Origin of the sequence: Parvibaculum sp. (genome assembly GCF_046297875.1) — a bacterium.
Lineage (GTDB): Bacteria > Pseudomonadota > Alphaproteobacteria > Parvibaculales > Parvibaculaceae > Parvibaculum.
The window spans coordinates 390461-617177 of the sequence record NZ_JBKBHD010000001.1; the positions used below are offsets into that span (position 1 = coordinate 390461).

Sequence of the window (226717 nt, forward strand, 5' to 3'; positions counted from 1 at the left end):
AGCGCATCCGCGACCATCTCGGCATCGATAAATGGCAGCTCTGCGGCGGCTCATGGGGCTCGACGCTGGCGCTTGCCTATGCCGAGACGCATCCAGACCGCGTCAGCGAGATCATCCTGCGCGGCATTTTCACGCTTCGGGAGCGGGAGCTCCACTGGTTCTATCAGGAGGGCACGGACGCGCTTTTCCCGGATGCCTGGGAGGACTTCATTGCGCCGATTCCGGAGGCAGAGCGCGGCAACCTGATGGCGGCCTATTACAAGCGGCTCACAGGCACGAACGAGGCCGAGAAGATCGCCTGCGCCAAGGCCTGGAGCATCTGGGAGGGGACGACGCTTTCGCTCCATTCCGACCCCGAGCGCGTGAAACGCTTTGCGGACGGGCATTTCGCCCTCGCCTTCGCGCGGATCGAATGCCACTACTTCATGAACAAGGGGTTTTTCGAGCCGCAGGACCAGCTGATCCGCAATGCGGGGAAGCTCGCGGGCATTCCCGGCGTCATCGCCCAAGGGCGCTATGACGTGGTGACGCCGATGTTCACTGCATGGGAACTTGCGAAAGCCTGGCCGGACGCCGAACTCAACATCGTGCCCGATGCCGGCCACACGGCGACGGAGCCCGGCATTGTCGATGTGATGGTGCGCGCGAGCGACAGATACGCCAGCGCCTGACGCTTCCCCCTCACCCTTCCCACCACCGCTTCGCGGCGGCGGGCCCCTCCCCTCTCCCCCATGGGGAGAGGGCAACTAGAGGCAGAATATGCACATCCTTTATCTCGTGAATGCGCTCGACTCGCCGCCCGGCGTGCTGCTCGACGAAGCGGCGCGGACGGGCGCGAGTGCGACGCAGATCGATACGGTGAATGGCCGCGACATGGGGAGCGGCGATGCGCGCGGTGTGCCGGAGGCGGCGGATGGCTTCGATGCGCTGGTGGTGCTTGGCGGCGTCATGGGTGTTTACGAGGCTGATCGCTATTCCTTCATCGAGGAGAGCAAGCGACTGGTGCGACGCTTTCATGAGACGGAGAAGCCCGTGATGGGCGTCTGTCTCGGCTCGCAGATCGTGGCGAGCGCCTTCGGGGCGCCGGTCTACAAGATGAGCGAGAAGCTCGAGGCGGATGAGGAATGGGGCTTCGTGCCGCAGACATGGGAAGCGGCTGCGGCGAGCGACAAGCTGCTGCATGACGCGGCGCCGGGGCTTCGCACCATGCATTGGCATGGCGATACGTTCGATCTCCCGGATGGCGTGACGCGGCTTGCGACGCGAGACATCTGCCCCAATCAGGCGTTCCGCCTCGGCGAGCGGACCTATGCCTTCCAGTTTCACCTTGAGGTGACACGCGAGATTCTCGATGGCTGGACCAACTTGCGCGCCAAGGCGCTCGACCTGCCGCGGGCGGAGATCGAAAAGCTCATCGAACCGCAGATCGAGGCATCGCTCGCCGCGCAGGAAGATTTTGCACGGCGAACGATGCGGCGGTGGATGGCGCTCGCCTAGAAATTCACGCGCCGCGAGATTGCGCCGTCGACCACGAGGTTCGTGCCGGTGGTGAAGGACGAGGCGGGGCTTGCGAGGAAAACGGTCGCGTTCGCAATGTCCTGCGGCGTCGCCATGCGGCCGGTCGGGTTGCGCGACATGGCCTGCTTGAACATGTCGGGCATGTGATCCTCGATCATGTTCCAGACGCCGCCCTTGAAATAGACCGTGCCGGGAGAGACAGTGTTGACGCGGATATGAGCCGGTGCGTGCTGGCGGGCATAGCCTTTGGCGAGATGGATCTGCGCCGCCTTCTGCGCGCCATAGGCATTCGCATTGTCGTTTTCGGCGGCGGAAATCGAGGAGATGAAAGTGGCCGACGCGTCGCCTGACTTCTTCGCGGCTTCGGTGAGGAAGGGGAGTGCCGCCTCGAAAGCGTTGACGGCGCCGAGCACGTCGATCTCGAAACAGGCCCGCCAGGATTTCTCGTCATTGCCATTTGCGAGCGCGGAGGCATTGGCGACCAGAATGTCGAGGCCGCCCATCGCCGTGGCGCTGTCTGCGATCCATTTCTTCAGACCCGCGCCATCGGCGATGTCGGCGATGCCGCCATGGGCCTTCACGCCGAGCTTCGACAAGGCGGCAACCGCCTCATCGACCTGGCCCTGATTGCGGGCGCAGATGGCGACGTCGCAGCCTTCCCTTGCCAGCGTTTCGGCAATGGCGCGGCCGATGCCGCGCGTGCCGCCGGTGACGATTGCCTTCTTGCCCTTGAGACCGAGATCCATGCGCGCCGCCTTCCCTTGAAACGATTTCGTTGGCGGCACTCTAGCCCGGCAGGGCGCCGGGCGAAACAGGCCGCATGTCAGAAGGGGCCGCTCGGATCGGCAATGAAAAGCTCCTTCAGCGAGCGCAGGCCACCCTTCGCGCGCGCCCTCACCTGCGACAGGGAGGATTCCCGCGGCGGCGGATCGAGATCGAGGCCGACCTGACGCACCGCGCCGTCGCTGACCTGCAGGGCGATGAGCTCCACTTCGCCGACGCGGGTTCGCGCACCTTCCTTGATGTTCTTGCCGAGGCGCGAGCGCATGAATTCCTCAAGCGTGAGTTCGCGCTCCTCCGGCTCGAAGGCAAGGCCGTACATGTCCGCGACGAGCGCCGCCCGTGCGGTGCTGTCGAGCAGGAAGTCGACCGTGCCGGCTTCTTTTGTCTGTCCGCGCACGCGGCGGGCACCGAACAGGCGATCGAGCGTCGGGATCATTTCGGCGCTTGTCAGCATCATCACGACGTCGCCGGGCTCCACACCCTGATCGAACCCCTCGGTGCGGACGACGCCATCGCGCATGACCGAGATCACCGTCGTACCGGCGGGAAGCGGCAGACGGTTCACGCCGCGGCGAAGCAGGAGGCTCATCGGATCGACCGTATAGGCGACGACGCTCTTGCCCTTGCCGGCGGGAAGATCAAGTTCCACGCGGCGGCTCGGCGCCGGGCGTGGCGGCAGCTCGACTTCGGCCAGGCGCGCGGCATAGGGCACAGTCCAGCCCTGGAGCACGAGCGAGGCAAGCACGATCACATAGGCGACGCTGAACAATGTCTCCGCGCCCTCGACGCCGGAGAGAACGGGGATGGTGCCGAGGAAGATCGGCACCGCGCCGCGCAGGCCTACCCATGAAACGAAAGCCGTTTCGCGCAGGGTGAACTTGAACGGCCAGATGCACGCGAGAATGGCGAACGGGCGGGCAATGAAAATGAGGAAGAAGGCGACACCCAGCGCAGGCAGCAGGATCGGCAGCAGCGCGGAGGGTGTGACCAGCAGGCCCATCATCAGGAACATGATGATCTGGGCGAGCCAGGCGAAGCCGTCCGAGAAGCGCGAGATTTCCGTCGTTGCGCGATGCGGGTTGTTGCCGAGAATGAAGCCGGCAATGAAGATCGCCAGAAATCCGCTCGCGCCAGCCGTCTGCGTGAAGGCGAAGACGACGAGGCCGAGCGCGCCTGCGAGAATGGGATAGAGACCCGAGGAAAGCTGCAGCCGGTTGATCGCGCTCAGAACGGCATAGCCGCCGATCACACCGAAGATGAGACCGCCCAGCATCTGCCAGAGGAAATCCCAGACCAGATCGAGCGCGCCGCCAATATCGGCGACGTTCTGGCCATGCACGGCCACGCCCACCAGCGCCAGCGTGAGAAAGATCGCCATCGGGTCGTTGATGCCGGATTCAAGCTCGAGCGTTGCGGCGACGCGGGGCTTCAGGCGAAGGCCGTGGAGATGGAGCAGAAAAAATACTGCCGCCGCATCGGTGGAACCGACGATCGCGCCGAGCAGGAAGGCTTCGGTCCAGCCGAAACCGAAGATTAGCTTTGCCGCGAGGCCGACAAGCGCCGCTGTCAGCACCACGCCGAGCGTGGCGAGAATGACGCTCGGGCCGAAGGCGCGGTTGATCGTCTGGCGGCTTGTCCGCAGGCCGCCATCAAACAGGATGAGGGCGAGCGCGAAGGAGCCGACGAAATAGGCAACGCCGAAATCGTTGAACACGATGCCGCCCGGCCCGTCCTGGCCCGCAAGCATGCCGAAGGCGAGGAAGACGAGCAGCAGCGGGGCGCCGATGCGCGAGGAAAGCACACCCGCGAAGATCGCGAAGGTGATCAGTCCTGCGGAAACCAGAATGATCTGGTTGGCGAAATCCATTGGCGCGCCCAATGCTCATGCGGGTCTGTCGCCGTCAGGCGGCCGGCGCATGCGCATTGCGGCCAGTCGGAACAGATATCCCTCGAATCGCGGAAAATATGTCCGTCACAGTCTACAACAAGATTTCCGCAGGCTGGCGCCAAAACCTCCGGGAAATGGCGGATTTCCGTCCCGTTCCGGCATTGCCGGGGGTGTGTGGCCGGGAGGGCGCCTGTTCGCTTCTGTGCAGTTGCCGCTGACAAGTTTGTCTATGGCGCCGCCCGCAAAGCCCCTATTCTTCTCTCAACAACCGGCGCAGCCGGAGACAGAACAAGAAGGAGTATGGGGATGGACCTCGCCATGAAGCCCGAAGACGTTGCCTTTCGCGACGAGGTGCGGGCCTTTCTGAAGGAAAACCTGATCGAAGACCTGAGGGCCCATGCGCGGCTGACGCCGGGCATTCTGGCGGATCAGGATCTGCGCGCCGAATGGCTGAGGCGGCTCTACAAGCGCGGCTGGGCGGCGCCGAGCTGGCCGAAGGAATATGGCGGCGCGGGCTTCACCGTGATGCAGCGTTTCATCTGGGCATCCGAATGCGCCGCCGCGGGCGCGCCTGCCGGTTCCAACATGGGCCTCTCCATGGTGGGCCCGACACTGATGGGGCATGGCACGGATGAGCAGAAGGCGCATTACTTGCCGCGCATTCTCGATGGCACGGACTGGTGGTGCCAGGGCTATTCGGAGCCGGGCTCGGGCTCGGACCTTGCCTCGCTGCAATGCCGCGCGGTCTCGGATGGCGATGACTACATCATCAACGGCACCAAGCTCTGGACGACGGGCGCGCACCAGTCGAACAAGATGTTCTGCCTCGTGCGGACAGACACGAGCGCGAAGCCACAGGAAGGCATTTCCTTCATCCTGATCGACGACTTCCCGGCCAAGGGTATCAAGATCGACCCTATCATCACGCTGGCGGGCGACCATGAAGTGAACCAGGTGTTCTTCGACGATGTGCGCGTACCGAAGAAGAACCGCGTGGGCGCGGAGAACAATGGCTGGACGGTTGCCAAGTATCTGCTCGAGTTCGAGCGCGGCGGCGCGGCGCATGGCGCGGCGCTGAAGAATGCGCTGAACAAGCTGCGCGCGATGGCCGCCCAGGAACGCGACGGCGACGGGCAGAAGCTCATCGACGATCCGGCCTTCCGCCGCAAGGTGGACGAGGTGGAAGTGGAAGTAACCTCGGTGGAGTTCACCGAACATCGCATCATGTCGCGGCTGTCGAACGGTCAGAACCCCGGCGCTGCCGCATCGATCATCAAGCTGAAAGGCGCCGACACCAACCAGAAGATCACCGAGCTTGGCGTGGAGGCGATCGCCTATTACGCGCAGCCCGACGTGATCGAGGCGCGGACCTGGGGCTCGAACACGAAGCCGGTGGGGCCGGACCACACGCTGATGGTGATGCCGAAATATCTCAACACCCGCGCGCAGACGATTTTCGGCGGCTCGAACGAGGTTCAGCGCAATATCATGGCGAAAGCGGTGCTGGGGCTTTAGTCGGTATCGGAGTCGCTTGCGGCAAATCAGGCGCGCCAGCTCCTTTGTGAGTCAGGCGCGCTTTTTCTTGTGCGGCGGGCGGACAAGGCATCGAATCCGGCTTTCCCGGTGAGGTGCCTCGATTAGAATGAGCCACAGCCGGAACCCGAAGCAAGGTAGAAGCCGATGAACATGCAGACCCAACCACCCCGAGCGGGAAAGCCCGTGGCGCGCGGTCCGCAGGTGAACTTTCTGGAGCCCAAGGGCGATCCGGGCCTGAGCGGCCCCGGCTCGCCGGCATGGAAGGTGTTTCACAATCCGCTGGCGATTGCCGCGGGCGGCATTGCGGCGGTGATCCTCGAACTTGCCGAACCGGCGGTTCGGGCGGGCGTGTGGGATCATTCGACATTCAAGACCGACCCGATCCAGCGCATGATAAACACCGGCGCGGCGGCGCAGGCGGTCACCTATGGCTCGAAGAAGGCCGCGCAGATGACCTTCGACCGGGTGACGCGGATGCATGAGCGCGTGACAGGCACGACGCATGAGGGCCAGCCCTATGAGGCGATGGACCCGGAGCTTCTGACCTGGGTGCATGTAACGGCGGCATGGGGCTTTCTGCAGACCTATATCCGCTATGCCGAGCCGAGGATGAGCCGCGAGGAGCAGGACCGCTATTACCGCGAGGGCGCGGCAAAAGGATACAGCTTCGGTGCGAAATGGGTGCCGCTAAGCGTCGACGAGGTGGACACCTATATGGCGGAAAAGCTGAAAGGACTTTACGTCAACGACACGGTGCAGGAATTCATCCAGATCGTGGGCGACGCGACGCCGCTCGGCAAGGCGGCGCGTCCGCTGCAGCGGCTGCTCGCGCAAGCCGGTATTGATCTGTTGACGGAAGATATGCAGAAGGCCTGCGGCGTGCGCGTGACGCATCCGCTTGGCGTCACCGGCGTGCGCGCGACGGTGAAGGCGCTTGCCGCAGCGGCGCGTTTTGTGGCGCGGCGCAAGGGGAACGGCCCCGCCGAACAGGCTTGCCGCCGCATGAGCGTTTCGACAGACTGCCTCTATCCGAACTGACGAGGCGGGACGGCGGCTGACGCAACGTCCGCCTGACAAGAAACACAGGGCAGGAAAATGGATCTTCATTTCTCGGCAGCCGATGCCGCCTTCCGCGACGAAGTACGCGCCTTTCTCGACGAAAATCTGACGCCGGAACTCGCGGAAGCAGGAAAGCTCACTACTTCCGTTTTCACGGACAAGCAGTGGAACCTTGCCTGGCAGAAGATCCTCTACAAGAAGGGCTGGGTGGCGCCGAGCTGGCCGGTGGAATATGGCGGCACGGGCTGGACCGAGATGCAGAAATATATCTGGGCCTCCGAATGCACACGCTATGGCACGCCGGGCCTTTCGCCGATGGGGCTTCGCATGTGCGGGCCAATGCTGATGAAGTTCGGCACGAAGGAGCAGAAGGACTATTACCTGCCGCGGATTCTTTCCGGCGAGGACTATTGGTGCCAAGGCTATTCGGAGCCGGGCGCGGGATCGGACCTTGCCTCGCTGCAGCTGAAGGCGGTGAGCGATGGCGACCATTATGTGCTGAACGGCACCAAGATCTGGACCACGCATGCCCACTTCGCGAACATGATGTTCTGCCTCGTGCGCACCGACAATTCGGGCAAGCCGCAGCAGGGCATCACCTTCGTGCTGCTCGACATGACGACGCCCGGCATAAAGGTGGAGCCGATCATCACGCTCGCAGGCGAACACGAAGTGAACCAGGTTTTCTTCGACGATGTGCGCGTGCCGAAGAAGAACCGCGTGGGCGAAGAAAATGACGGCTGGACGGTCGCCAAATATCTTCTCGAATTCGAACGGGGTGGCGCCTTCGCGGCCTCGCTCGAAGTGGGGATCGAGAAAATCCGCGAGGTTGCGGCGGGCGAACGCGCGGGCGACGGCAAGCGGCTGATCGACGATGAGAGTTTCGCGCTCAAGATCGCGGAGGCCGCCATTGATGTGAAGGCGATGGAGATGACCGAGCATCGCGTGATGGCGGAGCTTGCGGGCGGCAAGAATCCCGGCCCCGCCTCCTCCATGCTCAAGACGCGCGGCACGGAAATGCGGCAGCGGCTCGACGAAATCGCCGTCGAGACCATCGGCTTCTATGCCAGCGCCGACCAGCACGATGCGCGCACGCCGGGCTCCAATGTCGAGCCTATCGGGCCGAAGGAAGGCATGGTCTTCATGCCGACCTATCTCAACAATCGCGCGGCCTCCATCTATGGCGGCTCGAACGAGGTTCAGCGCGGCATCATGGCAAAGCTGGTGCTGGGGCTTTAGGCCTTCCGCGCAATCAGCAGCGTCGTGGTCTGGGTGAAGACCGTCTCGTCGTTCTGGTTCATCAGGATGTGGCGGTTCTTCACGACGCCTCGATCGGGCTTCGACGATGACGGTTTTGTCTCGATGCACTCGATGACGAGGCGGAGCGTGTCGCCCATTTTCGCCGCCTTGTGAAACCGCACTTCGTCATAGCCGAGCGCGCCGATGACGGCGGTTTCTTCCGGCAGGCGCGAGGCGAGCCAGAGGACGATCGCCTGCACATGCGTGCCGCAAGCGGTCAATGTGCCGTAGACGGATTTCGCGGCGGCCGCTTCATCGACATGGAAGGACTGCGGGTCCCACTTCAATGCGAAGGAGACGATTTCGTCCTTCGTTAACTCATAGCGCGCGGGAATGTCGTGTCGCTCGCCGAGCACAAAGTCGTCGAAATGGCGCATGCGGGTTCTCCCTCTTTTCCCGTCATAGAGGCTGAGCAGATAGTCGGAAGAAAGCAAGACGTGGATGGCCCGGTCAAGCCGGGTCATGACGAATTGAAGTGGAAAAGAAAAAGGCCCGTGGATTGATCCACGGGCCTTCGTCATTTCAACGGCCAATCGAATTACGCGAATTCGAAGAGACCCGCAGCACCCATGCCGCCACCGATGCACATGGTGACGACGCCGTATTTCACGTTCTGGCCGGCCTGCTTGCGGCGGCGGCCTTCGAGCAGGATGTGGCCGGTGCAGCGCGCGCCGGTCATGCCGAAGGGGTGGCCGATGGCGATGGAGCCGCCATTGACGTTGTACTTCTCCGGGTCGATGCCGAGGCGGTCGCGGCTGTAGAGGCACTGGCTCGCGAAGGCTTCATTGAGTTCCCAGAGGTCGATGTCGTCGACCTTGAGACCGTGGCGCTCAAGAAGGCGCGGCACGGCGAAGACAGGGCCAATGCCCATTTCGTCGGGCTCGCAACCGGCGACGGCGAAGCCGCGGAAGACGCCGAGAATGTCGGAGCCGTTCTTTTCGGCTTCCTTGCGCTCCATCAGCACGACGGCGGCGGCGCCGTCCGACAGCTGCGAGGCGTTACCGGCGGTGACGTACTTGCCTTCCTTCACCTTCTGGCCGTTCTTGAAAACGGGCTTCAGCGAAAGAAGCGACTCGAGCGTCGTTTCCGGGCGGTTGCACTCGTCCTTCTCGACGACATAGTCGACCAGCGACTCTTCGCCGGTTTCCTTGTTCACGACCTTCATCTTGGTCTTCATCGGGACGATTTCGTCCTTGAAGATGCCGTTCTGCTGCGCGGCGGCGATGCGCTGCTGGCTGCGGAGCGAGTACTCGTCCTGATATTCGCGCGAGACGTTGTAACGCTCGGCAACGATCTCGGCGGTCTCGATCATCGCCATCCACAGCTCGGGCTTTTCCTGCATGAGCTTTTCTTCGGTCAGACGATTGTAGTTCTGACCGCCCATCTGGACGAGCGAGATCGATTCGACGCCGGCGCCGATTGCGACCGGCACGCCTTCATTGACGATGCGGCCGGCGGCCATGGCGATCGTCTGCAGGCCCGAGGAGCAGAAGCGGTTGACCGTGGTGCCCGACGTGGTGACGGGGCAGCCCGCCCAGATGGCCGAGAGACGGCCGATATTCATGCCGGTCGCACCTTCCGGGGCGCCGCAGCCCATGATGACGTCTTCGACCTGGGCCGGGTCGATCTTCGCGCGCTCGATGGCATGCTTGATCGCGTGGCCGGCCATGGCCGCGCCGTGGGTGTTGTTGAAGCCGCCGCGGCCAGCCTTGGCAAGGCCGGTACGGGCGGTCGAGACGATGACTGCTTCTCTGGACATGGACGGTCTCCCGACGGGTTGAAACTGGCTTTTAATGCCGGTTGGTTCGTGTCCGGTCCGGCTTTCGCCGCCTTTACCCAACGGGCCCCGGCACTTTGAGGCGCACCTTAAACGCAGGCCCTGCCCGGACAAAGCGGAATCTCCGTCCATTTCCGCAGCGGAGAGCCGGATGTTCTGTTCGGATTTGAACAGGGGGCCGCCCAGAAGCGGGGCTGTGGAGTGCCTCATTCTTGCCCCGAAATTTCCCCGTAACCGCCTGCCCCTCACCCGCATGGGGTCACATTCACCCCCCATATTGCCAACATGGAAGACCGGCCCTGTGCCGGCAGAACGCGAAAGGGGAACGAGATGAAACAGCTTGCGATCGTTGCGGGTCTCAGCCTGACTACCGCCATCGGCGCGGCGCTGACCGCGCAGACTGCATCTGCGTCCGATCCGCTTCCCTTGCCGCGCCCCGCGGCGAGCGAAATCTCATTCGATCACCCGGCACCGGGCCTTGCCGAGCGCACCGTCTATGTCAGCGCGGCCGACCCCGAGGCGCCTTATTCGCAGGGCTATGGCGTGAACGACAGCGCTCGAGTGGTTTTCCCGGTCTATTTCCCGTCCGGCTGGACGACGCCGTCCGACGAGGCGGAAACCATGCTGCGGGCGGTCGCCGAGGAAATCACCTATCGCGGGCTCACCGATATCCGCGTTTCAGCCTCCGAGGCGGCGCTGACGACGCCGGAACTCGCTGTGGAACGCGATACCGTGGCGCGCGTCGAGGCCGTCGCGACGTCGCTCGAAAAATTCGGCGTGCCGGAAAAGTGGATCGCCGTGCAACCGATTGCCGGTTCGGACGTTTAATTCCTGAAGTCTTGCGGCGACGCCCCCTCAGCGCCGCTGCGATCCTCGAAAGACCCGGCGTTATCCCGCCCCTCATAGGTCCCCCACCCCCAGGGATGACGCCGGGTCCTTCACTCGACAATCCTCGCATCACTTGAGGCCCGCCTTCCCCGGCGGGCCCTTTTCTTGTCTCCGGCGGCGCGAACGTCTAGATAAGGCGTCGCTGTATCCTCCTCCGCTGGAAGTTCCCCCATGAGTACAAGACAGGTCGACACAAGCGGCTTTGGCGCTTTTGCCGGGCCGGTTCTCCGAGACGGCAACAAATTCACACTCGAGATCGCGGCGCATCACCTCAATGCAGATGAGCGGCTTCATGGCGGCATGATGATGACGCTCGCGTCCATCGTGCTCGGCGATGTGGCGCGCGAAACGGCCGGCGAAAAGCATCCCGGCGCGCGCGTGAGCCCGCTATCGCTCAATTGCGACTTCGTGAGCGCAGGCGAGAAGGGCGAAACGATCGAAGGGCGCGCAGAAGTGACGCGCGCGACGCGGACCGTGCTCTTCATCTCGGGCGAACTGCGCGCCGGCAGCCGCATCCTGATGACGGCAACGGGCGTCTATTCGATCAAGGCACCGGAGGACAAGTGAGAACGCCGCTTCCCTCGCCCCGTGACGTGGCCGCGCCCGAAGGCTGGCGGGTGAGCGCGCTTCACGACCCTTTCGAGGCGCATGTGGGACCGCTCTTCGAGCGCGACGGCGGGGACGGCACGCGCATTTTCGGCTTCATCGTGGATGACCGCCATGTGAATGCGGCGGGCGATGTGCATGAAGGCATGATGCTGACTTTTGCCGATGCCTTTCTCGGCAGCGCCGCCAATCGCGGCGCAGACGGCAAGGGCTGCGTGACGCTCAGCATGCAGGCGAGTTTCCTGAAGGCGGCGCGCGCCGGCGATCTCGTCGAGTGCCACACGCGGCTCGAGCGGAGGACGCGCACCATCATCTTCGTCTCCGGGCGGCTCAGCGTCGGAGACGAAGACATGGTGACAGTGACGAGCCTCTGGAAAGTGCTTGGCGAACGCTGACTTCCGCCGTCAGAGAATGCTCTGCACGGGGAGAAGGTCGTCGAACTCCGGCTCGCGCTTCTCTGACTTGGCCGCGAAGCTTTCCATCATGTCATGCGGCTGGAACATGCCGGTCTGCCAGACGGCGATATGTTTCAGGCCATCGGCGATCGAGTGATCGCGCGCATAATTGATCATTTCCTTCGAGCCGTAGACGGCAAGCGGCGAGCGGGCGGCGATGTCCTTCGCGATGCCCATGACGGCGGCGAGCATCTCTTCCTGCGTGTCGAACACGGCGTTGACGAAGCCGCTGGACTTTGCCTCCTCGGCGAAGAGGCGCCGGCCCGTATAGGCAAGTTCGCGCACGAGGCCCTGCGGCATCAGATGCGGCAGGCGCGGGAAGGTGCCGACATCCGCCGTCATGCCGATATTGATTTCCTGGATGCAGAAGAAGGCGTCCTTCGTGCAATAGCGCATGTCGCAGGCAGATGCGAAATCGACGCCACCGCCGATGCAGCCCCCCTGCACCGCCATCAGCACCGGCATGCGCGCCTCATCGAGACAGGAAAAGGTCTTCTGAAGTTTCAGCACGGTCTGCATCAGGTTTGCGCGGATGCGACCCGTCTCCTTGCCCGCCATGTCCGGGCCGGAGGTGAAGACGGACAAGTCCATGCCCGAAGTGAAATGCTTGCCCGTCGATGAAATGACGATCACGCGAGCAAGCGCGCCTTCGTCGATCTCGCGCACGATTGCGGGCAGGTCATGCCAGAAATCGCGGTTCATCGCGTTCATCTTTTCCGGACGGTTCAGAACGATATGCGCGATATGGTCCTTGATCTCGACTTTGAAACAGGCCGAATCCTTCATGTGTGTTCTCCGCTGAACCCAGGTTTTGCCGGGACCTTACCATGCCGGGCGGATGCGCAAAGGAGGGTCGGGTGCGCAATGGGCATCCGCCATTCGAGATTGTGGACAAGCATGCTTGCGCGGGCCGTGCGGAACCGCTTTCTTATGGCCAAGAAACCTATTCAACAGCCCAAGGGGAGGCCGAAATGGCGATCAACTACGACAAACTCATGAGCCTGAAGGCGACCGGCCAGGAGTTCAGCTATGGCGACCGCGAAACCATGCTCTACGCGCTTGGCATCGGCTTCGGGCGCGATCCGCTGGACGCAAAGGAGCTACCCTTCGTCTATGAGAAGAACCTGAAGACGGTGCCGACGCTTGCGACCGTGGTGGCCTGGGGCGCGGGCGCCATCGGCGACAGCGGCATCAACTACGCGATGGTGGTGCATGGCGAGCAGAAGCTGAAGCTCTACCGCCCGCTGCCGGTGGCAGCGAAACTCACGGCCGACAGCCGCGTGGTGGGCGCTTGGGACAAGGGCGAAGGCAAGGGTGCGATCATCGTCACCGAAACGGACCTCACCGAAAAGGGCGGCGACAAGCTCTGCACGCTGACTTCGACCATTTTCGCGCGCGGCGACGGCGGCTTTGGCGGCCCGCGCGAGGGCGCGCCCGAACCCCACAAGCTGCCGGACCGCGCGCCGGACATGAGCGTGGATGCCGAGACGCGGCCGGACCAGGCCCTGCTCTACCGGCTTTCGGGCGACCGGAACCCGCTCCACTCCGACCCCGAGTTCGCCAAGGCGGTCGGCTTTCCCAAGCCGATCCTGCACGGGCTCTGCACCTATGGCACCTGCTGCCGCGCAATCATCACGGGCGCGCTCGACCATGACCCGACGCAGATCACGGGCTTCGATGTGCGCTTCTCGGCGCCCGTCTTCCCTGGCGACACAGTGACGGTCGATCTCTGGAAGGACAAGGGCGTGATCTCTTTCCGTGCCCGCGTGAAGGAACGCGACGCGGTCGTCATCAACAACGGCAAGTGCACGCTGAAGGCCTAACTCACCCCACCTTCGCGAGCCCCTTGCACAGGGACGCAGGAAAGAGATAAATCGAGCCGGGCGAGACATCCGCCCGGCTTTTTTCATGTGAACACTGCATGACCAGCGACGACGCAATCCCTCCCGGACTGACCGTCACTCATCCGTTTGCGGATAAAACGCATCCCGGCGAGACAGAAGGCGATGATCCGCTTTCGATCATGGAACGCCTGATAGCGGCAGGCGACCGCGAAGCAGCGCTTACCCATGCAGAACACATCGCTGCGGAGCGGCAGCGGGAAGGATGGCCGGCAGGGCTCATCGCTTCGCTCGCCCATTGCGTGATCGATCTCGGTGAACCCGAGCGCGCGGCTGCGCTGATCGTTCCCCTGATGCAGTCCGGCGAGGCCAATCCACGCAGTCTCATGGTGCTTGCCCGCGCCCTTAGCCTGGCCGGGCGGCATCAGGAAGCGCTCGATGCGCTCAGCGAAGCGAGTTTCCTCGACGGCCAGTCGGCGGAAGTGCTTCTTGCGCTCGGCGCAGCACGGCTGGCCGCGGAGGACACCGCGCGCGCCATTGCCGATTTCGAGCGTGTGTTGCGAGTTGCGACAGATGATGGCGAGCGCGACTCCGGCCTGCGCGCAGAGGCGCATTTCCGGCTCGGCGAGACCTGGGCGCTGCTCGACGAACGCGAGCGCGCGGCGCGGAATTTCCGTTCGGCGCAGGCAGAAGACCCGGCGGACCGGCGCGGCGCAGGTATCCGCCTTGCCGAGCTTGAGGCGCAGCCCGCGCCTGCCCGCGCGAGTGCGGCCTATGTGCGTGCACTCTTCGACGGCTATGCGCCTCGCTATGAGGGGCACATGGTCGAGACGCTAGCCTATCGCGGGCCCGAGCTTCTGCGTGCGGCGGCGGAAGCGGCTGAGGGGTTTGCGGCAGCCGCGCCTTATGACGCAATCGATCTTGGCAGCGGCACCGGGCTTTCGGGAAAGGTCTTTGCTCCCTTTTGCCGCTCGCTCCTGGGTGTCGATCTCAGTCCGCGCATGTGCGCGGCGGCAGAAGCCTCCGGCTTTTATTCGGACGTCGTTACAGGCGACATCATCCCGGCACTCAACACCGCATCACGACCGTTCGGCCTCGCCATTGCCTGCGACACACTGATCTATCTCGGCGACCTCGATCCGCTTTTCGGCGCGGTTGAAAGATCGGTTTCACCGAATGGGTGGTTCGTCTTCTCGACGGAAAAATCGGACGGCAAATCCGATGAGGCCGCGGCGCGCGGCTTCGAGATCGGCCCGTCACGGCGCTTCCGGCATACCGAAACCTATATTCGCGAACGTACCAGTGCGCATGGCTTCGATGTTGTTTCCTTCGGCAGCTGCGTGCTGCGGATGGAGAAGCGTCAGCCTGTAGAAAGTTTCGTTTGCGTCTTGCGCCGTCGGTGACCGGCTTTGCGGCTCAACGAAAGCCCGATAGTGTTGGCGAGAGGCTGGCCCTGGCGATCTGTGCCGACTGATTGCAGGGCGGAGCGATTTTCGGGAAGGCATGCGCGAGCGGGGGTTGGAATTGCTGCGGGAGATGGGCGCGCGTACCGTAAGCGCGGCAAAAGCGGGCATGCGGAATCTCGGTCCACAAAAGCGCTCCATTGCCGTTGTGGCGGTGGCGTTTCTGCTCGCCTTGCCGCTTGTCGCACAGGTCTGGGAACCCGGCGACCCGTTGCCCGGCCCGATGAGCAATCGCGAAGACGGGCTCGACATTCCCGAGGACGAGTCCGTGCTTTCTCTGCCCGCGACGCGCAAACCCGAACCGCGCGTTATCTATCCGCCGCCGCAAAGGCCGGTGCCCGATGCATCGCTGGACGAAACCACAAGCGTCCCGGCGGTTCCAATGCCATCCGCCCCGAGCACCGAAGACGACCCTGAAGATTTCCTCTGCCTGCGGGCGCCGGCGGGCAAGGCAGCTCCGGTGCCACCGCCTTTCGACCAGTGGCTTGTGCTCGTTTGCACACAGGATGGGCAGGTGCTGGTGCCGGTCGAGGGGGAAGCCTGGGTGGTGCGCGGCTCGGCCGATATCGTGTCGCTTTTCGCGCTGCCGCCCGGCGCGGAGGCTCCGAAGCAGGGCGCCGGTTTCGATGCACGCTACGATATCCGCTTCGAGGAAATAAGCGGTGGCGAGGCGACCGGCGAACGCAGAGAGCGCGCCACCAGCCTGCTCCGGCTGGCAACAAACCAGAATGAAGCCTTGCCGGACTTTCGGGACATCTGGCAACTCGACGCCCTCTCCAATGTTGGTGGGACGCGGTACAATGTCTTCTTCTACAGGACAGGTGAGCGGCCGACGCGCCTCATCGTCTGTCTCGACCGCTGCATGAAGGCGCTTCATGTCGACGTGCTGAGCGGCGCCGAAGCGAAAGAAGTTCTCGGGCGCTGATGGCCCGCATAAATTGACACAAACTGTGCCGATATATAGAACAATCCGCCGGCAGACGCGGGAAGCCGCACAGACGGGACAAAATGCGATGACCAGAGGATATGAGTTCTACGGCGCGGAAGTGAGCTACTTCTCGGGCAAGGTGCGCGCCTATCTGCGCTACAAGCGCATCCCCTTTTCCGAAATCACACCAACGCGCGACATCTACCGCAATGTGATCCTTGCCCGTGTCGGCTGGCCGGTGATCCCCGTGGTGGTGACGCCGGAGGACGAGACCTGGCAGGACTCATCCGAGATCATCGACAATTTCGAGGCGCGGTTTCCCGAGGCGCCGGTCTATCCCGAAGGCGCGCGGCAGAAGCTCGCGGCGCTGCTCATCGAAGCCTATGCGGATGAATGGCTGAAGCTGCCGGCCATGCATTACCGCTGGACGAAGAACCGCGACTTCGCGATCTCGGAATTCGGGCGGCTGTCGCGGCCCGATCTCGACAAGGCAGGACAGCGTGCTACGGGCGAGGAAACGGCGAAGCCCTTTGCGGGCGCCCTCCCCTTTCTCGGCGTGTCGGAGGCGACGGGGGCGGCCATCGAGAAATCCTACGAGGGATTGCTTGCCGAACTCGATGCGCATTTTGCCAAGCACGGCTTCCTGTTCGGTACGCGGCCCTCGATCGGCGATTTCGGACTTTACGGGCCGCTCTATGCGCACCAGTTCCGCGATCCGGCATCGGGCGAGATCATGAAGAAGCTCGCGCCGAATGTTGTGAAATGGGTGCAGCGGATGACGAAGCCGCCCGCTCCCAAGGGCGGCGCCTTCCTCGCGCATGATGAAGTGCCGGAGACCATCCTTCCCATCCTTGCACGGATGATGCAGGAATTTCTGCCCGTGCTCAAAAAAACGGCAATTGCCCTGAAAGAGCATGTGGAGGCGAACCCGCAGCTCATCGCGGGCAAAGAGCCCGTACCGCGCGCACTCGGCCAGCATGAATTCGCGCTGGAAGGCGCGACAGGTACGCGGGCAATCTTCACCTTCGAGCTCTGGATGCTTCAGCGTGGACTCGATTTCCTTGCGACGTTGCAGGGGGAACAGCGCGAGAAGGCGATTTCCATGCTAGAAATGGCGGGTGGCGGCGAGCTACTTTCCTTCCCCGCCTTCCCGCGCCTGACGAGGCGCCAGTTCCGTCTGGTTCTTGAATGAGCGATAGCGGCTTTCTCTCACGTCTATTCGGCCGGCGCCGCGCGGCGCAACCCGAACCGGCGGCGACATACGAACCGCCGGAATTTCCGAAGCCCACAGGAGTCCCCATGTCCAGCGAAGGCCTGCACGAAACCAATCTGTCGCCCGAAGCGCTCAACCTGCACCGCGCCATCGTGTCGCTGATGGAGGAGCTCGAGGCCGTCGATTGGTACAACCAGCGCGCCGAAGCCTGCACCGATCCGGAGCTCACGAAAATCCTCGAGCACAATCGCGACGAGGAAATCGAGCATGCGGTGATGGTGCTGGAATGGCTCCGCCGCAACAATCCGCGCTTCGACAAGGAGATGCGCGAGCGGCTGTTCAAGGACGGACCCATCGGGAAGGACTGAACCTCACCGCACCTGACCGCCATCAACGACGAGCACCTCGCCGGTGATGAAGCTCGCGCGGGGGCTGGCGAGGAAGAGGGCAGCATCCGCGATGTCCTCGACCGTGCCGAAGCGGCGGAGCGCCACTTCGCGCTTGATCCAGCGGTCCCAGGCTTCGGGCCGCTCCTTCGTGTTGCGGTCCCAGACACCGCCTTCAAAGAGAATGTTGCCGGGGGCGATGGCGTTGACGCGCAATCCTTCCTTGCCAGTGAACTTAGCGAGCTGGCGCGTCAGATGATTGATGCCGGCCTTCGAGGCGGCATAGGTGAGCGAGGTGCCCAGTGCATCGACGCCTGCGATGGATGAGATCAGGATGAGGCTTGCATGTTCGCGCGTCTCGCGCGGGCGCATAAGGATGCGGCGTGCGGCCTCGCGCGCGAGATAGACGGAACCGAAGAGGTTCTGCTTCATGTCGGCGTCCCAATCCTCGTCCGACACATCGAAGCCCAATGGCGCGCGCGACAGGCCGACATTCGCGACCGCGCAGTGAAGCGGGCCCAACGCCGCTTCCGCCGCATCGAGCGCCGCGGCGATTTCCGCCGAGGCCGTCATGTCGCCTGCGACGGTGAAAAGATTTTCGGGCTTAATACCTTCCGCAATCAGCGCCTTATGTGCTGCATCGAGCGATGCTTCGCCGCGCGCGGCGAGTGCCACTTGTGCGCCTTCGGCAGCAAAGGCGCGCGCCATGCCGAGGCCAATGCCGCGGCTCGCACCGGCGATGAAGACATGCTTGCCTTCCAGTTCGAGTTTCATGTCCCCTCCTTTGCAAACTCTAGAATCTGTCGCCCCGGATCACCATGACTTCTGAGACCGTGACGATGCCGATATGGCGGCGCACCAGTTCGAAGACCGGCTCCAGCACTTCATTCAGCCTTTCCTCCGAGGCGATGATGCTGACAGAGACCATCGTGCCCGCCGCGGAAGGCAGGCCCTCCCGGCTCCACACACCGTGATGCCCCTTGCCGCCGATGACCGGCAACACCGTGTAGCCGTTCACGTCCAGCCGGTCGAGGAGATCGGTCAGACGCTTCTGCGCCGGTGCTTCGAGCAGGATCTCAATGCGCTTCTTTCTGTGCATGTCCATTGCGTCACCTCATCCGGCAATTCGCTCTGCCACCGCTGCATAAAGCGGGATGCCGAGCGCGAGGTTGAAGGGGAAGGTCACGCCGAGTGACAGCGTGAGATAGATGGCGGGGTTTGCTTCCGGCAATGCAAGCCGCATGGCGGCAGGTACCGCGATATAGGAGGCCGAGGCCGCCAGCGTGATGAAGAGGGCGGCGCCGCCCACCGAGAGCCCGAGCATGGCCGCGAAAGCGGCGGCGAGCGCAGCAGAGATGAGCGGAAAATAGATGCCGAAGGCGATGAGTGCCGGCGACAACTCGCGCCCGCCCTGACGCAGGCCCCGGCCCGCGACGAGGCCCATGTCGAGCAGGAAGAGGCAGAGGATGCCCCGGAAGGGATCGACGATGAAGGGTGCGATCATGTCCATGCCGCGCTCACCTGTCGCCCAGCCGATCAGGAAGGCGCCGACGAGAATGACGATGGAGCCGTTGGTGCCGACTTCACGAAGCAGCGTTCCCATGCCCTCGCCCTGCCCGCCTGCCTCTTTCGGTGCGGCGCGGCGGGCGAGGAGAAGGGCCGCAACGATGGCCGGGGTTTCCATGACGGCGGCAACGGCAATCAGATAGCCCTCGAAGGCGAGGCCGAGGCTTTTGACGATCTCGGTCGCGGCGACGAAGGTGACGATGGAGATGGAGCCGTAATGGGCGGAGACGGCGGCGGCATCGATGGCGCCGAGGCGAGTGGTGAGCCTTAAAAGTGTGTAGCCGATGACGGGGATGGCAAATGAGAGCCCGATACCGGCCAGGATCGTCAGGCCCATCGACGCATCGAGGCCGGATTTCGCAACCTCGGTACCGCCCTTGAAGCCGATGGCAAGCATCAGATAAAGCGCGAGGAACTTGGCTGCCGCTTCAGGCACCGAAAGGTCCGAGCGGACCAGCGCCGCGGCAACACCGAGCGCGAAGAAGAGCACCATCGGCGAGACAAGGTTTTGTACCGCCAGATCGAGTATCGACAAGATCACCTCCCGGAAGGATCGGCCCCGACGCTGCGTCAGGCAGGCGAAGTGGGGGCTCCCTTGTGGCGGCCCCCGGCGCTGCTAGACTTCATGCAAAAGAATACGGGAGTAAATAGGGAATGGACTACACACAAATCAAGACCGAGAAGCGCGGCAACATCCTTATTCTGACGATGAACCGGCCGGACCGGCTGAACGCATGGACCGGGCGCATGGCCGCCGAGCAGGCGGACGCCATCAAACGGGCAAATGACGATCCCGATATCGGCGCCATCGTGATGACAGGCGAAGGGCGCGGCTTCTGTGCGGGGGCGGACATTTCCGACACATTCCAGTCGCGGATCGACGGCCAGGACCGCAACAACGACAATGGCGGCATGCCGAGCGATGTGGACTGGATCGAGCTCGTGCGCTCCTCGAAGCCGATGATCGCCGCCGTGAACGGACCGGCGGTCGGCATCGGCGTCACCATGATCCTTCCCTTCGATGTGATCGTGGCGGCGGAAGAAGCGAAGTTCGGCATGGTCTTCGTGAAAATGGGCATAGTGCCGGAGCTCGCCTCATCGCATTTTCTCGTCAGCCGCATGGGCTGGGGCCAGGCGAACGAGATGATGCTGACCGGCAGGCTCTATCCCGCAGCGGAGGCTAAGGAAAAGGGGCTCTGCGAATATGTGGTTCCCGGTACGCAGCTTCTCGACAAGGCGCTCGAGATCGCAAGCCTCATTGCCGAGAACCCATCGCGCCAGCTGCGCATGACGAAGCAGCTCATTTCGCAGAATGCCTGCGAGACCGACATGAAGGCAGCGCAGAAGCGCGAAGTCGAGGCGCTCAAGGTCTGCTACACATCGGCCGAGCACAAGGAAGCGGTGGACGCCTTCCTCAACAAGCGAAAACCCGACTTCCGGAAGGCCGCGCAGCAGGCGGCGGAATAGCGCCATGAGCGGGCGATACGAGGTCGAGCGCATTCCCTTTCATCTGCACTGGCAGGAGAAGTCCCTTTTCAAGGAGACCTATGCAGGCGCGCTCGACACCATCGTCGTCGAAGGCCAATACCTGAAGCCGAAAGGCTCTACTTCGAAGACTGTGCTGATCTTCATGCATCCGTCCGGCACGATGAACCTGCTGCCGATGCCGAACGCCGCTGCCGCGGCGGGCATTCCCTGCCTCACCTGCGGCAGCCGCTATCCGCACAATGACAGCGCGCTCATCATGGAGAAGGTGCTGCTCGATCTCGGGCACTATGTCCGCTACGCCAAGGAGAAGCTCAGCTTCGAAAAAGTCGTCCTCGCAGGATGGTCGGGCGGCGGCTCGCTGTCTATGTTCTATCAAAGCCAGGCCGAGAAGCCGACGATCACCGCAACGCCCTGGGGCGACCCTGTGGATGTCGCGGGCGCCGGGCTCATTCCCGCCGATGCCGTGCTGCAGCTCGCGGCGCATGTGAGCCGCGCGATCACGCTGACCGAATGGCTCGACCCTTCGATCCGCAACGAACTCGACCCGGAAGACCGCGATGTGGAGCTCGATCTCTACGATCCGCGCAATCCAAACCAGCCGCCCTACACCGACGCCTATCTCGAGCGCTTCCGCGCGGCACAGATGGCGCGTTCGGGGCGGATCGATGCCTGGGTTCGCGGTACGCTCGAACGGCTGAAGCGTGAAGGGCGCGGCGGTGAGGAACGCAGCTTCGTTGTGCATGGCACGATGGCCGATCCGCGCTGGCTCGATCTCTCTATCGACCCGAACGACCGCAAGGGGCCGAACTGGTGCTTCATGGGCGAACCGAAGACCGTCAACATGATGCCGGCGGGGCTTGCGCGCTATTCCTCGCTCCGCTCCTGGCTGTCGCAATGGTCCTACCGGGAAAGCCGGGCGAACGGGCCGAAATGTGCGGGCGACATATCGGTGCCCGTGCTCGTGATCGAGAACAGCGCCGATGACGGCTGCACGCCCTCCCATGCGGCGCGGATATTCGCGGGCGTTCAACATGACGACAAGGAACTTCATGTCGTCAAAGGCGCGACACACTATTATATAGGCCAGCCGGACAAGGTGGCCGAAGCCGTCGGCATTGTGGCCGGATGGCTCAAGAAGAAAAAACTGCTGGATTGAACTCAATGAACTCCGTTGTGTGCGAGACGCCGGTGCGGCGCGAACTGCCGCTGCCGCAGGGCAAGATTTCCTATCTCGAATGGGGCGCGGACGATCCTCACAAGACGCCGCTTCATTTCGCGCATGCCAATGGCTTCAACGGACAGACCTATTCGCGGATTCTTTCCGGGCTTTCCGACCGCTTTCACATTCGCGCCTGGGATGCGCGCGGGCACGGCGCGACGACGCTGCCGGCCGATCCCTCGCGCCACCGCAACTGGTATGTCTATCGCGACGATCTCATTTCGATGATCGAACCCTTCGTGAAGGCGACGGGGCGGAAGATCATTCTCGCCGGTCATTCGATGGGCGGGGCGGCGAGCGTCATGGCGGCGGCGGCGCGGCCCGATCTCGTGCGCGGGCTTGTGCTCGCCGATCCGGTGATGATCCCGTCCGGTGCGCGCTACATCATGCTGCTCTCGCAGCGGCTCGGGTTCGACGGCAACCCGCTCGCGCTTGGCGCGGAAAAGCGGCGCGCGCGCTTCCCGGACAAGGAGAGCGCCGTGTCGCGTTATGAAGGGCGCGGCGCCTTCAGGACATGGCCGCGCGGCTTCATCGAAGACTACATCGCGGGCGGGACGCGGGCACGCGATGACGGACAGATCGAGCTTTCATGCGCGCCCGCCTGGGAAGCGGCGAACTTCCGCGCGCAGGGCCACAATATCGGCAAGTCCGTGCGCGTACTGCATGTGCCTTTCGCCCTGCTCTATGCCGAACATGGAACGACCTGCCGCCCGCCCTTCCCCGAACTCCTGAAGCGCCGCGACCCGAAGGCGCATGTGATGCAGGTGAAAGGCGCGACGCATTTCTTGCCGATGGAATTTCCCGATGTGGTGGCGCAGGAAATCCGCGCCTTCACGGACAGGCTGGAAGCGGAAGAACGCTAGCGCGCTGTCAGTCCGGCACCAATGCGCTCGTTCATGATTTCCGTGCTGCCATCGGTATAGGCGGCAATCTTCGCGCATGCGAGGTGGCGGCCCAGGCCGTGCTCCTCCCTGAGCCCGTTTGCGCCCATGGCCTGAATGCAATCGGCAATGCGCGGCAGGGTCACGCGGCCCGAAAATTTCTTCGCATGGGCGGCCGCCATTACCGCATCTCCATCGGCGTCGATCAGCTGACCGGCATGAGCGGTGAGCGCACGCAATGCCTCGAGGTCGTTTGCGACATTGCCGAGCGACCAGTTGAGCCCCTGATGGGCGAGAAGCTTCTTGCCGAAGGTTTCGCGCGAGGCGCCATAGCGGAGCGCCCTGTCAAGCGCATCAGCCAGCATGCCCGCGCACATGGCGGCGACATAGACGCGCGCGCCATTCACGCCCTTCATGGCGAGCTTGAAGGCCTCGCCAGGCGGGGCGAGCATGTCGTCTTCGCTCGCGATGTAGTTTTCGAGCGTGAAGCCGCCCGCACCGATCGCATGGCCGCCCATGAGGTCATAGCCGGGGCCGCGGGTGAAACCCGGCCGCCTCGCATCGACGAGGAAGCAGGCAATGCCGCGCCAGCCGGCGGAAGCATCGGTCTGCACATAGGTGATGAAGAGATCGGCGATCGTCACGTTGGTGATCCAGGCCTTTTCACCGTCGAGACGCCAGCCGCCATCCACTTTCCGGGCGCTGGTGCGGATCGAGGAGAAGTCGCTGCCGGCGCCCGGCTCGCTCAGCGCCGTTGCGCCGAATATCCCGCCCGACATGAGGGCCGGGATATGGGTGTCGCGGTGATGAGCATTGGGCGAGAAAGCAAGCCGCGCCGCCACATTCTGCGTATTCACCATCGAGAAAGTGAAGGCCATGTCGGCGCCGGACATTTCCTCGCAAAGCGCGAGTTTGACGAGATAGCGCTGGCCGAGCCCGCCTTGCGCCTTTGGCGTTTCGAGACGGAGGAGGCCGAGCGCAGCCGCCTCGTGCAGCGCCTCAACGGGCTGGCGCCGCTCGCGCTCCCATGCCGCCGCATTCGGGCGGACAGTGCTTTCGGTGAACGCGGCTGCGCGGTCGAGCAGCGCCGCTTCATCCGGCGTCAGCAGGTGACGAAGAAATCCTCCCATATCCCCCCTCTCCTTATGTCAGACGCCGAGGCCTTCGATTACTAGAGATTCAAGGTGCGTGCGCATTTCTTCCGGTATCGGGATCGCCTTGCGCGTGGTGAGATCCAGCGCGATGGCGACGGCTTCGGCGGTTGCGATTGCCTCGCCGGTTTCAAGGTCGAACAGCCAGTGGCACCATGTATAGGTTTTCGGTCCCACCTGTTTCAGCCCGCTTCTGAGCGTGACGATGTCGCCGACGCGTGGATAGCGGCGATAGACGAAGCGATATTCAAGCGCGGCGCCGCCAATGGTCGGCGTTTTCGAGCGATCCGTGCCGTTCGTCTGCACGAGCAGGTTCGGAATGCCGTCGGAGACGATGCCCATGAAATTGCGCACGGTGAGGAAGCCCTGCGCATCGCAGAGCGCGGGCATGATCTCGCCCTGCCAGACGCGAACCATGCCCATGGCGTCCGCTTCTTTCAGTTTCGGCGCCGGGCGAGGATCGTAGAGTTCGAGGCCGCGCGGGGCGCCATGCGCCGGGCGCTCCACAATGAGGGCCTTTGCCGCCGCCTTGGCCTTGGCGGGAAGCGGCTTCACCTCGCGGGTTTCGTCATCCACCCATTGCACTTCGGCATTGAAGGTGGCGGCGGGTTCGCCCGACGCCGTGTTCACCATCTCCTCATAGACGCTGAGACCGTAGTCGCGCACTTCGAGAATGCCCGCACGGAGGAAGAAGGGCGCGCCGGGGCGCTGTTCGCGCAGGAAACAGACATGATGATCGCTCACCTGCAGCCGGGCACCTTCATTGCGCGCGAAGCGGGGCCCAAGACCGAGCGCGAGGCCAAGCGCGGCAAGTCCCTGCCCCGCCTTCTCGACATAGAACTGCACATTCATGTGCCCCATCTGGTCGCATTCCCACGTCTGGACGCTCGACCTTGCGACTTCGATCATCTCGCTCATGCTTTTCTTCCGTTTCTTGATTGCGAATTGTTCAGAGGCGTTGACGGATCGGCTCCGGCAAGGGAACGGCCTTGCGCGTCGCCTTGTCGAACAGCAGCGCCGCGCCTTCCGCCGCACAGGCAGGCTCGCCCGTGTCGCCGCTGAAGAGCCAATGCCGGTAGCGTAGCGTCTTGCCCTCCGTTTTCAGGATCGCGGTGCGCACAAAAAGCGTTTCGCCCGCGCGCAGCTCCCGCAGATAGGTCAGGCGCGTCTCGACCGTTGCCGTTGCAAGGCCGCGGGCGGCCTGTTCATGGCGGCCGAGTCCGGCATGGGCCCACATATGGCCCTGCGCATCGGAAAAGCGTGCCATGAAGAAGCGCGCATTCATGTGGCCGTTCGTATCGCATTCCCAGGTGTTGACGACAGAGCGGTTCGTCTCTGTCATGCCTTCCGCGTCGGCACGGACGAGCGAGACATCGCGCTCCACGGCCTCGCGCGGCAGCGAGCGGGCTTCGGCCACCGGCGGCAGCGAGACGCGCATCTGTTCCGCATTGGCGCGCACGCGATCGGGCCAGGGCGCGAGGCGGCGCGTTCCGAGATCGAGACAACCCGTATCGACCACATAGGTCGCTGCAAGGCGATCATCCAGCGCCTCGCGCATCTCCTGATAGATGCGCATTGTCTTGTCGCGGATTTCCAAGATGCCGGAGCGGATGGTGACGAGGTCGCTCGCGCGGAGTTCGCGGTGAAAACGGATGTGATGTTCGAGCGCGACATAGCCAAGGCCCGATGCCGCCTGATCGAGCGCGGCATGGCCGAGCGCCACGCGCAGATTGTAGGAGCTGTCGGAGCTTTTCGAGATGTAGTGCTGAATGTTCATATGGCCCATCTCGTCGCATTCCTGCAACGAGACATAGCCCTTGTAGGTGCCGATCATGCCGCTCATGCAAGCGTCCTCACATGCGGGAGAACGGCGGCGCGTTCCTCATCCGTGAAGGCGACCGTCTTGCGCGCGTCGAGATCGAGCATGACGGCAATCGCCTCGCCCGTTGCGGCGAGAAGGCCCGTTTCCGCATCGAACATGAAATGGGTGAAGGTCAGCGTCTTCCGTTCGACGCGGGTGAGCGTGCTGCGCACGACGAGCATGGCGCCGGAGCCGACCTCACGATGATAGTTGAGGCGCATTTCGAGAACGACCGTGCCGCGCCGCTTGTCCAGCATGTTGCGCTTGCCGAAGCCGAGCGCCTGCCAGAGATGGCCGGCGCCATCCGAGAAGCGCGCCATGTAGAAGCGCGAATTCATGTGGCCGAAATCGTCGCACTCCCATGGCATGACGGCGCCGCGATAGATTTCGATGAAATCCATGACGTCTTCGAGTTTGATATCGGGCAGACGTTTCTCGCGTTCGACGCCGCGCGCCTCCGCGTGAGGCGGCAGGGGCCCGAGGAAAGGCGCCGCGCGCCCCCTTGCCTCGTCCGGCCAAGGAATGAGCTTTCGCGCATCGAGATCGAAATGGCCGGAGACAGCGGTGATCGTCGCCGAGACCTCGCCCGTCGATGAATTGAACAATTCCTGGAAGCTCACCAGCGTACGCTCGCGGATTTCAACGGGGCGCGAGCGCATATGCATGATGTCGCCGGCGCGAAGCTCACGGTGGAAACGGATATGCTCCTCCAGCGCCACCATGGCACGGCGCTCGCCGCGCACCTGCGAGGGCGCGAGGCCAAGCGCATGGCGCAGATAGAAAGCGGCGTCGGAGGCACGGGCGACATAGAACTGCACGTTCATATGGCCGACCTCATCGCACTCCCATGTATTCACGGTGCCGCGAAACGTATCGAGAAATTCTGTCATCGGGTCATATTAAAGGACTGAATGGCGGGTGCCGCAGCATAGGGGTGGGGATGCCGCTTGTCATGCCTGCGGCAAAGCGGCGAGCCTGTGCGTGAGGAGGCCTTCGGCGGTGAAGCCGAGGGGGCGAAGCCTCCCCGAGCCTTCAAGCACGCGAAGGCCGATGAGGAGCGCCGCCAGGCAGAGGATTTCGCGGTGGGCGGCCTCTCCTTCGAGGCCAGTTGCGGCGCGGAGAGGACCGCCCAGCACTTCCAGAATGGCGATAACTCGGCCCGTCACCGCGCGGTCGAGATCGGCGGGAAGCACCTCCGCTGACATGAGCCTGCCCGCAAGGCGGACATGGGGCGCATTGCCCGCCGTTGCCTTCAATGCCTCTTTCGCCGCCGCTGCCAGAGCGGCGGCAGGACCGGCCGCCCGTTCCGCCGCCTCGCGCATTCGCCTTGCCAGATGGCCGAGTTCTTCCGCCGTGAGCGCGATCGCAAGCTCATCTATCCCCGCGAAATAGGTATAGACAGCGCCCGGCGCATAGCCCGCTTCGGCGGCCACAGCCCGCATGGTGAGTGCCTCCGGCCCGCCCGCATCGCAGACGCGGCGCGCGGCAGCGAGGATCGCTTTGCGCTTCAGATCGCGAATATCCTCGCGGCGCTTTTCGGCTGCATTTCGCATCAGAACTTGTAAGTCGAGCGGGAAACGCCTTCGGCTATCGGCGCACCGCTGTCACGCTCCTTCACGGCCTGCTGGAAGCCGACCGCCTCCGCGCGGTTTTTGAACCAGACGCCTTCAGGTGAATGGCGCGTTATGCCGTCGAACAGCGTCGCAAACATCTGCGTCGTTTGCAGGCCCATATTCTCATAGGCCTGATTGACCATGAGCTTCTGCATCATGAGCTGATTGCGCGGCACGCCAGCCATCCGCGCGGCAAGTGCCTCCACCCGCGCATCGAGTTCGGCTTCCGGCGCCGCCTCGAGCACTAGACCCATGTCGGCGGCTTCGGTTCCCGTCACGAGATCGCCGGTGAAGAGCATGCGCTTGGCGCGCTCCGGCCCCAGGCGGTAGACCCACATGGCCGTGGTGGGGCAACCCCAGACGCGGGCGGGCGGATAGCCGATCTTCGCATCCTCGGCCATCACCACCATGTCGCAGCAGAGCGCAATGTCGGAGCCGCCCGCAACGGCAAAGCCGCGCACCTTGGCGATGGTCGGCTTGTGGGAGCGCCAGAGCGACATGAAGTCCCTCGTGTTCGCGAACATCATGTTGAAATCGACCATCGGGTCCCAGGGCCGCGCATCGCCTGCCGCGACACCGGTTGCCCGGTTGCCGGCCGGTGCCTCGGCAAAATCCTTGAGGTCGTAGCCCGCGCAGAAGGCCCGGCCCGCACCTGTCAGCACGATCACATGGACGCCATCATCCTCGTTCGCGCGCTCGACGGCGGCGGCAATCTCGCGCGGCATGCCGGAGGCGATGGCGTTGAGCCGGTCCGGCCGGTTCAACGTGATGGTGGCCACACGGCCCTGCCGTTCATAGAGAATATGTTCGAAGGGCATAGGCTTTCTCCCACTTTTCCCTGTTATTGAACATATATCAATAATTTGAACAATGTTCAATTTATTGATCCGAAAGAGGCGGCGGGCATTCCGCGCCGCCGCCCCGATCAACCGGGCCGAAAAGCCGTCAGGCTGTGAGCCCCTTCAGGAAATCATCCATCCGCTTGTTGGCCGCCGCCGCCAAGGCGCCGGGGAAGGCGATGAAGCCATGCGCGCCGCCCGGGAAGACGGCAAGCTCCGCCTCGTTGCCCGCCGCGATCCAGCGGCCATACATGAAGAGCGAATCGTCCAATAGCGCATCGCGCGTGCCGATGGTGAAAAGCGCAGGCGGCATGTCGTGGAGCCTCGCATATAGCGGCGAGACATCGGGATCGCGCCGGTCGATATGAGGCGGCATGAAGGCATCGCCGAACTTCTCGATGTCGATGGTACGCAGGATCAGCCGCTCGTCGCCAAAGGCCTTCTGGCTCGGCGTCATCGACATGTCGAAGGCACCGAAAACGAGGTTCGCGCCCGCGAAGCCAGTGAAGCCGTGGCGGTCGCGCATGCGGAGCAGCGTGACGGCGGATAGATGCCCGCCCGCGGACTCGCCGCCAATCGCAAGGAGCCCGGTGCCGAATTCGGTTTTCGCGTTCTTGGCGAGCCAGATCGCCGCCGCCTCGCAATCATCCGGTCCGGCGGGATAGGGGTTTTCCGGTGCAAGGCGGTACTCGACGCTGACACAGGCGAAACCCGTGTTGTCCGCGATCCGCTCAAGCATCGGGTCTTGCTGGTCGGCGCCGCCGAGCACCCAGCCGCCGCCATGAATATGGAGATAGGCGCCTTTCGGGCTTACCTCCGGCGCGACGATGCGGAGTTTCACCTTGCCCAGCTTGCCATCGATCTCGATTTCGCGGGCGCGCGGCGATTTCGGCGCCAGCGGAAAGGCGCCCTCACCCCTTGCGCGCTGGTCGCGGAAGGTCTGCACGCCGATTTCCCACCATTCGGGCAATTCCTTCATGCCCGCAATGATGAAATCGTTGATGCCCTTCGTTTCGGCGGAGATGGCGTCTGCGGTGAAAAGCTTCGGGTCGAACGGATTGCTGCCTGACATGGTCCCCTCAAAGAATCTTGTTCTTTGAGGGGATTAGACCGGATGAGCGGGCGATGCGCCAGCCCCACCCTCAGACGGCGGCGGCGTAGGGCGGCGCGGGATCGTACTGCATGGCACGCTGCGTGTTGCGAGCGTGATCCTCTCCGTGCATCTGGCCGACAAGCCATAGCGCCATGTCAATGCCGGCCGACACGCCCGCCGCGGTCACGACATTGCCGTCGCGCACATAGCGCACTTCCTCAAGCACGGTGGCGCTCCCATCCGTCTCGCGCAATGCAGGGATGAAGGCCCAATGGGTCGTGACGCGCTTGCCTTTCGCGGGCCCCGCCACGCAGAGCAGCAGCGCACCCGTGCAGACGCTCGTCACCCATTCGCAGCCGGCCGAAACCCTGGCGAGCCAGGCGAGCAGCGCCTCGTTCTTCGCCTCGCGGCGCGTACCGATGCCGCCGGGCACAAGGATCAGATCGAGCGCAGGTGCATCCGCGATCGAGACATGAGCCTCCACCGTCATGCCCTTTGCGCCGGTGATCGTACCGCCCTTTTCCGAAATCAGGATCACGCGGTCCGGCCGCTCTCGGCCTTCATGGCCATATACCTCGTTCGACATGGTGAAGACTTCATAGGGGCCGACGAAATCAAGCTCCTCGACGCCGTCGAAAATCAGAATGCCGATATTGCGGTTGCGGGTCATTCAATGCTCCTCAATGCGACTGCTGTTTGTGGTGTGAGCGCGCGGCTTCCATCATGGTGGCCATCGGCGCGAGATCGCGTTGCGCTGTGCGGAATCTTTCGCGGTAACGGCCGGGCGTGACGCCGAGATGGCGGATGAAGGCCCGGCGCATGCGCTCGGCAGCGCCGAAACCTGCATCGGCCGACACGGCATCAAGCGATGTGTCGCCGCTTGCAAGCCGGCGGCAGGCCTCGTCGAGGCGTGCGCGTTCGACGAATTGCGCCGGGGTGAAGCCGGTTTCGGAGGCGAAGTGACGGGCGAAGCTCCGCTCGCTCATGGCGGCGCGCGCCGCAAGTGCGGGCACGGTCAGATCGGCGCGCGGATTCTCGACGATATAGGTGCAGATGCGTGCAAGACGCTCATTGCCGACATGCTGGGCGGCGAGCTGCGCGGAGAATTGCGACTGGCCGCCGGGACGCATCAGATACATGACATGATGGCGCGCAAGCGTGAGCGCCATGTCGCGGCCGAGATCTTCCTCGATGAGCGCAAGCGCGAGGTCCATGCCCGCGGTGACTCCAGCGCTCGTCCAGATCTTGCCGTCGCGGACGTAGATCGCATCGTCATCCACCACCACATCCGGGAAACGCTGCCGCATCGTCGGCGCATAGGCCCAGTGGGTCGCCGCGCGGCGCCCGGCGAGAAGCCCTGCCGCTGCGAGGATGACGGCGCCGGTACAGATCGAGACGACACGGCGGGCGGGCGCTGCCGCCTTGCGCACGAAGGCGAGCAATGCCTCGTTCTCCATCTCGACCCGCGAACCATTGCCGCCCGAGACGATGAACGTGTCGACTTGGGCGAGATCATCCGGAGTGAGGTCGTCGAAACCCTTGTGCGCTGCCAGGGTGAGACCGCTCGTCGTGCCGACGGGCCCACGCCGCTCCGCCACCAGTTCGACCTCATAGGCGGGATCGCCGGTCGCGGCGTCGACCGCCGCCGAGAGAAGCTGAACCGGGCCCGCAATATCGAGGATCTGCGCATCCTCATAGATCAGCATCAGCACCCGGCGGGACCGGGCTTGCGCAGTCTTTCCGGGGGGCGATTTGGCGGCTCTGGACATGCGAACAGCCTAGGCCCGCATCAGCTTGGCGGAAATGACAAAGAACAAGCATTTTCCGCCAAACCAGGCAAAAGAAAACGCCCCGTCTATCGACGGGGCGTTACGGTTGTCAGATGCTGGGCAGGGTCAGGCCGCGGCCTTTTCCTTGCCTGGCGCGAAGCGGCCGTAGAAGGTTTCGCCCTTCGAGGCCATGTCGCGCAGCAGCTTGTTCGGCGTGAAGCGCGGCCCGTATTTCTGGGCGAGCTTGTCGCACTGCTCCACGAAGGCCGCCGTACCGACCATGTCGATCAGCGAGAGCGGACCGCCGGCCCAGGGCGCGAAGCCCCAGCCGAGGATCGCACCGACATCGGCGTCGCGCACGTCCGTCACTACGCCTTCCTCGAAGCAGCGGGCCGCTTCCAGCGCCTGAATATAAAGGAAGCGGTTTTTCAGCTCCTGCACATCGAGGTCGTCCGGGTTCTGGGATTTGCCGGCCAATTCGGCGAGACCCGGCCAGAGCTTCTTCTTGCCGTCCGCCGGATAGTCGTAGAAGCCCTTGCCCGCCTTCTTTCCGACGCGGCCGAGATCCACAACCATCTTCCTGACGAGATCGTCCGCCGGCGAGCCGACATATTTGTCGCCGAGGTCCTTTTTCGTCTGTTCGCGCACCTTGTAGGCGAGGTCGAGCGAGACTTCGTCATTGAGCGCGAGCGGCGGCATGGGCATACCGGTCATGCGGCCGACATTCTCGATCATGGCCGGAGGTACGCCCTCGCCGAGCATGGCAAGGCCTTCGCCGACATAGGTGCCGAAGCAGCGTGAGGTGTAGAAGCCGCGGCTGTCGTTCACCACGATAGGCGTCTTGCGGATCTGCTTCACGTAATCCATCGCCTTGGCAAGCGTTTCGTCGCTCGTCTTCTTGCCCATAATGATTTCGACAAGCTGCATCTTGTCGACGGGGGAGAAGAAATGGATGCCGATGAAGTTCTCGGGCTTCGCCGAGGCTTCTGCGAGGCCGGTGATCGGCAGGGTGGAAGTGTTCGAGCCGTAGATGCCGCCCTCGCCAAGCTGCGGTTCGGACTTCTTCGTCACATCCGCCTTGATCTCGCGGTTTTCGAAGACCGCCTCGATGACGAGATCGGCGCCCTTGAGGTCGTCGTAATTCGTCGTCGGCTTGATGAGGCCGAGCAGCTTGTCGGCCTTTTCCTGCGTGGTCTTGCCGCGCTCAAGCGCTTTCGCCAGCAGTTTTTCGGAATAGGCCTTGCCCTTTTCCGCATTTGCCTGATCGGTGTCGAGAAGCATGACCTCCATGCCGGCCTGCGCCGACACGAAGGCAATGCCCGCACCCATCATGCCGGCGCCGAGAATGCCGAGCTTCTTCACCTGGAAAGGCGCGATGCCTGCCGGGCGGCGGGCACCCTTGCCGAGTTCCTGCATCGACAGGAAGAGCGAACGGATCATCGCCTTGGAGCGCGGGTCCATCAGCAGCTTCGTGAAGTAGCGCGTCTCGATGCGGAGTCCCGCCTCGATCGGCACCTGCAGTCCTTCATAGATGCAGGACATGATGTACTTCTGCGCCGGGAAGTTGCCATGCGTGGTCTTGTGCAGCGTGGCATTGCCGATGGTGAAGACGGAGCCGCCCTTCGGATCATGCGGGCCGCCGCCGGGGATGCGATAGCCTTCGCGGTCCCAGGGCTGGATGGCGATAGCATGAACATCCGGTCCCTTCTTGCCGAGCTTCACCTTCGGCTGGGCGAGGCCTTCCTTGAGCCAGGCGCGCGCCGTGGCGACTTCCTGGCCGGGTTCGGCGATCGCGTTGCAGACGCCGGCCTTCACGGCCTTTTCCGGCGAGAGCGAGGTGCCCTGCAGGATCAGCGGGAGAGCGGCCTGTGCGCCGATGAGACGGGGCAGACGCTGCGTGCCGCCGCCGCCGGGAAGGAGACCGACTTTCGCTTCGGGCAGGCCGATCTGCGTCTTCGGGTTGTTGCCGACGACGCGATAGTGACAGGCGAGCGTGACCTCAAGGCCGCCGCCAAGCGCGGTGCCGTTGATCGCGGCCGCGACGGGCTTGCCGCAGGTCTCTAGCGAGCGCAGCAGCATGTTGAACTTGAGGTTGCCCTCATACATGGCGCGGACGCGGTCTTCCTGCGAACCGCCACCTTCGCCGCCACCGGCCTGACCGCCCATCATGGACAGGTCGGCGCCGGCGCAGAAGGCATCCTTGCCGGAGGTGAGGATGGCGCCCTTGATTGCGTCATCGCCCATGATCTTTTCGATGATCGAGGCCATGTCGGCCATCGAACTTTGCGACAGCACGTTCATCGTGCGGTTCGGCATGTCCCAGGTGACGAGGGCGATACCGTCGCCATCGACTTCGAACTTGAAGTTTTCGTAAGTGGTCATGTCTCTACCTCACACGCGTTCGATGATGGTGGCGGTGCCCATGCCCGCGCCGACGCAGAGCGTGACCAGCGCGGTGTTGAGATCGCGCCGTTCGAGTTCGTCGAGTACGGTGCCGAGGATCATGCCGCCGGTCGCGCCGAGCGGATGGCCCATCGCGATCGCGCCGCCATTCACATTCATCTTCTCATGCGGGATGTCGAGCGCCTGCATCATGCGCAGCACGACGGAGGCGAAGGCTTCGTTCAGTTCATAGAGGTCGATGTCTTCCGGCTTCATGCCAGCCTTGGCGAGCGCCTTGCGCGATACATCGGCAGGGCCCGTCAGCATGATGCAAGGCTCGGAGCCGATGGAGGCCATGGCGCGGATGCGCGCGCGGGGCTTCAGCCCCATTGCCTTGCCGGTTTCGAGGTTGCCGAGCAGCACGGCGGAAGCGCCGTCCACGATGCCCGACGAATTGCCAGCATGGTGGACGTGGTTGATCTCTTCCACTTCCGGGTAGCGGTCGAGCGCGACGCCGTCGAAGGCGAATTCGCCAAGCGACGCGAAGGAGGGCTGGAGCGCGGCGAGCGACTGCATGGTCGCGTCGGGCCGCATATGCTCGTCATGGTCGAGAATGGTGAGGCCGTTGATATCCCTCACCGGAATGACCGACTTCGCGAAATAGCCCTTGTCCCAAGCATTTTTCGCGCGCTTCTGGCTCTCGACGGCATAGGCGTCGACATCGGTGCGCGTGAAGCCGTATTTGGAGCAGATCAAATCCGCGCCAATGCCCTGCGGCGTGAAATAGGACTTGAAGGCGATGTTCGGGTCGGACGACCAGGAGCCGCCCGACGCGCCCATGCCGACGCGCGACATGGACTCGACGCCGCCGCCGATCGTCATGTCGGCTTCGCCGGACATGACCTTCGCCGCCGCCATGTTGGTCGCTTCGAGGCCGGAGGCGCAGAAGCGGTTGATCTGCACGCCGGCCGTGGTCTGCGCGTAGTCGGCATTCAGCACCGCGATGCGGGCGATGTCGCCGCCCTGCTCGCCAACAGGGTCGACGCAGCCGAGGACGACGTCATCGACCTTCGATGTATCGAGGCCGTTGCGATCGCGGATCGCCTTCAGCGTCTGGGTGGAAAGTTCGAGCGCGGTCACTTCGTGCAGCGCGCCGTCCTTCTTGCCCTTGCCGCGCGGGGTGCGCACGGTGTCGTAGATGAAACAATCTGTCATGTTCGTCTCCCTGGGGGACTGGTTCTTGTTGCGCCGGTGCGGGTACGCTCAGAGCGTGCGGGCGACCAGCATTTTCATGATTTCGTTCGTGCCGCCGTAGATCTTCTGGATGCGGGCATTCGTGTAGAGCTTCGCGATGGGATATTCCATCATGTAGCCATAGCCGCCGAAGAACTGCAGACAGGTGTCGATGATTTCGTTTTCCTTCTGCGTGGTCCACCACTTGGCCATGGCGGCCGTCGTCGCATCGAGCTTGCCGTCGAGCAGCTTCACAGCGCAATCGTCCACGAAGACGCGGGCGATGGTCGCTTCGGTCTTGCATTCGGCAAGCTTGAACTGCGTGTTCTGGAAATCGAGGATGCGCTGACCGAAAGCCGTGCGCTCCTTCACATAGTCTGTCGTGTATTTCAGCGCCATTTCCATCGCGATGACGGCATTGACCGCGATGATGAGGCGTTCCTGCGGAAGCTGCTGCATGAGCTGGAAGAAGCCCTTGCCCTCTTCCGTGCCGAGCAGGTTGGAGGTCGGCACCTTCACCTCGTCGAAAAAGAGCTCCGACGTGTCCTGCGCCTTCTGGCCCATCTTCTTCAGGTTGCGGCCGCGGCGGAAGCCTTCCACCTCATCCGTCTCGACCATGATGAGCGATGTGCCCTTGGCGCCGCCGGCCGGGTCGGTCTTTGCAACGACGCAGATCAGGTTCGCCTGCTGGCCATTGGTGATGAAGGTTTTCTGGCCGTTCACCACATACTGGTTGCCTTCCTTCTTCGCGGTCGTCTTCACGCCCTGAAGATCGGAGCCCGTGCCCGGCTCGGTCATGGCGATGGCGCCGACGATTTCGCCGGATGCCATCTTGGGCAGCCACTTCATCTTCTGCTCTTCGGTGCCGTAGGACTGGATGTAATGTGCGACGATGCCCGAATGAACCGAGTTGCCGAAACCGGAAATGCCGGCGCGGCCCTGCTCTTCGGCGATCACCATTTCATGGCCGAAATTGCCGCCGCCGCCGCCATATTCCTCCTTGATGGAGGCGCAGAGAATGCCCGCCTCGCCCGCTTTCAGCCATGCGTCGCGATCGACATGGCCCTGGTCTTCCCAGCGGTCCACATGGGGCTGGAATTCCTTTTCATAGAATTTGCGGACAGCGCCCTGAAGGATCTGCAGTTCCTCGTTGAGCCAAGGCGACTTGTATTCGGCGTTCATTCTTCGCACTCCCTGAAGACTTGATAATCAGAACTCTTCTGCCGCCATCGACATGATTGGTGCTGCGCCGTGACGGATACGCGCAAGATGCGTCGCCGTCTCGGGCACCACATGGTCCATGTAGTAGCGGCCGGTTTTTATTTTCGTTTCGTACCAAGCCTTGTCCCCACCCTGAGCGGTGGCAAGGCGATCATTCGCGGCTTTCGCCATCTTCGCCCACATGAAGGCGAGACCCGTCACACCGAAAAGATGCATATAGGGCGTCGAGCCCGCACCGGCATGATCCGGGTTTTCGAGTGCGTTTTCCATGAACCACATGGTGCCGGCCTCGAGATCCTTGCGGGCGCGCTTCAGCGGCTCGACGAAAGGTTTCATCTTGTCGTCACTTTCATTCGCTGCGGCGAAATCATCCACCATCTTGAAGAAGGCGAAGACGCCGCGGCCACCATTCTGCGCGAGCTTGCGCCCCACGAGATCGAGCGCCTGCACGCCGTTCGCGCCTTCATAGATCATGGCGATGCGCGAATCGCGCACGAACTGTTCCATGCCCCATTCGGCGATGTAGCCATGCCCGCCGAAAATCTGCTGCGCATCGACCGCGTTCATGAAGCCGCGATCGGTGAAGTAGCCTTTCAGCACCGGCGTCAGCAGCGCCATCATGTCGTCGCCGAATTCGCGCGTCTTCTCGTCGTCGGAGCGATGCGAGAGGTCACCATGCAGCGCCGTCCAGACGAGCAGCGCACGGGCGCCTTCGTTGAACGACTTGATGTCGAGCAGCATGCGGCGGACATCCGGGTGCACGATCAGCGGATCGGCGGGCTTGTCTTCTGCCTTCGTACCGGTGAGCGATCGGCCTTGCAGGCGCTCCTGCGCATAGGTCAGCGCGTTCTGATAGGCGACTTCGGATTGCGAGAGGCCCTGCAGGCCGACGCCGAGGCGCGCCTCGTTCATCATGGTGAACATGGCGCGCAGCCCCTTGTGCTCCTCGCCGACAAGCCAGCCGATCGCTTCGTCGTAATTGAGAACGCAAGTCGCGTTGCCGTGAATGCCCATCTTCTCTTCGAGCGCACCGCATGAAACGCCATTGCGCGCTCCAAGCGAACCGTCATCATTGACCATGAACTTCGGCACGAGGAAGAGTGAAATGCCCTTCACGCCCTGGGGGGCGCCTTCGATACGGGCCAGCACAAGATGGAGAATATTCTCCGCAAGATCGTGGTCGCCTGCGGAAATGAAAATCTTCTGGCCGCTTATCTTGTAGGAACCGTCGCCCACCGGCACCGCCTTGGTGCGCAGGAGACCGAGATCGGTGCCGCAATGCGGCTCCGTCAGGTTCATCGTGCCGGTCCATTCGCCGGTCACGAGCTTCGGCAGATATTTCTTCTTCTGCTCGTCGGTGCCATGTTGTGAAAGCGCGGAATAGGCGCCGTGGCTGAGCCCCGGATACATGCCGAAGGCCATATTCGCCGACGACACCATCTCGTTGAAGATGACGCCGAGCGCATTGGGGAGGCCCTGCCCGCCATAGGCCGTGTCGGCGACGAGCGCCGGCCAGCCGCCATCGACGAGCAGCTTGTAGGCATCCTTGAAGCCGGTGGGGGTCGTCACCACGCCGTTTTCGAGCTTGCAGCCTTCGCGGTCGCCGATCTGGTTCAGAGGCTGCAGCACTTCTTCCGTCAGCTTTGCCGCTTCTTCCAGGATCGCGTCAACGAGATCGGCAGGCGCATCCGCAAAGCCAGGCAAGTCCGAGTATTGCGAGAAGTCCAGCAACTCGTTCAGCAGAAAACGGTATTCGCGCAAGGGCGCCTTGTAGCTCGGCATGGGATTCCTCCGGCAGGTAGGTAAGGAGCGCCCCTTTCGAGCGGGGGCGCCGTTACCTCAGACGATAACCTTTTCGAACTTTTTCGTCTTTGCCGGTTTCGCGACGGCGGCGGCCGGGGCACCGGATTTTCGTGCCTCCTTCACCTGCACCTCGATCTGGGCTTCCAGACGGGCGCAGCTATCCTCCAGCGTGCGTATCTGCAGGTCGATTTCGCTGCGCTGCTCGTGAAGCTGGGCGATGCGCTTGCGGAACTTGTCCACGGCAACGCGGTTCTGCGTCTCGCAGCCGTCCTGAAGATCATAGAGGCTCAGGATTTCCTTGATCTCGGAAAGCGCGAGACCGACATTTTTGCCGCGCACGATCAGCGTGAGACGGGCGCGGTCGCGCGGATGATAGATACGGGTCTGGCCCCTGCGCTCGGGCTTCAGCAAGCCCTTGTCCTCATAGAAGCGGATGGCGCGGGTGGTGAGGCCGAACTCATCGGCCAGCTCCGTGATTGAGTAGGTGACGCCGGACATCTCGCAATGGGCTGCGCCGTTGCGCTTCGGGGCGCTGGCGGCGTCCGTATGAAGCTGCTGTTCCATGAACTCTCTCCCTGACTGCCGGTCCAGCGGCATCTAGCCGCGCGGACAGGACCGATGGCGTTTCAAGCTCTAGTTTTTGGCTGTTTTCAGCCGATTTTCTAAAAGTAGACCGGAATCTATTTGACGTTGACGTAAGCGTCAAGCCGGAGTCGAAAAATTTTGCCCGCCGCCATGCCCGGTGCTCTATTGGCGCCGGAAGAAACCCGGGAGAGGAAGAAGATGATGCGCCTTGCCGTGCGTGCCCTGCTCGTATTTTCCGCCGGCTTGCTCGTCGCCTGTGCCACCGGTCCTTCCGCAGACAAGCCGCGCGAAGTGAACACGCGAAGCCTGCCGCAAGGAGCGAGTGCGGCTACGCAAGCGGATAGCCCGCTGGCTGCGGAAGTGCTGAAAGCCGTGAACACCTCGCGGGCCACGCGCGGCACGGCGCCGCTTTCGACAGATGCGGCATTGCAGCGCGCGGCAGCGGTTCATGCCGCCGATATGCAGCTACGCAACTTCTACGGCCATCACAATCCGGACGGGCAAGGCCCGCGCGAACGGGTGCTTGCGGTCTCGCCCGATTTCAAGGGCAGCGTGGCGGAGAATATTCAGGTGGTCGAAGGTGCAAGCTATGCAGCCATGAGCGATGCGCAGCTAGCTGCCGAGCTTGTCGGCAAATGGGCGGCGAGCCCGCAGCACCGCCGCAACATGCAGTCACCGGATTTCACGCGCAGCGGTATCGGCATTGCACGCAGCGGCCAGAAAATTATTGCGGTGCAGGTCTTTTCCGCGCCCTGAGCGCAGGCCCCGCAAAGTCATTGCAGGCGCAGGCTTTGCAGTGACATGCTCGCGCGGTCGAATCTCCGGGGGCTCACAAAGATGAAACGCAGGGAATTTCTCGGCGCGGCGGCAGGCGCAATCGCCATGCCCGCGCTTGTCACGCCGGCAAGTGCAGCGGGGGGGCGCGCCGCGGACCGCATCGAATGGCGCATGGCGACGGCCTGGCCGAAGGGCGCGCCGGGCGTCGGCGTCAATGCGCAGCGGCTGGCAGACCGGATCGGCGCCATGTCAGGCGGGCGGCTCACCGTGAAACTTTACGGCGCGGGCGAACTCGTGCCGCCCTTCGAGGTGTTCGATGCCGTGTCGCAGGGCCAAGTCTGCGAAATGGGGCATGGTTCGCCTTACTATTGGCAGGGCAAGAACCCGGTCTTCCATTATTTCACGGGCGTGCCCTTCGGGCTGATGGCGCCGGAGATGGCGGGCTGGCTGCAATTCGGCGGCGGGCAGGCACTCTGGGACGAAGCCTATGCGCCCTTTGGCGTCCTGCCCTTCTATGCCGGGTCGAGCGGGGTTCAGGCCGGCGGCTGGCTCAATCGCGAAATCAACACCTTGGACGATCTCAAGGGTCTGCGCTTCCGCATCGCCGGGCTCGGCGGCGAAGTGATGCGCCGTCTCGGCGTGAGCGTCATACTGACGCCACCCGGCGAAATCTTCAGTGCCATGCAGAACCGCACCATCGACGCCGCCGAATGGGTAGGCCCCTGGAACGACATGGCCTTCGGCCTCGACCGGGTGGCAAAATATTACTACCTGCCTGCCTTCCACGAGGCGGGGCCTGCGCTCGAACTCATTGTAAACAAAGAGAAATTCAATGCCCTGCCGGCCGATCTCCAGAACATTGTTCGCGGTGCGGCCTTGGCAAGCGCGGCAGAGGCGCTGGCCGATTTCACCTTCCACAATATCGAGGCCTTTGCCCGGCTGACGGCGGAAGGCGGCCCGGAGCTGCGCGAATGGCCGGAGCCCGTCGCGGCCGAACTGGCCCGTGTTTCGAGCGAAGTTCTGGCCGAACTTGCGGCTTCCAGCGAGCTGGCGGGCCGGGTTGCGGCCTCGCATGATGCCTATCTCGCCAAGGCGCGGCAATGGTCGCAATGGTCCGATGCGGCGATGCTCGGCCTTAGAAACCGGCATCCGCTCGACTAGGCCGCGCTTTACGAAAGAACATTTGGCCGCACCCGCAATCGCAAGCCAGACGGGCTCCGGTTAACCCGGTATTTACCTACCTTGCCGTTTTATTGGTGTGCTGAAACAGCACGTCCCGCAGCATATTTGTGCGCCGGCGGCGTCCCAGCGTATCGCAGCAAGATTTAGGGCCAGTCAGCGTTGAGAAATACCAGATAGCGCGGTTTATACTGGCCCGAAGGGTAAACGGGCATAGTGATTCGGATGCGATCGGGGGTTCCATGGAGCGTCAAGGGCATTGAGCCCGAGGCGCGAGAAGCGGCCAAGCAGGCTGCCCGCAGGGCGGGCGTGACGCTTGGTGCCTGGTTGAACCAGGTGATCATGGACACCGGCACCGACGAAGTAGGCCGACAGGAGCCTTCTGCCATGCAGAGCAGATATTCGGAGCCTCAGCAGGCGGCACCCCAGGCACCGCAACCCAAACCGGCGATCGATCTCGGCCCGCTCGGCGAAGCGGTCCGCGAACTGGTGCAGCGCGTCGACAGCAGCGAACGACGCACGGCGGAAATGACGCGCAAGCTCGAAGCAACGGTGGGCCAGATTGCCCATCGCCTCGATCAGTCGGAGCACGAGATGGAGGAAAGATATTCGGAAGCGCGGGCGCACGATCCGCTGGAGCGGAAGCTGCAGATGCTGGGCGAGCGGATGGAACGCGCCGAGCGCGGCCGTGGCGGCTTGCGCCCCGAAGACCAGCGCACGATTCAGACGCTAGAGAAAGCCGTGAGCGCGGTGGTCGACCATCTCGAAACCGCCGAGCAGCGCACCGACAACACGCTGGCCGAAATTCGAGAGTCGCTTGCCTCGCTCTCGCATCGCGTTGAAAGCGCGGAACAGGAAGCTGCGCGCGAGGAAGCAAAGCGCCGCGAACAGGTTCTCGAAACCACGTTGCTGCAGCTCGCAACGCGCCTCGAAAAAATGGAACATGGCGTGACGGGCATTGGCCCGCAGGCCGTTGAAGCGGCGCTGAAGGCGATCGAGGAAAAGTCGCAGGCCGAAAGCCAGCGCGCCGCGATCGAAAAGCTGCAGAGCAATCTCGACAAGATTGCCGAACGCCTCGAGCGGACGGAGAGCCGCACCGACCAGACCGTCAAGACGGTCGAAAGCTCGGTGACGAATATTGCGCGCAAGCTCGAAGACCTCGACCGGGCACACCGCACGGAAGTGCCGGAGGCTCTGGCGACGCGCTTCGAGCAGATGGCTCAGCGCCTTGAGCACAACGAGCGGTTGACGATGGAAGCCGCGCAAACCGTCGAGCGCGCGATTGCAGGTATCGGAGAAAATCTTTCGGCGACGGAAGGCCGCGAACGCGAGGCGCTGACATCGCTGCAGGCGATGATCGAGCGCATGACGAGCCGCCTCAACTCGCTTGAAAAGGAAACGAGAGTGGCAAAGGCGCAGGCTTCGCTTTCGCCGCAACTGAACGCCGGCGGTGTGGCGGGCTTTCCGCCGCAGGGCGCCGGTTTCGGCCTGCCTGGCTTCGACGCGCCGCCGATGATGTCGCCCGCAATCGGCGGCAACCTCGGTCCGGCCTTCGGCCCCGGCGACTGGGACGCCCCTTATCGCAGCGAGATGCGCCCGACGCGCGGCGAAACGAACGATGCCGGCCGCTTCGAGGCGCCGCCGTTCGTGAGCGAACGCCGCGGCGACCGCTTTGACGACGTGCCGCCGCCGCCCTTCGTGGAGCCGGCCGACGGCATCTATGATGATGACGCGGAAATGCGCGGCGACATCGACGATGGCATCATTCCGCCCGATCCTGATGAGCCTGTGCAGAATGCAGGCGAGCGCGCCGCTAACGATTTCCTTGCCGCTGCACGCCGTGCAGCGCAGGCCGCCGCCCAAGGCGGCAGCCATGCACGGCAGGAACCGCAATATGGCTCGTCCGCGGGCTTTACTCCGTCGCCTGCCCGCTATTCGGCGCAGGAAGACGGCAATGGCCGGCGCCGCAAGCTCGTATTCGGCGTGGCAGCCAGCTTCGTGGTGCTTGCCATTCTCGCAGCTATCTATGTGATGCAGCAGAGCGGGACCACGCCTGTAGTGCCTGCGGCGCAACGCATCGAGCCCACGGGCGAGCGCCCGGTCGTACTCGACACGCCGCAAACCCAAACCGATCCGGAGGCCAATCCGGAGGATGCCGGCGCCAGCAACGCCGCGGCAGGCGATGCGACAGCGCCGGCATCCGCCTCTCCCGGCGAAACACCCGCCGCACCGAACGAAGCGCTGGTGCCCGCGCCAGCGACTGCAACGCCTGCCGGCACCGCCACATTGACGCCGGCCGCGCCGCTGACGCCCGCGCCTTCGACGCCAGTCGAGGTTCAGCCGGTGCAGGTGACGCTGATGGACACCGCCAATCGCGGCGATGCGGCCGCGCAGTATGAAGTCGGTGAGCGCTATGCGAATGGAGATGGCGTCACTCAGGACATGGCCGAAGCGGCCAAATGGTTCGAGCGTTCGGCCAATCAGGGCCTTGCCGCCGCGCAGTACCGGCTTGCCACACAATATGAGAAAGGCCGTGGCGTGGCGCAGGACGACCGCCTCGCCCGCGAGTGGTATGAAAAGGCCGCTCAGGGCGGCAATGTGAAGGCCATGCACAATCTCGCCGTGATCCATGCTGAAGGGCGCGGCACGGCACAGGATTTCAAGACGGCATCCGGCTGGTTCACGCAGGCCGCCGATTACGGACTTGGCGACAGTCAGTACAATCTGGCGATCCTGAATGAACGCGGGCTTGGCATCCCGAAGAACCCGATCGAGGCCTACAAGTGGCTCGACATTGCCGCGAAGGGCGGCGATCAGGGCGCGGCCGCAAAGCGAGATGCGATCGCCACCGAACTCAGCGCCGAAGACCTCGCCCGGGCGAAAGTCGCATCCGGCACCTGGCGCGCGAAAACGCCCGACCCGGTCGCCAATGGCGACCTGTCGTCGTTGAAGCAATGGGACGTCTCCTCGCTGACCGGCAGCGGCTCCGCCGCAAGCAGGGCCGATATTGCGCGTGTGCAGGAGCTTCTGAACCGGCTCGGCTATGACGCCGGCTCTCCGGACGGGCTGATGGGCCCGAGGACGCGCGACGCCATTCTCGAATATCAGATGACCGAGGGCCTCGCGATCACCGGCACGGTCACGCGCGAAACGCTCTCATCCCTCGAAGCGCGCCTGAGCTGACCGCACAAATCGTCCGGTTCTACTGGGAATCGGCAAAGGGACGTGCTACCCAGAATTCCGACCTTTTTCCTCCCACGAGGCGGCGTTTTTGCCTGAAGGTCTCCGGAAGCCGGAGCCACACGCAACATGCAGATCTATCTCCCGATCGCCGAGTTGCCGGTCAGTATCCTGACCATTCTGGCCATGGGCGCGGTTGTCGGGTTTCTCTCGGGCATGTTCGGTATCGGCGGCGGCTTCCTGATGACGCCGCTTCTCATCTTTCTCGGCATTCCGCCTGCCGTCGCGGTCGGCACGCAGGCAACGCAGATCGTCGCCTCATCGGTGACGGGAGCGCTCGCCCATTTTGCGCGCAAGTCCATCGACTTCAAGATGGGCACCGTGCTGCTTGCCGGAGGCATCTTCGGCTCGTTCACCGGCATATATATCTTCAAGCTGCTGACTGCGATCGGGCAGATCGACCTTGCAATTTCGGTCGTCTATGTCGGTTTTCTTTCCGTTATCGGCGCCATGATGATGGTGGAAAGCGTGCGGGCCATTCGCGCGGCGCGGGGCGGCGCCGTCGCGGTACGCCGCGGCGGGCACCATAGCTGGATCCACGGCCTGCCCTTCAAGGTTCGGTTCCGCCGCTCGAAACTCTATATCAGCGTGATCCCGCCCGTTCTCGTTGGCTTCTTCGTCGGTGTGCTGTCCGCGATCATGGGCGTAGGCGGCGGCTTCATCCTGATCCCGGCAATGATCTACCTCCTCAGGATGCCGACCAATGTCGTGATCGGAACGTCGTTCTTCCAGATCGTTTTCGTCGCAGCCGTGACGGGCATTCTTCACTCTGTCGAAAACCAGGCCGTCGACATCGTTCTTGGCTTCCTGCTCGTTGTCGGCGGCGTGATCGGCGCACAATATGGCGTGCGCATGGCGGAGAAGATGCCCGCCGAACAATTGCGCGCGCTTCTTGCCGCGATCCTGCTCTTCATCGGATTGCGGCTCGGCTATGATCTTGTGGTGACGCCGGACGATCTCTATTCCGTCATCGAGACGCAGGTGACGCGATGAAGCGGATCGCCTCAGCATTGGCCATGCTTGCCGCCATCTTGCTCGCCGGGGCGGCGCGTGCGGATGTGCTCGTTACCGATCTTTCCGAACACCAGATCGCCATTCGTTCCAATTTCACTGGAACTCAGATTCTGCTCTTCGGCGCCGTCGAGGCCCGCACACCCGGCTCACGCGCGGCGGACCGAGACATCGTCGTCGTCGTGCAAGGTCCGGTGCGGCCCATGACGGTGCGCAAGAAGGAGCGGGTGGCAGGGCTCTGGATCAATCATGACTCCGTCACCTATCCCGCCGTGCCCGGCTACTACGCCATTGCGAGCACCAGGCCACTCGAAGTGACGACGGAACCCGAGGTGCTGAAAGCGCTCAGGATAGGCATCGAAAACATCAACCCCGGCATACCCGTCGCGCGCTCTATCGAAGGCGCGGTGCAGAACCTTCAACCGGAAGTGGAAAATGCCTTCTGGAAGGCGCTTATCCGCAATCAGCGGCGCGACGGGCTATACATCAACCTGCCCGGCGGCGTGACTTTCCTCGGGCAAACGCTTTTCCGTGCGACGGTCGACATTCCGGCGAATGTGCCGGTGGGACTATATACCGCAAAGGTCCACCTGCTTCAGAACGGGGAAATTGTCGACACGATCTCCTCGCCGCTCTATATCGACAAGAGGGGCGTCGAGCGGGAAATCTACCGCATGGCGCATGAAGACCCGTTTCTTTACGGGCTGCTCGCGGTGCTGGTGGCGGCTTTCGCCGGCTGGCTCGCTTCGGCGGTGATGAACCGGCAATAGACGGATTGTCGTGATGGATGTCGGATATGTCGCAGCCGCACTGGGCGGCCTGATCAGCTTTCTCTCGCCCTGCGTGCTGCCGCTGGTGCCTGCCTACCTCTGCTTCATTGCGGGCACCTCGCTGGAAGAATTGACGCATGAGGACGAGGAAGGAAAGCCACTCGGCTCAGAAGGGCTGACGCTGCGCGTGGCACTTGGCGCCAGCGGCTTCGTGCTCGGATTTACCACGGTCTTCGTCGCGCTTGGCGCGAGCGCGTCGGCCATCAATCCGTTCATCCTGCAGAACAAGATCATCCTCACGCAGATTGCAGGCGCGGTCATCATCGTCTTCGGCCTGCACTATATGGGCCTCTTCCGCATCGCGCTGCTCAACCGCGATACGCGCTTTCACCTGCCGGGAAATGGCGAAGGCGAGCGGAGCCTGCCGATGCAGTTTGCGAGCCCCTATCTGCTCGGTCTTGCCTTTGCCTTCGGCTGGACGCCCTGCATCGGGCCGATCCTCGCGACGATCCTCACCCTTGCCGCTGCGCAGGAAAGCCTTTCGGCGGGCGTGTCGCTCCTCATCGTCTATTCGCTCGGGCTCGGTATTCCCTTCCTTGCCGCGGCTTTTGCCGTGCGCGGCTTCCTCAGCTTTGCGGCGAAGTTCCGCAAGCATATGCGCAAGGTGGAGATTGCGGCAGGACTGCTGCTCGCAGGCACGGGGCTCATGATGCTCACCGGCACTTTCGAGCGGATTGCGATTTTCCTGCTCGAGACATTCCCCATCCTCGCGACCTTCGGCTGATCTTCAATCGGCTTCGAGGCGATGCGCGGCGACGGGCACGACCGTGCGGCCGCCCATCATCCAGGCATGAAAGTCGAGGCCCGGCAGCAGCGCGTCATAGGCTTCATCCAGCACATTGAGCCCGCCTGCATAGGCGCCGAAGGCCGGCATGATCATGCGCGTGCCGTCCGTCGCAAAACAGCGGCGGCGCAGACGCCTGCCGCGCACGCGCACCGCCGCGCAGGGATGGAGATGGCCTGCAATCTCGCCGGTATCGGGCGCTGCCTGCGGCTCATGCCGGAAGGTGAGCGGGCCGAGGCGGAGCTCCTCCATCACCACGCCGCCGAAGCCCTGCGGCGGCTCGGGATCGTGATTGCCCGTGATCCAGACCCAGTCGAGCGAGCGCGAAAGACGGGCGATCCGCGCCGCATCATCCGCATCCATCCGCGTTTCCGCCTCGCCGTCATGGAAACTGTCACCCAATGCGACGACAGATTGCGGCTTGAGCCTTTCCACGAGTGCCTCGAGCCGGGCGATGGTCGCGCGTGTGTCGTAAGGCGGGAGCGCCACGCCGCGCGCGGCAAAGGCCGACCCCTTTTCAAAATGAAGATCGGCAACGACAAGCAGCCGCTCTTCCGCCAGCCACGCCGCACCTTCGGGCAGGAGGCCGAACGCGACGCCACAAACGGTGGGTGACGGGTGCGCGACGGGGCGGATACCTTCGCTGGTTCCTTCTTCCGCCGCCGGACGCGCGTTTGCCTTCATCATTTCCTCAAACCAACCGTGTCGCTTCGGCGATCAGCTCGTCCGCCGCTTCGGAGAGTAGCGCCTCGTCCGTCTCGCCGCCAACGGAGACCTTGCCGATATCGAGGAGCACGGGCACGGCGAGCGGGGAGACGCGGTCGAGCCGCTTCAGGCGGATATGGCTCTTGATCCGCTTCAGCATCTCCGCCACACGCCCCACATCGAGCAGGCCGGTCGCGGCATCGTTGAAAGTGGCGCGGAGCAGGATGTGGTCCGGCTCATGCTCGCGAAGCACATTGTAGATGAGGTCGGAAGAGAAAGTGACCTGACGGCCCGTCTTTTCCTGCCCCGGAAAGCGGCGCTCGATCAACCCGGCGATGATGGCGCAGTCGCGGAAAGTGCGTTTCAGCAGGCTCGATTCCGCAAGCCATGCGTCGAGATCATCGCCCAGCATGTCTTCGGCGAAGAGTTCGCCCAAAGGCAGTTCGTGGCGCTCATGCATGAGGCCCGGATCGCGCAGGCACCAGATGGCGAGCGCATATTCCGACGCGATGAAGCCCATCGGCCTCGCGCCCGCGCGGTCGAGCCGCCGCGTCAGCAACATGCCGAGCGTCTGATGGGCAAGGCGGCCCTCAAACGGATAGCAGACGAGATAGAAGCGGTCGCTGCGCGGGAAACTCTCGACGAGAAGATCCTTCTCGCCCGGCAGCACGGAGCGCCAGGCCTGAATCTCCAGCCATTCGCGCACAGGTGGAGGTAGCGCCGTCCACTCCTCGCGATGTGCAACCATGCGCCGCACGCGCGCGGCGAGATAGGTCGAGAGCGGAAACTTGCCGCCATAATAGGATGGGACTTTCGGCTCGGCGCTCGATGATTTTGTGACGAGCGCCTCCGTCTCGGCCAGTCCTTCGAAGCGGAGCACATGGCCCGCGAAAAGGAACGTGTCGCCCGGCGCGAGCTGGTCGATGAAATATTCCTCGATCTCGCCGAGATAGCGCCCGCCCATGCCGCCGAGCGGGCGCCTGCCGCCACGCTTTACCATGCGCACCTTCAGCATCGGCGCCTCGACAATGGTGCCGACATTCATCCGGTATTGCTGGATGACGGCGGGCGAGGCGGCGCGCAGCCGCATATCGCCTTCCGCTTTCGCATTGGGGCGGAGCCTTGCGAAACGATCGTAAGTCTTCAGCGCATAGCCGCCGGTCGATACGAAATCGACCACCTTGCCGAAGTCCTCGCGCGTCAGCGCGCGGTAAGGCGCGGCGGATCGCACTTCGGCGTAGAGTTCTTCGGCATCGAATGGTTCGGCGCAGGCGCAACCCAGCACATGCTGTGCCAGAACGTCGAGCGCACCCTGCCGCGAGACCATGCCATCCTGCGCGCCTTCAAGTGCAGCCGCGCGGGCGGCCACGCATTCCAGCACCTCGAAGCGATTGGCGGGCACGAGCAATGCGCGCGAGGGCTCATCGAGCCGGTGGTTCGCGCGGCCGATCCGCTGCAGCAGGCGGCTTGCGCCCTTCGGAGCGCCCATATTCACCACGAGATCGACCTCGCCCCAGTCGATGCCGAGATCGAGTGTCGAGGTGCAGACGACGGCGCGTAGCGTACCGGCCGCCATTGCCGCTTCCACCTTGCGGCGCGCTTCCGACGACAGCGAGCCATGATGCAGCGCAATCGGCAACGCGTCCTCATTGAGCCGCCAGAGCTCCTGAAAGACCACCTCCGCCTGGCTGCGCGTATTCACAAAAACGAGAACGGTCCTGTTCACGCGGATCGCCTCGTAAACCGCGGGGAGCGCGTGGCGCGCCGAATGGCCGGACCAGGGGATGCGCACTTCCTCCGAACCTTCATCGACGGGTGTCAGCACCGCAATCTCCGGCACGGCACCCGGCGGCGCGACGACGATCTCGCTCAGGGCATCACCCGTTTTCGGCTGCGGCATGAGATAACGGCGCAGCGCATCGGGCTCGGTCACCGTTGCCGAAAGGCCGGTGCGGCGGAGCCCCGGCGTGAGTTTTGCGAGCCGCGCAAGACCGAGTGCCAACAAGTCGCCGCGCTTGGAATTCGCCAGCGCATGAAGCTCGTCCAGCACCACGCAAGTGAGCGAGCCAAAAAAGGCGCTCGCATCCGGGTAGGACAGGAGAAGCGCGAGCTGCTCCGGCGTCGTCAGCAAAATATCCGGCGGTTCGCGGCGCTGGCGCTGGCGGCGGTTCTGAGGGGTGTCGCCGGTGCGCGTCTCGATGGAGATCGCGAGGCCCATTTCCTCGACCGGCGATTCGAGATTGCGCTTCACGTCGACGGCAAGCGCCTTCAGGGGCGAAATGTAAAGCGTGTGAAGCGCAGGCTTTCGTTCGCCTTGTCGCGTGGCGATATCCACAAGGCTTGGCAGGAATCCCGCCAAGGTCTTGCCCGCCCCTGTCGGCGCTATGAGGAGCGCCGATTCCCCTGCTCTTGCGAGTCCCACCAGAGCGAGCTGATGCCCGCGCGGCTGCCAACCCCGGCGTTCGAACCAGCGGGTGAAGACGGGCGGCAGAAGATCGGCTCCCAGAGAGGCGGTAAGCGGGGCTGTCATGGGCAGAGCCTACCAGCCCGCGCTTGCCTGAAAATACCCTATTTCAACAGGTTCAAATCTGCCGCTCTCCGTGGGACACTTGGTCCCACCCAACGACCAGCGAGGACCCGCACTTATGCTCGACCAGTTGCCGCCCGTGATCCGCGATCAGCTCGATGTTCTCCTGCCGCAGATCGTGGAGGGGGGTGTAAACCTCGTTATCGCCATCTCGATTCTGATCCTGGGCTTCTGGTTTGCGGGGCGGTGCCGGACCTGGATGATCCAGGCGCTCGACCGTGTGCCGGCCTTCGACGACATGCTGAAGAATTTCTTCGGCACGCTGGTGCGCTACCTCATTCTCATCTTCACCATCCTTGCGGTGCTGGCGAAGTTCGGGGTGCAGACGGCGAGCCTGATCGCCGTTCTCGGCGCAGCGGGCCTTGCTGTCGGCCTTGCGATTCAGGGAACGCTTTCCAATGTGGCGGCCGGCGTGATGCTGCTCATCTTCCGTCCGTTCCGGACGGGGCACTATGTCGAGGCGGGCGGCATTGCCGGAACCGTCAAGGCGCTGACGCTCTTCACCACGGAACTCGCAACGCCCGACAATACGCAGATCATCGTGCCAAACAGCGATGTCTGGGGAAAGCCGATCACCAATTTCAGCTTCCACCCGATCCGCCGTATCGAGATCATCATCGGCATTTCCTATGGCGACGATATAGGCAAGGCCATGCAGATCATCCGCGGGGTGCTGGAAGCGGATGAACGCTGCCTTGCCGATCCGGAACCCTTTATCGGCGTGGCGAGCCTTGGCGACAGTTCGGTGAACATCACCACCCGCGTCTGGACGCAAACGGCGAATTTCTGGCCGCTGCGCTTCGACATGACGCGCCGCATCAAGGAGGCCTTCGACCAGGGCGGAATCACTATCCCCTTCCCGGTGCGGACGATCTATACTGCCAAGGCGGAGTGACCCCCGGAGGCAAAGCGGGCGGCGCGGGAACAAGGCCCGAAAGCAAGGGAAGACAAGTCACATGAACCGTTTCTTCGGCGGGCCTGTCCTGCCCACGCTCTTCAAACTCGCCATTGCCTCCATTGCGGTGGGCGTCGTGCTCGCACTGTTCGGCATCAAGCCGATCGACCTCTGGCGCGATTTCATCGAGACCATCGCCCGCATCTGGGAAATGGGTTTCGAGGCGATCGACTGGTCGCTGCAATATCTGCTGCTCGGCGCGGTCGTCGTCATCCCGATCTTCATTGCGGTGCGCATCTGGAACGTGTTGCTGACGCGCGGGCGCGACTGAGCCTTCCGCTACGTCACACCGAAAAGCGAGACGGCGCGCAAACGAGAAGCTAATCTCCCCGGCAAAACATATCCGCGGAGGACAAGATGCATTCGATGTTTCGCAACGATCTGCTCAAGGGCAAGCGCATTCTCGTGACCGGCGGTGGCACCGGCCTCGGCAAGGAAATGGCCGAGGACTATCTGCGCCTCGGCGCTGAAGTCTATATCTGCGGCCGCCGCAAGAGTGTGCTCGACGACACGGCGAAGGAACTGATGGACCGCCATGGCGGTTCCGTGAAGACGCATAGCGTCGACATTCGCGTGGCGGCGGCGGTGGATGACATGGTCTCCGAAATCTGGGCCGATGGCGGGCCGCTCACCGGCCTCGTCAACAATGCGGCAGGCAATTTCATCTCGCCGACGAAAGATCTTTCGACGCGCGGCTTCGATGCCATCGCCGGCATCGTCTTCCATGGTTCCTTTTATGTGACGCATTCGATCGGTACGCGCTGGATCAAGGACAAGGTGCCGGGCAGCGTCATCTCGATCCTCACCACCTGGGTCTGGAACGGCGGTCCGTTCACCGTGCCGTCGGCCATGTCGAAGGCGGGCGTGAATATCATGACGAAGTCGCTCGCCGCCGAATGGGGCCCTTACGGCATTCGCCTCAATGCCATCGCGCCGGGCCCCTTCCCGACCGAAGGCGCATGGGCGCGGCTCTCGCCCGGCCAATCGACCGATGGTGACAGTTCGCGCGACGGTATTCCGATGGGCCGCGTCGGGCAGATGCATGAGCTGAAGAATCTTGCCACCTTCCTGATGGCCGATGGCTGCGACTATCTCACCGGCCAGTGCATCGCGATCGACGGCGCGGGCTTCTCGGCCAGCGGCGGTAATTTCTCGCGGCTCTCGAAGCTCTCCGACGAAGAGTGGGACAAGATGCGCGAGATGATCCGCGGCGCAAACGACAAGGACAAGGCGCAGCGGAGCGTTTGAGAAAGGCTCTCTTCAACCACCGTTCTCGTCACCCCGGGCTTGACCCGGGGGGCCAGAGCCTCAAACTCTGAGCTCGCCGCCCCTAGATTGCCGGCCTCCTTGGAATTAAAGGAGGGCCCGGCAATGACATCTTGTTTTTCTACATTTCGATCACGACCTTGCCGACCACCTTCCGCTCCTGAAGCATGCGCATCGCATCGACGGCGCGCTCGAGCGGAAAGCGGGCGCAGATATAGGGGTCGATCTTGCCTTCGGCGGCGAGACGATCCACCGCCTCGATATTCGCCTTGCCCGCTTCCGGATCGCGGCGGCCATACTCACCGGCGCGAACACCAACTACCGAGAAGCCCTTGATGAGCGGCATGTTGACGGAGACGGTCGGGATGCGGCCGCTCGTGAAGCCGATGATGAGCAGCCGTCCGTTCCAGGCGATGCAGCGCACGCTTTCATCGAAGACATCGCCGCCCACCGGATCGTAGATCACATCCGCGCCGCGCCCGTCCGTCAGCTCCTTCACTTTTTCGCGGAAGCCGTCATTTACATTTATGACGTGATCGGCGCCACGCTGCTTCACGACTTTCAGCTTCTCGTCAGAGGCGGATGTCGCAATCACCGTTGCGCCGAGGAGCTTTCCCATCTCGACCGCGGCGAGGCCAACGCCGCCCGTCGACCCATGCACGAGAAGCGTCTCGCCCTTCTGCAGATGACCGCGGCAGACCAGCGCCACATAGGCCGTGAGGTAAGCAGCCGGATAGGCAGCGGCCTTCGCGAAATCCATTTTGCCAGGGATGGGGCGGCAGGCCGCTTCGGGCACGTTCACCGCCTCGGCGAAGCCGCCGATGCGCAGGCCCGCCACCACGCGGTCGCCCATTTTCAGCTTCGTCACGCCCTCGCCGAATGCGGCGACAACGCCCGCGCCTTCCATGCCGGGCGAGAAGGGAAGGTCGGGCTTGAACTGATACTTCCCCTGTACCATCAGAATGTCCGGGAAATTCACCGAACATGCCTTGAGATCGAGCCTCACCTCGCCCTTGCCCGGCGGCGGCAGCTCCAACTCTTCCATCCGCAGGACGGAAATATCGTCAGACAACTCATGCACACGCATGGCCCGCATGCTTCACTCCCTTGAGAATTTATGGCGAATTCCTATCTCGCGAGCATAGAACCATGGCCTAAACTTCGCCATGGTGCCGCCGGACAATCCGGCCCCGGGGGAAAGAGAGGGACCAGAATGGCTTCAGGAATGGAAGATGCGCGCTTCGGCGTCGCGCATCTCGACAGGATCGTTTTGCACTATGCCGAGATGGGGCCGGAAGACGGCCCCCTGCTCATTCTCCTGCACGGCTTTCCCGACAACTGCTTCGGCTGGGGGCACCAGATGCCGGCGCTTGCCGCAGCGGGCTTCCGGGTGATCGCGCCGGACCAGCGCGGCTACGGCGTGAGCGGAAAGCCCCGAGGCGTGAAGGCCTATGATCTCGAAGAGCTCACTGAAGACGTGATCGCGCTGGGCCGGCATTTCGGCGAAGAGCGGCTTCGCGTCATCGGCCATGACTGGGGCGCGAGTGTTGCCTGGTGGCTGTGCTCGACGCGGCCGGAGGCTATGGAGAAAGCGGCGATGATCAATGCGCCGCATCCCGCGATCTGGAAGCAGGCCATGTATGCGGACAAGGAACAGCGGAAGAAGAGCCGCTACGTCAAGATGTTCCGCCTGCGCTGGCTGCCTGAATGGATGATGCGGCGGAAGAATTATTCGGCGCTTGTGGAAGCGCTCGAATCCTCGGCGCGGCCCGGTGCCTTCGAAGCCGGCGAATGGGAGCGGTATCGCAAGGCCTGGAGCGAGCCCAAGGCTTTGACCTCCATGATCCACTGGTACCGCGCGTTGCTGAGAAAGGACCTTTCAAAGCCCGTGGCGCGTATCGACGTGCCGGTGCTTCTCGTCTGGGGCGAGAAGGACCAGTTTGCCGATCCTTCCCTTGCCCGACGCAGCATCGAACTTTGCGAGCGGGGCGGCACGCTTTTCTTCGCGGAGGGCACGCATTGGGTGCTCCGCGAGGAGGCGGCGAGCATCAACCCCATGCTCATTACCTTCTTCCGCTCCGATCAGGACGCATAGGCAAGCGCCGTCACACCCCCCGCAATGCCGAGGCCGATGAACACCAGCGCCGCCGCAAGGCGCATGGTCTTCGCCGGTATGCGCCTTGCCAGCGCCTCGCCGAACAGCACGACGGGGACATTCGCTACCATCATGCCAAGCGTGGTGCCGAAGGCGACCGCCACCAGCGCTTCATAACGCGCGCCGAGCGCCACTGTTGCAAGCTGGGTCTTGTCGCCCATCTCGACGAAGAAGAAGGCGACCGTGGTTGCGATGAAAGGGCCAAAGCGCAATGCCGCCTTCGTTTCCTCTTCCGAGGGCGGATCGTCGGGAATGAGCGCCCAGAGCCCCATCAGGATGAAGGAGACGGCCAGCACCCAGGCGAGAATTTCCGGCGTGAGCCAGGCCGCCACCAGCGTGCCGGCGAAGGCGGCAAGCGCGTGGTTTGCGATGGTTGCGGCGAAAATGCCGGCGATGACGGAAAGCGGCGCGCGGAAGCGCACGGCGAGAATGAGCGCGAGCAATTGTGTCTTGTCGCCGATTTCGGCGATGGCGACGGCACCGAGCGATACGAGGAAAGCTTCCAAGAGAGTTCTCCGCTGCCGGGCACGACACCAATGACCCATCGCGCCTGCCCGGCAAAGGCAGCGCGTTGAGCCAAAGGTCTCGCCAGATCAGCGGGCTGATTGCGGACGCCATGAAGCCGGAGCTTCAAGTCTGTTGACGCCCGCCCCTCTCTGCCATGTGGCGGAGGGCGGCTACTCCCCTAAGGACGGCGTCGAAATAACATGTGCCCTCGTGCCACACAAGGGCGTTGAGGCATAAGAATCGTTCGCAAACATCACAGCGCGATGCCGAAGCGCGAAGCAATCCATATTGTCGCCAGGTAGAACAGCACGGTGATCGCACAGCCGACACCGAGCGCAATCCAGAACCCCACGCCGTGGCGCAGCATCGCCGGAAAGATGAGAAACATCGGCAGCGATGGCAGCACATACCAGAAGGTCGCTTCGGCATGGTCTGCTATGCGCAGCGTGTCGCCCGTCTCCCGCCAGAGCCACACGATCGCGAGCAGCGACACGAGCGGCAGCGACGCAACGAGCGCGCCAAAGGCCGGGCTTCGCTTCGCAGTTTCCGAGACGATCATCACGAGGATGCCGGAGACTGCCGCCTTGACAATCGCATAGAGCATGGCTCAGGCCGCGCCTCGCAATGCTCTTCCCACATCGCTCGCGATCTTCTCGCAGGCGGCTTTTGCGGCGGGAATGGCGCCGGTCATCGCGGTGAAGGCGTGCGGCAGGCTGTCCTCACAGCGATAGCTGACGGTAACGCCTGCGGTTTTCAGCCGCTCGGCATATTCGGCACCCTGGTCTCGCAGCGGGTCGAAGCCCGCGGTGACGACGATGACGGGCGCAAGGCCGGAGAGGTCCGCCTCGCGCATCGGCGAGACACGGAGATTGGCAAAATCGGCGGGACCGTTCAGATAATGACTGGCGAACCAGTCCATTATTTCCGCCGTCAGCGGATAGACATTGCCGCAGCTTTCCATCGAGCCGCCCTTCGCCGCCCAATCCGTCACGGGATAGATCAGTAGCTGAACGGCAGGCGGCTGAAAGCCCTTTCGTTTTGCTTCCTGCGCGACGACGGCGGAGAGATTGCCGCCCGCGCTGTCGCCGCCGACGCCGATGCGGCTTGCGATCATGCCAAGCTCGCCTGCATTGTCCGCCGCCCAGCGGTAGGCCGCAACGGCATCGTCGGCCGGTGCGGGAAACTTGTGCTCAGGCGCAAGGCGATAGGCGACGTTCAGCACGGCGCAGTTCGCTATGTCGGAAATCATGCTGCAGAAGACATGGCAGGTGTCGAGATCTCCTATGACGCAGCCGCCGAAATGAAAGAAGACGAGGCCGGGAAGCGCCTCCGTGCTGCCGCGCGGGCGATAGAGCCGCGCATCGAGCGGGCCGCCGGGGCCCGGCACCTTCAGGTCGCGCACCTCTACGGATGCGCGCGGCGCATCGTCGAGAAGCGCGAGGCCTGCCGATGTCGCGCTGCGTGCCGTCACAGGATCGAGCGTGGTGATGGATGGCTGGCGCGCGCCCTGCACGGCGAGAAATTGCGCGCGCGCATCGAGAATGCGTCCGTCGATCGCGAGCGGCTTGCCGCCCGACATCCTGACAAGAATGCTGTCGGGAAACTTCAGCAGACTGCGGACGATGAATTTCTGGAGGCTCATTTCTGCTCCTGCTTTCCCTTGTGCGGCAGCGCGCGGACGCCGCCGAGAACGAGCGCGGTGGCGAAGGCGGATGCTTTTTCCGCGTCGATCTCCGGCCGCAGCAGCATCCTGTCGCCCATTTCCATGGCGATGCCGACGACCGAGGCCATCAGATACTCGGCATCCACTTCCGGCAATGTGCCATTGCGAATGTCCTCTTCAAGATATTCCCGGATCTCCTCGAAGCCCGCGATCAGCTCCGGCGTGTCCATGCGAACGCGGATCGTATTCGGGTTGCGCCGCATGAGCTGAAACGAGTCGCGATCGGAGGCGAGATAGTCGAAATAGGTGCGATAGGCATTGCGGATGAAATCCTCGAAGGTGCGCGAGCGAATACGCTCGGCGCGCAGGCGAGGACGGATGCGGCGCATACCTTCGTCCATCAACGCTTCGAAGACTTCTTCCTTGCTGCGGAAGTAGTTGTAGAAAGTGCCGGACGCGAGGCCGGTCTTGCGGATGATGTCACGCACCGAGGTTGCGCCATAGCCGAGATCGGCAAAGACGCTGCGTGCCGCGCTCAATATCGCTTCGCGATTGTTCAGCTTGGTAAGCTCGCGCTTGCCCGGCTTCTTCTTTACGTCTGCAGCAGCCGCATCGTCGATATCGGTGCTCATGCGCGCGCCCCGGCCCCGCATGAAGTCATGTCTCTCTTCATCATCCCTCCTGAGCGCCGGGCCGGGGCTTCCCCTCCCCGCCCGCGACGCAGCCGACTCGACAGCCGGTTTTTGCCGACTCTACTCTCATGACGACAATCGTCAACTTTCGGGGGCGGCCTGTGCCGTCGCCGAAAGACCTTGTTTTTCATAAGGCTAGATTTGAGGGGCCGCTCTCACTCCGCCGCCCGCGCCCCTGCTGCTGCCGCGCGGGGCGGCACCGGGAGTGGGTTGCCGGCCGCCTTTGCGCGCTTCTCGCCCTGCTTCCATTCGCGCTTCAGGTCGTGGCAGTAGATGTTGAAATCGACCTGCATCTTGTGGCGCGGGCTGTCGTAGAAATGGCCGATGAAGCGGCGCTCATCCGCCACGATGATGCGCTCCATTTCTTCCCCGGACGGCAGTGCATATTCGCCGGCAAGATAGGCAGCGAGCCAGCGCGCCTGCTGCTCGGCGAAATTCGTCAGCGTCGGCAGCGGCTGCGCCAGCGCCATGAAGAAGAGATTGGGGATTCCGGGTTTCATCACACGCTTGAAAAGCGGAATGTGGTTGTCCTTCACCTCGACGACCGACTTGTCGAGGAAGGGGAATGACACGTTGTAGCCCGTCGCATAGATGACGACATCGACATCTTCCGCCGAGTCATCGGTAAAGCGGATCTTCTTTCCCTCGAAGCGTTCGATATTCGGCTTTACCTTGATATCGCCACAGCCGACTCGGGTGAGAAATTCACCCGACACGGAGGGATGAGCCTCAAGCGGCTTGTGGTCCGGCTTCGGCAGGCCGTAATCCTCCATATTGCCCACGGCGCGCTTCAGCGCACGAGCGGCAAGCCAGCGCTGCAGGCGCAGCGGCACCCAATGCGGGAGCGACGCCTTGTCGGCGACGCGGCCGCCGATATATTTCGGGAAGATGTAGACGCCGCGCCGCGCCGATACCCAGAGCTGCTTCGCAATCGGCTTCTGTGACAGTTCGGAGGCAATATCCATCGCGCTGTTGCCCATGCCGACAACGACGATGTTCTTGCCGCGCATCTCCACCGGCTCGAAAGGCGTCAGATAGGAATGGGCATGCATCTGCACGCCGTCGAACTCGCCGGGGAAGGCGGGCGCCGGCCAGCGCGGGTCCCAGTGATGTCCGTTGCAGACGAAGAGCGCATCATAAATGCGCGTCTCCGACGACGGCCCGCCCGCGGCGGAGCGGTCGATCGTCACGCGCCAGAGACCGTCGGCCATACGCTCGCAATGCGTCACCGCGGTGTTGAACTCGATCTTCTCGCGCAGGCCGAAGTGGTCCACATACTCGTTGAAATACTGCAGCACCTGCGAGTGATGCGGAAAATCGGGAAAGTCGCCGGGGATCGGGAAGTCCTCGAACTGCATCCGGTATTTCGACGTATCGATATGGAGCGACTCATAGCAGGCCGACATGCCGTTCTTGTTCTTGTAGGCCCAGTTGCCGCCGATCGTGTCCGACATTTCAAAAATGTCGAATGGAATGCCGCGGTCCTTCAGCGCCTTGGCGGTGGAAAAGCCGCTGCAGCCTGCACCGACGATACAGACTTTGGGCATGGCGGCTGGCGCCGCCGCTCTCGATTGTGCGGACATGAGGCAGTGCTCCCGGAATGTGAATATCGATGCGAACAGGCTACAGGAATTCTCGCGCGCGGGTCCAGAAACGAGCGGGCACGGGGCCGCAGACAAAGACGGACGCTGCGGCAGGTGACCGCTGTGCCTCGCCGCCGATGCCTTCAAATCGCGGTTGACTTGGGCGCGCGGCGGGGCGCAATTAGAGGCGCTAGCAGGGAGACAAAAATGGCGGCGGACGACATCACCGAAGAACATATCGCCCTGATGAAGGATGTGCTGATCCAGCATGTTCCGCATGCGCGCGCGCTCGGCATGAATGTCGTTCATGCGAAGCGGGGCGAAGGCTGGCTCTCCGTTCCCTACCGCGAAGACCTGATCGGCAATCCGCAGACCGGCGTCATCCACGGTGGCGTCATAACCTCATTGCTCGACAATGCCTGTGGCATCGCGGTGCAGCTTGCGCTGCCCGAGCGCATGTCGATTGCGACGCTCGATCTCCGGATCGACTACATGAAGCCTGCGACGCCGAAGCTCGACCTCATGGCGCATACGCATTGCTACAAGGTGACGACGAATATCGCCTTTGTACGCGGCACCGCCTATCACACAGACGAGAACGATCCGATCGCCACCTGCGTCGGCACCTTCATGCTGGCGGCGAACCGCGCAACGCCCATGCCGATCACACCGGAGGTGGCGGAAGAAGCGGCGAAGTTCCTGCAGAAAAACAAGGAAAGCAAGGCATGAGCGAGAAAGTGGCCCGCGACATCAATGCGCTCATGCAGGCAATTCCCTATGCCCGCTTTCTCGGCATCACGGTCGACCAGCGCGGCAACGAGATCACCACCGTCATGCATTTCTCGGAAAAGCTGATCGGCAATCCAGTGCTGCCCGCGCTTCATGGCGGCACAATCGGCGCCTTTCTGGAGACGACGGCCATCGCGCAACTTGCCTTCGAGATCAACGGCGATGAACTGCCGAAACCCATCGGCCTTACCATCGACTATCTGCGCTCGGGACGCCCCGTCGATACGTATGGCCGTGCCGTGATCACCAAGCAGGGCCGCCGCGTCGCCACGGTTCACGCCGAGGCCTGGCAGGACGACCGTTCGCGGCCGATAGCGGCAGCGCATGGCCATTTCCTGCTGAAGCCCGCGGACGAACCTGCCGGATCATGAGCGAAGCGGCGGCGGCAAGGCCTCGCGTCACACACCATATGGTGCTGGCGATTGCCGTTCCCATCGTCATTTCCAATCTTTCGACACCGTTGCTCGGCCTTGCGGACACAGCCGTCATGGGCCGGATGGGCGATCCGAAATATATCGGCGCAGTGGCGCTCGGTGCGCTTATCTTTACCATGGTCTACTGGACCTTCGGCTTTCTTCGCATGGGCACGACGGGCTTGACCGCGCAAGCAGAAGGTGCAGGCGATGGCGAGGAAATCCGCGCAGCACTCGGCCGCGCACTCATCATTGCAGGCGGGATCGGCTTCGCGCTCATTCTGCTGCAATGGCCGATCGCGCTTGCCGCTTTCGCGCTTCTCGATGGCGGCGACGAGGTGGAAGAGCTTGCCCGGCTCTATTTCGATATCCGCATCTGGAGCGCGCCGGCGGCGCTAGCGAACTATGCTATTGCCGGCTGGTTCATCGGCCTTGGCCGCGCAAAAACCGCGCTGGTGCTGCAGGTCTTCCTCAATCTCGTCAATCTCTTCTTCAATATCTGGCTGGCGCTCGGTCTCGGCTGGGGTGTGGCGGGCATCGCGGCCGGTACGCTGATTGCGGAAGTCTCGGCGGCGATGCTCGGACTCGCGCTTGCCGCTCATGCGCTTAAGCTCTATCCGGGCATCTGGACCCGGCCGCGGCTCCTCGATGCGGCGCGGATCAGGCGCACCATCGCCATCAATCGCGACATCATGATCCGCACGATTGTGCTGCTGCTCTCCTTCGCCTGGTTCACCGCAAAAAGCGCGGAGGCAGGCACTGTCATCCTCGCGGTCAATTCGATCCTGCTGCAATTCGTGACCGCCTGCGCCTTTTTCCTCGATGGTTTCGCGCTTGCTGCGGAAACGCTCACCGGCAAGGCCGCGGGCGCGCGCGATCTGCGCGGCTTCGACCGGGCGGCAAGGCTCTCGACGCTCTGGGCTGCTGGCATATCGGCGCTGCTGACATTATCGATGTTTGCCATTGGCGGTGCGGCGATCGATTTCCTTTCGCTTGATGCGGAAGTGCGTGAGACGGCCCGCCTCTATCTTGTCTGGGCGGCGCTGCTGCCAGTCCTTTCGGTCTGGTGCTACCAGCTCGACGGCATCTTCATAGGCGCCACGCGGAGCGCCGAAATGCGCAATGCGGCCCTTGCCTCAAGTCTTCTCTTCCTCGCGCTCTGGTGGTTCTTCCTGCCTTACGGCAATCACGGGTTATGGGCGGCGCTGACCGGGTTCAACCTGATGCGCGCGCTGTCGCTCGGCTTCTACTACCCGCGGATGCGCCGGGGCATCGCCTGAGCAGGACTGCCCCCATTTCACCTCCCCCCAAGACGGTCATTGCCGGGTCAAGCCCGGCAATGACCGTCTTGGGAAAGGTAGAAAAAGTACGGATCACAGAATTTCGAGCACGCTCTCGGGCGGGCGGCCGATCCGCGCCTTTGCCCCCATGACGACGATGGGACGCTCGATCAGAATCGGATTTTCCTCCATCGCACGGACGAGCTTCTCATCCGTCAGCTTTTCATTGTCGAGTCGGAGCTCCTTGTAGACAGCTTCGCCCTTCCGCATAAGATCGCGGGGCTTCATCTTCAGCTTCTTGAGGATCGCCTGAAGCTCCACCGCGCTTGGCGGCGCCTTCAGGTAATCGACGATCAGCGGATCGAGCCCGCGCTCTTCAAGCAGCGCCAGCGTCTGCCGCGATTTCGAACAGCGCGGATTGTGATAGATGGTGGGGCGCGCCATGCCTTCCCTCCCTTGAGTTTCCGTCTAGAGTTTTACATCCGCGCCGACGGCATCCTTCAGATTCGCGAAGCCATCGGCCGCAAGCTGCGCCGCAAGATCGGCCTTGATGCGGCCAACAAGTGCCGGGCCGTCATAGGTGAGTGCGGAATAGAGTTGGAGCAACGAGGCACCGGCGCGAATTTTCCCGTAAGCATCGTCGCCCGACGAGATGCCGCCGACGCCGACCAGCGGAATGCGGCCCTGCGTCAGCCGGTAGATATCCGCCAGAACCCTTGTCGACATGGCGAAGAGCGGCGCGCCGGAAAGGCCGCCCGTCTCGTCCGCATTCACGCCCGAGACGAGGCCCTCGCGCACAATGGTCGTATTGGAGACGATGATGCCGTCGAGGCCGAGACGCAGCGCCACATCGGCAATGTCTGCAAGCTCTTCGGCGCCGAGGTCCGGCGCGATTTTCAGCAGCACCGGCGTCATGCGCGCCGTGCCGGTGTGGCGCGCGGCGAGTACGCGCACGATCAACGTTTCGAGTTCCTCCTTGTTCTGCAGCGCGCGCAGGCCCGGCGTGTTGGGCGAGGAGATGTTCACCGTGAAATAGGAGGCAAGCCCGTCAAAGGCGCGGATGCCTGCCTCGTAATCGGCAATGCGGTCCGCCGAGTCCTTGTTCGCGCCGATATTGACGCCGACGATGCCGCGCCTGCTGCGCCGCGCGATGAGCCGCTTCTTCAGCGCCTCATGACCCTCATTGTTGAAGCCGAGCCGGTTGATGACCGCGCGGTGTAGCGGCAGGCGGAAGACGCGCGGACGCGGATTGCCGGCTTGCGGGCGCGGCGTCACCGTGCCGACTTCGGCAAAGCCCATGCCCATCGCCAGAATCGCGTCCGGCACCTCGCCGTTCTTGTCGAAGCCGGCAGCGATGCCGAGCGGATTCTCGAAGTGAAGCCCGAAGAGATCGATTGCGAGCGACACCGGATCGGGCTGCTTCTGCCGGGGGCCGAGGCCCATGCGGAGCGCGCGGATGGTGAGCCGGTGCGCCGTCTCGGGGTCGATCAGGCTCATGAAAGGCCGGGCAAGCGGATAGAGATCCATCTCCTCAGCCCTCCGCCATCATGTGACCGGGGAAGATATGCACGCCGTCCTCATCGAGCGGCAGCGGGTCGACGCCGCGCACGGTTTCGATGCGCAGCACATCATAGAGATGGGGGAAAAGCGCGCCGCCGCGAGAAGGCTCCCATTTCAGGGCCTCGCCGAGCGCGGCCGCCTCGACCGCGACGAGCAGCAGGCCCTCGCGGCCTGCAAAATGGCGCGACGCCGTTTCCGCCGCCTGTGTGGCCGTCGAGAAATGGATGAAGCCGTCGTCGATATCGACGGCGGAGCCGATGAAATGGCCCTCCGCCTCGGCGGCGATCCATTCATGTTCGCTGACGATCTTGTAGATGAGGCTGGTACTTGAAGGCACGGGGCAGGTCTCCGGATGCGGGGCGCACTCTAGCGGGGCCCGGCGGGAGCGACAAGACTATGGATGGGAATTAAATCCTGTGCCATACTCCCCTTCAATCTGACAAAAGGACCAACCCATGCCCCGCCTGCTTTCGCATGGCCGCATCTGGGCTGCGATCGACGCACTGGCCGCGCGCCACGGCATGACGGCTTCCGCGCTCGCGCGGACGGCAGGTCTCGACCCTACAACATTCAGTAAATCCAAACGGATGACGGCTGAAGGCCGGCCGCGCTGGCCCAACACCGAAAGCCTTTCGCGCATTCTCGAAGCCACGGGCACGGACCCAGAGGAATTTCTTGCCGGCGACGGCAACTCCCGCACCAACCGTGTGCCGCTGATCGGTTTCGCGCAGGCGGGCGGCGGCGGCTATTTCGACGATGCAGGCTTTCCGATTGGCGGCGGCTGGGAAGAGACCGCCTTTCCCGAGATCAAGGATGAACATGCCTATGCGCTGGAAGTCACCGGCGACAGCATGGAGCCCTTCTATCGCGAGGGCGATGTCATCGTCGTCTCGCCCGCCGCGGAAGTGCGGCGCGGCGACCGCGTGGTGGTGAAGACGGTTGCGGGCGAGGTCATGGCGAAGGTGCTCATGCGGCGCACGCGCGAGCGCGTCGAGCTTCACTCCTTCAACCCGGCGCATGATCCGCGCATCCTCAAGCCGCCGGAGATTCTCTGGATGGCGCGGATCATCTGGGCAAGCCAGTAGCCCGCCTCACTCTTTCGAGAGATCTTCGCCCGCCAGCACACGGCGGATGAGTTCGCGCGTATTGTCGATGCCGTAAAGCGCGACGAAGGAACCGAAGCGTGGTCCCCGCTCCTGCCCGAGCAGCACCTGATAGATCATCTGGAAGAAAGCGATGGATACGCCGGGGCCACCTTCGGGGCTCTTCTTCGTATGGTCCTGAAAGCGTTCAATGCTGCGCGCAACATTCAGCATCTCGTTCTGGATCGTCTCGCCATCCGCACCGGCCTTCAAATCGGAAAGCTTTTCGGACAGAGCAGCGAGCGCCACCGCCTCTACTTCGTCCGGCGCACGGAATACCTTGGTGGGCTTCACGAAATCGTCGAAATAGCGGATCGCGTAAGCGGTCAGGCGGTCGAGTTCCGGGTGGCTTTCCGGCGTCACGCCCGGCACATGGCGCGAGATGAAGCCCCAGAGCACAGCCTTGTCATGCGCATGCGAGGCGCTGACGAGATTGAGCAGCAACGCGAAGGAGACAGGCAGTTCGATCGCAGGCGGATTGCCGTCATGAATGTGCCAGACTGGATTGCCGAGGCGTTCCTTCCAGTCCTGACGCGGATAGGCGGCGAGATGCTGGTAATATTCGTCGACCGCACGCGGGATGACGTCGAAATAGAGCTTCTTCGCCTGGCGCGGGCGCTGAAACATGTAGAGCGCAAGGCTCTCGGTCGGCGCATAGGTCAGCCATTCATCGATGGTGAGACCATTGCCCTTCGACTTCGAAATCTTCTCACCCTTTTCATCGAGGAAAAGTTCGTAGACAAAGTGTTCAGGCGGACGGCCGCCGAGCGCCTGACAGATGCGGTCATAGATGCCCATGTTCGGCCCGTGATCCTTGCCGAACATTTCGAAATCGACGCCGAGCGCCGCCCAGCGCGCGCCGAAATCGGGCTTCCATTGCAGCTTCACACGGCCGCCTGTAACGGGGATCGTCGTTTCCTCACCGTCCTCGTCGTCGAAGGTAATGGTTGCGTCTGCCGCATTCACCTTCTTCAACGGCACATAGAGCACACGGCCGGTCTTCGGCGAGATCGGCAAAAAGGGCGAATAGGTCGCGCGGCGCTCCGGCCCGAGCGAGGGCAGCATGATTGCCATGATGTCGTCATAGCGTTCGGCGACGCGCTTCAGGATCGCGTCGAAACGGCCGGACTTGTAATAGTCGGTCGCGCTTGCGAATTCGTATTCGAAGCCGAACGTGTCGAGAAAGCGCCGCAGCATCGCGTTGTTGTGGTGGCCGAAGCTCTCGTAATCGCCGCTGAAGGGATTGGGCACCGAGGTGAGCGGCTTGTGCAGATAGGGTTCGAGGAAGGCGCGGTCCGGCACGTTGTCCGGAATCTTGCGCATCCCGTCCATGTCGTCCGAAAAGCAGAGAAGCCGCGTCCTGACCCCCGGCATGAGGATTTCGAAGGCGCGGCGCACCATGGTCGTGCGCGCCACCTCGCCGAACGTGCCGATATGGGGCAGGCCCGACGGGCCATAGCCCGTCTCGAAGAGGACCGTCGGATTCGCATCGCCGCGCTTCTCGATCCGCTCCACGATTTTCCGCGCTTCCTGGAAGGGCCAGGCGTTGCTGACCCTGGCGGCTTCAAGAAGTTCGGACGTGGCTATGGCGGTTGCGTCGGCGGACATCTAATCTACCCGGCAATGAATATTTAAGGCTTTGTCAAGCGCGCGGACCCTATGCTTTGGGCACCCCCCAGTCAATGCGGTGCGGGCGGACCCGGCCCTCTCCCGGGAAGCCATGATGCAGCGCCATGTGGCACCGCGCCCGGAGCATGAATCAGTGAACAGGCCAAACGAGGCAGACCTTCCTGAAATGGCCGTTCCTGCGGAAGAGGATGCCACTCCCGAGCTTGGGCCCATGCGCCGCACCCTTCCGATAGAGACGCGAATCGATGCCGAGCAGGTGCGGCTGCTGCTCTCGCTTGGCGAGGCGAGCCGCTGGACCATTTTCGGCGGCATTGTGATCGTCGGCCTTGCCTTCTTCGAAACGGCGCCGGTCTGGAGCCTGCCTGTGGTCCTTGCGATCCAGCTTGTCGCCCAGTTCGCCTTCGACCGGGTGCGCGGCGGCTTCCGCGCCGACCCGGACGCCGTTCCCAATGCCATGAAATGGGCGCACCGATATGCGCTGGTCACGCTGATCAGCGGCGCGACATGGGGCGTCGGATCGCTGTTCTGGCTGCCGGGGTCAAGCTTCGCGCATGAAATCTTCTACATCCTCGTGCTTGCTACACTCGTCATGGCGACCGCGGTATCGCGCGCCAACTATCCGCCTGCTGTCGCCTATTACGCGATCGCCTCCTGTACGCCCGTTACCATCATGCTGCTCTGGCGGGCGGAGCCCCTTTCCATCGCAACGGTCGTTCTCTCGGCCATGTTCTTCGTCACCGCCGCAGGCTGGACGAGGCGCATCAATGAAGGCTACCGCGAAGCCTTCCGGCTGCGCTTCGAGAATGCCGATCTTGTGGAGCGGATGAACCGCGCCCATGCGGCGGGCGAGCAGCGCCGCCGCGATGCCGAGGAATCCGAAGCGCGCGCCAAGGCGGCAATGCAGGCAAAGCAGGAATTTCTCGACATCATCAGCCATGAGGTGCGTACGCCACTCGACGGGCTTCGCAACATGGCGATGTATCTCGCCGACGAAGCGGTGAACGATACGCAAATGAAGATCGCCGCCTCTGTCGAGGAAACGAGCCAGCTTCTCCGCCGCCTCATCGACGACATGATCGACTTCTCGGAAATCGAGGCGCGCTCGCTCGAACTGAAGCCGCGCAGTTTCGACCCGGCCGAACTTGCCGCAGGCATTGTTCGCCTGACGCGCCATCAAGCCGTGGCGCGCGGGCTCTCGCTCGAGCTCGACAAGGGCATGGATGTTCCACCCAGCATGGTCGCCGACCCGGACCGCGTGAAACAGGTTCTCGCAAACCTTGTGGGCAATGCGATCAAGTTCACCTATCAGGGCGGTGTCGTGGTGCGCGTTTCAACACTGAAGACGCCCGACAACGAAACGCTGTTCCGCTTTTCTGTCACCGATACCGGCCCCGGCCTCACGGATGACGCCCGGCGGCGAATTTTCGATGCCTTTGCGCAGGGTGCGGATGCACGCGACTTCCGCTTCGCCGGAAAGGCGGCGGGCGCCGGGCTCGGACTTCCGATCAGCGAAAGGCTGGTGCGGATGATGGGCGGCCATATCGGCGTCGACAGCACGCCCGGCCAGGGCAGCACGTTCTGGTTCCTGCTACCGGCGGAACCGGGCAGCGCAGAAGCCTATATCGCCTCGCTTCGCGATGGCGACAAGCCGGTGCGCCAACATGAGCCGGAACGCCTGATCGATCTCGATCACCTCTATGAACTTGAGCAGCGTCTCGGTGGCGCTCATATCACCGATCATCTCGTGGCCGGACTTGAGCGCGTACTTGCCATTCACCGCCAGATCGAAAAGGCGCGTGTGATGCGCGACGGCGAGGCCCTTTCGAACCACGCCCGCGAGCTGCGGATGGCAGCGGCGGACATTGGCCTGACGGCAGTTGCGCTTGTCGCAGGCGATATCGGTTCGGCGCTTGCGCAAGGCGAGGCCGATGCCGCCATGCATTCAGTGCCCCGGCTGCAACAGAAGATCACGGCGACCTGGCGCGCGCTTGCCAAGGCCTATCCGAGCCTCGCCGCCTGAGGCACCATTCCCGGCCATGGGCTTCACGCGGCGTCCCGCTATACTGCGCCGCGATGGCCGACACTCCTCCTCCCGATTCGCCCGCCTCCACCGATGGGCCGATGCTGCCCGATGCCGTGGCACTGGTGCCCGCGCGCGGCCCCGGCCGCAGCGCGGTTGCGGTTTCGCCGGATGGCGAGATCAGCGAGCTTTCGCCGGATGAGGCGCTGCGGCTGATCGAGCGCGAGCCCGTGATGCTGGTCCATGCCGGCTTTATCGCACGGCGCATCGCAAGAGGCATGGCCTTCCGCGAGGCGGGCCCTCATGTTCTCGACCTTCTCGAACTTTTCGCCTTTGTCCGCCCTGCCGAGCCCTGCCTGCCGACCGCCGAGGGAGTCGCCCGCGCGCTTGGCCTCGATCCCGGCGAAACGCCGGAAGATCTGGCGATGATCTTGCGCGAGGCCGCCGCCGTCCTCCTCCGCGAGCTTCAGAACCCGCGCCTGCCGGGACGTCCCTTTGCGGCGCGCACCGCCTTCCGCATGGCGGAAGCGGGCTGGGCCTGGGGGCCGGGCGTCATGGCCGCACTTCGCGATGCCTTGCGCGGCGCGGCCGGGCGCGAGAGCAAGCTCCCTGCCTCGCGCGGCTTCGACATCTGGAACGAACTTCCCGACTGGGAGGAGCGCCCGCCGCTTCCGCCTGCAGGATCGCTGCCGGTCAGCGCGGCGGAGGCGCAAGTGCGGCTTGCCGAACTGGCAGGCGACGACGCGGAAGCGCGGCCGGGGCAGGTCGCCTTTGCCGGGCTGGCGAGTGCCGCCTTCGCGCCGCGCGAGCGGGCAGGAGAACCCAATGTTGTCCTTGCCGAAGCCGGAACCGGCATCGGCAAGACGATCGGCTATGTCGCGCCTGCAAGCCTCTGGGCCGAGCGCAACAGGGGCACGGTCTGGATTTCCACCTATACGAAGAACCTTCAGCGCCAGCTCGATCAGGAACTCACGCGCCTCTATCCCGATACCGCCGAGAAGGCGGAGAAGGCCGTGATCCGCAAGGGCCGCGAAAATTATCTCTGCCTGCTCAATTTCGCCGAGATGGCGGATCGCGCCGCGCTTGGCGGCAATGCGGTAGCCGTCGGTCTTGTCGCGCGCTGGGCAATGGCAAGCCGAGACGGCGACATGGTGGGCGGCGACTTTCCGGCCTGGCTGGCCGCTCGGCTCAGCGGCGCCGCCGGACGCACCGGCCTGACCGACAGGCGCGGCGAGTGCGTCTACACCGCCTGCCCGCACTACAAGAAATGCTTTATCGAACGCGCAATCCGCAAGGCGCGGCGCGCCGAAATAGTAGTGGCAAACCATGCCCTTGTCATGCGGCAGGCCGCGCTTGACCAGACCATGGGCGTACTGACGAAACCGGCGCAACCGGCCGATGACGCCTCCGGTGGCGCGGAAGAGGAAATACCGAGCGGGCGCGAGGCGAGGACGCGCTTTGTCTTCGATGAAGGCCATCACATTTTCGATGCGGCAGACGGCGCCTTCTCGACATCGCTTTCGGCGCTTGAAGCGGCCGAACTCCGGCGTTGGATACGCGGCGCGGAAGGACAGCGCGGGAGGCGCGGGCGCGGCATCGAAGAACGTGCGGGCGATCTCATTGCAGACGACAAGCTTGCCGAGGAGGCGCTAACGGCTGCCCTATCCGCCGCATCGGCGCTGCCCGCACCCGGCTGGTCCACGCGCCTCAATGACGGCCAGCCACGCGGCGCGGCAGAGAAGTTTCTCGCGCTGGTGCGCCAGCAGGTTCATGCCCGCGCGGAGGAATCGGGCAATGTCTTTTCCCTCGAAACGGAAACGGCGCCCGCCGTGAGCGGGCTTGCGGAAGCGGCGCACACGCTGGACGAGGCGCTGTCACATCTCGTTCGCGCGCTGCGCGTCATCGCGGACAGGCTGCGCGCGCGCCTCGACGAGGAAGCAGAGGACCTCGACACGGCAACTCGCATCCGCATGGATGCTGCCGCGCGGGGCATCGAGCGGCGTGCGGGGGTTCTCATTCCGGCCTGGCAATCGATGCTGAAAAGTCTCGGCGGTGCGACGCCGGAGATTTTCGTCGACTGGTTTTCAGTGGAGCGGCTTTCCGGGCGCGAGATCGATGTCGGGATGCATCGTCATTGGCGCGACCCGACCATACCCTTCGCAGGCGCCGTTCTTGAGCCGGCGCATGGCGTTCTCATTACATCGGCGACGCTGCGCGACCAGTTGCCGGATGAGGACATTGCCGAAGGCGGCTGGGAAAGTGCGGAAATCAGAACCGGCGTGTCACACCTCGCCCTGCCCGCGAAACGCGCCTTCATGGGATCGCCGTTCAACTATGCCGAGCAGGTTCGCATTTTCGTTGTGCGCGATGTAGGGCGCGATAAGGATGCCATCGCCGCCGCCTATCGCGAACTGTTCCGCGCGGCGGATGGCGGTGCGCTTGGCCTCTTCACTGCAATCCATCGCCTGCGCGCCGTGCATGAGCGGATCGTCTCACCGCTCGAGGAAGCGGGGCTGACACTTTATGCACAGCATGTCGATCAGCTCGACACCAGCACGCTGGTCGATATTTTCCGCGCCGAGCGCCATGCCTGCCTGCTCGGCACGGATGCCGTGCGCGATGGCGTCGACGTGCCGGGCGATTCCCTGCGCATGATTGTCTTCGACCGTGTGCCCTGGCCGCGGCGGGACATCCTGCACAAGGCGCGGAGCGAGCAGTTCGGCAAGGCGCGCTATGACGACATGCTGACCCGGCTCCGGCTGAAGCAAGCCTTTGGCCGGCTGATCCGCCGGGCAAGCGACCGGGGCGTTTTCGTCATGCTCGATTCCCGGCTGCCGACGCGGCTGACCAGCGCCTTTCCGCCGGGTGCCGAAATTCACCGGATCGGGCTTGCCGAGGCGATCGCCGAATCGCGCCGCTTTCTCGGGGGTGAAGCCGCGCTTGCGGGTCCGGAAGGCACCCCCTAAAGTCGCGGCCACCATAGCGATGTTTTTTCCAAGGCAGGTCCATGTCGACAATTTCCCACGAAAACGCCCTGATTTACATCATGGTGACGATGAGCGCGGTCGACCGCGCCATGAGCGACACGGAACTGCGCGACATCGGCAATATCGTGCAAACGCTGCCCGCCTTTCGCGACTTCAACCCCGAGCGGCTCATTCCGGTTGCGAAGGAATGTGCGGCGATCCTGCAGGAAGATGGCGGCCTCGACGCGGTGTTCGGCCTTGTCAGGGATGCGCTGCCGCCGCATCTGCGCGAGACCGGCTATGCGCTTGCCGTCGAAATCGCGGCGGCGGATCTTTCGGTCGGCGCCGAGGAAATGCGTCTGCTGCAGCTTCTCAGGGATGTTCTCGACATCGACAAGCTCGTCGCCGCCGCGATCGAGCGCGGCGTCCGCGCCCGGCACATGCCGGCCTGATGCTCAGCCGCAACGGCCTTCGCCGGTCTGTTCGAGCTTGCCGTCAATCCGGTCGTAGAAGGTGCGCGTGCATCCCCGCTCGCCATAACGATCCGTTTCACGATGGATGACGACGGGCGCACCCGCCTCCCACATGTGAATGTCGACGCCACCCTCTGTCGCGCTTGACCGCCAGCGGCTGGTAATTTCCTGCGTATCCGGGTCGAATTCCGGTGAGACGATCTCGTCAAGCGCCTGATTACCATCGAAGCGTTGATCGCGCGGCGACCAGAGCCAGTTCCGGTAGAGTACATTCGGTCCTGCCGTTGTCTGCGCCAGCAGCCGAAAATCGAGATAGCCGTCGAAATTGAGATCGATCACCTCAAAGCCGTTATTCTCGATGTCAGGAAAGGTTTGCGAGTCGACATTCTCGATTACCTGAAAGGACTCGGCGGTGCCTTGCTGACGGATCGCGATGCGGGCAATCGCGCGCTCACCGGCCGCTTCATCCATTTGCCAGAAGAGTTCGAAATAGAAGGGCGGCATGACCTGGCTGATCAGGGCTTCGCAGATGATTGGGCCGTCCGTACCTGCTGCCGGGGCAAGGCAAGTGAAGCCGGGGAGGAAGGTCTCGTCGCCATCCACCGGCATGGCGGCCGTTTCGGCCAGCACCGGAAGCGGCAGCGCGAGGCATGCAAGCAGCGATCCCCTTTTCATCCAGGTCAGCATGGCGAACCCCTGCCGGTTTCCGAGAAAACATACGTCATATATTAGCGCGAAGCACCGCCCGGGAAGGCTTTTTCTTCGGATGCAAGCCGCATTATAGTCGGGGTTCCACTATCCGGAGGCGCGCCTCGCGCGCATCAGATGCTCGAATTCATTTCAGCCCATGAAGCGCCGGTCCGTCTCGCCGTCTTTGCCGGTGTGCTGGCACTGATGGCGGCACTTGAGGCGGCGCTGCCCCGGCGCACGGCCGGCGTCACGCGGGTCCGCCGCTGGACGACGAACCTCGCTCTGGCCGCCACGGGTACGCTCGTCCTGCGCCTTGCCGTACCGCTCCTTGCGACGGGTGTTGCGCTGGAAGCGGAGCGCCTGGGCTTCGGGCTCTTCCACTGGACGGGTACGCCCTATATCGCCGCCTTCCTCCTCTCGCTGCTCGCGCTCGACCTTCTTGTCTATGGACAGCATGTCCTGTTTCACAAGGCCGGATTTCTGTGGCGGCTGCACCGCGTCCATCATGCGGACCCGCATGTCGATGCGACAACCGGCATCCGCTTTCATCCCGTCGAAATCCTCATAAGCATGTGCGTCAAGATGGCGGCGGTTGCGCTGCTCGGCGCACCGGTCGCCGCTGTCATCCTGTTCGAGGTGCTTCTCAATGCCGCTGCGATGTTCAATCATTCGAACCTGCGGATCGGCGAGAAAGCGGATCGCATCCTGCGTCTTTTCATCGTGACGCCGGACATGCACCGGGTGCATCATTCGGTCCATCGCGACGAGCACGACATGAATTTCGGCTTCAGCATTTCCGTGTGGGATCGTCTGTTCGGCACATACCGGGCGGCGCCGCGCGAGGGGCACATTGCCATGCGGCTCGGACTGGCCGAATATCCTTCGCCCGCGCCGGAACGGTTCGGCTGGAGCCTCGTCAACCCATTTTCGGGAAGAGCCTTTCCCGATGCATCGCAGCGCCGGGAGCGCACGACATGAAACGGCTTTGCCTGCTCCGCCACGCAAAATCGGACTGGGGCGATCCCTCGAAGGACGATTTCGACAGGCCGCTCAATACGCGGGGCGAGAAGGCTGCCGCCTTCATGGCAGGCTGGATCGCGCGCTCGCCTTACAGGCCCGATCTCATTCTCTGCTCGACGGCGGTGCGGGCGCTGGCGACATGCGCGCCGCTTCGCGACGCCCTCGGCGATTCCGTTCCCGTCATCTATCGCGACGAGCTTTATCACGCGATGCCGGACGAAATGCTGGAGGAAATCCGCAACGCACCGGACGATGCGAAGACGCTGCTCGTCGTCGCGCATAATCCGGGGCTTGTGCTTCTGGCGATGGCGCTTGCCGAAGACCCGGATGATGAAACGGCGCTGCGCGTCGCCTATGGCGTACCGACCGGCGGCTTCATCGTTTTCGAATTCGATGCCGACCGCTGGGAACAGGTTGCCAATGCCAAGGGACGTACGGTTTTCTTCGGGCGGCCGCGCGATCTGATGGCGGACGTATCGGGCGAGAAGCGATAAGTATCTTCAGAAGATATTTGCGGAGAAGTGCCGCGCGCTAATGCGGGCATAGGTGCCGTCGCTCACCAGCGAAGCGAGGGCCGCATTGATGCGGTCGCGCAACGCCTCATTGCCGGCCCGCAAAACGATCCCTGCCCCTTCTCCGAAATAGGCCGGATCGGCATAGTCGGGACCGACAAGACGGCAGCAGGCGCCCTCCTTTGCCAGTATCCAGCGCAAGAGTGCGTTGCGGTCGGCAAAGACGAGATCGATCTCGCCCTTGTCGAGCGCCATTTTTGCTTCGGCGGGGTTCGCAAAGACAACCAGTTCGGCGGCAGGAAAGCGCTTCTGCGCGAAGGCCTGATGCGCGGAGCCTGCCTGAACGCCGATGCGCCGGCCGGCAAGGGCGGCAGGCGTCGCGGCGGGCGGCACATTGTTGCGCCTCGCCGCGAAGCGGCCCGGCGTCGAATAATAACCGTGACTGAAGATGACCCCCTCGCCCGCCGCGCTTTCGCGTCCTTGCGACGGGATCCGCATGGAAGCGATCACCGCATCACCCTCGCCACGCCTGAGCGCCGGCAGAAGCTCATCCCAGCTGCGCGTTTCGTAGCGGCATACGGTGCCGAGCCTTTCGCAAAGTTCAGCGGCAATTTCCATGTCGAAGCCACGCAGTTCGCCGGTCTCGTCACGGTAGTTGAAAGGCGGGTAGTCGCCTTCGGTCAAAATGACAAGCGGCGCGGCAGCCGCTTCGGCGGGCGCTGTTTCCGCCGCCGCCCCCGATAGGCGCGCCGGGTTGGGAAAGGGCAGGCTCAGCGCCGCCATTTCTTCGGGCGTCAGCGCCGGAGCAACCGGTTCCGGGGCGGCAGGCTCCACGATAGCCGGGGCCTCCGCCACCACGACGGCAGGCGGCTTGTGCCCGGGCAGCGGCGCGCCTTCATAGAGCTGCACCAGCGCACCGGCCAGCCAAACGATGGCTATCGTGTTCAGATAGAGAAGAAACCGCATATCGCCCGCCCAACGTCCCGCCATGGAAAGTACCACGGCGCGTCATGTCCCATTGTGACACAGACAGAGGCTGCAAACCGCCCCGCATGGGCCTGCCGCTGCCTCCTGCCCTGCAGAAAAGCAAGGCTTGTGCCCTTGTTCGTCGCCGGGTTTATCAAGGTTAATTTTCTCGCTATCATGGAATACTGGAAGAGGTCGGTTCTGGCGTTGCGATTACAAATCAAGTCTGGAACTCGCGGGGGAGAACATTGGAAAAGCGCAAAGCTGCCGGATCCGGTCAGAAAAGGCCGGCGCCGGAACGTGCGTCTGCCACCCGTCCGCGCCCGGCCGGCCGCCGGAGCGGCTCCCGCCCGCTGATCGGAGAACTGGCGCTCGCGGCCGGTCTCGTTCCGCCAGACATGCTTGCTCACGCTCTCGAACGGCAGAATCAATGGGGCGACCGTCTCGGCGAGATCCTCGTCAGCACCGGCGCCCTGCGCTTTGCCGACCTGGCGCGGCTCTATGGCGCCCAGCGCGGCGTGCCGGTTGTCGACCTCGCGTCGGAACCGCGCGATCAGGCGCTCGCCGCCGAGGCCGATATCGACTTCTATCTGCGCACCGCCTGCCTGCCGTGGCGGCGGCGAGCGGGTGAGACGATCTATGTAGCTAGCGACCCGGACAGCGCGCGAGGCGCCATTGCCGAACATGACGGCCGTGCAAGGCCCGTTTTCGTCGCCTCGCACCGCGATATTTCCCGCACGCTGACGCGCGACTTCGCGAGCGTACTGACAGACCGGGCAATCTTCGATCTGCAGCGCAGGATGCCGGAAAGTTCCGCAGCCGCAAGACTATCCCGCGCACAGGTTTTCTGGTTCGCGGGCCTCTGTCTCGCCTTGACGATCGGCCTCATTCTCGCGCCGTGGCACGTATTCGCGGCGCTGAACATTGCCTTCGGCATTGTCTTTCTCGGCGTCGCGGTCATGCGTTATGCGTCGATATTCGTCGGACTGCTCGTACCCCGAACGGCGGAAGAGCGCGCCTATACAAATCATGGTGTCCCGCCGGACAGCGACCTTCCCGTCTACACGATCATGGTGCCGCTATTTCGCGAGGCGAGCGTTCTTCCCATACTCGCGCGCGCACTGAGCGAACTCGACTACCCCGCCTCCAAACTCGACATCAAGCTTATCCTTGAGGAGAGCGACCGCGACACGCTCGACGCGGCGAAAGCGCTCAAACTTCCCGATCATTTCGAATTCATCATCGTTCCCACAAGCCTGCCGCAGACAAAGCCGAAAGCGTGCAATTTCGCGCTGCCATTCGCGAAGGGCGACTATCTCGTCATTTACGACGCCGAGGATTGCCCGGAGCCGAAGCAGCTCAAGAAGGCGGTTGCCGCGTTCAATCTCGGCGACGAGAAGCTTGCCTGCGTTCAGGCGCAGCTCAACTATTACAACTGGAACGAGAACTGGCTGACGCGGCAGTTCACCATCGAATATTCGGCCTTTTTCGATCTGCTTTTGCCGATGATGGTCCGGCTTGGCCTGCCTATTCCGCTTGGCGGCACTTCGACGCATTTCCGCACGAAAGTCCTTCGCGAGGCAGGTGCCTGGGATCCCAACAATGTGACCGAGGATGCCGATCTCGGCATCCGCCTCGCCTTGCTCGGATATCGCTGCGGCATGATCCAGTCGACAACGCAGGAAGAAGCCAATTGCCGCCTGCCGAACTGGATCCGCCAGCGCTCGCGCTGGATAAAGGGCTGGTTGCAGACATGGCTTGTGCGCATGCGTCACCCTGTCCGACTCTCCCGCCAGCTCGGGCCGAGGGGATTTATCAGCTTCCAGCTTCTGATTGGAGGCTTCACGCTGGCCAATCTCGTTCATCCGCTCTTCTACGTTTCAATGGCGATCTCCATTGCTGTGACCGGCGTTCCTGCCGATTTCAAGGACGGCGCCGGCCTCGCACTCTTCAACATGCTGGTGCTGGTTTCCGGCTACTCGGTGGCGGTGGCGGCGGGAATTGCGGCTGTCGCCGTGAGGGGCATGCCCGCCCTGCTCAATCAAGCCGTGATGATGCCCGCCTATTGGCTGCTGATCTCGCTGGCGGCCTACAAGGCCATATGGCAATTGCTGACACGGCCGTTTCACTGGGAGAAAACCGAGCACGGGCTTAGCCGGATGCTTCCGGGGCGGGCCTGACCGGGCCCCGGAAAACAGGCATTCCGCGCGGCGGCACTAACCAATCGCTAAAGAGTTTTGGCCATATTGTTGACACCTGCGATCGTCCAGCCCCAGAAGGTGACCCGAATGGCCCAAGAAGCCGAAGCCAGCCGCAAGACCATCAGCCCCGAAACCTATGCCCAGCTCGGTGTGCTGATCGTCGAAGACACGGTCTTCATGGCGAACATGCTTCGCGGCATTCTCACAAATCTCGGCATCCGCAACATCGTCAGCGCACGCTCCGGCGAAGATGCACTGGCAGCGCTGGTGCGGGGCAAGATCGACCTCGCGATCATGGACGATCTCGAGCCGCCGCTCGACGGGATTTCCGTCGTGCGCGCCCTCCGCACCGCCGAAGAAGACGATCTGGTCGGTATCCCCGTCATCTATGTCACGAGCAAGCGCGAGCGCAGTGCGATCATCGAAGCGCGCGATGCGGGCGTTACCGAAATCCTGTCGAAGCCCTTCTCGGCCCAGCAATTGATCGAGCGGATTGAAACCGTGCTGACGCGGCCGCGCGCCATCGTGCGTTCTGCCGTTTTCACCGGGCCCGACCGCCGCCGCCGCGACGGCAAGGCGCCGGTCAAGCGGCGCGACAGCGACCGCTCATCGTAAAGCTCAGGATTTGCAGGCGTCGCGATATTCGTCGCGCAGCAGGTTCTTCTGCACCTTGCCCATTGCATTGCGCGGCAGGCTTTCCACGAAGAAGGCCCGCTTCGGCACCTTGTAGTTCGCGAGCTTCGCCTTGACGCGCGAAATGAGCTCGGCCTCGTCGAGCGCCTTGCCGGGCCGGAGTACGACGACGGCCACGCCCGCCTCACCGAAATCGGCATGCGGCACACCGACGATTGCCGACTCCAGCACTTCCGGCATGTCGTCGATGAGTTCCTCGATCTCCTTCGGATAGACATTGAAGCCGCCCGAAATGATGAGATCCTTCGCGCGTCCGACGAGATGGACATAGCCCTCGGCATCTATCATGGCGATGTCGCCGGTCTTGAACCAGCCGCCCTCCTCGAACTCCTCGGCGGATTTCTCCGGCATGCGCCAGTAGCCGCTGAAGACGTTTGGCCCGCGCACCTGTAGTCCGCCGACTTCGCCCGCGCCCATGAGCGCCCCGTCATCCGACATGACGCGCACTTCCGTTCCGGGCAGCGGGAAGCCCACCGTGCCCGCGCGGCGCTTGCCGTCATAGGGGTTCGACGTGTTCATGCCGGTTTCGGTCATGCCGTAGCGCTCGAGAATCGCATGGCCGGTGCGGGCGCGGAATTCCTCGAAGGTTTCGGCAAGGAGAGGCGCCGAGCCCGACGTAAAGAGCCGCATATGCTTCACGAGCCCGGCATTGAATTCATCGCCTGCGAGCAGTCGTGTGTAGAAGGTCGGCACACCCATGAACGTGGTTGCGCGCGGCAGATGCTGCAGCACCAGATCGCGGTCGAACTTGCCGAGCCAGATCATTCTGGCGCCCGCCAGCAACGCGCAATGACAGGCAACGAAGAGCCCATGCGCATGGAAGATCGGCAGCGCGTGGAGCAACACGTCGTTCTCGGTGAAACGCCAGGCGTCGCGAAGCGCGAGCCCGTTCGAGGCGAGATTGCCCTGGCTTAACATGGCGCCTTTGGGTTTTCCGGTTGTTCCCGACGTGTAGAGGATCGCAGCGAGATCGTTCGCACCAAGGTGCGCAGGCGGCACGATATTGCGGACCCTGCGCGATGCCTCGGTCAGGCTGCCTCGCGCTTCCGTATCGAGCGTCAGCACATGCGGCGTGGCGTAGCGGGTGGCTATTTCCTTCACGCCTTCTTCGGCCGCCGGATCGCAGATGAAGAGTGCCGGTTCGGCATTGCCGACGAGATAATCCACTTCATCGAGGCGATAGGCAGTGTTCATCGGCAGGAAGACGAAGCCGCCCCGCAGACAGGCGAGATAGATTGCAAGCGCCTCCGGCGATTTCTCCACCTGCAGCGCCACCCTGTCGCCCTTCGCGAGACCAAGCTGCGAGAAGAGCGAGGCGAATTGTGCCGCTGCCGTCAGCAGCCGCTCCGCGCTCCATTCGCGTGGGCCGCGTGTCCGGTCCGGCGCTTCAAGCACGATGCGTGTGCGATCGTCGGGAAGCGAGACTTCGATCAGCGAGAAAAGTGATGGGCTCATGGCGGTCCGGCAAGGTCTATCGCCGGTCCTGCCCGGCTGCCTGTGGTTATAGACGATCCGGACCCGGCCGCGCCAGAACTAGCCGCCCGAGCGCATATGCAGGTAATGCATGTGCCGCTCATACTGGCCGAGCAGGTCCGCGATCACCTGGTCCTTCGTATAGCCGAGAATGTCATAGCGCTGGCTGCCCTCGCGGAGCGACACTTCCGCCCGCCATGTCTTGTCCGGCCCCTGGCGATCACCCTCGAGCGCGGTCACGGCAAAGCTCGGCACGGGCACGCTGAGCAGCGACACGCCGAAGACGAACTCGTCCTCCGTGCCGTGGGCAATGGTGATATGTGCCTGACTTTCCCCTTCCTCGACCTCGGCCGGGAGACCGCGTGCCCGGATTTCGGCGGCAACCTCTTTCAGCGCAGGCACGACCGTTTCCTTCATGAACGTGAAGGCGCTGGCGCGTGTCGGCTGATGCAGCAATACGCCGAGCCGCTGTTTCCACGGCATGGCGGTGCTGCCGGCCACGAGCGGCGATATCGCCTCCAGGCTTTCCTGCCGGTGAACTTCGCTCCGCAGCGCCTTGAAGAGGCCGTAGCAGACGATGAGCATGATCGCGGCGAGCGGAAAGCCGCCCGCAATCGCCCCGGTCTGGAGCGCGGCGAGGCCACCCGCGACGAGCAGCACGGCGGCAACCGTTCCTGCCATGAGCGCCCAGAATATGCGCTGCCAGACTGGCGGGTCGTTTTCTCCGCCCGACGTTATGATGTCTATGACGAGGCTTCCGGAATCGGCCGACGTCACGAAAAAGGTGACGATGAGAAGCGTCGCAATCGTCATCGAGATGCTGGCAAGCGGCAGGTTTCCGAGAAACTGGAAAAGGGCAACCGCCACATCCGCCTGCACGGCATCGACCATTTCGGCTGCGCCCGACATTTCCATTGCGAGTGCGGTATTGCCGAAGGCGGTGAACCAGAGAAAGGTGAAGCCGGACGGCACCAGCAGCACGCCAATGATGAATTCGCGGATCGTGCGCCCGCGCGAAATGCGCGCGATGAACATGCCGACAAAGGGCGACCAGGAAATCCACCAACCCCAGTAGAACAGCGTCCAGCCGCCGATCCAGTCATTCGGCTGATAGGCGTAGAGCAGGAATGTCTTGCTCACGATTTCGCTGAGATAGGCACCGGTGTTCTGCATCACGGCTTGCAGCAGAAAGACCGTCGGTCCCGCCACAATGACGAAGACGAGCAGGAGAATTGCAAGCGTCAGATTGAGTTCCGACAGACGGCGGATGCCGGCATTGATACCGGAAGCGACGGAGCCTGTTGCAATCAGCGTGATGACGGCGATCAGCACCAGCTGCACGCTCACGCTCACCTCGACACCGAATAGATAGTTCAGACCCGCATTGACCTGCATGACACCGAGACCGAGCGAAGTCGCGACGCCGAACATGGTGCCGAAGACGGCGAAGATATCGACGAGATGGCCGGGCCAGCCGTGAATGCGTTCTCCGATCAGCGGATAGAGCGCGGAGCGGACGGAAAGCGGCAGACCGCGGCGGAACGAAAAATAGGCGAGCGCAAGCCCCATCACCGCATAGATCGCCCAGGCGTGAAGCCCCCAATGAAAGAAGGAAAGCTGCATCGCATTGCGCGCCGCCTCGATCGTCCCGCCTTCGCCTGTCGGCGGTGAGGCGAAATGCAATACCGGCTCGGCCACACCGTAGAACATGATGCCGATGCCCATGCCCGCACTGAACAGCATGGCAAACCATGAACGTGTCGAAAAATCCGGCTCCGCTTCGTCGGGGCCCAGCTTGATCGCACCCATGGAACTCAGCGCAATGGCGATCGAGAAGATGAGAAAGGTCGCAACGCAGGCGACGTAGAACCAGCCCATTTCATGCACGATCCAACCTTGGATCGCCGCGAAGACGGAAGCCGCATTATCGGGATCACGCACCGCGAAGGCGATGGCTGCAACGATCAGCGCCGCCGATCCGAAAAAGACGGGCGCATTTGCCTGGAAATAACGAGACCGTTTCGGGCCGGTTTCGGCGGCAGACATGACCGTTCTCCTCTCGGCAGCAGCAGTAAAAATGATTGTAGCGGCGCAGGAGATCGCCGCCCGGAAGGGGATGAATTATGTGATTTCGCGATCAGCATGGCACAGTGAGCCCCAAAGGCCAACCCGGTGGCAAAATACGTTTCATCGAGCGCCGATGACCGCTATCCTTTCGTGATCGCAAATGCACTTCCAAGACCATGGAGATCCGATGAAAATCCACCGGCTCTTGCTGATCCTTCCCATCCTGTTCATTGCCGTACACGCCAATGCCACAACGCTCGGCCTGCCGGAGACGGGATACAGTGCAACGCGGACCGTCAATGCGTCTGGTATGCAAATGTCCGGCACGGTTCATGCGCAGGACGGAAAGGAACGCTGGGAAACGGTGGCCGAAGGTATGCGCAGCATATCGATCCTGTTGCCGAAAGAGGGCCGGTTCCTGATCTATATGCCTGACATGAACATGGCGATGGAAATGAACGCGGACAGCGCCGGGCAGCAATATGGTTTCGAGCCGTTGCGCGACGAGGTGGAGGCAGTCGAGGAAGGCAGCGAGGTGATCGAAGGCGAGACGACAACGCGCTATCGCGTCTCGGTGCCGGATGGCGATGTGTCGGAAATGCGAGTCTGGATGACGGCGGATGACATCCCGATCAAGATGGCTGGCTCCTCGCCTGATGGCGATTTCACCATGCTGCTGAAGGATCTGAAGCGCGGCGATCAGGATGCGTCGCTGTTCCGGCTGCCTGCCGGCGTCACGCCGATGCAAATGCCGATGGGCATGCCTGCAATCCCCGGCATGCCGCTGCGGTGAAACGCGGTTCACACGATAAGCGTAACTGCCGCGATCGCGAAGAAGAGGACGACGCCAATCATCGTGCCAAGCGCGCCTGCAGCGATATGTCTGACGAGGTCCATTGAAGCCCTCCGGTCTGTCCGGTCCGGAGGAAGAATGCCGTGCTTTCAGGGAGCGCCGCATGATCCATTTGGACCATGCGGCAAGCGCCGGAAACTCAAGGGTTTTCCTTGAGCGAGGCGATGATGTCCTGCTCCAGCGCCCAGAACCGGTCCTGCCCCCAATGGGCGGGCTTGCCGTCGACGCGGAAGGACGGCACACCCCAGAGCCCCGCCTCGAAGAGCGCCTGGCGGTTTTCCTCGACCGCCGCTTCCCATGTCGGATCGGCGAGCGCCTTGCGCACAGTTTCTTCGGTGAGGCCCGCGCGCTTCGCGACATCCTTCAAGCCGCTGTCGCTTGCAATGTCGATGCCATCGGCGAAGACGGCTTTGCAGCCGAGTTCGGCAAAGGCCTCGCCCTTGCCGAGCGGTATCGCGTGATGCAGCACGGCGAGGGCGCGCGCCGCACCGGCGCCCACCGAATCCACCACCTTGCCGAAGGGAAGTCCGGCGCGCTCCGCCTCGCGCTTCGTGTCGCGCACGATATACATGCGCTTCGTCAGCGGCACGGGCAGCCCGCGCATCACCATGGGCAACACGAAGCGCAGACGCAGATCCGCGTTGTAATGCCGCGCGAGCTTCAGCATGCGCGGCACGGAAATCCATGAATAGGGACTGCGGAAGGAAAACCAGTAGTCGATCACCGGGCGGCGCGTCGAGGGCGGTACGGGCCCGAGCGTGAGATCGCGCCAGGGTGCGAGCATCGGCTTGCCGGGCTCATTGTCGAGGCCCGCTTCCATCAGCCGTTCCTCGAGATAATTGAGCCGGTCGACGCCCCAGTACCACTCGCCCTCGAAAGAGAACATGCCGCTCAGATAGTGGCCGAGCTTCCGGCGCATCCGATCTCCATGCGTCAGCGCCGCCGCCGTGTCCTTCTCGTCCGCCACGCCATGTTTTTCCTGCAGCCACCCGAGCGCGGCACTGTCACCCATCCAGACCGCATGGCCTGCCGCGACTGCGATTTCCGCAAATCGGTCCGTACCCGCTGCTTTTGCCAGAAGAGCCGTCACGCTGCGCACAAGCTCCGGATCGGGCGCGCCTGCATCGTCCGGGAAGTCGAGCCCGTATTCGCGGGCGACGCGCGCGGCGTCGCGGCGGCCATAGGCGGCGAGGAGTTCATACTCCGGTGCCGCCGCCTTTTCCGGCGCGGGCACCACCCATGTCACGATCTTCACCCTGTAGCGCGCAGCGAGCGGCTTCAGCATTTGGGCGGCGAGGTGGCTGTAGGGATCGTCCGGCTGATGGAAGTAATACACCGTCGGCGCACGGCCCGAGAGCCTGCGGCGAAGCGCATGGACCCCGCGCCGGAAATTCCGCAAGCCCCGGCTCGTGATGAACGAGGATACCCGCCTGCTGATTGCCGCCTTCAACATCGTTTCTCCTCCCAGTCGCCGCCCGCGCTACACTCGATAATATATTGACACATCATGCGTCAATATATCGGAGATACAACGCCGAAATCGCATTTGCCGTCCTTGCATGTTACCTTCAAGCAAAGGGGCGATTCAGTTTTGGTCGTCAGAATTTGCTTGCGGGCCATTTTCTTGGGCCGTTCCCCCGGAAAATGGTTTCAAGAGGCAATTCATGGCTGGTGCTTCTTTCACCGATCCCGCGGCGCGAGTATACGGCCTGCCGCGGGCCGGCATCGCGGCCTATATCCCCTGGATCGTTCACATCCTGATCGCTTTTCTCGCGCTGCCGGCCGGGCTCGTTCTGAATGTCTTTGCCTTCGATGCGCTTCGCCAATCCTCGCCGGACCTGATCCTCTTGTGGCTGGCGCTCGGCATAGGCGTTGCAGTGCCGCTCCATCTTGGATTGATCTGGTACTACCTCGTCTATGTCGCACGGCGGAAGCGCGCGCGGCGCATCCTCGCAACATGGCCGGACCTGACCGGCGAGTGCCTTCCCCTCGGCGCTCCCATGTCCCTGCAAAACGGTATCGACCTTGAGGCCGGCCGCTTTTCCTGCCTGCTTGTGGTCACTCCCCGAGGCTTCGGCATCACGCATCACAATGGCCTGGCGCGGCATCGCGGGCGCCTGCGCATCGACGGCACACCGCTTGAGCCTTTCATTCCTTTCAGCTCAATTGCCAACATCTATGTCGACTATGTCGACAAGGCCGTTCTTGACGGGGAGCGCGAAGTAGATCGCATTGCCAGAAAGCTTGCCTCTCTCATCTTCTCTGCCATCAACTTGCAGCATATGTGGATCCGCGCCCAGCTCACGGGGGCGGTGCTCACCATCAGCCTGAAAAATGGCGAGGAGTACGCCTTTGCCCTGCCGGAATTTCCCGATCGCGCCGTTGCGGCCGCGGCCATCGAGAACGCGGCCCGGCACGATCGACAGGTTGAAGTCACGCCGGAAATGCGGGGCGCCTTGTCGATCGAGACATATGCCGAATGGCTCGCCGATCGCATCCAGGCGATCACCGCGCGGAAACCGGTTCGCTGAGCGGATGGATTGGAGCGGGTGAAGGGAATCGAACCCTCGTCGTAAGCTTGGGAAGCTTCTGCTCTACCATTGAGCTACACCCGCGCCGGACCTTCTAGTTAAGGTTTCGGCGCGTTTTCCGCAAGAGGCGTCACCAGCGGTTCTGCACTTCCTCGGCAAAGCCGATGAGATCCTTCACCTCTATCCGCCGCCCGTCATCGAGTACGGCGACGCCCGAAAAACGCCCGAAGACCTGATGCTGGATCGAGCGGATGAGCTTCAGGTCCACCGCACTGTGGCGGTCGACAACAGGCTCGAACGTCATCTCGAAGCGGCCGTCATTGCTGGTGAAGCGCCAGGGTCCGCCGGTGAAGCTGCCTTCGGGTAGGTGGAACCGCACCTCATCGAATTTATGTGCGCGGCCATCGAAGAAGATCATGTTTTCGGACGCTGCCGAGGTGTCGCCGAAGCCATAGCCGATATTGAAGCCGAAGCTCTTTCCCTCCGCCATGCCGGAGGCCGAGCCCCAGTACCAGACATTGTCGTAAGTCCAGACGCCCCGGCCCCAGTCGAGCACGCCGAAGGACGCCTGAGGTTCGAAGGCGAATGTCTCGCCGCCCACCGTCACCCTGCCCTCCGCCGCCATGCAGTTGATCTTCTGGTTGTAGTAAAAGGCCCGCGGCGCGTCCGGGAATGGCGTTGCGATCACCATGCGGTCCATTGCCGGTTGCGCGAGAAATAGGTCGGCCTCCATGCCCCGGCCCTTGCCGAAGCCCGGATAGGAGAGCGTGATCCTGCGTCCGCCCGGCGCATGGCGGAAGGCGATATCCAATTTCGGATGATGCTGGACGATGTCGCCCTCATCCGCGCTTTCGGGCAGTTTCATCCGCCCGCGCGGGAAAGGAATGATGATGCCTTCCTCGATGAAGTCCGGCTTCCCGAAATCGAGCCAGACGGCGTTCAAAAGCCCCATATAGCCATTGTCGGCCACGACACAGGCAAAGCCGTAGCGATCGTTCAATACGGCGTAATAGTCCCATTCCTTGATGCGGTGCCAGCCGGCCTTGACGGCGGCGCGGCGGTAGCGCCTTGCCTCCTCCGTCGCCCAGCCTGCCTCGACAAGGCGCCCCTGCCCGTCGAGAAGCTCGCCCTTTGTCAGTTTCCGCTGCATCCTCATGCCCCCTGTCCGCCGGTCCGGAGAGTAGCAGTCCTCCCGGAATTGTGAATGGCGAAGCCCGGCCGCGATGTTAGGTTTCGTCCATGAACGAAATCGCCATGCAGAAATTCAGTCATCCGGACGTCACCGCCAAGGGCGAGATGCGCGCCGCCGTATCCTTTCACCGGCTCGACACGCTCTGGATCAACACGGGCACGCTCTGCAATATCGAATGCGCGAACTGCTACATCCATTCGAGCCCCACGGACGACCGCCTCGCCTATATCTCGCCGGAAGAGGCCGTGCGCTTTTTCGACGAGGCAGCGGCAATTGCGGCGCGGGACGGTACGCCGCTGCCGGAAATCGGTTTCACGGGCGGCGAGCCCTTCATGAATCCCGGCATGATCGAGATGCTGGAAGATGCGCTGACGCGCGGCCATGAGGTACTCATCCTCACCAATGCCATGCAGCCGATGCAGCGCCCGCACGTGAAGGCCGGTCTCATCGCGCTTCATGAAATTTTCGGGCCTTCGATCAAGCTCCGCGTCAGCCTCGATCACTACACCGAAGCGCTGCATGACGCGGAACGCGGCGCGGGCAGCTTCGCAAGAACGATGGAGGGGCTTCGCTGGCTTGCGTCGGAAAATTTCACGCTTGCCATTGCGGGCCGCACCATATCGGGCGAGACGGAAGATGAAGCGCGCGCAGGCTTTGTCGCGCTCTTCGCGCGCGAGGGGCTTGCTCTCGATGCGCTGAACCCCGCCTCGCTCATCCTCTTCCCCGAGATGGACGAGAAGGCCGAAGTGCCGGAAATCACCACTGCCTGCTGGGGCGTTCTTCACGTCGACCCCGCCACGATGATGTGCGCGACGAGCCGCATGGTGGTGAAGCGCCGCGGCGCAGCATCGCCTGCCGTCATCTCATGCACGCTGCTGCCCGACGATCCACAATTCGAGATGGGCGCGACGCTCGCCGAAAGTCTTGCCCCCGTGAAGCTCAATCACCGCCACTGCGCAAAGTTCTGCGTGCTGGGCGGCGCAAGTTGCTCCGCCTAGGAAAAGGCCAGCCAGAGCAGCGGCAGCACCAGCGCCGTCACGATGCCGTTGAGCGCCATGGCGACGCCCGAGAAAGTGCCCTGCACTTCATTTTCCTGAAAGGCCCGCGCCGTGCCAATGCCATGCGCAGCAATGCCCATGGCAAAGCCCTTCGCACGCTCGTCGCGAATGTGCAGAAGCCGGAAGAACGCGGCGCCGAACACCGCGCCGACAATCCCCGTCAGGATCACAAAGGCGGCGGCAAGCGAAGGATAGCCACCGATCTCGCCCGCAATACCCATGGCGATCGGCGTCGTCACGGATTTCGGCGCGAGCGAGCGGATCGTCTCGACGCTTGCGCCCATCATCTCGCCGGTCAGCACGGCGGAGATAACGGCGACCGTAGAGCCGATGACGAGTGCGGCCGCCATCGGCAAAAGCGCCGAGCGCACCCGCGCGAAATTGCGATAGAGCGGCACGGCGATGCCGACCGTCGCAGGCCCGAGCAGCCAGAGCAGCGCTTGTCCGCCGCCCATATAGTCGCCGACCCAGATATCCGCCGCCGCCAGCAGGCCGATGATCGGCGCGGCGGCAAGCAGCACCGGGTTCGCAAGCGGGGTGCCGCCCAGCGCTCGCTGGATGCGCAGCGCGAGGTAATAGAAGAAAAGCGTAACGAGAATCCAGAAGCCCGCCTCGAAAACGCGGTCCCAATAGATGAGCTTGATGCCGATATCGCTCATTCGTCCTGACCCTGCTTTTCCGTGAACCGCGCCACAGCCATGAAGGCATAGCCCGCCGCCAGCATGGCGAGAAAGGTGCTTGCGAAAAGCGCTACCAGAATGGGCCAGATGTCGTCGGCCAGCAGCGCGGCATAGGTCATCACGCCGACGCCCGCCGGAATGTAGAGAAAGTTCAGATGCGCGAGCAGGAAATCTGCGACGCGGCCGACCGGTTCGGGTACGCAGCGCAGCACGATGAGACCGCCCAGCAGTAACAGAATGCCGATCACCGTACCCGGCACAGGCAGACCAAGCCACCAGGAGACGAGCCGCCCCGCCGTGTCGCAGGCAACGAGAACGAGAAAGGCGATGAAGAGCTGGCCGGCAAGGCGCATGGCTTGTGACAATCCGTGAAAGGTATCCGCTGTGACAAAAACTTCATAGCCGAGTTCGTCCGATCTGTCGCTCGTCGTGCTGGATCGCGAGCGCGGAGGCCCTTAGTCTTTCGGGCAAGAATCAATTTCCGCTTCAGGGAGCCATTCATGTCCGCCAGCATCAAGACCGGTTTTGTCGAGTACAGCGATGGAGAAACGACTTTCGAGGGCTATCTCGCCGAGCCGGCGGGTGGCGGCAAACATGCCACTATTCTCGTCGTCCATGACTGGGCCGGGCTCCATGAAGGCGTGCGCGCCCGTGCGGACCAGGTGGCCGGGCTCGGCTACACGGCCTATGCGCTCGACGTATACGGCAAGGGCGTGCGCGGTAACATGGAGGGCGACAATTCCCATCTGATGGGCCCGCTTCTCGCCGACCGTGCGCTGCTGAAGAAGCGGCTGCTCGCGGGGCTCGAAGCGGCGAAGGGGCATGAGGCGGTGGATGCCTCCCGCATCGCCGCGATGGGCTATTGCTTCGGCGGGCTCTGCGTTCTCGACATGGCGCGCGCCGCAGCGCCCGGCCTCAAGGGCGTTGCGAGCTTCCACGGCATTTTCATGCCGCCAAATATCGGCCCGCAGGGCAAGATCGGCGCCAAGGTTCTCATCCTGCATGGCTGGGACGATCCGATGGCGACGCCCGACAGCGTTGCTGGCGTGGCGAAGGAGCTGACGGATGCCGGCGCCGACTGGCAGCTTCATGCCTATGGCCATGCGCTTCATGCCTTCACCGCCATTGGCGCCCATGCGCCCGAGCGCGGCATCAAATATGACGCCGATGCCGACCGCCGCTCATGGCAGGCGATGGAAAACTTCTTCGAGGAAGTGCTCGGCTGATCACTTCACGCGGAAGTGCTTGGAGAGCTTGAGGCCCTGCTTCTGGTAGTTCGAGCCGAGGCCCGAGCCGTAGAGCACGGAAGGACGATCCGTCAGCCGCTCCAGCACGAAGCGGCCGACGACCTGTCCGTGCTCGAGGATGAAGGGCACATCATGCGATCGGACCTCAAGGACGATGCGGCTGCCGGAGCCGCCGGCCTCTCGCGCACCGAAGCCCGGATCGAAGAAGCCCGCGTAATGCACGCGGAATTCGCCGACCAGCGGATTGTAGGGCACCATCTCGGCGGCATGGGTCGCCGGGATGTGGAGCGCCTCGGCGGTCGCCAGAATGTAGAATTCATCCGGGTCCAGAATAAGCCCCTTGCCGGGCCGCACATGCACCGGGTCCCAGAAGTCCCGCACGTCGTAGGCATTCACCTTGTCGATATCGATCACGCCTGAATGACGCTTGGCGCGGTAGCCGACGATCTCGTCCTCGCTCTCCGCGTCGAGATTGACCGTGAGTGCGATGCCGCCATCGATATCCGCCTCACCATCGACAAGGCGAAGCTCCTCATGGAGCCGCTTCATCTCGGCATCGGTGCAGGTATGCGTGCCGCGGCGGAAGCGGATCTGCGCAAGCCGCGACCCCGGCCGCACGAGAATGGGGAAGGTCCGCGGGCTGATTTCCAGATAGAGGTGGCCCTTGTAGCCGGCCGCCACCTGATCGAACTCGGCGGAGAAATCCGCAATCAGCCGGGTGAAAACGTCGAGGCGTCCGGTCGAGCTTTTGGGGTTGGCGGAGGCCGATGTCTTCTCCGACAGGGCCAGCGCCTCGACCAGCGGCACCAGATATACGCAGCCCGTTTCGAGTACTGCCCCTTCGGTCAGGTCGATCTTGTGGAGCATCAGCTCCTCGACACATTCCATCACGCCGCGCTCCGGCCCCGGCAGGAAGGAGGCCCGCAGGCGATAGGCCGTGGTCCCGAGCCGGAGGTCGAGGCTTGCCGGCTGGATCTGGCTCTTGTCGATCTCGAGCCCGCCCCAGATTTCCTTCTCGCGGATCAGCGTGGCGATGCCATGCGAGGGCAAAATGCCGGTCGTGTGGAGCTGGCCCGGGCCCACGCGGCGGGGCTCGTCATTGTGGTTCGGGAAAAGATCGTCCGCCGCTTTGGTCATTGATTTCAGGGCCTTGCCGCCACGGGCGTGTCAGCCGCCCCGGTGATAAGCGACGGTTATAATTGGCTCGGGGCGCGGGGGAAAGCCCGGCCTCGCCCCCTCAAGCCTTGACGGCAGGGCCCGCCGCCCCTTAAATGCCCGCCAATCCCGTGGTGATTTGAGCCGACCGGCTTGCGGCCACGTTAAACAACTCGCTAAAAAGGTCGGGACGCGAGCCCCGATCCCTTTCACGGTCGGGGTTTTTTATTTGGGGTAGCCCGATGAGCAAGACGACACGCGATGGACGGAAGCTGAGCGCCCGCACCGAGGCCGTTCACGGCGGCACGAACCGTACGCCCTTCGGCGAGACGAGCGAAGCCATGTTCCTCACCTCGGGCTATGTCTATGACACGATGGAGGCCGCAGAGCGCCGCTTCAAGAACGAGGAACCGGGCTTCATCTACAGCCGCTTCTCGAACCCGACGGTTCGCATGTTCGAGGAGCGGATGATCGCGCTCGAAGGTGCTGAAGATGCGCGCGCCACCGCCACCGGCATGGCGGCGGTGACGGCGGCCATGCTCTGCTATCTGAACGCAGGCGATCATGTCGTCTCGTCGCGGGCGCTGTTCGGCTCCTGCCGCTACATCGTGGAAGACTTGCTGCCGCGCTTCGGCGTTACCGCAACGCTGATCGACGGGCGCGATCTCGATGCCTGGAAGAATGCTGTGCAGCCGAACACGAAAGTCCTCTTTCTCGAAACGCCGTCGAACCCCACGCTCGAGATCATCGACATCAAGGGGGTGGCGGAGATCGCCCATGCGGCGGGCGCAAAGCTCTTCGTCGACAATGTGTTCGCAACGCCGGTACTGCAGCGCCCGCTCGAACTCGGAGCCGATGTCGTCATCTATTCGGCCACCAAGCATATCGACGGTCAGGGCCGCTGCCTTGGCGGCATCGTGCTTGCCGACCAGCAGTTCATCACCGACCATCTGGCGAACTTCATGCGCCAGACGGGCCCGAGCCTCAGCCCGTTCAATGCATGGGTCATGCTGAAAAGCCTTGAGACGCTCGACCTGCGCGTGCGCGAACATGCGCGCGGCGCCGAGGCCGTCGCCCATTTCCTCGAAGGCCACAAGGGTATCGAGCGGGTCTTCTATCCGGGCCTGCCGAGCCACCCGCAACACAATCTCGCGATGAGCCAGATGTCGGCAGGCGGCAATATCGTTGCCTTCGAGGTGAAGGGCGGCAAGGAAGGCGCCTTCCGCTTCGCAAATGCGCTGCAGGTCGTGAAAATCTCCAACAATCTGGGCGATGCCAAAAGCCTCATCACCCACCCTGCCACGACCACCCATCAACGGCTCACACAGGAAGCCCGTGAGGAGCTCGGCATCAATGAGGGACTGCTGCGGCTTTCGGTCGGGCTTGAGGATGCCGCCGACCTGATAGAGGATATGGAGCGCGCTTTCGCAGCAAAGAGTTAACCAAACTCACACGAAGCCGCGCCTGTTAAGGTGAAGTTAGCGGCTCGCCCATATGGTGCGAATGTGGCGGGGGAAGGGGCTTCGCGGCACTTGCCGCAACGTCCCGCGCGGCACATATTTTTTCCCCGCCGGATCGCAGCCAGAAGGGCTCCGGTTCCGCAAACCCAGACGCCTCGTGCAAGGACCGCCCGATGTATAGCGCCATGACCCGCTCCATAAATATTCTGGTCGAACCGACTTATCTCGAGGACCAGTCGGAGCCCGATCAGGATTATTATGTCTGGGCCTATCACGTCACGATCGAGAATCGCGGGCAGGAGACAGTGCGCCTGCGCGCGCGCTACTGGAAGATAACGGATGCGGCAGGCTGTGTGCATGAAGTGCGCGGGCCCGGTGTCGTTGGCGAGCAGCCGCTTCTCCATCCCGGCGAGAAGTTCGAATATACGAGCGGTACGCCGCTCGGCGCACCTTCCGGCATCATGTTCGGCAATTACGAGATGGAGACGGATCGCGGCGAGACCTTCGAGGTCGACATTCCCGCCTTCTCGCTCGACAGCCCCCACGCAAAGCGGATGCTGCACTAACGGGGCAAGCGCCCTCGCTTCCTCGCGCGCGGCGGACTAGGATGCCATCACACCATCCCTGACTGCCGGAAGATCGCTCTCCATGCCCGCGTCACGCCGTTTCACCTCCCGCGAAATGATCGAGAAGCTCGTCTCATTCGACACGACGAGCCATCTCTCAAATCTCGAGTTGATCGAATTCGTGGAGGACTATCTTACAAGCCACGGCGTTGCCTCGCGTCGGGTGATGAACGAGGACGGCAGCAAGGCCAATCTGTTTGCAACACTGGGCGACGAGACGCAGGCAGGCGGCATCGTACTTTCGGGCCATACCGATGTCGTGCCTGTCGAGGGGCAGGACTGGTCGAGCGATCCCTTCCGCATCGAAGAGCGCGACGGCAGGCTTTATGGCCGCGGCACGTCCGACATGAAGAGCTTCATCGCCGTGGCGCTCGCGCATCTGCCAGCCTTCCTCAAGGACGGGCCGAAAATTCCCGTCCATTTTGCATTGTCCTATGACGAGGAAGTGGGCTGCCTCGGCGTCCGCCCCATGATCGAGAACATCATCCGCACCCTGCCGAAGCCGCAGGTCGTGATCGTCGGTGAACCTTCCTCGATGAAGGTCGTCAATGCACACAAGGGCATCCAGTCCTATCACACCACGGTGACGGGCCTCGAATATCACTCGAGCCAGACCCATCTCGGCGTCAGCGCCATTCAGCATGCGATGGAACTGATCTCCTTCCTGATGGGGCTTGCGGAGGAGATGCGCCGCCGAGGAGACCCGTCGGGCCGCTTCAGCCCGCCCTATACGACCATCAATATCGGCACGATCCGCGGCGGCACGGCGCTCAACATCATTCCGAAGACCTGCTCGTTCCTCTGGGAATACCGGATGCTGCCAGGGGCCGATACGGAGGAGATCATCACGCGCTTCAATCACCATGCGGAAAATGACGTTCTGCCGCGGATGCGCGCCGTCTTTCCCGGTGCGAAGATCGAAACGAAAGTCCGCGCGCAGTCACCCGGCCTCGCGGCACTCGATGGCGATCCCGGTGAAACGCTTGTGATGAAGCTCGCGCAATGCAATTCCGCGGAAGCCGTTTCCTACAATACGGAAGCGGGGCTCTTCCAGCTTGCCGACATCCCCACCGTCGTCTGCGGGCCGGGCGATATCGCCCAGGCGCACAAGCCCGATGAGTTCATCGAAATTTCTCAGGTGAAGGAATGCGAGGCTTTCATGCGCCGCCTCGCCGACTATGTCTCAGGCGCGCCGCTCTAGGTCCGGCGCCCCGCGCATGTTGCGGCTGGCATAGAGCGAGCGCATGAAGGAGATGATCTCCGGCGCCTGCTTGCGCAGCAGTTCCACGTTCGGGTTCTGCGTCAAATCGCCCGCATCGACCGGCAGAAATTCGCCGCCGGGATCGCCATGAAACACTTTCTCGAAGCCCATCGTCCAGTCGGGAAAGCTGCGTTCCTCGCGGTTCCGCTCGAGGACGCGGAGCAGGGCGCTGTGCCGCGCGTCCGTCAAAATCCGGCGATAGGTCTGTTCGACCATTTCCCGCTCGCCTTCCAGCACCTGAAAGAATGTGCCGTCGACAAGCAGCAACATGCCGGAAAGCCCGTCGCGTCTGTTGTTGGCCGTCGAAGCCCGCAGAATGTCATGCACCTCGGCATCGCTCATGCCGGGTCTCGCGGCGCTCATATAGGCAATCTGGTAGATCATGGTGACGGTCAGTTTCCGACGGTTTCACCATCCAGAATATTGTCCGCCGGGTTTAAGGGTGGTTAATAGCTGACGGGCAACCGTCGGCAGCCTTCAGCGCAGCGTGGCACCCATGCTGCGGCGTACTTCGGCGGTCAGCGCCGCGTCGAATTCGCGGGCGAGTTGCTGCATCAGCTGGCCATAGGCGGCATCCCGCTCGTTCAGGCTCGCGCTTTCAAGCACCGTGCGATTGGCGCTTGCCTCGACATTGACCGACCACTGGCTGAGTTCGCCGGGCCGCTCGCCCGGCCGGTCGACATCGAGGCGGGCCCGCAGCCGGGCCGTCAGGCGAACATCCTGCTGGTCGCCGAAAACGGCCGTCAGACCGCCCTTTTTCGGCAGATCTTCGGAAATCACGCTGCCATCAAGCACGGTCAAGACCGCCGTGCCGCGCGGGCCAACGCCGACAAGGCGGGCCTGCGCCCAAGCGCGTGCGGCGCTCACCGGCGTCACGCTGTAGAGATGTTCGACATTGGGCGCACGTCCGGGCGGCTGATACCGGCTTTCAACCGAAATGGAGGCAATGTCGAGTCGGAGCGGCGTCTGCGCCTCGAAGCTCACGGGCTTCGGCCCGGCCGGTGCCGAGGGTTCGGTCGTGCAGGCAGAGGTCAGCATCAGTGCCGCAAGGACGGCTCCGGCGATGCGAAGGGAGGCAAGGTTCAGACCGGCAATGCGCTTCACGTCAATCCCTCTCAGTTGAGCCCGTCCTTCAGTTCGGCGGGTTCGAAGACATAGACCTCGCTGCAGAATTCGCAGGTGGCGGTGATGACACCATCCTGCACCATTTCGTCGATTTCATGACCGCCGAATGAGCGAAGCACCGACGTCATTCTGTCGCGCGAGCAACGGCAGGAAAATTCGACCGGTGAGGGCTCATACGCACGCACGCCGTCCTCGTGAAACAGGCGGAAGAGCAGCCGGTTCGGTTCAAGCGCCGGGTCGAGGAGCTCGTGATCCTCCACCGTACCGAGCAGGATCGAGGCGCGATTCCAGTTTTCCTCTTCTTCGGTATAGGGACTTTCGTCCTCCGCCTCGCGATAACCCGTCAGGCCGCCATCCCGCGCAATGTGCTGGATCATGATGGCGCCTGCCCGCCAGTTCTTTTCCGTCCCGCCCGCTTCACGGTGATAGTAGGGACCGGCGGCAAGGCGGATGCGGGTCGCGACCTGTTCGGAGCTTGCGAAATATTCATGCGCACTGTGGCTCAGGCCCTCGCCATGCAGCGAGACGATGCCCTGATAGCGATCCATGTCCGGGCCCTGATCGATCGTCAGCGCAAGATAGCCCTCGCCCAGCAGATCCGCGGGCGTGGTCCGGCCGCTTTCCAGCGCCTCGGCGACACGCGCCTCATCCATCTGCGCATAGCCGCGAATGCCGCCCGGCGACTGGAAATCGGCGACCAGCATGCTGACCGGCCCCTTGCTCTGCGTCTGCAGGATGAAGCGCCCGTCGAATTTCAGTGCCGAGCCGATCATGACGGTGAGCGCCAGCGCCTCGCCAAGCAGGCGCGACACAGGTTCGGGATAGGCATGGGCCTTCAGCACACGGTCGACCAGAGGCCCGAGGCGCACGATGCGGCCTCGAATACCGAGCCCCTCGATCTGGAAGGGCTGCACGAGATCGTCCACGAGCATCGTGTTGCCGTCACTCACCGGAAGCACCAGGCCAGCACACCCTTTTGCGCATGAAGCCGGTTCTCCGCCTCGTCGAAGACGACGGAGGCCGGACCGTCGATCACATCCGCCGTCATTTCCTCACCGCGATGGGCAGGCAGGCAATGCATGAAGATCGCGTCCTTGCCGGCTGCTGCCATCAGGCGCGGGTTCACCTGATAGGGCGCGAGAAGATTGTGGCGATGCGTCGCTTCCTCTTCGCTATAGCCCATCGACACCCAGGTATCCGTATTGATGCAGTCGACGCCGTCCACTGCTTGATAGGGGTCGGTCGTGAGCGAGACTTTCGCGCCCCTCGCCTTTGCCCAGCCCAGCGCCTCCGGCGATGGCGCAAGTTCCGGCGGGCAGGCAATCCGCAATTCGAATTCGAGCTGGGTCGCGGCATGGATCCACGAGGTCGCGACATTGTTGCCATCGCCGACCCAGGCGACGCGGCGCCCCCTGATCGGACCCTTGTGTTCCTCGAAGGTCATCACATCCGCCATGATCTGGCAGGGATGCGAGCGATCGGTCAGCCCGTTGATGACTGGCACGGTCGCATGTTCCGCAAGCTCGAGCAGCTTCGCGTGATCGGTCGTGCGGATCATGATCGCATCGACATAGCGCGAGAGAACGCGCGCCGTATCGGCAATGGTTTCGCCGCGGCCAAGCTGCGTGTCGCCGCCATTCAGCAGGAGCGTCTCGCCGCCCAGCTGGCGCATGGCAACATCAAAGGACACGCGTGTCCGCGTCGAGGGCTTTTCGAACAGCATGGCGAGCAGCCGCCCCTTGAGCGGCTTGTCGGAATCGGGTTCCGCCTGGCCGAGGCCGGTCCGGGCCTTCTTGCGTTCGGCAGAATTGTCGAGAATGGCGCGGATGTCGGATGCAGCCACCGCGTCGAGGTCGAGAAAATGTCTCTTCGTCGCCATGGCTCTCATGACTTTGCTCCCGCGGCTTTCGCATCCGTGTCGAGCGCGGCATCGAGCTTGCCGCATGCGGCCATCAGCTTTTCGATCGCCTCGTTGAGATGCGCTTCCTCGATATTGAGCGGCGGCAGGAGCCGCACCACATTGTCGCCCGCACCGACGGCGAGCATCTTTTCATCGCGCAGCGCCGCCACGAGATCGGTGTTCGTCACCCGGCATTTGAGGCCAAGCATCAGCCCCTCGCCGCGCACGCCTTCCACGATCCGCGGATAGCGGTCTGCAAGCATGGCGAGCTTTTGCCGGAGCTTGAGGCCGATCATCTGCACATGCGGCAGGAACTTCTCGTCCAGTGCGAGATCCATCACCGCGTTCGCAACCGCCATCGCCAGCGGATTGCCGCCGAAGGTCGAGCCATGCGTGCCCGCCGTCATGCCACGCGCCGCCTCTTCCGTTGCAAGACAGGCGCCGACAGGGAAGCCGCCGCCCAGCGCCTTCGCAACCGCCATGATATCGGGCGTGATGCCCGCCAGTTCATGCGCGAAGAGCTTGCCCGTGCGGCCGACGCCGGTCTGCACTTCGTCGAGCACGAGAAGAATGCCTTTCTCGTCGCACAGCGCACGAATGCGCCTCAGATCCTCGTTCGGAATGACGCGGATACCGCCCTCACCCTGAATGGGCTCCATCAGGATACCGGCCGTTGCCGGGCCGATCGCGGCTTCAAGTGCCTTCAGGTCGCCGAAGGGCACTTGCGGGAAACCGGGCATGGCCGGGCCGAAGCCTTCGAGATATTTCTTCTGGCCGCCGGCCGCGATCGTCGCGAGCGTGCGGCCGTGGAAGGCGCTTTCCATCGTGATGAGTTCGTAGCGTTCGGGCGCGCCGCCCGCCGCATGATATTTCCGCGCCATCTTGATCGCGCATTCGAGGGCTTCGGCGCCCGAATTGGTGAAGAAGACGGTGTCCGCGAAAGTCGCCTCGACGAGACGCCGCGCAAGCTTTTCCTGACCGGGAATGCGGTAGATATTCGAGGTATGCCAGACCTTCGAGGCCTGCTCGCTGAGCGCGGCGATCAAGTGCGGATGGGCGTGGCCCACGACATTGACGGCGATGCCCGCACCGAAGTCGAGATAGCGTTCGCCCTTCGCGGTGATGAGCCAGGGGCCTTCGCCCCGTTCGAATTCAAGGTCGGCCCGCGCATAGGTCGGCAAAACAGGCGTAATCACGGAAGTCGGTCCTTCTCACAAATCTTTTGACGACGCCGTTCGCGAATGCCGGGAGAAATGCCGAGGGTTCTGTTGCGGCTGAAAGGGGCTCCGGGCGATCCGGCGAGACAGCAGTTTCCTGCGGAGGCTTCAGGCTCTCGCCCGCCTCCTTCTCGCTGTCAGCCTCGTCGTTTCCCGTAGAGGATCATGCCGATCACACCCTGATACCCCTTTCGGGGGCTCCTCACCGGCCCCGCCGGGGGCCGCCAATAGAAAAAGCCGCCCCGCGCGGGGCGGCAGTCCGAGAAGCAATGGAGTATTAGGGCGCGGACCCTGACCTGTCAATCTCGCGGACCTATCCTCCGCTTAACGATTTTTGGCCGGCTTCAGGCCTTGAGCCGATACCCGGTCCTGAAGAGTACGTGGCAGACGGTCCAGAGTACCAGATTCATGCCGATCACGATGGCGATGCCGGTTGCGATGGAACCGTCGGCATGGCCGGTGACGCCGTAGCGGAAGCCGTCAATCAGGTAGAAGACGGGGTTCCACCTGGTCGCCTCATGGGCGAAATCGGGGAGCTGGGTCACCGAATAGAAGGTGCCGGACAGGAAGGTCAGCGGCAGGACGATGAAATTCGTCACCGCCTGCAGATGATCGAATTTCTCCGACCAGACGCCGCCCAGAATGCCAAGCAGCGCCAGCATCAGCGAGGCGCCCACCGCATAGAAGAGCACGGCCCAGAGATGGGCGACGCCCATATCCACGAAAGGCAGCATGGCCACCGCCGTCACGAGCCCACAGACAAGGCCGCGCGTGACGCCCGCCAGTGCGATACCGACATTGAGCTCGCCCGCCGACAGGGGCGGCATCAATATATCGACGATATTGCCCTGTATCTTCGAGATCAGGATCGAGGAAGACGTGTTGGCAAAGGCGTTCTGGATCATGGTCATCATGACGAGACCGGGCGCCAGGAACTCGATGAAGGGCACACCATGCACATCGGGCCGGAACTTGCCGATGGCGAGCGCGAAGATCGCCAGATAAAGAAGCGTGGTGATGACAGGGGCGGCGATGGTCTGCGTCATCACCTTCCAGAAGCGGCGGACCTCCTTCAGATAGAGCGTCCAGACGCCGAGCCAGTTCACGGCGCCGAAACGGCGCGCGCCTTCCAGCGGATAGGGGCTCTGGCTCATGGGCGTCCTCTTGTTCTGTCGGATTGGGGCCTGATGGCAGGCATAGACGAGGCCCGCGCTACCCGCAATGCGGGAAGTTGAGGCCCATGTGGGACGGGCCTTCTGTCCCGGCAAGGCCGAACAGGACCAAAAGCCGGTAAAACCCCTGCAAATCCGCTCTTTTCTGTGGATAAGGGCGGTGTGGCCCGGAAGGCCGGTTGCGATTTCGCTCCCCTATATTGTATATTTTAGATTAATGACCACGAAATCTAGTGGGATGCTTCAGGGTCTTGTCTCCGCCTCGCGGAGCGCCCTGCAGGGATTTCGGGGCCTGCCGGCGGGGAACCGGCTCATGCATCCAAACGGGCTTTGAGCGGCCCTGAAGGGGAAGGGAACATCATGTGGACCGATGAACGCGTCGAACTGCTGAAGAAGCTGTGGGGCGAAGGCCTGAGCGCCAGCCAGGTCGCCAAGCAGCTCGGCGGCGTCACCCGCAATGCGGTGATCGGCAAGGTACACCGGCTAGGCCTTTCGGGCCGCGCCACACCGAGCCGCCCTGCCCGAGCCCGGCCGCAGGCGCCGCGGACGCTCGTCCGGGGCCGGCCCGACCCGCTGACGGCAGAGACTCGTCATGAGGAAATCGAGCGCGATACGGGCGGCGAGCGGCGCGAGCCCGCCCGCGCGGAGGAGCGCGGCCTCGAGCCCGCCGAACGCGCGACCGTGCTCACGCTGACCGAACATACCTGCAAATGGCCGATCGGCGATCCGGGCCGTCCGGGTTTCCATTTCTGCGGCCGTGGCGCCGATCACGGCTCGCCCTACTGCACCGACCATGCGCGCATGGCTTATCAGCCGGTGCAGGCGCGGCGCAATCGCGACCGCAATGCGGGCATCCGCAAGGATCGCCTCGTCAGCTAGACGCATAGGCCTGCGGGCTTGTCGGGGGACAAGAGGGGACGAGGGAACCGGCGCTTGCAGAAATGCAGGCGCCTGTTCTGAATTTCAGGCCTCAGCTATGGAACTGCTCGTCGAGCGAATAGCCGGCGGAGCGGACGGTGCGGATCGGATCCTTCTCGCCCTTGTTGTTCAGCGCCTTACGCAAGCGGCCGACATGCACGTCCACCGTGCGCGCCTCGACATAGACATCCGAACCCCAGACAGCATCAAGCAGCTGCTCGCGGCTGAAGACTCGGCCGGGATGCTGGATCAGATGATCGAGCAGACGATATTCCGTCGGCCCCAGATGCACCTCGCGGTCGCCCCGGCGGACGCGATGCGCCGCACGGTCGATCACGATGTCGCCGAAGGTGACGAGGTCTTCCGTCAGCGCCGGACGAATGCGGCGCATCACGGCGCGGATCCGCGCCAGAAGCTCCGTCATCGAAAAGGGCTTGGTCACATAATCGTCGGCACCGGTATCGAGGCCGCGAATGCGATCCGTCTCCTCGCCGCGCGCCGTGATCATGATGATCGGCACGTTGCGCGTTTCCGGTCGCCCACGCAAACGGCGGCAAATCTCAATGCCAGACAGGCCCGGCAACATCCAGTCGAGCAGGATGAGATCGGGCGTGACTTCCTTGACGAGAAGAACAGCTTCCTCGCCGTCGGAGGCTACCACGACCTTGTAGCCTTCCTTGTCGAGATTGTACTGAAGCAGCGTTGAAAGCGCTTCTTCATCCTCGACGATCATGACGGTTGGTTTCATTCTGCGTTCAAACTGACTGCGTTCCGGTTGCTCCTGGCCTATATTGCCGGAGATGGCCTGAATTTTTTCAATACTGTCCATAGAAGCCTGACCCTGTTCGCCGCGACGGGCAAGCGATATTCCCATGGTGCCTGTGCCTCCTCTAGCTGCCGGCCTTCACCGCCGTCATGCTGGTGGTGTCGCCTTTCGGGCGCTCATCGGCAACCCACTCGCCTGTAACGAGATAGCTCACCGTTTCAGCGATATTGGTGGCATGGTCGCCGATGCGTTCGATGTTCTTGGCAACGAAAAGCAGATGCGTGGAAACGCCGATCGTGCGCGGGTCTTCCATCATGTAGGTCAGAAGCTCGCGGAAGACGGAGTTATACATGGCGTCGATCTCTTCATCGTCCCGCCAGACTTCCATTGCCGCCTGCGCCTCGCGGTTCGAATAGGCGTCAAGCACCTGCTTGAGCTGGCGCTGCGCTAGCCGGCCCATGCGCGAGATGCCTTGGATGAGCTTGTTCGCACCCTCAAAATCGTTCTGCAGTACGAGCGCGCGCTTCGCAATATTCTTTGCAAGATCGCCGATACGCTCGAGGTCGATCGAAATCTTGATCGCCGCGATGGCTTCGCGCAGATCGACCGCCATCGGTTGATGCAAAGCGATCAGACGCACCGTCGATGTCTCGATCGTGCGCTCGAGTTCGTCGATCGCGGCGTCGCTGGCGATCGCGCGTTCGGCCAACTGCGTGTCGCGCCGCAAAATTGCGTCAAGCGCCGTACCGAGTTGCGCCTCGGTCAAGCCGCCCATCTGCGCGATGCTGACCGAAAGGGCCTGCAGCTCCTCTTCGAACGCTTTCAGAGTGTGTTCGGTCACTTGCCGCTCTCCTTGTTCTGGGGGCCGCCGCCACGGCCAGCCCGCTCTGATTTGTGCCGCTGCGGACTGCCGCTCAGCCGAAGCGTCCCGTCACGTAGTCACTGGTGCGCTTCTGCTTCGGATTCTGGAAGATCGTTTCGGTCGCGCCATATTCAATGAGCCGGCCGAGATACATGAAGGCCGTGTTCTGCGAGACGCGCGCTGCCTGCTGCATGTTGTGGGTCACGATCACGATCGTGTAGTGCCCCTTCAATTCGTCGATCAGCTCTTCGATCTTGGCCGTCGCGATCGGGTCGAGCGCCGAGCAGGGCTCGTCCATCAGCAGCACTTCGGGATCGGAGGCAATAGCGCGCGCGATGCAGAGGCGCTGCTGCTGACCGCCGGAAAGGCCGAGAGCGCTCTCCTTCAGGCGATCCTTCGCTTCGTCCCAGAGGGCCGCGCCGCGCAATGCGCGCTCACAGGTCTCGTCGAGAATCTTGCGGTTACTGACGCCGTCCACCCGCAGCGGATAGATCACATTGTCGTAGATCGACATAGCGAAGGGATTGGGCTTCTGGAACACCATGCCCATCCGCTTGCGCAGGGCAATCACGTCGACGCCGGTCCGGTAGATATCTTCGTCGCCGACCTTGACCTTACCCGTGATCTTCAAGTCGTCGATAAGATCGTTCATCCGGTTGAGGCAGCGCAGCAGGGTCGACTTGCCGCAGCCCGACGGACCGATTAGCGCCGTTACGAGACCCTTCTGGATCTTCATATCGATGCCGTAGAGAGCCTGGGCTTCTCCATACCAGAGATTGAAGTTCTCGATGGACAGGGCGGCGCCATCCGGCGCTTCAACGATGTGATAAGCCGTCGGCTCGAACGCCGGAGCCTGGTCTTTCTTCTTGGCGAGAGCGGCACTCATGAATTGCACTCCGGTTTCGGGATCAGAACTGACCGACAGCGAACTTGCGCTTCAGCCTGTTGCGGATATAGATGGCGGTGGAATTCATCGCCACGATGAGGAAAAGCAGCAGCAGCGTGGTGACGAACACCATCGGCTTGCCCGCTTCCGAATTTCTCGACTGGAAGCCAACGTCGAAGATGTGGAAGCCGAGATGCATGAAGCTGCGCTCGAGATGGATGAAGGGGAAGAAACCGTCTACCGGCAGTTCCGGCGCGAGTTTCACCACACCGATCAGCATCAGCGGCGCCACCTCGCCAGCGCCGCGCGCCATGGCGAGAATGAGACCCGTCATGATGCCCGGCAGGGCGCGGGGCAGCACCACATAGCGGATGGTCTGCCACTTGGAGGCGCCACAGGCGAGCGAGCCTTCGCGCATCGAACGCGGCACCGCCGAAAGGGCTTCTTCCGACGCCACGATAACCACAGGCACGGTGAGCAAGGCGAGCGTCAGGGCCGACCAGAGAATGCCGCCCGTACCGAATGTCGGGCTTGGCAGCCGTTCCGGGAAGAAGAGCTGGTCGATCGACGCGCCCATTGTGTAAGCGAAGAAGCCCACGCCGAACACGCCATAGACAATCGATGGAACGCCGGCGAGATTGTTCACCGCGATGCGCACCGCCGCCACAAGCCGGCCCTGCTTCGCATATTCGCGAAGATAAAGCGCGGTGATGACGCCGAAGGGAGCGACGACGACCACCATGATCAGCGTCATGACGACCGTGCCGAAGATGGCAGGAAGAACGCCGCCTTCGGTGTTCGCTTCGCGCGGTTCGCTGCCGAGAAACTCACCCCAGCGCGAGAAATAGATGCCGACTTTCTGGAACGCCGAAATGTCGTTCGCCGGATAGAGGCGCACGATCTGGGACAGGTTCGATTCTTTCGTCCGCCCGCCAACTTCCTCCAGCACGATGCGATAGCGCGCGTCCTCGGCCTTGAGCGCTGCTGCCCGTTCGGACAATGCGGCAAATTCCGACTGGTACTGGGCGATGAGGGGTTCTGCTTCGGCGGCTGCCTTTTCATACAGCGGCGAGTCCACGCCATATCGAATTTCGGCCCGGCGCAACTTGAGACGCTGTTCTTCGATGCGATAGTTGACGCGGCCGATTTCCGACTTTTCGATGTAGCGGATCGCGTCCCAGCGGTCGCGGGCCTCCGCCTGGTGCCGCGCAATCTCGGCATAGGTCAGGGAACCGGCGTCCTGCGGCACGTCTTTCAGTGTCAGACCGGCAATCTTGCCGACAAACCGGCCCCACTCCTGACGCTCGAAGAGATAAAATCCGCTGGGCTCCGCGATCGACGCGACTTCAAAGTCGCTCACCCAGCGGAAATCCTCGTTGTAGAGATCGTAGTTGCCGATGCGATAGAGCGCACGGTCGGCATATCCATCGCTGAGTTCGACCATTTCGCGCGCTTCCGGCGACATGGTTGCCAGAATTTCGGGGCCGACGCGGTAGGTGCTTCTGCGCGACGGCTCACCCGCCACCAGGTTTCCGTTCGCCAGCGTCACGACCTGTATGGGCTGCGGCCAGAAGGTGACGACACCATTCCAGAAGATCATGAAAAGGAAGCCGGCGATCAGAATGATGCCGATTGCCAGCGCGCCGCCCAGCGCCCAGAGCCACGGCTCGCCGACGGCCGAAACGTCTGCCGTATATTTTCGCACCGCGCGCGCCTTCGTCGTCGCTCCGGCCTGCTTGTCATCCATCGCAGTAACACTCATCTGTCAAGCTCCAAAGGCTGCACGGTCAAAGTTGGAAGGCGCGCTTGCGGAAGCGCTGGCGGATGATTTCAGCGAGCGTGTTGATCACGAAGGTCATCACGAAGAGTGTCAGAGCGGCAAGGAACAGCATCCGGTAGAGCGACCCGCCGATCACGGCTTCCGGCAGCTCGACGGCGATGTTTGCCGACAGCGTGCGCAGACCGTTGAAGATGTTCCAGTCGAGCACCGGCGTGTTGCCGGCCGCCATGACCACGATCATGGTTTCGCCGACCGCACGGCCCATGCCGATCATGACCGCCGCGAAAATCCCCGACATTGCCGTCGGGATGATGACCCACATTGCCGTCTGCCAGGGCGTCGCTCCCGTGGCGAGGCTTGCCGCGCGAAGATGCGAGGGAACTGAGTTCATCGCGTCTTCCGCCAGCGTGTAGATGTTCGGGATGACGGCAAAGCCCATGACGAAGCCGACCACCAGCGCATTGCGCTGAACATAGGTGTCGACGACACCTCCACGAAGGTCGAAGCCGGTTGCCGCCAGCACCGTGGAAACGACAAAGCTCACCACCACCGCCACAAGCAGCAGGGCGGCCCAACGCATGAAATCGAGGCGCCCCGCCGAGGCGCGGTCGAGGCCGCGTTCACGAGCGCGGTAAGTGTGGCCGGCAAGCCGGTTGAACAGCCAGGAAACAAAAACATAGGAGAGCGGCAGCAGAACGATGAAGAGCATCGGGAAGCCGGTGCCGATATCGCCGTTCACCCAGGCCTTGAAATCACCGTGGAAAAGCACTGTTTCAAAGAGAGGGCCCGCCCTGTAGGCGATATAGGTTGTCAGAAAGACGACCAGAAACATGCAGATGAATTTCGGGATGCCGTCGAGCCGGAGCGCGATATTCACAGGCAGTGACTGCCAGATGAAGGCACTCAGCATCAGGCCGAGCGGCAGGGCAATGAAGGCGAGCAGTACCGCGCCAATCCATGTCTCGACGATGGGGGCGAGAATGAGCGCAGCCACGAAACCGAGCACCACCGTCGGGAGCGACTCCATCATCTCCATGACCGGCTTCACCGTGGCGCGGACGCGGCGATGCACGAATTCGGAGGTGTAAATCGCACCCATGAGCGCGATCGGCACCGCGAACAGGAGCGCATAGACGGTCGCCTTGAGCGTGCCGAAGATCAGCGGGATCAGCGAGAATTTCGGCTCGAAAACGTCGGTGCCCGAGGAGGACTGCCACGTATAGGTCGGCTCGGAATAACCCTCGTACCAGACCTTGCCGAAAATCGTCTGCAGCGTGGTTTCGTAGTGCGGGAACTTGAAGCGGAAATAGTCGACCGAACCGTCATCCGCGAGGACCAGCGCACCGTCGACACGGGCCATCATCATGGCGATCGACGGGATGTCTCCCGATACCGGACGCGTAAAGCGCGCCAACACCTGATCGCTTGTGGAATGGCGCACCCAGACATTGCCGTCGGCGTCCTGCGTCACAAGGGCCTTCGACCTTGGGCTGACGGCGATATCGACGATCGCGGCCGGGTTCGGTTCGTGAACGCGCGCGCGCTCCATGGCATAGCCGTCCGCCGTTCTGGCGCCTTCCTGCTGGAGGCGGAAGAAAACGTCAACCGCGCCATTCGAGCCACCGACCACGAGCGCCTGCTCGCCGGTCAGGAATGCCATGCGTGTCACCTCGTCGCCTTCACCGAAGACACGGCGAGTCTCGGCGAGCACAGGCGCGCGGAAGTCGCGCGTATCGTAGCGATACATGTTGCCGTCCGTCGCCGCCACGTAGACCGCGTCGGCCGTGCTGGTCATGACAACGGAATTGACGCCAACACCGGAAGGAAGCGCAGGAAGCGTTGTCGTCGACACGCGCACCTGCTCGGTGCCGGTCAGAAGATTGCGCTGCGTTTCCGCGCGGCTCAGACGGCCGACGCCTGCAGTATCGAAGGTCACGAAGGAACGCGTCGGACGCTCGACAGTGCCGCCGACGCGATAGTCGACGGCGACGATCGGGAACTCGGAAATTTGCTGCGGTTCGTCGAGGCTGGCGCTCAGCGCGACACGGCGGTACTGGTCGCGGGGGAGCTGCGTGAACACCGCACCATCGGCAGCAAGGCGCGACGTCTCGTCAAGCTTGACGAGATTGCTAGGCAAGTTCCGCGGGATCACCACCGAAATATCGAAGCCGAAACTGGCAAATCGAACCGTGCCGTCTTCGAAACCGAAGGCGATCTGGTCGCGGCGAACAACGCCGCCAACCGCCGTCGCATCCTTACCGTCGAATTCAAAATCCGGCGCAGGTATTTGCCGGCCTGTCGGAACATGGAAGGCGCTGATCTTGCCGTCGGCTGCCGCTCTGGCGCCGATCGTGCTGTATTCGTCGGCGTTGAGCCAGACGGCGTCTTTTTTATCAAGCCTGTATGTAATGGGATCGGCAATTTCGCCGGAACCGGCAAGCGGCATCACAACCCGGACAAGAAACACCAGAATGCCGACAACGGCGAAGATGACGAGCAGGCCGCCGACAGTAATGACCCAGTTCGCGACCTTGTCGCCGATCAGAACGCTGGCGCTTGTAACCTTGGACCGTCTGTGAGCGAGAAAGGATTTGGCATCGCTTTGGGCCGGTGCAGTCTCGCTCATCTTCGTGTCGCCCCCATCAGACGCGGGCCGTTGCGTGCCCGCCGGAAATACACATAACGAATATCAGTGCCGAAAGAGCCGGGGGCGGCCAAGCCGCCCCCGGTGTCATGCCGGTATCAGAGGCCGAACGCCTTGAGGTCTTCTTCCGCAACGAACTTCGTCAGCGGGAAGTAACCGTCCTTCACGACGGCTTCCTGACCCTGAATGGAGTAAACGAAGCGGATGAACTCCGCACGCAGCGGCTCAAGCGCCTGGTTCGGATTCTTGTTGACGTAGATGTAGAGGAAGCGCGCGATCGGATAGTCACCAGTCGCGGCATTGTCGGCGGTCGCGTCAAAGCAGGAGCCTTCGGCCGTCAGTTTGAGCGGGACCGAGCGCACGTCGGCGGTCTTGTAGCCCACGCCCGAGTAACCGATGCCCGCGATGTCCGAGGCAACGCCCTGAACGACGGTCGAGGAACCCGGCTGTTCCTTCACTTCATCCTTGTAGTCGCCATTGAAGAGCGCGACTTCCTTGAAGTAGCCATAGGTGCCCGAGGCCGAGTTGCGGCCATAGAGCGAAATCGGGCGCGAGGCCCATTCGCCGGTCATGCCAACATCGCCCCAGGTGGTGATGTTCTTGTCGAGGCCGCCATTGCGGGTCTTCGAGAAGATGGCATCGACCTGCTGCATGGAGAGGCATTCGATCGGGTTGTCCTTGTGGACGTAGACGGCGAGCGAGTCGAGCGCGCCACGGATGGCGAGCGGCTTGTAGCCGAACTTCTTTTCGAACTCTTCGATCTCGGCCGACTTCATCGGGCGCGACATCGGGCCGAACTGCGAGGTGCCGGCGATCAGCGCGGGCGGCGCAGTGCTCGAGCCCTTGCCTTCGATCTCGATCTTGACGTTCGGGTACATGGCGTTGAAGCCTTCTGCCCAGAGCGTCATCAGGTTGTTGAGCGTGTCGGAGCCGATCGACTTCAATGTGCCCGAAACACCGGACACCGGCTTGTAGTCGCCCAGAGCCGGGTCGATGCCAGCGCTCTGCGCGGACGTCCCGAACATCAGTGAAGTCGCGACCGCGACCACGGCCGCCGTCTTGAGAGTGGTGAGTTTCACGTTCATTCTCCAGTCATGTGAATGCCGGGCACAGGGCAACCACAAGAGAGCCCCCCTATGCGCCCGAGCCTTGGTGTGAATTCGGTGATGAATTCGAGGTGGCTTAACCTTCAGGCGAGCGGACGCTAGCGGGCCGTCGCAAAATCTTTACGACGCTTCAATGACAGTTTTGAGACAGACAGAGAAAATTAACGTTTTTCTATTGGGAAGCCAGAGGCAGAAGCACCGCAAAGGTAGAGCCTTCGCCGATTTCGCTCTCGATCTGCAGCGTGCCCTGATGGCGGTTCACGATGTGCTTCACGATCGCCAGACCGAGCCCCGTGCCGCCCCTTGCGCGGCTCGCCGCCGCATCGACCCTGTAGAATCGCTCGGTCAGGCGCGGCAGATGCTCTTTTGCGATTCCGGGCCCATAGTCACGAACCGCAAGGCGGATATAGGGACGCCCCCCCTTTTCCGCACGCTCGAGCGAGATGTCGATACGCTTGCCGGAGCGGCCATAGCGCAGCGCATTATCGGCGAGATTCTGCACCACCTGGGCTAGTTCCTCGCGGTCACCCGGCACTTTCGGAAGCCCGGCAGGCGCCGTCACGCCGATCTCCACGCCACACTGTTCCGCCACCGGTGAAAGCCCGTCCGTCACGTCGTTGACGACGCCGAGCAGATCGACCGTATCGGAAGGCCGCACATGCTCGCGCAGCTCGATCCGCGAGAGCGACAGAAGATCCTCGATCAGGCGGCGCATACGCAGCGCCTGATCGGCCATGATAGAGAGGAACTTGTTGCGCGCTTCCGGATCGTCCTTCGCGTGGCCGCGCAGCGTGTCGATGAAACCAGAGAGAGAGGCAAGCGGCGTCTTCAGCTCATGGCTCGCAAAGGCGACGAAGTCGGCGCGCATGGATTCCACCCGGCGCGCCTCGGTGACGTCGCGCAGCAGCACCAGAACGAGCTTACGCGCCGCCTCCGCTTCACTGCTGATCGGTGCGACATAGGCGCTGTAATTGTGCTGGACGGGCACCGGCACGGCATATTCGATCGAACGGGGCGTGCCGTCGCGCGTGACACTTTCGATCGCGGCGATCAGCGGCGCGCTGCGCAGCACGGTCGCGACATGACGGCCGGCAGCGACCTTTCCGACCAGTCCTTCCGCCGCCTCATTGGCGAAAGCCAAACGGCCCGTTCCGTCGACGACGATGAGGGGATCGGGCAGCCGCTGCAGCAGCGCCATCATGGTACGGCCGGCGCCGAGTATGCTGGCACCGGCGTCCTCGCCGCGGGCGCTGATGCGCAAGGGCGCGGTTTCGCCCGTCACAACGACGCGCAAGGCCGCAATGCCAGCCAGCACGGCAAATGAGACAAGGGCAACAAACGGATGCAGCGCGCCGAGCCAGGCGAGCAGGAGAAAGAGAAGCGCGGCACTGACGACAAAGGTGCGGGTGCCCGTCCAGCGGGATGCCAATTCCCGGAGCCAGATCCTGCCCCTTGCCAGCCTGCCGTCGCCGTCCGCCACCGCCATTTTCTTCCGTCAGTCTCCAAAGCCCCGGTTCATGCCATCGTGGTAGCATTTGAGCGCAGATTTCGCGACGACAATCCGGCCGCCCCTCCACCCTAATCCTGACTCAACACCACCGCACACAACGCCGACTCCACGTGACATTCGCGTGAATTTGCCTAGGCTAGCGCCAATTCCTTTCCCGGCCCGGACGCAGGACATTCATGACCGAGATCAACGGCAAACTCGCCATCGTTACAGGCGCGGCAAGCGGCATTGGCCGCGCCACCGCCATCGAACTTGCAAAGCGCGGTGCGCGCCTCGCCATCTCCGATCTCGACCGGGGCGGCCTTGCCGAAACGGCCAAGCGCATCGAGGCCATTGGCGGGTCGGTGACGACCTATCTCCTCGATGTCGCCGACCGGGACGCCGTCTATGCCTTCGCACAGGACATCGAAACCTCGCATGGCGGCGCCGACATCGTCATCAACAATGCCGGTGTGGCGCAGATCGCGCGCGTGGAAGAGCTGACCTATGACGATTTCGAATGGGTGATGAAGATCGATTTCTGGGGCATGGTCTATGGCACCAAAGCCTTCCTGCCGCAGCTTCAGGCGAAGGGCGCCGGCCATATCGTCAATGTGTCGAGCCTGTTCGGGCTCATCGCCGTTCCCTCCCAGGCGGCCTACAACTCGGCCAAGTTTGCGATCCGCGGCTTCACCGAGGCGCTTCGCCACGAGATGAAGGGAACCGGCATTGCCGTCTCCTGCGTCCATCCGGGCGGCATCAAAACCAATATCGTGCGCAATGCGCGCTTCCTGCAAAGCACGCAGGCAACCGTGCGCGAGGAGGCGGCATCGGGCTTCGACCGGCTTGCCCGCACCACGCCGGAACGCGCGGGCGAAGTCATCGTGCGCGGCATCGAGCGGAACAAACCGCGCATCCTGATCGGCGCCGATGCAAAAGCCATCGACTGGCTGCAGCGGCTGATGCCGGCCTCCTATGGCAAGCTCCTCTTCCGCCGCGAGGCGGGCGTGCTGAACGGGCAACCGGGAAACGGGGACAGCAACGAATAGACGGCGCGTAGCAAACAATTCACACTTCCGCCCTTGTCTCACCACTATTCGTGCCTACATAGTCTCCAAGCGCGAGGGTCGGCGAGAGCAGGTCCCCGAGGGATCAGGAACCGGATGTACGTTCCTGAACCCGATCCGCGCTACCGCAGGAAGCCGTCCTTCAGGGGGCGGCTTTTTCGTTGTTGTGGCTCGTTTGGCGCGGCGAGCGCTTCCGGCTAATCTCCGTCGCATAATCGACGCATAGAAACGGAAGACGCAGAATGTCAGACAGCGCCAGCTCGCTCATCGGCCCCGCCTCGCAATTCTATATCTCGCAGCGATTGCGGCTCCATTATGTGGACTGGGGCAACGAGGGCGCGGAGCCGCTGCTCCTCATCCATGGCGGGCGCGACCATTGCCGCAACTGGGACTGGACGGCGGAAGCCATGCGCGACCGCTATCACATCGTCGCGCCGGACCTGCGCGGGCATGGCGACAGCCAGTGGGTTGTCGGCAGCTCCTACGACATCAACGACTATGTCTGCGACATTGCGCAGCTCATCCACCAGAAGGGCCTCGCGCCGCTCACCATCATCGCCCATTCGATGGGCGGCGCAATTGCGCTGCGCTATACCGGGCTCTATCCCGAAACGGTGAAGACGCTCGTCGTGATCGAAGGGCTCGGCCCCTCGCCCAAGATGATCGCCGAGCGCAACCAGATCAGCGATGACCAGCGCGTCCGCAACTGGATCGACGAGGTGCGCAAGCTCTCCTCGCGCCTGCCGCGCCGCTATGACTCGATCGAGGAGGCCTACAAGCGCATGCAGGGCGAGAACCCGCATCTCTCGCCCGAGCGCGCGCGTCACCTTACCGTGCATGGCGTGAACCAGAACGAGGACGGCACCTATAGCTGGAAGTTCGACAATTACGTCCGCGCCTTCCCGCCGATGGGGTTCGACGAGGAAGCGACGACGAAGCTCTGGGCGCGCATCACCTGCCCGACGCTTCTCATTCGCGGCACGGAAAGCTGGGCGAGCGATCCGGTGAAGGATGGCCGGGCACAGCATTTCAGGAATGCGAAAGTCGTGAATGTCGAAGGCGCCGGCCACTGGGTGCAGCATGACAAGCTCGAGGAATTCCTCGCGCTGGTGAATGATTTTCTTGCGGAGTGAATGGGGGGGCGTGGTTTTCTCCAACCACAAGCCGTCATTCCCGGGCTTGACCCGGGCATCCAGGGACGCCGAACTCTGCCTCCCCGCAATTAAAGAGTCGTTTGATTGACGCCGCTTCGCGGCTACTGGATTGCCGGGTCACGGACTTCGTCCGGCCCGGCAATGACACGGAAGGGAAGGGAAGTGGAGTGATTGAATGAGCGACGTCCTGCATCGCGGTTCCTGCCTGTGCGGCACTATCCGTTTCGAGATCGAGGCGCCGCTCGGGCCCTTCGGCTTCTGCCATTGCAACACCTGCCGCAAGGCGAGCGGCACGGCCTTCACGGCGAACGCCTCCGTGCCGCGCGACAAGCTGCGCTTTCTCTCCGGCGAAGAGACGATCCGCCGCTACGAATCGAGTCCCGGCAAGTTCCGCTGCTTCTGCCCGAATTGCGGTTCGCCCATCTATAAAGAGGCGGCGGAGCTGCCGGGCATGGTCCGCATCCGGCTCGGCATTCTCGACACACCTGTCGGCGACAAGCCCCGCGCCCATGCCTTCTGGTCCGAGCGCGCGGACTGGTACGACCTCAAGGGCGACATGCCGGTATTCGACACCTGGCCGGATTTGCTGAAGGGGAAGTAGGGGCTCCGCACGTTACCCCGCCCACAAGTGTCATCCCGGCGAAAGCCGGGACCCATTGGTTCTCTCAGCAAGAATTATTGAGTGGGGAAGCAGCCGCCATTTCCGCGCAACAATCGTTTGCCGCGGCAAGCGGCGCTGCGAGTGGGTCCCGGCTTTCGCCGGGATGACACTTCTATTTTTCGGCAATGTCAGAGAAATAACGGGACCACCCGTTCAGCCGCGCGCCTTGAGCGCCGCAAGCGTCTCGGCCGAGACCGGCGCGCGCATGGCGCCGGCGAGGGCATCGAAAAGCGAGGAGACGAAAAGCGCGCGGCCCGCTTCGTCATGGGCGGCGTCCTTGCGCCGCGTCCAGAGCGCGAGCGAGGTCAGCGCCATTTCGATCATCATGCGCTGACGCTGAATGGCGATATCGGGCGGCAGGTCGCCGAGTGCGGCGATGATGAGCCCGTTCGCGCGGTTGATGCCCTCGAAGCCGCTGCGGATCGCGACGATGGGCAGGTCGAAATCGGGATCGTTCAGCGCCTGCGCCGCGAAGCGCACGAAGCGCACGCCCTCTTCCGTGTTCAGAAGCTCCGTCAAGGGCTCGAAAGTCGCACGCAGGATCGCGTTGATGTCGTGCTCGCGGCCCGAGCCGATCAGCGCCTCGACGCGCTGGACGCGCACCCGGTCAATGGCGCTTGCGCGATCGGCGAAGATCGCCTCGACGAGACGCTGCTTTGAGCCGAAATGATAATGAAGCGCGGATTCGTTCCGCTGCCCGGCCGCGGCGTTGATCTCCTTCAGCGTCACGGCATGAAGCCCGCGCTCGCCGAAAAGCTGCTCGGCGGCCAGCATCAGCCGCCGCCGCGTATCCCCGCGCCTGCCCGGCTTCTCGCCCGTCTTCTGCTCATCAACCGTGTCGCTCATACCGGCAGCGTAATGAAGCGCATTAGGGGAGGCAAGTTTTCTCCTACCCCAACCTCACCCGCCTCAGCCTCAATGCATTCCCGATGACCGACACGGAAGATAGCGACATGGCCGCCGCGGCGAAGATGGGGCTGAGCAGCAGGCCGAAGACGGGGTAGAGGATGCCGGCGGCGAGCGGCACGCCGGCGGCGTTGTAGACGAAGGCGAAGAAGAGGTTCTGCCTTATATTGCGCATGGCGGCGCGGGAAAGCGCGCGGGCGCGGACGAGGCCCATCAGGTCGCCTTTCACGAGCGTCACGCCCGCCGCCTCCATTGCGACATCGGTGCCCGTGCCCATGGCGATGCCGACATCGGCCGCCGCGAGCGCCGGGGCGTCGTTCACGCCGTCGCCTGCCATGGCGACGATCCGGCCTTCGCCACGCAACCGCTTCACGACCTCCGCCTTCCGCTCGGGCAGCACTTCGGCTTCCACATCTTCGATACCGAGTTCCTTCGCGACCGCCTCCGCCGTGGCGCGCGCATCGCCCGTCAGCATGACGATGTGGAGGCCCGCTTCCCGCAAATGGCGGATCGCCTCGGCGCTCGTCTCCTTCACCGGGTCCGCCACGGCGATGAGACCCGCCAAGCGGCCCTCCACCGCGACGAAGACCACGCTTGCGCCCTCGCCCCTCAGCGCGGCCACGCGCGGGGCCATCGGCGCAACATCGACGCCCAGTTCCTTCATCAGCGTCTCATTGCCGAGTGCAACCGCCTTGCGGCCCACCCGGCCCGTGACGCCCTTGCCGGAGGGCGCATCGAAATCCTGCGCTTCCGCAAAACTTATCCCCTCCCCTCTCGCGGCGGCGATAATGGCCGTAGCCAAGGGGTGTTCACTGCCGCTTTCGAGGCTTGCGGCGAGCGAAAGGAGGTTTTCGCGGGTCATGTCTCCATGAGGTTCGGCAACCCGCAGCACCGGGTGGCCTTCGGTCAGCGTACCGGTCTTGTCGATGACGAGCGTGTCCACCTTTTCGAAGCGCTCCAGCGCCTCGGCATCGCGGATGAGGACGCCCATCGAGGCGCCACGGCCCATCGCCACCATGATCGACATGGGGGTCGCAAGCCCCAGCGCACAGGGGCAGGCGATGATGAGGACCGATACGGCGGCGATGAGCGCATAAGAGAAAGCGGGCTCCGGCCCGAGGAAGGACCAGAGGATGAAGGCGACAATGGCGACGGCGAGCACCGCCGGGATGAAGATGCCGGAGACCTTGTCCGCCAGCGACTGGATGGGCGCGCGGCTCCGCGAGGCTTCGGCGACGAGGGCGACGATGCGCGCGAGCATGGTTTCCTCGCCGACGCCTTCGGCGCGCATGACGAAGGAGCCCTGCCCGTTCAGCGTGCCGCCGATCACCTTTGCGCCTTCGATTTTCTCGACCGCCAGGCTCTCGCCCGTCACCATGGATTCGTCCACGGCACTGCGGCCCTCCGTGACCGTGCCGTCCACCGGCACGCGTTCGCCGGGGCGGACGCGCAGGAGATCTCCCTTGCGCACTTCTTCCAGCGGCACATCCTCATCGCCGCCGGGCGTGAGGCGCCGGGCGGTGCGGGGCGCGAGATCGAGCAGCGCGCGCAGCGCGTCGCCCGTGCGGTCGCGCGCCATCAGTTCCAGCACCTGGCCGAGTAGCACCAGCGCGATGATGACGGCAGCGGCCTCGAAATAGAGCGGCACCGCGCCATGCGCATCGCGAAACGCTTCGGGAAAAATGCCGGGCGCGAGCACCGCCACCAGCGAATAGAGATAGGCCGCGCCGGTGCCGATCGCGATCAGCGTGAACATATTGAGATTGCGCGTGACGAGAGAGGCCCAGCCGCGCTGAAAGAAGGGCAGGCCCGCCCAGAGCACCACGGGCGTTGCCAGCGCAAGCTGCGTGAAAGCCATCGCCGGGGGAGACAGCGGAACATGGAGACCAAACATATGTGCGCCCATTTCCAGCGCGAAAAGCGGCAGGGCGAAAACAAGCGCCACGAGGAAGCGCCGCGTCATGTCCTTCAGTTCATCATTCTCCGGCTTGTCGCGGGAAATGCCCATCGGCTCCAGCGCCATGCCGCAGATCGGGCAGGCGCCGGGTCCGTCTCGCACGATCTCCGGATGCATGGGGCAGGTGAATTTCGTGCCGGGCGCGACGGGCCCATGATCCGCCGGTGCATGGGCGCCGTGGCCGTGGTAGCAGGAGGGAGCAAGATACCTCTGAGGATCGGCAGCGAATTTCCGCGCGCAGCCCGCCGAGCAGAAATGGAAGGTCTCGCCCTCACGCAGGTGGGTATGCGGCGTTTCGCCGGGCACAACCTCCATGCCGCAAACGGGATCGCGCGCGGTTTCCTTCGTGATCATTCTCGCTATCTCTTTCCCTTGAGGGCCGATCAGGTGAATATGGGGCTTCCAGCAACTGGAAGGTCAAGGGCCCGGGGAAACTTGACGCTCCCGGCCCTGACTGGCACTTGAGACGAGGCTCGAGAAAGCCCCACCCGTTCGCGTGAGAAACCGCGGGAGACGCATGAAAAGCCCATCGCCGCGGACCGCCATCTTCCTCGCTGCGCTTGCCCTGCCCGCGCTCATGCTGGCGGTGCCCGTGCGCGCGGCGGAAGCGGAGGCGAATGGCGCGAACGGCTTTTCCTGGGAGCGGCCGGCGAACGGGCTCGATTTTTCCAGCCGCGTTACCGGGCGCCGCATCCCCGACTATCTGCGCGACCTGCTGGAGAACGCGCGCGAGCTCAGGCCCGATGCGGAAGACGGCCCGCCGCCGCCCGCCACGCTCGCCCAGCTTCGCCGCCGCGCGCAGGAAGACGAGAAGCGGCTCCAAGAGGTTCTGAAATCGGAGGCCTACTACAGTGGCCGTGTCACGACATCGGTGCGGCAGGCGCAGGGCGGCGCATTCGAAGTCGTCTATTTCGTCTCGCTCGGCACACGCACCATGATTGATCGCTTCGACATTACCTATAGCGACTATCCCGGTGGCGGCGATGGACGGCCCGCAACGGGCGCCGAACTCGACCTTGTACCGAACCGCGCGGCAACGGCCGACCGCGTGATCGACCTCACGCAGAAGGCGCTCAACACGCTTCACAATAATGGCTACCCGGAAGCGAAGCTCGACCGGCGGCGCGTCGTCATCGACATTTCCTCGCATCAGGGGCGTGTGACGCTCTACATGACAGCAGGCCCGCGCTTCGTGTTCGGCGAGACGCGGATCGGCAATCCGGAAGGCCGCACCGACCCTTCCTATGTGCGTTCGCTTGCCACCATGCGCGAGGGCGCGATCTACGATCGCAGCGAGGTTGACCGCACGGTCGAGGCGCTGCGCGGCACGGGGCTCTTCTCCGGCATATCCGTGACATCGGCGGAAGCGGAGGGCGATGTCCTGCCACAGCAGATCGAACTCAGCGAGCGCGCGCCACGCACGGTCCGCCTCGGCGCCAAATGGTCGAGCAGCGAAGGTGCGGGCGTGCAGGGAAGCTGGGAACACCGCAATCTCTTCGGGCAGGCGGAGCGCCTCACTCTCGGCCTTTCAATCGCCCAGATAGAGCAATCCGCGACGGCGGATTTCCGCAAGCCGAATTTCCTGCGTCCCGACCAGAGCCTGCTTGCCAGCGCCGAAATCGTGCATGAGGAAAACGACGCCTATACGGAAAACCGGATCAAGGCTGGCGTTTCACTCGAGCGGAGTCTGGGCCGCTGGTGGACCGGATCGCTCGGCGCGACCTTCCAGGTCACCGAAACGGAAGACATCAATGGCCGCATCGCCTATCAGCTCATCGGTATCCCCCTGCTGTTGCGCTACGACAATACAGATGACGTATTCGACCCGCGCGAAGGGTTGCGCGCAACGCTTGCCGGCACGCCCTATTTCGGCGCAAGCGACCAGAGTGCGACGACGTTCACCCGGCTCGAAGCGGCAGTTTCGACCTATCTCGGCTTGACGGATGAACTCGTGCTTGCGTTGCGCGGACGATACGGGTTGATCGCGGCAAACGATACGGCCGATGTGCCGGGTTCGACGCGCTTCTACGCGGGCGGCGGCGGCTCGGTGCGCGGCTATGGCCATCAGAAGGCAGGGCCGCTCGATGCCAAGGGCGATCCCGTCGGCGGCCGATCAGTGCTGGAGGCGAGTGCCGAAGCGCGATACCGCTTTACTGAAACCATCGGCGGCGTCGTATTCATCGACGGCGGGCAGACCTTTTCCACGCTTGAGCCGTCGTTCAGCGACCCGCTGCTCTGGGGTGCCGGTCTCGGCATCCGCTACTACACGCCGATTGGCCCGGTGCGCCTCGACGTCGCGACGCCGCTCAACCGGCGCAAGAACGTCGACGATACGTTCCAGATTTACGTTTCGCTGGGGCAGGCTTTCTGATGGCGGCGGACAAGACATATCTGCGCCACATGGGCGCGGCGCGGCGGGTCGGCCGGGGTCTTCTCGCCCTGCTTTTCGTCGTCACCGGCATTTCACTTACGCTTGCCATTCTCGTCATCGGCGCACTCAACATCGCACCGCTGCGCCAGGCCCTGCTCGACCGGGCGCTTCACGGCCTCGACAGCGAGGAAATGCGGGTCGAGATCGGCGATATCGGCGGCGACTGGCCTCGCCGGCTTGTCATCGAGAATCTGAAACTCAGCGACGCTGAAGGCGAATGGCTGACGCTTGCCCGGCTCGAGCTCGACTGGCGCCCGCTCGCCCTTTGGCGCGGCGAGGTGCATGTGGAGCGGCTTGCGACTGAAGCTCTCTCCGTGTCGCGTGCGCCGGTCGGTAGTGAGGAAACCGATGCGCAGGCAGAGAGTTTTTCGCTGCCTTCCCTCCCCGTCGACATTACGGTCGATCGTTTTTCATTCGCCGGGACCGTGATCGGTGAGGCGCTCGCCGGCGAGATGGTCACATTCGACGCTTCAGGGATGGCGGCGCTCGGCCGCAACCGGAACGCACTCACGCTTGATGCGGCACGGACCGACGGCAGGCACGGCATGGTCGCCATCGCACTCGACCACCGCACGGCGCCAGATCGCGCCACGCTGAGGCTCACACTCAAGGATGGAGACGCCGGACAGCGAGGCATCGCTGCGCGGCTTCTCGAGATCGACGGGCTCAGCGGCCTCTCGATATCGGCGACAGGAGAGATGCGCGACGGCCTGATCGTCGGGACCGCATCGATCGATGGCGGCAATGCGATAAAGGCTGAAGCCGAATCTCACGGTGCGCTCACCCGGGGCACAAGCCTCAATCTGAAACTTTCCGCCAGCGGAAGCCTCGTTGCGCGCGAGCTCGATTTCGCAGGCGAGAATGCGGCGCTTCGCCTCGACGCCAGGCTCACCCCGCAACGCAGCGGCGTCTATACAATCGACATCAAGACACTTGAAGCAGGTGCGCTGACGCTCACGGGCGAGGCACAGGCCGCCACGAAGGTGCTTGGCGGGTGGCGCGTGACGGGCGAAGGACGGCTTGCCGGTCTTGACGATCTTCTCGACATCGTGGACGGCAACCTTTTTTCCGATTTCGGCTGGGAAGTGGCCCTGGATGCGAATAGTGGTATCGACGTCTTTGAAATTTCCGAAGCCATCGTAACGACCGAAGCAGGCGTTCTCCGCGTGTCAGGCAGCGCAAGGATCGGCGAGGGCTTCAGCTTTTCCGGTGAAGGAAGCGCAGAGATTTCCGATCTCCGGCCCGTAGGTGAGATACTTGGCCAGCCTATGCGGGGCACGGCGCAGCTGATCTTTGCCGATATTTCCCTTGCCGGTGATGCAGGCGCTGCGACTGTTTCAATTGAGACAAGCGCGATTGCGACGAGCGGTGCGGAACTTGATGTGCTGCTCGCCGAAGGATTGACCGGCAATGCGCGCGTAGGCTTTGGCAGCGGCAACACGGTCGCGATCACGGGCCTTGCGGCAAAGGCGGGTTCGCACTTCGATCTCGCCGGCGATTTCACGCTCGCCGAATCCGGCACGATGCGCGGTGAGTTCAATGCCCGCATGGCGGAGGTCGGCGTGATCGCGGGTGAAACGGCGCGCGGCGTGTTTTCCGCCAGCGCCCGCATGGAAGGCACCCTGGAGCAGCCGACGCTTGCGCTCGATGCCACTCTTGGCGGCGGCACACTCGTCGGGTTCGATGCGCGCGAGGCTCTCCTTTCTGCAAAACTCGAACAAGGTCGCGGGCCCGTTTCCTTCCGTCTAGCCGGTGCGGACGGCGCCGCCTCGCTTCAGACCATCCTCGCAGTGCAGGACAATGGCGGCGTGCGGCTCGACGACATCGACATCAATTTCTTCGGCGCTGCCTTCACCGGCGCACTTGATATGTCGCCAGATGGGCTCGCGAGCGGCAGTATTTCGGGAATTCGCGCGGCACTGGCTCCGCTCGGGCGTATCGCCGGGCTAACGGTGGATGGCCGCGCCGATATCGAATTCACGTTCGGCAGCGAAGATGGCCAGCAAAATGCATTGCTGGAGATCGGGTCGCGCCGTATCGATATCGACATCATCGAGCCCGTTGCGCTCGATCAGGTGACCATGCGCGCCGTGCTGCAGGATCTGACCGGCAAAGGAACGATCGATGCCCACGTCGAAGCCGAGAGCGGCGCCACCGGCAACACGCGCGTCACGCGGATCGAAGCAAGCGCCAAGGGGCCGCTCGTCCGGATCGCGGTTGCGGCACGGCTCGAAGGCGAACGGCTGTCGGTCAAGGCCGAGCCCGTATTGCTCGATATTGCAGCCGAGGTAACGCCGGATCTCATCACGGTCGGCAAATTCGATTCCACAATCGGCGCGGCAAGTGCGCGGCTCGCGATACCGACCAAGCTGGAACTTGGCGATGGCGTCACCCGGCTGCGCGGCTTGGACATGCGTTTCGAGGGGCAGGGCGGGGCTGGCTTTCTCACTGGCGATGCGACGATACAGGCTCGACGCGCGCGCATGGCGATGGTGCTCGAAAATCTGCCGCTCGAACTCGTCTCGCCCTTTATGCCATTTGAAGTTCTTGGCGGTACGGCCTCGGGACGCGCCGAACTCGATAGCGGGGCGGAAACCGGCAGCGCCGCGCTGCGGTTCGATGGCGCAACGCTTGCCGAGGGCGGGCTCGACATTCGGCCTGCCTTCGACGCATCGCTTGATGCCACCTGGGCGCGGCGGCGGCTGTCGCTCACGGCGGAAGCGCAGGGCATTTCCCAAACGCCGTTCCGGCTCGAAGCGGAGCTGCCGCTTATACGCGATCCGAGAGGCGCCTTTCCCGTTCTGGCGGAACGCGGTCCGATCCAAGCGCTGCTGACCTGGACAGGACCGATGGCGTCACTGATGGCGCTTGCCGACCTGCCGGGGCAAAGGCTTACCGGCGACGCCGAAATATCGCTTTCGGCAGATGGCGATATCTCCGCGCCGCAGGTTTCCGGTCATGCGCGAATTTCGAATGGCACCTTCGAAAATTTCGAAACCGGCACCGCAATGCGCGATCTCGCGCTCAATCTCGAAGGAAGACGCAGCGAGGTGCTGACTTTCACCATGAGTGCGCGCGACAGCGCCAGTGGGCGCCTGACGGGCGAAGGCACAATCTCGCTCGCGGCCAGCGCCGCCAAGGCTGCGGGTATTCGCGCGCGCTTCGACAGTATGCGCATGGTGAACCGGCGCGACCTCGTGCTTTCGGTCGACGGTGAACTAGCGCTGACGGGAACGGTGCTGCCGCCGAGCCTGGACGCACCGCTGAAGCTCGAAGGCCGCCTCACGACGGCCGAGGCGCGGTATTTGATCCCGCGGCAGCTTCCGGGCGGGGTGTCGCAGATCGATGTCATCATCGTGCAGGGACCGGAAGAAGCGAACAACGTAGAAGAGCCGGAGGAAGTTCAACCCCTGCCCCTCGAGCTCGATGTTACGCTCGCCATCGGCAATCCGCCGGCGCGCATTGCGGGCCGCGGTGTCGACTCGCTCTGGACGGGCTCGGTGCGCGTGACGGGGCTTGCGGAAGACCCGGTCGTGGAGGGGGTGCTGACATCGGAGCGGGGCAAGCTCGACTTCGCCGGCAAGACATTCACACTGTCCCGCGGGCGCGCCGTCTTTGCTGGCGAGCGGCCGGTCGATCCGCGGCTCGACATTGCGCTCGAATATGCCCGCAGCGACTTCTCGGCAACCGTCGGCCTGAGCGGACGCGGCTCGGCGCCCGCTATCGAACTCAGCTCGTCGCCCTCGCTGCCGCGCGATGAAATCATCTCGCGCATCCTTTTCGGCAAGGGTGTGGGCGAACTGACCGCCTTCGAGGCAGCGCAGCTTGCCAATACGGCGGCCGAACTTTCGGGCGGAGGCATCGGCGGCTTCGGAATCCTCAGCCAGATTCAGGACACGCTGGGCCTCGACGTGCTGCGCGTGGACCAGGGAAGCTCGGGCGGCACGACGGTTTCAGCAGGCCGGTATCTGCGAGAGGGATTCTACGTCGGCGTCGAGCAGGGGGCGCTGGCGAGCGACTCGAACGTCAAGGTCGAGATCGACGTGACGCCGAATATCAGCGTCGAAACGAAGATCGGCAACGACACGTCAAGCGATGTTGGCATCAACTGGAAGTGGGACTATTGACCGGCGCTATCAATAGCGCGGACCTATCACGCCGTCGGTGGTAACGGCGCCCGAGGAAAAATTGTTGATCCGGTCGATCTGCTCGCGCGCCTTGATCTGCTCTTCCTGCTTCCGACGTTCATATTCCTCGGCATACATTTCCGCGTTGTGGAGTTCGGGCGTGTCGTATTCCGGGTCGTAGCCCGAGCGGTAGTTCACCGGCGGCGAGCCAACGGGGTCCGACAGTTCGTACTGGACATCATCAAAGGGCGGCAATCCATCCACGGGATCCGACGACGACCCCGCATCCTGTGCCCTCACCTGCGCCGCAAGCGGCAGGGAAACGGCCAGAACGAGAATGGCGAACAGATTTCTTCCACTCATGAGAATACTTCCACGCAGGGAGCGCCCCTGGCGCCCGACGAACATAACGCAATCAGTTTACAGCAAATCTCCCGGCGGGGGAGCGGCGGATTTGCCACGGTTCCCGCCCAATAAAGCCTGTCCCTGAGCCGGATTCGCCGGCTCCACGGCACCTCTCTTTCCGTTTACGGACAGTCCGGCAGAGCCGGTTTTTGCAGAGCAGCAAGGATTCTCCCGCATTGCGGCGGACAATCTGCCGCAGCGGCGCGTGCGCCGCCGGACAATCTGCCACGGGGTGCGGCACGCCCATATAGATACAATTTTTTTGTGGATATAGCCCGGAACCAACCGGACAGACGGAAAGAGTGGCGAGGGTCTCGCATGACCAGGATCACCTATATCGAGTTCAACGGAACCGAACACACGGTCGACGTCGCGGAGGGTCTCTCCGTGATGGAGGGAGCCGTCCGCTACACCATTCCCGGAATCGAAGGCGACTGCGGCGGGGCCTGCGCCTGCGCCACCTGCCATGTCTATGTCGAGAGCGGCTGGTTCGACCGGCTGCCGCCGATGGATGAGCTGGAAGGCGACATGCTCGATTTCGCCTTCGACGTGCAGCCGAACAGCCGGCTTGCCTGCCAGATCAAGGTGGACTCCTCGCTCGACGGTCTCGTCGTCCGGGCGCCCGCCCGTCAGTACTGAGGAAACAGCACCCCGCCGCGCCGCAATCGGCACGCGGCCAAACTCAGGAGGAAACGATGAGCACGACCCCAGCGAAGATCGTCAAGAAAGGCGACTGGAAAGTGACGATGACGCCGGACGACATCTATCGCAACCCGATGGATATCGCCTGGACGTTCAATTACATCTTCTCGGAAGACAAGGTCGAAGACCTCTACAAGCGGGCAAAGCAGAACCAGTGGGATTCCGACGACCTGCTTCCCTGGGACACGGAAGTCGACCCCTCGCGTCCGCTGATCGCCAATGACAGTGATATCTATCACAAGATGTCATTCTTCAAGAAGCTGTCGAAATCGCAGCGGGAAACCTTTACCGCCCATTCGACGGCGCAGCTTCTTTCCCAGTTCCTGCATGGTGAGCAAGGCGCGCTGATGACGGCAGCCTGCGTCACGCATTCGGTGCCCGACGAAGGCGCCAAGCTCTATGCCGCCACGCAGACGATGGATGAGGCACGGCATGTCGAGGTCTATTCGAAATATTGCGACAAGATCGCCCTCGTCTACCCCATGTCGCCCTGGCTGAAGCAGCTTATCGATGTCACGCTTCAGTCCGACCGCTACGAAAAGGTCATGATCGGCATGAACATGATCGTAGAAGGCTTGGCGCTCGGCGCCTTCAACAACATGTATCGCACCACCACATGCCCGCTGCTCAAGCAACTCACATTCAACGTGATGCGCGATGAAAGCCGCCATGTTTCATTCGGCCATGCCTTTCTCGGGCCGGTCTTCAAGACGATGCATCCCGACGATCTCGAGGAGCTTGCCGAGTTCGCTTTCCAGGCGGTCAATATTCTCGTCAAGGCCCAGACCGCGGGCACGATCGCCAATCGCGTCGATCCGGGTTTCATGCAGGTGCTGGAGAATAGCGGCATCGATGCGGACGATTTCTTCAAGGGTTTGCAGCAGGCGGCCGATGAAGGCGTCGCGCAGAGCCTGCCGCCGGGTCAGGTGCATGCACTGAAAGATCTCATGATGCCGGCGCTCGCCCGCGTCGGCCTGCTGACGCCGACGGCGCGCAAGAAGTATGAAGAAGCCGGCATCCCGATTTTCGACGATGTGCGAGTACTGCAGGCGATGGAAGGCGGTCATCCGACCGGCAACGCGATCTGAGACGAATGACAAACCCCGGCGGACAGGACGCCGCCGGGGCCCTTCAAACGGCGAGGCGGAAGCAGAACCATGAGCAAGGACGATAGCGCGGCCGCCGGCTTTTACCGGGCGCTGGTGGACGGCATTCCGGAGGCGATCATCGTCTCCACACCGGAAGGCGAGATTACCTACTTCAATCCCGCCTCGGAGAGGCTGCTTGGCTATGCGAGCAGCGATGTTCTGGGACAGAACATCGCCATGCTTGTGCCGCAGCAGCCGGGTCAGCGCGCCGATCCCGTGAAATGGCTCGCTCGCTGGGCGGCCGAACCCGAGCACGAACAATCGCGCTATCTGGACCTCATCGCGCGGCGCAAGGACGGCACGGAATTTCCTGCCGATGTGCGCGTTGTGGAGGCGGGCTTCGACGGCAAGCGGCGCTTTCTCATCACCTTCCGCGACAATACGGCAAGGCGGCAGGAGCAGATCGCCTTCAAGGAGAAAAACCTGCTCTTCTCGCGCATTCTCATGGTCGCGGAAGACGGCATCGTCTCGGTCGATGCAGAGCAGAACATCACTTTCTTCAACATCAAGGCGGAGCAGATGTTCGGCTACCGGGCGGATGAAGTCCTCGGAAAGCCCCTTGATACGCTGCTCCCCGAGCGCTTCCGTTCTGCGCATGCAAGGCAGGTCGATGAATTCGGCAAGGGACGCACCGCCTCACGCTGGATGAGCGAGCGCGGTCCCGTCACCGGTTTGCGCCGGGACGGAACCGAATTCCCCGTCGATGCGACGATCACGCGGGTCGAAACCAATGGCCGCCTGACCTATACGGTCCATCTGCGCGACAGCGCCGGCAAGACGCGGCGCATCGCAAGCTAAAGCTTCACTACCAGCTTGCCGATATTGCCGCCGTCGAAGAGACGGTTGACCGCAACAGGCGCATTCTCGAGCCCGTCCACGATGGTTTCGCGGTGCTTCAGCTTGCCCTCGACTACCCATTGGGCAAGCTGCATGGCGCCCTCGGCGAATTTTGGCATGAAGTCGATGACGATGAAGCCGCGCACTTCGATGCGGCGCATCAGGATGGGTGAGAAGTCGCCGCGCATCGCGGGATCGCCGGTATTGTAGCCGGAGATCATGCCGCAAAGGGGCATGCGGCTGAAAAGGTTCATCCGCGCCATGACGGCTTCCATGATCTCGCCGCCGACATTTTCGAAATTGACGTCGATGCCGTCCGGCGTGGCGGCGGCAAGCTGCGCGCGCCAGTCCGCTCGCTTGTAGTCGACCGCTGCGTCGAAGCCGAGATCCTCGACGATGTGGCGGCACTTGTCCGGCCCGCCCGCAATGCCGACCGCGCGGCAGCCCTCGATCTTGGCAATCTGGCCGACAACAGAGCCGACGGCACCGGCGGCCGCGGAAACCACGACCGTCTCTCCCGGCTTCGGGCGGCCAAGCTCCAGAAGCCCGAAATAAGCGGTGAGGCCCGTCATGCCGCAGGCGCCGAGCATGACCGGCAGATCGACCGGCAGGCCGTGCGGTAGCACGCTCATGGCGCGAAGCCCCTCATCGGCAATGCAGTAATCCTGCCAGCCGGTGAGGCCGCTCACATGATCGCCTTCCTTGTAACGGGCGGAATTCGACTTCACGACCACGCCGACACCGCCGCCGCGCATCACCTCGCCGATGGCAACGGGCGGCATGTACTGGTCCATGTCGCTCATCCATATGCGGTTGGTCGGATCGAGGCTGAGATATAGAACGCGCACCAGCGCTTCGCCAGGGCCGGGTTCGGGAATGCTTTCCTCCACGAAATCGAAATTCGATTTCTCGATGCGGCCTGTGGGCCGCGTCTTCAGGCGGAACTGGCGGTTGACGTCGTTCTTCATTCTTTTCTCCCGGTGAATATGTCGGATGGCGAAACCTATCAGGGCATGACGATCTCGAACCAGAAATCGAACCGATCGAGCAGCGCGATGAAATCAGCGAAGGAGGCGGCATCGCCCTCGATCGCGACACTTTCATGCGGCAACGAAATTTCGCCGGTGACGAGGTTCACCAGCGCCTCGCGGGTGAGCGAGATAGTGGGCGCCGATTTCAGCTCTCGCTTCGGATAATGATGGAAGACCGCGTTTTCCACCGTGACAAGGAAATGTTCCTTTGCATCGGTGAAGCGGATGTTGAAGGCGAATTCGCGCGCGCCGGCCTTCTCGCCATTGAGGCGGACGGAGAGCGAGTCGAGCAATTGTTCGGCGGGCAGTGTGCGCAACTGGCCGGCCGCGCCCTGACGCGGGGTGTCCGATGGCGGCCGCGGATGGCGAAGCTCCATCGCCGCGGTGAGATAGAAGGCGCGCCAGGGGCCGGACTCCGCCTGATAGCCAAGCTGCTCCAGCGTGTCGGCCTGCAGGTGACGCGCATCGGCATTGCCGGGATCGGCGAAGACGAGATGATTCACGAGTTCGCAGACCCAACGGTAGTCGCCTTTGGCAAATGCATCGCGGCCTTTCGCGAGAAGCGCCTCCGCACCGCCCGCAAGATCAACATAGCGCTTTGCCGCCTCGACCGGCGGGTGCTTGTGCAAGTTCGCCGGGTTGCCGTCGAACCAGCCGAGATAACGCTGATAGACGGCCTTCGCATTGTGATTGAGCGTGCCGTAATAGCCGCGCGTGTACCATTCGGCGGCAAGCGTCGGCGGCAGCTTCAGCTCCTCGGCAATTTCGAGTGGCGTGAGCCCGTGATTGGCCATGCGCAGCGTCTGGTCGTGGACATATTTGTAGAGGTCGCGCTGCTTCCTCAGGAAAGAGATCGCGGCATCCGAGCCCCAGCGCGGCCAGTGATGGCTCGCAAAGAGAACATCGGTCTTTGCGCCGAAAAGTTCGATCGCTTCGTCGATATACCAGCTCCATGCCTTGGCATCGCGCACCTGCGCGCCGCGCGGCGTATATATATTGTGGAGATGGCAAGAACAGTTCTCGGCCATGCAGAGCGCCTTGAACTGCGGAAAGTAGAAATTCATTTCGGCAGGTGCTTCGGTGCCGGGCGTCACCTGGAAAACGATCTCGATACCGTCGATCACCATGCGGGTGCCGCTCTCGGAAATGCTCACCGTCGGCGGCACGAGGCTCACCTGCCCCATCGACACGGTCTTGCCGAGGCCGGCATCGACGTGACCGCGCGCATTGCGCGGCAGCAGCGCTCCATACATATAAGTCGCGCGGCGGCCCATCGCATTGCCTGCGAGCACATTCTCGCTCACCGCTTCCTCGAGGAAGCCTTCCGGCGCGATGATCTGCAGGCCCTTCGCAATATCCGCCTCCGAGAGCACGCCCTTCACGCCGCCATAGTGGTCGACATGGCTATGCGTATAGATGACGGCGGTGACGGGCTTGTCGCCGCGATGTTCGCGCATCAGCGCCAGCGCGGCGGCAGCGGGCTCGGCCGAAATCAGCGGGTCGATGACGATGTAGCCGGTGTCGCCTTCGATGAAGGTGATGTTCGAAAGATCGAAATTGCGCACCTGATAGATGCCGGGCGTGACCTCGAAGAGACCGTGAATGGAGTTCAGCTTCGCCTGACGCCAAAGGCTCGGATTGACCGTGTCCGGGCAGCCGCAACCTTCGCCCTCAAAAGTGAAGGTGCCCATATCCCACACGGCATGACCATGCTCGTTCAGCACCTTCGCGTCGGGGATGGTGGCGATGAAGCCCTTGCTGGCGAGTTCGAAATCCTCGGCCGTGTCCTGCGGCAAGGTCTCTACCAGCGCGGCTAGCGCTTGGCGCGTCGCTTCGGTTGCGTCTTTCGGCTGTTCCATATTCGCCCCTCCCTGGCGCCGTTCGCGGCGCTCTCATCTGGCCTGCAGGAGCAGGCGCACGCGGCGGCGAGACTACATCGCCCGCCGGGGCGGACAAAGCCCTGCGGCACCGGCGGGCCTCGCCAAAATCCGCGCTTCCAGCCGGGTTTACGGCCTGCCGGCAGGAATTTCCCGCGCGACAATATGGCAGCGGGACGAATGACATTGCGAAGCATTATTATTTATGGTTGAACGGCCCGAAAGCGACAGCAATTCCGCCTGATGCGGCATAGTATCCGGCCCGTATGCCGGCCCGTATGAAAGTGAGTGTCATGACGATGGGCGAAAAGACGATCCCGGTTTGCCGGACTGTTCTGTTCCGGGCGCTGCTTGCTCTCGCGCTTTTCGCAGGCACGCCGGCTGCGCCGCTCATGGCACAGGAAGCGATTTCGCAGGAAGACCTCGCCGGTATGAGCGAAGCGATCGGCATGGTGGACGAGGATGCGTCTGCGGGCAGGGCAGGCACCATGCTGCCGCATGATCTTTCGCCCTGGGGCATGTTCATGCAGGCCGATATCGTCGTGAAGGCGGTCATGATCGGCCTTGTCATCGCTTCGATCGTCACCTGGACGATCTGGTTTGCCAAGCGGATGGAAATCGCCAGTGCAAAACGGCGCGCGACCCAGGCTTTCGCCGCGCTCGCGGCTTCGGCTTCGCTCGACGACGCCGCACAAAGCATGGGCAAGTTCAAAGGCCCGGTGGCAGCTCTCGCGGAAGCAGCCATCGGCGAGCTGAGCGCGTCGGGCGAAACGGCGGACAAGGAAGGCGTGAAGGAACGCATCGCCTGGCGTTTCCAGCGCATCGAAGCCAACGCAGCCCGCGAAATAGGCATCGGCACGGGCGTACTTGCCACCATCGGCGCGACGGCACCCTTTGTCGGCCTGTTCGGCACGGTCTGGGGCATCATGAACAGCTTTATCGGCATCGCACAGACGCAGACGACCAATCTCGCCGTCGTCGCGCCGGGCATCGCCGAAGCGCTGCTCGCGACGGGACTTGGCCTCGCCGCGGCCATTCCCGCCGTGGTCATCTACAATGCCTTTGCGCGCTCCATTGCCGGTTACCGCGCGCTTGTCGCCGACAGTTCGGCGGAGCTTTTGCGCATCGTCAGCCGCGATCTCGATCTCGGGCGCAAGCCCCGTCTCTCCAAGGCGGCGGATTGAACCATGGCTGTTCGTCTCGATCATGGCGATGACGACCTTGCGGAAACGCATGAAATCAATGTCACGCCTTTCATCGACGTGATCCTTGTGCTGCTGATCGTGTTCATGATCGCAGCGCCTCTCGCGACGGTGGATATTCCCGTCGACCTGCCGTCTGCCAATGCCGAACCGCAGCCGCGCCCGACAGAGCCCGTCTTTCTTTCGGTCAAGCCGGACCTCAGCCTCGTGCTCGGCGAGGAGCCGCTGGACAAGGCTTCGCTTGCCGCCGCGCTCGATGCGAAAACGGGCGGCGACCGCGAGCAGCGGGTTTTCCTGCGCGCCGACAAGTCGGTGGAATATGGCAGCCTGATGGATGTGATGAACGAGCTCCGGGCCGCGGGCTATCTCAAGATTGCACTTGTGGGGCTCGAAGCGCCGGACGCGCGATGAGTACGCCGATGCTGGGCCAGGGCGAAAGCAGGTCAGGCATTGCCGACGCTCCGGCATGGCGCGCCGGCACGATCTTCGCAATCGCGCTTCATGCCGGACTTGCCGCAGCCATCGTCTGTTCGCAATTCGGCGTCGAGGACGATATCGAGCCATTTTCGTCTGCCATCACGCTTGACCTTGCGCCGATTGCCAGCGCGCCGCCGCAGCCCGTGACGAACCTGCCGGAAGGACCGCCCGTCGAGGAGCCGGAGCCGGTCGAGGAAGAGGCCGAACCAGTGCCCGAGCCGCCCCTTCCGCAGCCGGCCGAAGTCGCGCTGCCGGAGCCTGTCGCACGGCCGCAGCCGCAGAGAGAAGCGGCCGCCCCTGCAGCTTCGCCCTTGCCACCGGCGCAGACGACCACTGCGCCGGTCAATGCTGCGCCGAGTTCCGCTGAAGTAACCTCCATGCCATCATACAGGGCGCTCGTTTTCGCGCATCTCAAGCGGCATCAGCAATATCCGAGAGCGGCGAAGCGGCGCCAGCTGGAAAGCACCGTCACAGTGACATTCCGCGTCGACCGGCAGGGCAACGTACTCAGCCAATCGATCGTAGAGGGCTCGGGCTATGAAATTCTCGACCGCGAGGCACTCGCGACGATCGGGCGCGCCAACCCCATGCCGCCGGTGCCGCCGGAAATTTCAACGGATACCGTTTCCCTCACGGTTCCGATCCGCTTCGAACTCAGCGAATAAGCTGCGCGCCGGCTCCTTACGGCGCCAGCACGACCTTCATCACATTGTCGAGTTTGCCGTCAAAAATGCGATAGGCCTCGGCACCATCCTTCAACGACATGCGGTGGGTGACGAATTTTTCCGGTGTCAGGCGGCCGGCCTGTACCAGCGGGATCAGCTCCGGCCAGTGGCTCTGCACGAAGCAGCCCGCGACTCGAAACGTGAGCGATTTGTTGAAGGCGGTCCAGAGCGGATACTTGAATGCCTGATTCCGGTTGGCGCCGAAGACCGAGATGCTGCCATTGCGGCCCGCGACAGCGATTGCAAGTTCGATGGTCCTGTCGATGCCGACCGCCTCAACCGAACACTCGACCATCGCGCCGTCCGTCGCCTCGCGGATTTCCTCGACTGCATTTTCCGGCGACAGCGGAATGGCGCCGAGCACCGCCGCTGCGTCGCGCCGCTCCTTCACGAGGTCGATTGCGAAGACACGCGCCGCACCGAGCGCAAAGGCCGATTGCACCGCCATGAGGCCGATGGGACCAAGGCCGACAACGGCCACCGTCTTGCCGGGACCGATGTCGGCGTTCTTTGCGCCCATATAGGCCGTTGGCAGATTGTCGGTCAGCAGCAGCGCCTGTTCGGCGGCAATGCCATCCGGGATGCGCGTCACATTATGATCCGCCCAAGGCACCGCGATGCCTTCCGACTGACAGCCCTGCAACTGCGTGCTGAGGCCATAGCAGCCCCACATCTGCTTTGCGCATTTCGCGGGCGTACCTGCGCGGCAGACATTGCAGCGGCCGCAGCCGCCCGAGCGCACAGCCGCCGACAGCATGACCTCGTCGCCCACTTTCAATGTGCGGACATCGCGGCCCACTTCGACCACTTCGCCCACCGCCTCATGGCCGACGCAATAGCCGTGATCCTTCGAGAAGCCCTGGCCGTGATAGATGTGCAGATCGCTGCCGCAAATGCCGCAGGCCTTCATCTTTACCACCGCGCCGTCCTGACCCATCAAGACGGGATCGGGGAAATCCACATAGCGGATGTCCCTTTCGCCGAAATATCCGAGACCCTTCATGGCGATTTCCCCTGCCCTTCGCTACTTGCCGTCATGTTCGAAATTCATCGGCGTGCTTTCATTGCAGTTCAGGAAAGGATGAGGCCGCCATCGACGATCAGCGTCTGCCCGTAGATGTAGGAGGAGAGCGGCGAGGCGAGGAAGATTGCCGCGCCTGCCATGTCCTCCGGCGTGCCAAGACGGCCGGCAGGAATGCCCCGGATCGCCATTTCGCGGCGCTTCGGGTCTTCCGTCGTGACCTTGGTGAGTTTCGTGTCGACGAGGCCGGGTGCGATGCCGTTCACGCGGATGCCGTCGCCCGCCCAGGCTTCGCCGAGCGTGCGGGTGAGGCCGACAGCGCCTGTCTTCGAGGCGTTGTAAGCGGGGTTGCCGCACGTCGAATGAAAGCCGGCGGTGGAACTTACCGTGATGAGCGAACCCTTCGCGGCGGCCAGCATGTCGTGGAACTTGATGGCGCAGGCCATGAGGCTGTTGAGGTTCACATCCATCACCTTCTGGAAGCCGTCCATCCTGAACTCGCCGCGCTTGTAGATGACGGTGCCCTGACTCAGCACCAGCACATCGAGCGATGAAAAAGGCGGCGCATAGGCTTCGATGGCGTCGAAGTCGGAAATATCCATCTGCGCATAGTGAAGGCCCGTCATGTCGGAGCCTTCGGTGCCTGCATAATCATTTGCGAAGGCACGGGTGCCCCAGACATGGACTTCCGCGCCGCGCTCACGAAACGCATGAGCAATGCCATTGCCGATGCCGCTGGAGCCGCCGACGACCAGCACGCGCTTGCCCGAAAAATCCGTATCCTTCATCGCTCTTCCCTTTTTGTTTCCTTGTTTCCTGCGTCAGGCGATCCAGCGCAGGGCGCGCTCGAAAAGGCCCAACGTGCTCGCATGGAGCTTGTCGCCCGTTTCCTTCGGCGCCTTGCCCTCACAGGCGCGGGCATGGGTACCTTCCAGAATGATACCGAGCTTGTAGCAGGCGAGAACGCCGTACCATTCGATATGGCTCATGTCGCGCGCTGTCCGCGGCCTGTAATGTTCCACCAGTTCATCCGCTGACGGAGAGCCATCCCAGGGCTGCACCCCGACGGCGCCTGCTGCCGCGCCTTCCTGCGGCCAGGTGGCGAGAAGCCAGCCGAGATCGAGCAGCGGATCGCCGACGGTGGTCAGTTCCCAATCGACGATGGCGGCCAGTTCCGGCCCGTCATGGCGAAACATCACATTGGCGAGATGGTAGTCGCCATGAATGATACCGGGGATAAAGTTTTCCGGCCGGTTGGTTTCCAGCCATTTTGCGACCCTGGCGACGCCCGGAATGCCATCCGGGCCCGGCCATGAGGGAAACTCGCGATAGGATTCAAGCTGCGCCTGCCAGCGCGCGACCTGACGATCCAGATAATTGTCGACCTTGCCGAAACCGGCGAGCCCCGCCTTTTCGTAATCGACCGCGCCGAGCTTCGCGATGCCTTCGACAAGCGAGAAGCCCATGCGCCGCCGGATGGCGGGGTCGGAGGCATGGAGCGGCGGCAGACCGACCGTCGGATTGAAGCCGTCGATCGGCTCCATCAGATAAAACGATGCGCCGATTACATCTTCTTCCGGGCAGGCGGCGATGAGGCGGGGATGCGGCACGTCCGTATCGGCGATAGCGGCGAGCATGCGCGCTTCGCGGCGCATGGTCTCGTTGGAGTTCTTGCGCAGATGGGGTGGTGGGCGGCGCAGCACGAAGGTGCGGCCATTTCGCGTGAAGCGCAGAAGAATGTTCTGCGTGCCGCCGCCGAGCAGCGTCACATCTTCAAGCGGCCCCTTGCCGAGCCCCTGCCTGTCCATCCAGCGCGCCAGCGCCTCAAGATCGACGGGTATGTCTCCCATCGGCATTCCTCCCCGCGACCCTTGCCCGGTCTGACGCCGGCTTCCGTTAGGTCACCTGTTTTATCCATTTGACCTATCAAGCCCGGAGAGTCACTCTCTGTCAATGAACAAAACGGCGAGCATCGAAGCACGTCCCCTCACCGCGCGCGAGCAGATCAAGCTGGCGGCGCGGCGTCTCTTTGCCGAGCGCGGCATAGACGGCGTGACCGTGCGCGAAATCGTGGAGGCATCGGGCCAAAAGAATCACGGCTCGCTCTCCTATTATTTCGGCACCAAGGAGGCCCTCGTCCGGGAGCTCGTGACCGACGGAGCGAAGCTTATCGACATCCGCCGAAATGCCTATCTCGACAAGTTGGAAGCAGAGGGCGGGCCAAAGTCGATCCGCCAAGTCGCGGAGGCACTCGTCTATCCCTCCGTCAATCTCGCGGAAGAAACCGACACGGCGGAGGACAGCTATATCCGCTTCATCGCGCTCCTTGGCATGAGCCATCGCGATCTCTTCATGGAGGCGCTGGAGAACCGCTGGAACTCCGGCTATCTGCGCTGCCTCGACCATTTGCGCAGGCTGATGCCGGAAATGCCCGAGGCCGCAAAGAACCAGCGTTTCGTTTTTCTGGGCGCCTATCTCACCGGTGTCACCGCGGCGCGGGAAGCGGCCCTTGCCGACCGCTCGCGGCCGCATCCGATGTGGAGCGCAGAGGCGACGCTCAGACATTTCATCGACACGATCACGGCGATGTTCGCCGCGCCGCTCGACCCGGCGCTTGCCGGCGAAAGCTGGGGCAGCGGCGGCGCGAGCGGCGAACCGCGCGCCGTCGTCGGATCGGTCGGCATGATCCTCGATTGAATATGACGAACCGGGCGGGAGGCCGAAAATGACCCAGCAATACGATCTCATCATTGTGGGCGGCGGCATTGGCGGCTCGGCGCTTGCGGCCACCATGGCGAAGGCCGGCAAGAGCGTGCTGCTGCTCGAAAAGAGCACGGTCTATGAAGACCATGTGCGCGGCGAATGGATCGCGCCATGGGGCGTCGCGGAGACGAAACGGCTCGGCTTCTACGACACGCTTGTCGGTGCGGGCGGGCATCACCTCGCGCAACATGTTACCTATGACGAGACGCACGACCCGGAAGTGGCCGAGGCCATGCCGCTGCCGCTCGACATGTTCATTCCGGGTGTGCCGGGGCCGCTCTGCATCGGTCATCCGCATCACTGCCAGACATTGTTCGACGAGGCGAAGCGCGCCGGCGCGACGGCGCTGCGCGGCGTCAACGTGACGAAGGTCGTGCCGGGCGCCGCACCCCGCGTCGAGTTTGAACATGACGGCAAGGCGCATGAAGCGACAGCGCGGCTCATTGCCGGTGCGGACGGGCGCTCCTCCGTAGTGCGCGCTGCCTGCGGCATCGAGCTTCATCAGGACAAGCCGCATCACATGTTCGGCGGGCTGCTCGTCGAAGGCGCGGAAGGCTGGAACCCGACCCGGCAGGCCATCGGCACAGAAGGCGACTTCGCCTTTCTCGCCTTCCCGCAGGGCAAGGGCCGTGTGCGCATCTATGGCAGCTATTCGCTCGACGAGCGGCGCCGCTTTGCGGGCGAATACGGACCGCGCGCTTTCCTCGAAGCCTTCCGCATGAACTGCGCGCCGGACAACAAGTATCTTGCCGATGCGACGCCTGCCGGGCCGCTCTTCAGCTATTTCAACAATGACTCATGGACAGATGAGCCCTTTGCGCAAGGCGCGGTGCTGATCGGCGATGCCGCGGGCTGGAACGACCCGATCAACGGGCTTGGGCTTTCCATCACCTATCGCGATGTGCGGATTGTGAGCGATCTGCTGAAAGAAAATGGTGACTGGAGCCCTTCTCTCTTTGCGCCTTATGCCGAGGAACGCTTCGAGCGGCTCCGGCGGCTGCGCTTTGCGGGGCATCTGCAGTCCATTCTCGATGCCGAGTTCGGCGAGGCGGCGCGAGAGCGGCGGCGGCGCTACAATGAGCGCAAGGCGGCGGACCCAACGCTTGGCGCACACGCCTTTGCCATCATGGCGGGGCCGGAAACGCTGCCGTCTGAAATGTTCACCGAAGAACACAAGCGCCGCGTGCTTGGCGAGACGCAGGAAGAGGGAGCGGCGGCATGAGCGTAGACATAGAGGATTTCAATGCGCGCTGGCTTGCCAAATGGTCCGAGAAGGATGTGGCGGGACTGCTGAAATTCTATTCGGCGGATACGACCTATCGCGATCCGCAAGTGCCGGACGGGCTCAAGGGCGAGGAGGCGCTCGGGGCGTACCTCAAGCAGCTTTTCGATTCGACGCCGCCCATTCACTACGCGCCGCATGAGACATGGAAAACGGCAAACGGCTTTTGCGGCCGCTGGTATGCGACGATCTCGATGCCGGACGGGACGAAGGGTCTGATGCGCGGCTTCGACCTTGTGGTGCTGGAAGGCGACCGCATCAAACTCAACGAAGTCTATGTGCACAACATAACCAAGATACCGGACTGACAACCCGGCAAAGACCGGGACGGGAGGAAAGACATGGGAGAGACGCTCGAACTGCCGATCCTTGCATCGGCGGCGGTGACGCCTGAATGGATGACCGCCGTGCTGCGGAAGGCGGGCCATGATGTGACGGTGGCGACCCTGGCGGGAAAGCGCGTCGGCACGGGCCAGGTGGGCGAGAGCGTGCGCTTCACGCTCGACTACACGGGCGACGCGGGAGGCGCGCCGCGCAGTGTGGTCGGCAAGTTTCCGTCATCCGATCCCGAGAGCCGGGCGACCGGCGTCAATTTCGGCAATTACATCCGCGAGGTGAATTTCTATCGTCACCTGAAGGCGAGTGCGGGCGTGACGACGCCGATCTGCCTTCATGCCGAAGTAGACCCGGAGACGAGCGATTTCGTGCTCATCATGGAAGATCTCGCCCCCGCACAGCCGGGCGACCAGATGCGGGGAACGAGCGTTGCGGAAGCCGCGCTCGTGCTCGGCGAAGCGGCAAAGCTCCACGCCTCGCACTGGAACGATGTGTCGATGGACGAGATCGCCTGGCTCTTCGAGACGAAGGCTGCCCCGAAGCGGACTCAGCCCGATCTCATCCGGCTTCTCTGGCAGGCCTTCCGCGAACGCTATGGCGAGCGCATCCCCGCCGATTGCGTGGAGATCGGCGAGGCGATCACGCGCAACTACGATTATTTCAAGGATGGCTATGACGGGCCGAAATGCCTGACGCATAACGACTTCCGGCCGGACAACATGATGTTCGGCACGGCGGAGGGCGGCTATCCGGTGTCCGTCGTCGACTGGCAGTCCATCGGCTATGGCTGCTGCATGGCCGATGTTTCCTACTTCCTGAGCGGCGCGCTGCCGCGCGAGGTGCGGCGCGCACATGAGAAGGACCTGCTCACGGCCTATCACCGGAAGCTCGGGGAGCTTGGCGTCAGCGGCTATTCATTCAACGAGATGATGCGGCACTACGGACTTTACAGCTTCTCGCTTTTCAATATGGCCTTTACCGCCTCGATGATCGTCGAGCGGACGGAGCGCGGCGACAACATGTTCTTCCAGATGCTGCGCGGCGGCGCCGACCATGTGCTCGATACGGGCGCACTCGACCTGCTTCCCCATTGAGTAGCGGACCTGCCACGCCGATAATGACGCGGGGGAAGAGGGAGGACATGATGAAGGAAGCCCATGTGCGCGGCGCCACGACACCGCCGCTTCGCGAGGAAACGATCGGCGCGGCGCTGAAGGCAGCGGCGGAGAAATGGCCGGAGACGGAGGCGCTCGTCTCCGTGCATCAGGGCATTCGCTGGACCTACGCCGAACTCAACGCCAAGGCCGATGCGCTGGCGGCCGGGCTACTGGCACTCGGCCTGCGGAGCGGCGACAGGCTCGGCATCTGGTCGCCCAACAACGCGGAATGGACGCTGACGCAATTTGCAACGGCGAAGATCGGCGTCATTCTGGTCAATATCAATCCGGCCTATCGTCTTTCCGAACTCGAATACACGCTGAACAAGGTGGGCGTTTCAGCCCTCGTTACGCCCGAGCGCTTCAAGACGTCCGAATATGTGACGATGGTGGAAGAGCTTGCGCCGGAGATTACCCGGTCCACGGGCATCATCGCCTCGGCGCGGCTGCCGCACCTCAAGCATGCTATCCAGATCGGCGGCACGCCCCGCAAGGGCTGGCAGGGCTTCGGCGAGATCGCCGGGCTCGCAGGCAATGAAGAGCGCCGCATGCTCGCCATGACGGAGCGCGATCTCGACTGCCGCGACCCGATCAACATCCAGTTCACGAGCGGCACGACGGGCCTGCCGAAAGGCGCGACGCTGTCGCATCACAATATTCTCAACAATGGCCTCTTCGTCGGCCGCAGCATCGGGCTCAAGCAAGGCGACCGGCTCTGCATTCCCGTGCCGCTCTATCACTGCTTCGGCATGGTGATGGGCAATCTCGGTTGCCTCACACATGGCGCGACCATGGTCTATCCGGCGGAAGCCTTCGATCCGCTCGCCGTGCTGCAGGCGGTCGAAAGCGAGCGCTGCACCGGGCTCTATGGCGTACCGACCATGTTCATCGCGGAGCTTTCGCATCCCGACTTCTCAAAATTCGATCTCTCATCGCTCCGCACCGGTTGCATGGCGGGTTCGCCCTGCCCGGTCGAAGTGATGAAGAAGGTGATTTCCGACATGCACATGACGGATGTCACCATCGCCTATGGCATGACGGAGACGAGCCCGGTCAGTTTCCAGACCGGCGAGGACGATCCGCTGGAGCGGCGCGTCTCGACCATCGGCCGCGTCCAGCCGCATCTCGAATGCAAGATCGTCGATCTCGACGGCAAGACCGTGGCGCCGGGGACACCGGGCGAACTTTGTACGCGGGGCTATTCGGTGATGATCGGCTATTGGGACGACCCGGAGAGAACCGCCGAGGCGGTGGATGCCGAAGGCTGGATGCATACGGGCGATCTCGCCACCATCGATGCGGAAGGCTATGGCAATATCGTCGGGCGGCTGAAGGACATGGTGATCCGCGGCGGCGAGAACGTCTATCCGCGCGAGATCGAGGAATATCTCTACCGCCATCCAAAGATCGAGGATGTGGCGGTTGTGGGCGTGCCGGACCCGAAATTTGGCGAGGAAATCTGCGCCTGGGTGAAGCTGAAGCCGGGCGAAAGCGCCACAGAAGATGAGATCAAGGCGTTCTGCAAGGGCCAGATCGCGCATTACAAGGTACCGCGCTATGTGCGCTTCGTTGCGGAGTTTCCGATGACGGTGACAGGCAAGGTGCAGAAATTCCAGATCCGCGATGCAATGATCGAAGAGCTGAAACTCGAAGTGGTGAAGACGGCATGACGGCGAAGAAAAACCTGCGGCTCGCGGTGATCGGCGCCGGCGCCTCCGGCATGATGGCGCTCATCAAGCTGCGCGAAGCGGGCTTTCACGACGTCACCATCTATGAAAAGGCGGAAACGCTGGGCGGCACATGGCGGGACAACCGGTATCCGGGCGTCACCTGCGACGTGCCTTCGCATGGCTATCGCTATTCCTTCGAGCCCAATCCAGACTGGAGCCGCGTCTGCGCGCCGGGCAGCGAGATCCTCGATTATCTGAAGGCGGTCGCAAGAAAATACGACGTCGAACGCTCGATCCGCTTCGGCGAGGAGGTGACTCGCGCGATCTGGCAGGATGGAAAATGGCAAGTCGAAACGACGTCTGGTTCGCAAGGAGCCTTCGATGCAGTGATCACCGCGATGGGCGTACTCCACCATCCGGTCTATCCCGATATTCCGGGGCGCGAGAGTTTCGAGGGAGAGGCATTTCACACCGCACGATGGAAGGACGATCTCGACCTTGCGGGCAAGCGCGTCGGCGTGATCGGCACGGGTTCGACCGCGACGCAGATCACCGGGGCGCTGGTGCCGAAGGTCGCGCATTATTCTCTTTTCCAGCGCACGGCACAGTGGATCGCGCCGCTGATGCAGGGGCCTATACCGGAAGAACAGAAGGCGCTTTTCCGCGCGCGGCCCGAGCTTCTCGAATCCGAATATCAGCGCATTTCGGACGAGAACAATTCGAAATTCGCTGCCGCCATTGTCGGCGCCAATCCACGCGCCTATGAGAAGCTCGTGCAGGTCTGCCGGGACTATCTCGAGACCAGTGTCCGCAACCCGGAACTCCGCGCGAAGCTGACGCCGAACTATGCGGTCGGCTGCAAGCGGCTGATCCTTTCGGAGAATTTCTACGATGCGATCCAGCAGCCCAATGCCGAACTCGTGACCGACCCCATCGAGCGGATCGAGGCAAGAGGCATCCGCACGAAGGACGGGCGGCTTCACGAGCTCGATGTCATCGTCTTCGCGACGGGCTTCGACACGCACCGGCTGATGCGGCCGATGGATGTGCGCGGCCGCGGCGGACGGGCGCTGGAGGAAGCATGGGCGGAAGGCAATCAGGGTTATCTCGCGGTGACAGTGCCGGGCTTTCCCAACTGGTTCATGATCGGCGGGCCGAACAGCCCGATCGGCAATTTTTCATGGCTGCTGACAGCGGAAAACCAGTTCGGCTATGCGCTCCGGCTGATCGAGCGGCTGGCGCGCGGCAATGTCTCGGAGATTGCGCCGAAACGCGAGGCTGCGGAGCGCTTCAATGCGGATGTGCGCGCGGCACTGCCCGGTACTGTCTGGGCGACGGGTTGCAGCAGCTGGTATATCGACAAACACGGCAACATAGCCTCTTGGCCCTGGACCTTCGAGCGCTTCGAAGAGGAAATGAGCGAGCCGCGCTGGGACGATTTCGAGATGGCGTGAAAAAAGGGCGGCCCGGCATGGACCGCCCCTTTCATTCCTGCTCCGTCCGCCTCAAGCAGCGAGGAAGCCTTCGAGGCGCTTGCGGATGATCTGTTCGGCTTCCGCGACCATACCTTCGATCAGTTCCTTGCAGGTCGGGATATCGTGGATGAGGCCAGCGACCATGCCGCAGCTCCAGGCGCCCGCATCCATGTGGCCGCCCTGCATGACGCGCGGATAGACGCCGCCGACGAGTTCCTTGATGTCGTCGATGGTCGTGGCCGCACCCTTCGTCTTTTCGATCTCGACGATCTTGTCGACGGCGGCATTCGCCAGCACGCGCTCGGTGTTGCGGAGCGGGCGCATGATGAGGCGCGTGTCGAGCTCGGAGGCCGCGATCAGCGCCTTCTTCACATTCTCATGCACGGGCGCTTCCTTGGTCGCGATGAAGCGCGTGCCCATATTGATGCCGTCGGCGCCGAGCGCGAGCGCGGCCACGAGCTGCGAGGCCGTGCCCATGCCGCCCGAAGCGACGAAGGGCACTTTCAGCTCTTCCGCCGCGCGCGGCAGCAGGATCATGTTCGGAATGTCGTCTTCGCCCGGATGGCCGCCGCATTCGAAACCATCGACGCTCACCGCGTCGCAGCCGATGCGTTCAGCCTTCAGCGAGTGGCGGACGGAGGTGCATTTGTGGATCACCTTGATGCCCGCTTCCTTCATCTTGGGCATATAGGCCTCGGGGCTGCGGCCCGCCGTTTCCACGATCTTCACGCCACCGGCGATGATCGCGTCGATATATTCGGGGTAAGGCGGATTGGCGAAGCCCGGCAGGAAGGTCAGGTTCACGCCGAAGGGCTTGTCCGTCATGCCGTTGCACTTCGCGATTTCCTTCGCGAGCGCTTCCGGCGTCGGCTGGGTGAGGCCGGTGATGATTCCGAGGCCGCCGGCATTGGAGACGGCCGCCGCCATTTCCGCGAGGCCGACGAAATGCATGCCGCCCTGAATGACCGGATGCTTGATGCCGAAGAGTTCCGTAATGCGCGTCTTCATGGACGTCTCCCGAATGAATGTCTGCGGCGCCGTGCTGCGCGGCGCTTTCCTGCCGGGGAGGATAGCCCCATCGGTGCAATTCCGGAACTCACTCCGGCGTAAGAATCCCGCCCGTTTGCCGTTCAGCAGCGAACATCCGGGTGACGGTTTTCGTGAGCGGCGCAAAAAGCGGCCTCGCCCTTCCGTCAGGCCCCATTTTATGTCATTAATAGTGCCAATAGTTTTAGCCGGGAGGGTGGCAGATGAAAAAGTGGCAGATCTATTCGCTGGCGGCGGCCATCGTCCTCGCGGCGCTGGCGGGCGCGGCCTATACTTTCCGCAAGGAACTCATCCTCTATGCCGTGGCGACAAGGGCGCGGGATGCAACGCCGGTCGCCCCGAACCGCGAGATCTTGTGGCAGCAGGGGCCGGCGGAAGCGGCGGAAGGACAGCGCCCGCCCAATATCGTGCTCATTCTCGCGGACGATCTCGGCTTCAACGATATCAGCCTTTATGGCGGCGGCATCATCGAGACGCCGCATATCGACGCGCTGGCGCGCTCGGGCGCGAATTTCTCCACTGCCTATGCCGGAACGGCCGCCTGTGCGCCGTCCCGCGCCATGATCATGACGGGGCGCTACGGCACGCGGACGGGTTTCGAGTTCACCCCGACACCGCCCGGCATGACGCGCATCGTCGACATGTTCTACAATGACGGGACGCGGTTTCACGAATTGCTGATCGACCGCGAGGCAGCGGCGAATGCCCCGCCCTTCCGTGAGCAGGGCCTGCCGGGCGAGGAGATCACGCTGGCGGAAGTGCTGAAGCCCGCCGGCTATCACAACATCCATATCGGCAAATGGCATCTCGGCAATTCGGAAGAGTTCCTGCCCAATGCGCAGGGCTTCGACGAAAGCGTGATGCTCGAAAGCGGGCTCTTCCTGCCGGAAGATCACCCGGATGCCGTCAACGCGAAACTGCCCTTCGATCCGATCGACCAGTTCCTCTGGGCGCGGATGCAATATGCCACGTCCTACAATGCAGGCGAATGGTTCGAGCCGAAGGGATACCTCACCGATTTCTATACGGATGAGGCGGTGAAGGCGATCGAAGCGAACCGCAATCGCCCATTCTTCCTCTATCTCGCGCATTGGGCGGTGCATACGCCGCTGCAGGCATCGAGAGCGGACTACGATGCGCTGTCGCATATCGAGAACCATCGCGAGCGCGTCTATGCCGCGATGATCCGCTCGCTCGACCGCAGCGTCGGCCGCGTGATGGAGGCGCTGAAGGAAAACGGGCTCGACGACAACACCATCGTCATCTTCTCGAGCGACAATGGAGGGCCCGGCTATATCGGCCTGCCGGACATCAACAAGCCCTTCCGCGGCTGGAAGCTCACCTATTTCGAAGGCGGCATTCGTGTGCCGCTTTTCATCCACTGGCCGGGACGGATCGAGGAAGGCGCGGAGCGCGACATGCCGGTCGCGCATCTCGATCTCTTTCCGACCATTGCCGCAGCAGCAGGCGCCGCCCTGCCCAATGACCGCGTGATCGACGGTATCGACATCATGCCGCTCGCCAGGGGCACGGAGACGGAAGCGCCCGGCCGCGCGATCTTCTGGCGCGACGGGCATTACCACGCCATGCGCAAGGACGGCTGGAAGCTGCAATTCGCCGAGCGGCCGAACAAGGTCTGGCTCTACAACCTCAGTGAAGACCCGACCGAGCAGAACAATCTGGCCGACGAAATGCCGGAGAAGGTGGCGGAGCTGCGCGCGCTCATCGACGCGCATAACGCCACGCAGCGCGACCCTCTCTTCCCCGCCGTCGCCGAAATGCCGGTGACGATCGACAAGACGCTGGAAGAGGAAGCGACCGAAGAAGACGAATATATCTACTGGCCGGGGTGAGGCTTTCCCAACCTGCCCTTGCATTGAGCGCGGCATCCGCCCCGCCGGGCAGCCGGGCTACTGGCCGCCGACCAAACATGTACGGATGAGCGCGGCGTGGGAGGCCGGTTTCGGCAGCGGCGGCACCGGTATGCAGACCCTCACCGGCTGCAGCCATGTCCGTCTCGTCACGGACAATTGAGAACCGCAGGGCATTTGATCTCAACGACGAAAGCAGGTGGCGGCACGGAGAGGTGCCGCCGTCTGCCTATGCGTAGTTCCCGAGGCTGCCTGGCGGCCCGCGCCGCACGCAGAATGGCTCAAACGGGTCCGGCCAACCGGCCGAACAACGATGCTTGCCGAAATCCGTTCGGCGCCATTTCACGAGGAACCCATGGCCTATAACCAGAACGACACCAACAACAACAATACGCTCTATTTCATTGTCGGCGGCCTTGTCGTCGCCGGCGCGATTGTCGGCTTCCTCTTCTTTACGGGGACGCTGGGCGACGACGCGCAGACGAATGTGACGATGGAGTCGCCGCAGGGCGTGCCTGGACCGGCCGGGCCGCAAGGCGCGACGGGCAATACCGGGAATACCGGCTATACCGGTGCGACAGGCGCCACCGGGGCAACCGGCGCAACGGGCGCCGACAGCAGCGGCGAATAGGCCAGCTCCGGCCGCTTCAACCGACCGTCGCCGATGTCAGATCGTGGCCGCGCATGCACGGCCACGATCTCATCGCGCGGTGCGGAGCGGGCGCGCATTTCATCGGCGGGCAGCATCGCTTCAAGACCGGCGGTACCGCGTGCAGGGAGCGGGTGGCTGTGGAAAATGGCGCGCCCGGAACGATTCGAACGTCCGACCCTCAGATTCGTAGTCTGATGCTCTATCCAGCTGAGCTACGGGCGCATGCAGATCGCGGAGCCCAAGAGGGCGCGGGGTGGAAAGCCACCACCGGTCGGCGAATGCGGGGCCACTCTTAAAGCCTTGCAGGCCCAAAGGCAAGGGGCCCACGCGGCAAAAAACGGGGCGCGCAAAGGCCAGAAACCCCGGCTTCCCGCCGGATTCGGCTCGGCCTCCGGTGCTCACGGACATGTCCTCAGTGCCCGTGACGCTCCCGCCAGGCGATGGTTTCGCCCAGCGTTTCCGCCTCATAGACGGCACGGGCGATGGCGCGGGCCACGCAATCGGCGGCAAGCGCGCCGATGATCGAGAGCGCAGTGTGGCGCGGCGCGGGGTCGAGGGGGTATGCGCCCGTCGCCAGCACGAAGATCGTGTCGCCGTCGACCGGGGCATGAACCGGGCGGATGGCGCGGGCCATGCCGTCATGCGCCATGATGGCGATGCGGCGGGCCTCGGCCGGCGTGAGAACCGCATTCACCGCGACGACGCCGATGGTGGTGTTGCCGCCTGCCAGCGCATGCGCCTTCGAGCCCGAGAGCGGATGTTGCGTGGCAAAGCCTTGGGCGGCTTCGGGCCAGCCGCGCCCGCCAAACTCGCCATCGATTTCGAACGGCGCCGCCCAGAAACGGTCCGTCCCCGGCATCGTGACGGAGCCGAAGGGATTGGCCGCCATGAGGGCCGCAACCTCGAGCCCGCTTTCCGAGACGATGGAGGCGGAGCCAAGGCCGCCTTTATAAAGTCCCGCCGTGGCGCCGAGCCCCGCACCAGCATTGCCCAGCGCAAGATCCTCGCCCGCTCTTTCGCAAGCGGCCTTGCCGAGCGAACGATAGGGCGGTTCCTCGCCCCAGCCCTTGTCACCGCCATTCATGAGATCGAACAGGATCGCCGAAGGGACGATCGGCGAGACGAGCGGGCTTCCGCCCACGCGGTATCCCCGGCCCCGCGCGCCGAGCCAGGCGGCAACGCCGGATGCCGCCTCGAGTCCCCAGGACGAGCCGCCAGAGAGCACCACTGCATCCACCGCATCGACAAGGCAGGACGGATCAAGGAGGTCCGTTTCGCGCGTGCCGGGGCCGCCGCCACGCACCTCGCCGCCTGCAACCGCGCGTGCTTCGGGAAGCACCACCGTGACGCCGGTACGCGCCGCTTCATCCACCGCATTGCCGACGGAAATACCACCCACATCGCAAATATGGTTGCGCGGGCCTTTGCGAAGGGCGCCCAGATGCATATCTCTCATCCTTTTCCTGTCTTTCGCCGCTCCTGCCATTGCGGCAGAGCGCCTTTTATCCGCATCATAGCAAATCGCCGCCGCAGCGCCGCCCATGCCGGAGGAAAATCGGACATGAAACTCAATCGCCTCCTGCCGGGCCTCAGCATCGCCGCGCTCGGGCTTGTCGTTCTCGTCACGCTTCTTTCTCTCGTCTGGCGCGGCAGCGAGCCGCAGCCCTTCATGGTGGCGAGCGCGAATCCCTACGCGAGCGAAGCGGGCGCCGGGATCCTGCGTGCGGGCGGCAGTGCTACCGATGCGGCAATCGCGGTGCAGGCGGTTCTGTCGCTTGTCGAGCCGGAATCATCCGGCCTCGCGGGCGGCGCCTTCATGCTACATCACGATGCGGCCAGTGGCACACTCGATGCCTATGACGGGCGCGAGACGGCGCCGATGGGCGCAACGCCCACGCTCTTTCTCGGCGAAGACGGCAAGCCCCTCCCCTTTCTCGAAGCGATGATCGGCGGCAGCTCCGTCGGCACGCCGGGCGTCGTGAAGATGATGTGGCTCGCGCATCAGGAACACGGGACACTCGACTGGGCGGCGCTCTTTCAGCCTGCGATCCGGCTTGCGGAAGAAGGTTTTGCCGTTGCACCGAAACTTGCACAGGCGATTGCGCGCGATCCCGTTCTCATGCAAATGCCGGTGGCGCAGGATTATTTCTACCGCCTCGATGCGGACGGAACGCGCGTTCCTGCGGTGGAGGGCGATGTTCTCAGGAATCCGGCCTATGCCGAGACGCTGAAGCGCATTGCGGCGGAAGGCTGGCGCGGCTTCTATGAAGGTCCGGTGGCAGAGGAGATCGTCGCCACGGTGCAGAACGCGCCGATGCGGCCCGGCACATTGTCGATGGATGATTTCTCCGCCTATCAGGCAAAGAAGCGCGAAGCCGTCTGCGCGCCCTATCGCGGTTACAAGGTATGCTCCATGCCGCCGCCGACATCGGGCGGCATCACGGCGCTGCAGATTCTCGGTATCCTGTCCCATTGGGATATCAAGGGCATGGAGCCGATGACGCTGACATCGGTTCATTTCATTGCCGAAGCGATGAAGCTCGCCTATGCGGACCGCGACAAATATATCGGCGATCCCGACTTCGTGCCCGTGCCCGTGAAGGCGATGCTCGATCCCGCCTATCTCGAAAGCCGCTCGGAGGAACTCGATGCCAGCATCACGCGCGGCAAGGCGAAGCCCGGCCGGTTGCCTGACGAGCGTGCGATGAACTGGGGCCTCAATCAGGCGATCGACATGCCGTCCACCAGCCATTTCAGCATTGTCGATGCGCAGGGCAATGTCGTCTCCATGACGACAACTGTCGAAGGACCGTTCGGTTCGCATCTCATGGCGGGCGGCATGATGCTCAACAATCAGCTCACCGATTTTTCCTTTCTGCCAGAAGTGGATGGCGAGCAGGTGGCAAATGCCGTGGCACCGGGCAAGCGGCCGCGTTCTTCCATGACGCCGGTCATCGTCTATGACGCGAATGGCGACTTCTATGCGGCCGTCGGCTCACCCGGCGGCAGCCGTATCATCGCCTATGTGACGCAGACGCTGATCGCGCTTCTCGACTGGGATATGGACATGAAGACGGCAATATCCCTGCCGCGCTTCGTCGACCGCAACGGACCGCTCGAAATCGAGGCGGGAACATCGCTTTCGGAATTGAAGCCCTTGCTGGAGCAACTGGGGCACAAGGTCGAAATGCGCGAGCTGATGAGCGGACTGCACGGCATTCGCGTGACGCCGCAGGGGCTTGACGGCGCGGCCGACCCGCGGCGCGACGGCAATGTGGTGATGGAATTACCGTGAGGTTCTGAAGGCGAGGCGGGCAAGCCCGAGCAGCGCCGCGTCTTCGCGGCGAATGACGAAGACCGGCACTCTGGCAAGCCAGTGCGACATGCGGCCTTTCGCCTCGAAGCGGGCACGGAAAAGGGCCTCGTCAAAAAGGCCAGGATGCTGCGCCAGCCAGCCGGGCACGATGCCGCCGCCAATATAGATGCCGCCCTGAGCGCCGAGCGTGAGCGCAAGATTGCCGGCAACCGAACCGAGAAAGCCGCAGAAGAGTTGAACCGCTTCCACCGCAATATCGTCTTCGCGGCTATGCGCGCGGGCAGCGATGCCGGGCGGCGTTATCTGACGCGCCTCTGCCCCGCCGAGTGCGCAAAGCGCATCGTAAAGCGCGATCAGGCCGGGGCCGGACAGAACACGCTCGACTGAGACATGGCCATGCCTCGCACGCAGATGCGCGATCAATTCCGCCTCCCGCGCGCTGTTTGCCGCCAGGTCGGCATGTCCGCCTTCGCCCGCCACGGGATTTTCGACGCCATCGCCGAATATGATCGCCGACATGCCGAGACCCGTGCCGGCGCCGAGCAATCCGGCGGGCGCGCCCGGCACAGGGACGAGCGCCGGGCCTATCGCGTGAAGTTCATGCGGGCCGAGCGCGGGAACAGCCAAAGCCACCGCGGCAAAATCGTTCACGAGCGAGGGGTTTGCCATGCCTGTCGCGCGCGATAGAGCAGCAACCGATACTTCCCAGGGAAAGTTCGTCAGGTCGATCCGCGCCGCTTGCCCCTCGCCCTCGACCGGACCGGCCGCACAGGCGGCAACACCTGACAGTGCAAGCCTGCCGGCCGATGCGAGGAATAGCTGCAGGGCGTCATCGAACGAGGCGTGTTCGGCAGTCCTGTAGACAACAGGCGGCTCGACTTCGATGCCGCGATCCGAGAGATGCGCCAGCGCGAAGCGGGCATTGGTGCCGCCAATATCGGCAACGAGAACGGGCGCGCTCACTCAGCGGCCTCGCTGCATTCCTGCAAGATCGCCGCCGCGTCCGGAATGCAGATACGGAATGTCGTGCCTCCCGGCCCGGTCGAGACGAGCTCGACATGACCGCCATGGGCACGTGCAAGCTCCGCCGCGATGGCAAGGCCGAGCCCCGTGCCATCGCTTCTCGTGCCGCCGGAGAATGGCTCGAACAGATGGTCGCGCGCTTTCTGCGGCAGGCCGGGCCCCTTGTCCGAAATGTCGATATGGACATGGCCGCGTGCGCGCCGCGCGGCAAGACGAACCTCGCGGCGTCCGGGCGGTGTGCCCTCACCCTCCGTCAATGCCTGCGATGCGTTGCGCGCCAGATTGAGCAGGAGCCTGAAGAGCTGGTCCGGGTCGGCATCGACATGCATGTCCTGCCCGATGCCGACAATCCAGTCTATGCCATCCTCCTCGCGCGACACGGCCTCGATCACTTCTTCGGCAAGCGGCCTCAACGCAATCAGGCGGCGTTCGGGCAAGGGTTCATCCGCCACGCCGAACTTCAGCGATTTGGCGCAGAGATCGATTGCACGGTCGATCGATCCGAAAAGGCGCGGCGCGAGATGCTGAACCGTCGGATCGTTCACCGCACCAATGCGATCGGAGATCAGTTGCGCGCTTGCAAGAATATTGCGCAAATCGTGGCTGATCTTCGACACAGCGGTACCGAGCGAGGCGAGCCGCGCCTTCTGGCTCAGCGTTGCCCTGATTTCGCGTTGCATGAGCGCAAGTTCGCGTTCGGCAACACCGATTTCATCATCGCGAGAAGACGGCGCGATGAGTCCTCGTGCGTCCTCCGGATTTTTCCGGAAAGCGACCATGTTTTCAGTCAGCCGGCGCATCGGCCGCACGAGAACAAAATGAAGGACGAAATAGACAAGACCCGCGGTAATGACGGAGATGATCAGCGAGAGAAAGAAGATATTTTTGCCATAGCGAATCATTGCGCTGCAAAGGGGTGTCTCGTCGAAAACGATCTCGATCGACTCGCCAGCGCCGAAGCGCGGCTCGCCGGTAACACGAACGACGCGGCCCTCTCCCATGAAAAGCGTATCGAATGCGTCCATGATCAGCGTCATTGCCATGGCGTCACGCAGGTCAAAACTCGCATCGACCTGGGGCGGCATGTCATCGCTCAGAACAAGCCGGGTTGCGTCGTCTCGAATGAGTGCGACGGCGTAGACCTGCGCATTCTCAAGAAGCTCCTCCCGGAGCGCCGGTGTGACCATATTGTCGGGCCGCGCTTCCAGAGCGAGCGATGCAATCTGTGCGGCGGCAAGCCGCTGCTCGATCCAGGTCAGGCGGAAATTCGCCACCGAGGGCACGAAGATCAGCACTTCCGCCAGCATGACAAAAAGAATGGTGAGCACAAGAAGGCGGCGCGAGAGCGAGCCCGCAAAGGGGCGCAGCAGGCGCGTGAAGCGCCCTTCTCCGGGGCGTTGCGTCGGGTCCGCCTCTCGCGTCATTTTTGCCGGTCAACTCCCATGCCGATACCCGGCAACGAGCTTATCCGAACAGACCGAGAAAGCGCACCAGCATCTTTGTCTTGGCGCTGAACAGCGTCGGCGTGTAATAGGCCCCCGCAGCCCGTTTGCTGATTTCCGACAGGGTCGGATAAGGCGCGACGACACCTGCCATGGCTGACAGTTTCAGCGCCTGCGACTTCGCCAGAACCCAGGGCAAAATCAGCTCGCCGGCATGCGGCGCGGCAATACTTGCGCCGAGGACGCGGGCATGGTTGTCCGTCACCACCTTGATGACGCCCTCCGTTTCGCGCTCAGCCTGGGCGCGGTCGTTTTCGGCGAGATGCCAGCGCAGCACATTGACCGTCAGGCCCTTCGCCCGCGCCTCGGCTTCCGTCAAGCCGACATGGGCTAGTTCCGGGTCGGTATAGGTGACATGGGGTATGGCGCTGTGGTCGGCCCTGGCGGGGACGCGGAAGAGCGCATTTCGAATGACGATCCCTGCGTGATAGCCCGCGACATGGGTGAATTGCGGACCGCCCGCCACATCTCCGATGCCGAAAATGCGCTTGTTCGTCGTGCGCAAGCGCTCGTCGACGCGCAGGCCGCGCTCGGTATATTCGACGCCTGCCTTTTCGAGATCGAGACCCTCGACATTGGCGCGCCGTCCCGTGGCGACGAGAAGATGCGTTCCGGCGATTTCCCTTTGATCGGCAAGCGTGACCTTGACCTCGCCTGCACCGCCGGAAACGGACCCGATCTTCACACCTTCGAGAATCTCGATGCCTTCCTTGCGCAGCCGCGCGATCACCAGCGCCGAAATCTCCTCATCGTCGCGGGCAAAGGCTCTCAGCGTTTCAAGCACGGTGACGCGCGCGCCGAGGCGGCGATGCGCCTGTGCCATTTCCAGGCCGATGGGGCCTGCACCGATAATGATGAGATGCTCCGGACAGGTCATGTTCCCGAAAATGGTTTCGTTGGTGTGGAACGCCACCTTGTCGAGGCCCGGAATTGGCGGCACGAAGGGCCGCGACCCGGTTGCGATCACAAAACGGCGCGCGGTGATCTCCGCATTGCCCGCAATGACCGTGCTGCCATCGCGGAAGCGGCCATGTTCCTTGATGACGGTGACGCCGAGAGCCTCGAAGCGCGCAACGGAATCGTTCGGCGCGATGGCGGCGATCACCGAATGAACGTGGTCGTGAACCTTCGCAAAGTCGACATCAGGCTTCACGGGGGAAATGCCGAAAGGCTCGCCTGCGCCCATGCGGTAGGCCTGTTTTGCGGCAGCAAGAAGCGCCTTGGAGGGCACACAACCGGTATTCAGGCAGTCGCCGCCCATCTCATCGCGCTCGATCAGCACGGTGCGCGCACCCATCTGCGCTGCGCCGGCTGCGACGGACAGACCGCCCGAGCCAGCACCGATCACGCAGATGTCAGCCTTGATCCTCTTAGCCATGAATACTCCGGTGCGAAATGTGAAACCTGCCTGTCAGGCGGCCTCGTCTGGAAGGCTGTTCTTGCCTGCAAAGCGGCGATAGATGACGGGCACCAGCGCCAGCAGCGCCAGCGCGAGAATGGGACCGATGATCTGCGGCTCCATGATGAGGCCGAGATCGGGCTCGCGGCCTGCATCGAAAACGGCACCAAGCCCGTTGCCGAGGCTCGCGAAGACGAAAGTGGCCGGCATGATGCCGAAGAATGTCGCGAGCACATAGGTGCGGAGCGGTACGCCGAGAAAGGCGGGCGCCAGATTGACGAGGAAGAAGGGAAAGAGCGGCACGAGGCGAAGCACCAGCATGTAGCTGAAGGCATTTTCGCCAAAGCCCTGCTCGATGCGGCGCAGGCCAGGGCCCGCCTTTGCGCGCAGCGCATCGCCCAGCGCCGTCTTTGCAGCAAGGAAGATAGCGGTCGCGCCGATCGTCGCACCGGCAATGGTGAGAAGGCCCCCGAACAGCGTGCCGAACAGGAAACCGCCGGTCAGCGTGGCGACAAGCCCGCCCGGCAGCGAGAAGGCGACCATTGCGATATAGGCGACAACATAGACAAAGGCGGCAAGGAACCAGTTTTCCGCGACCCAGCCCGTCAGCGCCTGACGGTTGTCGCGCAAGGTGTCGAGTGTCACATAGCGATCGAGGCCGAGGGCAAAGAACGCGCCAAGGCCGGCCAGAAGGATGGCAAGCGGCAGGAAGCGGCGAAAGGCGCCCGCCGGGGCTTTAGGCGCGGATTCGGTCATTGAGCCTCGCAATTGGCCGCTTGGAACATAAAGGGAACAAACGAACAGGCCGGACGGCCGCCCGCCATCGGGCGCGCGGGGGCCACATTAAACCCAATCTCACCCGGCGAAAGGCCCGCTCACCGGAATGTGAGACATCGTCAGGCAAGGCGATCCGGGCCGGAATTGGCCGCGGGAAGTTGACTTGTGCGCGCCATATCGCTTATACACCCCGCCAGACAGCCGTCGGGCGGCAACGCCTGCGGCTCTTGTTTTTATTGGCATTCGAGGCAGCCCACCCAGGGCGCCCGGAGCTGGCCAGGATCCGCCGGAGAAGAGACGTGAAACGGACTTATCAACCGAGCAAACTCGTCCGCAAGCGCCGCCACGGCTTCCGTGCGCGCGCCGCGACCGTTGGCGGCCGCAAGGTTCTTGCTGCGCGCCGTGCCAAGGGACGCAAGCGGCTCTCCGCCTGAACCCAGCGCCCGTGACCTCCGGCGCCGTTCATGACGGCCCGGCCTCACGGTCCCTTGCAGTCGAGGCTTTCCAATCGGGCGCGGTACATCGTGCCCCTGCGAGCTGCCAGATGGACCGCCAGCCGGACAGATTGCGAAAGCGCAAAGACTTCCTCGCCGCCGCCCGCGGGCGCAAACGCGCCGAACGCGGGCTCGTGCTGCAGGCCAATTTCCGCAACGACGAAAATTCACCTCGTGTCGGCTTCACAGTGACGCGGAAGGTCGGCTGCGCCGTGGAGCGCAACAGGGCGAAACGGCGCCTGCGCGCAGCGGCGGCCGAAGTTCTTCCCCTCTTGGCGAAAGACGGCTACGACTACGTTCTGATCGGGCGCCAGGACACGTTGACACGGCGCTGGCCCGACCTTATCGGCGATCTCAGAATCGCTCTCAGCAAAGTTCATGGAAGCCGCGGCGCGCAGGCGCCCGCGTCTTCCGATGCCTCAAGTTCCGCTTCCGGGAAAGACGTGCCACATGGGTGACAATCGAAACTTTCTTATCGCCATCGTCCTGTCGCTGCTCGTTTTCGCCGGATGGCAATATTTCGTGCTGACCCCGCAGATGGAGGCGGAGAAAGCCAGGCAGGAAGCGGCTGCCGCCGCGCAAGGAACCGGGACGGACAGAGCACCCGAAGCAGCAGCGCCCAGCGATGTCCGCCTGCCCAGCGTCGACGAGCCGGTCCAGCGGATTGCGCCTGGTACGGCAATGGTCGGCGTCACGCGCGAAGATGCTTTGGCCGCCAGCCCGCGCGTTCCCATCCTCTCGGAAGAACTCGATGGTTCGATCTCGCTGCGCGGCGCGCGTTTCGACGATCTGAAACTGCGCCAGTACCGCATGACGGTCGACCCGGCGAGCCCGGAAGTGTCGCTGCTGACGCCGACAGGTACGCAGACGCCTTATTTCGCGGAATTCGGTTTCATTCCGGCGCCCGGCCAGAATGTGAACCTGCCCGGCTCGCGTACGCAGTGGCAGCTTGCCGAAGGCGACATGCTGACGCCTTCGACGCCGGTGACGCTGCGCTGGGAAAACGGCCAGGGCCTCACCTTCCTGCGCACGATCTCGGTCGATGAGCATTTCCTCTTCACCGTGAAAGACCGTGTCGAAAACAATGGCGGCAATGCGGTCACACTTTATCCCTATGGCCTCGTCTCGCGCACGGGAAGACCGGCCGGCAGCTCCTTCTTCATTCTGCATGAAGGTTTTATCGGCGAGTTTCCGAGCGTCGGCGAAGTCGCCGTCTCCTACAAGAATGCCGCCGATGACGGCCCGGTGAAGGTCACCGACACGGATGGCTGGCTCGGCATCACCGACAAATACTGGGCGGCAGCGATCATTCCGCAGACGGGTGAAAACTTCGTCGCCAGCTTCAGCGCCGATCCGACTTCGGCGATCGAGAATTTCCAGGCCGATTTCCGTTACGGCGCGCATGAAGTTCCGGCTGGCGGCGCCATCGAGATCGAGAACCGCCTCTTTGCGGGCGCGAAGGTCTCTTCCGTCATCGATACCTATCACGCGGCCGGCATATACAAGTTCAATCTGCTGATCGACTGGGGCTGGTTCTGGTTCCTGACTCAGCCGCTTTTCAAGCTGCTGCACTACATTGCGATCTATGTCGGCAATTTCGGTATCTCGATCCTGCTCGTCACTGTGCTTATCAAGCTTGTCTTCTATCCGCTCGCGAACAAGTCCTATGTCGCCATGAGCAAGATGAAGAAGCTGCAGCCCGAAATGGAGAAGCTGCGCGAGCGGTACAAGGACGACCGCATGAAGCAGCAGCAGGAGATCATGGAGCTCTACAAGAAGGAGCAGGTGAACCCACTGGCGGGCTGCCTGCCTGTTCTCGTTCAGATCCCGGTCTTTTTCGCGCTCTACAAGGTTCTCTTCGTCACCATCGAAATGAGGCATGCGCCGTTTTTCGGCTGGATCGACGATCTGTCGGCGCCCGATCCAACGTCGCTCTTCAATCTTTTCGGTCTCATTCCCTGGGATCCGCCCTCGCTTCTCGTCGTCGGCATCTGGCCGCTCATCATGGGCTTCACCATGTTTGTGCAGATGCGGATGAACCCGCTGCCGGCAGATCCCATTCAGGCGCAGATCTTCACCTGGATGCCGGTCATCTTTACCTTCATGCTGGCAGGCTTCCCGGCAGGTCTCGTCATCTACTGGGCGTGGAACAACACGCTCTCGGTGATCCAGCAGGGCGTCATCATGAAGCGGCAAGGTGTGCCGATCGAGATTTTCAACAATCTCGGTCTCGACAAGCTTGTGGGCGGCGGCAAGCCGAAGTCCTGAGCGATGACAGTGGAACCGGCGCAGGAAAATCCGTTCGACACGCCGGACATCGAAACGGGACGATGGCTCTTTGCGCAACCTTGCGAATTCGTTCGCGGCGTTGTCGACATGGAGGGCTTGCCCGCGACGGTGCTTGCGGAGGTTGCCTTCGCCGGCCGGTCGAATGTCGGCAAGTCGAGCCTCATCAATGCGCTGACCGGGCGCAAGACGCTCGCGCGCACATCAAACACGCCGGGGCGGACGAAGGAGCTCAATTTCTTCTCGCTGGGAGCCGCGGGCAAGGCCGCCATCATGCTGGTCGACCTGCCGGGCTACGGCTATGCGCGCGAAACGAAAACCCGCGTGAACGACTGGACCGCGCTCGTGATGTCCTATCTCAGGGGCCGGGTCCAGCTGCGCCGGGTCTTTGTGCTGATCGACGCGCGGCACGGGCTCAAACCCAATGACCATGAAGTGATGGACATGCTGGATGAGGCGGCCGTCTCCTACCAGATCGTCCTGACCAAGACAGACAAGCTGAAGACCGGCGAAATCGATATCCGGCTCGAGGAAGTGCGGGGCGCGTTGCGCAAGCACGTCGCCGCCCATCCGCGCATTGTTGCGACCTCCAGCGAGAAGGGCACGGGCATCGCGGAACTGCGGGCGGAGGTTGCCTCACTGGCCGATCCGGCGCAGCTGGGGTATAAACCGCGGAGCGAATGACGCGACGCGAGCAGGGCCAGGAGCGATGCCGGACACGACGAAAAGCGACGATACGAGACTGGACAGGGCCCGCGTTCTTTCCGAGGCGCTGCCTTTCATGCAGCGCTACGACAAACGTACCGTCGTTGTGAAATATGGCGGCCATGCGATGGGCGACGAGGCGCTGGGCGTGGAGTTTGCCCGCGACATCGTGATGCTGAAGCAGGCGGGACTCAACCCCATCGTCGTGCATGGCGGCGGCCCGCAGATCGGCGCAATGCTGAACCGGCTCGGTATCAAGAGCGAGTTTTCAGGCGGCCTCAGGATTACCGACAAGGCCACCGTCGAGATCGTCGAGATGGTTCTGGCCGGCTCGATCAACAAGCAGATCGTGGCGCAGCTCAATCAGGCGGGTGGGCGGGCCGTCGGACTTTGCGGCAAGGACGGCAATCTCATCGTCGCCCGCAAGGTGGAGCACAAGATCCACGATCCGGAATCGAATATCGAAAAGATTCTCGATCTCGGTTTTGTCGGCGAACCGGCGAAGATCAATACGCAAATTCTCGACGTCATCCAGAAGTCCGATATCATTCCGGTGATCGCGCCGATCGGCGTGTCGGAAGACGGGCACACCTACAACATAAATGCCGACACGGCGGCTGGCGCCATCGCTGCGGCGATGGGTGCAGCGCGGTTGCTGCTCCTAACCGATGTGAGCGGCGTGCTCGACAAGCAGGGGAAGCTCGTCGAGGAACTTACGCTCGATGAGGCGAAGGCGCTGATGACGGACGGTACGATCTCGGGTGGCATGATCCCGAAACTCGAGACCTGCATCGAGGCCGTCGAGGGAGGTGTCGAAGCGGTGGTCATTCTCGACGGGCGAGTGCGCCATGCCGTTCTGCTCGAGCTTTTCACCGAGCATGGCGCGGGAACGCTCATTCAGCGCTGACGGCCAGGCTCACTGCTTTCCCCCCGCCTTTCATGGATGCTAGAATTTCCTCGTTCGGGGGAATGAATGATATCCATGAAGACAATACTGCAGATCGCCGCTGCCGCTTTGCTTTGCTGGCTCGCCCTGCCGGGTGCGGCGCATGCCGACTATCAATTCTGCAATCGCACGAGTTACGTCCTCGATGCGGCGATCGGATATTCGTCAGACGACATATGGAAAAGCCGAGGCTGGAAGCGGTTGCTGCCGGGCAGTTGCGAAACGATGCTGGAAGGCCCGGTGGACGACGGCGAATACTACGTCTTCGCCCGCTCCTTCGATGCGCACAAAGGCAGCATCAAGTATTTTTCGGGCAATACCAGCTTCTGTATCGTGGAAGCGCCGTTCGAGATCGAGGGCCGGGAACAATGCGCAATGCGCGGCTTCGATGCGGCCGATTTTCTGCGGGTCGAGACGAAGGCAGGTGCGAGCTGGACGACCAGCTTTTCCGAAGCGAGCGAATACAGCGCCGAGGACTCGCGCATTGCCGGAGCGCAACGCCTGCTTATGGATCTCGGCTTCGCGCTGAAGCAGGTGGATGGCATTGCAGCGAGCAACACGTTGCGAGCGGTTCATGCTTTCCAGCGGTCGGCGAACCTGACACAGACCGGCGCGATCGACGAAGTGTTGCTGGCCAATCTTACTTCGCGCGCCATAGCGGTTCACCAGAGCGTCGGCCTCGATTTCTGCAACCGTACGGCGGAACTTGTCTGGGCAGCGGTCGGCTTTCGCAACGGCGCCGAAGACATGTCGAGCGGATGGATTAGGATCGATCCGGGCAGTTGCCGCAAGGCGATCAAGGGGAAGTTGACCGAGGAGGCCTACTATTTCTATGCCGAGGCCGTCGACGATATGGGCGCCATCGTACAGAGGTACGGTGCACCTCTGATCTGGAGCGGTGATCGGCCCTATTGCACCAAATCGACACGGTTCGAAATACGCGGGCGCGAGCGTTGTGCGGCGCGTGGCTTCGACGAACGGACCTTCAAGCGCATCGAGACATCAGGGGAAGCCTTCCTCGAGATCACGCTGGACTAGCTCAGATCTCAGGGGCGGTTTGTGTCTATGCCGAAATATTGCAGGTGCCAGAGAAGTTCGCTTTCCGCCAGCGGATAGTCGATGCCTTCGCTGGGCAAGACGAGATTTGCCGCCGGCACATGCGCGATATGGGCCTGAATGGACAGCGCGGTGCGCATTGAAAGCCCGGCCTTCCAGCACAAGGCGGTAATGCCGCGGCCGCTTTTTGCGTCGAGCACCATCTCGACCGTGCCCGGCGTGACGCCGGTGAGAAGGGATAGAGCCGTCACGACAGGCTCGCGCCGCGCCATCGTGGCGGTGCCGGTTACGATATCATCGCCGAGATCGCCTTTCGCATAGGCCTTGCGCACGGCCTCTACCGTGACGGGCTTTCCGGCGGCGTCGATTTCAGCCTCGAGCGCGGCCTGAGCCCGCGCCTTCAGCGCCTGCTCGGTCTCTTCATCAAGGCCATTTCGGCGCGATAGCTCGTCCACCAGCGCACGGGACACAAAAGTCGAAATGCGCCTGATCGCGCGAAGCGATAGATCGGTACGCATGACGAGCGGCCGGTGCCAGCTTTCGATGGCGGAGGCCTGAGCAATCACACGATCCAGTGTCTGCTCGCGGATTTCCGCACTCGGATTGGCGAGGAGAGCCGCGATCGCGGGAATGTCGAGCGAGGCGGCGACGGCCTCTGCCACATCGCCGCTGAGGCCCTTGCGATGCGCGATGGCTTCTATGGCGCCGCGAACGCGCGTCGTTGCGACAATCTCGATCAGGTCTTCGTCGGAGAGAAGCGGCGAATATTGAAGAATGGAGCCGCATACGGCGATTTCCGCGTCATGCGCGAGACGGAGCGCGAGCCGTTTGGGAATGGTGTGGCAGGCTGCGACCTCGCGCGCGATCACGGCGCGCACCCGCGGCAGTTCATCCTCGGCCAGGCGTTCGAGCAGCGTGATCGTCTTCTGCTGGAGTGCGGTGAGCTCGCCTTCCGGCATGTCCGGCATGAGGCGCGCGATCTTGCGCGCAAGCTCCGCGCGAACATCGTCGTCCGCGTCGGTTCTCAGCAGTTCATTGGCCTGATGGGGCGTTGCCGGATTGGCGGCGACCAGCCCCCTCACCTCTTCATCGTCGTCGCAGGCAAGATAGTACAGCGCCTCGGGCGGCGCATCGTTGCGGGCAGCAAGCTCACGTTTCGCCGCGAGCTGATGGCTTTCAAGCACATGGCGCGCGTCTTCGTAGCGCAGCTCCGGTGGGAGCTTTCGCCGGCCGAACAGACGGGACAGCAAGCCGAGCGCCATTCCTGCTCCGGGACTTCAAGTGTCAACAATCCCTGTCAGTGTCCGGCCCGCCTTCTTAATACTCGATTAATCTCCGGCCCTTGCCTTGCCGCTTCGGAGGCGGCACAAATGTGCCATGCAGAGACCTGACAATTCCCCGGCAAGTCGCGGCTTCGACCATGTCGAAACATGGGTTTTCGACCTCGACAACACGCTTTATCCGCCCGCTTGCGACCTCTTTGCGCAGGTCGATCGGCGGATGACCGCCTTTATCGGGGAGTTTCTCGGCGTTGACCCCATTGAAGCAAAGCGCATCCAGAAGGATTTCTACATCGAGCATGGAACCACGCTTTCCGGCCTGATGACGGTCTACGGGATGAAGCCCGATGCGTTTCTCGATTTCGTGCACCGGATCGATGTGTCCGCCGTCTCGCGCGACGCGGCGCTGGGCGATGCCATTTCGCGGCTGCCGGGCCGGAAGGTGATTTTCACCAATGGCTCCGTCGCCCATGCCGAGAATGTCGTGCGTCAGCTCGGTATCGATCATGTGTTCGACGGCATATACGACATCGTGACGACGGCCTATGAGCCGAAGCCGCGGCGTCGAGCCTATGAGCGTTTTGTAGAGGCGAGCGGCATCGAACCGTCGCGGGCCGCCATGTTCGAGGATATTGCCCGCAATCTCGAAGTCCCGCATGAGATCGGCATGACCACCGTCTGGGTGAGGCCCGGCATTCAGGGCCCGGAGCGCCATCACCAGATTTCGCATGAAGGCGCGGAGGGCCCGCATATCCATCATGTCACGGAGGAGCTGACCGGCTTTCTCCATGCGGCCTGCCTTTCGCCCTCAGCGGCGGCCAAATAACCGCTCTATATCTGCGAGCTTCAGTTCCACATAGGTCGGGCGGCCATGATTGCACTGGCCGGAATGGGGCGTTGCCTCCATCTCCCGCAGCAACGCGTTCATTTCATCGGCGGTGAGCCTGCGCCCCGCACGCACCGAACCGTGACAGGCGATGGTGCCGCAGACTTCCTCGAGCCGTTCCTTGAGCGAGAGCGCTTCATCGAGTTCGGCAAGATCGTCGGCCAGATCGCGCACAATGCCCTGCACGTCGAGCTTGCCGAAAATGGCCGGCACCTCGCGCACGACGACTGCGCCGGGGCCGAATGACTCCAGCACAAAACCAAGATCGGCAAGATCGTCCGCACGGGCGGCAATCCGCTCGGCCTCCGCCTCATCGAGATCGACCACTTCCGGAATGAGGAGAATCTGCCGGGCGACACCTTTCTCCGCGATCGCCTTTTTCATTCTCTCATAGACGAGGCGTTCATGCGCGGCGTGCTGATCGACGATGACGATGCCGTCGGCCGTCTGTGCGATGACATAGGTCTCGTGCAACTGTCCGCGGGCGACACCAAGCGGCATGTCCGGCGCGGACCGAGACGGTTCGGGTAGCGATGCTTCCTCGACGCGCGCGGCGTGGCCGCCGAGGCCTGCGAAGGCCCCCTGCCAGGTGCCCGCTTCTTCAGCGAAGCCCGGCCGCGGCGGCGGGGACCAGCTATGCGCGGGCGTATAGGCAGGGGACTGCGTTTCGGGGCGGAGCGCACCGAGCGCCGCGCCTGCCACCGTCGTCGAGGCGCGATGTCCGGCTTCCGCCAGGGCGCGCTTCAGAGCGCCGACGATCAAGCCGCGCACGAGACCTGCGTCGCGGAAGCGGACTTCGGCCTTCGCCGGATGCACATTCACATCGACATCGCGCGGATCGAGATCGACAAAAAGCGCCACGGCAGGATGCCGGTCGCGAGCGAGGAAATCCGCGTAGGCGCCGCGCACCGCGCCGACAATCAGCTTGTCGCGCACAGGGCGGCCATTCACGAAAAGGTACTGCATCTGTGCGGTGCCGCGATTATAGGTCGGCAGACCTGCAAAGCCGCGAAGCCCGATCCCTTCGCGCATGGCGTCGATCGCAAGCGCGTTGTGCTCGAAGTCGCTTCCCATCACGGCACCGAGCCGCGCGAGCCTGCCACTTTCGCCCGGCAGTTCCGGTTCGAGGCGGAGCATGTTGCGCCCACCGCCTGTGAGCGTGAAGCCGACTTCCGCATGTGCCATCGCGAGCCGCTTCACGACGTCCGATACCGCCAGCGTTTCGGCGCGCTCACTTTTCATGAATTTGAGGCGGGCGGGGGTTGCATAAAAAAGATCGCGCACCTCGATCTGCGTTCCGGCGCGTCCTGCCGACGGCTCGACCGCACCGACACGGCCACCTTCGACGACAATGCGATGGGCAGCCGCGCCATCACGCGGGCGGCTGACGATCGAGAGCCTCGCCACGGCACCGATGGATGGCAAGGCCTCGCCGCGGAAGCCGAGCGTCGCAATATCATGCAGGTCTTCGCGGCCTTCATCGTCCAGCCGGAGCTTCGATGTAGCGTGGCGCTCGACCGCAAGCGCCATTTCCTCCGCGTCCATGCCGATGCCGTCATCGATGATCCGGATCAGATCGCGGCCGCCGCCCTCGATCACGATGTCGATATGGCGGGCGCCGGCATCAAGCGCATTCTCGACAAGCTCCTTCACCGCGCTTGCCGGGCGCTCGACCACTTCGCCCGCGGCGATGCGGTTGATTGTTCCCTCGCTGAGGCGGCGGATGCGGCTCATCGCTGTCAGGCTTTCTCTTCGGCGAGATAGGATTTCGCGAGAATCTTTCCTTCCTCGACGGCGGGCTGATCGAAGGGATCGACGCCGAGCATGCGGCCGGCAATGATCGTTTCCAGCATGAAGTGCATGAAGAGCGCGCCGAGCGTCCGCTCATCAAGCGAGGGCAACGAGAACTGCCTGACAGGGCGGCCATTCCTTGCCAGCGTATCGGCGGTCGCGCGCTGCTCGGCATCGACAAGGTCGCCCACCTTGTGGCCGCCAAGGAAAGCGAAGTCCGTCTTCGCCGCGATACCGGCAAGCGCTTCCGGTCCCCTCCCCTTCGTGTCGGTCAGGAACATGGTGAAGAGCTTGTCCTTCGGTCCGGCAAGCCAGAGCTGCAGCTGGCTGTGCTGATCGACGGGCCCGAGGGCGCGTACCGGCGTCGTGCCCTTGCCGTCCTTGCCGAGGCTTTCCGCCCAGAGCTGGCAATACCAGGCAAGGAAACGATCGAGCCGGTCGGCATAGGCGGCAACGACCGACATGGCGATGCCCTTCTCGCGCATCATCGCAACCTGCAGCGCCGCGCCTGCGGCGGGCGCGCTGTCCTCAGCCGATGCACCGTCGAGGATTGGCTTCAGCACAGCCGCCGCACCATGCCGGATCGCCTTCATGTCCAGTCCAATCAGCCGCGCCGGCAGCAGGCCGACATTGGACAGCACCGCGTAGCGGCCACCGACGCCCGGATCGTGCTCCAGCGTCGGGAAACCGTTTGCTTCAGCAAGCGCGCGCATCGGGTTCGGCTTGCCGTTCTTCGCCGGCTCGGTGAGCACGGCGAAGTGATGTTTCATGTATTTGCCGCCGCCTGCCTTTTCGAGCGCACCCATGGCGGCGAGCGTCTGGATGGCGGGCTCGACTGTGCCTCCCGATTTCGAGACAACGAGAAAGCGCGTGGTGCGGAGATCGAGATTGCCGAGCACGGCTTCCATTGTCGTGGCATCGAGATTGTCCGGGATATGGATATGCACGCCCTTCTGCTTGTGGGCCTGCGTACCCCAGCCCGTGAGCTGCGCCAGTGCCTGTGCACCAAGCGCGGAGCCGCCAATGCCGAAGACCACAATGTCGGTCGTGTTGTTGAGGATCTGCTCGGCCACCTCGTCGATCCGCGCAAGATCGTCGGTCCGGGCGGGCAGGCGCAGCAGCGGCAAGGCGCCGCTATCATGCGCCTCGCGCAGCCAGCCGAGCGCCGCATTCGCTTCGGAGAGAGCGGCCTTGAACTTTTCGCGGGAAAGCCCCTGCTCGCCGATACGATCGGCGAAACAATTGTCAATCGATTGGCGATAAGGCAGGTCAGTGGCGGCCATTCGAGGTCAGGTCCGAAGCAAGGGATGAAACCGGGCTAGCTGAATCGCGCGGGCGCTTGCCGAGCGTAACAAGAACATCAACGCGCCACCAGCGGGCCTGTTCCAGCCGGAAAGCGCGTCAGAAGGGCGCGTCGCCCGGATGACCGGGCGCGGCGGGGCGCATGTCATCGTCCTCCGGAAGGTCCGGATCCGGCGAAAGGTTCGGCTTTCCGACAATCGCAACGATCATGTTTTCCGGCTTGAGGAGACGCTTCGACACACGGGCAATATCCTCGGTAGTGACTGCCTCGATGAGGCCGTTGCGGCGTTCGACATAGTCGATGCCGAGATTCTCGAGCTGAATACCGAGCAATTGCGAGGTGATGGAGCGGTTGGTCGTGAAGCGCAGCGGATAGGAGCCGGTGAGATAGGTCTTTGCGTCGTCAAGCTCTTCCTGCGTTACACCCTCCTCCACCATACGTGCAAGCTCGCGGCGGACGACGGCCAGCGTTTCGCCCACGCGCTCGTTTTTTGTGCCGACTTCACCGAAATAGAAGGCCGCGCGGTCGTGCGGGCTGAGATAGGTGCTGACGGAATAGGCGAGGCCGCGCTTGACGCGCACTTCTTCCATGAGCCGAGATGAAAAGCTGCCGCCACCCAGCATGTAATTCATGATGAAGGCGGGAATGAAGTCTTCATCGTCGCGCGGCAATCCCTGCATGCCGAACAAGATAACGCTTTGCGGGAAATCCCTTTCCACGACGATCGTTTGTCCGCCTTCGGGAAGTTCGATGCGGGCGATCTCCGGCAGATTTGCCTTCTCGGGCAAGGCACCAAATGTCCGGTCCAGCAAGGGACCAAGCTCCGCAGGCGAGATAGCGCCGACGACTGCTATCTTGAGGTTGTCGCGCGCGAGGACGCGGCTGGCAAATTCCATGAGATCGTCGCGCGTGATGGCACCCAACGTCTCGGGCGTTCCTTCGGACGAGCGCGCATAGGGGTGATCGCCCAGCGCCGCCTTGTACCAGCTATCGCTTGCGATCCATTCCGGCCGGTCGCTGTTGCGCGCGATGACGACGCCGATCTGCGCCCGGATGCGCTCGATTGCATCTTCCTCGAAACGCGGCTCGGAAATGGCAAGCGAAAAAAGCCGGAACGCTTCGTTGCGATGTTCGGCCAGCGTCGAAAGCGAACCGGCAAAATTGTCGCTCTCGGCAGAGAACGACATGCGCGCCGCGATGTCTTCGATCCGCGCCTGAAAGGCTGCGGCATCGAACTCGCCGGCCCCCTCATCGAGCAGTGAGGATACCAGGTTGGCTGTGCCCGCCTTTTCTGCCGGATCGCTCGCCGAGCCGCCTTTCCAGGCAACGTCCATGACGATGAGCGGGATGGAATTTTCCTCGACCAGCCATGCCTCTATACCGCCAGGGCTGACCACGCGCTCGATATTCATTGCGGCGGCGGGGACGAGGCTCGCCGCCGCAAAGAGGAATGCGAGGAAGGCAGTGCGGATCACGAATCGCCTCCCGGCAGGAGTTCGCCCGTGACCGAGGGGTTGTTCTCGAAGACAAGGCGGGCGGCCCGCATCACATCTTCCTTCGTCACACGGCGAACACGATCCGGCCATTCATGTATCTGCTCGACGGTCAGCCCTGTCATGAGGCCTTCGCCATAGGCATAGGCCATGGTCCGCTGGCTGTCGCGCGCATAGATGGCGCTGGCCGCGATCACGGTCTTGGCGCGGGCAAGTTCTTCATCGTCGACGCCGCCTGCGAGCAGGCGCGCGATTTCGGCCTCTATCGCGGCTTCGAGACTGGCGAGATCGCCGCCAACGCGGGGCAAGGCATAGATGCCGAAGCGGCCATCGTCGAGGCGGTTGCCCTCGTACCAGCTCTGTACGCCGCTCGCGATGCCCTGTTCGACGACGAGCGCGCGGTAGAGGCGGCTCGTCGTACCCCGGCCGAGGATTTCTGCCAGCACGTCGAAGGCCGGCTGATCCTTCGGTTCCGCTTTGCGATAGCTCGGGGCGGGAAGGAAACGGATCCATGTGGCCTGCGTCACGCGCGGGTCGCGCCGTTCGAGGCGTACATCTTCCTCAGGCCAGATGGCCTGCGCACGATCGCGGATGAAGGTGGGCGCACGCTCGGCGATAACGCCATAATATTTCTCGGCGAGCGGGCGCAGTTCCGCCGCCGTGATGTCGCCCGCCACGATAAGCGTCGCATTGCTCGGCGTGTAGAAGCGCGCATAGAAGTCGAGCGCATCTTCGGTGGTGAGGCCGGCGATCTCTTCCATATGGCCGATAATGTCGCGGCCGTAAGGGTGGCCGCCATAAAGCGCCGTGCCCATGTCGGACTGGAGCATCGCCACCGGATTGTTCTCGATGCGCATGCGGCGTTCTTCCATCACCACATCGCGCTCGGGCAGCACCTCGGCATCCGTCAGGACCAGATTGGTCATGCGATCGGCTTCCATCTCCATGATGAGGGGGAGCCGGTCTTTCGCGATCACCTGGAAATAGGCGGTGAAATCAAAATGGGTGAAGGCGTTGTCCTGCCCGCCATTGTGCGCGACGATGCGGGAGAACTCACCCGGCGCAATCTTTTCCGTGCCCTTGAACATCAGGTGCTCAAGGAAATGCGCGAGGCCCGTCTTGCCCGGCGTCTCGTCGGCGGCGCCGACGGCGTACCAGACCATATGGGTGACGACGGGGGCACGGTGATCGGGGATCACCAGCACATTCATGCCATTTGAGAGCGTGAAACTTTCGGGCGGCGAGCCTGCCGCCTTGCCGCTACCGCCGAAGATGAGCCCGAGCCCCACCGCAAGAAGAAGGGCGGCAAAGGGCAAGGCGGCGAGATAGCGGAGACGGGTCACTCTTCCTCGAACGGACATAGGGGTGCGGCAAAACCGTGAAAAGGCGGACGGCCATGCGGGCCGTCCGGCGCGGCGGTGCTACGGCCTAGAAGATGCCGGAGAGCCAGCCTTCCTTCTTTGGCGTGACGGTCGGCGTTTCGCCGTCAGTCACGGGCTTGCCTTCGGCTTCGTTCTGCTGGAGGCGCTGCGACTCTTCCGCCGGGTTCACCAGACGCTCATCCGGCGGCGTGCCGGGCTTGCGCCAGAAGATCACATCGTCGACGAAGGTCTTGTCGCGCTCGACCAGCGAACGGGTTTCGGCGTTCACGACCTGACGGATGCGCGGATCGGCGGCGGCGCCGCCCGACTGCTGCAGCAGCGCCTGCTCGCCAGCCGACATGGAGGGCGAGACCTCGGCGGTCAGCGCCTGTTCGCCGATAATCGCGCGCTGCGCGGAGGCGGAAGGCTGAATTTCCATTTCCTGCGGGCGCGGGGCGCCGGGCTGGGGCGGACGCAGCGAGTAGTCCGGCGGAATGACCAGCGGCGCCTTGGTGACGATCGAGAATTCGTCCGGCGCGGACTTACCATAACCGAGCGTATCCCGGAGGCTTTCGCCGCCGCAGCTTGCGAGCGCCAGGGAAAGACCGGCAAGCACGCCCGCCTTCGCGGTCCAGCCAGCACGCCGGGAGATTTTCGCTACTTCGCTCACGTCGCAGTCTCCTCAAGAAACGCTTTGGTTCAGGCCATTATCGTGGCGATTTTCCGCCCGATTCTTCGTTTTTGGCCCCGCCGGCAAGGCCCGGCCATACCGATTCAAGGATGATGAGGCCAACGCCCACCGCTATCCACACATCGGCGATGTTGAAGATATACCAGTAAAAGCCGAAGGCATGAAAACTAAAAAAGTCCGCCACAGCGCCATAGGCGATGCGGTCGTAGACATTGCCGATGGCGCCGCCAAGGACGAGGCCGATGGAGACGGCCGTCAGCTTCAGATCGACGCGGGCAAGCCAGAGTGCGAGGCCGAAGCTCACCGCCAGCGCGAAGCTGACGAGAATGACAACGCCGGTGGTGGTCTCGGCGGCGAAGAGGCCGTAGCTCACGCCGCGGTTCCAGGCCATGACGAGATCGAAGAAGGATGTGACCTCGACCTTGCCGCGCGAGGCGATGTCATAGACATGGAGCATCCACCATTTATGGAGCCGGTCGGCGAGGAAGCCCGCCAGAGCCACGGCAAAGCCCAGAAGCGAGAACGGGCCCCAGAAGGTTTCGCGGCTCAGGCGGTTCATTCCTTGTCCTCTCAGCTTTTGGCGGCGCGGGCATCGAACTCGCGGACGGCGGCGGCATCCCGGAGCGAAAGATCGGGATAATCCGGGTCGCTGCCGACTTCGGGCAGGATACGCCACGAGCGCGCACATTTGCGGCCTTCGGCGAGTTTCGGCACCACGGCAACGCCGGGCACTTCATCCAATCGCCAGGCATCGGCCGGGCCTTGGCCTTCGATGAGCTGCGCCTGGCTGGTGATCGCGATTTCGGCGAGATCGACGCCCTTCATCGCCTCGATGAGTTCGGGCCGCGAGACATAGACATCGGGAGCGGCCTCGAGGCTCGCGCCGATGCGCTTTTCGCGGCGTTCGACTTCAAGCGCGCCGGTGACGGCGCGGCGAAGCTCGCGGACCTTCTTCCATTTTTCAGACAGGGCATCGTTCCGCCACTCGCCCGGTATTTCCGGGAAGATGCGCAGATGCACCGAACCATCTTCCGAGGGGAAGCGGGCGAGCCAGACTTCTTCCATGGTGAAGCAAAGGACCGGGGCAAGCCAAGCCGTCAGGCACTCAAACAGATGGTCGAGAACCGTGCGGCAGGCGCGGCGGCGGAGCGAGGACGGCGCATCGCAATAGAGCGCGTCCTTGCGGATGTCGAAATAGAAGGCCGAAAGCTCGACATTCATGAAATTCGACAGGGCCTGCGTGACGCGCTTGAAGTCGTAGTCGTAATACGCTTTGCGCACCAGTTCATCAAGCTCGGCGAGGCGGTGGAGGATGACACGCTCCAGCTCCGGCATGTCGGCGACGGCGACGCGCTCTGCATCATCGAAGCCCGAGAGGTTGCCCAGCAGGTAACGGAAGGTGTTGCGCAGTTTCCGATAGGCCTCGACATTCGACTTGATGATGTCGTTGCCGATATTGTGATCTTCCCAATAGTCGGTGGAGGCGACCCAGAGGCGGAGAATGTCGGCGCCGTTCTGTTCCACGATCTTTTGCGGGGCGATGACGTTGCCGAGCGACTTCGACATCTTGCGGCCCTTCTCATCCATGGTGAAGCCATGGGTGAGAACCTGTTTGTAAGGCGCGCGGCCGCGCGTGCCGCAGCTTTCGAGAAGCGATGACTGGAACCAGCCGCGATGCTGGTCGGAGCCCTCGAGATAGAGGTCGGCGGGCGATGGCATGCCGCGGCCTTCAAGCACGAAGGCGTGAGTGGAGCCTGAATCGAACCAGACGTCGAGAATGTCGGTGACTTTCTCGTAGTCGTCCGCCTTGTACTTGTTGCCGAGGAATTCCGATGCCGGGCGCTCGAACCATGCGTCGGCGCCTTCCTTGGCCACTGCATCGACGATGCGGGCGTTGACTTCCGGGTCACAGAGCAGCGCGCCGTCATCCTTACGGACGAAGAGCGTCAAGGGCACGCCCCAGGCGCGCTGGCGGGACAGCACCCAGTCGGGCCGCGTCTCGACCATCGAATAGATGCGGTTGCGATTACGCGCAGGGACCCAGCGGACCTTCTCGATTTCTTCGAGCGCAACCTGACGGAAAGGCTTGCCGCCAGCCGCCTCGATCGGTGCCTCCATCGAGACGAACCATTGCGGCGTGTTGCGGAAGATGAGCGGGGCCTTGGAGCGCCATGAATGGGGATAGGAGTGCGTCACCTTGCCCTTGGCGAGAAGCGCGCCTGCCTTTTCCAGTTCCTCGATCACGGCGGCATTGGCGTTGCCTTCCTTGCCCTGCCGCGTCAGCACGAACTTGCCCCCGAAAAGCGGCACGTGATCGTAATAGACGCCTTCCTCGTTCACCGTGTCGGGGATTTCCTTCGCGCCGAAATTCTCGACCCAGATGAAATAGTCGTCCTGACCGTGGCCGGGCGCTGTGTGGACGAAGCCGGTGCCGGCCTCTTCGGTGACGTGATCGCCGGCGAGAAGCGGCACCGGGAAGTCGTAGCCTTGACCGTTGAAGGGGTGCTTGCAGACAGTCAATGCGAGAGAGCTCGCAGGCACGTCTTCGAGCCGCGTCCATTCCTCGATCTTCGCGTCTTTCTTCACCTGTTCGGCAAGTGCGTCGGCGAGCACGAGCTTCTCGCCCGTCGCCTTCACTTCATAAAGTCCATAGGCGATTTTCGGCGAATAGGAGATGGCGCGGTTGGCGGGGATCGTCCAAGGCGTCGTCGTCCAGATGACGATGGATGCGCCTTGCAGGGCATCGCCCTTCACGACGGGAAACTTCACCCAGATCGTGTGGCTCTGGTGGTCGTGATATTCGACTTCGGCTTCGGCGAGGGCGGTCTTTTCGACGACCGACCACATGACGGGTTTCGAGCCGCGATAGAGCGAGCCGTTCATGAGGAATTTCTGGAATTCCTCGACGATCTTCGCTTCGGCATCGAAGGACATGGTGAGGTAGGGATTGTCCCACTCGCCGGTGACGCCGAGACGCTTGAACTCCTCGCGCTGGACATCGACCCAGTGTTGCGCGAATTCGCGGCATTCGCGGCGGAACTCAAGCGGGGGCACCTCGTCCTTGTTGAGCCCCTTCTTGCGGTATTTCTCCTCGATCTGCCATTCGATGGGCAGGCCGTGGCAATCCCAGCCGGGCACATAGGCCGCGTCCTTGCCCATCATCTGCTGCGAGCGGACGACGAGGTCTTTCAGGATCTTGTTCAGCGAATGGCCGATATGGATGTTGCCATTCGCGTAAGGCGGGCCGTCATGCAGGATGAAGGTCTCGCGGCCCCTGGCGCTTTCGCGCAGGCGCTTGTAGAGGCCGAGCTTTTCCCAGCGGGCGAGCCATTCGGGCTCGCGGGCGGGCAGACCTGCCTTCATCGGGAAATCGGTCGCGGGGAGAAAGATCGTGTCGCGGTAGTCGCGGCCAGTCGACGTTTCGCCGGTGGATTTTTCTTCAGTGGACATGAATGGTCCCAGCTATACGGGGTTGCGCGATCATGGAAAAGGGAAGAACCCGGCTCCTGCCCCGGAGCGCCCGGAGGGGCGCTTTCAGCGGCAGGCCGGGCCTGTAATTCGCGCGATGATGGCGGGGCGGCGCCCGCAAAAGGACGATGTCTTCATGGGGCGAGTTTCTAGCAGCCGGCCCCTTAACAGTCCAGTAAAGGGGCGGCTTTCGGGGCTTTGCGAGGCGGCCTATGATGGGCGCATGACCCGGATTCGCGCCCTTGCCGCCCTCTTCCTCATCCTTGTCCTCGCCGCACCCGCGCAGGCCCGCTGGGAGGGGAGCCCGGTGCTTGAGCGGATCGCCGCGCGGGGCGAGGTTCGCGTCGGCCTCACCGGGGACTACAAGCCCTTTTCCTGGGAGGAGCCCGAGGGCGAGTTCCGGGGGCTCGATGTGGATCTGGCGGAGGCGCTCGCCCGCGATCTCGATGCGCGGCTCGTGATCGTGCGGACGAGCTGGCCGACGCTGATGGATGATCTCGCCGCCGGAAAATTCGATATCGGCATGGGCGGCATCACCGTGACGGAGGCGCGGAGCCAGGTGGCCTACTTCTCCGACCCGATCCTGGCCGACGGGAAGGCGCCGGTGGCGCGCTGCGAGGACAGGGAGAGGTTCCGCACGCTGGCAGAAATCGACCGGAAAGGCGTGCGCGTCATCGTCAATCCGGGGGGCACGAACGAGGCATTCGCGCGAGAGAACATCACGCGCGCGACGCTGATCCTGCACAGGGACAATGCAACCGTGTTCGAGGAAATCGCGGCGGGGCGCGCGGATGTGATGATTACCGATGCAATCGAGACGCGGATCGTCGAGCGCGAATATGACGGGCTCTGCGCGACGAACCCGGACGCGCCTTTCACGCAGGCAGAGAAAGCCTATCTCATGCCGCAGGACGAGGTCTTCAAGACGCGGGTGGATGACTGGCTCGGGCGGCTTGAGGCGATCGGCGCGTTGCAGGGCATTATTCAAAAGTGGCTCCAATAGATGAGCGTTGGCCGTTTTCCGCGGCCGGTGCGCTTTGATTTCAGTGCGTGGAGCTAATATGGGGGCGCTGCAAGGGAAGGGGATAAGTTTATTTTGGGGGGTGTTTGGGCCTCCTCCTCAATGATGTCATGCCCGGGCTTGACCCGGGCATCCAGAAGGCGCGGCAGCGCCGTCCCTCTTCGCAAGACTCAGAAAAACTCTTCGTACATATCGCGCCAAGAAGGATTCATCTCCTCGATCAAGGCGAGCTTCCATGCCCGCGACCAGTGCTTGAGGTTCTTCTCGCGCTGGATTGCGGCGCGAGCTTCGCTATGCACCTCGTACCAGACGAGATGTTTCACGCCGTAGCGGCTCGTGAAGCCCTTGCTGATTTCCTCGTGGTGTTCTGAGACGCGGCGCTGAATGTCGTTGGTGACGCCTGTGTAGAGCGTTCCATTGCGCCCGCTTGCGAGGATGTGGACGTAATAGTCCTTCACATGCGCCTCGCCCGAAGCCCCTGGACCCCCGGGTCAAACCCGGGGGTGACATGTTTGTTTTTGTCTCTTCCTCACGCGGCGATAATCCGCTCCACCGCCCTTGCCTTCAATGCCAGTTTTCCATCGCCATTGGTGAAGGTGGCCTCCACATAGGCCTGCGTCTTCGAGACGTTCACGACATGGCCTTCGCAGGCGAGGATGCCGTTTGTCACGGGGCGGAAGAAGTGCATCTGCAAATCTGACGTCGTGAAGTTCTGGTCGTCCTTCAGCATGGTCATGAGCGCAAAGGAGCAGGTCTGGTCGGCGAGCGTGGCGAGATAGCCGCCGAAAACGGCGACGGGGTTCATGTAAGCCGGGTCGACCGGCCAGTCGTAGCGGATGCGGCCGGGCTCCAGCACGGTGAGCTTGCCCGCATAGAGATTGAGCGCTGTCACATGGGGCGGCGCCTTTTCCATTTCGCCCGCCTCGATCCGCTTCAGAATATTCGCCCAGCTCGGCATCACTTCCCCGTCTTCTCATTTATCGCTGCCGCATCGGCGAGCATGTCATGCAAGCCGATGAGTTCATTGTAGTGCTGGAAGGTGACGCGGGGCTCGGCTTCAGGCAAGCCCTCGCCTTTCAGGAGCGTTGCATAGACCTCTTGCAGGCGGGCGGTGACGGCGAGGAGCGCCGAGACGGGGAAGAGCGCGATCCTGTAGCCGAGCGCCTCCAATGCTTTCGCGCCGAGATAGGGCGTCTTGCCGTCTTCCACGATATTGGCGACGAGGGGAACGCCCTTGAATGTGTCCGCGATTTTCCGCATTTCCTTTTCGTCGCGCGGGGCCTCGATGAAGAGAATGTCGGCGCCGGCTTTCAGGAAAGCCTCGCCGCGGCGAAGCGCCTCGTCCAATCCATGCGTGGCACGGGCATCCGTCCGCGCCATGATCTTGAAGCTCTTCTCCGCGCGCGCATCCGCCGCCGCGCGGATTTTCGCCGCCGCTTCCTCGACGGGCACGACTTCCTTGCCTTCCATATGGCCGCACCGCTTCGGAAAGACCTGATCCTCGATCTGGATGCACTGGGCCCCCGCCTGTTCATAGGCGCGGGCGAGGCGCGCGGCATTGAGCGGGCCGCCATGACCATTGTCGCCATCGGCGATGACGGGCACGGGCGAAGCGGCAGCGGCGATGACGCGGACGCGCTCCATCATTTCGGCGGCGCTGACAAGGCCGATATCGGGCAGGCCGAAGCCCGCGCCCGCGACGCCGAAGCCCGTCATGTAAACGACTTCCGCGCCTGCCTGGGCGGCGAGCTTCGCGGAAAGCGCATCATAGGCGCCGGGCGCGACGATGAGGCCGGGCTGTTTCAGACGTTCATCGAGGCTTGTCATGCGCTTTTCTTCTTTCTTTCCTTCGCCTTGCCGACGCCTTTTTTGCCGATGACTGGCGCCTCGCCCCAATCGGCGCTGACGAGGCGGGCGAGATCGTCCACCGCCTTGCGGCCGAGGTTTTCTTCAAGCGCGGCTTCAAGCGCCATCACGATGTCGAGCGCCTCCTCGCGCATGACCGCACCTTCGGGCGCGAAATGGACAAGCTTGCAGCGGGCATCCTCTGGATCGGGCTCGAGATAGACAAGGCCCTTGGCTTCCAGCTCACGAAGCGCCGTGTTGACCGACTGGCGGGTGACACCGAGAAGGCGGGCAAGCTCCGAGGGGCGGCGGATGCCGGCATGGACGTAGACCATGCACATGGATTCAAGCCGGCGCACACCGCCATGACCGCGGATATCGAGGCTTTTCTGCAGCGCGGCATCGAACCAGATGAAGCGGTTCAAGAGCTGCGCCATCAGAAGGCCGGGCTTTCGCGCCATCGAAGAAAACTCCGCTTGAGGTGTTTGTCAGTTTATCTTACATTTTTCCCGGTCATGCAACGGGAGGTGAGGCATGCCGAGACTGAGGCAGGTCGCGAAAGCGGACGCAGATCCCTTCGCGCAACAACTCTACAAGGTGCTGTTCGGCGAGCGAGACCCTGTGAAGGAACCGGGCACGGCGACGGGGACGCCCGGCAACTGGTGGACCGTGTTCGCGCTGGTGCCGGATGCCTTCAAGCATACGACCGAGGGCTTCCAGTTCTATCGCAGCCCGAAGCGCAAGCTCGATCCGAAGCTGCGCGAACTCGGGCAGATCCGTGCGGGCTTTGCGCGCGGGTCGCAATTCGTGTTCTCGCAGCATTGCAAGGCCTGCCGCGATGTGGGCCTCCGCGAAGAACAGATCACGGCGATACCGCATTGGCCGATCGCGGATTGCTGGTCGCCCGTCGAACGCGCGCTGCTTGCCTATACGGACTGCCTGGTGCTGCAGGGCGGGCGCGTGCCCGACGGGATTTTCGACGAGATGAAGAAATATCTCTCGGACGAAGAGATACTCGAATTCACCTACATCACCACGACCTATGAGATGCATGCGACGATGTCGCGCGCGCTCAGGCTCGAATATGACGATGTGGACGAGCGCGTCGTCGAGATTGCGGCGCCGGAGGGAAGCTCCAACGACGTCATGAGCATGGTCGACGCACAAGGGAAGGAATAAAGCGATGGGCTATCATCATCTGGCGCTTGCCGCGCGCGACATGAAGGCGATTCATGCGTTTTACGAAGGCGTGATGGGTTTCGAGCTTGTGAAGGTGGAAGTGGGACCGGCGCCGGAAGGCGGCTGGGCCAAGCACTTCTTCTACCGGATGGAAGACGATTCGAAATTCATCGCCTTCTGGGAGATGCACGATATTCCGGGGACGGAGGGTTTCGAGACCAGTCTGTCGAAAGCAGCCGGTGTGCCCGACCATATCAACCACATTTCCTTCGATGTGAAGGACCGGGCCGATCTCGACCGCCGCCGCCAGCAATGGCTCGATGCGGGGCTCGATGTGCTGGAGATCGATCATAACTGGTGCCACTCGGTCTATACGAAGGACCCGAACGGCAATTTCGTGGAGTTCTGCCTGACGACCGGCAGCTTCACGAAAGAGGACCGGGAGACGGCGCTGGCTGCACTCACCGCCGAGAAGCCCGACTTCTCGAAGCCGCCGGCCAATGTGCAGTTCCACAAGCCGAAGGCCGCGTGAGGCTCAGAAGCTCGGCGGTGTGCAGGCGGAGACGATGACGCAATCCACCGTTCCGGGATTGTGGAAGCGGTGGGGAAGGCGCGAGTCGAAATAGTAGGCATCGCCGGGCACGAGGCGGCGGACCTCGCCGCCGACGGTAAGCTGCAGCACGCCGGAAATGACGATGCCGCATTCCTCGCCTGCATGGGAGAGCATTTCCTCGCCCGTGTCGGCGCCCGGCTTGTACCGCTCATGCATCATCTGGATGGCGCGGCCACGCGTGTCGCGCCCGACGAGGCGGAAGGAAACGTCTCCGCCCGCGATCTCGCGCAGTTCCTTTGCGGCGTAAAACACCTTGGCGCGTGGCTTCAGGTCCAGCGTCAGGAAATCCGCAATCGAGATCGGGAAGCCGCCCAGCACCTTTTTCAGCGAGCCGATGGAAGGGCTAATGCGGTTCTGCTCGATGAGGGAGATGGTGCCGTTCGTGACCCCGGCGCGCTTGGCGAGTTCGCGCTGGGAGAGGCCATACATCTTGCGCAGCTCGCGGAGCCGCGCACCGATATCCTGCCCCTCCGCTTCGCCCTCGCCTGCCCCGGCCTCGCCGCCGGCGCCATGCGCCCGTCTGAAATCCCCTGCCATTTGTCTAATTTACTAAACAGGCTGCCCAGAGTCACGCGGGAGAGCGCTTGCTTTCCGGGGCGCCCGGACTTTCAATCGCAGAAAATCCTGAACGGAGGCCCGCGATGAGCGCCGATACCACGCCGAACGATCTCGAACCCTTCTGGCTGCCCTTCACGCCGAACCGGCAGTTCAAGCGGGAGCCGCGCCTGCTCTCGCGCGCGAAGGACATGTATTACTACAAGCCGGACGGGACGGCAGTGCTCGACGCGACGGCGGGGCTGTGGTGCTCAAATGCCGGGCATTGCCGCGAGCCGATCGTGAAGGCGATCCAGCAGCAGGCGGGCGAGCTCGACTTCGCGCCGTCCTTCCAGTTCGCGCATCCCAAGGTCTTCGAACTCGCAAGCCGCGTGGCGGCGCTGGCGCCGGCCGATCTCGACCATGTGTTCTTCTGCAATTCGGGATCGGAAGCAGCCGACACGGCGCTCAAGATTGCCATTGCCTATCACCGCGCGAATGGCGAGGCCTCGCGCACCAGGCTCATCGGCCGCGAGCGCGGCTATCACGGCGTCGGCTTCGGCGGCATTTCGGTGGGCGGCATGGTCGCCAACCGGAAGTTCTACGGGCCGCTGCTCGCGGGCACCGACCACCTGCCGCACACCTATAACCGGGCGGAGCAGGCCTACACGGTGGGCGAGCCGGACTGGGGCGCGCATCTTGCCGACGAATTGCAGCGGCTGGTCGATCTTCACGATGCCTCGACCATTGCGGCGGTGATCGTGGAACCGATGGCGGGCTCGACCGGCGTGCTGCCGCCGCCCAAGGGATATCTCAAGCGGCTCCGCGAACTTTGCGAAAAGCATGGCATCCTGCTGATCTTCGACGAGGTCATCACCGGCTTCGGGCGGTTGGGCCATGCGACGGCGGCAGAACGCTTCGGCGTGACGCCCGACATTCTCACCTTCGCGAAGGGCATTACCTCCGGCACGGTGCCGATGGGCGGCTGCGTGGTGCGCAAGCACATCTACGAGGCTTTCCAGACGGGGCCCGATCATGTGATCGACCTTTTCCACGGCTATACCTATTCCGGCCATCCGCTTGCCGCCGCGGCGGCGCTTGCGACGCTCGACCTTTACCGCGACGAGGGATTGTTCGAACAGTCGAAGGAGATGGAGCCGAAAATGGCTGCCGCTGCGATGGGCCTCAAGGGGCATGCGCTGGTGCAGGACATCCGCACCATCGGTTTCGTGGCGGCGTTCGACCTTGCGCCCGTCGAAGGGCTGCCGGGCAAGCGCGGCTTCGATGCGATGCGGGTCGCCTTCCATGACGAGAACATGATGGTGCGCGTGTCGGGCGACACGATCGCCTTCTCGCCGCCGCTCATCGCGGAGGAAGAACACCTTGAGGAAGCCTTCTCGAAATTCCGCCGCGTGCTCGACAAGATCGGCTGAGCGGGAGCCGCGACGCCCTGCCGCAGGGGGCCGTGATTGGAAGGGGGCGGTGCCGTCCCTATCTCTCCAGTGTTCCCTCTGATGGCGCGGGCCAGGTTCCTCCCCCCCTCCCTCGGGCCCGCCCTCAATCTGACCCTCCCGCGCGATACGCGTGGGAGGGTTTTGTTTTCCGGGCCTGCCCCGGCTAGGGGACCTCGTTCTTCCCTGCCTTGAAGGCGCTTTCGCGTTCGGCCCAGCCGAAGATGCCTTTCGACATGAGGGAGAGTTCGGCCTTGCGGCGGGCGCCATAGACGTTCGCACGGGTCATGTGGGCATCGCGGTTTTCGGGCTCGGCCAGCGTTGCGGCTTCGGCGAGGTGGCAGGCGAGGCGCATGTCTTCCTCGCGGCCTGTGGCGGCGAGCTCTTCGGCGCGCTTGCAGAGCTTCGCGACGCCGCCTGCGAGGCTTGCGATCTCGGCGGCGACGACGGCATCGGGCGCGGGCTTCAGCCGCGAGGGATTGCCGTCATACCAGCCGCCATAGAGCCGCCAGATATTGTGGATGATGAATTCCGGCTCGTCATAGACGGGTTTCAGGTATGGCTTGTCCATGTAATGGGCGGGGAGCTTCACGCCGTGGATCAGATCGTCGAGGCGGGCGCCGTCATTCATCATCTGGAGCGAGCGGGAGACGAGGAACTCGAGCGCGGATGCAATCGTGTCGAGGACTCCTGCGATGCGCGCCTTGCCCGAAATGGGGAGGCCGTGAGCGGGCAACAGAAGCTCGGGCTCCTTTGCCGCCATTTCGCGCAGCGCCTTCGCCCATTCAAGCGGGAAACGCTGCACCTTTTGCGGATTGCCGGCATTCGGGAACACCCAGGTGACGAAATCGCCGGAGCAGATGGCTTTATGTTGGGGGATCCAGGCCCAGAGATGATCGTCGGTTTCGCCGATCGCGTGGCGCAATTCGAAATGAAGATCGCCGGAGCGGAATTCCATTGCGTCGCGGAAGGTGACATCCGGATCGACCCAGGGATCGGGACCGAAGCGGCGCACGGGCGGCTTGCCCTGACTGTTATCCGCGCCCGCGCCCATGCGCAATTCGGTTGCGGGGGCGAATTGCCGCGCATTGATGGTGAAGTTGTAGCCATTGGTGAGTTCGTAGCGGCGGAAGCGGGGCCTGACATTCTCATGCCCCGTGATGCGCGGGCGGGGATGGCCCTTCTCGCAGGCCTCGCAGAGAATGGCGCCGGTGCCGCCGACATGATCGGCATGGCCATGCGTGTAGCAGACATGGGCGACGGGCTCGTCCGACCATTTGCGGAGCGATTTCAGGACGCCACCCGCGAAGGCTTCGAGGCTCGTGTCGAAGAGGACGAGGCCATCGCCGGTGCGGAAGGCGACGACATGCGAGAAGGCCTCGATGAGGGCCACGCCATCCGCGACCTCGGAAAGCTCCGTCGTCGGACGGTTGACGAGGCCGGCGCCTTCATAGATGTCGTTGTCGATATAGCGCGCGGATGTGGCGAGAAGATCGGCCATGAGGTTCTCCCTTCTGGTTTTGAGGGAGATTAGCGCAGCCGCAGGCTTCGTCTATCGGGATCGGAGGGAATTTCGTGAGACGGAATTATGTGGAGAGGCTGCCCCTTCACCCCTCCCTCTCCCCGGAGGGGAGAGGGAGAGCTTTCGCTGTCAGTCCTTCTGCTTCAGCCCCAGCATGCCCGCGATCATCTTGTCGAGGGTGCGCTTCGAGGCGAAATTCATGACGAGTTTTTCGGCGAGGCGGCCTTTGACGGCCGAATAGCGGACCTTGGGATTGGGCGTGGTGAGCGCCTTCAGGATCAGTTCGCCGAGCTTTTCGGCGGGGAGGCCGTCGCGGCCCTGGCCGACAAAGACCTTCTGGAAGTTTTCGAGGATCGGGCGGTAGGGCGAATTGGCGTAGCGGGAAATGTCGATCTCTTCGGCCTTGTCCCAGATGGCAGTTTTCACCGGGCCGGGGCCTATCACCACCACGTCGATGCGGAACATCATGAGCTCGCGGCGGAGCGCCTCGGAAAAACCTTCAAGCGCGAATTTCGACGCCGCATAGGGCCCGAGAAAGGGCATGGCGCGGATGCCCGCGACGGAGGAGATGTTGACGATGCGGCCGGGCTCGCCCTTCAGCGCGCGGTCGGTGCCGAGAAGCGGCGCGAAAGCCTGGGTGACGAGGAAGGGGCCCGTCACATTCACTTCCATCTGCTTGCGGAATTCGTCCGGGTCGAGATCGATCAGCGGGCCGGAAACGGCGATGCCAGCATTGTTGACGAGGCCTGCGAGTTTTTCGCCCTTCAGCGCCTCGCGCACCTGCGACGCCGCAAGGGCGATGCCCGCCTCGTCGGTCACGTCGAAGACGAGGGGGACGAAGCTCTCACCGAGATCCTTTTTCAGCGCGGCGGCGTCATCTTCCTTGCGGACGGAGCCGAAGACGCGAAAGCCTTTTTTTGCGAGAACGCGGGCTGCGGCATTGCCGATGCCGGTGGATACGCCTGTGACGACGACGGATTTCATGCGATGTCTCTCCAATGACCAGAAGGGATCAGATGGTCATTTCATTCAAAGTTCAAGATCATATCTGACCCAGTTGCGCGATTTGGCCAGCTTGTCATAGAGCGCGCGCGCCGTCTTGTTGCCGGTATCGGTCTGCCAGTAGAGGCGAAGCCAGCCTTCGGCGCGGCCCCTTTCCGCAAGCGCCCCGATCAGCGCGCGGCCAGCGCCTGCCCCTCGCGCTTCCTCGCGGACGAACAGGTCCTCGAGATAGCAGACGGGCTTCGGGCTCCAGGTGCCGGGATGAAGAAGCGCATGGGCAAAGCCGATGGGCCTGCCTTCGCCTTCCGCAATGAGGCCGATATGGCCCGGCGCGGGGCGCAGGAAGCGTGCCCATGTGTCAGCGGTCGTCTCCGGCGGGAGCGCGGTTTCATAGAAGGCGAGGTAGGCGCTCCACATCCCGCTCCAGACGTCATGGTCGGCGGCGGCGAAAGGGCGGATGCGGACGATCTTCTGCGCACTCATTTGCCGCTCCCTCACCCTTCCCGCCTTCGGCGGGCCCCTTCCCTCTCCCCGGAGGGGAGAGGGAAGGGCTAAATCACGCCGCTGTGGCGCCGCCATCGATCACCATTGTCTGGCCGGTCATGAAGGCGCCGGCGGGGCTTGCGAGAAAGACTGCCGCGCCTGCGATCTCGTCCGGCATGCCGATGCGCTTGAGGGGCGCGCCGGCCGTGGAGCGTTCGAGAATGTCCGGGTTATCCCACAGCGCCTTTGCGAAATAGGTCTTGATGAGGCCCGGCGCGATGCAGTTCACACGGATGTTCGAGGGACCGAACTCGACGGCAAGATTGCGCGCGAGCTGCATGTCGGCCGCCTTCGAGACGCAGTAGGCGCCGAGAATGGGCGAGCCGCGCAGGCCGCCGATGGAGGAGATGATGGTGATGGAGCCATCTTTCCGTTCGACCATCTGCGGCAGGACCATATGAGCGAGCCAGTGGTTCGACTTGATGTTGGCGCCCATGATCTTGTCGAAGGCGTCATCCGGCAGATCCTTCGAGGGACCGAAATAGGGGTTAACGGCTGCGTTGCAGACGAGGCTGTCCACCCTGCCCCATTTCTTCATCGTGGTATCGACCAGGCGCTGGAGGTCCGCCTTGTCGGAAATGTTGCAGGGAACGGCGATAGCGCTGTCCGCATGTTTCGCGTTGATCCCGGCGGCAACCTTGTCGCAGCTGTCGGCCTTGCGGCTGGAGACCACGACTTTCGCGCCATGTTCGGCCATGCGGTGGACGATGGCCTCGCCGATGCCCCGTGTGGAACCGGTGACAATGGCGACCTTTCCTGTCAGATCGAACAGACTCATGACACTTTTTCCCTCCCTTGCGGCGAATTACAGGTTTCGCCCTTGAATTTCCGTTCTCGCCGGGCACGGCCTTTGATAGTCTCACAGACAGACCGGCGGGGTATGGGGTCTTCATACACTATCGAGCACGGGAACTGGAAGGCGGGAACCCATTGTCCCGCCGGGCGTTCCGGTGTCGGGCAACAATTGAATCGGAGCAAAACATGCTGATGAAGAAATTTGCCGTGCTGGCAGTCTGTGCGAGCTTCGGGCTTGCCGCCTGCACCACGCAAGACCCCTATACCGGCGAACAGAAAACAAGCAAGGCAACCTATGGCGCGATCGGCGGCGCGCTGGCCGGCGCGCTGGCCGGCGGCCTGATCGGCAAGGGCGATGCCAAGGACCGGCGCCAGCGGGCGCTGATCGGCGCGGGCGTGGGTGCGCTCGCCGGCGGCGGCATCGGCTACTACATGGACCAGCAGGAAGCCGAACTGACAAAGCGGCTGCGCGCCTCGGGCGTCAGCGTGACGCGCGTCGGCAACGACATCATTCTCAACATGCCGGGCAATGTCACCTTCGCGACCAACTCCTCCGATATCAATGCGCGCTTCTATGAAGTGCTGAACTCGGTGGCGATCGTGCTCAAGGAATACAACCAGACGCTTGTGGACGTGACCGGGCACACCGACTCGACCGGCTCGGCGCAATACAATCTCGAACTGTCTCAGCGGCGCGCGCAGAGCGTGGCCGGCTATCTGATCGGACAGGGGCTCGACGCAAGGCGTTTCTACATCGTCGGCATGGGTCTTTCGCAGCCGATCGCCTCGAACGACACGCCGCAAGGCCGCGAGCAGAACCGTCGTGTGGAAATCCGCCTGTCGCCGCTGACGACAAGCTGATTTCCGGGTTCAGCCCGGATACGGAAGGCCCGGTGGAAATACCGGGCCTTTTTCTTTGACTAACGGGGCGCTGCGAATTGCGTCAGCGGGTTGTAAGGCATGTCGGTGTTGCCGTAGTCGACGCCCATATGCGTCAATTCCGATGTCACCTGCGAGCGGTGATGGGTGGCGTGGTTGAAAAGCTGTGCCCACCAGAAGCTGCGCGGCAGGCGGCGGCCACTGGCCATGGCGATAATCTCGTCGAACCAGCCGGGCGCAGCACTTTCGCACGCGAGGCGGAGCCGCGCATCGAGGCCGATGCGCGCGGCGCGCAGGGTGTCGAACTCCGTTTCGATGCGGCGCTTCGGATCGAAAGGTGGCGGCGCCTCGCCACGGATGTAGCCGAAGATGTGACCATCCACCATCAGGATGTGATCGAGCGTGGCGAGGATATTGCCGAAGAACATGCCGCGATCGCGCATCAGTTCCTCGCGCGGCAGAGGCGCCAGAAGGCCATAGAGCTTTTCGTTCTGCCACTGATTGTAGCGCGACATCTCGACGGCGATCTGGCCATAGCCGCTCATGCAAGCAGCCTTTCGATTTCGGCCATGAGCGCCGCATCGAGCGGGCTCACCTTGCTCGGATAGATGTTCACGAGTTCGCCGGAAGGGCCGATCAGATATTTGTGGAAGTTCCAGCGGGGCCGCGCATCCTCGCCCGCGATCTCGCTCACCCAGCGATAGAAGGGGTGCGCCTCGGCGCCGACGACCTGCTGCTTCGCGGTGAGGGGGAAGGTGATCGAGTAATTCACTTCGCAGAAGCTCGCAATCTCCTGTTCGGTGCCGGGCTCCTGCGCGCCGAAATCGTTCGACGGTACGCCGATGACGGCAAGCCCGCGCGCGCGATACCGTTCCCACAATCCCTGCAGCTCGCGATATTGGGGCGTGAAGCCGCAGCGGCTTGCCGTGTTGACGATGAGGACGGGCTTTCCTTCGAAACGCGACAGGGGCAGCGCCTCGCCGGTGATGGTCTGGAATTCGAATTCAAAGGCCGACATCTGGCTTCCTCCTCGCCTATGCTGCGGCGCTCATTATAGCATGGGCGCAGAAGACGGCGAGGGAGCGGGGTTCATGTGCGATACGCTGGTGGCGCGGGGGACAGGCGCGGCGAAGGGGGCGATGGTCTTTGCCAAGAATTCCGACCGCGAGGCAAACGAGGCGCAATATCCCTTCTTCGCGCCGGCCGCTGCTCACGCGAAAGGCGAGCGGCTGCGCTGCACCTATATTGAAATTCCGCAGGCCGCGCATACCCATGCCGTGCTGCTGTCCCGGCCCTTCTGGATGTGGGGTGCGGAGATGGGCGCGAACGAGCATGGCGTCGTCATCGGCAATGAGGCGGTGCATGCGAAGATTGCGCCTTCCTCCACACCCGCGCTGATCGGCATGGACCTGCTGAGGCTCGGGCTCGAACGGGGCGCGAGCGCGGCGGAGGCGCTCGACACCATCACCCGGCTCCTCGCCGAATATGGGCAAGGCGGGAACTGCGCTCACAAGGGCCGGTTCGAATATCACAATTCCTTCATCGTCGCGGATGCGGCGGAGGCCTTCGTGCTGGAAACGGTGGGGCGCGAATGGGCGGTGGAGCGCGTTGCAACGAAGCGGAGCATCTCGAATACCTATTCCATCGGGCGGGACTATGAGCGGCTGAGCGCGGGCGCGGAAAATCTTGCGCGCGAACATGGGCTACTCACGCGAGGCGAGACGTTCGATTTTGCGGATGTGTTTGCGAACCGGAAACGCTCGGCGCTCGCAAGCGGGCATCAACGCTGGTGCCGGACGACGGCGCTGCTTGATGCGCGGCAGGGCGGGCTCGGCGCTGCCGGCATGATGGCGTTTCTGCGCGACCACGGGGCGCAGGCGGCGCGCAGGCCCGACTGGCGGCCGGACGGGATACTCGGCGGGGCGGTGTCGGCCCATTCGACCTATGGGCCGGTCCGGCGCTTCGGGCAGACGACAGCCTCCTGGGTGGCGGAAACGGATGGCACCCGCATGGTGCACTGGCTGACGGGGACGGCGGCGCCCGATACCGGGATATTCAAGCCGGTCTTCTTCGGGCCGGGCTGGACGGGGGCGGCAATTCCGGATTTCGGGCCGGCGCCTTCCGACATTTTCGATCCGCGCACGCGCTGGTGGCGGCATGAACGGCTGCACCGGGCGGTGCTCGGTAATTATCCGGAGCGGATGGCAGCCTTTGCGGGCGAGCGGGACCGGCTGGAGGCGAGCTTTGTCGAGCGGGTGGAGGCAATTCTCCGGCGGGGCGGGAGCGCGGACGAGGCCACCGCCCTTTCCCGCGCGATCTGGCGGGAGGCCGACCGGGCGGAGGACCGCTGGCTCGATCTCGTGAAGAAAGTGCCCGAGAACCCCGCCTACCGGCCCTCCGGCCCGATGGCGGCCCATTGGGGCGGTCTTGCAAGGCAGGCGCGGTTTCCTGGTTAACGATTTCGCAAGATGCCGCCCATTAAGGTGAAGATCGAGTGAACTTCATCTTGCGCCGTCTCGGGGCGCCTGCGGGGGCATGCGACAATGCGGGAACATCTTGATTTGAGCCGTTCGGGCCGGCAGGCTGCCGCGACCTTGCTCTATCTCGTGCCCTCCGGTGGTCTCGTTTTCGGGCTGATCCATCTCATCGGCTTCGCACCGGAACTTGCGCTTCTGACCGGCCTCATCGCCGCGATGCTCGGCGCGGAAGCCCATGCCGCGATCAACCGCACGATCGAGCGGAAGGAAGTGCGCAAGGAACTGCAGGAACTGACGAGCCTTGCGGCCGGCCTCTCGCGCGATCTCGACGACGCGGCGGACAAGATCATCGAACTGGAAGACCGCATCGAGCGCGAAACGGAAGAGCGCATGGAGCGCATCTTCTCGGAAATCCGCGTGGTGGAAAGCCTCGTGAAGCGGCTTGCAGAAGCGCGCAACTCCGGCGCGGCGCAGCCCATCGAGGCATCGGCGCCTGTGGCCGAGGTGGCGCAGGTGCTGCCGGAAGTGGCCGACAGCATGGTGCCGCCGCCCAGGCCGGAAACGCGGCTTGAGGACATGAACGACGATGAACTGCTCGACACGATCCGTCATTCGCTGGAGACGAACCGCGTCGACCTCTATCTGCAGCCGGTGGTGAACCTGCCGCAGCGAAAGATCATGTATTACGAAGGGCTTTCGCGCCTGCGCACAGAGAGCGGCGAGATTATCCTGCCGCGCGACTATATGCGCGTGGCCGAACCTGCCGGCATGATGCCGACGGTCGACAATATTCTTCTGTTCCGCTGCATCCAGGTGGTGCGCAAGCTCGCCCAGCGCAAGAGCAAGGCGGGTGTGTTCTGCAACATCTCGGCCTTCTCGCTGCTCGACGAGGATTTCTTCCCGCAATTCGTCGAATATATGCAGCACAATACCGATCTTGCGCAGCATCTCATTTTCGAGTTCAGCCAGGCGACGGTGAACGGCGCCGGGCCCGTGGAACAGGCATCGCTCGATGCGCTGGCGGCGCTCGGCTTCCGCTTCTCGATGGACCAGGTGACAGACCTCCGGCTCAACCCGGCGGCGCTGCATGACCGCAATTTCCGCTTCATCAAGGTCTCTTCCGCGACCATGCTCGAGGGCACGCATTCGGCGGGCGACATTCACGCCGCCGATTTGAAGGAACTTCTCAAGCGCAACGGCATCCAGCTCATCGTCGACAAGGTCGAGCAGGAGCGCGAAGTGGTGGACGTGCTCGAATTCAATGTCGATCTCGGCCAGGGCTTCCTGTTCGGCGAGCCGCGCCCGGTGCGCGACAGCGTACTGAAGGAAATGCCCGTGAAGGCGCCCGAGATGCCGCTGGCGGCGGATTGAGGCCCCCTTCCATATCTTTGAATGCAGACGCCCGCTCAATGGCTTATTGCCGGAGCGGGCGTTTGAATAAACGAGGGGATTCGAACTCCTGAAACGGTTGCCCGTTTGGCCGTTTCGCAAACGGCTGCCTTAAGCCACTCAGCCACGTTTCCACCTCTATTTATACTTCGGCACTGCCCTCTCTTCGAAATTTTCGGCGCTAGGCTCGAATTTTCTCTGTCCCAAATGGAGGATTGGATTTCCAGCGTCCGGTTGACAGGGGTGGCCCCCCGGCTATCTTGCCCCGGCCTATCACGCCCCCGCAGGAGAGCCCTCCCATGAGCTTCGCCGACCTCAAGCCCGTCATCGAACGCGCCTTCGAGAACCGCAAAGAGATCAACGCCCAGACCAAGGGCGAGGTGCGCGACGCCGTGAACGAGGCGCTGGCCGCGCTCGACAGCGGCAAGGCGCGGGTGGCCGAGAAGTTTCAGGGCAAATGGGAAGTGCATCAGTGGCTCAAGATGGCCGTGCTGCTGTCCTTCCGGCTGAACGACATGGCGCTGATCGCGGGCGGGCCCGGCGAGAACACCAACTGGTGGGACAAGGTGCCCTCGAAGTTCGAAGGCTGGGGCGAGGCGGAATTCCGCAAGGGCGCTTTCCGCGCGGTGCCGGGGGCTGTTGTCCGCCGCTCGGCCTATATTGCGCCCAACGTCGTGCTGATGCCATCCTTCGTCAATCTTGGCGCCTATGTGGACGAGGGAACGATGGTGGACACATGGGTGACGGTCGGCTCCTGCGCGCAGATCGGCAAAAATTGTCACCTCTCGGGCGGCGTCGGCATTGGCGGCGTGCTGGAGCCCTTGCAGGCGAACCCCGTCATCATCGAGGACAACTGCTTCATCGGCGCGCGCTCGGAAGTGGTGGAAGGCGTGATCGTGGGCGAAGGCGCGGTGCTTTCCATGGGCGTCTTCATTTCCGCCTCGACCAAGATCATCGACCGGCAGACGGGCGAAGTGCATATCGGCAAGGTGCCGCCCTATTCGGTGGTCGTGCCGGGCTCGCTGCCGGGCAAGCCGAACCTCGATGGCTCGCCCGCACCGTCGCTTTATTGCGCTGTCATCGTGAAGACGGTCGATGCGCAGACCCGTGCCAAGACGGCGATCAACGAGCTGCTGCGCGACTGAGCCTGCGTTCACGCCGCAGTCATTTGACGGCTTCGGGGGCGCGGGTTACCAAGGTGCCCATGAACGCGCCTCAGACCCCTGCCCGCCCCTATGATCCGCTTGCCATTGCAGTGGAGCTGATCCGCTGCCCGAGCGTGACGCCTGCGGAAGCGGGGAGCCTTGGCGTCCTCGAAAAATATCTCGGCCCGCTCGGCTTCCGCTGCGAGCGGATGCACTTTTCGGCTGAGGGGACGCCGGATGTCGACAATCTCTATGCGCGGATCGGCACCGAGGCCCCGCATTTCTGCTTTGCGGGACACACGGATGTCGTGCCGGTAGGCGAGGCCTCTGCCTGGACGGTCGACCCCTTTGCGGCGGACATAAAGGATGGCCGCCTTTACGGGCGCGGCGCAGCCGACATGAAGAGCGCGGTTGCGGCATTCGCGGCGGCAGCGGAACGCATTGTCCGTGACGGTTTCAAAGGCTCGATCAGCCTCCTCATCACGGGCGACGAAGAGGGCCCGAGCATCAACGGCACCATCAAGATGCTGCAGGCGCTGGCGGCGCGGGGCGAGACGATCGACCATTGCCTGGTCGGCGAACCGACCAGCGTGGAGCGGCTTGGCGACATGGCGAAAATCGGGCGGCGCGGCAGCATAAACGGCTGGCTGACGGTGAATGGTACTCAGGGCCATGTCGCCTATCCGCATCTCGCCGACAACCCGGTGCCCAGGCTTCTTGAAATGCTCCGGCGGCTCGACGCGCATGTGCTCGATGAAGGAACGGATCATTTCCAGCCGTCCAATTTCGAGATCACTTCGGTCGATGTGGGCAATCAGGCGACGAATGTCATTCCCGGCAGCGCGCGTGCGGTTTTCAACATCCGCTTCAACGATCTTCACACCGGCGCTTCGCTCGACACATGGATGCGCTCGGTCTGCGACGCGGTGACGGCGGAAAGGGGCGGCAGCTACACGCTGAAGACGGTGACGAGCGGCGAGGCGTTTCTCACCGCGCCCGGCGATTTCTCGGCGCTGATTGCGCGCTCCATCGAGAAGGTGACGGGGATTGCGCCCGAGCTTTCGACGACGGGTGGCACATCGGATGCGCGCTTCATTCGCGCCTATGCGCCTGTGGTGGAGTTCGGCCTGCCGAACGCGACCATGCACAAGTCGGACGAGAATGCGGATGTGGACGAGATTTCGCGGCTGGCGGATGTCTATGAGGAAATATTGCGCGGCTATTTCGGCGGGGCCATTTCGTGAACGGGAATGAACTCATCCGCGCGATGACCGGTGCTTTCTATCTGCTGATGGGCGATGAGCGGGCGCGGGGCTGCTTCGACCTTACGCCGGCGGGCGCGATGCGGAGCTTCACGGGGCTACTGCTTTCGCTGCCGGTTCTCTTTTTCTCGTCGACCGCAGCCTGGCGGCTTGCCATGAGCAACGAGAACTTTCCCGTCGAGATTCCCTTCGGGCCCTTCATCACGGCCGAAATGCTTGGCACCATCGTCTTTTGGGCGGCGTTCCTCTATGCCATGTCGCGGATTTCGCGCGCAATGGGGCTTTCCGGCGCCTATCTGCCCTATCTCGTGACCTTCAACTGGGGAATGCTGTTCACCAATCTCGTTTTCGCGCTGCCGCTAGTGCCCTATTCGCTGGGACTTTATGGCGCGGGGCCGGCGCTTTTCTTCATGCTGCCGGCACTTGTCGTTCTCTTCCTCTATCACTGGCGGATTGCGCGCGATGTGCTTGGCGCGGAGCAGGGGCGCGCCATCGCCATCGTGCTCTTCGCGGCGCTGCTCAGTTTTTCCATCGACCAGATTTTCGGATTCCTGCTGATCCCCGCCGGAGGCCTTGCCGGATGAGCGACGAGCGCCCCATCGGCGTGTTCGACAGCGGCATTGGCGGCATCACGGTGCTGAAGGCGCTGCGCGCGACGCTGCCGCATGAAAACCTTGTCTATCTCGGCGACACGGCGCGGCTGCCCTATGGCACGAAGAGCGCGGAAACCGTGACCGCCTATGCGACGCAGGCAACGAAACATCTGCTCGGCCATGATGTGAAGATGGTGGTGATCGCCTGCAATACGGCATCTGCCGTTGCGCTTGAGCCGCTGAAGAAGGCGCTGGCGCCTATCCCCGTGATCGGCGTGATCGAGCCCGGCGCGAAGGCGGGGACGAAAGCGACCAAGACCGGCCGCATCGGCGTCATCGCCACGGAAGCGACGGTGAAGGGCGGCGCATATATGCGCGCGATCCAGGCGGCGATGCCCGGGGCGGAAGTGACGCAGGCGCCGTGCGGGCTTTTCGTGACGCTGGCGGAAGAAGGCTGGGTGAAGGGCGATGTGGCGGAAGCGGCGGCGCGGCGCTATCTCGCGCCGCTCTTCAAAGGGCGGAACGCGCCCGACACGCTGGTGCTTGGCTGCACGCATTTTCCGGTGCTGGCACGCACCATTGCGAAGGTCGTGGGCAAGCAAGTGAAACTTGTCGACTCGGCCGCGACAACCGCGAAGGCGGTGACGGAAGCCCTTGCCGAGCGCGGCCTTGCCGCGAAGCGGAAGGCCAGGGGCAAGACGCGCTTTCTTGCGACCGACAGCACGGAACGCTTTGCGCGCGTGGGCGGTATCTTTTTTGGCGAGGAGATCCGCGCGAGAGATGTCGAGCTTGTGGACATCATGCCGGGGTGAGGCGGCCCCTCACCCAACCCTCTCCCCGGAGGGGAGAGGGCTTAAGCTTTCACTCGTAGTCAACCTGCAGCAAGTAGAGGCCGTCCGGCGGGGCGACGGGGCCGCAGGCGGCGCGGTCCCTTGCGGCGAGCGCCTTTTCGACGTCGCGCTTCGTCCATTTGCCCTCGCCCACCTGCTTCAGCGTGCCGACGAATGAACGCACCTGATTGTGCAGGAAGCTCCGCGCGCGGCAGGTGATCTCGATTTCCTCGGCATAGCGGGCAACGGAAATTTCATCGACGGTTTTTACCGGCGATTTCGCCTGACACTGGACCGAACGGAAGGTCGTGAAATCATGTTTGCCGACAAGCGCCTGCGCGGCGGCGTGCATGGCATCTGCGTCGAGCGGGCGGTTGACGAGCCAGGCCTGACCGCGATCGAGCGTCAAGGGCGCGCGGCGATTGACGATGCGGTACATGTAATGGCGGCGGATGGCGGAGAAGCGCGCCTCGAATGTGTCCGGCACTTCTTCCGCCTCGACAATGGCGACCGGATGGGGCCGCATATGGGCGTTCACCGCATCGCGCAGCGTGTCGCAGGCGACCTGCCTATCGAGATCGACATGGGCGACCTGACCGAGCGCATGGACGCCGGCATCGGTGCGGCCGGCGCCGTTCACCTTCACATCCTGTCCGCAGAAGCCCTTGATGCCTGCTTCCAGCACATGCTGGATGGAGAGGCCGTTTGCCTGCGCCTGCCAGCCGACGAAGGGCACGCCGTCATATTCGATGGTGAGCTTGTAGCGCGGCATCAGCCGACGACCTCGCCGGGCTCGAGAGGGAAGCCGCGCAGGAAATCGCGCGCGAACATGGGTGCCTTGCCGGCGCGCTGCAGCTCGGAAATTTCGAGCGCGCCCTGCCCGCAGGCGATCACGATCGTATCAAGCGCGGAGAGGATTTCGCCGGGCTTGCCGGATTTCGCGGCGGTCACTGCGCGGATCACCTTGATGCGGGTGACCTCGCGGCCGCGCGCGATTTCGAAGTAGGCGCCGGGGAATGGCGTGAGGCCGCGGATATGGCAATCGAGTTCTTTTGCAGGGCGCGACCAGTCGATGCGGGCTTCCGCCTTCTCGATCTTCTTCGCGTAGGTGACGCCTTCTTCCGTTTGCGGGCGGGCTTCGAGCGCACCGCGCGAGAGAGCGGCGAGCGCGCGGACCATAAGCGAGGCGCCGATCTGCGACAGGCGGTCGTGAAGGCTGCCTGCCGTCTCATCGGCTGCGATGGCGACGCGCTCGGCGAGGAGTACGGGGCCGGTGTCGAGCCCTGCTTCCATCTGCATCACCATGACGCCGGTTTCGGCGTCGCCCGCCATGATGGCGCGCTGGATGGGCGCGGCGCCGCGCCAGCGCGGCAGGAGCGAGGCATGAAGATTGAGGCAGCCGAGGCGCGGCGCCTCGAGCACGGGCTTCGGCAGGAGAAGGCCGTAGGCGACGACGATGGCTGCATCGAGATCGAGCGCGGCGAAGACCTGCTGCTCGGCCTCGCCCTTGAGCGAGACGGGGGTGAAGACGGGAATGCCATGCTCTTCAGCAAAGCGGTGCACGGGCGAGGGCTGCTCGGCCATGCCGCGGCCTGCCTTGCGCGGGGGCTGCGAATAGACCGCGACCACCTCATGGCCGGCGGCGAGAATTTCCGCGAGAACGGGAACGGAAAAATCCGGCGTTCCCATGAATGCGAGCCTCAAGCTCAAGCCGGTTCCTTCATGAGCTTCTTCTGCTTCATGAGCTTCTTCAGCATCATGGAGCGCTTGACGCGCGAGAGATGGTCGATGAAGAGGACGCCTTTCAGATGGTCCATCTCGTGCTGCAGGCAGGTAGCGAGAAGTTCGTCGCATTCCTCCTCGCGTATCTCGCCCTGATAATCGAGATAGCGCACACAGCAGCGCGCCGGGCGCTCGACTTCCTCGTAGAGATCGGGGACGGAGAGACAGCCTTCTTCGTAAACGGCCGTATCTTCCGAGGTCCAGATGATTTCCGGGTTCACGAAATAGCGCGGCTGAGGCTTCTCACCTTCGCGGGCAAGGTCCATCACGATGACCTGCTTCGGCACGCCGATCTGGATCGCGGCAAGGCCGATGCCCGGCGCGTCGTACATCGTCTCCAGCATGTCGTCCATCAGCGCGCGCAACTCGTCGTCCACCCGGGAGACGGGTTTCGAGACCTCCTTCAGCCGGGGGTCGGGCGCGGTGATGATTTCGCGTATGGCCATGCGCCTGACATAAGCCCGGGGCGGAAGCCGGTCAAGCCAGCCCGCCCCGGAAGCCCGGATTTCCCCGGTTTTTCGGCTGTTTCAGGCCGGCATCATTCGCACATGGCGACGCAGACCTGGCTTTCATTGATCTGGCCGCCGCAGGAGCGGTAGCACATCTGATAGTCCAGTGTGCATTGCTGGGACTGCTGGCAGGCGCTGTAATTGGCGCTCCGCGAGGGCTCCGACGGCAGGCCGTATTTATCCGGCGCGGCGGCATGAAGCTTCAGGTCGTTGATATATTTGTCGCGCGCCCTTTCATAGGCGATATCGGCGTCCCGGTCCGCCTTCTGGCGGCAGGCGACGATCCTGTCCTGCTCGGCCTTCTGGCAGGATGTTTGCTGCACCTGGCAATTCTGCACGCATTTCATGCCCGCATCGGTCGAAGGCGGCACGAAATCATAGCGCGTTTCCATGACCGGCCCGCAGGCCGCAACCAAAAAGGCGGCAAGAAGCGCCACAAATCCCAAGCGCATGGGAACCCCCAATAAATTTGCCCCGCAGGGCCATCAACCCGGCGCGAATGATAGGCAAATCATCCGGACCGGGTAAGCCGAAAATGAGACAGCCGGGGCCGGCTTGCCGGGGCAGAAGCGGGGAATCGGCTATAGTCCGGGCGGACCTGCGGGAGACTCAAGTATGAGCGATATTCTGATCCTTGTTGCCGTGCTGGCCGCCGCCCTGCTCGGGGCGCTGGCAGCGCTGCTGCTGCGCGGCAGAGGCAATATGGCAGACCCTCAGGTGGCGGAGCTGGCGCGCCAGCAAACGGAACTGATGGGCCGTCTTGCCGCAATGGCGGAGGCACAGGCGCAGACGCGGGCCGAGATCACCTCGACGCTGAACGAGCGGCTGGAAAATGTCAGCCAGCGCATGGGACTGAGCCTCGAATCAAACGCCCAGAAGACCGCGGAGACCCTCGGCAATCTGACTGTGCGGCTCAATGTGATCGACGAGGCGCAGAAGAAGATGACCGAGCTTTCGGGCGAGGTCGTCGGACTGAAGGATATTCTCGCCAACCGGCAGGCGCGCGGCGCCTTCGGGGAGGTGCAGCTGAACGATATCGTGACAAATGCATTGCCTCCGTCGGCCTATAGTTTTCAGACGACACTCAGCAACGGAACGCGGGCGGACTGCCTGATCCGGTTGCCTAACCCGCCCGGCCACATCGCCATCGACGCAAAGTTTCCACTCGATGCCTATCACGCGCTTCGCAACGCAAGGGACGAAGCGGAGAAGACGGTGGCGGCGCGGCAATTCCGCAGCGATCTCAACAAGCATGTGGCGGCGATTGCCGAGAAATACATCGTGCCGGGAGAAACGGCAGAATCGGCGCTCATGTTCCTGCCGTCGGAAGCGGTCTATGCCGAACTTCATGCGAGCTTTCCCGACGTTCTGACCAAGAGCTATCAGGCGAGAGTGTGGATCGTGTCGCCCACGACGCTGATGGCAACGCTCAACACGGTGCGCGCGGTGCTGAAAGATGTGGAGATGCGCAAGCAGGCGGGTGTGATTCAGAAATATGTGGGTCTGCTGCTCGGCGATGTGGGGCGGCTCAACGACCGGGTCGGAAGCCTTGAGCGGCACTTCCAGCAGGCTGAAAAGGATATCGGCGATATCCGCAAATCGGCGGATGCGATTTCAAGCCGCGGCGAAAAGATCGAAGCGGTGGAAATGGGCGAAGAGGATGCCGCCGATGCGCTTCCCAAGCCGCCGAAGAAGACTGGCCTGTCCGCCGACTGACCGGCCTCTCCTAAACGGGGAAAAAACGGGTCGCCGTTTCTCCAATCTTTGCTAGTCTCCCCTGAGGCAAACGGGGACAGGCGGCGCCGCAAGCGGGCTGCCATATGGGGGCTTACGCATGGAAGCGATCGAGAGTTTCGTCTCGGCGGCAAATGACATTCTCTGGGGCTGGCCGATGCTCATCGCGCTGGCGGCCACCGGCCTCTTTCTCACCATCGGCTTGCGTTTCATGCCCTGGCGGAAGCTGCCCGAGGGTCTGAAGCTCTCGGTACGCCCCTCGAAAGGCGCGGGCGACATTTCCCCCTTCCAGGCGCTGATGACGGCGCTCGCAGCGACAGTCGGCACCGGCAACATCGCCGGCGTCGCCACCGCGATCTATTTCGGCGGGCCGGGTGCGCTCTTCTATATGTGGGTAATCGCGCTTGTGGGCATGGCGACGAAATATTCCGAATCCGTTCTTGCGGTCGCCTATCGCGAGGTCGACGAACTCGGCAATCATGTCGGCGGCCCGATGTATTACATCAAGAACGGCATCGGCCCGAAATTCCCGAAGCTCGCTCTTGTTCTGGCGCCTGCCTTTGCCGTCTTCACCGCGCTTGCTGGCTTCGGCATCGGCAATGGCGTGCAGGCAAATTCGGTCGCTCATGCGCTGGAGGACAATTTTGCGGTTCCGGCCGCTGTCACCGGCGTCGTGCTGATGATCGTGGTGGGTCTTGTGCTGATCGGCGGCATCAAGCGTATTGCGGAGGTGGCGAGCGCGCTGGTGCCGACCATGATCATCGCCTATATCGGCGGCGCCGTTCTCGTGCTTGCCTATAATTATGCGGCGATCCCCGCCGCCTTCGCGCTCATCTTCCAGTATGCCTTCACGCCGGAGGCCGCCGAAGGCGGCGCCATCGGCGGGGCGATCCTGCTTGCGATCCGCTGGGGCTTCGCGCGCGGCATCTTCTCGAACGAGGCGGGGCTCGGCTCGGCCGCCATAGCCCATGCGGCGGCGAAGACGGACGATCCGATCCAGCAGGGGCTGGTCGGCATGGTGGGCGTCTTCATCGACACGCTCATCGTCTGTACGCTGACGGGCCTCGTCATCATCACGTCGGGGCTCTGGACGGGCGATATCAACGGTGCGGCGCTGACAAGTGCCGCCTTTGCCAATACGCTGCCCTGGGGCGGCACGCTTGTCGCGGTATCGCTTGCGCTCTTTGCCTTCACCACGCTGCTCGGCTGGAGCTATTACGGCGAGCGGGCGGTGGAGTTCCTGTTCGGCGTGAAGGCGATCTGGCCGTATCGCATCGTCTGGGTGCTGGCGATCCCCGTTGGTGCGATGACGAGCCTCGAACTCGTCTGGAACATGGCGGATGCGTTGAACGCCATGATGGCGATACCGAACCTGATCGCGCTCTTCATTCTTGCACCAGCCGTCTTCGCAATGACGCGGAACTACTGGGGCGCAAAAGAGAAGTAGAGCCGGCTCAGAAAGGGCGGCGGGACTTCATGGCGGCTGCAAGCGTGCCGTCGTCGAGATAGTCGAGCTCGCCGCCGACCGGCACACCATGCGCAAGCCGCGACACAGCGATGCTGAGGCCCGAGATGCGGTCGGTTATGTAATGCGCGGTCGTCTGGCCATCGACGGTCGCGTTCATGGCCAGCACGACTTCCCGAACGCCGTCCGTTGAAAGCCGCTCGACGAGCTTGCCGATATTGAGATCGTCGGGGCCGACGCCATCGAGAGCGGAAAGGACACCGCCCAGCACGTGATAGCGGCCCTTGTGTGCCCCTGCCCGCTCCAGCGCCCAGAGATCGCCCACATCCTCCACCACGCAGAGCACATGCGGGTCGCGCGCCGCGTCTACGCAGATGGCGCAGGGGTCTTGCGTGTCGACATTGCCGCAGGTGGAGCAGATGCGCGCCTTGTCCGCCGCATCGGCCATCGCGGCGGCAAGCGGCATAAGCAGCGTTTCCTTTTTCTTGATGAGCTGAAGCACGGCGCGGCGCGCGGAGCGGGGCCCAAGGCCCGGCAGCTTCGCAAGCAGCGCGATCAGGCGCTCGATCTCCGGCCCGGTGACGGCCATGAGGTCAAAGCCCGAGGCCGGGCGGCAGCGGCAGGCCGCCAGCGACCGATTTCATCTTCTCGGCAGCAAGCAGCTCGGCTTTCGATTTCGCGTCGGCGCAGGCAGCGACGATGAGGTCTTCAAGGATTTCGCATTCGTCTTCCTTCATCAGCGAGGGATCGACGGAGACTTTCTTCACCTCGCCCTTGCCCGACATGACGACGCACACCATGCCGCCGCCCGAGCGGCCCTCGACTTCGGCCGCTTCCAGCTCCTGCTGCATGCTGGCCATGCGGGACTGAAGCTGCTGGGCCTGCTTCATGATGTCGAACATATTCTTCACGCGTCGGGCTCCCTGTTGTCATATTCGGCGGCGAAGGCATCGGGATCGATGCCGGGATCGTCGGGATCGGCCGGCATGATCTCCTCGCCTTGCGGCAGTTCGAGACCGGGCTCGCGCACATCGACGATTTCGGCGCCGGGAAAAAGTGCAAGCGCCGCTTTCACCAGCGGGTCTTCCTTCGCACGGTCCTTTGCCGCTTCCTCACGCGACTTCGCCTGTTCGCGAAGCGTCGGTGCGGGCGCGACGGCGCCGCGCGCGATCGACACTAACCAGCGCGCGCCCGTCGCCTTGGACAATGCGTCGGACAGTTCGCTTGCAACAGTCGCGGGCGTGCCCTCAAGCGGGCTGATCTCGATGCGGCCGGCCTCGAAACTCACGACGCGCACACCCGCCTCGAGAATCCCCTTCAGCTTCACCTCGCGGCGCTCGGCGAGCAGCTTCAGTACATCCTCGATGCTCGAGAGAACGAGAGCCGGCGCGGCCTGCATGGGCGCGGGGCGCGGCTCCGTGCGGAGACTGGAGACGGCGCGAAGCTGCGCGCGCGGGCCATCGGAAGGCGGTGCGGCGCCACGCGACGGCGCAGGACCGCCCGTGCCGCCGCTGCCCTTCAACTGCTCCAGCAATTCTTCCGGGCCCGGCCCGTCCGCGACATAGGCAAGGCGCACCAGCACCATTTCGGCGGCTGCGATGGGCCGCGCGGAGGCCTGCACTTCGGTGAGGCCCTTCAGCAGCATCTGCCAGGCGCGCGCGAGCACACGGATCGGCAAGGCCTTTGCCATTTCCGCGCCGCGGCGGCGCTCCGTTTCCGACATGGCGACATCGTCCGCCGCGCCTTCGACGAGTTTGAGGCGCGTCAGCCAATGGGTAAGCTCGGCGAGGTCGGAGAGGACGACGGCGGGATCGGCGCCAACATCATATTGCGCGCGAAGTTCGGTCAGCGCGCCGCCGATATCGCCCTTCATCAAGAGGTCGAAAAGATCGAAGATCCGGGCGCGGTCGGCAAGTCCCAGCATGTCGCGGACATCGGCCTCGCGCACAACATTCTCACCATGCGCGATCGCGCGGTCGAGAAGCGAGAGCGAATCGCGCGCGGAACCATCCGCCGCGCGGGCGATGAGCTTGAGCGCGGCGTCTTCTGCCTCGACATGCTCCTGCTTCGAGACCTTTGCGAGAAGGCCCGAAAGCTCATCGACGGATAGGCGGCGCAGATCGAAACGCTGGCAGCGCGAGAGGACCGTGACCGGCACCTTGCGGATTTCGGTGGTGGCGAAGATGAACTTCACGTGGGCGGGCGGCTCTTCGAGCGTCTTCAGCAGGCCGTTGAAGGCCTGCTTCGAGAGCATGTGAACTTCGTCGATGATGTAGACCTTGTAGCGCGCAGAGACCGGCAGGTAGCGCACGCTGTCGATGATCTCGCGGATGTCGTCGATGCCGGTGCGGGAGGCGGCGTCCATTTCCATGACATCGACATGGCGCGATTCCATGATCGCGTCGCAATGGATGCCGGGGCCGTCTTCCATATGGATCGTCGGCTTGTCCACGCCCGGCTTTTCATAGTTGAGCGCACGGGCAAGGATACGGGCGGTCGTCGTCTTGCCGACGCCGCGGACGCCCGTCAGCATGAAGGCATGGGCGACGCGATCCGTCTCGAAGGCGTTGCGCAGCGTGCGCACCATCGCCTCCTGGCCGACGAGATCCTCGAAGACAGTGGGACGGTATTTGCGGGCGAGAACCTGATAGCCCGTGGCGGCGGCAGGCTTCGCAGGTGCGGGCGCATCGCCGAGATCGAAACCGGGCTCGGTCGCGGGGTCGGGCCTGTGGGGCGCCTCATCATCATGGGCCGCGAGATTTTCCACGCCGTCATCCATGGAAATCGCGGGCTCCTTTGAGGCAAATGGCTGGAAACGGGTGGGAGACTGGACAGCGACCCGAGCGAAACTCGTTACGGCTGCTTCCTTCCGGACCTGACCGGGTTGGCGAGGGACTCGTCCGCGCCAGCCTCCCGAGGGGACTATATCAGGGGAATGGGCGGCGGATGCAAGGCTTGCAGTCCGAATCGGCATTTCGCACGGGAGATTGAGCGGATTTGCGGCCTGTGCCAGTCTGCGCCACCTCGCCATTCAACGACATAACCGGAAACGTCCATGGCCCTGCCCGCAAATCCGAATATTTTTGCCAATAATCCGCTCGACCGCGCGAGCTATCGCCGGGCCGACAAGGCTTGGCTCGATGAGCAGCTGAAGAACCGGGCGAGCCTTTTCGTGCCGTTCCGCCGCCAGAAGCGGCACGACTGGGAGCCCTTCGTGCTGCCGGAAGCGCAGCCGAGCCAAGGCAAGGATATCGGCTGGACACCAGCTTCGCTCCTGCCCGAACTCGCGGGCGACGGCATCACCGTCTTTCTCGGCATCAACAAGCGGGGCAAGGCGCTGTTCGCCGCAGATGTGAGCGGCACGAAGGATGTGGAAAACCATCCGGCGCTAAAGGGACAAGGCGCATTCGAGGATCTGCGCGGGCTTGCGATGGCAGGTGAGATCACGCCGACGGAACTTGCGATCATGGCGCAGGCGAAGTCGATGATCGACTGGCACAGCCGCCACGGCTTCTGCTCGGTCTGCGGTGCGGCAAGCGAGATGGCGGAGGCGGGCTACAAGCGCGTCTGCCCGTCCTGCAAGGCGGAGCATTTTCCGCGCACCGACCCCGTCGTCATCATGCTCGCGACGCACGGCGAGAAGTGTTTTGTGGGCCGGCAGGAAATCTGGCCGAAGGGCATGCATTCGGCGCTGGCGGGATTTGTGGAGCCCGGCGAATCGATCGAGGAAGCAGTGGCGCGCGAGATGGAGGAGGAGGCGGGGATTTCGGTTTCCACCGTCACCTATCACTCGACGCAGCCATGGCCCTATCCCTCATCGCTGATGATCGGCTGTCATGCGGTGGCGGATTCCGAAGAGTTCAAGGTGGACGGCGTCGAGCTTTCCGGCGGGCGCTGGATCACGCGGGAGGAAGCGCGGAAAATTCTCGCCGGCGAGGGCGACGGCACGATCTGGCTGCCGCCGGCCTTCGCGATCGCGCATCAGCTCATCAAGGCTTTTGCCGAGGGAAAGGTCTGATCACTCGCCGGGCGCAATTGCCGCGCGATAGGAATGGGCCTTGTAGACGCCGAGGATTCGCAGCTCGCTCGTGAAGAACTCAAGCTCCTCGAGCGCGAGGCGGACATGGCGCGAGGCGGGGTGGCCTTCGATGTCGGCGTAGAACTGGCTCGCATTGAAGGTGCCTTCGAGCTGGTAGCTTTCGAGCTTCGTCATGTTAACGCCGTTGGTGGCGAAACCGCCCAGCGCCTTGTAGAGCGCGGCAGGTACGTTCCGCACACGGAAAATGAAGCTCGTGATGACGGGTTCGTCTTCGGGCTCGGCGTCGTTCGGCTCCTTCGCCATGATGAGGAAGCGCGTCGTGTTGTGCTCGGCATCCTCGACATTGGCGCGCAGCACATCGAGCCCGTAGATTTCGGCGGCGAGCGTGGAGGCGAGCGCAGCACGCGATGGATCGCCTGCTTCGGCGATCTGGCGGGCGGCACCTGCGGTGTCGGCTGCGACGACCGCCTTCAGGCCCAGTTCACGGATCACGCGGCGGCACTGGCCGAGCGCATGGACATGGCTGTGGACGGATTTCAGTCCATCGAGCGTCGCGCCCTTGAGACCCAGAAGCTGATGACGCACGCGCAGGAAATGCTCGCCCACAATATAAAGTCCGGCACCCGGAATGAGGTGATGCACGTCTGCGACGCGGCCGGCGAGCGAGTTTTCGACCGCGATCATGCCGAGCCGCGCGCGGCCCTCGTTCACGGCAGCGAAGACATTCTCGAATGTATCGCAAGGCAGGCTGACCATATCGGGGCAGGCTTCATGGGCCGCGATATGCGAATTCGCGCCGGGCTCGCCCTGGAAGGCGATGGTCTTTTCCGGCAAGGCGCCATCCGTCATTACACTGATCTCCGGGAGAGCGCCGCACGCGCCTTTTCGAGGTCGGCGGGAGTATCGACACCGAGGGGAACAGTGTCAACGAGCGCCACCTCGATCGACATGCCCGCCTCCAGCGCGCGCAACTGTTCGAGCTTCTCGCGCCGTTCGAGCGGCGATGGCGGCAGCGCGACGAAACGCGCCAGCGCCTCGCGGCGATAGGCATAAAGCCCGATGTGATGATAGAGAGGGCCCGGCCCCCAGGGCGCTGTGGCGCGCGTGAAATAGAGCGCGCGGGCAAGCCGCGCGCCTTCAAAGGCGGCAACGGCCTTCACCACATTCTCGTTGGTGCGTTCTTCCTTGACCGTGATTTCGGCGGCGAGGGTGGAGATGTCGGCGCCGGGACGGATGAGTGCATCATAGGCGGTGCGGATCAGGGCGGGATCGAGCGTCGGCAGGTCGCCCTGCACATTGATGACGATGGAGTGGCGGCCCTCGGGGTCAAGTTCGCAGACCGCCTGCCAGACACGGTCGGAGCCCGAAGGCAGGTCCGGGTCCGTCAGCACGGCCTCGCCGCCCGCCGCATGGACAGCATCCGCGATTTCCGCTTCCGCGGCGGCGACAACGACCCGGCCGATCTCCGCCTCCCTGGCGCGGCGCCAGACCTGGACGATCATCGGGGCACCGCAGATATCGGCCAGCGGCTTGCCCGGCAGGCGGGTCGAGGCCATGCGGGCAGGTATCACCACGATCGGATGTCCGGCTGCGTCGCTTCCCTTCACCGCCGTTCGATCCGGCATGCTCTCTGCCCCCTCATGCGCGGCATCCGCGAATATGGTTTCGTCATGGTGCGGCGGATCGCCGCAATTCCCAAGCCCTGCCTTCGTCCATGCCGGAGCGACGGGCGAAATGGGCGCCCCGCGCGGCACAATTTCCTTGATTCACGCGGATTTGGCGTTCTTATACGGCTTGCGGCGAAGCGGCGGAAGCGGCTAATCTCCGCGCAATTCTGCGGGGGGCCTCGCCTGGAAGGCGAAACGTCCCTTTCCCGTGCGATCCCATTCGTACCGAGGCCAAACCCGCCAAGAAATCAACGAACCGGCCGGAGCAGGAGCCAATGGACTCATTCGAATTCAACAAGATTGCCGGAGCGGTGCTCGGGTCCATTCTCTTCGTCATGACGATCGGCATTCTGGCCAGCATGTTCTACCACACGGAGGAAGCCAATCCGCTGGCCTATCCGGTGGCGGAAGCCGAGACGGGCGGCGAAACCGGCGGCGGCACGGTCGTCGAGGAAGTCCCCTTCGCAACGCTGCTCGCACAGGCCGATGTGGGCCGCGGCGAGCGCGCCTCGCGCAAGTGCACCGCCTGCCACACCTTCGAGGAAGGCGGCCCGGCGCGCATCGGCCCGAATCTCTATGCCATGATCGGTGCGCCGCATGCCCATATGGCCGGTTTCGCCTATTCGGCGGCGATGCAGGCCAAGAGCAACGAGCCCTGGACCTTCGAGGAGCTCGACCACTTCATCGAGAACCCGCGCGGCTATCTGCCGGGCACGATCATGAGCTTTGCCGGTATCCGCAATGCGCAGGAACGCGCCGACCTCATCGTCTACATGAACACGCTCGGCTCGAACAAGCCGCTGCCGGAAGCGCCTGCGGCACCCGCAGAAGAAGCGCCGGCGAATGGCGGCGAGGAAGCCCCGGCAGCCGAATAAGCACCAGCGGCCGGACGAGACCCGAACGCGCCCGGAGCAATCCGGGCGCGTTTTCGTTTGCGCCATGCGTTCCGTTTCGCGTTTCGCGCCGGATGACTTTGTTTTAACGCGCTTTACGGGCTAAAACGGGTCACAATATCCTGGCGATCCGAGGGGATGCGGCACGGCGGCCCGATATGTCCGGCACGGGCTGCCGGACAAGAGGGAGAGGGAGTGTGCGTGGTTTGATGACCAGGCCAGTGCTTGGCGCGGCGGCATTTGCCGTCGTGGCAGTGGCGGCGATTTTCTATTTCATGTCCGGTTCCTCGACCGGGCCGGCGGGCGCGCCGGCAGAGGGCCAGGCGCTGGACAGCGCAGGAGCCGCCGAAAGGCCGACCGAGATCGTTGCGTCCGATCCCTTTCTTTCGCCCGATTTCGACCCTGAAGCGCCCCGGCATGGATCGTCGCTTTTCGGCGAACTCAAATACGGGCCCGACTTTCCGCATTTCGACTATGTGAACCCCAACGCGCCGAAGGGCGGACTGCTGCGCTATGGCGTGATCGGCAGTTTCGACAGCCTCAACCTTTTCATCGTGAAGGGACAGAAAGCAGCGGGCCTCGGCCTCATCTACGATACGCTGATGGCGCGCAGCCTCGACGAGCCGACCAGTGAATATGGACTTCTTGCCGAATGCGTACGTCATCCGGCGGACTATTCCTCCGTCACCTATGTGCTGCGTGATGGCGCGCGCTTCCATGACGGCGAGAGAGTGAAACCCGAAGACGTGATCTGGACGCTCGAGACGCTGAAGAAGAGCGATCCCTTCTACGGCGCCTACTACGCCAATGTAATTTCCGCCGAACAGACGGGTACGCGCGAAATCACCTTCCAGTTCGACATGACGGGCAATCGCGAGCTGCCGCAAATTGTCGGCCAGATGCCCGTGCTGCCCAAGCACTACTGGCTGGGCAAGGATGCGCGGGGGCGCGAACGGAATTTCGCGGAAACGACGCTCGAGCCGCCGCTTGGCAGCGGCCCCTACCGGGTGGACGCGGTGGCGACGGGACGGTCCGTCACCTATGAGCGGGTTGAAGACTACTGGGCGAAGGATCTGCCCGTGATGATCGGGCACAACAATTTCGATCGCATCCGCTTCGAATATTACCGCGACGGCACCGTGGCGCTTGAGGCGCTGAAGGGAAACCGGCTCGACTTCCGCATCGAGAACAGTGCGCGCAACTGGGCGACCGGCTACGAGATTGCCGCCGTCAGGCGCGGCGATCTCAAGAAGGAAGAAATCCCCTCGCTCAATCCGCAGGGAATGCAGGGCTTCGCCTTCAACATCCGCCGCGACAAGTTCAAGGATCCGCGGGTGCGCGAAGCCTTCAACTGGGCCTTCGACTTCGAGTGGATGAACAAGACACTTTTCTACGACCAATATACGCGCAGCTACAGCTACTTCTCCAATTCCGATCTTGCGGCGACGGGCCTGCCCGAAGGACGCGAGCTTGAGATTCTGAATGCGTTCCGAGACCAGCTTCCGCCGGCCGTCTTCACCACGGAATTCAGAAATCCGGCGACGGACGGCAGCGGCAGCAACCGCGCCAATCTGCGCCGCGCAACGCAGCTACTCGAAGAAGCCGGCTGGACGGTGAAGGACGGAAAGCTCGTCAACGAGAAAGGCGAGCCTTTTACGGTGGAATTCCTGCTGGCGGAGCCGACATTCGAGCGCATCATCGGGCCCTACCGGCAGGCGCTGGAGCGGCTTGGCATTACGTCGAACATTCGCGTGGTGGACACGGCGCAATATCAGAACCGCGAGGACAATCGCGATTTCGACATCATCGTGCAGACTTTCGGGCAATCGGTATCGCCCGGAAACGAGCAGCGCGACTACTGGAGTTGCGCCGCGGCCGAACGGCCGGGCAGCCGGAACGTGATCGGCATTTGCGATCCGGCGATCGACGCGATCATCGACCGCATCATATTTGCCGAAAGCCGGGCCGACCTCGTGGCCGCGACGAAGGCTCTCGACCGTGTGCTGCTGGCCGGACACTACGTCGTGCCGCAGTGGTATGCGGGCGTGACGCGGGTGGCCTACTGGTCTCGGCTGAAACATCCCGACGTGATGCCCGCCTATAATATCGGCTTCCCGATCATCTGGTGGATGGACGAGAGCGCGCCGCAAGCGGAAGAGGGCGAATGACACGACGGGGCGGAATTTCGCGGCGCGAGATTCTGGCGCTGACGGGCGGCGCCGCGATGGCGGCGCTGCTGCCAGGCGGCATTGCCCGCGCCGGTGAAAAGCGGCACGGCATGTCGATTTTCGGCGAGCTGAAATACGCGCCGGACTTTACGCGTTTCGACTATGTGAACCCCAAGGCGCCGAAGGGCGGCACGTTTTCGCAGATCGGGCCGGCGGCTGCCTTCAATGCCTCGTTCAACACTTTCGACACGCTGAACGGTTATGTGCTGAGAGGCGCGGCGCCACAGGGGCTCGACCTCATATTCGACACGCTGATGGTGCGGGCCTATGACGAGCCGGATGCGCTCTACGGACTTGTCGCCGAAAGTGTCGAGGCATCGGCTGATGGCAGGACGCTCATCTTCCATCTGCGGAAGGAAGCGCGCTTCCATGACGGCACGGCGCTGACGGCGGAGGACGCCGCCTTTTCCTTTGTGCTGCTGAAGGAACAGGGGCATCCGCTGATCTCGCAGAATCTGAGAGAGATGGAAGCGGCGGTGGCGCGCGATGCGCATACACTCGAGATTTCTTTCACCGGCAACCAGACACGCGACCTGCCTCTTTTCATGGCGAGCGTACTGCCGGTCTTCTCGAAGGCCTATTACACGGCAAACGACTTCGCGGCCTCGACGCTGACGCCGCCGCTTGGCAGCGGGCCCTACAGGATCGGCGATTTTCGCGCGGCGCGGCACATCACCTATATTCGCGTTGAAGACTACTGGGCGCGCGACCTGCCGGTGAATGTGGGTCACTGGAATTTCGACCGGGTTCGCTTTGAATATTTCCGCGACCGCACCGCACAGTTCGAAGCCTTCAAGGCGGGGAACTACCTCTTCCGCGAGGAATTCACCTCGAAGGTCTGGGCGACGGAATACAACTTCCCCGCCGTGCGCGACGGGCGCGTGAAGCTGATGACGCTGCCGGACGACACGCCTTCGGGCGCGCAGGGCTGGTTCCTCAATATGCGGCGCGAGAAATTCCAGGACCGGCGGGTGCGAGAGGCGCTCTCGCTTGCCTTCGATTTCGAGTGGACCAACAAGAACATCTTTTACGACCTCTACGAACGCACCGGGAGCTATTTCGAAAATTCGCCGATGAAGGCGGCGGGCAAGCCCGATGCGGACGAACTGGCGCTGCTCGAGCCTTTCCGCGCGACGCTTCACGAGGATGTTTTCGGCGAAGCGGTGACGCCGCCCGTGAGCGACGGCTCGGGGCAGGACCGCGCGCTGCTGCGCCGCGCGGCGCAGCTGCTGGACGAGGCCGGATGGACGGTTGCAGGCGGCAAGCGGCGCAATGCGGCGGGCGAGCAGTTCACGATCGAATTTCTCGACAATGACCCGATCGTGGAGCGGCTGACGGCGCCCCTCGTCAAGAATTTGCGGCTTCTCGGCATCGAGGCGAGCATCCGCGTCGTCGATTCCTCGCAGCATCAGCAGCGGCGCGACAATTACGATTTCGATGTGATGATCCAGCGCTATCCGCTGGGGCTGACGCCGGGGATCGAGATTCGCAGCTACTGGACGAGCGAATTTGCCGCCGTGCCGGGCGGGCGCAACCTTTCGGGCATTGCCGACCCTGCGATCGACGCACTGGTGGAAAAGGTGATTGCGGCGGAGACGCGGGAGGAACAGGTGATCGCGGCACGCGCGCTCGACCGGGTGCTGCGGGCGGGCCATTACTGGATACCGCAGTGGCACAAGAAGTCGCATCACATCGCCTTCTGGGACAAGTTTGCCTGGCCGGAGACGAAGCCGAAGTATACGCGCGGCGTGCTCGAGACCTGGTGGAGCGATACGACAAAGGCCGGGCTTGCCGGCGCGAAGGACTGACCCGACATGTCTGCCTATATCCTGCGCCGGCTTGCCCTGATGATCCCGACCATCTTCGGGATCATGCTTGTGAGCTTTGCGCTGATCCAGTTTGCGCCGGGCGGGCCGGTGGAGCGCATCATTGCGCAGCTGCAGGGAACGGAAGTTTCGGCCACGGCGCGGATCGGTGGCGCGGCGGGCGGCGACTTCTCGATGCAGGCGCAGATGTCGGGCGCGGATGCCGCCATGAACAGCAAGTATCGCGGCGCGCAGGGGCTCGACCCGGAATTCATCAAATCGCTGGAGCAGCAGTTCGGCTTCGACAAGCCGGCGCATGAACGCTTTGCCAAGATGATCTGGGATTATGCGCGCTTCGATTTCGGCCAGAGCTATTTCCGCGATGTGAGCGTCTTGAGCCTGATTGCGGAGAAGCTGCCGGTTTCGATTTCGCTCGGGCTCTGGACGACGCTCATCACCTACATGATTTCCATTCCGCTCGGCATTCGCAAGGCAGTGCGCGACGGATCGAACTTCGATACATGGACGAGCGGTGTCATCATTGTCGGCTATGCCGTGCCGGGTTTTCTGTTCGCTGTGTTCCTGATCGTGCTATTCGCCGGCGGTTCCTACTGGTCGGTCTTTCCGCTGCGGGGCCTCACCTCAGACGATTGGGAGACCTACAGCCTTGCGGGCAAGGTTCTCGACTATCTCTGGCACATGGTCCTGCCGATCACGGCCATGGTGATCGGCTCTTTCGCCACGACGAGCCTTCTCACCAAGAATTCCTTTCTCGACGAAATCCGCAAACAGTATGTGATGACGGCACGGGCGAAGGGGCTCTCCGAATCCCAGGTGCTTTACGGCCATGTGTTCCGTAACGCCATGCTCATCATCATTGCCGGCTTTCCCGGCGCCTTTATCGGCGCCTTCTTCACAGGTGCGCTGCTGATCGAGCAGATTTTCTCGCTCGACGGACTTGGCCTTCTCTCCTTCGAATCGATCGTCAACCGGGATTATCCGGTGGTGTTCGCAACGCTTTATATCTTCGGCCTGCTCGGCCTCGTGATCTCGCTCATTTCCGACCTCACCTATACATGGGTCGATCCGAGGATCGACTTCGAGACGAGGGAGGTGTGAGATGAGCGATGCGGCGACGGCCACGCTTTTCTCGCGCTTCCGCAGGCGGCCCTTGAGCCCGATCAACCAGCGGCGATGGCGCAATTTCAAGGCGAACAAGCGCGGCTACTGGAGCCTGTGGATCTTCAGCGTTCTTTTCGTTTTGTCGCTCTTTGCGGAGTTCATCGCAAACGACAGGCCGATCCTTCTGACCTACAATGGCGACGTCTATTTCCCGGTTCTCGTCTCCTATCCAGAGACGACATTCGGCGGCGAGTTCGAAACGACGGCCGATTACCGCGATCCTTTCGTGCAGGAGCTGATCCGCGATGCGGGCGGCATCATGGTCTGGCCGCTGATCGAATATTCCTATCGGACGATCAACCTGAACCGCCGCGCCACATCGCCCCCTTCCGCCGACAACTGGCTCGGCACGGACGATCAGGGGCGCGACGTGGCGGCGCGGCTCATTTATGGATTTCGCATTTCGGTGCTGTTCGGGCTGACGCTCACCTTCTTTTCCTCGATCATCGGTGTGACGGCGGGCGCGCTGCAGGGCTATTTCGGCGGCTGGACCGACCTTCTCGGCCAGCGCTTCATCGAAATCTGGACCAGCGTGCCGCAGCTTTATCTGCTCATCATCATTGCCTCGATCATCGAACCGAGCTTCTGGATATTGCTCGGCATATTGCTGCTTTTCTCGTGGGTGGCGCTGGTGGGCGTGGTGCGTGCGGAATTCCTGCGCGCACGCAACTTCGAATATGTGAATGCGGCGCGCGCCATGGGGCTCGGCAATGGCAAGATCATGTTCCGTCATCTGCTGCCCAATGCGATGGTGGCGACGCTGACCTTCATGCCTTTCATTCTGAATTCGTCGATCACCACGCTGACGGCGCTCGACTTCCTCGGCTTCGGCCTGCCGCCCGGCTCGCCCTCGCTTGGCGAATTGCTGCAGCAGGGCAAGGCGAACCTTCAGGCGCCCTGGCTCGGGCTCACCGGTTTCTTTGCCATTGCAACCATGCTGAGCCTTCTGATCTTCATCGGCGAAGCGGTGCGCGACGCCTTCGACCCGCGCAAGGTGATGCGATGACGGCGCCGCTTGTCGATGTTCGCGACCTCTCGGTCGCCTTCCGCTCGGACGGCAAGGAAGTGCTTGCCGTCGACCGGATTTCCTTCGACATCGAGCCAGGAGAGACCGTCGCTCTGGTCGGCGAGTCGGGATCGGGGAAATCCGTTTCCGCACTCTCGATCATGCAGCTTCTGAACTATCCGCAGGCTTTCCATCCCTCCGGCGAGATCATGTTCGAAGGGCAGAACCTTATCGGTGCCGATGAGAAGACAATGCGGAAAATTCGCGGCAACAAGATCACCATGGTGTTTCAAGAACCGCTGACTTCGCTCAACCCGCTGCACACGATCGAGCGGCAGGTGGGCGAAGTGCTGATCGAGCACAAGGGCTTGCGGGGACCGGCGGTACGGGCGCGCGTGCTCGATCTTCTGAAGCGGGTCGGCATTCCCAACGCAGAGGAGCGGCTCGACGCCTATCCGCACCAGCTTTCGGGCGGGCAGCGCCAGCGTGTGGTGATTGCGCTTGCGCTTGCCAACGAGCCGCAACTGCTGATCGCCGACGAGCCGACTACGGCGCTCGATGTGACGGTGCAGGCGCAGATCCTGAAACTGCTGATGGACCTCAAGCGCGAGACAGGCATGGCGCTGCTGCTCATCACGCATGATCTCGGCATTGTGCGGAAGATGACCGATCGCGTGCATGTGATGACGAAGGGCAAGATCGTCGAGCACGGTCCGACGGAACAGGTGTTTTCCTCGCCGCAGCATGCCTATACGCAGCATCTTCTCGCTTCGGAGCCGAAGGGCCGTTCGCTTGGCGCGGCAGCAGACGGGCCTGTCGTCATGGAAGCGGACCATCTCAAGGTCTGGTTTCCTATCAAGTGCGGACTGCTGCGCCAGACCGTCGGCCATGTGAAGGCGGTGGACGGCATATCGGTGAAGCTCCGCGAAGGGCGGACGCTCGGCGTGGTGGGCGAATCGGGCTCCGGCAAGACGACGCTTGGCCTTGCGCTGATGCGGCTTCTTTCTAGCGATGGCGAGATCCGCTTCGACGGGCAGAATATCCAGGGCCTGAAATCGAAAGAGATGCGGCCGCTTCGGCGCAACATGCAGATCGTGTTCCAGGACCCGTTCGGCTCCTTGAGCCCGCGCATGTCCGTGTCGGAAATCGTGGGTGAGGGACTTGAGATCCAGCACCCCGAAATGAGCGCAGCAGACCGGCGCGCGCAGGTGACGGAGGCACTGCGCGAAGTCGGGCTCGACCCTTCCATGCAGGATCGCTACCCGCATGAATTTTCCGGCGGGCAGCGCCAGCGCATCGCCATTGCACGCGCGATGGCGCTGAAGCCGCGCTTCGTGATGCTGGACGAGCCGACATCGGCACTCGACATGTCGGTGCAGGCGCAGATTGTCGACCTGTTGCGCGATCTGCAGCGCCGCCACAACCTCGCCTATCTCTTCATCAGCCATGATCTGAAGGTGGTGCGCGCGCTCGCCGACGACATCATCGTGATGAAGGGCGGCAAGGTAGTGGAGGCAGGCAGCGCCGACGAGATTTTCGAGCGGCCGGATACCGACTACACGCGGGCACTGATGGCAGCCGCTTTCAATCTCGAAGCCTCGCCGGAAGGCGTCGTCGCCGGGTAAGTTGCCGCTAGGTGAATCGCTTGATGCTCGTTACATGGCCGGCATCGGAGCGCGCAATGCGCGACATGGCGATGTCGAGCCGTTCCACGGCGACCTGCATGTGATGGGCGTTGGCGTGGATCATGCGTTCGGCGTCGAGCATGATGCCGACATGACCCCGCCAGAAAACCAGATCGCCGCGGCGGAGCGAGGTGAAGTCGATCGGTTCGGGCAGCGGCTCGCCAAGCGTCGCCTCCTGCATATCGGTGTCGCGCAGGGAGGAAATGCCCGCCCGCTCGAGCGACATCTGCACGAGGCCCGAGCAATCGAGGCCGAGACTGTCGCGCCCGCCCCAGAGATAGGGAACGCCGGTAAATTCTTCTGCCACGGATACGAAATCGCGGACATGCGCGCCAATGGGCGCGAGATGCGCGGTGAAAACGAAACCGCCGCCTTCGATCTCGCTGAAATTTCCCTTCGCGCCCGTGACCTTGAGTTTCGCATTCATGGAAAGGGGCGTTGCAGGGCGCGTTTTCAGATCGGCTTTCGGGTAGATGAAGCTGCGAAGCGCGGCGAGCGTATGCGTCGGGTTCACCACGCGCGCGCCGAGGCCCTTCGCATCGACATAGCCGACATAATCGTCGAGCGCGGCCTGGCCCCACGCCCAGCCGTTCTTTTCCTCATAGACGCGGAAAGTCTCGCCGAAGAGCAATTGCGTATCCATCGGCGCGGCGGGTTCGGGCTCACGCAGCAAGGCAAGGTTTGGCAGGATGACACGGCGGTCCACGCCTTCCACGAAGCGCGCTGCCTTGACCTCGCCCCGAAGATGGGCGGCCGCAAGGTCGTCGCGGTAGGGATTGAGACGATGATCGGGCCCGCGAATGCGGCTCATGCGATGAGGCCCCGCGAGGAGCGGACGATGATCTCGGCGAAATCGCGCATGAAAGCCGAGCCTTTCACCGTGCGCTGAACCAGCACATTGCGGCGGTCGGCCTCGTCGCGCAGCCGCTTCAGGAGATCGAGCCCGCCCAGCGTGTCGAGCGCGCGGGTGATCGCCGGCTTCGAGACGCCAAGCGTTGCCGCCAGTCCCCTGACAGTGTGCGGCGGCGGATCGAGATAGACGATGAACATGATCGCAAGCTGCCTCGACGACAGGTCGGGCCCTTCCTGGCGGACCGACTGAAGCACCACATCGTGCCAGAGCGACAAAGCCTGAACGGGCTTCAGCCCCCCGGCAGCGGGCATGGAAAGTTCCGGCATGGCGTCCCCCCAACGCTACCCCGACCTCTGCCCGGTTCCCTCCGTTCCGGGCCCGTATCAGTCTAGCGGCGGGAACAGAACCGGCAAGCCTCAGGCGCCATATCTGCGGCGGATAAGGTGATAAAGGGCGCGGATGCCCTGGGCCTCGCCACCGACGGGGCGGCCGGGCCGCGGCTTCGGCGCCCAGCCATAAATGTCGAAATGAACGTAAGAGCGGGCCTTTTCGACGAAGCGGCGCAGGAAAAGCGCTGCCGTGACCGAGCCTGCAAAAGGCCCGTCCGAGACGTGGTTTACATCGGCGATCTTGCTTTCGAGCCAGCTGTCATAGGGCTTCCAGAGCGGCATCCGCCACATCGGATCTGCCATGGCCACGGCGGAGGCGGCGAGTTCGCCGGCCAGCGCCTCGTCATCGGTATAAAAGGGCGGGAGGTCCGGCCCGAGCGCCGTGCGGGCGGCGCCTGTGAGCGTCGCCATGTCGATGATGAGATCGGGCACTTCGCTGTCGGCCTCGGTGAGCGCATCGGCGAGCACGAGGCGGCCTTCGGCATCGGTGTTGCCGATTTCGACGGTGATGCCCTTGCGACTCGGCAGCACGTCGCCCGGCCGGAAAGCATTGCCCGAAACGCTGTTCTCCACGGCGGGGATCAGCACACGCAGGCGAATGTCGAGCCGTGCTTCCATCAGCATCTGGGCGAGTGCAAGGACACAGGCCGCACCGCCCATATCCTTCTTCATCAGGAGCATGGCGCTTGAAGGCTTGAGATCGAGGCCGCCCGTATCGAAGCAGACGCCCTTGCCGACCAGTGTGACCTTCGGCGCCTCCGCCCTGCCCCAGCGCATGTCGATCAATCGTGGCGCAATGGCGGCCGCTCGGCCCACGGCATGGATCATCGGATAGTTTTCCGCGAGCAGCGCTTCGCCCTCGATCACCTTGAACTCAGCGCCCTGTGCCTCGGCGACGTGGGCGGCGGCGGCGGCCAGATCGGCGGGGCCCATGTCGCCTGCCGGTGTGTTGATGAGATCGCGGGCAAGGAAGGTTGCGCGCGCAAGGCGGCTCACCTCCTCGCCATCGACGCCATCGGGCAGCACAAGGCGCGGCCAGTCGCGCGGGTTTCCGGAATAGCGCGTGAAGCGATAGGTGCCGAGCGCGAAACCGAACGCGGCCTTCTCAGCCTCGATGTGAATATCACCCGCAAGCCGATAGTCGCCGAGCGGCAGGGCGGCAGGAAGCGCGCCGGTGACGAAGGCATCGCTGCCATCGCCGAGGCCGAGCAGGACGCCCGCAAGCCCGCCCGAGCCATCCGGCAGCAGCAGAACCTTGCCGGCCTCACCCTTGAAGCCTGAGGTTGCGACCCAGGCAGCACCCGGCCCGGCATGGGTTTCGCACCAGTTGCCCGTGTCGCCTGTGCGCACGAGCCAGACCGGCGTGGCCGCCGCATCCTTCCGGGAGATGAAAATGTCGAGCAAGGGCGTATCCGTCCGGCTTCGAGGAAAGAGATGATTTCGCTGGCTCGAAACCTTATAGAGTGGCCGGAATGCCCGCAACGGCAAGCCTTACAAGCATGCAGGGAAGCGAGAGAGACCAATGAGCGCCTATGAGTTCGAACTGGTGATCGGCGACAAGAACTGGTCGAGCTGGAGCCTCCGGCCATGGCTCCTGATGCGGCAGGCAGGCATTCCCTTCAGGGAAACCTCAATCCGGCTGCGGCAGGAGGACACCAAGGCGCAAATCCTTGCCCACGCGCCGGCGGGCCAGGTGCCCGCGCTCAAATGGCGCGATGTGGTGATCGGGGACTCGCTGGCGATTTGCGAGACGATTGCGGACCTCTATCCGGCAAAGAACCTCTGGCCTGCGGACGGCGTGGCGCGGGCGGTGGCACGCAGTGCGGCGGCGGAAATGCATTCCGGTTTTCAGGATCTTCGCCGCGACATGCCGATGTCGATCCTCGACCGTTTTCCCGGCGAGGGGCACAGCGAGGGGGCGCTTGCCAATGCGCGGCGCGCGATCGAGATATGGCGCGGGGCGCGGCACCGCTTCGGGCGGCAGGCAGCGCAGGATCACGGTTTCCTGTTCGGGCGCTTCGGCGTTGCGGATGCGATGTATGCGCCGGTCGTGACCCGGTTTCAAACCTATGGCGTCGATCTTGAAGCGCTGGGCGACGATGGCACGGCGCGCGCCTACATGGAGGCGATCCTGACACTGCCCGCCATGCGCGACTGGATCGAGGGCGCGGCGGCGGAAGAAAAGGCGAAGGCCGGCGCTTAAGGTCTTTCCGGCGCCGGGCCGGGCGGCAGGGCACCATTCTCGACAAGGCCGCGCGCTGCATAATACCGGGCGGCCCCTTCATGCAAAGGCACGGGCAGCGAGGCGATGGCGAAGCGTTCCGCCTCGCCTGCATTGCCAGGCAGAAGACCGGCAAGGCCGGAGCCCGACAGCAGCTGCCGGTTGCCCGGATAGAACAGCGTCTCCGTGATGCGGTAGACGAGATCGGCATCGACACTCTCGTTCACCACCCAGATCATCGAGACGCCGAGCGTGCGCGTTTCGGGAATGAAGCGATAGAGCCCGTCGGGAATTTCGACCTGCTGGAAGTTCGAACCGGGGCGGACGAGCTGCTGCAGCTCATCATCATCGAGCGGTACGATATCGATGGCGCCGCGATCAGCGAGGCTCGCAATCTCCGCAGAGGGCAGCGCATCGACGAGGAAGAATGCATCAAGCTGGCCGCGCAGCAGAAGGTCGATCGCAGTGGGCGTATCATTTTCGAAGAGCTGCACGGTGCGGCGGCCAAGGCTGTGAACCGCGAGGACCGGAAGGGCCGCCTCGCGCGTGCCCGAGCCGATGGATCCAACCGAGACGCGCATGTCCTTCAGATCGGCGATGCCACCGATCTCGGCATTGCGGCGGGCGACGAGATAAAGCGCTTCGCGGTAGACGCCGGCGATGGCGCGCAGATTGCGCACAGGCGGCTCGCCGCGAAAGGGCGTTTCCGCGCGCGTGGCCAGATCGAGCACGGGGGCGGCGACGAGCGCGGATTCGAAATGCTGCGAACTGACAGCGCGTACATTCGCAACCGGACCGGCAGAGGATTTCGCCACCGCAACAAGCCCCGCCACGCCGCAGGGCAGGCCCCGCTCGCAGCGCGGCGTGCCGGGCGGGCGGCTGATCGCGGCGGCAAGCCGCTCGCCGACGGCGAAATATTCATCGCCCGGACTTCCCGTGCCGATCTGGAAGAATGTCACTTTCTCGGGCGGCTCCACGAGGCTGGAAGGCGGGATCAGATAGACAAAAAGGGCGAGCGCCAGAAAGCCAGCGACACCAATCCCGGCGAGCACGGTGCGTGCGCTCAGCCTTGCGGCCGCGACGGCCCGCGCTGCCTTCGCTGCCCTGCTCCTGATCTCGTTGATCTTCATCATCTCTCCGTTCCTCGGCCGCTCCGGGCGGTTTCAGCGAACGCCCCCGCGTTTCCGGCCTCCTTATAATTAATCATTTCTTGACCGCTCTGGAGCAAAATCGGGATCGAACCAGGGCCTGCGCCCGGCGCAGGCCCCTTCCCGCTTCACGAACCGGGACCGGAACCCCATGAGCCCCAAGATCACGCGACGCTCCCATCGCAAAATTCCCGGCCGCTGGCTCATCACCACGAGTCTCTGCTCGGCGCTGGCCCTTTCGGGCTGTGCGACGACGGAAGCCGGGTCTGCAGCTTCCGCCTCGCCACGTGCGGCTGCCGAGGCGCAGATCGGCGAACCAGCCTTGCGTAGAGCCGCCATCGAAAGCACAAAGACACAGGATTATGTCGCCGCGGCGGCCTACTGGGGAGAGCTTTACGAGCGCAATCCCGCAGATGCCGACACCGCGATCAGCTATTCGCGGGCGCTGCGGCAGATCGGCTCGGTCGATCAGTCGCTGATGGTCATGCAGGGGAGCCATCTGCGTCATCCCGACCATGCGGGCGTACTTGCGGAATTTGGCAAGGCGCTGACCGCGGGCGCGAGGCCCGACCAGGCAGCGGCCATTCTTTCGGCTGCCGCACACAAGGATCCCCGCGACTGGACGATCCTTTCCGCGCTCGGCGTCTCCCTCGACCAGATGGGCCGCTACGACGAGGCGAAGGCGCAATACAACGCCGCGCTGGAGCTTTCACCGGACAATCCTTCCGTGCTGACCAATCTCGGTCTTTCCTACGCGCTGACCGGTGATCTCGACATGGCGGAGCGGACGCTGCGCCGCGCGGTCGCCAATGCGCGGGCCGACGCCTATGCGCGGCAGAACCTTGCGATCGTGCTCGGCCTCAAGGGCGAGTTCGACGAGGCCGAACGCCTTGCGCGGGCCGATCTACCGGCCAATGTGGCAGACGGCAACATGGCCTATCTGCGCTCCATGCTCTCGCAGCCGGCGCTGTGGAAGAAGATGGAAGAACTCGACCGGGAGAAGGCTGAAGAAAGCCCGGCACCGGCCAAGCCCGCGGCGCGCGATGACGACAAGGTGTCGTTCCTGCCGCCCGAGACAATCGTGTCGATCGAGTAGACCTGTCCTTCATCAGACGAGAAAGGCGCCTGAATCCTCAGGCGTCTTTTTCATTTGCACCATGCCGGTGCGGTTCAGAGAGTCGCCATGGTCTTGATGATCGCCGGGCCGAGAATGACGGCGAAGAGAACCGGCAGGAAGAAGACGATCATCGGCACGGTGAGCTTCGGCGGCAGACCGGCGGCCTTCTTCTCGGCTTCCGACATGCGAATATCGCGGTTTTCCTGCGCCATGATGCGCAGGGCCTGGCCGAGCGGCGTACCGTAGCGCTCCGCCTGAATAAGACTTGTCGAGACGGCCTTCACGCCGGGAAGGCCCGTGCGCTTTGCAAGATTCTCGTACGCAGCGCGGCGCTCCTGCAGATAGGAGAGTTCGGCGGTGGTGAGTGCAAGTTCTTCGGCGAGTTCCACCGACTGGCTGCCGATTTCAGCCGCGACCTTCTGGAAGGCCGCCTCGATCGACATGCCGCTTTCGACACAGATGAGCAGCAGGTCGAGCGCATCGGGGAAGGCCTTACGGATCGAGTCCTGGCGACGCGTAATCACGTTCTGCACAAATACATTGGGCAGATAGAAGCCGATGAAGGCCGCAGCACAGGAGATGGCGAAGCGCGCAACCGGAGCAAGGCCGAGATCGTCCACGAAGGCGAGATATAGCAATGTCAGCAGAAACAGGATCGGCGGCATGACAAAGCGAAAGAAGATAAAGGTATACATCGGACCCGGACCGCGGAAACCCGCCTGACGAAGTTTCTCGCGGATCTCCGCATTCTCAAGCATACGGCCCGAGGCGAAGCGCTCCACCACTTCCTTCACAAAGCCCTTCGGCGTGTGGCGCAGCCGCGTGCGCTCCTGCGCCAGCGCCTCGCGGGCACGGGCGCGCATGGCTTCGCGCTCTGTCGAGACATATTTCATGCGCGTCGAAAGCTTGTCGCCTGAGACGAAGGACGCCGCCAGCGTGAGGATCGTCGCAAAGGCTGCAATCGCCGTGAGCAGCATGACGATGCTCTCGACGTTCATCAGGCTTGCAGCGATATCAAAGGCGGATGTCATATCCCGTTCCTAGAACTTGAAGTCGATCATCTTCTTCATGATGAAGACGCCTATGGCCATCCATGTCAGGCTGGCGGCGATGATCAGGTTTCCGGCTGTGGTTGTAAACAGAACGGTCATGTAGTCGGGCGAGCTAAAATAGATCAGCAGCATGACGGCGGGCGGCAGCGAACCGATGATGCCGGCAGACGCCTTGGCTTCCTGCGACATGGCCTGAATCTTGGCGCGCATCTTCTTGCGCTCGCGCAGCACCTTGGAGAGATTGCCAAGCGCCTCGGAGAGATTGCCACCCGTCTTCTGCTGGATCGACAGAACGATCATGAAGAAATTCACCTCCGGCAGCGGCATCCGCTCGAAAATCTTTTCGAGACCCTGTTCGAGTGTGACGCCGACGCGCTGCGCCTCGACCAGTCCCTGAAACTCCGTGCGCACGGGCTCCGGCGCTTCATTTGCGATCAGCCGCAGACAGTCGTTCACCGGCAGGCCTGACTTCACACCGCGCACGATCACGTCGATCGAGTTTGCAAACTCTTCGGCAAAGGCCTTCTGACGACGCTTGACGAGAAAGGAAAGAAACCAGCGCGGCAGGCCGAAGGCAGCGGCGAAGCCGCCAAGGACGGAAACCAGCGCGGACATGCCGGTGACAAAAAGCAGAAGCATGGCGACGGCGCCGGCAATGGCGCTTCCGATATAGAAGTCACGTACTTCGATATCGAGGCCTGCCCGCTCGATGCGGGTGCGCAGCGGAATGCGCTTCTTCTGTTCCTTCTGCTTTTGCTCAAGGTCTTTCAGCGTGTCCTGCACCTGCTTGCGGCGCTTGTCGCTGTTGTCCACTTCGCTTTCGGCAGGCGTGAGACGCGCCTTCCCGGCGCGCGAGACACGCGCGACGCGCTGCTGCGATTTCGATTCGCCGCCGACAAAGACGAAACCCACGCCGCCAATGCCGATGGCTGCGAGAACCGCGATCCCGAAGATCATCAGCGTTGCCTGATCCATCGGCGCGCCCCTCAGCCCTGGGCGCGGTCGAGGGCGGCCGCCAATGCGTGATGCTGATTGTAGTAACGGGCGCGATCCCAGAAAGACGGACGCGCAATGCCCGTGGAGCGATGCTTGCCGATGATACGGCCTGTCTCGTCTTCGCCATCGATATCGTAGACGAACAGGTCCTGAGTGATGATGACATCGCCTTCCGTGCCGAGCACTTCGGTAATGTGCGTGATGCGGCGCGATCCGTCTCGCAGACGGGCCGCCTGAATGACCACGTCGATGGAGCCGCAAATCATTTCCCGGATCGTCTTGGAGGGAAGCTGGTAGCCGCCCATCGTGATCATGCTCTCAAGACGCGACAGGGCTTCGCGCGGGCTGTTCGCATGCAGCGTGCCCATGGAACCGTCATGGCCGGTATTCATGGCCTGAAGCAGGTCGAAGGCTTCGGGTCCGCGCACTTCGCCGACGATGATGCGCTCGGGGCGCATGCGCAGACAGTTGCGGACGAGTTCGGTCATCGTGACCTGGCCCTGCCCTTCGAGGTTCGGCGGGCGCGTTTCGAGACGCACCACATGGGGCTGCTGAAGCTGGAGCTCGGCGGCATCTTCGCAGGTGATGACGCGCTCATCTGCCTCGATGAAGCCAGTGAGACAGTTCAGCAGCGTCGTCTTGCCGGAGCCCGTACCGCCGGAGATCAGCACGTTGCAGCGCACCTTGCCGATGATGCCGAGAACATCGGCACCTTCCTGCGAAATCGAATTGTACTGAACGAGATCCGCCATCGTCAGCTTGTCGCGGCGGAACTTTCGGATAGTGAGCGCCGGTCCGTCGATCGAGAGCGGCGGCACAATCACGTTCACGCGAGACCCATCCGGCAGGCGCGCGTCACATATTGGGCTCGACTCGTCGACACGGCGGCCGACCTGGCTCACGATACGCTGACAGATATTCATCAGCTGGCTGTTGTCGCGGAAGCGGATATTGGTCAGCTCGACCTTGCCGTTCACTTCGATGAAGGTGCGGTCGCAGCCATTGACCATGATGTCGGCAATGTCGTCGCGGGCGAGCAAGGGCTCGAGCGGGCCATAACCCAGAACGTCGTTGCAGATGTCCTGCAGCAGGGCTTCCTGCTCGGAGATCGACATGACGACATTCTTGATCGACAGGATTTCGTTGACGATGTCGCGGATTTCCTCGCGCGCGCTTTCAGCGTCGAGCTGCGCAAGCTGCGTGAGGTCAATCGTGTCGATCAGTGCGTTGAAGATCGTCGTCTTGATCTGATAGTAGTTTTCAGAACGGTGATCGCCAGCGCGCGGCGAAGCGGGCTTTGCAACCGCGACGGGCTTGTGCGCCGGCGTCTTCGACGCCGCCGCAGGTGCAGAGGCGGATGGCGCGGCCGGACGCGACGGCTCTGCCGCGGCCGGCGCGGGCGCGGGCTTGCGTGCTACAGGCTGTCCTTCGCTTCGCCTACCAAACACGAGCTACCTCCGATTATCCCTTGCGGGACAGGAAACTGAAGAGGGACGAACGGGCGGCTTTCGGCGCGCGCGTCTCGCGGCCGCAAAGTTCGCGCGCGAGGAAACGGAAACCATCTGCCGTCTTTCCCTTGGGTTCGAGTTCCTCGACCATCTGGCCGTTATTGGCGGCCGTGCCGAAGAGGCCCGGATTGAACGGAAGCACGAGCGTCGCATCGGTGCCGACCGCTTCCGCAAAATCCTTGACCGGAATTTCTGGGCGCTTCGGCATGCCGACCTGATTGAGAACGATATGCGCAGCATTGTCGTTCGGGCGGGCCTGACGCGTGAGATCGAGAATATTCTTCGCATTGCGCAGGCTGGCGAGATCGGGCGTCGCGGTGATGACGATTTCATCGGCGGCGAGCAGCACTTTCTTCGTCCAGGGAGCCCAGACATGCGGCAGGTCGACGATCACGCAGGGGACGCCCTCGCGCACGATATCGAGCACGGTTTCGCAGCTGTCGCCATCCATCTCGAAATCGCGGTCGAGAACGGCGGGTGCAGCAAAGAGGCTGAGCCGGTCCGAGCACTTCACCAGCAGGCGGTCAAGCAGCACATCGTCAAGCCGCTCCGGCGCCGTCAGGGCATCGGCGATGCCCTGGGCGGGGTCCTGATTGAAGTCGAGACCGGCGGTGCCGAAAGGAAGATCGAGATCGGTGATGATGACGTCTTCATCCATGCCCGTCGAAATGCACCAGCCGACATTATGCGCAATGGTGCTGGAGCCGGTGCCGCCCTTGGCACCGATAAAGGCGATGGTGCGGCCGATCGGCGGCGCGTCGGGATCGACATAGAGGCGCGAGATCGCCTCGATGACTCCCATCGGATGGAGCGGCGCGACTAGATATTCGTTCACGCCCTGCCGCATCATCTCGCGATAGAGAGAGACGTCGTTCATGTGGCCGATCACGACGACTTTCGTGCCGGCATCGCAGACTTCGGCGAGCGAGCCGAGTTGGCCGAAAAGGTCGCCGCCCGTGGCGTGCGTCTCGACCATGATGAGGTTCGGCGTGGCCGACTGCTGATACTGCTCGATGGCGGCCGGAATGCCGCCCATGTGAACCGTCAGATGCGCCTTCGCAAGACGACGGTCCTCGCCGGCGCGCTGGATGGCAGCACCCGTGCCCGGCTGTTCGCAGAAGGCATGGATGGTGATGCGCGGCACCGGCTTCATGACCGCGAGCGTATCGCCTTCGCCGGCCGGGGCGGCATGGGCCGCTGCCGTGGCCGGCATGGGCGGCGCCTCGACTGCCATGTCGGGTTCCCTGCGGGCCAGATTGCTCATTGGCTTACCTCGCTGATGGCACCGGAATCCTGCGCGCCACGCGTGGTCGCGGTCGGCTCACCCGCACGATACTTTTCAAGCACCGTATTGCGGCGGCCGGGATCAGCAGGGCCCATCGGACGCGGACCGAGAAGGTCCGCCGGGTTTGCGACCATCGCCGCAAGATTGTTCTGTGTTGCGCAGCCATGGTTCGGCATGAGGCCGTTCGACGGATCGAAAGCGGCGTCCTGCGTCCAGTTTCCGCAGGCGGTCGGCCGTGCAACATAATGCTTGAAGGACAGGATCAGCGGTGCGGAGGCATCCGCCCCCGACGCGCGATAGGGCGTATAGGCAAGATCGGATGCGACGACGCCGTTTTCATTCAGCAGATCGCGCACATCGCTCAGCGCCACGGTTGCCGCGCCCGAATTGGGGGCGCCAGTGGGCGTCGAAATCGTAAGCGCGCCCTGGCCACGCTGGCGATAGGCGGCGGCGAAGCTCTCGATCGCAGCGCGGTCGGACGGCGCGAGCCCAGGCTGGCCGGGCACGACGCCGACTTTCAGTGTCGAGACACCGGTTTCGACGGTGATCGGGTGTGTGTAGTGGGCGCCGAACTCTGCATTCTCGGCGCCATTGAAGCCGCAGCCTGCAAGGCCTGCAGACGCCGCGAGAGCGAGCGCGCGAAGAGCGTTCATGCCGGTGAGCCTTGTCATAGCGTTCATCTTCTGCACCTCAATCAACAACAAAGCCGACGGGACCCTGGAGCGACTTGTCGCCCGCCGCGGCACCGCGCGCACCATAGGTTGCGTTCAGGCGACCCATGAGGATCGTGTCCATATCGCCCGCCGGGGCGAAACCGTCGGTCGGCAGCACGAGCTTGTCGCGCGACGTCGGATCGACCAGATAGGGCGTCACGATCACAACAAGTTCGGTTTCGTTCTTCTGGTAGTCGCGGCTGCGGAAGAGCTGGCCCAGAACCGGCACATCCTTCGCACCCGGCACACCGTCGATATTCTGGCGCGTCGAGTCCGACAGGAGACCGGCCATGACGAGCGAACCGCCGCTCGGCAGTTCCAGCGTCGTTTCCGCGCGGCGCACCTTCAGGCCCGGCACGGTGACACCGCTGCCACCGGCGCCCTGGATGACGAAGGCGCCATCGGAGGAAAGCTCGCTCACTTCCGTCGAAATCTTGAGGCTGATGCGGCCTTCGCTGAGCACCACGGGCGTGAAGTTGAGGCCGACACCGAAAGGCTTGAACTCGAGCTGCACATTGCCGTCGCGGTCGCGCGACGTGGGCACCGGGAATTCGCCGCCTGCGAGGAACTTTGCCGACTCGCCCGAAATTGCCGTCAGGTTGGGTTCGGCAAGCGTCTTCAGGATGCCATTGCGCTCCATCATGCGAAGGGCGGCATCGACACTGCCATCGCTGCCCGTGACACCCGTGCCATCGGTCGACAGGCCGCCAAGTGACCGGCCCTGAACGCTGAAGGCATTGGACGTCGCCAGACGCAACGCAAAGTCTCCGAAATTGGCTGCCGTCGAAAGATCGACACCAAGCTGCTTGATGACATTGCGCTGCATTTCGGCAACCGTCACCTTCAGCATCACCTGGTCCTTGCCCTCGATGCCGAGCATGTTGAGCACATTGTCCCGGGAAACACCGATATAGCGCGCGGCAAGATCATGAGCGCGGTCGGCTTCGGTCGCGCTGGCGACCATGCCGGAGAGGACGACGTGATCGTTGATCGACTCGGCGTCGATGCGCGCCTTGGGGAAATACTGGCGCAGCGTCTGGCGAAGACCGGTCAGGTCGCGCGCCACGCGGATCTCTAGATTGAGGATCTGCTGGCCCGCTTCATTGAAGAAGAAGGCGTTGGTCTGGCCGACCGCAAGTCCGATCAGATAGGTGCGCCGGTTGGTGCGGACGACCGCATCCACGATTTCGGGGTTGGAAACGAGCACATCGCGCGCTGCAACCGGCAACTCCACGATCGCCGCCTTGTTGAGGCCGAGCACGATGCTGCGCGAGGACTGGCCGCTGCCGCCCTGATCGATCTTGACGAGCCGCGCGTCGCCCGCGAGCGCGAGTTCAGCCGGCATCATCGCCATCGAGACGGCGCAGAAGACCACCGCCGCATGGCGCGCGAGACGCGCGAGGCCCGATTTCAGCGTGTTCCACATGGTGTTCATGACCGGCTCCATCACTTACTTCACACGCACAGACTGCGTGACGCCATAGCGCACGATTTTCACCACCGAACCGCCTTCGCGGTTGGACGTATCGACTTCCGAACCCGCCGCATCCTTTTCGCCCATGCTGCGGAGCGACAGGGCAAGCCGGCTTTCGTTGGACGCGACCGAGACAAGCTCGACCTGCGCCGGCGTGAGTTCCAGCGTCGCGGTACGGCCGACAACCACCTGGTCGCCGGATTCGCTGAAGCGCTGGTCGATGGCGAGTACGCGCACATTGCGCAGCACCGTCTGGCCGCGATTGACATCGACGAGATCCACCCGGTCGTTCGGGAGGATGAAGCCGCCGGCGCTGGTCTGCGGCGTGATCTCCACGGCGATGGCGCGCATGCCGGGCTCAATGAGGGCGGACATGAAGCCCGCACCGGAAAGATTGATCAGCTTTTCTTCTGTGACCGGCTCACCCGCGAGAAGCGACGAGCGCGCGACGGCGCCGGTATATTCCTCAAGTGCGGCAGGTCGCGCGGCGCGGGAAATATAGGCCGGGTTCATGGAAGCGTCGGGCCAGCGCTGCCAGCGCAGATCGCTCGACGAGGCCCGTTGCCCGAGCTGCAGATTGCGGCCGGCAACCAGCACTTCGGTCGTCGGCTCCTCGATCTTTTCAACGACAGGTTCGGGCTTCGAAGTCGTCATCAGCCCGCGTGCGAGAAGCGCCGCGAGGCCCGCGGCGACAACCGCCAGAACCAGAACTCCAATGCGTGCGGCGTTCACTTGCCCAATCCTTTCATAGTCCATTGCCGGAACATTTGTTCCGCAATGTCATTGCATCATGCGGCGTGTGTCGCCGCCTCAAGCCAGACGCTTTGCTGAAACATCCAGAGCCCGCCAAGGCCCAGCGCAACGCCGTAGGGAATGCCCGCTTTCCGGTCGTGCAACCGCGCGATCCATTCTCGGCGGATAAGCACTGGCGGCAGGGGCATGGAGCGAAACCAAAGAAGCACAAGTGTCAGGGCGCCACCGAGAACGGAGGCAAGAAGCAGATAACCAAGCAGGTCGCTCCAGCCGAGCCAGAGCGCGATCGCCGCAAGGAATTTCGCATCGCCGCCGCCGATCCAGCCGAAGCCGAACATCACCATGCCGACAACGAGCATCGCTGCGCCCGCCGCAAGATGAAGTCCCGCTTCCTGCCAGCCGAGACCCGAAAAGGGCACCAACATGAGGAAGGCCACCGCAAGTGCAGCGGTCAGCATGTTCGGGATTGTCATGGTCGTCAGATCCCAGATCGCGCCGAAGATCATCGCGAGCGGGAAAATGGCGAGGACAAGATAGCTCATCACGAGAGATGCCCGGTTTCCAACAAGGGCGATGCCGCCCCCGCGCCAGGCGGCCCCATGCCTCCTCGCGCCTTCCGATACTGGGCAAAGGACCGTAAATTTGAGGTAAATGGCGGCCCGAAATGAGCCGATTTGCAAGATTTCTCCTTGGCTTGGCGAAAAGCGGCGGGGATGCGCGGAAAAGCCAGGTGCAGGCCCCCAATACGACAAAGCCGCCAGCGCAGTGAAGCGCTGACGGCTTTTCATTTCGCGTTGCCGGGATGAAGCCCGGCACGCCCGTGCGGCTTACTCGGAGAGCGCCGTGGAGATCGACTCGAAGGTCGCCTTCACGCTGTCACCGATCGTGCCAACGGCAACGACGATCACGACCGAGATGCCCGCGGCGATCAGGCCATACTCGATGGCGGTCGCGCCGGACTCATTCTTCAGAAACGACTTGAGAAACTGGCCCATGAAAAGCCTCCTTGAACCTTGACTGTCGACAGCACCAACCCTTGAACCCTGCCGGGCAAAGGGAGCCCCTTCGGACTGGAGACGACCCTAGCGGACCTCTGTTACCCAAATGCTAACGATTACTCTCAATTTCTCTCTCTGTTTAGAAAATTTTCCCGGTATTCCAAGCATATAAATAATGATTACTGTATTTAATCTGGAATTTCCTTATTCAATTGGTTTACTGGCACATCAATGCCCGGGGGCTCGATCAGAGAAGGGTTAATCGCGGGTTAAAGCCCTATCATTGCAGGCGCAGGACGGCGTTTACGCCTGCGGCGCCGCATCTCTCTTCTCGCGAATACAAAGGATGGAGGGATTGTGCCTCAGGCGGGCTCGCACAAGGCGCGAAGCCGGGCCTCATCGGCCACGACCAGGCCGGGATAGTCACGCAGCGCGATCCCGTCCCGGACGAGTTCGGCGATGGCGCGGGCAACGGTTTCTTCCGTCGTGTCCACGCGCGCCGCCAGTTCGCGGTGGCGGGGCAGCCGGGCGATGCGCAGGCAATCCTGGCCCTCGCCATTGCGGTGCGGCTCGGCGAGCGCCAGCAATTCGCCATAGAGGCGCTGGGCGCCGGTGCCCTCCGTCGCGCCGCTTTCGGCAGTGACGGCAACCTCCCGGGCGCGCAGCAGCCGGGCATATTGGCAAAGAAGCGCGCGGGAGACGGATTCCTCGCGCGAAAGGAGTTCGATGAAGCGGTCGCTCGAGAGCGTGGCGACAAGCCCGTCTTCGCGGGCAACGGCGGACAGGCCCTCTTCGGCAACGCCGAAGAGGGCCATTTCGCCGAACTGGCCGCCGGCATTGACGTCGGTATAGAAGATGCGGCCAGCGGCGCCCGAACCGCGCGCCAGCCGCACACTGCCGGCGACGACGAAGGTCACGCCGTCCAGTTCGCCACCCTGATCGAGATTGAGGAGAATTTCGCCGCGTTCCACGCCGCGCCAGTCGCATTCGGCGGCAAGCAGCGCCAGTTCGCGCGGCGGAAGGGCAGATAATATGGCGATGCCGGCAAGCGTTTGTGCCTGGCCCGACGCCTCATTCCGGCCCTGCACCATATTCCGCGCCATAGCTTGCTCCCTGAACGACTGGAACGAGACTAGGCGGCTTGCGTTTAATTGCCCGTTAATGCGGCCGGGCGGCAGGACACACGGTCAACATATCCTTTACCTGTTCGGCGCTACTGTCTGCACAGCAGTCCCTTACCGGACCATCTGCAATCGCGCGCCACGCGCCCCGACAATAGCGGCTGGAACATGCGTAACGATCAGACGAGCAGGAAGCCCGCAGGCCTGACGGCAATACTGGCGCTCGGCGCCGGCATGGCCGCATTTGCGGCGACGGGCGCGGCGGCTTCCGAATTCAAGGTGCCGATGAACGAGACGAAGCCGCTGCATCTTTCGGTGCCTGCGGCGACGGTGATGGTCGGCAATCCCGCCATTGCCGATGTATCGGTCGAAAGCACGAAGCTCATCTATGTCATGGGCCGCAACTACGGCACGACGAACCTTGTCGCGCTCGATGCCGATGGCAAGACCATCGTGGACATGAAGCTCAGCGTGACGGCGCAGGGCGCTTCCGCCGTGACGCTGACACGCGGCACCGGCCAGCTCTCCTACAATTGCTCGCCGCGCTGCGAACGTGTGCCGGTGATCGGCGACAACCCGGACTCCTTCGAAACGCTGATGCAGCAGGCCGCCAGCATGAACGACGCCAAGGCAGGCGCCAGCGGCGGCGATGGCGGATCGGGTGGCGGCAGCGGCACCATGCGCTGAAGCCGGACAATGCTTCCAGAAAAAAGGCCGCCCTCCAGGGCGGCCTTTCTTGTTGGGGCTCCAACGTCAGGGAATATCTGTCACTTGCTCAGGCGGAGGTTCGATAGCGCCTGCGCGATCGACTTGAAGACGTTGGTGAGTTCGGATGCCGTGTCCACGCTGTAATACATGCTTGCATGCGTGGCGCAATTGCGGAGCAGAGTGGCATTGCCCTGAATCAGGCGTACCGTATAGACGGTGATACCGGCATTTCTTATCCCGCTGCAAACAAGCTCGGATCGGACATCAACCCGCGGACAGTGAGAGCTGCCATTGCAGGAGCCGATGCCGCCGCGGTCATAGGTGTTGATACCGTCGGTCAGATAGACCATCACCTTTTCAAGCTTGTCCGGGTCGGCCGCTGCCGCATTCGACAGTAGCGCGCCATTCGTCAACAACTGCCAGCCCCAGACGAAACCGATCGTTGTATTGGTGGCGCCGCCGGCGACCATCGCGTCGATCTCGCCCTTCAGCATGTTCCAGTCGGTCGAAAACGGGATGATGGGACGGAGGCTGCAATGGTTGTTGTAGAGGTCGTTGTGGTTTGCCGGAAAGAGCGTTGCGCTGTTGCCGACCACAGGCGCCGAAATCGACACATCGTAATTTTCGTCACGGTCGACGACGCAGCCCTTCCAGCTGCTCTTGGAAACGGTACGAATATCCTGCGTACAGGTTGTGGTTGCATTCTTGCCCTTGCCTGTCGTGGTGCAGGTCTCTGTCGGAAGCTCCCAACTCCATTTCAGCCAGTTCGCGTCCTTGTTTGAAACGCCGACATTGACGTCGGTGGTGAAGGGCACGATGGCGATGCGGACATCGCCCGGCGTAACCGCGGCTGCCGCCACCGTGTCAATGAGATCCTTTGCAGCGGCCTTGAGCACGGTCATGCGGCCGCCCTGGTTCATCGAGCCGGTATTGTCGAGCACGAGAACGACCTCGAGCTTCTTGCCGTGACGCATTACCTGCGAGGATGCTGCGACATCGAGGGTCTTGATGCCGACGAGGCCCATCATGACCGTGGGAAGCTCGGCGCTGACCGATATGTCGACCGTCGTCAGGCTGTCGGTGACGGAGACCACGCCCGGCACGCCCAGCACTTCCTCCGGGTAGTTTGCATCGAAATAGGCCTGTGCCAGCGCCTGCACGTCCTCATTGGAGAGACCGGACGCCGTGCCGACGGCGAGCGCCGCAGCGTCGAGTGCCGCCTTGAGGCGCGTCTCGACGATGTAGGCGCGGGAAATGTCGACGGAAGCGGCCGCGGCTATGGCGATCGGCGTCAGGGTGAGCGCGAAAATGATGGCAAAATTGCCGCGCCGGTCGCCGAGAAAGGTTCGAAACAGGTTCAAGAGGCGCCGCATGGACTTTGCTCCAGCCATCAAAAAAACAGCCCGATTGCACGACGGGTATGCTTCCACCGCTCCGGCAGCGACAGATACTCCCGTCCGGTTCTAATTCCATCGCCGTTAAGAAGGCGTGAACGAATTGGCACAAATGCGCGACGCTTACACTTTGGTAACCGGTCGGGCGCTATCAACGGAGGGCGGCAAGGATCGCATCCGGGCGCGAGGTCAGACCATGGGCGGAAATTCGGAAAATCGGCAGCGCCGGCGGCTCTTCATGTCGCGGTTCCGGCGCGCCGAAAGCGGCAATGTCGCCGTCGAATTCGGCATGCTTGCGATCCCCTTTTTCATCCTGGTCTTCGCCGTCATCGAAACCTGCATCATCTATTTCGCGACCTCCAATCTGGACAGCGCTGTCTCCTCTGCCGGGCGCCTCATTCGCATCGGTGCGGTGCAGGCGGGAGGCATGACGGAAGCCCAGTTCAAGGACGAGGTCTGCAGCAAGCTTCATGTCATCAGCAATTGCTCCAGCACGCTGAAGATCGATGTGCGCAATTTCAGCAATTTCGGCGGCGTCACCTTTCCCTCTCTGGTCGACGGAGATGGCAAGATTGTCGAAGACACCGTGTTCCAGCCGGGTGGTGCGGGCGATATCGTCGTCGTGCGCGTCTATTACTCCTGGGGTGTATTGAGCCCCTCGCTCATCGGCCTTTCGAATCTCGATGGCGGCGGCCGCCTGGTCGCGGCAAGCACTGCCTTCCGCAACGAGCCTTTCGGCGACATGCTGCCGAGCAGTTGAGGAAAGCGAACATGAGCACAGCACGCACCGCCGGAAGACTTCGCCGTTTCAGCCCGTCGCGCATGATGCGCGACTGCGCGGGACTTGCGGCGGTCGAGTTCGCGCTCATCGTGCCGCTGCTTCTGCTCTTCTATCTCGGCTCCGTCGAAGCGACCAACATGCTGACTGCAAACCGGCGTGTGACTGCCGTTGCCTATACGGCGGCCGATATCACCGCACAGGCTGCTTCGATCAGCAATGCCGACATGACGGACATCTTCTCGGCAAGCGCGGCCATCCTGTCGCCCTTTCCGACCGCGCCTCTCAGTGTACGGATCACAAGCGTCGTGGCGAATGCCTCCGGGTCGCCCCGTGTCGCCTGGAGCGACGCCTTCCATACGACGCCGCTCGCCGTCAATTCAACCGTGGCCCTGCCCGAGGGCCTCGTCACGCCCGGCACCAGCGTCATCATGACGGAAGTGGTCTATGGTTATGCCTCGCCGCTCAGTTCCGTGGTGAAGGACACGGTGACGTTCAGCGAGACGGCCTATCTGAAGCCCCGCCGCGCCGTGACGATCACCCGCGTAAACTGAGCCGCCCTGCGTTAACCATGTTTTGTCACATGCTGTAGCAAAACTGCCGCAGGGCCGAATCCGCCAATCTGGCTTTGCCATGCCTGCCGCCATCGCGGAAGGCGCAAGAGTACAGAGACTCGCCGCGGAGATCCCGGCGCGAAATCCTAAACTTTTGATTTCAAAAGAAAATTCAAGTGGCGGAGGGAGAGGGATTCGAACCCTCGATACGGTTTCCCGTATACACGCTTTCCAAGCGTGCGCCTTCAGCCACTCGGCCACCCCTCCGGGTCGCCCGGCGCGGCGGGCGAAGTCGGCGGCACTATACGCAACAAGGGGCCTGAATCAACAAGGATCGCACGTCCTATCGCGTTGATCTCACAAACTCTTCTTACAAGTGTGCTTGTTTGGCACAGTCGATCCAGATACCGTTCCTGACCACGTTTCGATATCACTGCGTAGGGCTGGGGGGCTCATGCCATGTTCGTTTTCAGGCTGATCGGACTTCTTTTCATCATCGCCGCGCTTATGGCGCTCGGGTCGGATGCGCTGCTTTCGCTCGAAGCACGCGAAGTGACCATGCGTTCCTTCAACGACCTCTGGGGGATGCTGCATGAAGGAAGCCGCGACGGGTTCACCGCTTTTGCGGGCAACAATGCACCGGAAGGCGTGCAGGGTCCGCTGGCAGCGACAATGGCTTTCCCGGCCTGGGGCGTGCTCGGCATTATCGGCATCGTGATCGC

General features: G+C 63.2%; 211 protein-coding genes, 4 tRNA genes, 1 other RNA gene and 2 riboswitches (2 of these 218 cut by a window edge). Of the genes, 98 read left to right on the top strand and 118 right to left on the bottom strand.

Annotated features, from left to right (window positions below; translation table 11 throughout):
• Positions 1-671 carry the 3' portion of a prolyl aminopeptidase gene (pip, locus tag ACK4FH_RS01970; RefSeq protein ID WP_409810715.1) on the top strand. 298 nt of this gene lie to the left of the window's left edge, so 671 of the gene's 969 nt are visible here — the last part of the coding sequence; its start codon lies off the left edge, out of view; its stop codon occupies positions 669-671.
• An 88-nt stretch (positions 672-759) separates the two neighbouring features.
• Positions 760-1497: a type 1 glutamine amidotransferase gene (locus ACK4FH_RS01975; protein ID WP_409810717.1), complete on the top strand. Its 738-nt coding sequence runs from the start codon at positions 760-762 to the stop codon at positions 1495-1497.
• Here ACK4FH_RS01975 and ACK4FH_RS01980 read toward each other — a convergent pair.
• Both ACK4FH_RS01980 and ACK4FH_RS01985 read right to left on the bottom strand, forming a co-directional pair.
• On the bottom strand, positions 1494-2264 hold the full coding sequence (locus ACK4FH_RS01980; protein WP_409810719.1) for an SDR family NAD(P)-dependent oxidoreductase: 771 nt from the start codon (positions 2262-2264) through the stop codon (positions 1494-1496). The genes ACK4FH_RS01975 and ACK4FH_RS01980 overlap by 4 nt on opposite strands.
• Positions 2265-2341: 77 nt before the next feature.
• The gene (locus ACK4FH_RS01985; RefSeq protein WP_409810721.1) at positions 2342-4168 is read right to left on the bottom strand and encodes a potassium/proton antiporter; all 1827 of its coding nucleotides are present in this window, start codon (positions 4166-4168) and stop codon (positions 2342-2344) included.
• 327 nt (positions 4169-4495) lie between these two features.
• On the opposite strand from ACK4FH_RS01985, the gene ACK4FH_RS01990 reads away from it, so the two are divergent.
• From ACK4FH_RS01990 to ACK4FH_RS02000, 3 genes are all read left to right on the top strand, one after another.
• The gene (locus ACK4FH_RS01990; protein ID WP_409810723.1) at positions 4496-5704 is read left to right on the top strand and encodes an acyl-CoA dehydrogenase family protein; all 1209 of its coding nucleotides are present in this window, start codon (positions 4496-4498) and stop codon (positions 5702-5704) included.
• A 204-nt stretch (positions 5705-5908) separates the two neighbouring features.
• Positions 5909-6763 carry an oxygenase MpaB family protein gene (locus ACK4FH_RS01995; RefSeq protein ID WP_409810725.1) on the top strand — a complete coding sequence of 285 codons (855 nt, stop codon included), beginning with the start codon at positions 5909-5911 and terminating at the stop codon, positions 6761-6763.
• Between the two features lie 57 nt (positions 6764-6820).
• Positions 6821-8023 carry an acyl-CoA dehydrogenase family protein gene (locus tag ACK4FH_RS02000; protein ID WP_409810727.1) on the top strand — a complete coding sequence of 401 codons (1203 nt, stop codon included), beginning with the start codon at positions 6821-6823 and terminating at the stop codon, positions 8021-8023.
• On the opposite strand, the gene ACK4FH_RS02005 is transcribed toward ACK4FH_RS02000, so the two are convergent.
• Both ACK4FH_RS02005 and ACK4FH_RS02010 read right to left on the bottom strand, forming a co-directional pair.
• Positions 8020-8460, bottom strand: a complete 441-nt coding sequence (locus tag ACK4FH_RS02005) for a MaoC/PaaZ C-terminal domain-containing protein (protein WP_409810729.1) — start codon at positions 8458-8460, stop codon at positions 8020-8022. The two genes, ACK4FH_RS02000 and ACK4FH_RS02005, sit on opposite strands and share 4 nt — an antisense overlap.
• 161 nt (positions 8461-8621) lie before the next feature.
• Complete coding sequence (locus tag ACK4FH_RS02010; protein ID WP_409810731.1) at positions 8622-9842, bottom strand: acetyl-CoA C-acyltransferase; 1221 nt, start codon at positions 9840-9842, stop codon at positions 8622-8624.
• A gap of 348 nt (positions 9843-10190) precedes the next feature.
• Here ACK4FH_RS02010 and ACK4FH_RS02015 point away from each other — a divergent pair, with 348 nt between their 5' ends.
• From ACK4FH_RS02015 to ACK4FH_RS02025, 3 genes are all read left to right on the top strand, one after another.
• Positions 10191-10688 (top strand): hypothetical protein, encoded by a 498-nt coding sequence (locus ACK4FH_RS02015; RefSeq protein ID WP_409810733.1) that lies wholly within the window; start codon positions 10191-10193, stop codon positions 10686-10688.
• Positions 10689-10919: 231 nt separating this feature from the next.
• Positions 10920-11315 (top strand): PaaI family thioesterase, encoded by a 396-nt coding sequence (locus ACK4FH_RS02020; RefSeq protein WP_409810735.1) that lies wholly within the window; start codon positions 10920-10922, stop codon positions 11313-11315.
• Positions 11312-11749 carry a PaaI family thioesterase gene (locus ACK4FH_RS02025; RefSeq protein ID WP_409810737.1) on the top strand — a complete coding sequence of 146 codons (438 nt, stop codon included), beginning with the start codon at positions 11312-11314 and terminating at the stop codon, positions 11747-11749. Before ACK4FH_RS02020 ends, ACK4FH_RS02025 begins: the two co-directional genes overlap by 4 nt.
• Before the next feature lie 9 nt (positions 11750-11758).
• On the opposite strand, the gene ACK4FH_RS02030 is transcribed toward ACK4FH_RS02025, so the two are convergent.
• Entirely contained in the window at positions 11759-12595 is an 837-nt protein-coding gene (locus tag ACK4FH_RS02030) for a crotonase/enoyl-CoA hydratase family protein (RefSeq protein ID WP_409810739.1), read from the bottom strand.
• Positions 12596-12780: 185 nt separating this feature from the next.
• Between ACK4FH_RS02030 and ACK4FH_RS02035 the strand changes: the two genes are divergently transcribed.
• The 5 genes from ACK4FH_RS02035 to ACK4FH_RS02055 all read left to right on the top strand — a co-directional run bounded on the left by ACK4FH_RS02035 (position 12781) and on the right by ACK4FH_RS02055 (position 17622).
• Positions 12781-13632: a MaoC/PaaZ C-terminal domain-containing protein gene (locus ACK4FH_RS02035; protein ID WP_409810741.1), complete on the top strand. Its 852-nt coding sequence runs from the start codon at positions 12781-12783 to the stop codon at positions 13630-13632.
• Positions 13633-13730: 98 nt separating this feature from the next.
• Positions 13731-15053, top strand: coding sequence for a methyltransferase domain-containing protein (locus ACK4FH_RS02040; protein WP_409810743.1), 1323 nt, complete (start codon positions 13731-13733; stop codon positions 15051-15053).
• 133 nt (positions 15054-15186) lie between these two features.
• Positions 15187-16038, top strand: coding sequence for a hypothetical protein (locus ACK4FH_RS02045; protein WP_409810744.1), 852 nt, complete (start codon positions 15187-15189; stop codon positions 16036-16038).
• A gap of 88 nt (positions 16039-16126) precedes the next feature.
• Positions 16127-17233 carry a glutathione S-transferase family protein gene (locus tag ACK4FH_RS02050; protein WP_409810746.1) on the top strand — a complete coding sequence of 369 codons (1107 nt, stop codon included), beginning with the start codon at positions 16127-16129 and terminating at the stop codon, positions 17231-17233.
• A gap of 107 nt (positions 17234-17340) precedes the next feature.
• Positions 17341-17622, top strand: coding sequence for an encapsulin-associated ferritin-like protein (locus ACK4FH_RS02055; protein WP_409810748.1), 282 nt, complete (start codon positions 17341-17343; stop codon positions 17620-17622).
• 3 nt (positions 17623-17625) lie between these two features.
• Here ACK4FH_RS02055 and ACK4FH_RS02060 read toward each other — a convergent pair whose 3' ends face one another.
• Genes ACK4FH_RS02060 through ACK4FH_RS02070 form a run of 3 tightly spaced genes read right to left on the bottom strand, consistent with a single transcriptional unit; the run spans position 17626 to position 19747 of the window.
• Entirely contained in the window at positions 17626-18414 is a 789-nt protein-coding gene (locus tag ACK4FH_RS02060; RefSeq protein WP_409810750.1) for an SDR family NAD(P)-dependent oxidoreductase, read from the bottom strand.
• Positions 18415-18433: 19 nt separating this feature from the next.
• On the bottom strand, positions 18434-18745 hold the full coding sequence (locus ACK4FH_RS02065; RefSeq protein ID WP_409810752.1) for a DUF190 domain-containing protein: 312 nt from the start codon (positions 18743-18745) through the stop codon (positions 18434-18436).
• 9 nt (positions 18746-18754) lie between these two features.
• Positions 18755-19747, bottom strand: a complete 993-nt coding sequence (locus ACK4FH_RS02070; RefSeq protein ID WP_409810754.1) for a sodium-dependent bicarbonate transport family permease — start codon at positions 19745-19747, stop codon at positions 18755-18757.
• Between the two features lie 113 nt (positions 19748-19860).
• Here ACK4FH_RS02070 and ACK4FH_RS02075 point away from each other — a divergent pair, with 113 nt between their 5' ends.
• The 3 genes from ACK4FH_RS02075 to ACK4FH_RS02085 are packed head-to-tail and all read left to right on the top strand — an operon-like array spanning position 19861 to position 22776.
• Complete coding sequence (locus tag ACK4FH_RS02075) at positions 19861-20673, top strand: enoyl-CoA hydratase/isomerase family protein (RefSeq protein WP_409810756.1); 813 nt, start codon at positions 19861-19863, stop codon at positions 20671-20673.
• A gap of 4 nt (positions 20674-20677) precedes the next feature.
• Positions 20678-21850 (top strand): alpha/beta fold hydrolase, encoded by a 1173-nt coding sequence (locus ACK4FH_RS02080; RefSeq protein WP_409810758.1) that lies wholly within the window; start codon positions 20678-20680, stop codon positions 21848-21850.
• Between the two features lie 5 nt (positions 21851-21855).
• Complete coding sequence (locus tag ACK4FH_RS02085; protein WP_409810760.1) at positions 21856-22776, top strand: alpha/beta fold hydrolase; 921 nt, start codon at positions 21856-21858, stop codon at positions 22774-22776.
• Here ACK4FH_RS02085 and ACK4FH_RS02090 read toward each other — a convergent pair.
• From ACK4FH_RS02090 to ACK4FH_RS02155, 14 genes are all read right to left on the bottom strand, one after another.
• Positions 22773-23924, bottom strand: coding sequence for an acyl-CoA dehydrogenase family protein (locus ACK4FH_RS02090; protein ID WP_409810761.1), 1152 nt, complete (start codon positions 23922-23924; stop codon positions 22773-22775). The genes ACK4FH_RS02085 and ACK4FH_RS02090 overlap by 4 nt on opposite strands.
• Positions 23925-23942: 18 nt before the next feature.
• A complete protein-coding gene (locus ACK4FH_RS02095; RefSeq protein WP_409810763.1) occupies positions 23943-24863 on the bottom strand; it encodes a thioesterase family protein in 921 nt (306 codons plus the stop codon).
• A gap of 31 nt (positions 24864-24894) precedes the next feature.
• Positions 24895-25788: an acyl-CoA thioesterase gene (locus tag ACK4FH_RS02100; protein ID WP_409810765.1), complete on the bottom strand. Its 894-nt coding sequence runs from the start codon at positions 25786-25788 to the stop codon at positions 24895-24897.
• The gene (locus ACK4FH_RS02105) at positions 25785-26696 is read right to left on the bottom strand and encodes an acyl-CoA thioesterase (RefSeq protein WP_409810767.1); all 912 of its coding nucleotides are present in this window, start codon (positions 26694-26696) and stop codon (positions 25785-25787) included. Before ACK4FH_RS02105 ends, ACK4FH_RS02100 begins: the two co-directional genes overlap by 4 nt.
• A 60-nt stretch (positions 26697-26756) precedes the next feature.
• Positions 26757-27359, bottom strand: coding sequence for a TetR/AcrR family transcriptional regulator (locus ACK4FH_RS02110; RefSeq protein WP_409810769.1), 603 nt, complete (start codon positions 27357-27359; stop codon positions 26757-26759).
• Entirely contained in the window at positions 27359-28237 is an 879-nt protein-coding gene (locus tag ACK4FH_RS02115; protein ID WP_409810771.1) for a crotonase/enoyl-CoA hydratase family protein, read from the bottom strand. Before ACK4FH_RS02115 ends, ACK4FH_RS02110 begins: the two co-directional genes overlap by 1 nt.
• Before the next feature lie 127 nt (positions 28238-28364).
• On the bottom strand, positions 28365-29330 hold the full coding sequence (locus ACK4FH_RS02120) for an alpha/beta hydrolase (RefSeq protein WP_409810773.1): 966 nt from the start codon (positions 29328-29330) through the stop codon (positions 28365-28367).
• Positions 29331-29400: 70 nt separating this feature from the next.
• Entirely contained in the window at positions 29401-30021 is a 621-nt protein-coding gene (locus ACK4FH_RS02125) for a DJ-1/PfpI family protein (protein ID WP_409810775.1), read from the bottom strand.
• 10 nt (positions 30022-30031) lie between these two features.
• Complete coding sequence (locus tag ACK4FH_RS02130) at positions 30032-31120, bottom strand: GlxA family transcriptional regulator (protein ID WP_409810777.1); 1089 nt, start codon at positions 31118-31120, stop codon at positions 30032-30034.
• A gap of 126 nt (positions 31121-31246) precedes the next feature.
• Positions 31247-33502: a 3-hydroxyacyl-CoA dehydrogenase NAD-binding domain-containing protein gene (locus ACK4FH_RS02135; protein WP_409810779.1), complete on the bottom strand. Its 2256-nt coding sequence runs from the start codon at positions 33500-33502 to the stop codon at positions 31247-31249.
• Between the two features lie 9 nt (positions 33503-33511).
• On the bottom strand, positions 33512-34717 hold the full coding sequence (locus ACK4FH_RS02140; RefSeq protein WP_409810781.1) for an acetyl-CoA C-acetyltransferase: 1206 nt from the start codon (positions 34715-34717) through the stop codon (positions 33512-33514).
• A gap of 48 nt (positions 34718-34765) precedes the next feature.
• Positions 34766-35917, bottom strand: coding sequence for an acyl-CoA dehydrogenase family protein (locus ACK4FH_RS02145; RefSeq protein WP_409810783.1), 1152 nt, complete (start codon positions 35915-35917; stop codon positions 34766-34768).
• A gap of 27 nt (positions 35918-35944) precedes the next feature.
• On the bottom strand, positions 35945-37738 hold the full coding sequence (locus tag ACK4FH_RS02150) for an acyl-CoA dehydrogenase C-terminal domain-containing protein (RefSeq protein ID WP_409810785.1): 1794 nt from the start codon (positions 37736-37738) through the stop codon (positions 35945-35947).
• A gap of 57 nt (positions 37739-37795) precedes the next feature.
• Entirely contained in the window at positions 37796-38323 is a 528-nt protein-coding gene (locus tag ACK4FH_RS02155) for a MerR family transcriptional regulator (protein ID WP_409810787.1), read from the bottom strand.
• 219 nt (positions 38324-38542) lie between these two features.
• Between ACK4FH_RS02155 and ACK4FH_RS02160 the strand changes: the two genes are divergently transcribed.
• From ACK4FH_RS02160 to ACK4FH_RS02185, 6 genes are all read left to right on the top strand, one after another.
• Complete coding sequence (locus tag ACK4FH_RS02160) at positions 38543-39100, top strand: CAP domain-containing protein (protein WP_409810789.1); 558 nt, start codon at positions 38543-38545, stop codon at positions 39098-39100.
• 81 nt (positions 39101-39181) lie between these two features.
• Entirely contained in the window at positions 39182-40282 is a 1101-nt protein-coding gene (locus ACK4FH_RS02165; RefSeq protein ID WP_409810791.1) for a TRAP transporter substrate-binding protein, read from the top strand.
• A 405-nt stretch (positions 40283-40687) separates the two neighbouring features.
• Positions 40688-43483: a peptidoglycan-binding protein gene (locus ACK4FH_RS02170; RefSeq protein ID WP_409810793.1), complete on the top strand. Its 2796-nt coding sequence runs from the start codon at positions 40688-40690 to the stop codon at positions 43481-43483.
• 126 nt (positions 43484-43609) lie between these two features.
• The gene (locus ACK4FH_RS02175) at positions 43610-44533 is read left to right on the top strand and encodes a sulfite exporter TauE/SafE family protein (protein ID WP_409810795.1); all 924 of its coding nucleotides are present in this window, start codon (positions 43610-43612) and stop codon (positions 44531-44533) included.
• Positions 44530-45321, top strand: coding sequence for a TIGR02186 family protein (locus ACK4FH_RS02180; protein ID WP_409810797.1), 792 nt, complete (start codon positions 44530-44532; stop codon positions 45319-45321). The genes ACK4FH_RS02175 and ACK4FH_RS02180 overlap by 4 nt, the downstream gene beginning before the upstream one ends.
• Positions 45322-45334: 13 nt before the next feature.
• Entirely contained in the window at positions 45335-46105 is a 771-nt protein-coding gene (locus ACK4FH_RS02185; protein ID WP_409810799.1) for a cytochrome c biogenesis CcdA family protein, read from the top strand.
• Between the two features lie 3 nt (positions 46106-46108).
• On the opposite strand, the gene pdeM is transcribed toward ACK4FH_RS02185, so the two are convergent.
• Together pdeM and ACK4FH_RS02195 are read right to left on the bottom strand one after the other, a co-directional pair.
• Complete coding sequence (gene pdeM, locus ACK4FH_RS02190; RefSeq protein WP_409810801.1) at positions 46109-46852, bottom strand: ligase-associated DNA damage response endonuclease PdeM; 744 nt, start codon at positions 46850-46852, stop codon at positions 46109-46111.
• Between the two features lie 4 nt (positions 46853-46856).
• Positions 46857-49400, bottom strand: coding sequence for a ligase-associated DNA damage response DEXH box helicase (locus ACK4FH_RS02195; RefSeq protein ID WP_409810803.1), 2544 nt, complete (start codon positions 49398-49400; stop codon positions 46857-46859).
• Between the two features lie 115 nt (positions 49401-49515).
• Between ACK4FH_RS02195 and ACK4FH_RS02200 the strand changes: the two genes are divergently transcribed.
• The 3 genes from ACK4FH_RS02200 (at position 49516) to ACK4FH_RS02210 (ending at position 51660) form a co-directional block, all read left to right on the top strand.
• Positions 49516-50352, top strand: a complete 837-nt coding sequence (locus ACK4FH_RS02200) for a mechanosensitive ion channel family protein (protein ID WP_409810805.1) — start codon at positions 49516-49518, stop codon at positions 50350-50352.
• A 61-nt stretch (positions 50353-50413) separates the two neighbouring features.
• Complete coding sequence (locus tag ACK4FH_RS02205; protein WP_409810807.1) at positions 50414-50683, top strand: DUF6460 domain-containing protein; 270 nt, start codon at positions 50414-50416, stop codon at positions 50681-50683.
• A 95-nt stretch (positions 50684-50778) separates the two neighbouring features.
• Positions 50779-51660 carry an SDR family oxidoreductase gene (locus ACK4FH_RS02210; RefSeq protein ID WP_409815113.1) on the top strand — a complete coding sequence of 294 codons (882 nt, stop codon included), beginning with the start codon at positions 50779-50781 and terminating at the stop codon, positions 51658-51660.
• Positions 51661-51799: 139 nt separating this feature from the next.
• On the opposite strand, the gene ACK4FH_RS02215 is transcribed toward ACK4FH_RS02210, so the two are convergent.
• Positions 51800-52774 (bottom strand): NADPH:quinone oxidoreductase family protein, encoded by a 975-nt coding sequence (locus ACK4FH_RS02215; protein WP_409810809.1) that lies wholly within the window; start codon positions 52772-52774, stop codon positions 51800-51802.
• A 117-nt stretch (positions 52775-52891) separates the two neighbouring features.
• Here ACK4FH_RS02215 and ACK4FH_RS02220 point away from each other — a divergent pair, with 117 nt between their 5' ends.
• A complete protein-coding gene (locus tag ACK4FH_RS02220; RefSeq protein ID WP_409810811.1) occupies positions 52892-53773 on the top strand; it encodes an alpha/beta fold hydrolase in 882 nt (293 codons plus the stop codon).
• Here ACK4FH_RS02220 and ACK4FH_RS02225 read toward each other — a convergent pair.
• The 5 genes from ACK4FH_RS02225 to ACK4FH_RS02245 form a co-directional block, all read right to left on the bottom strand.
• Positions 53761-54339: a TMEM165/GDT1 family protein gene (locus ACK4FH_RS02225; RefSeq protein ID WP_409810812.1), complete on the bottom strand. Its 579-nt coding sequence runs from the start codon at positions 54337-54339 to the stop codon at positions 53761-53763. The two genes, ACK4FH_RS02220 and ACK4FH_RS02225, sit on opposite strands and share 13 nt — an antisense overlap.
• Before the next feature lie 85 nt (positions 54340-54424).
• Positions 54425-54531, bottom strand: a riboswitch (yybP-ykoY riboswitch).
• A gap of 62 nt (positions 54532-54593) precedes the next feature.
• The gene (locus ACK4FH_RS02230) at positions 54594-54944 is read right to left on the bottom strand and encodes a DUF3147 family protein (protein ID WP_409810813.1); all 351 of its coding nucleotides are present in this window, start codon (positions 54942-54944) and stop codon (positions 54594-54596) included.
• A 3-nt stretch (positions 54945-54947) separates the two neighbouring features.
• A complete protein-coding gene (locus ACK4FH_RS02235) occupies positions 54948-55982 on the bottom strand; it encodes an alpha/beta hydrolase (RefSeq protein ID WP_409810815.1) in 1035 nt (344 codons plus the stop codon).
• Complete coding sequence (locus ACK4FH_RS02240; RefSeq protein WP_409810817.1) at positions 55979-56635, bottom strand: TetR/AcrR family transcriptional regulator; 657 nt, start codon at positions 56633-56635, stop codon at positions 55979-55981. Before ACK4FH_RS02240 ends, ACK4FH_RS02235 begins: the two co-directional genes overlap by 4 nt.
• Positions 56636-56850: 215 nt before the next feature.
• Positions 56851-58242 carry a flavin-containing monooxygenase gene (locus ACK4FH_RS02245; RefSeq protein WP_409810819.1) on the bottom strand — a complete coding sequence of 464 codons (1392 nt, stop codon included), beginning with the start codon at positions 58240-58242 and terminating at the stop codon, positions 56851-56853.
• A gap of 243 nt (positions 58243-58485) precedes the next feature.
• Between ACK4FH_RS02245 and ACK4FH_RS02250 the strand changes: the two genes are divergently transcribed.
• Genes ACK4FH_RS02250 through ACK4FH_RS02260 form a run of 3 tightly spaced genes read left to right on the top strand, consistent with a single transcriptional unit; the run spans position 58486 to position 60760 of the window.
• Entirely contained in the window at positions 58486-59007 is a 522-nt protein-coding gene (locus ACK4FH_RS02250; RefSeq protein WP_409810821.1) for a PaaI family thioesterase, read from the top strand.
• Entirely contained in the window at positions 59004-59438 is a 435-nt protein-coding gene (locus ACK4FH_RS02255) for a PaaI family thioesterase (protein WP_409810823.1), read from the top strand. The genes ACK4FH_RS02250 and ACK4FH_RS02255 overlap by 4 nt, the downstream gene beginning before the upstream one ends.
• Entirely contained in the window at positions 59435-60760 is a 1326-nt protein-coding gene (locus ACK4FH_RS02260; protein WP_409810825.1) for an MATE family efflux transporter, read from the top strand. The genes ACK4FH_RS02255 and ACK4FH_RS02260 overlap by 4 nt, the downstream gene beginning before the upstream one ends.
• Before the next feature lie 93 nt (positions 60761-60853).
• On the opposite strand, the gene arsC is transcribed toward ACK4FH_RS02260, so the two are convergent.
• Genes arsC through ACK4FH_RS02275 form a run of 3 tightly spaced genes read right to left on the bottom strand, consistent with a single transcriptional unit; the run spans position 60854 to position 62657 of the window.
• The gene (gene arsC, locus ACK4FH_RS02265; RefSeq protein ID WP_409810827.1) at positions 60854-61204 is read right to left on the bottom strand and encodes an arsenate reductase (glutaredoxin); all 351 of its coding nucleotides are present in this window, start codon (positions 61202-61204) and stop codon (positions 60854-60856) included.
• 24 nt (positions 61205-61228) lie between these two features.
• Positions 61229-62287 carry a quinone-dependent dihydroorotate dehydrogenase gene (locus ACK4FH_RS02270; protein WP_409810829.1) on the bottom strand — a complete coding sequence of 353 codons (1059 nt, stop codon included), beginning with the start codon at positions 62285-62287 and terminating at the stop codon, positions 61229-61231.
• 4 nt (positions 62288-62291) lie between these two features.
• Entirely contained in the window at positions 62292-62657 is a 366-nt protein-coding gene (locus tag ACK4FH_RS02275) for a DUF952 domain-containing protein (protein ID WP_409810831.1), read from the bottom strand.
• Between the two features lie 118 nt (positions 62658-62775).
• Here ACK4FH_RS02275 and ACK4FH_RS02280 point away from each other — a divergent pair, with 118 nt between their 5' ends.
• Positions 62776-63405: a S24 family peptidase gene (locus ACK4FH_RS02280; protein ID WP_409810833.1), complete on the top strand. Its 630-nt coding sequence runs from the start codon at positions 62776-62778 to the stop codon at positions 63403-63405.
• Positions 63406-63411: 6 nt separating this feature from the next.
• On the opposite strand, the gene ACK4FH_RS02285 is transcribed toward ACK4FH_RS02280, so the two are convergent.
• Complete coding sequence (locus tag ACK4FH_RS02285; RefSeq protein ID WP_409810835.1) at positions 63412-65070, bottom strand: lysine--tRNA ligase; 1659 nt, start codon at positions 65068-65070, stop codon at positions 63412-63414.
• Between the two features lie 154 nt (positions 65071-65224).
• On the opposite strand from ACK4FH_RS02285, the gene ACK4FH_RS02290 reads away from it, so the two are divergent.
• Genes ACK4FH_RS02290 through ACK4FH_RS02300 form a run of 3 tightly spaced genes read left to right on the top strand, consistent with a single transcriptional unit; the run spans position 65225 to position 70529 of the window.
• Positions 65225-67111, top strand: a complete 1887-nt coding sequence (locus tag ACK4FH_RS02290) for a sensor histidine kinase (RefSeq protein ID WP_409810837.1) — start codon at positions 65225-65227, stop codon at positions 67109-67111.
• Positions 67112-67164: 53 nt separating this feature from the next.
• A complete protein-coding gene (locus ACK4FH_RS02295) occupies positions 67165-70077 on the top strand; it encodes an ATP-dependent DNA helicase (protein ID WP_409810839.1) in 2913 nt (970 codons plus the stop codon).
• Between the two features lie 41 nt (positions 70078-70118).
• Complete coding sequence (locus ACK4FH_RS02300; protein WP_409810841.1) at positions 70119-70529, top strand: tellurite resistance TerB family protein; 411 nt, start codon at positions 70119-70121, stop codon at positions 70527-70529.
• Positions 70530-70532: 3 nt separating this feature from the next.
• Here ACK4FH_RS02300 and ACK4FH_RS02305 read toward each other — a convergent pair whose 3' ends face one another.
• The gene (locus tag ACK4FH_RS02305; RefSeq protein WP_409810843.1) at positions 70533-71237 is read right to left on the bottom strand and encodes an XAC2610-related protein; all 705 of its coding nucleotides are present in this window, start codon (positions 71235-71237) and stop codon (positions 70533-70535) included.
• A 138-nt stretch (positions 71238-71375) separates the two neighbouring features.
• Here ACK4FH_RS02305 and ACK4FH_RS02310 point away from each other — a divergent pair, with 138 nt between their 5' ends.
• Complete coding sequence (locus ACK4FH_RS02310; RefSeq protein ID WP_409810845.1) at positions 71376-72218, top strand: sterol desaturase family protein; 843 nt, start codon at positions 71376-71378, stop codon at positions 72216-72218.
• Positions 72215-72754: a SixA phosphatase family protein gene (locus tag ACK4FH_RS02315; RefSeq protein ID WP_409810847.1), complete on the top strand. Its 540-nt coding sequence runs from the start codon at positions 72215-72217 to the stop codon at positions 72752-72754. Before ACK4FH_RS02310 ends, ACK4FH_RS02315 begins: the two co-directional genes overlap by 4 nt.
• Before the next feature lie 6 nt (positions 72755-72760).
• Here ACK4FH_RS02315 and ACK4FH_RS02320 read toward each other — a convergent pair whose 3' ends face one another.
• Positions 72761-73762, bottom strand: coding sequence for a transporter substrate-binding domain-containing protein (locus tag ACK4FH_RS02320; RefSeq protein WP_409810849.1), 1002 nt, complete (start codon positions 73760-73762; stop codon positions 72761-72763).
• A gap of 224 nt (positions 73763-73986) precedes the next feature.
• Here ACK4FH_RS02320 and ACK4FH_RS02325 point away from each other — a divergent pair, with 224 nt between their 5' ends.
• A complete protein-coding gene (locus ACK4FH_RS02325; protein ID WP_409810851.1) occupies positions 73987-75918 on the top strand; it encodes a glycosyltransferase family 2 protein in 1932 nt (643 codons plus the stop codon).
• Positions 75919-76026: 108 nt separating this feature from the next.
• Positions 76027-76554 (top strand): response regulator, encoded by a 528-nt coding sequence (locus tag ACK4FH_RS02330; RefSeq protein WP_409810853.1) that lies wholly within the window; start codon positions 76027-76029, stop codon positions 76552-76554.
• 3 nt (positions 76555-76557) lie between these two features.
• Here ACK4FH_RS02330 and ACK4FH_RS02335 read toward each other — a convergent pair whose 3' ends face one another.
• Both ACK4FH_RS02335 and ACK4FH_RS02340 read right to left on the bottom strand, forming a co-directional pair.
• The gene (locus tag ACK4FH_RS02335) at positions 76558-78087 is read right to left on the bottom strand and encodes a malonate--CoA ligase (protein ID WP_409810855.1); all 1530 of its coding nucleotides are present in this window, start codon (positions 78085-78087) and stop codon (positions 76558-76560) included.
• A gap of 78 nt (positions 78088-78165) precedes the next feature.
• On the bottom strand, positions 78166-80151 hold the full coding sequence (locus tag ACK4FH_RS02340) for a BCCT family transporter (RefSeq protein ID WP_409810857.1): 1986 nt from the start codon (positions 80149-80151) through the stop codon (positions 78166-78168).
• Positions 80152-80359: 208 nt separating this feature from the next.
• On the opposite strand from ACK4FH_RS02340, the gene ACK4FH_RS02345 reads away from it, so the two are divergent.
• The gene (locus ACK4FH_RS02345; protein ID WP_409810859.1) at positions 80360-80965 is read left to right on the top strand and encodes a LolA family protein; all 606 of its coding nucleotides are present in this window, start codon (positions 80360-80362) and stop codon (positions 80963-80965) included.
• A 199-nt stretch (positions 80966-81164) separates the two neighbouring features.
• On the opposite strand, the gene ACK4FH_RS02350 is transcribed toward ACK4FH_RS02345, so the two are convergent.
• Positions 81165-82478, bottom strand: coding sequence for a DsbA family protein (locus ACK4FH_RS02350; RefSeq protein ID WP_409810861.1), 1314 nt, complete (start codon positions 82476-82478; stop codon positions 81165-81167).
• 211 nt (positions 82479-82689) lie between these two features.
• Between ACK4FH_RS02350 and ACK4FH_RS02355 the strand changes: the two genes are divergently transcribed.
• On the top strand, positions 82690-83556 hold the full coding sequence (locus tag ACK4FH_RS02355; protein ID WP_409810863.1) for a hypothetical protein: 867 nt from the start codon (positions 82690-82692) through the stop codon (positions 83554-83556).
• Positions 83557-83566: 10 nt separating this feature from the next.
• On the opposite strand, the gene ACK4FH_RS02360 is transcribed toward ACK4FH_RS02355, so the two are convergent.
• Both ACK4FH_RS02360 and ACK4FH_RS02365 read right to left on the bottom strand, forming a co-directional pair.
• A tRNA-Gly gene (locus tag ACK4FH_RS02360) sits at positions 83567-83640 on the bottom strand.
• Between the two features lie 46 nt (positions 83641-83686).
• Entirely contained in the window at positions 83687-84706 is a 1020-nt protein-coding gene (locus tag ACK4FH_RS02365; protein ID WP_409810865.1) for a DUF2804 domain-containing protein, read from the bottom strand.
• Between the two features lie 89 nt (positions 84707-84795).
• Here ACK4FH_RS02365 and ACK4FH_RS02370 point away from each other — a divergent pair, with 89 nt between their 5' ends.
• Positions 84796-85746: a radical SAM protein gene (locus ACK4FH_RS02370; RefSeq protein ID WP_409810867.1), complete on the top strand. Its 951-nt coding sequence runs from the start codon at positions 84796-84798 to the stop codon at positions 85744-85746.
• Here ACK4FH_RS02370 and ACK4FH_RS02375 read toward each other — a convergent pair.
• Both ACK4FH_RS02375 and ACK4FH_RS02380 read right to left on the bottom strand, forming a co-directional pair.
• A complete protein-coding gene (locus ACK4FH_RS02375) occupies positions 85743-86465 on the bottom strand; it encodes an LrgB family protein (RefSeq protein ID WP_409810868.1) in 723 nt (240 codons plus the stop codon). The genes ACK4FH_RS02370 and ACK4FH_RS02375 overlap by 4 nt on opposite strands.
• Positions 86462-86851 carry a CidA/LrgA family protein gene (locus tag ACK4FH_RS02380; RefSeq protein WP_409810870.1) on the bottom strand — a complete coding sequence of 130 codons (390 nt, stop codon included), beginning with the start codon at positions 86849-86851 and terminating at the stop codon, positions 86462-86464. The genes ACK4FH_RS02375 and ACK4FH_RS02380 overlap by 4 nt, the downstream gene beginning before the upstream one ends.
• Before the next feature lie 135 nt (positions 86852-86986).
• On the opposite strand from ACK4FH_RS02380, the gene ACK4FH_RS02385 reads away from it, so the two are divergent.
• On the top strand, positions 86987-87712 hold the full coding sequence (locus ACK4FH_RS02385) for a dienelactone hydrolase family protein (RefSeq protein ID WP_409810872.1): 726 nt from the start codon (positions 86987-86989) through the stop codon (positions 87710-87712).
• On the opposite strand, the gene ACK4FH_RS02390 is transcribed toward ACK4FH_RS02385, so the two are convergent.
• Positions 87713-88870 carry a 2'-deoxycytidine 5'-triphosphate deaminase gene (locus ACK4FH_RS02390; RefSeq protein ID WP_409810874.1) on the bottom strand — a complete coding sequence of 386 codons (1158 nt, stop codon included), beginning with the start codon at positions 88868-88870 and terminating at the stop codon, positions 87713-87715.
• Between the two features lie 139 nt (positions 88871-89009).
• A riboswitch (SAM riboswitch) is annotated at positions 89010-89089 on the top strand.
• Between the two features lie 41 nt (positions 89090-89130).
• Between ACK4FH_RS02390 and metZ the strand changes: the two genes are divergently transcribed.
• From metZ to argE, 3 genes are all read left to right on the top strand, one after another.
• Entirely contained in the window at positions 89131-90330 is a 1200-nt protein-coding gene (metZ, locus tag ACK4FH_RS02395; RefSeq protein WP_409810876.1) for an O-succinylhomoserine sulfhydrylase, read from the top strand.
• A 191-nt stretch (positions 90331-90521) separates the two neighbouring features.
• A complete protein-coding gene (apaG, locus tag ACK4FH_RS02400) occupies positions 90522-90914 on the top strand; it encodes a Co2+/Mg2+ efflux protein ApaG (RefSeq protein WP_409810878.1) in 393 nt (130 codons plus the stop codon).
• An 82-nt stretch (positions 90915-90996) separates the two neighbouring features.
• Positions 90997-92175: an acetylornithine deacetylase gene (argE, locus tag ACK4FH_RS02405; protein ID WP_409810880.1), complete on the top strand. Its 1179-nt coding sequence runs from the start codon at positions 90997-90999 to the stop codon at positions 92173-92175.
• Here the strand turns inward: argE and ACK4FH_RS02410 are convergent.
• The 6 genes from ACK4FH_RS02410 to ACK4FH_RS02435 all read right to left on the bottom strand — a co-directional run bounded on the left by ACK4FH_RS02410 (position 92158) and on the right by ACK4FH_RS02435 (position 97631).
• Positions 92158-92619: a BLUF domain-containing protein gene (locus ACK4FH_RS02410; protein ID WP_409810882.1), complete on the bottom strand. Its 462-nt coding sequence runs from the start codon at positions 92617-92619 to the stop codon at positions 92158-92160. The two genes, argE and ACK4FH_RS02410, sit on opposite strands and share 18 nt — an antisense overlap.
• 93 nt (positions 92620-92712) lie before the next feature.
• Positions 92713-93339, bottom strand: coding sequence for a hypothetical protein (locus ACK4FH_RS02415; protein WP_409810884.1), 627 nt, complete (start codon positions 93337-93339; stop codon positions 92713-92715).
• A gap of 11 nt (positions 93340-93350) precedes the next feature.
• Positions 93351-94310, bottom strand: a complete 960-nt coding sequence (locus ACK4FH_RS02420; RefSeq protein WP_409810886.1) for an Hsp33 family molecular chaperone — start codon at positions 94308-94310, stop codon at positions 93351-93353.
• Positions 94307-95248: an ornithine carbamoyltransferase gene (gene argF / locus ACK4FH_RS02425; RefSeq protein ID WP_409810888.1), complete on the bottom strand. Its 942-nt coding sequence runs from the start codon at positions 95246-95248 to the stop codon at positions 94307-94309. The genes ACK4FH_RS02420 and argF overlap by 4 nt, the downstream gene beginning before the upstream one ends.
• Positions 95245-96456, bottom strand: a complete 1212-nt coding sequence (locus tag ACK4FH_RS02430; protein WP_409810890.1) for an aspartate aminotransferase family protein — start codon at positions 96454-96456, stop codon at positions 95245-95247. Before ACK4FH_RS02430 ends, argF begins: the two co-directional genes overlap by 4 nt.
• A 365-nt stretch (positions 96457-96821) precedes the next feature.
• On the bottom strand, positions 96822-97631 hold the full coding sequence (locus tag ACK4FH_RS02435; protein ID WP_409810892.1) for an ABC transporter permease: 810 nt from the start codon (positions 97629-97631) through the stop codon (positions 96822-96824).
• A gap of 375 nt (positions 97632-98006) precedes the next feature.
• Here ACK4FH_RS02435 and ACK4FH_RS02440 point away from each other — a divergent pair, with 375 nt between their 5' ends.
• Complete coding sequence (locus ACK4FH_RS02440) at positions 98007-98528, top strand: GcrA family cell cycle regulator (protein WP_409815116.1); 522 nt, start codon at positions 98007-98009, stop codon at positions 98526-98528.
• Between the two features lie 91 nt (positions 98529-98619).
• Here the strand turns inward: ACK4FH_RS02440 and phoB are convergent, their stop codons facing one another.
• The 7 genes from phoB to ACK4FH_RS02475 all read right to left on the bottom strand — a co-directional run bounded on the left by phoB (position 98620) and on the right by ACK4FH_RS02475 (position 108097).
• Positions 98620-99315, bottom strand: a complete 696-nt coding sequence (gene phoB / locus ACK4FH_RS02445; RefSeq protein ID WP_409810894.1) for a phosphate regulon transcriptional regulator PhoB — start codon at positions 99313-99315, stop codon at positions 98620-98622.
• 142 nt (positions 99316-99457) lie between these two features.
• Positions 99458-100174 carry a phosphate signaling complex protein PhoU gene (gene phoU / locus ACK4FH_RS02450; protein WP_409810896.1) on the bottom strand — a complete coding sequence of 239 codons (717 nt, stop codon included), beginning with the start codon at positions 100172-100174 and terminating at the stop codon, positions 99458-99460.
• Positions 100175-100247: 73 nt separating this feature from the next.
• The gene (pstB, locus tag ACK4FH_RS02455; RefSeq protein ID WP_409810898.1) at positions 100248-101081 is read right to left on the bottom strand and encodes a phosphate ABC transporter ATP-binding protein PstB; all 834 of its coding nucleotides are present in this window, start codon (positions 101079-101081) and stop codon (positions 100248-100250) included.
• A 22-nt stretch (positions 101082-101103) separates the two neighbouring features.
• Entirely contained in the window at positions 101104-102843 is a 1740-nt protein-coding gene (gene pstA, locus ACK4FH_RS02460; protein ID WP_409810900.1) for a phosphate ABC transporter permease PstA, read from the bottom strand.
• A gap of 25 nt (positions 102844-102868) precedes the next feature.
• Entirely contained in the window at positions 102869-105487 is a 2619-nt protein-coding gene (locus ACK4FH_RS02465) for an ABC transporter permease subunit (protein ID WP_409810902.1), read from the bottom strand.
• A 116-nt stretch (positions 105488-105603) separates the two neighbouring features.
• Positions 105604-106584, bottom strand: a complete 981-nt coding sequence (locus ACK4FH_RS02470; protein WP_409810904.1) for a PstS family phosphate ABC transporter substrate-binding protein — start codon at positions 106582-106584, stop codon at positions 105604-105606.
• Positions 106585-106783: 199 nt separating this feature from the next.
• Positions 106784-108097 (bottom strand): ATP-binding protein, encoded by a 1314-nt coding sequence (locus ACK4FH_RS02475; protein WP_409810906.1) that lies wholly within the window; start codon positions 108095-108097, stop codon positions 106784-106786.
• Positions 108098-108297: 200 nt separating this feature from the next.
• Between ACK4FH_RS02475 and ACK4FH_RS02480 the strand changes: the two genes are divergently transcribed.
• The 3 genes from ACK4FH_RS02480 to ACK4FH_RS02490 all read left to right on the top strand — a co-directional run bounded on the left by ACK4FH_RS02480 (position 108298) and on the right by ACK4FH_RS02490 (position 110922).
• Positions 108298-109149: an SDR family NAD(P)-dependent oxidoreductase gene (locus ACK4FH_RS02480; RefSeq protein WP_409810908.1), complete on the top strand. Its 852-nt coding sequence runs from the start codon at positions 108298-108300 to the stop codon at positions 109147-109149.
• A 260-nt stretch (positions 109150-109409) separates the two neighbouring features.
• On the top strand, positions 109410-110300 hold the full coding sequence (locus tag ACK4FH_RS02485; protein WP_409810910.1) for an alpha/beta fold hydrolase: 891 nt from the start codon (positions 109410-109412) through the stop codon (positions 110298-110300).
• Positions 110301-110496: 196 nt separating this feature from the next.
• Positions 110497-110922 carry a GFA family protein gene (locus tag ACK4FH_RS02490; protein WP_409810912.1) on the top strand — a complete coding sequence of 142 codons (426 nt, stop codon included), beginning with the start codon at positions 110497-110499 and terminating at the stop codon, positions 110920-110922.
• 213 nt (positions 110923-111135) lie between these two features.
• Here the strand turns inward: ACK4FH_RS02490 and ACK4FH_RS02495 are convergent, their stop codons facing one another.
• Together ACK4FH_RS02495 and ACK4FH_RS02500 are read right to left on the bottom strand one after the other, a co-directional pair.
• Positions 111136-111828 carry a TetR/AcrR family transcriptional regulator gene (locus ACK4FH_RS02495; RefSeq protein WP_409810914.1) on the bottom strand — a complete coding sequence of 231 codons (693 nt, stop codon included), beginning with the start codon at positions 111826-111828 and terminating at the stop codon, positions 111136-111138.
• Positions 111829-111871: 43 nt separating this feature from the next.
• Entirely contained in the window at positions 111872-114199 is a 2328-nt protein-coding gene (locus ACK4FH_RS02500; RefSeq protein WP_409810916.1) for a heavy metal translocating P-type ATPase, read from the bottom strand.
• A 163-nt stretch (positions 114200-114362) separates the two neighbouring features.
• On the opposite strand from ACK4FH_RS02500, the gene ACK4FH_RS02505 reads away from it, so the two are divergent.
• Positions 114363-116216 (top strand): autotransporter assembly complex protein TamA, encoded by a 1854-nt coding sequence (locus tag ACK4FH_RS02505; RefSeq protein ID WP_409810918.1) that lies wholly within the window; start codon positions 114363-114365, stop codon positions 116214-116216.
• Positions 116216-120403: a translocation/assembly module TamB domain-containing protein gene (locus tag ACK4FH_RS02510; protein WP_409810920.1), complete on the top strand. Its 4188-nt coding sequence runs from the start codon at positions 116216-116218 to the stop codon at positions 120401-120403. Before ACK4FH_RS02505 ends, ACK4FH_RS02510 begins: the two co-directional genes overlap by 1 nt.
• Positions 120404-120412: 9 nt before the next feature.
• Here the strand turns inward: ACK4FH_RS02510 and ACK4FH_RS02515 are convergent, their stop codons facing one another.
• Positions 120413-120766, bottom strand: coding sequence for a hypothetical protein (locus ACK4FH_RS02515; protein ID WP_409810922.1), 354 nt, complete (start codon positions 120764-120766; stop codon positions 120413-120415).
• Positions 120767-121126: 360 nt separating this feature from the next.
• Here ACK4FH_RS02515 and ACK4FH_RS02520 point away from each other — a divergent pair, with 360 nt between their 5' ends.
• From ACK4FH_RS02520 to ACK4FH_RS02530, 3 genes are all read left to right on the top strand, one after another.
• A complete protein-coding gene (locus ACK4FH_RS02520; protein ID WP_409810924.1) occupies positions 121127-121447 on the top strand; it encodes a 2Fe-2S iron-sulfur cluster-binding protein in 321 nt (106 codons plus the stop codon).
• Positions 121448-121503: 56 nt separating this feature from the next.
• Positions 121504-122598, top strand: a complete 1095-nt coding sequence (locus ACK4FH_RS02525; RefSeq protein ID WP_409810926.1) for a ferritin-like domain-containing protein — start codon at positions 121504-121506, stop codon at positions 122596-122598.
• 69 nt (positions 122599-122667) lie between these two features.
• Positions 122668-123456 carry a PAS domain-containing protein gene (locus tag ACK4FH_RS02530; protein ID WP_409810928.1) on the top strand — a complete coding sequence of 263 codons (789 nt, stop codon included), beginning with the start codon at positions 122668-122670 and terminating at the stop codon, positions 123454-123456.
• On the opposite strand, the gene ACK4FH_RS02535 is transcribed toward ACK4FH_RS02530, so the two are convergent.
• Both ACK4FH_RS02535 and ACK4FH_RS02540 read right to left on the bottom strand, forming a co-directional pair.
• The gene (locus tag ACK4FH_RS02535; protein WP_409810930.1) at positions 123453-124463 is read right to left on the bottom strand and encodes an NADP-dependent oxidoreductase; all 1011 of its coding nucleotides are present in this window, start codon (positions 124461-124463) and stop codon (positions 123453-123455) included. The two genes, ACK4FH_RS02530 and ACK4FH_RS02535, sit on opposite strands and share 4 nt — an antisense overlap.
• A gap of 38 nt (positions 124464-124501) precedes the next feature.
• Positions 124502-126385 carry an alkyl/aryl-sulfatase gene (locus tag ACK4FH_RS02540; protein WP_409810932.1) on the bottom strand — a complete coding sequence of 628 codons (1884 nt, stop codon included), beginning with the start codon at positions 126383-126385 and terminating at the stop codon, positions 124502-124504.
• 311 nt (positions 126386-126696) lie between these two features.
• Between ACK4FH_RS02540 and exbB the strand changes: the two genes are divergently transcribed.
• Genes exbB through ACK4FH_RS02555 form a run of 3 tightly spaced genes read left to right on the top strand, consistent with a single transcriptional unit; the run spans position 126697 to position 128747 of the window.
• Positions 126697-127587 carry a tonB-system energizer ExbB gene (gene exbB / locus ACK4FH_RS02545; protein WP_409810934.1) on the top strand — a complete coding sequence of 297 codons (891 nt, stop codon included), beginning with the start codon at positions 126697-126699 and terminating at the stop codon, positions 127585-127587.
• Positions 127588-127590: 3 nt separating this feature from the next.
• The gene (gene exbD, locus ACK4FH_RS02550; RefSeq protein ID WP_409810936.1) at positions 127591-128016 is read left to right on the top strand and encodes a TonB system transport protein ExbD; all 426 of its coding nucleotides are present in this window, start codon (positions 127591-127593) and stop codon (positions 128014-128016) included.
• On the top strand, positions 128013-128747 hold the full coding sequence (locus ACK4FH_RS02555) for an energy transducer TonB (RefSeq protein WP_409810938.1): 735 nt from the start codon (positions 128013-128015) through the stop codon (positions 128745-128747). Before exbD ends, ACK4FH_RS02555 begins: the two co-directional genes overlap by 4 nt.
• Positions 128748-128763: 16 nt before the next feature.
• Here the strand turns inward: ACK4FH_RS02555 and ACK4FH_RS02560 are convergent, their stop codons facing one another.
• The 3 genes from ACK4FH_RS02560 to ACK4FH_RS02570 form a co-directional block, all read right to left on the bottom strand.
• A complete protein-coding gene (locus ACK4FH_RS02560; RefSeq protein ID WP_409810940.1) occupies positions 128764-129810 on the bottom strand; it encodes an alcohol dehydrogenase family protein in 1047 nt (348 codons plus the stop codon).
• 68 nt (positions 129811-129878) lie between these two features.
• Positions 129879-130616 carry an SDR family NAD(P)-dependent oxidoreductase gene (locus tag ACK4FH_RS02565; RefSeq protein ID WP_409810942.1) on the bottom strand — a complete coding sequence of 246 codons (738 nt, stop codon included), beginning with the start codon at positions 130614-130616 and terminating at the stop codon, positions 129879-129881.
• A gap of 33 nt (positions 130617-130649) precedes the next feature.
• Positions 130650-131678 (bottom strand): phosphotransferase family protein, encoded by a 1029-nt coding sequence (locus tag ACK4FH_RS02570; RefSeq protein WP_409810944.1) that lies wholly within the window; start codon positions 131676-131678, stop codon positions 130650-130652.
• Positions 131679-131781: 103 nt separating this feature from the next.
• On the opposite strand from ACK4FH_RS02570, the gene ACK4FH_RS02575 reads away from it, so the two are divergent.
• The 6 genes from ACK4FH_RS02575 to ACK4FH_RS02600 are packed head-to-tail and all read left to right on the top strand — an operon-like array spanning position 131782 to position 138490.
• Positions 131782-132525, top strand: a complete 744-nt coding sequence (locus ACK4FH_RS02575; protein ID WP_409810946.1) for a TetR family transcriptional regulator — start codon at positions 131782-131784, stop codon at positions 132523-132525.
• A gap of 28 nt (positions 132526-132553) precedes the next feature.
• Positions 132554-133813 carry an FAD-dependent oxidoreductase gene (locus tag ACK4FH_RS02580; protein ID WP_409810948.1) on the top strand — a complete coding sequence of 420 codons (1260 nt, stop codon included), beginning with the start codon at positions 132554-132556 and terminating at the stop codon, positions 133811-133813.
• A complete protein-coding gene (locus tag ACK4FH_RS02585; RefSeq protein ID WP_409810950.1) occupies positions 133810-134181 on the top strand; it encodes a nuclear transport factor 2 family protein in 372 nt (123 codons plus the stop codon). The genes ACK4FH_RS02580 and ACK4FH_RS02585 overlap by 4 nt, the downstream gene beginning before the upstream one ends.
• A gap of 33 nt (positions 134182-134214) precedes the next feature.
• On the top strand, positions 134215-135303 hold the full coding sequence (locus ACK4FH_RS02590; RefSeq protein ID WP_409810952.1) for a phosphotransferase: 1089 nt from the start codon (positions 134215-134217) through the stop codon (positions 135301-135303).
• Positions 135304-135350: 47 nt separating this feature from the next.
• The gene (locus ACK4FH_RS02595; protein ID WP_409810954.1) at positions 135351-137036 is read left to right on the top strand and encodes an AMP-binding protein; all 1686 of its coding nucleotides are present in this window, start codon (positions 135351-135353) and stop codon (positions 137034-137036) included.
• Positions 137033-138490, top strand: coding sequence for a flavin-containing monooxygenase (locus tag ACK4FH_RS02600; RefSeq protein WP_409810956.1), 1458 nt, complete (start codon positions 137033-137035; stop codon positions 138488-138490). Before ACK4FH_RS02595 ends, ACK4FH_RS02600 begins: the two co-directional genes overlap by 4 nt.
• A 51-nt stretch (positions 138491-138541) precedes the next feature.
• Here ACK4FH_RS02600 and ACK4FH_RS02605 read toward each other — a convergent pair whose 3' ends face one another.
• Positions 138542-139519 carry an NAD(P)H-dependent flavin oxidoreductase gene (locus tag ACK4FH_RS02605; protein ID WP_409810958.1) on the bottom strand — a complete coding sequence of 326 codons (978 nt, stop codon included), beginning with the start codon at positions 139517-139519 and terminating at the stop codon, positions 138542-138544.
• Positions 139520-139761: 242 nt separating this feature from the next.
• Here ACK4FH_RS02605 and ACK4FH_RS02610 point away from each other — a divergent pair, with 242 nt between their 5' ends.
• On the top strand, positions 139762-141411 hold the full coding sequence (locus ACK4FH_RS02610) for a sulfatase (protein WP_409810960.1): 1650 nt from the start codon (positions 139762-139764) through the stop codon (positions 141409-141411).
• Positions 141412-141784: 373 nt separating this feature from the next.
• Positions 141785-142060 carry a hypothetical protein gene (locus ACK4FH_RS02615; protein WP_409810962.1) on the top strand — a complete coding sequence of 92 codons (276 nt, stop codon included), beginning with the start codon at positions 141785-141787 and terminating at the stop codon, positions 142058-142060.
• Between the two features lie 166 nt (positions 142061-142226).
• Here the strand turns inward: ACK4FH_RS02615 and ACK4FH_RS02620 are convergent.
• Together ACK4FH_RS02620 and ACK4FH_RS02625 are read right to left on the bottom strand one after the other, a co-directional pair.
• A tRNA-Arg gene (locus ACK4FH_RS02620) sits at positions 142227-142303 on the bottom strand.
• Between the two features lie 190 nt (positions 142304-142493).
• The gene (locus ACK4FH_RS02625) at positions 142494-143528 is read right to left on the bottom strand and encodes a P1 family peptidase (RefSeq protein WP_409815119.1); all 1035 of its coding nucleotides are present in this window, start codon (positions 143526-143528) and stop codon (positions 142494-142496) included.
• Positions 143529-143642: 114 nt separating this feature from the next.
• Between ACK4FH_RS02625 and ggt the strand changes: the two genes are divergently transcribed.
• The gene (gene ggt / locus ACK4FH_RS02630; protein ID WP_409810964.1) at positions 143643-145376 is read left to right on the top strand and encodes a gamma-glutamyltransferase; all 1734 of its coding nucleotides are present in this window, start codon (positions 143643-143645) and stop codon (positions 145374-145376) included.
• On the opposite strand, the gene glk is transcribed toward ggt, so the two are convergent.
• The 4 genes from glk to ACK4FH_RS02650 are packed head-to-tail and all read right to left on the bottom strand — an operon-like array spanning position 145368 to position 150077.
• Positions 145368-146360, bottom strand: a complete 993-nt coding sequence (glk, locus tag ACK4FH_RS02635; protein ID WP_409810966.1) for a glucokinase — start codon at positions 146358-146360, stop codon at positions 145368-145370. The two genes, ggt and glk, sit on opposite strands and share 9 nt — an antisense overlap.
• Entirely contained in the window at positions 146357-147844 is a 1488-nt protein-coding gene (locus ACK4FH_RS02640; protein ID WP_409810968.1) for a sensor histidine kinase, read from the bottom strand. Before ACK4FH_RS02640 ends, glk begins: the two co-directional genes overlap by 4 nt.
• Before the next feature lie 40 nt (positions 147845-147884).
• Positions 147885-149300, bottom strand: coding sequence for a dihydrolipoyl dehydrogenase family protein (locus ACK4FH_RS02645; protein ID WP_409810970.1), 1416 nt, complete (start codon positions 149298-149300; stop codon positions 147885-147887).
• Positions 149301-149333: 33 nt separating this feature from the next.
• Positions 149334-150077 (bottom strand): TVP38/TMEM64 family protein, encoded by a 744-nt coding sequence (locus tag ACK4FH_RS02650; protein ID WP_409810972.1) that lies wholly within the window; start codon positions 150075-150077, stop codon positions 149334-149336.
• 320 nt (positions 150078-150397) lie between these two features.
• Between ACK4FH_RS02650 and rpmH the strand changes: the two genes are divergently transcribed.
• The 6 genes from rpmH to ACK4FH_RS02680 all read left to right on the top strand — a co-directional run bounded on the left by rpmH (position 150398) and on the right by ACK4FH_RS02680 (position 155567).
• Positions 150398-150532, top strand: coding sequence for a 50S ribosomal protein L34 (gene rpmH, locus ACK4FH_RS02655; RefSeq protein WP_409669451.1), 135 nt, complete (start codon positions 150398-150400; stop codon positions 150530-150532).
• Positions 150533-150642: 110 nt separating this feature from the next.
• On the top strand, positions 150643-151050 hold the full coding sequence (rnpA, locus tag ACK4FH_RS02660) for a ribonuclease P protein component (RefSeq protein WP_409810974.1): 408 nt from the start codon (positions 150643-150645) through the stop codon (positions 151048-151050).
• The gene (gene yidC / locus ACK4FH_RS02665) at positions 151043-152860 is read left to right on the top strand and encodes a membrane protein insertase YidC (RefSeq protein WP_409810976.1); all 1818 of its coding nucleotides are present in this window, start codon (positions 151043-151045) and stop codon (positions 152858-152860) included. The genes rnpA and yidC overlap by 8 nt, the downstream gene beginning before the upstream one ends.
• 3 nt (positions 152861-152863) lie before the next feature.
• On the top strand, positions 152864-153562 hold the full coding sequence (yihA, locus tag ACK4FH_RS02670) for a ribosome biogenesis GTP-binding protein YihA/YsxC (protein ID WP_409810978.1): 699 nt from the start codon (positions 152864-152866) through the stop codon (positions 153560-153562).
• Positions 153563-153587: 25 nt separating this feature from the next.
• Positions 153588-154490, top strand: coding sequence for an acetylglutamate kinase (gene argB, locus ACK4FH_RS02675; protein ID WP_409810980.1), 903 nt, complete (start codon positions 153588-153590; stop codon positions 154488-154490).
• Between the two features lie 75 nt (positions 154491-154565).
• The gene (locus tag ACK4FH_RS02680) at positions 154566-155567 is read left to right on the top strand and encodes a DUF1036 domain-containing protein (protein ID WP_409810982.1); all 1002 of its coding nucleotides are present in this window, start codon (positions 154566-154568) and stop codon (positions 155565-155567) included.
• An 8-nt stretch (positions 155568-155575) separates the two neighbouring features.
• Here ACK4FH_RS02680 and ACK4FH_RS02685 read toward each other — a convergent pair whose 3' ends face one another.
• The gene (locus ACK4FH_RS02685) at positions 155576-156847 is read right to left on the bottom strand and encodes a DUF2336 domain-containing protein (RefSeq protein ID WP_409810983.1); all 1272 of its coding nucleotides are present in this window, start codon (positions 156845-156847) and stop codon (positions 155576-155578) included.
• A 115-nt stretch (positions 156848-156962) separates the two neighbouring features.
• Here ACK4FH_RS02685 and ACK4FH_RS02690 point away from each other — a divergent pair, with 115 nt between their 5' ends.
• The gene (locus ACK4FH_RS02690) at positions 156963-157691 is read left to right on the top strand and encodes a pyrimidine 5'-nucleotidase (RefSeq protein WP_409810985.1); all 729 of its coding nucleotides are present in this window, start codon (positions 156963-156965) and stop codon (positions 157689-157691) included.
• Here ACK4FH_RS02690 and mutL read toward each other — a convergent pair.
• The 7 genes from mutL to ileS all read right to left on the bottom strand — a co-directional run bounded on the left by mutL (position 157674) and on the right by ileS (position 167840).
• The gene (gene mutL, locus ACK4FH_RS02695; protein ID WP_409810987.1) at positions 157674-159485 is read right to left on the bottom strand and encodes a DNA mismatch repair endonuclease MutL; all 1812 of its coding nucleotides are present in this window, start codon (positions 159483-159485) and stop codon (positions 157674-157676) included. The genes ACK4FH_RS02690 and mutL overlap by 18 nt on opposite strands.
• Before the next feature lie 5 nt (positions 159486-159490).
• Complete coding sequence (locus ACK4FH_RS02700) at positions 159491-160825, bottom strand: glucose-6-phosphate isomerase (protein WP_409810989.1); 1335 nt, start codon at positions 160823-160825, stop codon at positions 159491-159493.
• 118 nt (positions 160826-160943) lie between these two features.
• Positions 160944-162320, bottom strand: coding sequence for a M16 family metallopeptidase (locus tag ACK4FH_RS02705; protein ID WP_409810990.1), 1377 nt, complete (start codon positions 162318-162320; stop codon positions 160944-160946).
• Positions 162317-163681 carry a M16 family metallopeptidase gene (locus ACK4FH_RS02710; RefSeq protein ID WP_409810992.1) on the bottom strand — a complete coding sequence of 455 codons (1365 nt, stop codon included), beginning with the start codon at positions 163679-163681 and terminating at the stop codon, positions 162317-162319. Before ACK4FH_RS02710 ends, ACK4FH_RS02705 begins: the two co-directional genes overlap by 4 nt.
• Positions 163682-163766: 85 nt before the next feature.
• The gene (locus tag ACK4FH_RS02715; RefSeq protein WP_409810994.1) at positions 163767-164369 is read right to left on the bottom strand and encodes a DUF3035 domain-containing protein; all 603 of its coding nucleotides are present in this window, start codon (positions 164367-164369) and stop codon (positions 163767-163769) included.
• A gap of 37 nt (positions 164370-164406) precedes the next feature.
• On the bottom strand, positions 164407-164949 hold the full coding sequence (lspA, locus tag ACK4FH_RS02720) for a signal peptidase II (RefSeq protein ID WP_409810996.1): 543 nt from the start codon (positions 164947-164949) through the stop codon (positions 164407-164409).
• 11 nt (positions 164950-164960) lie between these two features.
• On the bottom strand, positions 164961-167840 hold the full coding sequence (gene ileS, locus ACK4FH_RS02725) for an isoleucine--tRNA ligase (RefSeq protein WP_409810998.1): 2880 nt from the start codon (positions 167838-167840) through the stop codon (positions 164961-164963).
• Positions 167841-168081: 241 nt separating this feature from the next.
• Between ileS and ACK4FH_RS02730 the strand changes: the two genes are divergently transcribed.
• A complete protein-coding gene (locus ACK4FH_RS02730; protein WP_409811000.1) occupies positions 168082-168861 on the top strand; it encodes a transporter substrate-binding domain-containing protein in 780 nt (259 codons plus the stop codon).
• Between the two features lie 188 nt (positions 168862-169049).
• On the opposite strand, the gene ACK4FH_RS02735 is transcribed toward ACK4FH_RS02730, so the two are convergent.
• The 4 genes from ACK4FH_RS02735 to ACK4FH_RS02750 form a co-directional block, all read right to left on the bottom strand.
• Positions 169050-169337, bottom strand: a complete 288-nt coding sequence (locus ACK4FH_RS02735; protein WP_409811002.1) for a GIY-YIG nuclease family protein — start codon at positions 169335-169337, stop codon at positions 169050-169052.
• 71 nt (positions 169338-169408) lie between these two features.
• Positions 169409-169837: a PaaI family thioesterase gene (locus ACK4FH_RS02740; protein ID WP_409811004.1), complete on the bottom strand. Its 429-nt coding sequence runs from the start codon at positions 169835-169837 to the stop codon at positions 169409-169411.
• Complete coding sequence (locus tag ACK4FH_RS02745) at positions 169837-170706, bottom strand: oxaloacetate decarboxylase (RefSeq protein ID WP_409811006.1); 870 nt, start codon at positions 170704-170706, stop codon at positions 169837-169839. Before ACK4FH_RS02745 ends, ACK4FH_RS02740 begins: the two co-directional genes overlap by 1 nt.
• Complete coding sequence (locus ACK4FH_RS02750; protein WP_409811008.1) at positions 170703-171185, bottom strand: MarR family winged helix-turn-helix transcriptional regulator; 483 nt, start codon at positions 171183-171185, stop codon at positions 170703-170705. The genes ACK4FH_RS02745 and ACK4FH_RS02750 overlap by 4 nt, the downstream gene beginning before the upstream one ends.
• 73 nt (positions 171186-171258) lie before the next feature.
• Here ACK4FH_RS02750 and ACK4FH_RS02755 point away from each other — a divergent pair, with 73 nt between their 5' ends.
• Positions 171259-171903: a carboxymuconolactone decarboxylase family protein gene (locus tag ACK4FH_RS02755; RefSeq protein ID WP_409811010.1), complete on the top strand. Its 645-nt coding sequence runs from the start codon at positions 171259-171261 to the stop codon at positions 171901-171903.
• Positions 171904-171907: 4 nt separating this feature from the next.
• Positions 171908-172435 (top strand): VOC family protein, encoded by a 528-nt coding sequence (locus ACK4FH_RS02760; protein ID WP_409811012.1) that lies wholly within the window; start codon positions 171908-171910, stop codon positions 172433-172435.
• A 3-nt stretch (positions 172436-172438) separates the two neighbouring features.
• On the opposite strand, the gene ACK4FH_RS02765 is transcribed toward ACK4FH_RS02760, so the two are convergent.
• Entirely contained in the window at positions 172439-173053 is a 615-nt protein-coding gene (locus ACK4FH_RS02765; RefSeq protein ID WP_409811014.1) for a cupin domain-containing protein, read from the bottom strand.
• A gap of 104 nt (positions 173054-173157) precedes the next feature.
• On the opposite strand from ACK4FH_RS02765, the gene ACK4FH_RS02770 reads away from it, so the two are divergent.
• Positions 173158-174483, top strand: a complete 1326-nt coding sequence (locus tag ACK4FH_RS02770) for an aspartate aminotransferase family protein (protein WP_409811016.1) — start codon at positions 173158-173160, stop codon at positions 174481-174483.
• 184 nt (positions 174484-174667) lie between these two features.
• On the opposite strand, the gene ACK4FH_RS02775 is transcribed toward ACK4FH_RS02770, so the two are convergent.
• The 4 genes from ACK4FH_RS02775 to ACK4FH_RS02790 all read right to left on the bottom strand — a co-directional run bounded on the left by ACK4FH_RS02775 (position 174668) and on the right by ACK4FH_RS02790 (position 178346).
• Positions 174668-176002: an alkyl sulfatase dimerization domain-containing protein gene (locus tag ACK4FH_RS02775; protein WP_409811018.1), complete on the bottom strand. Its 1335-nt coding sequence runs from the start codon at positions 176000-176002 to the stop codon at positions 174668-174670.
• 150 nt (positions 176003-176152) lie between these two features.
• Positions 176153-177007 carry an SDR family oxidoreductase gene (locus ACK4FH_RS02780; protein WP_409811020.1) on the bottom strand — a complete coding sequence of 285 codons (855 nt, stop codon included), beginning with the start codon at positions 177005-177007 and terminating at the stop codon, positions 176153-176155.
• A gap of 45 nt (positions 177008-177052) precedes the next feature.
• Positions 177053-177508, bottom strand: coding sequence for an N-acetyltransferase family protein (locus ACK4FH_RS02785; protein ID WP_409811022.1), 456 nt, complete (start codon positions 177506-177508; stop codon positions 177053-177055).
• A gap of 73 nt (positions 177509-177581) precedes the next feature.
• The gene (locus ACK4FH_RS02790; protein WP_409811024.1) at positions 177582-178346 is read right to left on the bottom strand and encodes an SDR family oxidoreductase; all 765 of its coding nucleotides are present in this window, start codon (positions 178344-178346) and stop codon (positions 177582-177584) included.
• Between the two features lie 206 nt (positions 178347-178552).
• On the opposite strand from ACK4FH_RS02790, the gene ACK4FH_RS02795 reads away from it, so the two are divergent.
• Positions 178553-179224, top strand: coding sequence for an OmpA family protein (locus ACK4FH_RS02795; protein ID WP_409815121.1), 672 nt, complete (start codon positions 178553-178555; stop codon positions 179222-179224).
• 59 nt (positions 179225-179283) lie between these two features.
• On the opposite strand, the gene ACK4FH_RS02800 is transcribed toward ACK4FH_RS02795, so the two are convergent.
• Both ACK4FH_RS02800 and ACK4FH_RS02805 read right to left on the bottom strand, forming a co-directional pair.
• A complete protein-coding gene (locus ACK4FH_RS02800) occupies positions 179284-179787 on the bottom strand; it encodes a DinB family protein (protein WP_409811026.1) in 504 nt (167 codons plus the stop codon).
• On the bottom strand, positions 179784-180260 hold the full coding sequence (locus ACK4FH_RS02805) for a glutathione peroxidase (protein ID WP_409811028.1): 477 nt from the start codon (positions 180258-180260) through the stop codon (positions 179784-179786). Before ACK4FH_RS02805 ends, ACK4FH_RS02800 begins: the two co-directional genes overlap by 4 nt.
• Positions 180261-180333: 73 nt before the next feature.
• Here ACK4FH_RS02805 and ACK4FH_RS02810 point away from each other — a divergent pair, with 73 nt between their 5' ends.
• Positions 180334-181698, top strand: coding sequence for a hypothetical protein (locus ACK4FH_RS02810; protein WP_409811030.1), 1365 nt, complete (start codon positions 180334-180336; stop codon positions 181696-181698).
• 87 nt (positions 181699-181785) lie between these two features.
• Entirely contained in the window at positions 181786-183090 is a 1305-nt protein-coding gene (locus tag ACK4FH_RS02815) for an EAL domain-containing protein (protein WP_409811032.1), read from the top strand.
• A 65-nt stretch (positions 183091-183155) separates the two neighbouring features.
• Here the strand turns inward: ACK4FH_RS02815 and ACK4FH_RS02820 are convergent.
• A tRNA-Arg gene (locus ACK4FH_RS02820) sits at positions 183156-183242 on the bottom strand.
• Between the two features lie 165 nt (positions 183243-183407).
• Here ACK4FH_RS02820 and dapD point away from each other — a divergent pair.
• Genes dapD through murI form a run of 4 tightly spaced genes read left to right on the top strand, consistent with a single transcriptional unit; the run spans position 183408 to position 186920 of the window.
• Positions 183408-184253 (top strand): 2,3,4,5-tetrahydropyridine-2,6-dicarboxylate N-succinyltransferase, encoded by an 846-nt coding sequence (gene dapD / locus ACK4FH_RS02825; protein WP_409811034.1) that lies wholly within the window; start codon positions 183408-183410, stop codon positions 184251-184253.
• A gap of 59 nt (positions 184254-184312) precedes the next feature.
• Positions 184313-185497 (top strand): succinyl-diaminopimelate desuccinylase, encoded by a 1185-nt coding sequence (gene dapE, locus ACK4FH_RS02830; RefSeq protein ID WP_409811036.1) that lies wholly within the window; start codon positions 184313-184315, stop codon positions 185495-185497.
• On the top strand, positions 185494-186099 hold the full coding sequence (locus ACK4FH_RS02835; RefSeq protein ID WP_409811038.1) for a hypothetical protein: 606 nt from the start codon (positions 185494-185496) through the stop codon (positions 186097-186099). Before dapE ends, ACK4FH_RS02835 begins: the two co-directional genes overlap by 4 nt.
• A complete protein-coding gene (gene murI, locus ACK4FH_RS02840) occupies positions 186096-186920 on the top strand; it encodes a glutamate racemase (RefSeq protein ID WP_409811040.1) in 825 nt (274 codons plus the stop codon). The genes ACK4FH_RS02835 and murI overlap by 4 nt, the downstream gene beginning before the upstream one ends.
• A gap of 49 nt (positions 186921-186969) precedes the next feature.
• Here the strand turns inward: murI and truA are convergent, their stop codons facing one another.
• The 4 genes from truA to ACK4FH_RS02860 form a co-directional block, all read right to left on the bottom strand.
• The gene (gene truA, locus ACK4FH_RS02845; RefSeq protein ID WP_409811042.1) at positions 186970-187710 is read right to left on the bottom strand and encodes a tRNA pseudouridine(38-40) synthase TruA; all 741 of its coding nucleotides are present in this window, start codon (positions 187708-187710) and stop codon (positions 186970-186972) included.
• Positions 187710-188642: a methionyl-tRNA formyltransferase gene (gene fmt, locus ACK4FH_RS02850; RefSeq protein WP_409815125.1), complete on the bottom strand. Its 933-nt coding sequence runs from the start codon at positions 188640-188642 to the stop codon at positions 187710-187712. Before fmt ends, truA begins: the two co-directional genes overlap by 1 nt.
• A 2-nt stretch (positions 188643-188644) precedes the next feature.
• Entirely contained in the window at positions 188645-189166 is a 522-nt protein-coding gene (gene def / locus ACK4FH_RS02855) for a peptide deformylase (protein WP_409811044.1), read from the bottom strand.
• 92 nt (positions 189167-189258) lie between these two features.
• The gene (locus ACK4FH_RS02860) at positions 189259-189681 is read right to left on the bottom strand and encodes a hypothetical protein (protein ID WP_409811046.1); all 423 of its coding nucleotides are present in this window, start codon (positions 189679-189681) and stop codon (positions 189259-189261) included.
• Between the two features lie 163 nt (positions 189682-189844).
• Here ACK4FH_RS02860 and ACK4FH_RS02865 point away from each other — a divergent pair, with 163 nt between their 5' ends.
• Both ACK4FH_RS02865 and ACK4FH_RS02870 read left to right on the top strand, forming a co-directional pair.
• Positions 189845-190945 (top strand): DNA recombination protein RmuC, encoded by a 1101-nt coding sequence (locus tag ACK4FH_RS02865; protein ID WP_409811047.1) that lies wholly within the window; start codon positions 189845-189847, stop codon positions 190943-190945.
• Positions 190946-191063: 118 nt separating this feature from the next.
• The gene (locus ACK4FH_RS02870) at positions 191064-192410 is read left to right on the top strand and encodes an alanine/glycine:cation symporter family protein (RefSeq protein WP_409811049.1); all 1347 of its coding nucleotides are present in this window, start codon (positions 191064-191066) and stop codon (positions 192408-192410) included.
• Positions 192411-192417: 7 nt separating this feature from the next.
• On the opposite strand, the gene recR is transcribed toward ACK4FH_RS02870, so the two are convergent.
• The 4 genes from recR to ffs form a co-directional block, all read right to left on the bottom strand.
• Complete coding sequence (gene recR / locus ACK4FH_RS02875; RefSeq protein ID WP_409811051.1) at positions 192418-193017, bottom strand: recombination mediator RecR; 600 nt, start codon at positions 193015-193017, stop codon at positions 192418-192420.
• Between the two features lie 4 nt (positions 193018-193021).
• Positions 193022-193330, bottom strand: a complete 309-nt coding sequence (locus ACK4FH_RS02880) for a YbaB/EbfC family nucleoid-associated protein (protein ID WP_409815128.1) — start codon at positions 193328-193330, stop codon at positions 193022-193024.
• Between the two features lie 5 nt (positions 193331-193335).
• Complete coding sequence (locus tag ACK4FH_RS02885; RefSeq protein WP_409811053.1) at positions 193336-195207, bottom strand: DNA polymerase III subunit gamma/tau; 1872 nt, start codon at positions 195205-195207, stop codon at positions 193336-193338.
• 39 nt (positions 195208-195246) lie between these two features.
• An RNA gene (gene ffs, locus ACK4FH_RS02890) (signal recognition particle sRNA small type) lies at positions 195247-195343 on the bottom strand.
• A 140-nt stretch (positions 195344-195483) separates the two neighbouring features.
• On the opposite strand from ffs, the gene nudC reads away from it, so the two are divergent.
• Complete coding sequence (gene nudC, locus ACK4FH_RS02895) at positions 195484-196446, top strand: NAD(+) diphosphatase (RefSeq protein ID WP_409811055.1); 963 nt, start codon at positions 195484-195486, stop codon at positions 196444-196446.
• On the opposite strand, the gene ACK4FH_RS02900 is transcribed toward nudC, so the two are convergent.
• The gene (locus tag ACK4FH_RS02900) at positions 196447-197316 is read right to left on the bottom strand and encodes a prephenate dehydratase (protein WP_409811057.1); all 870 of its coding nucleotides are present in this window, start codon (positions 197314-197316) and stop codon (positions 196447-196449) included.
• Entirely contained in the window at positions 197316-198092 is a 777-nt protein-coding gene (locus tag ACK4FH_RS02905; protein ID WP_409811059.1) for a 3-deoxy-manno-octulosonate cytidylyltransferase, read from the bottom strand. The genes ACK4FH_RS02900 and ACK4FH_RS02905 overlap by 1 nt, the downstream gene beginning before the upstream one ends.
• Positions 198093-198409: 317 nt before the next feature.
• Between ACK4FH_RS02905 and ACK4FH_RS02910 the strand changes: the two genes are divergently transcribed.
• The 6 genes from ACK4FH_RS02910 to ACK4FH_RS02935 all read left to right on the top strand — a co-directional run bounded on the left by ACK4FH_RS02910 (position 198410) and on the right by ACK4FH_RS02935 (position 206873).
• On the top strand, positions 198410-199009 hold the full coding sequence (locus ACK4FH_RS02910) for a c-type cytochrome (protein WP_409811061.1): 600 nt from the start codon (positions 198410-198412) through the stop codon (positions 199007-199009).
• A 227-nt stretch (positions 199010-199236) separates the two neighbouring features.
• A complete protein-coding gene (locus tag ACK4FH_RS02915) occupies positions 199237-201195 on the top strand; it encodes an extracellular solute-binding protein (RefSeq protein ID WP_409811063.1) in 1959 nt (652 codons plus the stop codon).
• The gene (locus ACK4FH_RS02920; RefSeq protein WP_409811065.1) at positions 201192-203063 is read left to right on the top strand and encodes an extracellular solute-binding protein; all 1872 of its coding nucleotides are present in this window, start codon (positions 201192-201194) and stop codon (positions 203061-203063) included. Before ACK4FH_RS02915 ends, ACK4FH_RS02920 begins: the two co-directional genes overlap by 4 nt.
• Before the next feature lie 6 nt (positions 203064-203069).
• Positions 203070-204179 (top strand): microcin C ABC transporter permease YejB, encoded by a 1110-nt coding sequence (locus tag ACK4FH_RS02925; protein ID WP_409811067.1) that lies wholly within the window; start codon positions 203070-203072, stop codon positions 204177-204179.
• A gap of 1 nt (position 204180) precedes the next feature.
• Positions 204181-205248: an ABC transporter permease gene (locus tag ACK4FH_RS02930; protein ID WP_409811069.1), complete on the top strand. Its 1068-nt coding sequence runs from the start codon at positions 204181-204183 to the stop codon at positions 205246-205248.
• Complete coding sequence (locus ACK4FH_RS02935; protein ID WP_409811071.1) at positions 205245-206873, top strand: ABC transporter ATP-binding protein; 1629 nt, start codon at positions 205245-205247, stop codon at positions 206871-206873. The genes ACK4FH_RS02930 and ACK4FH_RS02935 overlap by 4 nt, the downstream gene beginning before the upstream one ends.
• A 7-nt stretch (positions 206874-206880) precedes the next feature.
• Here ACK4FH_RS02935 and ACK4FH_RS02940 read toward each other — a convergent pair whose 3' ends face one another.
• The 3 genes from ACK4FH_RS02940 to ACK4FH_RS02950 all read right to left on the bottom strand — a co-directional run bounded on the left by ACK4FH_RS02940 (position 206881) and on the right by ACK4FH_RS02950 (position 209579).
• Positions 206881-207744: a C40 family peptidase gene (locus ACK4FH_RS02940; protein WP_409811073.1), complete on the bottom strand. Its 864-nt coding sequence runs from the start codon at positions 207742-207744 to the stop codon at positions 206881-206883.
• Positions 207741-208112, bottom strand: coding sequence for a MarR family transcriptional regulator (locus tag ACK4FH_RS02945; RefSeq protein WP_409811075.1), 372 nt, complete (start codon positions 208110-208112; stop codon positions 207741-207743). Before ACK4FH_RS02945 ends, ACK4FH_RS02940 begins: the two co-directional genes overlap by 4 nt.
• Positions 208113-208202: 90 nt before the next feature.
• Positions 208203-209579, bottom strand: a complete 1377-nt coding sequence (locus tag ACK4FH_RS02950) for a leucyl aminopeptidase family protein (RefSeq protein ID WP_409811077.1) — start codon at positions 209577-209579, stop codon at positions 208203-208205.
• A 118-nt stretch (positions 209580-209697) separates the two neighbouring features.
• On the opposite strand from ACK4FH_RS02950, the gene ACK4FH_RS02955 reads away from it, so the two are divergent.
• Entirely contained in the window at positions 209698-210378 is a 681-nt protein-coding gene (locus ACK4FH_RS02955; protein WP_409811079.1) for a glutathione S-transferase family protein, read from the top strand.
• Here the strand turns inward: ACK4FH_RS02955 and ACK4FH_RS02960 are convergent.
• On the bottom strand, positions 210375-211529 hold the full coding sequence (locus tag ACK4FH_RS02960; RefSeq protein ID WP_409811081.1) for a TAXI family TRAP transporter solute-binding subunit: 1155 nt from the start codon (positions 211527-211529) through the stop codon (positions 210375-210377). The two genes, ACK4FH_RS02955 and ACK4FH_RS02960, sit on opposite strands and share 4 nt — an antisense overlap.
• Positions 211530-211695: 166 nt before the next feature.
• Here ACK4FH_RS02960 and ACK4FH_RS02965 point away from each other — a divergent pair, with 166 nt between their 5' ends.
• On the top strand, positions 211696-212640 hold the full coding sequence (locus tag ACK4FH_RS02965) for a tetratricopeptide repeat protein (protein ID WP_409811083.1): 945 nt from the start codon (positions 211696-211698) through the stop codon (positions 212638-212640).
• A 74-nt stretch (positions 212641-212714) separates the two neighbouring features.
• Here ACK4FH_RS02965 and ACK4FH_RS02970 read toward each other — a convergent pair whose 3' ends face one another.
• The 10 genes from ACK4FH_RS02970 to ACK4FH_RS03015 all read right to left on the bottom strand — a co-directional run bounded on the left by ACK4FH_RS02970 (position 212715) and on the right by ACK4FH_RS03015 (position 222543).
• The gene (locus tag ACK4FH_RS02970; RefSeq protein ID WP_409811085.1) at positions 212715-213692 is read right to left on the bottom strand and encodes a type II secretion system F family protein; all 978 of its coding nucleotides are present in this window, start codon (positions 213690-213692) and stop codon (positions 212715-212717) included.
• Positions 213693-213701: 9 nt separating this feature from the next.
• Complete coding sequence (locus ACK4FH_RS02975) at positions 213702-214688, bottom strand: type II secretion system F family protein (RefSeq protein WP_409811087.1); 987 nt, start codon at positions 214686-214688, stop codon at positions 213702-213704.
• A gap of 11 nt (positions 214689-214699) precedes the next feature.
• On the bottom strand, positions 214700-216157 hold the full coding sequence (locus ACK4FH_RS02980; RefSeq protein WP_409811089.1) for a CpaF family protein: 1458 nt from the start codon (positions 216155-216157) through the stop codon (positions 214700-214702).
• 13 nt (positions 216158-216170) lie between these two features.
• The gene (locus ACK4FH_RS02985; protein WP_409811091.1) at positions 216171-217481 is read right to left on the bottom strand and encodes a CpaE family protein; all 1311 of its coding nucleotides are present in this window, start codon (positions 217479-217481) and stop codon (positions 216171-216173) included.
• Positions 217478-218182: a CpaD family pilus assembly protein gene (locus ACK4FH_RS02990; RefSeq protein ID WP_409811093.1), complete on the bottom strand. Its 705-nt coding sequence runs from the start codon at positions 218180-218182 to the stop codon at positions 217478-217480. The genes ACK4FH_RS02985 and ACK4FH_RS02990 overlap by 4 nt, the downstream gene beginning before the upstream one ends.
• A gap of 10 nt (positions 218183-218192) precedes the next feature.
• Positions 218193-219650 (bottom strand): type II and III secretion system protein family protein, encoded by a 1458-nt coding sequence (locus ACK4FH_RS02995; RefSeq protein WP_409811095.1) that lies wholly within the window; start codon positions 219648-219650, stop codon positions 218193-218195.
• 15 nt (positions 219651-219665) lie between these two features.
• The gene (cpaB, locus tag ACK4FH_RS03000; RefSeq protein WP_409811097.1) at positions 219666-220421 is read right to left on the bottom strand and encodes a Flp pilus assembly protein CpaB; all 756 of its coding nucleotides are present in this window, start codon (positions 220419-220421) and stop codon (positions 219666-219668) included.
• Between the two features lie 56 nt (positions 220422-220477).
• The gene (locus tag ACK4FH_RS03005) at positions 220478-220984 is read right to left on the bottom strand and encodes a prepilin peptidase (RefSeq protein ID WP_409811099.1); all 507 of its coding nucleotides are present in this window, start codon (positions 220982-220984) and stop codon (positions 220478-220480) included.
• 285 nt (positions 220985-221269) lie between these two features.
• Entirely contained in the window at positions 221270-221437 is a 168-nt protein-coding gene (locus ACK4FH_RS03010; protein WP_409811101.1) for a Flp family type IVb pilin, read from the bottom strand.
• Between the two features lie 365 nt (positions 221438-221802).
• Positions 221803-222543, bottom strand: coding sequence for a Crp/Fnr family transcriptional regulator (locus tag ACK4FH_RS03015; RefSeq protein WP_409811103.1), 741 nt, complete (start codon positions 222541-222543; stop codon positions 221803-221805).
• 186 nt (positions 222544-222729) lie between these two features.
• Here ACK4FH_RS03015 and ACK4FH_RS03020 point away from each other — a divergent pair, with 186 nt between their 5' ends.
• The gene (locus ACK4FH_RS03020) at positions 222730-223248 is read left to right on the top strand and encodes a pilus assembly protein N-terminal domain-containing protein (RefSeq protein WP_409811105.1); all 519 of its coding nucleotides are present in this window, start codon (positions 222730-222732) and stop codon (positions 223246-223248) included.
• Between the two features lie 80 nt (positions 223249-223328).
• Here ACK4FH_RS03020 and ACK4FH_RS03025 read toward each other — a convergent pair whose 3' ends face one another.
• The gene (locus ACK4FH_RS03025) at positions 223329-224642 is read right to left on the bottom strand and encodes a pilus assembly protein TadG-related protein (RefSeq protein WP_409811107.1); all 1314 of its coding nucleotides are present in this window, start codon (positions 224640-224642) and stop codon (positions 223329-223331) included.
• Between the two features lie 259 nt (positions 224643-224901).
• Here ACK4FH_RS03025 and ACK4FH_RS03030 point away from each other — a divergent pair, with 259 nt between their 5' ends.
• The gene (locus ACK4FH_RS03030; RefSeq protein ID WP_409811109.1) at positions 224902-225423 is read left to right on the top strand and encodes a TadE/TadG family type IV pilus assembly protein; all 522 of its coding nucleotides are present in this window, start codon (positions 224902-224904) and stop codon (positions 225421-225423) included.
• A gap of 11 nt (positions 225424-225434) precedes the next feature.
• The gene (locus ACK4FH_RS03035) at positions 225435-225995 is read left to right on the top strand and encodes a TadE/TadG family type IV pilus assembly protein (RefSeq protein WP_409811111.1); all 561 of its coding nucleotides are present in this window, start codon (positions 225435-225437) and stop codon (positions 225993-225995) included.
• A gap of 177 nt (positions 225996-226172) precedes the next feature.
• Here the strand turns inward: ACK4FH_RS03035 and ACK4FH_RS03040 are convergent.
• Positions 226173-226262: transfer RNA gene (locus ACK4FH_RS03040), tRNA-Ser, on the bottom strand.
• A gap of 192 nt (positions 226263-226454) precedes the next feature.
• Here ACK4FH_RS03040 and ACK4FH_RS03045 point away from each other — a divergent pair.
• Positions 226455-226717, top strand: the 5' portion of a protein-coding gene (locus ACK4FH_RS03045) for a hypothetical protein (protein ID WP_409811112.1). Its footprint extends 34 nt past the window's final position; 263 of the gene's 297 nt are visible here — the first part of the coding sequence; the start codon lies at positions 226455-226457; its stop codon lies beyond the right edge, outside the window.

Coding starts and splice junctions, on each gene's coding strand:
- ACK4FH_RS01975 (WP_409810717.1), top strand. CDS start 760: ATGCACATCCTTTATCTCGTGAATGCGCTCGACTCGCCGCCCGGCGTG.
- ACK4FH_RS01980 (WP_409810719.1), bottom strand. CDS start 2,264: ATGGATCTCGGTCTCAAGGGCAAGAAGGCAATCGTCACCGGCGGCACG.
- ACK4FH_RS01985 (WP_409810721.1), bottom strand. CDS start 4,168: ATGGATTTCGCCAACCAGATCATTCTGGTTTCCGCAGGACTGATCACC.
- ACK4FH_RS01990 (WP_409810723.1), top strand. CDS start 4,496: ATGGACCTCGCCATGAAGCCCGAAGACGTTGCCTTTCGCGACGAGGTG.
- ACK4FH_RS02000 (WP_409810727.1), top strand. CDS start 6,821: ATGGATCTTCATTTCTCGGCAGCCGATGCCGCCTTCCGCGACGAAGTA.
- ACK4FH_RS02005 (WP_409810729.1), bottom strand. CDS start 8,460: ATGCGCCATTTCGACGACTTTGTGCTCGGCGAGCGACACGACATTCCC.
- ACK4FH_RS02010 (WP_409810731.1), bottom strand. CDS start 9,842: ATGTCCAGAGAAGCAGTCATCGTCTCGACCGCCCGTACCGGCCTTGCC.
- ACK4FH_RS02015 (WP_409810733.1), top strand. CDS start 10,191: ATGAAACAGCTTGCGATCGTTGCGGGTCTCAGCCTGACTACCGCCATC.
- ACK4FH_RS02020 (WP_409810735.1), top strand. CDS start 10,920: ATGAGTACAAGACAGGTCGACACAAGCGGCTTTGGCGCTTTTGCCGGG.
- ACK4FH_RS02030 (WP_409810739.1), bottom strand. CDS start 12,595: ATGAAGGATTCGGCCTGTTTCAAAGTCGAGATCAAGGACCATATCGCG.
- ACK4FH_RS02035 (WP_409810741.1), top strand. CDS start 12,781: ATGGCGATCAACTACGACAAACTCATGAGCCTGAAGGCGACCGGCCAG.
- ACK4FH_RS02040 (WP_409810743.1), top strand. CDS start 13,731: ATGACCAGCGACGACGCAATCCCTCCCGGACTGACCGTCACTCATCCG.
- ACK4FH_RS02045 (WP_409810744.1), top strand. CDS start 15,187: ATGGGCGCGCGTACCGTAAGCGCGGCAAAAGCGGGCATGCGGAATCTC.
- ACK4FH_RS02050 (WP_409810746.1), top strand. CDS start 16,127: ATGACCAGAGGATATGAGTTCTACGGCGCGGAAGTGAGCTACTTCTCG.
- ACK4FH_RS02055 (WP_409810748.1), top strand. CDS start 17,341: ATGTCCAGCGAAGGCCTGCACGAAACCAATCTGTCGCCCGAAGCGCTC.
- ACK4FH_RS02060 (WP_409810750.1), bottom strand. CDS start 18,414: ATGAAACTCGAACTGGAAGGCAAGCATGTCTTCATCGCCGGTGCGAGC.
- ACK4FH_RS02065 (WP_409810752.1), bottom strand. CDS start 18,745: ATGGACATGCACAGAAAGAAGCGCATTGAGATCCTGCTCGAAGCACCG.
- ACK4FH_RS02075 (WP_409810756.1), top strand. CDS start 19,861: ATGGACTACACACAAATCAAGACCGAGAAGCGCGGCAACATCCTTATT.
- ACK4FH_RS02080 (WP_409810758.1), top strand. CDS start 20,678: ATGAGCGGGCGATACGAGGTCGAGCGCATTCCCTTTCATCTGCACTGG.
- ACK4FH_RS02085 (WP_409810760.1), top strand. CDS start 21,856: ATGAACTCCGTTGTGTGCGAGACGCCGGTGCGGCGCGAACTGCCGCTG.
- ACK4FH_RS02090 (WP_409810761.1), bottom strand. CDS start 23,924: ATGGGAGGATTTCTTCGTCACCTGCTGACGCCGGATGAAGCGGCGCTG.
- ACK4FH_RS02095 (WP_409810763.1), bottom strand. CDS start 24,863: ATGAGCGAGATGATCGAAGTCGCAAGGTCGAGCGTCCAGACGTGGGAA.
- ACK4FH_RS02100 (WP_409810765.1), bottom strand. CDS start 25,788: ATGAGCGGCATGATCGGCACCTACAAGGGCTATGTCTCGTTGCAGGAA.
- ACK4FH_RS02105 (WP_409810767.1), bottom strand. CDS start 26,696: ATGACAGAATTTCTCGATACGTTTCGCGGCACCGTGAATACATGGGAG.
- ACK4FH_RS02110 (WP_409810769.1), bottom strand. CDS start 27,359: ATGCGAAATGCAGCCGAAAAGCGCCGCGAGGATATTCGCGATCTGAAG.
- ACK4FH_RS02115 (WP_409810771.1), bottom strand. CDS start 28,237: ATGCCCTTCGAACATATTCTCTATGAACGGCAGGGCCGTGTGGCCACC.
- ACK4FH_RS02120 (WP_409810773.1), bottom strand. CDS start 29,330: ATGTCAGGCAGCAATCCGTTCGACCCGAAGCTTTTCACCGCAGACGCC.
- ACK4FH_RS02125 (WP_409810775.1), bottom strand. CDS start 30,021: ATGACCCGCAACCGCAATATCGGCATTCTGATTTTCGACGGCGTCGAG.
- ACK4FH_RS02130 (WP_409810777.1), bottom strand. CDS start 31,120: ATGTCCAGAGCCGCCAAATCGCCCCCCGGAAAGACTGCGCAAGCCCGG.
- ACK4FH_RS02135 (WP_409810779.1), bottom strand. CDS start 33,502: ATGACCACTTACGAAAACTTCAAGTTCGAAGTCGATGGCGACGGTATC.
- ACK4FH_RS02140 (WP_409810781.1), bottom strand. CDS start 34,717: ATGACAGATTGTTTCATCTACGACACCGTGCGCACCCCGCGCGGCAAG.
- ACK4FH_RS02145 (WP_409810783.1), bottom strand. CDS start 35,917: ATGAACGCCGAATACAAGTCGCCTTGGCTCAACGAGGAACTGCAGATC.
- ACK4FH_RS02150 (WP_409810785.1), bottom strand. CDS start 37,738: ATGCCGAGCTACAAGGCGCCCTTGCGCGAATACCGTTTTCTGCTGAAC.
- ACK4FH_RS02155 (WP_409810787.1), bottom strand. CDS start 38,323: ATGGAACAGCAGCTTCATACGGACGCCGCCAGCGCCCCGAAGCGCAAC.
- ACK4FH_RS02160 (WP_409810789.1), top strand. CDS start 38,543: ATGATGCGCCTTGCCGTGCGTGCCCTGCTCGTATTTTCCGCCGGCTTG.
- ACK4FH_RS02165 (WP_409810791.1), top strand. CDS start 39,182: ATGAAACGCAGGGAATTTCTCGGCGCGGCGGCAGGCGCAATCGCCATG.
- ACK4FH_RS02170 (WP_409810793.1), top strand. CDS start 40,688: ATGCAGAGCAGATATTCGGAGCCTCAGCAGGCGGCACCCCAGGCACCG.
- ACK4FH_RS02175 (WP_409810795.1), top strand. CDS start 43,610: ATGCAGATCTATCTCCCGATCGCCGAGTTGCCGGTCAGTATCCTGACC.
- ACK4FH_RS02180 (WP_409810797.1), top strand. CDS start 44,530: ATGAAGCGGATCGCCTCAGCATTGGCCATGCTTGCCGCCATCTTGCTC.
- ACK4FH_RS02185 (WP_409810799.1), top strand. CDS start 45,335: ATGGATGTCGGATATGTCGCAGCCGCACTGGGCGGCCTGATCAGCTTT.
- pdeM (WP_409810801.1), bottom strand. CDS start 46,852: ATGATGAAGGCAAACGCGCGTCCGGCGGCGGAAGAAGGAACCAGCGAA.
- ACK4FH_RS02195 (WP_409810803.1), bottom strand. CDS start 49,400: ATGACAGCCCCGCTTACCGCCTCTCTGGGAGCCGATCTTCTGCCGCCC.
- ACK4FH_RS02200 (WP_409810805.1), top strand. CDS start 49,516: ATGCTCGACCAGTTGCCGCCCGTGATCCGCGATCAGCTCGATGTTCTC.
- ACK4FH_RS02205 (WP_409810807.1), top strand. CDS start 50,414: ATGAACCGTTTCTTCGGCGGGCCTGTCCTGCCCACGCTCTTCAAACTC.
- ACK4FH_RS02210 (WP_409815113.1), top strand. CDS start 50,779: ATGTTTCGCAACGATCTGCTCAAGGGCAAGCGCATTCTCGTGACCGGC.
- ACK4FH_RS02215 (WP_409810809.1), bottom strand. CDS start 52,774: ATGCGGGCCATGCGTGTGCATGAGTTGTCTGACGATATTTCCGTCCTG.
- ACK4FH_RS02220 (WP_409810811.1), top strand. CDS start 52,892: ATGGCTTCAGGAATGGAAGATGCGCGCTTCGGCGTCGCGCATCTCGAC.
- ACK4FH_RS02230 (WP_409810813.1), bottom strand. CDS start 54,944: ATGCTCTATGCGATTGTCAAGGCGGCAGTCTCCGGCATCCTCGTGATG.
- ACK4FH_RS02235 (WP_409810815.1), bottom strand. CDS start 55,982: ATGAGCCTCCAGAAATTCATCGTCCGCAGTCTGCTGAAGTTTCCCGAC.
- ACK4FH_RS02240 (WP_409810817.1), bottom strand. CDS start 56,635: ATGAGCACCGATATCGACGATGCGGCTGCTGCAGACGTAAAGAAGAAG.
- ACK4FH_RS02245 (WP_409810819.1), bottom strand. CDS start 58,242: ATGCCCAAAGTCTGTATCGTCGGTGCAGGCTGCAGCGGCTTTTCCACC.
- ACK4FH_RS02250 (WP_409810821.1), top strand. CDS start 58,486: ATGGCGGCGGACGACATCACCGAAGAACATATCGCCCTGATGAAGGAT.
- ACK4FH_RS02255 (WP_409810823.1), top strand. CDS start 59,004: ATGAGCGAGAAAGTGGCCCGCGACATCAATGCGCTCATGCAGGCAATT.
- ACK4FH_RS02260 (WP_409810825.1), top strand. CDS start 59,435: ATGAGCGAAGCGGCGGCGGCAAGGCCTCGCGTCACACACCATATGGTG.
- arsC (WP_409810827.1), bottom strand. CDS start 61,204: ATGGCGCGCCCCACCATCTATCACAATCCGCGCTGTTCGAAATCGCGG.
- ACK4FH_RS02270 (WP_409810829.1), bottom strand. CDS start 62,287: ATGGATCTCTATCCGCTTGCCCGGCCTTTCATGAGCCTGATCGACCCC.
- ACK4FH_RS02280 (WP_409810833.1), top strand. CDS start 62,776: ATGCCCCGCCTGCTTTCGCATGGCCGCATCTGGGCTGCGATCGACGCA.
- ACK4FH_RS02285 (WP_409810835.1), bottom strand. CDS start 65,070: ATGTCCGCCGACGCAACCGCCATAGCCACGTCCGAACTTCTTGAAGCC.
- ACK4FH_RS02295 (WP_409810839.1), top strand. CDS start 67,165: ATGGCCGACACTCCTCCTCCCGATTCGCCCGCCTCCACCGATGGGCCG.
- ACK4FH_RS02300 (WP_409810841.1), top strand. CDS start 70,119: ATGTCGACAATTTCCCACGAAAACGCCCTGATTTACATCATGGTGACG.
- ACK4FH_RS02305 (WP_409810843.1), bottom strand. CDS start 71,237: ATGCTGACCTGGATGAAAAGGGGATCGCTGCTTGCATGCCTCGCGCTG.
- ACK4FH_RS02310 (WP_409810845.1), top strand. CDS start 71,376: ATGCTCGAATTCATTTCAGCCCATGAAGCGCCGGTCCGTCTCGCCGTC.
- ACK4FH_RS02315 (WP_409810847.1), top strand. CDS start 72,215: ATGAAACGGCTTTGCCTGCTCCGCCACGCAAAATCGGACTGGGGCGAT.
- ACK4FH_RS02320 (WP_409810849.1), bottom strand. CDS start 73,762: ATGGCGGGACGTTGGGCGGGCGATATGCGGTTTCTTCTCTATCTGAAC.
- ACK4FH_RS02330 (WP_409810853.1), top strand. CDS start 76,027: ATGGCCCAAGAAGCCGAAGCCAGCCGCAAGACCATCAGCCCCGAAACC.
- ACK4FH_RS02335 (WP_409810855.1), bottom strand. CDS start 78,087: ATGAGCCCATCACTTTTCTCGCTGATCGAAGTCTCGCTTCCCGACGAT.
- ACK4FH_RS02340 (WP_409810857.1), bottom strand. CDS start 80,151: ATGTCTGCCGCCGAAACCGGCCCGAAACGGTCTCGTTATTTCCAGGCA.
- ACK4FH_RS02345 (WP_409810859.1), top strand. CDS start 80,360: ATGAAAATCCACCGGCTCTTGCTGATCCTTCCCATCCTGTTCATTGCC.
- ACK4FH_RS02350 (WP_409810861.1), bottom strand. CDS start 82,478: ATGTTGAAGGCGGCAATCAGCAGGCGGGTATCCTCGTTCATCACGAGC.
- ACK4FH_RS02355 (WP_409810863.1), top strand. CDS start 82,690: ATGGCTGGTGCTTCTTTCACCGATCCCGCGGCGCGAGTATACGGCCTG.
- ACK4FH_RS02365 (WP_409810865.1), bottom strand. CDS start 84,706: ATGCAGCGGAAACTGACAAAGGGCGAGCTTCTCGACGGGCAGGGGCGC.
- ACK4FH_RS02370 (WP_409810867.1), top strand. CDS start 84,796: ATGAACGAAATCGCCATGCAGAAATTCAGTCATCCGGACGTCACCGCC.
- ACK4FH_RS02375 (WP_409810868.1), bottom strand. CDS start 86,465: ATGAGCGATATCGGCATCAAGCTCATCTATTGGGACCGCGTTTTCGAG.
- ACK4FH_RS02385 (WP_409810872.1), top strand. CDS start 86,987: ATGTCCGCCAGCATCAAGACCGGTTTTGTCGAGTACAGCGATGGAGAA.
- ACK4FH_RS02390 (WP_409810874.1), bottom strand. CDS start 88,870: ATGACCAAAGCGGCGGACGATCTTTTCCCGAACCACAATGACGAGCCC.
- metZ (WP_409810876.1), top strand. CDS start 89,131: ATGAGCAAGACGACACGCGATGGACGGAAGCTGAGCGCCCGCACCGAG.
- apaG (WP_409810878.1), top strand. CDS start 90,522: ATGTATAGCGCCATGACCCGCTCCATAAATATTCTGGTCGAACCGACT.
- argE (WP_409810880.1), top strand. CDS start 90,997: ATGCCCGCGTCACGCCGTTTCACCTCCCGCGAAATGATCGAGAAGCTC.
- ACK4FH_RS02410 (WP_409810882.1), bottom strand. CDS start 92,619: ATGATCTACCAGATTGCCTATATGAGCGCCGCGAGACCCGGCATGAGC.
- argF (WP_409810888.1), bottom strand. CDS start 95,248: ATGAGAGCCATGGCGACGAAGAGACATTTTCTCGACCTCGACGCGGTG.
- ACK4FH_RS02435 (WP_409810892.1), bottom strand. CDS start 97,631: ATGAGCCAGAGCCCCTATCCGCTGGAAGGCGCGCGCCGTTTCGGCGCC.
- phoB (WP_409810894.1), bottom strand. CDS start 99,315: ATGAAACCAACCGTCATGATCGTCGAGGATGAAGAAGCGCTTTCAACG.
- pstB (WP_409810898.1), bottom strand. CDS start 101,081: ATGAGTGCCGCTCTCGCCAAGAAGAAAGACCAGGCTCCGGCGTTCGAG.
- pstA (WP_409810900.1), bottom strand. CDS start 102,843: ATGAGTGTTACTGCGATGGATGACAAGCAGGCCGGAGCGACGACGAAG.
- ACK4FH_RS02465 (WP_409810902.1), bottom strand. CDS start 105,487: ATGAGCGAGACTGCACCGGCCCAAAGCGATGCCAAATCCTTTCTCGCT.
- ACK4FH_RS02475 (WP_409810906.1), bottom strand. CDS start 108,097: ATGGCGGTGGCGGACGGCGACGGCAGGCTGGCAAGGGGCAGGATCTGG.
- ACK4FH_RS02480 (WP_409810908.1), top strand. CDS start 108,298: ATGACCGAGATCAACGGCAAACTCGCCATCGTTACAGGCGCGGCAAGC.
- ACK4FH_RS02485 (WP_409810910.1), top strand. CDS start 109,410: ATGTCAGACAGCGCCAGCTCGCTCATCGGCCCCGCCTCGCAATTCTAT.
- ACK4FH_RS02490 (WP_409810912.1), top strand. CDS start 110,497: ATGAGCGACGTCCTGCATCGCGGTTCCTGCCTGTGCGGCACTATCCGT.
- ACK4FH_RS02495 (WP_409810914.1), bottom strand. CDS start 111,828: ATGAGCGACACGGTTGATGAGCAGAAGACGGGCGAGAAGCCGGGCAGG.
- ACK4FH_RS02500 (WP_409810916.1), bottom strand. CDS start 114,199: ATGATCACGAAGGAAACCGCGCGCGATCCCGTTTGCGGCATGGAGGTT.
- ACK4FH_RS02505 (WP_409810918.1), top strand. CDS start 114,363: ATGAAAAGCCCATCGCCGCGGACCGCCATCTTCCTCGCTGCGCTTGCC.
- ACK4FH_RS02510 (WP_409810920.1), top strand. CDS start 116,216: ATGGCGGCGGACAAGACATATCTGCGCCACATGGGCGCGGCGCGGCGG.
- ACK4FH_RS02515 (WP_409810922.1), bottom strand. CDS start 120,766: ATGAGTGGAAGAAATCTGTTCGCCATTCTCGTTCTGGCCGTTTCCCTG.
- ACK4FH_RS02520 (WP_409810924.1), top strand. CDS start 121,127: ATGACCAGGATCACCTATATCGAGTTCAACGGAACCGAACACACGGTC.
- ACK4FH_RS02525 (WP_409810926.1), top strand. CDS start 121,504: ATGAGCACGACCCCAGCGAAGATCGTCAAGAAAGGCGACTGGAAAGTG.
- ACK4FH_RS02530 (WP_409810928.1), top strand. CDS start 122,668: ATGAGCAAGGACGATAGCGCGGCCGCCGGCTTTTACCGGGCGCTGGTG.
- ACK4FH_RS02535 (WP_409810930.1), bottom strand. CDS start 124,463: ATGAAGAACGACGTCAACCGCCAGTTCCGCCTGAAGACGCGGCCCACA.
- ACK4FH_RS02540 (WP_409810932.1), bottom strand. CDS start 126,385: ATGGAACAGCCGAAAGACGCAACCGAAGCGACGCGCCAAGCGCTAGCC.
- exbB (WP_409810934.1), top strand. CDS start 126,697: ATGACGATGGGCGAAAAGACGATCCCGGTTTGCCGGACTGTTCTGTTC.
- exbD (WP_409810936.1), top strand. CDS start 127,591: ATGGCTGTTCGTCTCGATCATGGCGATGACGACCTTGCGGAAACGCAT.
- ACK4FH_RS02555 (WP_409810938.1), top strand. CDS start 128,013: ATGAGTACGCCGATGCTGGGCCAGGGCGAAAGCAGGTCAGGCATTGCC.
- ACK4FH_RS02560 (WP_409810940.1), bottom strand. CDS start 129,810: ATGAAGGGTCTCGGATATTTCGGCGAAAGGGACATCCGCTATGTGGAT.
- ACK4FH_RS02565 (WP_409810942.1), bottom strand. CDS start 130,616: ATGAAGGATACGGATTTTTCGGGCAAGCGCGTGCTGGTCGTCGGCGGC.
- ACK4FH_RS02570 (WP_409810944.1), bottom strand. CDS start 131,678: ATGGGAGACATACCCGTCGATCTTGAGGCGCTGGCGCGCTGGATGGAC.
- ACK4FH_RS02575 (WP_409810946.1), top strand. CDS start 131,782: ATGAACAAAACGGCGAGCATCGAAGCACGTCCCCTCACCGCGCGCGAG.
- ACK4FH_RS02580 (WP_409810948.1), top strand. CDS start 132,554: ATGACCCAGCAATACGATCTCATCATTGTGGGCGGCGGCATTGGCGGC.
- ACK4FH_RS02585 (WP_409810950.1), top strand. CDS start 133,810: ATGAGCGTAGACATAGAGGATTTCAATGCGCGCTGGCTTGCCAAATGG.
- ACK4FH_RS02590 (WP_409810952.1), top strand. CDS start 134,215: ATGGGAGAGACGCTCGAACTGCCGATCCTTGCATCGGCGGCGGTGACG.
- ACK4FH_RS02595 (WP_409810954.1), top strand. CDS start 135,351: ATGATGAAGGAAGCCCATGTGCGCGGCGCCACGACACCGCCGCTTCGC.
- ACK4FH_RS02600 (WP_409810956.1), top strand. CDS start 137,033: ATGACGGCGAAGAAAAACCTGCGGCTCGCGGTGATCGGCGCCGGCGCC.
- ACK4FH_RS02605 (WP_409810958.1), bottom strand. CDS start 139,519: ATGAAGACGCGCATTACGGAACTCTTCGGCATCAAGCATCCGGTCATT.
- ACK4FH_RS02610 (WP_409810960.1), top strand. CDS start 139,762: ATGAAAAAGTGGCAGATCTATTCGCTGGCGGCGGCCATCGTCCTCGCG.
- ACK4FH_RS02615 (WP_409810962.1), top strand. CDS start 141,785: ATGGCCTATAACCAGAACGACACCAACAACAACAATACGCTCTATTTC.
- ACK4FH_RS02625 (WP_409815119.1), bottom strand. CDS start 143,528: ATGCATCTGGGCGCCCTTCGCAAAGGCCCGCGCAACCATATTTGCGAT.
- ggt (WP_409810964.1), top strand. CDS start 143,643: ATGAAACTCAATCGCCTCCTGCCGGGCCTCAGCATCGCCGCGCTCGGG.
- ACK4FH_RS02640 (WP_409810968.1), bottom strand. CDS start 147,844: ATGACGCGAGAGGCGGACCCGACGCAACGCCCCGGAGAAGGGCGCTTC.
- ACK4FH_RS02645 (WP_409810970.1), bottom strand. CDS start 149,300: ATGGCTAAGAGGATCAAGGCTGACATCTGCGTGATCGGTGCTGGCTCG.
- ACK4FH_RS02650 (WP_409810972.1), bottom strand. CDS start 150,077: ATGACCGAATCCGCGCCTAAAGCCCCGGCGGGCGCCTTTCGCCGCTTC.
- rnpA (WP_409810974.1), top strand. CDS start 150,643: ATGGACCGCCAGCCGGACAGATTGCGAAAGCGCAAAGACTTCCTCGCC.
- yidC (WP_409810976.1), top strand. CDS start 151,043: ATGGGTGACAATCGAAACTTTCTTATCGCCATCGTCCTGTCGCTGCTC.
- yihA (WP_409810978.1), top strand. CDS start 152,864: ATGACAGTGGAACCGGCGCAGGAAAATCCGTTCGACACGCCGGACATC.
- argB (WP_409810980.1), top strand. CDS start 153,588: ATGCCGGACACGACGAAAAGCGACGATACGAGACTGGACAGGGCCCGC.
- ACK4FH_RS02680 (WP_409810982.1), top strand. CDS start 154,566: ATGAAGACAATACTGCAGATCGCCGCTGCCGCTTTGCTTTGCTGGCTC.
- ACK4FH_RS02685 (WP_409810983.1), bottom strand. CDS start 156,847: ATGGCGCTCGGCTTGCTGTCCCGTCTGTTCGGCCGGCGAAAGCTCCCA.
- ACK4FH_RS02690 (WP_409810985.1), top strand. CDS start 156,963: ATGCAGAGACCTGACAATTCCCCGGCAAGTCGCGGCTTCGACCATGTC.
- mutL (WP_409810987.1), bottom strand. CDS start 159,485: ATGAGCCGCATCCGCCGCCTCAGCGAGGGAACAATCAACCGCATCGCC.
- ACK4FH_RS02700 (WP_409810989.1), bottom strand. CDS start 160,825: ATGGCCGCCACTGACCTGCCTTATCGCCAATCGATTGACAATTGTTTC.
- lspA (WP_409810996.1), bottom strand. CDS start 164,949: ATGAACCGCCTGAGCCGCGAAACCTTCTGGGGCCCGTTCTCGCTTCTG.
- ileS (WP_409810998.1), bottom strand. CDS start 167,840: ATGTCCACTGAAGAAAAATCCACCGGCGAAACGTCGACTGGCCGCGAC.
- ACK4FH_RS02730 (WP_409811000.1), top strand. CDS start 168,082: ATGACCCGGATTCGCGCCCTTGCCGCCCTCTTCCTCATCCTTGTCCTC.
- ACK4FH_RS02740 (WP_409811004.1), bottom strand. CDS start 169,837: ATGCCGAGCTGGGCGAATATTCTGAAGCGGATCGAGGCGGGCGAAATG.
- ACK4FH_RS02745 (WP_409811006.1), bottom strand. CDS start 170,706: ATGACAAGCCTCGATGAACGTCTGAAACAGCCCGGCCTCATCGTCGCG.
- ACK4FH_RS02750 (WP_409811008.1), bottom strand. CDS start 171,185: ATGGCGCGAAAGCCCGGCCTTCTGATGGCGCAGCTCTTGAACCGCTTC.
- ACK4FH_RS02755 (WP_409811010.1), top strand. CDS start 171,259: ATGCCGAGACTGAGGCAGGTCGCGAAAGCGGACGCAGATCCCTTCGCG.
- ACK4FH_RS02760 (WP_409811012.1), top strand. CDS start 171,908: ATGGGCTATCATCATCTGGCGCTTGCCGCGCGCGACATGAAGGCGATT.
- ACK4FH_RS02765 (WP_409811014.1), bottom strand. CDS start 173,053: ATGGCAGGGGATTTCAGACGGGCGCATGGCGCCGGCGGCGAGGCCGGG.
- ACK4FH_RS02770 (WP_409811016.1), top strand. CDS start 173,158: ATGAGCGCCGATACCACGCCGAACGATCTCGAACCCTTCTGGCTGCCC.
- ACK4FH_RS02775 (WP_409811018.1), bottom strand. CDS start 176,002: ATGGCCGATCTTCTCGCCACATCCGCGCGCTATATCGACAACGACATC.
- ACK4FH_RS02780 (WP_409811020.1), bottom strand. CDS start 177,007: ATGAAATCCGTCGTCGTCACAGGCGTATCCACCGGCATCGGCAATGCC.
- ACK4FH_RS02785 (WP_409811022.1), bottom strand. CDS start 177,508: ATGAGTGCGCAGAAGATCGTCCGCATCCGCCCTTTCGCCGCCGCCGAC.
- ACK4FH_RS02790 (WP_409811024.1), bottom strand. CDS start 178,346: ATGAGTCTGTTCGATCTGACAGGAAAGGTCGCCATTGTCACCGGTTCC.
- ACK4FH_RS02800 (WP_409811026.1), bottom strand. CDS start 179,787: ATGAGCGGCTATGGCCAGATCGCCGTCGAGATGTCGCGCTACAATCAG.
- ACK4FH_RS02805 (WP_409811028.1), bottom strand. CDS start 180,260: ATGTCGGCCTTTGAATTCGAATTCCAGACCATCACCGGCGAGGCGCTG.
- ACK4FH_RS02810 (WP_409811030.1), top strand. CDS start 180,334: ATGTGCGATACGCTGGTGGCGCGGGGGACAGGCGCGGCGAAGGGGGCG.
- ACK4FH_RS02815 (WP_409811032.1), top strand. CDS start 181,786: ATGCGGGAACATCTTGATTTGAGCCGTTCGGGCCGGCAGGCTGCCGCG.
- dapD (WP_409811034.1), top strand. CDS start 183,408: ATGAGCTTCGCCGACCTCAAGCCCGTCATCGAACGCGCCTTCGAGAAC.
- dapE (WP_409811036.1), top strand. CDS start 184,313: ATGAACGCGCCTCAGACCCCTGCCCGCCCCTATGATCCGCTTGCCATT.
- murI (WP_409811040.1), top strand. CDS start 186,096: ATGAGCGACGAGCGCCCCATCGGCGTGTTCGACAGCGGCATTGGCGGC.
- truA (WP_409811042.1), bottom strand. CDS start 187,710: ATGCCGCGCTACAAGCTCACCATCGAATATGACGGCGTGCCCTTCGTC.
- def (WP_409811044.1), bottom strand. CDS start 189,166: ATGGCCATACGCGAAATCATCACCGCGCCCGACCCCCGGCTGAAGGAG.
- ACK4FH_RS02860 (WP_409811046.1), bottom strand. CDS start 189,681: ATGCGCTTGGGATTTGTGGCGCTTCTTGCCGCCTTTTTGGTTGCGGCC.
- ACK4FH_RS02865 (WP_409811047.1), top strand. CDS start 189,845: ATGAGCGATATTCTGATCCTTGTTGCCGTGCTGGCCGCCGCCCTGCTC.
- ACK4FH_RS02870 (WP_409811049.1), top strand. CDS start 191,064: ATGGAAGCGATCGAGAGTTTCGTCTCGGCGGCAAATGACATTCTCTGG.
- recR (WP_409811051.1), bottom strand. CDS start 193,017: ATGGCCGTCACCGGGCCGGAGATCGAGCGCCTGATCGCGCTGCTTGCG.
- ACK4FH_RS02880 (WP_409815128.1), bottom strand. CDS start 193,330: ATGTTCGACATCATGAAGCAGGCCCAGCAGCTTCAGTCCCGCATGGCC.
- ACK4FH_RS02885 (WP_409811053.1), bottom strand. CDS start 195,207: ATGGATGACGGCGTGGAAAATCTCGCGGCCCATGATGATGAGGCGCCC.
- nudC (WP_409811055.1), top strand. CDS start 195,484: ATGGCCCTGCCCGCAAATCCGAATATTTTTGCCAATAATCCGCTCGAC.
- ACK4FH_RS02900 (WP_409811057.1), bottom strand. CDS start 197,316: ATGACGGATGGCGCCTTGCCGGAAAAGACCATCGCCTTCCAGGGCGAG.
- ACK4FH_RS02905 (WP_409811059.1), bottom strand. CDS start 198,092: ATGCCGGATCGAACGGCGGTGAAGGGAAGCGACGCAGCCGGACATCCG.
- ACK4FH_RS02910 (WP_409811061.1), top strand. CDS start 198,410: ATGGACTCATTCGAATTCAACAAGATTGCCGGAGCGGTGCTCGGGTCC.
- ACK4FH_RS02915 (WP_409811063.1), top strand. CDS start 199,237: ATGACCAGGCCAGTGCTTGGCGCGGCGGCATTTGCCGTCGTGGCAGTG.
- ACK4FH_RS02920 (WP_409811065.1), top strand. CDS start 201,192: ATGACACGACGGGGCGGAATTTCGCGGCGCGAGATTCTGGCGCTGACG.
- ACK4FH_RS02925 (WP_409811067.1), top strand. CDS start 203,070: ATGTCTGCCTATATCCTGCGCCGGCTTGCCCTGATGATCCCGACCATC.
- ACK4FH_RS02930 (WP_409811069.1), top strand. CDS start 204,181: ATGAGCGATGCGGCGACGGCCACGCTTTTCTCGCGCTTCCGCAGGCGG.
- ACK4FH_RS02935 (WP_409811071.1), top strand. CDS start 205,245: ATGACGGCGCCGCTTGTCGATGTTCGCGACCTCTCGGTCGCCTTCCGC.
- ACK4FH_RS02940 (WP_409811073.1), bottom strand. CDS start 207,744: ATGAGCCGCATTCGCGGGCCCGATCATCGTCTCAATCCCTACCGCGAC.
- ACK4FH_RS02945 (WP_409811075.1), bottom strand. CDS start 208,112: ATGCCGGAACTTTCCATGCCCGCTGCCGGGGGGCTGAAGCCCGTTCAG.
- ACK4FH_RS02955 (WP_409811079.1), top strand. CDS start 209,698: ATGAGCGCCTATGAGTTCGAACTGGTGATCGGCGACAAGAACTGGTCG.
- ACK4FH_RS02960 (WP_409811081.1), bottom strand. CDS start 211,529: ATGATGAAGATCAACGAGATCAGGAGCAGGGCAGCGAAGGCAGCGCGG.
- ACK4FH_RS02965 (WP_409811083.1), top strand. CDS start 211,696: ATGAGCCCCAAGATCACGCGACGCTCCCATCGCAAAATTCCCGGCCGC.
- ACK4FH_RS02970 (WP_409811085.1), bottom strand. CDS start 213,692: ATGACATCCGCCTTTGATATCGCTGCAAGCCTGATGAACGTCGAGAGC.
- ACK4FH_RS02975 (WP_409811087.1), bottom strand. CDS start 214,688: ATGGATCAGGCAACGCTGATGATCTTCGGGATCGCGGTTCTCGCAGCC.
- ACK4FH_RS02985 (WP_409811091.1), bottom strand. CDS start 217,481: ATGAGCAATCTGGCCCGCAGGGAACCCGACATGGCAGTCGAGGCGCCG.
- ACK4FH_RS02990 (WP_409811093.1), bottom strand. CDS start 218,182: ATGAACGCTATGACAAGGCTCACCGGCATGAACGCTCTTCGCGCGCTC.
- ACK4FH_RS02995 (WP_409811095.1), bottom strand. CDS start 219,650: ATGAACACCATGTGGAACACGCTGAAATCGGGCCTCGCGCGTCTCGCG.
- ACK4FH_RS03005 (WP_409811099.1), bottom strand. CDS start 220,984: ATGAGCTATCTTGTCCTCGCCATTTTCCCGCTCGCGATGATCTTCGGC.
- ACK4FH_RS03010 (WP_409811101.1), bottom strand. CDS start 221,437: ATGGGCCAGTTTCTCAAGTCGTTTCTGAAGAATGAGTCCGGCGCGACC.
- ACK4FH_RS03015 (WP_409811103.1), bottom strand. CDS start 222,543: ATGGCGCGGAATATGGTGCAGGGCCGGAATGAGGCGTCGGGCCAGGCA.
- ACK4FH_RS03020 (WP_409811105.1), top strand. CDS start 222,730: ATGCGTAACGATCAGACGAGCAGGAAGCCCGCAGGCCTGACGGCAATA.
- ACK4FH_RS03025 (WP_409811107.1), bottom strand. CDS start 224,642: ATGCGGCGCCTCTTGAACCTGTTTCGAACCTTTCTCGGCGACCGGCGC.
- ACK4FH_RS03030 (WP_409811109.1), top strand. CDS start 224,902: ATGTCGCGGTTCCGGCGCGCCGAAAGCGGCAATGTCGCCGTCGAATTC.
- ACK4FH_RS03035 (WP_409811111.1), top strand. CDS start 225,435: ATGAGCACAGCACGCACCGCCGGAAGACTTCGCCGTTTCAGCCCGTCG.